Annotated in this window: 234 protein-coding genes, 3 pseudogenes, 5 riboswitches and 2 other annotated features (1 of these 244 only partly in view); of the genes and pseudogenes, 52 read left to right on the forward strand and 185 right to left on the reverse strand. The window is 45.7% G+C overall.

The genetic code is table 11. The features are described 5' to 3' along the window. From der to yjbM, 25 genes are all read right to left on the reverse strand, one after another. A protein-coding gene (gene der / locus PO771_RS12685) for a ribosome biogenesis GTPase Der (protein ID WP_272560059.1) crosses the window boundary here: on the reverse strand, positions 1-1,035 show its 5' portion. Its footprint begins 285 nt before the window's first position; the window shows 1,035 of its 1,320 coding nt (coding positions 1-1,035); its start codon is at positions 1,033-1,035; its stop codon lies beyond the left edge, outside the window. Between the two features lie 72 nt (positions 1,036-1,107). Then, a complete protein-coding gene (locus PO771_RS12690) occupies positions 1,108-1,302 on the reverse strand; it encodes a capping complex subunit for YIEGIA (protein ID WP_272560061.1) in 195 nt (64 codons plus the stop codon). A 3-nt stretch (positions 1,303-1,305) separates the two neighbouring features. Next, positions 1,306-2,214, reverse strand: a complete 909-nt coding sequence (locus PO771_RS12695) for a YIEGIA family protein (RefSeq protein ID WP_272560062.1) — start codon at positions 2,212-2,214, stop codon at positions 1,306-1,308. Beyond that, entirely contained in the window at positions 2,211-2,846 is a 636-nt protein-coding gene (locus PO771_RS12700; protein WP_272560063.1) for a YphA family membrane protein, read from the reverse strand. Before PO771_RS12700 ends, PO771_RS12695 begins: the two co-directional genes overlap by 4 nt. 458 nt (positions 2,847-3,304) lie before the next feature. Next, positions 3,305-4,471, reverse strand: a complete 1,167-nt coding sequence (gene rpsA, locus PO771_RS12705) for a 30S ribosomal protein S1 (RefSeq protein WP_272560064.1) — start codon at positions 4,469-4,471, stop codon at positions 3,305-3,307. A 189-nt stretch (positions 4,472-4,660) separates the two neighbouring features. Beyond that, positions 4,661-5,269, reverse strand: a complete 609-nt coding sequence (locus tag PO771_RS12710) for a lysophospholipid acyltransferase family protein (RefSeq protein WP_272560065.1) — start codon at positions 5,267-5,269, stop codon at positions 4,661-4,663. Beyond that, positions 5,269-5,946, reverse strand: coding sequence for a (d)CMP kinase (gene cmk, locus PO771_RS12715; RefSeq protein ID WP_272560066.1), 678 nt, complete (start codon positions 5,944-5,946; stop codon positions 5,269-5,271). Before cmk ends, PO771_RS12710 begins: the two co-directional genes overlap by 1 nt. A gap of 153 nt (positions 5,947-6,099) precedes the next feature. Further along, positions 6,100-6,291: a hypothetical protein gene (locus tag PO771_RS12720; RefSeq protein WP_272560067.1), complete on the reverse strand. Its 192-nt coding sequence runs from the start codon at positions 6,289-6,291 to the stop codon at positions 6,100-6,102. 60 nt (positions 6,292-6,351) lie between these two features. Further along, positions 6,352-7,701 carry a germination protein YpeB gene (ypeB, locus tag PO771_RS12725; protein WP_272560068.1) on the reverse strand — a complete coding sequence of 450 codons (1,350 nt, stop codon included), beginning with the start codon at positions 7,699-7,701 and terminating at the stop codon, positions 6,352-6,354. A gap of 96 nt (positions 7,702-7,797) precedes the next feature. Then, positions 7,798-7,962, reverse strand: coding sequence for a hypothetical protein (locus PO771_RS12730; protein WP_272560070.1), 165 nt, complete (start codon positions 7,960-7,962; stop codon positions 7,798-7,800). Then, positions 7,959-8,657 (reverse strand): glutamic-type intramembrane protease PrsW, encoded by a 699-nt coding sequence (gene prsW, locus PO771_RS12735; RefSeq protein ID WP_272560071.1) that lies wholly within the window; start codon positions 8,655-8,657, stop codon positions 7,959-7,961. The genes PO771_RS12730 and prsW overlap by 4 nt, the downstream gene beginning before the upstream one ends. 148 nt (positions 8,658-8,805) lie before the next feature. Beyond that, positions 8,806-9,294 carry a hypothetical protein gene (locus tag PO771_RS12740; protein ID WP_272560072.1) on the reverse strand — a complete coding sequence of 163 codons (489 nt, stop codon included), beginning with the start codon at positions 9,292-9,294 and terminating at the stop codon, positions 8,806-8,808. 102 nt (positions 9,295-9,396) lie between these two features. After that, on the reverse strand, positions 9,397-10,356 hold the full coding sequence (locus tag PO771_RS12745; RefSeq protein ID WP_272560073.1) for an asparaginase: 960 nt from the start codon (positions 10,354-10,356) through the stop codon (positions 9,397-9,399). Between the two features lie 14 nt (positions 10,357-10,370). Beyond that, positions 10,371-11,342, reverse strand: a complete 972-nt coding sequence (locus PO771_RS12750) for a YpdA family putative bacillithiol disulfide reductase (RefSeq protein ID WP_272560075.1) — start codon at positions 11,340-11,342, stop codon at positions 10,371-10,373. 96 nt (positions 11,343-11,438) lie between these two features. Continuing rightward, a complete protein-coding gene (locus tag PO771_RS12755) occupies positions 11,439-12,731 on the reverse strand; it encodes a Glu/Leu/Phe/Val family dehydrogenase (RefSeq protein ID WP_272560076.1) in 1,293 nt (430 codons plus the stop codon). Positions 12,732-13,069: 338 nt separating this feature from the next. Continuing rightward, positions 13,070-13,666 (reverse strand): genetic competence negative regulator, encoded by a 597-nt coding sequence (locus PO771_RS12760; RefSeq protein ID WP_272560077.1) that lies wholly within the window; start codon positions 13,664-13,666, stop codon positions 13,070-13,072. Positions 13,667-14,074: 408 nt separating this feature from the next. Further along, a complete protein-coding gene (locus PO771_RS12765) occupies positions 14,075-14,839 on the reverse strand; it encodes an IS3 family transposase (protein ID WP_272560078.1) in 765 nt (254 codons plus the stop codon). 335 nt (positions 14,840-15,174) lie between these two features. Beyond that, positions 15,175-15,513: a helix-turn-helix domain-containing protein gene (locus PO771_RS12770; protein ID WP_272560079.1), complete on the reverse strand. Its 339-nt coding sequence runs from the start codon at positions 15,511-15,513 to the stop codon at positions 15,175-15,177. A gap of 300 nt (positions 15,514-15,813) precedes the next feature. Continuing rightward, entirely contained in the window at positions 15,814-16,605 is a 792-nt protein-coding gene (locus PO771_RS12775) for a class I SAM-dependent methyltransferase (protein WP_272560080.1), read from the reverse strand. Between the two features lie 68 nt (positions 16,606-16,673). Further along, positions 16,674-17,228, reverse strand: coding sequence for an IS630 family transposase (locus tag PO771_RS12780; protein WP_272560081.1), 555 nt, complete (start codon positions 17,226-17,228; stop codon positions 16,674-16,676). Between the two features lie 27 nt (positions 17,229-17,255). Continuing rightward, the gene (locus PO771_RS12785) at positions 17,256-17,486 is read right to left on the reverse strand and encodes a helix-turn-helix domain-containing protein (protein ID WP_272560082.1); all 231 of its coding nucleotides are present in this window, start codon (positions 17,484-17,486) and stop codon (positions 17,256-17,258) included. 83 nt (positions 17,487-17,569) lie between these two features. Continuing rightward, on the reverse strand, positions 17,570-17,740 hold the full coding sequence (locus PO771_RS12790) for a hypothetical protein (protein ID WP_272560083.1): 171 nt from the start codon (positions 17,738-17,740) through the stop codon (positions 17,570-17,572). A gap of 160 nt (positions 17,741-17,900) precedes the next feature. Continuing rightward, on the reverse strand, positions 17,901-18,362 hold the full coding sequence (locus PO771_RS12795) for a transposase (RefSeq protein WP_272560084.1): 462 nt from the start codon (positions 18,360-18,362) through the stop codon (positions 17,901-17,903). A 10-nt stretch (positions 18,363-18,372) separates the two neighbouring features. Next, positions 18,373-19,068, reverse strand: a complete 696-nt coding sequence (locus tag PO771_RS12800) for a transposase (RefSeq protein ID WP_272560085.1) — start codon at positions 19,066-19,068, stop codon at positions 18,373-18,375. Between the two features lie 724 nt (positions 19,069-19,792). Then, positions 19,793-20,635 carry a GTP diphosphokinase gene (yjbM, locus tag PO771_RS12805; protein WP_272560086.1) on the reverse strand — a complete coding sequence of 281 codons (843 nt, stop codon included), beginning with the start codon at positions 20,633-20,635 and terminating at the stop codon, positions 19,793-19,795. Between the two features lie 168 nt (positions 20,636-20,803). On the opposite strand from yjbM, the gene PO771_RS12810 reads away from it, so the two are divergent. Both PO771_RS12810 and PO771_RS12815 read left to right on the forward strand, forming a co-directional pair. Beyond that, the gene (locus PO771_RS12810) at positions 20,804-23,080 is read left to right on the forward strand and encodes a pyridoxal phosphate-dependent decarboxylase family protein (protein ID WP_272560087.1); all 2,277 of its coding nucleotides are present in this window, start codon (positions 20,804-20,806) and stop codon (positions 23,078-23,080) included. Between the two features lie 18 nt (positions 23,081-23,098). Further along, positions 23,099-25,180 (forward strand): S9 family peptidase, encoded by a 2,082-nt coding sequence (locus PO771_RS12815; protein WP_272560088.1) that lies wholly within the window; start codon positions 23,099-23,101, stop codon positions 25,178-25,180. 58 nt (positions 25,181-25,238) lie between these two features. On the opposite strand, the gene PO771_RS12820 is transcribed toward PO771_RS12815, so the two are convergent. Next, positions 25,239-27,305, reverse strand: coding sequence for a methyl-accepting chemotaxis protein (locus PO771_RS12820; protein WP_272560089.1), 2,067 nt, complete (start codon positions 27,303-27,305; stop codon positions 25,239-25,241). A gap of 414 nt (positions 27,306-27,719) precedes the next feature. Here PO771_RS12820 and PO771_RS12825 point away from each other — a divergent pair, with 414 nt between their 5' ends. The 4 genes from PO771_RS12825 to poxB are packed head-to-tail and all read left to right on the forward strand — an operon-like array spanning position 27,720 to position 32,373. Next, positions 27,720-28,472 carry a (Fe-S)-binding protein gene (locus PO771_RS12825; protein WP_272560090.1) on the forward strand — a complete coding sequence of 251 codons (753 nt, stop codon included), beginning with the start codon at positions 27,720-27,722 and terminating at the stop codon, positions 28,470-28,472. Next, the gene (locus PO771_RS12830) at positions 28,457-29,899 is read left to right on the forward strand and encodes a LutB/LldF family L-lactate oxidation iron-sulfur protein (protein WP_272560091.1); all 1,443 of its coding nucleotides are present in this window, start codon (positions 28,457-28,459) and stop codon (positions 29,897-29,899) included. The genes PO771_RS12825 and PO771_RS12830 overlap by 16 nt, the downstream gene beginning before the upstream one ends. Then, the gene (locus PO771_RS12835) at positions 29,886-30,599 is read left to right on the forward strand and encodes a LutC/YkgG family protein (RefSeq protein WP_272560092.1); all 714 of its coding nucleotides are present in this window, start codon (positions 29,886-29,888) and stop codon (positions 30,597-30,599) included. The genes PO771_RS12830 and PO771_RS12835 overlap by 14 nt, the downstream gene beginning before the upstream one ends. Before the next feature lie 49 nt (positions 30,600-30,648). Beyond that, positions 30,649-32,373, forward strand: a complete 1,725-nt coding sequence (poxB, locus tag PO771_RS12840; protein WP_272560093.1) for a ubiquinone-dependent pyruvate dehydrogenase — start codon at positions 30,649-30,651, stop codon at positions 32,371-32,373. Between the two features lie 126 nt (positions 32,374-32,499). On the opposite strand, the gene PO771_RS12845 is transcribed toward poxB, so the two are convergent. From PO771_RS12845 to PO771_RS12880, 8 genes are all read right to left on the reverse strand, one after another. Continuing rightward, positions 32,500-34,803 carry a thiamine pyrophosphate-dependent enzyme gene (locus PO771_RS12845; protein WP_272560094.1) on the reverse strand — a complete coding sequence of 768 codons (2,304 nt, stop codon included), beginning with the start codon at positions 34,801-34,803 and terminating at the stop codon, positions 32,500-32,502. Between the two features lie 23 nt (positions 34,804-34,826). After that, a complete protein-coding gene (locus PO771_RS12850; protein WP_272563163.1) occupies positions 34,827-35,831 on the reverse strand; it encodes a 2-oxoacid:acceptor oxidoreductase family protein in 1,005 nt (334 codons plus the stop codon). A gap of 418 nt (positions 35,832-36,249) precedes the next feature. After that, on the reverse strand, positions 36,250-37,176 hold the full coding sequence (locus tag PO771_RS12855) for an NAD(P)/FAD-dependent oxidoreductase (RefSeq protein ID WP_272560095.1): 927 nt from the start codon (positions 37,174-37,176) through the stop codon (positions 36,250-36,252). Further along, on the reverse strand, positions 37,169-38,824 hold the full coding sequence (locus PO771_RS12860) for a DNA repair helicase XPB (RefSeq protein WP_272560096.1): 1,656 nt from the start codon (positions 38,822-38,824) through the stop codon (positions 37,169-37,171). Before PO771_RS12860 ends, PO771_RS12855 begins: the two co-directional genes overlap by 8 nt. 52 nt (positions 38,825-38,876) lie before the next feature. Next, positions 38,877-39,572 carry a LysM peptidoglycan-binding domain-containing protein gene (locus PO771_RS12865; RefSeq protein WP_272560097.1) on the reverse strand — a complete coding sequence of 232 codons (696 nt, stop codon included), beginning with the start codon at positions 39,570-39,572 and terminating at the stop codon, positions 38,877-38,879. A gap of 50 nt (positions 39,573-39,622) precedes the next feature. Continuing rightward, positions 39,623-40,222 (reverse strand): CPBP family intramembrane glutamic endopeptidase, encoded by a 600-nt coding sequence (locus PO771_RS12870; protein ID WP_272560098.1) that lies wholly within the window; start codon positions 40,220-40,222, stop codon positions 39,623-39,625. Further along, positions 40,194-41,783, reverse strand: coding sequence for a RecQ family ATP-dependent DNA helicase (locus PO771_RS12875; RefSeq protein WP_272560099.1), 1,590 nt, complete (start codon positions 41,781-41,783; stop codon positions 40,194-40,196). The genes PO771_RS12870 and PO771_RS12875 overlap by 29 nt, the downstream gene beginning before the upstream one ends. Continuing rightward, on the reverse strand, positions 41,780-42,859 hold the full coding sequence (locus tag PO771_RS12880; RefSeq protein WP_272560100.1) for a YpbB family protein: 1,080 nt from the start codon (positions 42,857-42,859) through the stop codon (positions 41,780-41,782). The genes PO771_RS12875 and PO771_RS12880 overlap by 4 nt, the downstream gene beginning before the upstream one ends. A 209-nt stretch (positions 42,860-43,068) precedes the next feature. Here PO771_RS12880 and PO771_RS12885 point away from each other — a divergent pair, with 209 nt between their 5' ends. Beyond that, positions 43,069-43,278, forward strand: coding sequence for a ferredoxin (locus PO771_RS12885; RefSeq protein ID WP_272560101.1), 210 nt, complete (start codon positions 43,069-43,071; stop codon positions 43,276-43,278). A gap of 385 nt (positions 43,279-43,663) precedes the next feature. Beyond that, the gene (locus PO771_RS12890; protein ID WP_272560102.1) at positions 43,664-44,521 is read left to right on the forward strand and encodes an MBL fold metallo-hydrolase; all 858 of its coding nucleotides are present in this window, start codon (positions 43,664-43,666) and stop codon (positions 44,519-44,521) included. Between the two features lie 74 nt (positions 44,522-44,595). Here the strand turns inward: PO771_RS12890 and PO771_RS12895 are convergent, their stop codons facing one another. Both PO771_RS12895 and PO771_RS12900 read right to left on the reverse strand, forming a co-directional pair. Next, positions 44,596-44,811, reverse strand: coding sequence for an alpha/beta-type small acid-soluble spore protein (locus tag PO771_RS12895; RefSeq protein ID WP_272560103.1), 216 nt, complete (start codon positions 44,809-44,811; stop codon positions 44,596-44,598). Between the two features lie 88 nt (positions 44,812-44,899). Further along, positions 44,900-45,088, reverse strand: coding sequence for a hypothetical protein (locus PO771_RS12900; RefSeq protein ID WP_272560104.1), 189 nt, complete (start codon positions 45,086-45,088; stop codon positions 44,900-44,902). A 313-nt stretch (positions 45,089-45,401) separates the two neighbouring features. Here PO771_RS12900 and PO771_RS12905 point away from each other — a divergent pair, with 313 nt between their 5' ends. Then, entirely contained in the window at positions 45,402-47,138 is a 1,737-nt protein-coding gene (locus tag PO771_RS12905) for a multicopper oxidase family protein (RefSeq protein ID WP_272560105.1), read from the forward strand. Between the two features lie 742 nt (positions 47,139-47,880). On the opposite strand, the gene PO771_RS12910 is transcribed toward PO771_RS12905, so the two are convergent. After that, positions 47,881-48,129, reverse strand: a complete 249-nt coding sequence (locus PO771_RS12910; protein ID WP_336297942.1) for a MarR family winged helix-turn-helix transcriptional regulator — start codon at positions 48,127-48,129, stop codon at positions 47,881-47,883. Between PO771_RS12910 and PO771_RS12915 the strand changes: the two are divergent. Together PO771_RS12915 and PO771_RS12920 are read left to right on the forward strand one after the other, a co-directional pair. Then, positions 48,045-48,548 (forward strand): annotated as a pseudogene (locus PO771_RS12915) (NAD(P)H-dependent oxidoreductase); the annotation flags it as partial. The gene PO771_RS12910 and the pseudogene PO771_RS12915 overlap by 85 nt on opposite strands. Positions 48,549-49,081: 533 nt before the next feature. Further along, positions 49,082-49,312, forward strand: a complete 231-nt coding sequence (locus PO771_RS12920) for a glycine zipper 2TM domain-containing protein (RefSeq protein ID WP_272560106.1) — start codon at positions 49,082-49,084, stop codon at positions 49,310-49,312. A 118-nt stretch (positions 49,313-49,430) separates the two neighbouring features. On the opposite strand, the gene PO771_RS12925 is transcribed toward PO771_RS12920, so the two are convergent. Then, the gene (locus PO771_RS12925; RefSeq protein ID WP_272560107.1) at positions 49,431-49,595 is read right to left on the reverse strand and encodes a division/cell wall cluster transcriptional repressor MraZ; all 165 of its coding nucleotides are present in this window, start codon (positions 49,593-49,595) and stop codon (positions 49,431-49,433) included. A gap of 720 nt (positions 49,596-50,315) precedes the next feature. Here PO771_RS12925 and fbpA point away from each other — a divergent pair. Then, on the forward strand, positions 50,316-50,471 hold the full coding sequence (gene fbpA / locus PO771_RS12930; protein ID WP_272560108.1) for a Fur-regulated basic protein FbpA: 156 nt from the start codon (positions 50,316-50,318) through the stop codon (positions 50,469-50,471). Here the strand turns inward: fbpA and PO771_RS19475 are convergent. Next, on the reverse strand, positions 50,446-50,583 hold the full coding sequence (locus PO771_RS19475; RefSeq protein ID WP_422665007.1) for a small, acid-soluble spore protein, alpha/beta type: 138 nt from the start codon (positions 50,581-50,583) through the stop codon (positions 50,446-50,448). The genes fbpA and PO771_RS19475 overlap by 26 nt on opposite strands. 326 nt (positions 50,584-50,909) lie before the next feature. Next, on the reverse strand, positions 50,910-51,269 hold the full coding sequence (locus PO771_RS12935; protein WP_272560109.1) for a SpoIIAA family protein: 360 nt from the start codon (positions 51,267-51,269) through the stop codon (positions 50,910-50,912). 88 nt (positions 51,270-51,357) lie between these two features. Between PO771_RS12935 and PO771_RS12940 the strand changes: the two genes are divergently transcribed. Further along, positions 51,358-51,588 carry a hypothetical protein gene (locus PO771_RS12940; protein WP_272560110.1) on the forward strand — a complete coding sequence of 77 codons (231 nt, stop codon included), beginning with the start codon at positions 51,358-51,360 and terminating at the stop codon, positions 51,586-51,588. Between the two features lie 15 nt (positions 51,589-51,603). Here the strand turns inward: PO771_RS12940 and PO771_RS12945 are convergent, their stop codons facing one another. Beyond that, the gene (locus PO771_RS12945) at positions 51,604-51,981 is read right to left on the reverse strand and encodes a PH domain-containing protein (protein WP_272560111.1); all 378 of its coding nucleotides are present in this window, start codon (positions 51,979-51,981) and stop codon (positions 51,604-51,606) included. A 133-nt stretch (positions 51,982-52,114) separates the two neighbouring features. Here PO771_RS12945 and PO771_RS12950 point away from each other — a divergent pair, with 133 nt between their 5' ends. Beyond that, positions 52,115-53,599, forward strand: a complete 1,485-nt coding sequence (locus tag PO771_RS12950) for a hypothetical protein (protein WP_272560112.1) — start codon at positions 52,115-52,117, stop codon at positions 53,597-53,599. 45 nt (positions 53,600-53,644) lie between these two features. Here the strand turns inward: PO771_RS12950 and PO771_RS12955 are convergent, their stop codons facing one another. The 4 genes from PO771_RS12955 to PO771_RS12970 form a co-directional block, all read right to left on the reverse strand. Further along, positions 53,645-53,959 carry a hypothetical protein gene (locus PO771_RS12955; RefSeq protein ID WP_272560113.1) on the reverse strand — a complete coding sequence of 105 codons (315 nt, stop codon included), beginning with the start codon at positions 53,957-53,959 and terminating at the stop codon, positions 53,645-53,647. A gap of 10 nt (positions 53,960-53,969) precedes the next feature. Beyond that, the gene (locus PO771_RS12960) at positions 53,970-55,604 is read right to left on the reverse strand and encodes a DUF2339 domain-containing protein (RefSeq protein WP_272560114.1); all 1,635 of its coding nucleotides are present in this window, start codon (positions 55,602-55,604) and stop codon (positions 53,970-53,972) included. Between the two features lie 347 nt (positions 55,605-55,951). Beyond that, entirely contained in the window at positions 55,952-56,746 is a 795-nt protein-coding gene (locus PO771_RS12965) for an EcsC family protein (RefSeq protein ID WP_272560115.1), read from the reverse strand. A gap of 3 nt (positions 56,747-56,749) precedes the next feature. Next, positions 56,750-57,418, reverse strand: a complete 669-nt coding sequence (locus tag PO771_RS12970) for a BsuPI-related putative proteinase inhibitor (RefSeq protein ID WP_272560116.1) — start codon at positions 57,416-57,418, stop codon at positions 56,750-56,752. A 158-nt stretch (positions 57,419-57,576) separates the two neighbouring features. Further along, a riboswitch (M-box (ykoK) riboswitch) is annotated at positions 57,577-57,744 on the forward strand. Between the two features lie 115 nt (positions 57,745-57,859). Here PO771_RS12970 and PO771_RS12975 point away from each other — a divergent pair. Next, positions 57,860-58,828 carry a magnesium transporter CorA family protein gene (locus PO771_RS12975; protein ID WP_272560117.1) on the forward strand — a complete coding sequence of 323 codons (969 nt, stop codon included), beginning with the start codon at positions 57,860-57,862 and terminating at the stop codon, positions 58,826-58,828. Between the two features lie 306 nt (positions 58,829-59,134). On the opposite strand, the gene PO771_RS12980 is transcribed toward PO771_RS12975, so the two are convergent. Continuing rightward, the gene (locus tag PO771_RS12980) at positions 59,135-59,965 is read right to left on the reverse strand and encodes a DUF92 domain-containing protein (RefSeq protein ID WP_272560118.1); all 831 of its coding nucleotides are present in this window, start codon (positions 59,963-59,965) and stop codon (positions 59,135-59,137) included. A 107-nt stretch (positions 59,966-60,072) separates the two neighbouring features. On the opposite strand from PO771_RS12980, the gene PO771_RS12985 reads away from it, so the two are divergent. Continuing rightward, positions 60,073-60,570 carry an inorganic diphosphatase gene (locus PO771_RS12985; RefSeq protein WP_272560120.1) on the forward strand — a complete coding sequence of 166 codons (498 nt, stop codon included), beginning with the start codon at positions 60,073-60,075 and terminating at the stop codon, positions 60,568-60,570. A 61-nt stretch (positions 60,571-60,631) separates the two neighbouring features. On the opposite strand, the gene PO771_RS12990 is transcribed toward PO771_RS12985, so the two are convergent. Continuing rightward, positions 60,632-61,072 carry a DUF1284 domain-containing protein gene (locus tag PO771_RS12990; RefSeq protein WP_272560121.1) on the reverse strand — a complete coding sequence of 147 codons (441 nt, stop codon included), beginning with the start codon at positions 61,070-61,072 and terminating at the stop codon, positions 60,632-60,634. 291 nt (positions 61,073-61,363) lie between these two features. After that, positions 61,364-61,605: a binding site (T-box leader), on the forward strand. Between the two features lie 98 nt (positions 61,606-61,703). Here PO771_RS12990 and serA point away from each other — a divergent pair. Then, positions 61,704-63,287: a phosphoglycerate dehydrogenase gene (serA, locus tag PO771_RS12995; protein WP_272560123.1), complete on the forward strand. Its 1,584-nt coding sequence runs from the start codon at positions 61,704-61,706 to the stop codon at positions 63,285-63,287. Positions 63,288-63,355: 68 nt separating this feature from the next. On the opposite strand, the gene lgt is transcribed toward serA, so the two are convergent. Together lgt and PO771_RS13005 are read right to left on the reverse strand one after the other, a co-directional pair. Next, a complete protein-coding gene (gene lgt, locus PO771_RS13000) occupies positions 63,356-64,159 on the reverse strand; it encodes a prolipoprotein diacylglyceryl transferase (protein ID WP_336297958.1) in 804 nt (267 codons plus the stop codon). A 210-nt stretch (positions 64,160-64,369) separates the two neighbouring features. After that, a complete protein-coding gene (locus PO771_RS13005; RefSeq protein ID WP_272560126.1) occupies positions 64,370-65,497 on the reverse strand; it encodes an HAD family hydrolase in 1,128 nt (375 codons plus the stop codon). Between the two features lie 133 nt (positions 65,498-65,630). Here PO771_RS13005 and PO771_RS13010 point away from each other — a divergent pair, with 133 nt between their 5' ends. Continuing rightward, complete coding sequence (locus PO771_RS13010; protein ID WP_272560127.1) at positions 65,631-66,350, forward strand: SDR family oxidoreductase; 720 nt, start codon at positions 65,631-65,633, stop codon at positions 66,348-66,350. Positions 66,351-66,381: 31 nt separating this feature from the next. Beyond that, complete coding sequence (locus PO771_RS13015; RefSeq protein WP_272560128.1) at positions 66,382-67,053, forward strand: peptidylprolyl isomerase; 672 nt, start codon at positions 66,382-66,384, stop codon at positions 67,051-67,053. 54 nt (positions 67,054-67,107) lie between these two features. Here the strand turns inward: PO771_RS13015 and PO771_RS13020 are convergent, their stop codons facing one another. From PO771_RS13020 to PO771_RS13030, 3 genes are all read right to left on the reverse strand, one after another. Next, positions 67,108-67,491, reverse strand: a complete 384-nt coding sequence (locus tag PO771_RS13020; protein ID WP_422665008.1) for a hotdog fold thioesterase — start codon at positions 67,489-67,491, stop codon at positions 67,108-67,110. A 114-nt stretch (positions 67,492-67,605) separates the two neighbouring features. Continuing rightward, entirely contained in the window at positions 67,606-69,063 is a 1,458-nt protein-coding gene (locus tag PO771_RS13025; protein WP_272560130.1) for a sensor histidine kinase, read from the reverse strand. Further along, positions 69,051-69,758, reverse strand: a complete 708-nt coding sequence (locus tag PO771_RS13030) for a response regulator transcription factor (protein WP_272560131.1) — start codon at positions 69,756-69,758, stop codon at positions 69,051-69,053. Before PO771_RS13030 ends, PO771_RS13025 begins: the two co-directional genes overlap by 13 nt. Positions 69,759-70,215: 457 nt before the next feature. Between PO771_RS13030 and PO771_RS13035 the strand changes: the two genes are divergently transcribed. Next, positions 70,216-70,608: an acyl-CoA thioesterase gene (locus tag PO771_RS13035; protein WP_272560132.1), complete on the forward strand. Its 393-nt coding sequence runs from the start codon at positions 70,216-70,218 to the stop codon at positions 70,606-70,608. 50 nt (positions 70,609-70,658) lie between these two features. Here PO771_RS13035 and PO771_RS13040 read toward each other — a convergent pair whose 3' ends face one another. From PO771_RS13040 to PO771_RS13050, 3 genes are read right to left on the reverse strand one after another with little or no spacing between them, the layout of a single operon-like run. Further along, the gene (locus PO771_RS13040) at positions 70,659-71,858 is read right to left on the reverse strand and encodes a DEAD/DEAH box helicase (protein ID WP_272560133.1); all 1,200 of its coding nucleotides are present in this window, start codon (positions 71,856-71,858) and stop codon (positions 70,659-70,661) included. Beyond that, positions 71,855-73,675, reverse strand: a complete 1,821-nt coding sequence (locus PO771_RS13045; protein ID WP_272560134.1) for an ATP-binding protein — start codon at positions 73,673-73,675, stop codon at positions 71,855-71,857. The genes PO771_RS13040 and PO771_RS13045 overlap by 4 nt, the downstream gene beginning before the upstream one ends. After that, complete coding sequence (locus PO771_RS13050) at positions 73,676-74,389, reverse strand: response regulator (RefSeq protein ID WP_272560135.1); 714 nt, start codon at positions 74,387-74,389, stop codon at positions 73,676-73,678. It lies immediately after the preceding gene. Positions 74,390-74,554: 165 nt separating this feature from the next. Here PO771_RS13050 and PO771_RS13055 point away from each other — a divergent pair, with 165 nt between their 5' ends. Beyond that, the gene (locus PO771_RS13055) at positions 74,555-74,716 is read left to right on the forward strand and encodes a hypothetical protein (RefSeq protein WP_272560136.1); all 162 of its coding nucleotides are present in this window, start codon (positions 74,555-74,557) and stop codon (positions 74,714-74,716) included. 599 nt (positions 74,717-75,315) lie between these two features. Here PO771_RS13055 and ccsB read toward each other — a convergent pair. After that, on the reverse strand, positions 75,316-76,503 hold the full coding sequence (ccsB, locus tag PO771_RS13060; RefSeq protein ID WP_272563165.1) for a c-type cytochrome biogenesis protein CcsB: 1,188 nt from the start codon (positions 76,501-76,503) through the stop codon (positions 75,316-75,318). Between the two features lie 26 nt (positions 76,504-76,529). Further along, entirely contained in the window at positions 76,530-78,146 is a 1,617-nt protein-coding gene (resB, locus tag PO771_RS13065) for a cytochrome c biogenesis protein ResB (RefSeq protein ID WP_272560137.1), read from the reverse strand. A gap of 147 nt (positions 78,147-78,293) precedes the next feature. On the opposite strand from resB, the gene PO771_RS13070 reads away from it, so the two are divergent. Further along, on the forward strand, positions 78,294-78,485 hold the full coding sequence (locus PO771_RS13070) for a hypothetical protein (RefSeq protein WP_272560139.1): 192 nt from the start codon (positions 78,294-78,296) through the stop codon (positions 78,483-78,485). Between the two features lie 71 nt (positions 78,486-78,556). Here the strand turns inward: PO771_RS13070 and PO771_RS13075 are convergent, their stop codons facing one another. The 22 genes from PO771_RS13075 to PO771_RS13175 form a co-directional block, all read right to left on the reverse strand. Beyond that, entirely contained in the window at positions 78,557-79,276 is a 720-nt protein-coding gene (locus PO771_RS13075; protein ID WP_272560141.1) for a pseudouridine synthase, read from the reverse strand. Positions 79,277-80,009: 733 nt separating this feature from the next. Continuing rightward, positions 80,010-80,543 carry a spore maturation protein gene (locus PO771_RS13080; RefSeq protein ID WP_272560142.1) on the reverse strand — a complete coding sequence of 178 codons (534 nt, stop codon included), beginning with the start codon at positions 80,541-80,543 and terminating at the stop codon, positions 80,010-80,012. Positions 80,544-80,546: 3 nt separating this feature from the next. Continuing rightward, positions 80,547-81,131 carry a nucleoside recognition domain-containing protein gene (locus PO771_RS13085; protein WP_272560143.1) on the reverse strand — a complete coding sequence of 195 codons (585 nt, stop codon included), beginning with the start codon at positions 81,129-81,131 and terminating at the stop codon, positions 80,547-80,549. Further along, the gene (locus PO771_RS13090) at positions 81,132-82,244 is read right to left on the reverse strand and encodes a D-alanyl-D-alanine carboxypeptidase family protein (RefSeq protein WP_422665009.1); all 1,113 of its coding nucleotides are present in this window, start codon (positions 82,242-82,244) and stop codon (positions 81,132-81,134) included. 305 nt (positions 82,245-82,549) lie between these two features. Beyond that, the gene (locus PO771_RS19400; RefSeq protein WP_336297943.1) at positions 82,550-82,792 is read right to left on the reverse strand and encodes a hypothetical protein; all 243 of its coding nucleotides are present in this window, start codon (positions 82,790-82,792) and stop codon (positions 82,550-82,552) included. A 39-nt stretch (positions 82,793-82,831) separates the two neighbouring features. Beyond that, entirely contained in the window at positions 82,832-83,092 is a 261-nt protein-coding gene (locus PO771_RS19405; protein ID WP_336297944.1) for a nuclear transport factor 2 family protein, read from the reverse strand. 473 nt (positions 83,093-83,565) lie between these two features. Next, positions 83,566-84,069 carry a hypothetical protein gene (locus tag PO771_RS13100; protein WP_272560145.1) on the reverse strand — a complete coding sequence of 168 codons (504 nt, stop codon included), beginning with the start codon at positions 84,067-84,069 and terminating at the stop codon, positions 83,566-83,568. Between the two features lie 348 nt (positions 84,070-84,417). Then, the gene (locus tag PO771_RS13105) at positions 84,418-84,840 is read right to left on the reverse strand and encodes a hypothetical protein (RefSeq protein ID WP_272560147.1); all 423 of its coding nucleotides are present in this window, start codon (positions 84,838-84,840) and stop codon (positions 84,418-84,420) included. Positions 84,841-85,167: 327 nt separating this feature from the next. Beyond that, positions 85,168-85,596 carry a hypothetical protein gene (locus PO771_RS13110; protein WP_272560149.1) on the reverse strand — a complete coding sequence of 143 codons (429 nt, stop codon included), beginning with the start codon at positions 85,594-85,596 and terminating at the stop codon, positions 85,168-85,170. Positions 85,597-85,713: 117 nt separating this feature from the next. Next, positions 85,714-86,883, reverse strand: a complete 1,170-nt coding sequence (locus PO771_RS13115; protein ID WP_272560150.1) for an outer membrane protein assembly factor BamB — start codon at positions 86,881-86,883, stop codon at positions 85,714-85,716. Positions 86,884-87,003: 120 nt separating this feature from the next. Next, positions 87,004-87,387 carry a retropepsin-like aspartic protease gene (locus PO771_RS13120; RefSeq protein ID WP_272560151.1) on the reverse strand — a complete coding sequence of 128 codons (384 nt, stop codon included), beginning with the start codon at positions 87,385-87,387 and terminating at the stop codon, positions 87,004-87,006. Continuing rightward, on the reverse strand, positions 87,384-87,596 hold the full coding sequence (locus PO771_RS13125; protein WP_272560153.1) for a hypothetical protein: 213 nt from the start codon (positions 87,594-87,596) through the stop codon (positions 87,384-87,386). The genes PO771_RS13120 and PO771_RS13125 overlap by 4 nt, the downstream gene beginning before the upstream one ends. A 393-nt stretch (positions 87,597-87,989) precedes the next feature. Beyond that, positions 87,990-88,325 carry a DUF3969 family protein gene (locus tag PO771_RS13130; RefSeq protein WP_272560154.1) on the reverse strand — a complete coding sequence of 112 codons (336 nt, stop codon included), beginning with the start codon at positions 88,323-88,325 and terminating at the stop codon, positions 87,990-87,992. Positions 88,326-88,763: 438 nt separating this feature from the next. After that, positions 88,764-89,342, reverse strand: coding sequence for an SMC-Scp complex subunit ScpB (scpB, locus tag PO771_RS13135; protein ID WP_272563167.1), 579 nt, complete (start codon positions 89,340-89,342; stop codon positions 88,764-88,766). 14 nt (positions 89,343-89,356) lie between these two features. Further along, positions 89,357-90,100 carry a segregation and condensation protein A gene (locus PO771_RS13140; RefSeq protein ID WP_272560155.1) on the reverse strand — a complete coding sequence of 248 codons (744 nt, stop codon included), beginning with the start codon at positions 90,098-90,100 and terminating at the stop codon, positions 89,357-89,359. 18 nt (positions 90,101-90,118) lie between these two features. After that, positions 90,119-90,793, reverse strand: coding sequence for a site-2 protease family protein (locus tag PO771_RS13145; RefSeq protein ID WP_422664947.1), 675 nt, complete (start codon positions 90,791-90,793; stop codon positions 90,119-90,121). A gap of 107 nt (positions 90,794-90,900) precedes the next feature. Further along, the gene (gene ribH, locus PO771_RS13150) at positions 90,901-91,368 is read right to left on the reverse strand and encodes a 6,7-dimethyl-8-ribityllumazine synthase (RefSeq protein ID WP_272563168.1); all 468 of its coding nucleotides are present in this window, start codon (positions 91,366-91,368) and stop codon (positions 90,901-90,903) included. A 20-nt stretch (positions 91,369-91,388) separates the two neighbouring features. Continuing rightward, positions 91,389-92,582: a bifunctional 3,4-dihydroxy-2-butanone-4-phosphate synthase/GTP cyclohydrolase II gene (locus PO771_RS13155; RefSeq protein WP_272560157.1), complete on the reverse strand. Its 1,194-nt coding sequence runs from the start codon at positions 92,580-92,582 to the stop codon at positions 91,389-91,391. 14 nt (positions 92,583-92,596) lie between these two features. Continuing rightward, the gene (ribE, locus tag PO771_RS13160; protein WP_272560158.1) at positions 92,597-93,247 is read right to left on the reverse strand and encodes a riboflavin synthase; all 651 of its coding nucleotides are present in this window, start codon (positions 93,245-93,247) and stop codon (positions 92,597-92,599) included. Then, entirely contained in the window at positions 93,232-94,347 is a 1,116-nt protein-coding gene (gene ribD, locus PO771_RS13165) for a bifunctional diaminohydroxyphosphoribosylaminopyrimidine deaminase/5-amino-6-(5-phosphoribosylamino)uracil reductase RibD (RefSeq protein ID WP_272560159.1), read from the reverse strand. The genes ribE and ribD overlap by 16 nt, the downstream gene beginning before the upstream one ends. A gap of 195 nt (positions 94,348-94,542) precedes the next feature. Next, positions 94,543-94,689: riboswitch (FMN riboswitch) on the reverse strand. Between the two features lie 142 nt (positions 94,690-94,831). Next, positions 94,832-95,269, reverse strand: coding sequence for a peptidylprolyl isomerase (locus PO771_RS13170; protein ID WP_272560160.1), 438 nt, complete (start codon positions 95,267-95,269; stop codon positions 94,832-94,834). Positions 95,270-95,355: 86 nt separating this feature from the next. Continuing rightward, positions 95,356-95,733: a GIY-YIG nuclease family protein gene (locus tag PO771_RS13175; protein ID WP_272560161.1), complete on the reverse strand. Its 378-nt coding sequence runs from the start codon at positions 95,731-95,733 to the stop codon at positions 95,356-95,358. Between the two features lie 159 nt (positions 95,734-95,892). Here PO771_RS13175 and PO771_RS13180 point away from each other — a divergent pair, with 159 nt between their 5' ends. Beyond that, entirely contained in the window at positions 95,893-97,572 is a 1,680-nt protein-coding gene (locus tag PO771_RS13180) for a methyl-accepting chemotaxis protein (RefSeq protein WP_272560162.1), read from the forward strand. Positions 97,573-97,633: 61 nt separating this feature from the next. Here the strand turns inward: PO771_RS13180 and PO771_RS13185 are convergent, their stop codons facing one another. The 5 genes from PO771_RS13185 to PO771_RS13205 all read right to left on the reverse strand — a co-directional run bounded on the left by PO771_RS13185 (position 97,634) and on the right by PO771_RS13205 (position 101,738). Further along, positions 97,634-98,707 carry a DUF4179 domain-containing protein gene (locus PO771_RS13185; protein ID WP_272560163.1) on the reverse strand — a complete coding sequence of 358 codons (1,074 nt, stop codon included), beginning with the start codon at positions 98,705-98,707 and terminating at the stop codon, positions 97,634-97,636. Beyond that, positions 98,700-99,239, reverse strand: a complete 540-nt coding sequence (locus PO771_RS13190) for a sigma-70 family RNA polymerase sigma factor (protein ID WP_272560164.1) — start codon at positions 99,237-99,239, stop codon at positions 98,700-98,702. The genes PO771_RS13185 and PO771_RS13190 overlap by 8 nt, the downstream gene beginning before the upstream one ends. 112 nt (positions 99,240-99,351) lie before the next feature. After that, complete coding sequence (secF, locus tag PO771_RS13195) at positions 99,352-100,257, reverse strand: protein translocase subunit SecF (RefSeq protein ID WP_272560165.1); 906 nt, start codon at positions 100,255-100,257, stop codon at positions 99,352-99,354. After that, the gene (gene secD, locus PO771_RS13200; RefSeq protein ID WP_272560166.1) at positions 100,250-101,485 is read right to left on the reverse strand and encodes a protein translocase subunit SecD; all 1,236 of its coding nucleotides are present in this window, start codon (positions 101,483-101,485) and stop codon (positions 100,250-100,252) included. Before secD ends, secF begins: the two co-directional genes overlap by 8 nt. A gap of 61 nt (positions 101,486-101,546) precedes the next feature. After that, positions 101,547-101,738: a hypothetical protein gene (locus PO771_RS13205; RefSeq protein WP_272560167.1), complete on the reverse strand. Its 192-nt coding sequence runs from the start codon at positions 101,736-101,738 to the stop codon at positions 101,547-101,549. Between the two features lie 168 nt (positions 101,739-101,906). Between PO771_RS13205 and PO771_RS13210 the strand changes: the two genes are divergently transcribed. After that, positions 101,907-102,779: a helix-turn-helix domain-containing protein gene (locus PO771_RS13210; RefSeq protein WP_272560168.1), complete on the forward strand. Its 873-nt coding sequence runs from the start codon at positions 101,907-101,909 to the stop codon at positions 102,777-102,779. Between the two features lie 8 nt (positions 102,780-102,787). Here the strand turns inward: PO771_RS13210 and PO771_RS13215 are convergent, their stop codons facing one another. From PO771_RS13215 to nagA, 4 genes are all read right to left on the reverse strand, one after another. Next, the gene (locus PO771_RS13215) at positions 102,788-103,651 is read right to left on the reverse strand and encodes a gamma-glutamylcyclotransferase family protein (RefSeq protein WP_272560169.1); all 864 of its coding nucleotides are present in this window, start codon (positions 103,649-103,651) and stop codon (positions 102,788-102,790) included. A gap of 63 nt (positions 103,652-103,714) precedes the next feature. Then, on the reverse strand, positions 103,715-104,701 hold the full coding sequence (locus PO771_RS13220) for a PfkB family carbohydrate kinase (RefSeq protein ID WP_272560170.1): 987 nt from the start codon (positions 104,699-104,701) through the stop codon (positions 103,715-103,717). Positions 104,702-104,715: 14 nt separating this feature from the next. Next, complete coding sequence (locus tag PO771_RS13225; protein ID WP_272560171.1) at positions 104,716-106,962, reverse strand: glycoside hydrolase family 2 protein; 2,247 nt, start codon at positions 106,960-106,962, stop codon at positions 104,716-104,718. Positions 106,963-107,099: 137 nt separating this feature from the next. Continuing rightward, the gene (gene nagA, locus PO771_RS13230; protein WP_272560172.1) at positions 107,100-108,269 is read right to left on the reverse strand and encodes an N-acetylglucosamine-6-phosphate deacetylase; all 1,170 of its coding nucleotides are present in this window, start codon (positions 108,267-108,269) and stop codon (positions 107,100-107,102) included. 136 nt (positions 108,270-108,405) lie between these two features. Here nagA and PO771_RS13235 point away from each other — a divergent pair, with 136 nt between their 5' ends. Beyond that, positions 108,406-109,464 (forward strand): M14 family metallopeptidase, encoded by a 1,059-nt coding sequence (locus PO771_RS13235; protein WP_272560173.1) that lies wholly within the window; start codon positions 108,406-108,408, stop codon positions 109,462-109,464. 79 nt (positions 109,465-109,543) lie between these two features. Here the strand turns inward: PO771_RS13235 and lhgO are convergent, their stop codons facing one another. From lhgO to PO771_RS13285, 10 genes are all read right to left on the reverse strand, one after another. Further along, the gene (lhgO, locus tag PO771_RS13240) at positions 109,544-110,767 is read right to left on the reverse strand and encodes an L-2-hydroxyglutarate oxidase (protein ID WP_272560174.1); all 1,224 of its coding nucleotides are present in this window, start codon (positions 110,765-110,767) and stop codon (positions 109,544-109,546) included. 89 nt (positions 110,768-110,856) lie between these two features. After that, entirely contained in the window at positions 110,857-111,795 is a 939-nt protein-coding gene (gene glaH / locus PO771_RS13245) for a glutarate dioxygenase GlaH (RefSeq protein ID WP_272560175.1), read from the reverse strand. Positions 111,796-112,083: 288 nt separating this feature from the next. Further along, entirely contained in the window at positions 112,084-112,398 is a 315-nt protein-coding gene (locus tag PO771_RS13250; RefSeq protein WP_272560176.1) for a DUF3870 domain-containing protein, read from the reverse strand. 24 nt (positions 112,399-112,422) lie between these two features. Continuing rightward, positions 112,423-113,871, reverse strand: coding sequence for an aldehyde dehydrogenase family protein (locus PO771_RS13255; RefSeq protein ID WP_272560177.1), 1,449 nt, complete (start codon positions 113,869-113,871; stop codon positions 112,423-112,425). A gap of 23 nt (positions 113,872-113,894) precedes the next feature. After that, a complete protein-coding gene (gabT, locus tag PO771_RS13260; protein ID WP_272560178.1) occupies positions 113,895-115,223 on the reverse strand; it encodes a 4-aminobutyrate--2-oxoglutarate transaminase in 1,329 nt (442 codons plus the stop codon). Then, a complete protein-coding gene (locus tag PO771_RS13265) occupies positions 115,213-116,949 on the reverse strand; it encodes a sigma 54-interacting transcriptional regulator (RefSeq protein WP_272560179.1) in 1,737 nt (578 codons plus the stop codon). The genes gabT and PO771_RS13265 overlap by 11 nt, the downstream gene beginning before the upstream one ends. A gap of 284 nt (positions 116,950-117,233) precedes the next feature. Beyond that, positions 117,234-117,998, reverse strand: a complete 765-nt coding sequence (locus PO771_RS13270; protein ID WP_272560180.1) for an ABC transporter permease — start codon at positions 117,996-117,998, stop codon at positions 117,234-117,236. A gap of 1 nt (position 117,999) precedes the next feature. Then, a complete protein-coding gene (locus PO771_RS13275; protein WP_272560181.1) occupies positions 118,000-118,902 on the reverse strand; it encodes an ABC transporter permease in 903 nt (300 codons plus the stop codon). A 29-nt stretch (positions 118,903-118,931) separates the two neighbouring features. Further along, complete coding sequence (locus PO771_RS13280) at positions 118,932-120,008, reverse strand: ABC transporter substrate-binding protein (RefSeq protein WP_272560182.1); 1,077 nt, start codon at positions 120,006-120,008, stop codon at positions 118,932-118,934. A 29-nt stretch (positions 120,009-120,037) separates the two neighbouring features. Then, positions 120,038-121,132, reverse strand: a complete 1,095-nt coding sequence (locus PO771_RS13285; RefSeq protein WP_272560183.1) for an ABC transporter ATP-binding protein — start codon at positions 121,130-121,132, stop codon at positions 120,038-120,040. 314 nt (positions 121,133-121,446) lie between these two features. Between PO771_RS13285 and PO771_RS13290 the strand changes: the two genes are divergently transcribed. From PO771_RS13290 to PO771_RS13300, 3 genes are all read left to right on the forward strand, one after another. After that, positions 121,447-121,881 (forward strand): HIT family protein, encoded by a 435-nt coding sequence (locus PO771_RS13290; protein WP_272560184.1) that lies wholly within the window; start codon positions 121,447-121,449, stop codon positions 121,879-121,881. Between the two features lie 821 nt (positions 121,882-122,702). After that, positions 122,703-124,538: a UbiD family decarboxylase gene (locus PO771_RS13295; RefSeq protein ID WP_272560185.1), complete on the forward strand. Its 1,836-nt coding sequence runs from the start codon at positions 122,703-122,705 to the stop codon at positions 124,536-124,538. 31 nt (positions 124,539-124,569) lie between these two features. Beyond that, positions 124,570-124,923 carry a VOC family protein gene (locus tag PO771_RS13300; RefSeq protein WP_272560186.1) on the forward strand — a complete coding sequence of 118 codons (354 nt, stop codon included), beginning with the start codon at positions 124,570-124,572 and terminating at the stop codon, positions 124,921-124,923. Between the two features lie 76 nt (positions 124,924-124,999). Here the strand turns inward: PO771_RS13300 and lysA are convergent, their stop codons facing one another. The 11 genes from lysA to PO771_RS13355 form a co-directional block, all read right to left on the reverse strand. Beyond that, the gene (gene lysA, locus PO771_RS13305) at positions 125,000-126,319 is read right to left on the reverse strand and encodes a diaminopimelate decarboxylase (RefSeq protein WP_272560187.1); all 1,320 of its coding nucleotides are present in this window, start codon (positions 126,317-126,319) and stop codon (positions 125,000-125,002) included. 80 nt (positions 126,320-126,399) lie between these two features. After that, complete coding sequence (gene spoVAEA / locus PO771_RS13310; protein ID WP_272560188.1) at positions 126,400-126,984, reverse strand: stage V sporulation protein SpoVABEA; 585 nt, start codon at positions 126,982-126,984, stop codon at positions 126,400-126,402. A 2-nt stretch (positions 126,985-126,986) separates the two neighbouring features. Further along, entirely contained in the window at positions 126,987-127,340 is a 354-nt protein-coding gene (spoVAE, locus tag PO771_RS13315) for a stage V sporulation protein AE (protein ID WP_272560189.1), read from the reverse strand. A gap of 2 nt (positions 127,341-127,342) precedes the next feature. After that, entirely contained in the window at positions 127,343-128,362 is a 1,020-nt protein-coding gene (spoVAD, locus tag PO771_RS13320; protein ID WP_272560190.1) for a stage V sporulation protein AD, read from the reverse strand. 12 nt (positions 128,363-128,374) lie between these two features. Continuing rightward, on the reverse strand, positions 128,375-128,854 hold the full coding sequence (gene spoVAC / locus PO771_RS13325; protein ID WP_272560191.1) for a stage V sporulation protein AC: 480 nt from the start codon (positions 128,852-128,854) through the stop codon (positions 128,375-128,377). Positions 128,855-128,869: 15 nt separating this feature from the next. Continuing rightward, positions 128,870-129,295: a stage V sporulation protein AB gene (locus PO771_RS13330; RefSeq protein WP_272560192.1), complete on the reverse strand. Its 426-nt coding sequence runs from the start codon at positions 129,293-129,295 to the stop codon at positions 128,870-128,872. Continuing rightward, on the reverse strand, positions 129,276-129,905 hold the full coding sequence (locus PO771_RS13335; protein ID WP_272560193.1) for a stage V sporulation protein AA: 630 nt from the start codon (positions 129,903-129,905) through the stop codon (positions 129,276-129,278). Before PO771_RS13335 ends, PO771_RS13330 begins: the two co-directional genes overlap by 20 nt. Positions 129,906-129,983: 78 nt before the next feature. Continuing rightward, positions 129,984-130,739: an RNA polymerase sporulation sigma factor SigF gene (gene sigF / locus PO771_RS13340; protein ID WP_096466811.1), complete on the reverse strand. Its 756-nt coding sequence runs from the start codon at positions 130,737-130,739 to the stop codon at positions 129,984-129,986. An 11-nt stretch (positions 130,740-130,750) separates the two neighbouring features. Continuing rightward, a complete protein-coding gene (gene spoIIAB, locus PO771_RS13345; RefSeq protein ID WP_422664948.1) occupies positions 130,751-131,206 on the reverse strand; it encodes an anti-sigma F factor in 456 nt (151 codons plus the stop codon). Further along, positions 131,206-131,556: an anti-sigma F factor antagonist gene (gene spoIIAA, locus PO771_RS13350; RefSeq protein ID WP_272560194.1), complete on the reverse strand. Its 351-nt coding sequence runs from the start codon at positions 131,554-131,556 to the stop codon at positions 131,206-131,208. The genes spoIIAB and spoIIAA overlap by 1 nt, the downstream gene beginning before the upstream one ends. A gap of 131 nt (positions 131,557-131,687) precedes the next feature. Continuing rightward, the gene (locus PO771_RS13355) at positions 131,688-132,881 is read right to left on the reverse strand and encodes a D-alanyl-D-alanine carboxypeptidase family protein (RefSeq protein WP_422664949.1); all 1,194 of its coding nucleotides are present in this window, start codon (positions 132,879-132,881) and stop codon (positions 131,688-131,690) included. 220 nt (positions 132,882-133,101) lie between these two features. Here PO771_RS13355 and PO771_RS13360 point away from each other — a divergent pair, with 220 nt between their 5' ends. Further along, on the forward strand, positions 133,102-134,505 hold the full coding sequence (locus PO771_RS13360) for an MBOAT family O-acyltransferase (protein WP_272560195.1): 1,404 nt from the start codon (positions 133,102-133,104) through the stop codon (positions 134,503-134,505). Between the two features lie 10 nt (positions 134,506-134,515). Continuing rightward, on the forward strand, positions 134,516-135,724 hold the full coding sequence (locus tag PO771_RS13365; protein WP_272560196.1) for a DHHW family protein: 1,209 nt from the start codon (positions 134,516-134,518) through the stop codon (positions 135,722-135,724). A gap of 664 nt (positions 135,725-136,388) precedes the next feature. On the opposite strand, the gene PO771_RS13370 is transcribed toward PO771_RS13365, so the two are convergent. The 7 genes from PO771_RS13370 to PO771_RS13400 form a co-directional block, all read right to left on the reverse strand. Continuing rightward, positions 136,389-137,186 (reverse strand): PhzF family phenazine biosynthesis protein, encoded by a 798-nt coding sequence (locus tag PO771_RS13370; protein WP_272560197.1) that lies wholly within the window; start codon positions 137,184-137,186, stop codon positions 136,389-136,391. Between the two features lie 36 nt (positions 137,187-137,222). After that, positions 137,223-138,188, reverse strand: a complete 966-nt coding sequence (locus tag PO771_RS13375) for an ABC transporter ATP-binding protein (protein ID WP_422664950.1) — start codon at positions 138,186-138,188, stop codon at positions 137,223-137,225. A gap of 3 nt (positions 138,189-138,191) precedes the next feature. Continuing rightward, positions 138,192-139,247: an ABC transporter ATP-binding protein gene (locus PO771_RS13380; RefSeq protein ID WP_272563172.1), complete on the reverse strand. Its 1,056-nt coding sequence runs from the start codon at positions 139,245-139,247 to the stop codon at positions 138,192-138,194. Beyond that, entirely contained in the window at positions 139,210-140,151 is a 942-nt protein-coding gene (locus tag PO771_RS13385; protein ID WP_422664951.1) for an ABC transporter permease, read from the reverse strand. The genes PO771_RS13380 and PO771_RS13385 overlap by 38 nt, the downstream gene beginning before the upstream one ends. Then, positions 140,148-141,077 carry an ABC transporter permease gene (locus PO771_RS13390; RefSeq protein ID WP_272560198.1) on the reverse strand — a complete coding sequence of 310 codons (930 nt, stop codon included), beginning with the start codon at positions 141,075-141,077 and terminating at the stop codon, positions 140,148-140,150. The genes PO771_RS13385 and PO771_RS13390 overlap by 4 nt, the downstream gene beginning before the upstream one ends. A gap of 19 nt (positions 141,078-141,096) precedes the next feature. Next, entirely contained in the window at positions 141,097-142,749 is a 1,653-nt protein-coding gene (locus PO771_RS13395; protein ID WP_272560199.1) for a peptide ABC transporter substrate-binding protein, read from the reverse strand. A gap of 212 nt (positions 142,750-142,961) precedes the next feature. Next, positions 142,962-143,297: a winged helix-turn-helix transcriptional regulator gene (locus tag PO771_RS13400; protein WP_272560200.1), complete on the reverse strand. Its 336-nt coding sequence runs from the start codon at positions 143,295-143,297 to the stop codon at positions 142,962-142,964. A gap of 123 nt (positions 143,298-143,420) precedes the next feature. Between PO771_RS13400 and PO771_RS13405 the strand changes: the two genes are divergently transcribed. Then, a complete protein-coding gene (locus PO771_RS13405; protein WP_272560201.1) occupies positions 143,421-144,341 on the forward strand; it encodes an NAD-dependent epimerase/dehydratase family protein in 921 nt (306 codons plus the stop codon). A gap of 98 nt (positions 144,342-144,439) precedes the next feature. Here the strand turns inward: PO771_RS13405 and PO771_RS13410 are convergent, their stop codons facing one another. Continuing rightward, the gene (locus PO771_RS13410; protein WP_272560202.1) at positions 144,440-146,026 is read right to left on the reverse strand and encodes a methyl-accepting chemotaxis protein; all 1,587 of its coding nucleotides are present in this window, start codon (positions 146,024-146,026) and stop codon (positions 144,440-144,442) included. A 335-nt stretch (positions 146,027-146,361) separates the two neighbouring features. On the opposite strand from PO771_RS13410, the gene PO771_RS13415 reads away from it, so the two are divergent. After that, positions 146,362-147,384: a hypothetical protein gene (locus PO771_RS13415; protein ID WP_272560203.1), complete on the forward strand. Its 1,023-nt coding sequence runs from the start codon at positions 146,362-146,364 to the stop codon at positions 147,382-147,384. A gap of 102 nt (positions 147,385-147,486) precedes the next feature. Here the strand turns inward: PO771_RS13415 and PO771_RS13420 are convergent, their stop codons facing one another. The 5 genes from PO771_RS13420 to PO771_RS13440 form a co-directional block, all read right to left on the reverse strand. Further along, positions 147,487-148,314 carry a purine-nucleoside phosphorylase gene (locus PO771_RS13420; RefSeq protein WP_272560204.1) on the reverse strand — a complete coding sequence of 276 codons (828 nt, stop codon included), beginning with the start codon at positions 148,312-148,314 and terminating at the stop codon, positions 147,487-147,489. Continuing rightward, entirely contained in the window at positions 148,314-149,147 is an 834-nt protein-coding gene (locus PO771_RS13425; RefSeq protein WP_272560205.1) for a purine-nucleoside phosphorylase, read from the reverse strand. The genes PO771_RS13420 and PO771_RS13425 overlap by 1 nt, the downstream gene beginning before the upstream one ends. 12 nt (positions 149,148-149,159) lie before the next feature. Further along, a complete protein-coding gene (gene deoB, locus PO771_RS13430) occupies positions 149,160-150,350 on the reverse strand; it encodes a phosphopentomutase (RefSeq protein ID WP_272560206.1) in 1,191 nt (396 codons plus the stop codon). An 81-nt stretch (positions 150,351-150,431) separates the two neighbouring features. Then, positions 150,432-151,319, reverse strand: a complete 888-nt coding sequence (gene xerD / locus PO771_RS13435) for a site-specific tyrosine recombinase XerD (RefSeq protein WP_272560207.1) — start codon at positions 151,317-151,319, stop codon at positions 150,432-150,434. Between the two features lie 115 nt (positions 151,320-151,434). Beyond that, a complete protein-coding gene (locus PO771_RS13440; protein ID WP_272560208.1) occupies positions 151,435-151,671 on the reverse strand; it encodes a DUF4227 family protein in 237 nt (78 codons plus the stop codon). 146 nt (positions 151,672-151,817) lie between these two features. Here PO771_RS13440 and PO771_RS13445 point away from each other — a divergent pair, with 146 nt between their 5' ends. Further along, the gene (locus tag PO771_RS13445; RefSeq protein WP_272560209.1) at positions 151,818-153,899 is read left to right on the forward strand and encodes a peptidoglycan D,D-transpeptidase FtsI family protein; all 2,082 of its coding nucleotides are present in this window, start codon (positions 151,818-151,820) and stop codon (positions 153,897-153,899) included. A 165-nt stretch (positions 153,900-154,064) separates the two neighbouring features. On the opposite strand, the gene PO771_RS13450 is transcribed toward PO771_RS13445, so the two are convergent. The 31 genes and pseudogenes from PO771_RS13450 to PO771_RS13600 all read right to left on the reverse strand — a co-directional run bounded on the left by PO771_RS13450 (position 154,065) and on the right by PO771_RS13600 (position 183,122). Then, positions 154,065-154,754, reverse strand: coding sequence for a GNAT family N-acetyltransferase (locus tag PO771_RS13450; RefSeq protein WP_272560210.1), 690 nt, complete (start codon positions 154,752-154,754; stop codon positions 154,065-154,067). Positions 154,755-154,900: 146 nt separating this feature from the next. Further along, on the reverse strand, positions 154,901-155,380 hold the full coding sequence (fur, locus tag PO771_RS13455) for a ferric iron uptake transcriptional regulator (protein WP_272560211.1): 480 nt from the start codon (positions 155,378-155,380) through the stop codon (positions 154,901-154,903). A gap of 73 nt (positions 155,381-155,453) precedes the next feature. Beyond that, positions 155,454-156,116, reverse strand: coding sequence for a stage II sporulation protein M (spoIIM, locus tag PO771_RS13460; RefSeq protein ID WP_272560212.1), 663 nt, complete (start codon positions 156,114-156,116; stop codon positions 155,454-155,456). A 68-nt stretch (positions 156,117-156,184) separates the two neighbouring features. Then, entirely contained in the window at positions 156,185-156,715 is a 531-nt protein-coding gene (locus PO771_RS13465; RefSeq protein WP_272560213.1) for an NUDIX domain-containing protein, read from the reverse strand. Between the two features lie 45 nt (positions 156,716-156,760). Further along, positions 156,761-157,858 (reverse strand): DUF3866 family protein, encoded by a 1,098-nt coding sequence (locus tag PO771_RS13470; RefSeq protein WP_272560214.1) that lies wholly within the window; start codon positions 157,856-157,858, stop codon positions 156,761-156,763. A 100-nt stretch (positions 157,859-157,958) separates the two neighbouring features. After that, entirely contained in the window at positions 157,959-159,080 is a 1,122-nt protein-coding gene (locus tag PO771_RS13475) for a M20/M25/M40 family metallo-hydrolase (RefSeq protein WP_272560215.1), read from the reverse strand. A gap of 96 nt (positions 159,081-159,176) precedes the next feature. Then, positions 159,177-159,452: a hypothetical protein gene (locus tag PO771_RS13480; RefSeq protein WP_272560216.1), complete on the reverse strand. Its 276-nt coding sequence runs from the start codon at positions 159,450-159,452 to the stop codon at positions 159,177-159,179. Between the two features lie 13 nt (positions 159,453-159,465). Next, entirely contained in the window at positions 159,466-161,013 is a 1,548-nt protein-coding gene (locus PO771_RS13485) for an acyl-CoA carboxylase subunit beta (RefSeq protein WP_272563175.1), read from the reverse strand. A gap of 105 nt (positions 161,014-161,118) precedes the next feature. Next, the gene (gene mce / locus PO771_RS13490) at positions 161,119-161,979 is read right to left on the reverse strand and encodes a methylmalonyl-CoA epimerase (RefSeq protein WP_272560217.1); all 861 of its coding nucleotides are present in this window, start codon (positions 161,977-161,979) and stop codon (positions 161,119-161,121) included. A gap of 18 nt (positions 161,980-161,997) precedes the next feature. After that, a complete protein-coding gene (locus PO771_RS13495; protein WP_272560218.1) occupies positions 161,998-163,650 on the reverse strand; it encodes an acyl-CoA mutase large subunit family protein in 1,653 nt (550 codons plus the stop codon). A 181-nt stretch (positions 163,651-163,831) separates the two neighbouring features. Beyond that, entirely contained in the window at positions 163,832-165,178 is a 1,347-nt protein-coding gene (locus tag PO771_RS13500; RefSeq protein WP_272560219.1) for a dihydrolipoamide acetyltransferase family protein, read from the reverse strand. A 15-nt stretch (positions 165,179-165,193) separates the two neighbouring features. Next, on the reverse strand, positions 165,194-166,177 hold the full coding sequence (locus PO771_RS13505) for an alpha-ketoacid dehydrogenase subunit beta (RefSeq protein WP_272560220.1): 984 nt from the start codon (positions 166,175-166,177) through the stop codon (positions 165,194-165,196). A 13-nt stretch (positions 166,178-166,190) separates the two neighbouring features. Continuing rightward, positions 166,191-167,183 (reverse strand): thiamine pyrophosphate-dependent dehydrogenase E1 component subunit alpha, encoded by a 993-nt coding sequence (locus PO771_RS13510; RefSeq protein WP_272560221.1) that lies wholly within the window; start codon positions 167,181-167,183, stop codon positions 166,191-166,193. An 18-nt stretch (positions 167,184-167,201) separates the two neighbouring features. Next, positions 167,202-168,623, reverse strand: coding sequence for a dihydrolipoyl dehydrogenase (gene lpdA, locus PO771_RS13515; RefSeq protein ID WP_272560222.1), 1,422 nt, complete (start codon positions 168,621-168,623; stop codon positions 167,202-167,204). 20 nt (positions 168,624-168,643) lie between these two features. Then, entirely contained in the window at positions 168,644-169,747 is a 1,104-nt protein-coding gene (gene bcd / locus PO771_RS13520) for a branched-chain amino acid dehydrogenase (protein WP_272560223.1), read from the reverse strand. 187 nt (positions 169,748-169,934) lie between these two features. Beyond that, positions 169,935-171,314 (reverse strand): annotated as a pseudogene (locus tag PO771_RS13525) (sigma-54 interaction domain-containing protein); the annotation flags it as partial. A gap of 89 nt (positions 171,315-171,403) precedes the next feature. After that, positions 171,404-172,222, reverse strand: coding sequence for a hypothetical protein (locus tag PO771_RS13530; protein WP_272560224.1), 819 nt, complete (start codon positions 172,220-172,222; stop codon positions 171,404-171,406). Next, positions 172,219-172,902, reverse strand: coding sequence for a glycosyltransferase family 2 protein (locus PO771_RS13535; RefSeq protein WP_272560225.1), 684 nt, complete (start codon positions 172,900-172,902; stop codon positions 172,219-172,221). The genes PO771_RS13530 and PO771_RS13535 overlap by 4 nt, the downstream gene beginning before the upstream one ends. Next, complete coding sequence (gene steA / locus PO771_RS13540; protein ID WP_272560226.1) at positions 172,899-173,960, reverse strand: putative cytokinetic ring protein SteA; 1,062 nt, start codon at positions 173,958-173,960, stop codon at positions 172,899-172,901. Before steA ends, PO771_RS13535 begins: the two co-directional genes overlap by 4 nt. An 81-nt stretch (positions 173,961-174,041) precedes the next feature. Continuing rightward, positions 174,042-174,422, reverse strand: coding sequence for a rhodanese-like domain-containing protein (locus tag PO771_RS13545; protein WP_272560227.1), 381 nt, complete (start codon positions 174,420-174,422; stop codon positions 174,042-174,044). A 43-nt stretch (positions 174,423-174,465) separates the two neighbouring features. Beyond that, positions 174,466-175,836 carry an MATE family efflux transporter gene (locus tag PO771_RS13550; protein WP_272560228.1) on the reverse strand — a complete coding sequence of 457 codons (1,371 nt, stop codon included), beginning with the start codon at positions 175,834-175,836 and terminating at the stop codon, positions 174,466-174,468. Between the two features lie 171 nt (positions 175,837-176,007). Further along, positions 176,008-176,184: a hypothetical protein gene (locus PO771_RS13555; protein ID WP_272560229.1), complete on the reverse strand. Its 177-nt coding sequence runs from the start codon at positions 176,182-176,184 to the stop codon at positions 176,008-176,010. A gap of 183 nt (positions 176,185-176,367) precedes the next feature. After that, positions 176,368-176,616, reverse strand: a complete 249-nt coding sequence (locus PO771_RS13560; protein WP_272560230.1) for a DUF2798 domain-containing protein — start codon at positions 176,614-176,616, stop codon at positions 176,368-176,370. A gap of 285 nt (positions 176,617-176,901) precedes the next feature. After that, a complete protein-coding gene (locus PO771_RS13565) occupies positions 176,902-177,243 on the reverse strand; it encodes a hypothetical protein (protein ID WP_272560231.1) in 342 nt (113 codons plus the stop codon). A 503-nt stretch (positions 177,244-177,746) separates the two neighbouring features. Then, positions 177,747-178,037 carry a hypothetical protein gene (locus PO771_RS13570; protein ID WP_272560232.1) on the reverse strand — a complete coding sequence of 97 codons (291 nt, stop codon included), beginning with the start codon at positions 178,035-178,037 and terminating at the stop codon, positions 177,747-177,749. A 352-nt stretch (positions 178,038-178,389) separates the two neighbouring features. After that, entirely contained in the window at positions 178,390-178,638 is a 249-nt protein-coding gene (locus tag PO771_RS13575) for a DUF2829 domain-containing protein (protein ID WP_272560233.1), read from the reverse strand. Positions 178,639-179,624: 986 nt separating this feature from the next. Beyond that, positions 179,625-179,831 carry a hypothetical protein gene (locus PO771_RS13580; protein WP_272560234.1) on the reverse strand — a complete coding sequence of 69 codons (207 nt, stop codon included), beginning with the start codon at positions 179,829-179,831 and terminating at the stop codon, positions 179,625-179,627. A 460-nt stretch (positions 179,832-180,291) separates the two neighbouring features. Then, entirely contained in the window at positions 180,292-181,134 is an 843-nt protein-coding gene (locus tag PO771_RS13585; protein ID WP_272560235.1) for an aldo/keto reductase, read from the reverse strand. 53 nt (positions 181,135-181,187) lie between these two features. Then, positions 181,188-181,661 carry a tautomerase family protein gene (locus tag PO771_RS13590; RefSeq protein ID WP_272560236.1) on the reverse strand — a complete coding sequence of 158 codons (474 nt, stop codon included), beginning with the start codon at positions 181,659-181,661 and terminating at the stop codon, positions 181,188-181,190. Between the two features lie 30 nt (positions 181,662-181,691). After that, positions 181,692-181,890: pseudogene (locus PO771_RS13595) on the reverse strand (heme-degrading domain-containing protein); the annotation flags it as partial. A gap of 8 nt (positions 181,891-181,898) precedes the next feature. Next, entirely contained in the window at positions 181,899-183,122 is a 1,224-nt protein-coding gene (locus PO771_RS13600; protein WP_272560237.1) for an MFS transporter, read from the reverse strand. A gap of 199 nt (positions 183,123-183,321) precedes the next feature. Between PO771_RS13600 and PO771_RS13605 the strand changes: the two genes are divergently transcribed. The 3 genes from PO771_RS13605 to ade all read left to right on the forward strand — a co-directional run bounded on the left by PO771_RS13605 (position 183,322) and on the right by ade (position 186,965). Further along, positions 183,322-183,684 carry a winged helix-turn-helix transcriptional regulator gene (locus PO771_RS13605; RefSeq protein ID WP_272560238.1) on the forward strand — a complete coding sequence of 121 codons (363 nt, stop codon included), beginning with the start codon at positions 183,322-183,324 and terminating at the stop codon, positions 183,682-183,684. Positions 183,685-184,565: 881 nt separating this feature from the next. Continuing rightward, positions 184,566-185,036, forward strand: coding sequence for a DUF2642 domain-containing protein (locus PO771_RS13610; RefSeq protein ID WP_272560239.1), 471 nt, complete (start codon positions 184,566-184,568; stop codon positions 185,034-185,036). Between the two features lie 32 nt (positions 185,037-185,068). Next, a riboswitch (purine riboswitch) is annotated at positions 185,069-185,168 on the forward strand. A 51-nt stretch (positions 185,169-185,219) separates the two neighbouring features. Then, the gene (gene ade, locus PO771_RS13615) at positions 185,220-186,965 is read left to right on the forward strand and encodes an adenine deaminase (protein ID WP_272563176.1); all 1,746 of its coding nucleotides are present in this window, start codon (positions 185,220-185,222) and stop codon (positions 186,963-186,965) included. Positions 186,966-187,042: 77 nt separating this feature from the next. Here the strand turns inward: ade and PO771_RS13620 are convergent, their stop codons facing one another. Beyond that, entirely contained in the window at positions 187,043-189,016 is a 1,974-nt protein-coding gene (locus tag PO771_RS13620) for a methyl-accepting chemotaxis protein (protein ID WP_272560240.1), read from the reverse strand. 160 nt (positions 189,017-189,176) lie between these two features. Between PO771_RS13620 and PO771_RS13625 the strand changes: the two genes are divergently transcribed. The 3 genes from PO771_RS13625 (at position 189,177) to PO771_RS13635 (ending at position 192,331) form a co-directional block, all read left to right on the forward strand. Beyond that, positions 189,177-190,190, forward strand: a complete 1,014-nt coding sequence (locus tag PO771_RS13625; RefSeq protein ID WP_272560241.1) for a PAS domain-containing sensor histidine kinase — start codon at positions 189,177-189,179, stop codon at positions 190,188-190,190. 168 nt (positions 190,191-190,358) lie between these two features. Continuing rightward, a complete protein-coding gene (locus PO771_RS13630) occupies positions 190,359-191,516 on the forward strand; it encodes an RNA-guided endonuclease InsQ/TnpB family protein (RefSeq protein ID WP_272560242.1) in 1,158 nt (385 codons plus the stop codon). 155 nt (positions 191,517-191,671) lie between these two features. Continuing rightward, entirely contained in the window at positions 191,672-192,331 is a 660-nt protein-coding gene (locus PO771_RS13635) for a response regulator (protein WP_272560243.1), read from the forward strand. A gap of 3 nt (positions 192,332-192,334) precedes the next feature. On the opposite strand, the gene PO771_RS13640 is transcribed toward PO771_RS13635, so the two are convergent. Further along, positions 192,335-192,538 (reverse strand): cold-shock protein, encoded by a 204-nt coding sequence (locus PO771_RS13640; RefSeq protein WP_422664952.1) that lies wholly within the window; start codon positions 192,536-192,538, stop codon positions 192,335-192,337. Positions 192,539-192,714: 176 nt separating this feature from the next. On the opposite strand from PO771_RS13640, the gene PO771_RS13645 reads away from it, so the two are divergent. Then, on the forward strand, positions 192,715-193,371 hold the full coding sequence (locus PO771_RS13645; RefSeq protein ID WP_272560244.1) for a helix-turn-helix domain-containing protein: 657 nt from the start codon (positions 192,715-192,717) through the stop codon (positions 193,369-193,371). A 58-nt stretch (positions 193,372-193,429) separates the two neighbouring features. On the opposite strand, the gene PO771_RS13650 is transcribed toward PO771_RS13645, so the two are convergent. The 7 genes from PO771_RS13650 to PO771_RS13680 all read right to left on the reverse strand — a co-directional run bounded on the left by PO771_RS13650 (position 193,430) and on the right by PO771_RS13680 (position 199,569). Beyond that, positions 193,430-194,794, reverse strand: a complete 1,365-nt coding sequence (locus PO771_RS13650; RefSeq protein ID WP_272560245.1) for a hemolysin family protein — start codon at positions 194,792-194,794, stop codon at positions 193,430-193,432. Between the two features lie 131 nt (positions 194,795-194,925). Beyond that, on the reverse strand, positions 194,926-195,612 hold the full coding sequence (locus PO771_RS13655) for a zinc metallopeptidase (RefSeq protein ID WP_272560246.1): 687 nt from the start codon (positions 195,610-195,612) through the stop codon (positions 194,926-194,928). A 73-nt stretch (positions 195,613-195,685) separates the two neighbouring features. Then, positions 195,686-196,774, reverse strand: a complete 1,089-nt coding sequence (locus PO771_RS13660) for a hypothetical protein (protein ID WP_272560247.1) — start codon at positions 196,772-196,774, stop codon at positions 195,686-195,688. Further along, positions 196,771-197,580, reverse strand: a complete 810-nt coding sequence (surE, locus tag PO771_RS13665; RefSeq protein ID WP_272560248.1) for a 5'/3'-nucleotidase SurE — start codon at positions 197,578-197,580, stop codon at positions 196,771-196,773. Before surE ends, PO771_RS13660 begins: the two co-directional genes overlap by 4 nt. 95 nt (positions 197,581-197,675) lie before the next feature. Next, positions 197,676-198,500, reverse strand: a complete 825-nt coding sequence (locus PO771_RS13670) for a hypothetical protein (protein ID WP_272560249.1) — start codon at positions 198,498-198,500, stop codon at positions 197,676-197,678. A 4-nt stretch (positions 198,501-198,504) separates the two neighbouring features. Beyond that, positions 198,505-199,017 (reverse strand): zf-HC2 domain-containing protein, encoded by a 513-nt coding sequence (locus PO771_RS13675; RefSeq protein ID WP_272560250.1) that lies wholly within the window; start codon positions 199,015-199,017, stop codon positions 198,505-198,507. Between the two features lie 18 nt (positions 199,018-199,035). After that, on the reverse strand, positions 199,036-199,569 hold the full coding sequence (locus tag PO771_RS13680; protein WP_272560251.1) for an RNA polymerase sigma factor: 534 nt from the start codon (positions 199,567-199,569) through the stop codon (positions 199,036-199,038). Between the two features lie 186 nt (positions 199,570-199,755). Here PO771_RS13680 and PO771_RS13685 point away from each other — a divergent pair, with 186 nt between their 5' ends. Next, on the forward strand, positions 199,756-200,355 hold the full coding sequence (locus PO771_RS13685; protein WP_272560252.1) for an undecaprenyl-diphosphatase: 600 nt from the start codon (positions 199,756-199,758) through the stop codon (positions 200,353-200,355). Positions 200,356-200,371: 16 nt separating this feature from the next. Continuing rightward, positions 200,372-201,160: a polysaccharide deacetylase family protein gene (locus tag PO771_RS13690; RefSeq protein ID WP_272560253.1), complete on the forward strand. Its 789-nt coding sequence runs from the start codon at positions 200,372-200,374 to the stop codon at positions 201,158-201,160. Positions 201,161-201,204: 44 nt separating this feature from the next. Here PO771_RS13690 and PO771_RS13695 read toward each other — a convergent pair whose 3' ends face one another. Together PO771_RS13695 and PO771_RS13700 are read right to left on the reverse strand one after the other, a co-directional pair. After that, the gene (locus PO771_RS13695; protein WP_272560254.1) at positions 201,205-202,713 is read right to left on the reverse strand and encodes an oligosaccharide flippase family protein; all 1,509 of its coding nucleotides are present in this window, start codon (positions 202,711-202,713) and stop codon (positions 201,205-201,207) included. 100 nt (positions 202,714-202,813) lie between these two features. Continuing rightward, complete coding sequence (locus PO771_RS13700) at positions 202,814-204,010, reverse strand: amidase domain-containing protein (RefSeq protein WP_272560255.1); 1,197 nt, start codon at positions 204,008-204,010, stop codon at positions 202,814-202,816. Between the two features lie 154 nt (positions 204,011-204,164). On the opposite strand from PO771_RS13700, the gene PO771_RS13705 reads away from it, so the two are divergent. Next, the gene (locus PO771_RS13705; RefSeq protein WP_272560256.1) at positions 204,165-204,617 is read left to right on the forward strand and encodes a hypothetical protein; all 453 of its coding nucleotides are present in this window, start codon (positions 204,165-204,167) and stop codon (positions 204,615-204,617) included. Between the two features lie 129 nt (positions 204,618-204,746). On the opposite strand, the gene lepB is transcribed toward PO771_RS13705, so the two are convergent. Both lepB and PO771_RS13715 read right to left on the reverse strand, forming a co-directional pair. Further along, on the reverse strand, positions 204,747-205,256 hold the full coding sequence (gene lepB, locus PO771_RS13710; RefSeq protein WP_272560257.1) for a signal peptidase I: 510 nt from the start codon (positions 205,254-205,256) through the stop codon (positions 204,747-204,749). Between the two features lie 110 nt (positions 205,257-205,366). Next, entirely contained in the window at positions 205,367-206,857 is a 1,491-nt protein-coding gene (locus tag PO771_RS13715; protein ID WP_272560258.1) for an aldehyde dehydrogenase family protein, read from the reverse strand. Positions 206,858-207,035: 178 nt separating this feature from the next. On the opposite strand from PO771_RS13715, the gene PO771_RS13720 reads away from it, so the two are divergent. Further along, positions 207,036-207,962 (forward strand): DMT family transporter, encoded by a 927-nt coding sequence (locus PO771_RS13720; protein WP_272560259.1) that lies wholly within the window; start codon positions 207,036-207,038, stop codon positions 207,960-207,962. Between the two features lie 49 nt (positions 207,963-208,011). Here the strand turns inward: PO771_RS13720 and speB are convergent, their stop codons facing one another. From speB to PO771_RS13740, 4 genes are all read right to left on the reverse strand, one after another. Continuing rightward, on the reverse strand, positions 208,012-208,887 hold the full coding sequence (speB, locus tag PO771_RS13725; protein ID WP_422664953.1) for an agmatinase: 876 nt from the start codon (positions 208,885-208,887) through the stop codon (positions 208,012-208,014). Positions 208,888-209,262: 375 nt separating this feature from the next. Beyond that, complete coding sequence (locus PO771_RS13730; RefSeq protein ID WP_272560260.1) at positions 209,263-210,108, reverse strand: DUF1444 family protein; 846 nt, start codon at positions 210,106-210,108, stop codon at positions 209,263-209,265. 38 nt (positions 210,109-210,146) lie between these two features. After that, positions 210,147-211,109, reverse strand: a complete 963-nt coding sequence (locus PO771_RS13735; protein WP_272560261.1) for a S8 family peptidase — start codon at positions 211,107-211,109, stop codon at positions 210,147-210,149. A gap of 68 nt (positions 211,110-211,177) precedes the next feature. Continuing rightward, complete coding sequence (locus PO771_RS13740) at positions 211,178-212,248, reverse strand: hypothetical protein (protein ID WP_272560262.1); 1,071 nt, start codon at positions 212,246-212,248, stop codon at positions 211,178-211,180. A gap of 131 nt (positions 212,249-212,379) precedes the next feature. Beyond that, positions 212,380-212,504: riboswitch (cyclic di-AMP (ydaO/yuaA leader) on the forward strand. A 2-nt stretch (positions 212,505-212,506) separates the two neighbouring features. Here PO771_RS13740 and PO771_RS13745 point away from each other — a divergent pair. From PO771_RS13745 to trpS, 3 genes are all read left to right on the forward strand, one after another. After that, the gene (locus PO771_RS13745; protein ID WP_272560263.1) at positions 212,507-212,863 is read left to right on the forward strand and encodes a hypothetical protein; all 357 of its coding nucleotides are present in this window, start codon (positions 212,507-212,509) and stop codon (positions 212,861-212,863) included. Between the two features lie 253 nt (positions 212,864-213,116). After that, positions 213,117-213,254 (forward strand): protein YhfH, encoded by a 138-nt coding sequence (gene yhfH, locus PO771_RS13750; protein ID WP_272560264.1) that lies wholly within the window; start codon positions 213,117-213,119, stop codon positions 213,252-213,254. 145 nt (positions 213,255-213,399) lie between these two features. Next, positions 213,400-213,643, forward strand: a binding site (T-box leader). 47 nt (positions 213,644-213,690) lie between these two features. Then, a complete protein-coding gene (trpS, locus tag PO771_RS13755; RefSeq protein WP_272560265.1) occupies positions 213,691-214,677 on the forward strand; it encodes a tryptophan--tRNA ligase in 987 nt (328 codons plus the stop codon). A 51-nt stretch (positions 214,678-214,728) separates the two neighbouring features. On the opposite strand, the gene PO771_RS13760 is transcribed toward trpS, so the two are convergent. From PO771_RS13760 to PO771_RS13775, 4 genes are all read right to left on the reverse strand, one after another. Next, a complete protein-coding gene (locus tag PO771_RS13760) occupies positions 214,729-215,184 on the reverse strand; it encodes a DUF533 domain-containing protein (protein ID WP_272560266.1) in 456 nt (151 codons plus the stop codon). A 137-nt stretch (positions 215,185-215,321) separates the two neighbouring features. Further along, positions 215,322-215,468, reverse strand: a complete 147-nt coding sequence (locus tag PO771_RS13765; RefSeq protein ID WP_272560267.1) for a YvrJ family protein — start codon at positions 215,466-215,468, stop codon at positions 215,322-215,324. Between the two features lie 37 nt (positions 215,469-215,505). Further along, on the reverse strand, positions 215,506-215,721 hold the full coding sequence (locus tag PO771_RS13770) for a DUF2922 domain-containing protein (RefSeq protein ID WP_272560268.1): 216 nt from the start codon (positions 215,719-215,721) through the stop codon (positions 215,506-215,508). 16 nt (positions 215,722-215,737) lie between these two features. Next, positions 215,738-215,962, reverse strand: coding sequence for a DUF1659 domain-containing protein (locus PO771_RS13775; protein WP_272560269.1), 225 nt, complete (start codon positions 215,960-215,962; stop codon positions 215,738-215,740). 191 nt (positions 215,963-216,153) lie between these two features. On the opposite strand from PO771_RS13775, the gene PO771_RS13780 reads away from it, so the two are divergent. Then, on the forward strand, positions 216,154-216,627 hold the full coding sequence (locus tag PO771_RS13780) for a PilZ domain-containing protein (RefSeq protein WP_272560270.1): 474 nt from the start codon (positions 216,154-216,156) through the stop codon (positions 216,625-216,627). Positions 216,628-216,631: 4 nt separating this feature from the next. Here PO771_RS13780 and PO771_RS13785 read toward each other — a convergent pair whose 3' ends face one another. After that, positions 216,632-217,498, reverse strand: a complete 867-nt coding sequence (locus tag PO771_RS13785; protein ID WP_272560271.1) for a Rossmann-like and DUF2520 domain-containing protein — start codon at positions 217,496-217,498, stop codon at positions 216,632-216,634. Positions 217,499-217,715: 217 nt separating this feature from the next. Here PO771_RS13785 and PO771_RS13790 point away from each other — a divergent pair, with 217 nt between their 5' ends. Together PO771_RS13790 and PO771_RS13795 are read left to right on the forward strand one after the other, a co-directional pair. Beyond that, a complete protein-coding gene (locus PO771_RS13790) occupies positions 217,716-218,336 on the forward strand; it encodes a DUF47 domain-containing protein (protein WP_272560272.1) in 621 nt (206 codons plus the stop codon). An 18-nt stretch (positions 218,337-218,354) separates the two neighbouring features. After that, complete coding sequence (locus PO771_RS13795; RefSeq protein ID WP_272560273.1) at positions 218,355-219,353, forward strand: inorganic phosphate transporter; 999 nt, start codon at positions 218,355-218,357, stop codon at positions 219,351-219,353. 136 nt (positions 219,354-219,489) lie between these two features. On the opposite strand, the gene PO771_RS13800 is transcribed toward PO771_RS13795, so the two are convergent. Beyond that, positions 219,490-219,939 carry a hypothetical protein gene (locus PO771_RS13800; RefSeq protein WP_272560274.1) on the reverse strand — a complete coding sequence of 150 codons (450 nt, stop codon included), beginning with the start codon at positions 219,937-219,939 and terminating at the stop codon, positions 219,490-219,492. 115 nt (positions 219,940-220,054) lie between these two features. Next, a complete protein-coding gene (locus PO771_RS13805) occupies positions 220,055-221,269 on the reverse strand; it encodes a hypothetical protein (RefSeq protein ID WP_272560275.1) in 1,215 nt (404 codons plus the stop codon). Positions 221,270-221,604: 335 nt separating this feature from the next. Between PO771_RS13805 and PO771_RS13810 the strand changes: the two genes are divergently transcribed. Further along, positions 221,605-222,009: a globin domain-containing protein gene (locus tag PO771_RS13810; protein ID WP_272563179.1), complete on the forward strand. Its 405-nt coding sequence runs from the start codon at positions 221,605-221,607 to the stop codon at positions 222,007-222,009. 58 nt (positions 222,010-222,067) lie between these two features. Here PO771_RS13810 and PO771_RS13815 read toward each other — a convergent pair whose 3' ends face one another. After that, complete coding sequence (locus PO771_RS13815; protein WP_272560276.1) at positions 222,068-222,520, reverse strand: hypothetical protein; 453 nt, start codon at positions 222,518-222,520, stop codon at positions 222,068-222,070. Between the two features lie 36 nt (positions 222,521-222,556). Next, a riboswitch (cyclic di-GMP riboswitch) is annotated at positions 222,557-222,640 on the reverse strand. A gap of 115 nt (positions 222,641-222,755) precedes the next feature. Then, positions 222,756-223,496: a lytic transglycosylase domain-containing protein gene (locus PO771_RS13820; protein WP_272560277.1), complete on the reverse strand. Its 741-nt coding sequence runs from the start codon at positions 223,494-223,496 to the stop codon at positions 222,756-222,758. A 129-nt stretch (positions 223,497-223,625) separates the two neighbouring features. On the opposite strand from PO771_RS13820, the gene PO771_RS13825 reads away from it, so the two are divergent. After that, positions 223,626-225,134 carry a long-chain-fatty-acid--CoA ligase gene (locus PO771_RS13825; protein WP_272560278.1) on the forward strand — a complete coding sequence of 503 codons (1,509 nt, stop codon included), beginning with the start codon at positions 223,626-223,628 and terminating at the stop codon, positions 225,132-225,134. 7 nt (positions 225,135-225,141) lie between these two features. Here PO771_RS13825 and PO771_RS13830 read toward each other — a convergent pair whose 3' ends face one another. From PO771_RS13830 to PO771_RS13855, 6 genes are all read right to left on the reverse strand, one after another. Further along, a complete protein-coding gene (locus PO771_RS13830) occupies positions 225,142-225,861 on the reverse strand; it encodes a hypothetical protein (RefSeq protein WP_272560279.1) in 720 nt (239 codons plus the stop codon). A gap of 152 nt (positions 225,862-226,013) precedes the next feature. Beyond that, the gene (locus tag PO771_RS13835; protein ID WP_272560280.1) at positions 226,014-226,316 is read right to left on the reverse strand and encodes a 4a-hydroxytetrahydrobiopterin dehydratase; all 303 of its coding nucleotides are present in this window, start codon (positions 226,314-226,316) and stop codon (positions 226,014-226,016) included. After that, on the reverse strand, positions 226,309-227,259 hold the full coding sequence (locus PO771_RS13840) for a sensor histidine kinase (RefSeq protein WP_272560281.1): 951 nt from the start codon (positions 227,257-227,259) through the stop codon (positions 226,309-226,311). Before PO771_RS13840 ends, PO771_RS13835 begins: the two co-directional genes overlap by 8 nt. Continuing rightward, the gene (locus PO771_RS13845; protein ID WP_272560282.1) at positions 227,256-227,669 is read right to left on the reverse strand and encodes a response regulator; all 414 of its coding nucleotides are present in this window, start codon (positions 227,667-227,669) and stop codon (positions 227,256-227,258) included. The genes PO771_RS13840 and PO771_RS13845 overlap by 4 nt, the downstream gene beginning before the upstream one ends. A 28-nt stretch (positions 227,670-227,697) precedes the next feature. Further along, entirely contained in the window at positions 227,698-229,635 is a 1,938-nt protein-coding gene (locus tag PO771_RS13850; RefSeq protein WP_272560283.1) for a sensor histidine kinase, read from the reverse strand. A 10-nt stretch (positions 229,636-229,645) separates the two neighbouring features. Further along, positions 229,646-230,647, reverse strand: coding sequence for a BMP family ABC transporter substrate-binding protein (locus tag PO771_RS13855; RefSeq protein WP_272560284.1), 1,002 nt, complete (start codon positions 230,645-230,647; stop codon positions 229,646-229,648). Between the last annotated feature and the right edge of the window lie 39 nt (positions 230,648-230,686).

A 230,686-nucleotide genomic window follows, 5' to 3' on the forward strand; every position in this document is an offset into this window, starting at 1 on the left:
CGATACTTTTGGCAGAATGGTCTGCACACGCTGTTTCGTTTTAGCAGATACGAACACGATTGGAGCATACGATAAGTATTTGAATTCACCACGAATGTCCGCAATGAATTTATTCATTGTTTTATCGTCTTTTTCAACAGCATCCCATTTATTCACTACAATGATGACGCCACGGCCTGCTTCATGCGCATAGCCTGCAACTTTCTTATCTTGCTCGATGATGCCTTCTTCCGCATCAATGAGCACAAGCACAACGTCAGAGCGTTCCATCGCACGCAGCGCACGCATTACGCTGTATTTCTCCGTAGATTCGTACACCTTACCACGCTTACGCATACCGGCCGTATCAATGAGGACGTAATCCTGACCTTCAAATGTAAACGGCGTATCGATTGCATCTCGCGTTGTACCTGCGATGTTACTCACAATTACACGCTCTTCTCCGAGAAGTGCATTAACAAGCGATGATTTCCCTACGTTCGGACGACCAATAAGGGATACCCGGATTACATCCTCCCCATACTCGTCTTCCTGATATTCCGGGAAGTGTTTGATTACTTCATCGAGCATATCGCCAATACCGGTGGCATGTGCACCCGATACTGCCTGCGGATCTCCAAAACCGAGCGAATAAAACTCATATACATCGTTTAGACGCTGAATGTTGTCAATTTTGTTCACCGCAAGTACAACTGGTTTCTTAGAGCGGAACAGCATCCGGGCTACTTCCTGATCCTGATCCGTAATCCCCGTTGTTCCATCTACTACCAAAATAATGACATCCGCTTCATCAATTGCCAGTTCGGCTTGATAGCGGATGTGCTCAAGCAAAATGTCATGATCGTCAAAATCAATTCCACCTGTATCAATCAAGTGGAACTCTTTGCCGAGCCACTCAGCACGGCTGTACAGGCGGTCACGTGTAACGCCTGGTGTATCTTCCACAATCGCAAGCCTCTCGCCTACAATGCGGTTAAACAGCGTTGACTTGCCTACATTCGGGCGGCCAACGATGGCAACTACTGGATTTGACATAACGTATATAACCCTCTTTTCTGCAATATCTCTCCTATCATAAAATGAATCCTACTGGAAACACAAGCTTCATTATGAATGTTTCACAATAATAAGCGTATCTGGACGAAGCTGGTGGGCCACACCATCGATAATTTTTTCGAGCGTAAATGCAATCTGCTGCACCTCCTTTTGGGACCCGGCATAGAAGATAGGAGCCCCTCCACCAACCGCTTGCCGATCTGAAGTAATGACAGCGAGTATGTAACTTTCGATTGACTGTGACATCGTTTATTCTCCTCCCGTCCGCTCCTGATTGACACTTGCTTTACGCGGTCGCCGAATCGCACTGTCAAGCACGGGTACACGTCGCGCTGTCTCGGCTACTTTGCTCGTATCTTTTTCTTCCGGCAACAAAAACACGCCAAGTCGTCCGGATTTCATGTCGCGCTTTGCCAGCGGCACGAGCGCTGGTTCACCAGAATCACGATACACGCCGAGAATCGACGATATATCATGCAGCATCGCCTGACGCTGTCCCAGATTGGCAATGGTGAGCAGAGCACCTGCATCTTTCGGTGTCACCATCAGACCAATCCCATGCTCGCTGATTACTGCCCGATCCGATTCTAGACCAACATTCATAATATAAACGTCATCCACATATAAATTTGGCCCGTCCAGGCGCAACTGCGACACTTGCACATCTGCAATATCGCCAAGCACTTTGCCGGACATAAGCCAGCTATTCACGAAAAACATCAGCACTCCGCCAATCACCACCCACCAGACGGATGTTTTAATCGCCAGAAAAGTTACCACAACCGATGTGAAAATCACAAGATAATTCCGCCCTTCAAACACCTGGGCAATCCCCTCAATATACGCGACCCCGCGCGGCACAAGCTCCATGCTGTCAAGCTGTTGCAGCATGTTGCGCTCCATATTCCGCACATCGCGAAACTGCTGGGCAGCAAGCCCAAGAAACGTGATGGCCGTCCAGTCCGCCTGCAAAATGGATGGAATGGCAACCGCCCCAATCATGGCAGCAATAAAGCCGAGAGCGACATGAATGATGCGCCCGTGCGGATACGTCGGATACTGTCGATAATCGGTACGCAGCATGTACAACCGTGCCAGCACACCGAACAACACACCGGCAGCAACCGGAACGGCATATTGTGTATACGAATGCGTCATTGCCCCCTCCCTTTTCGCAGCCCGAACAGCCGCCGCACTGTTCCGATTCCGATGTCTACACACGCCGCCATTACGCACTGACCGCTTAACGAAACAATAAGAGCTAGCACGAGCCCATCACGAAATGCCAGACTACCGATTACGCTTTGCCTGTTCAATTGATACGTGTAGCCCGCAAATAAGATATCCATGATGCAAAACGCCAGTCCAACAATCGCCAACCCATGTGCCACATCGCGGCTCATCATAAGCGCAAGCAGCAGGGCAACGCTTGCCAGCAGGTAGTTTTCTCCTACAATCTGTAATACCGGATCAAGTCGCAACATATATCGCAGCAGAAACAGCGTTACTCCTGCCAGCAGTGCCGCCGTCAAAATATAGCGGCGTACATCCTTTTCCTCCCGCGCCCATACATACGTAAACATTCCAAGCGGCAACAAAAATGAACCCATATATAGCCCGATGCCATATGCATGTACCTCGATATTTCCAGTCAGCAGCACAACCAATAGCAAAAACAAAAAGACACGTGGTCGAATTCCGATGCGCTGACTCAACCCATCCAGCATTCCCATCCAGCCTACGATCCATATAAGAAGCAAGCAGCAGAATGAAAGGTACCCTGCATTCATCATTAATCCCTCCTCTGTCAGGTTTCCTACTATGTAGTATGACCAAAACAGAGAGAAGACAAGCGTAGAGGGCTTTTGTGTAATCCGAAAGCGTGGTGGGGGGAATGGGAGACGGGAGGAGCCGTTCGCTTGGTTACGCTTGCAGGGAAGCTATGACTGTCCGCTCCAGGAGCCCGGCGAACGTGCCCGCAAAGAAAAGCCAATGATGCTTATTCACCGAAGGATTGCGGGCAAAGGCTCGTTCGCCAGTCTCCCTCCGCTGGGGAATCGCGTAAAGGCGCTCTCTTACTCCTCCCGTCTCCCACTCCCCGCAACGTTTTTGATTTACAAAAACCCGCTCAACGTTAGGTTTGGGTCAAGCACAAAAAAGAGACTGCCCTACGCTACTCTATCATAGCTTTGGAACAGTCCCTCTATCCGATGAACTCAATACGAATTCGCCGGTTTTCATATATCAATTAAGATTTAAATTTTTTGAGCAGGTCACCGAATTGGTCACCAAGTGTTACACCCATGCCTGCATTTTCTTCTGCTTGATACTGGGCTACAACTTTCTTTGTATCTTGTTTTTGTTTCTCTTCTTGCACTTCGCGAATGCTTAAGCTCATGCGCTCTTCATCTGGATTGATATCCAGAACTTTTACATTCACTTCTTCGCCCTCTTTCAGTACTTCATCTGGCGTACCAATGTGACGATTCGCAATTTGAGAAATGTGTACAAGGCCTTCTACGCCCGGTGCTACTTCAACGAATGCACCAAAGCTTACGAGGCGCTTCACTGTTCCTTTTATAACAGCGCCAATTTTGAAACTCTGCGCAGCTTGTTCCCACGGACCTGCCTGCGCCGCTTTTATGCTAAGGCTGATGCGCTCATTTTCCTTGTCAATCTTGAGGATTTTTACTGTTACTTTATCCCCTTCTTTGAGAACATCGGACGGTTTATCCACATGGCTCCAAGCGATTTCCGAGATGTGTACAAGACCATCAACCCCGCCAACATCCACAAATGCGCCAAAGTCTGTCAGACGCTGCACTGTTCCTTCGATTACAGAACCTGCCTGCAAATTCTCAAGCACTTGACCTTTTTGTTTGTTTACTTCTTCTTCAAGCACAGCACGGTGTGAGAGAATAACCTTGTTCTTCTCCTTGTCGAGCTCAATGACTTTCACAGACAACGTTTTGTCTTTGTAATCTGCGAAATCTTCTACAAAATGACGCTCAACATGGGAAGCTGGAACAAAACCGCGTACGCCGAGGTCTACTACAAGGCCGCCTTTTACGATATCTGCGATTGTTACCTCAAACACTTCGCCTGCTTCATGCTTACGTTGAAGCTCATCCCATGCCTGCACCGCATCAACAGCTCGTTTGGACACGATCATCTCATCTTTTTCTGCATCAAGACGGATGACTTTAACCTGGATTTCTTGGCCCTCGGACAGAACATCAGCTACTTTATCAATATGCAGGCTGGATACTTCACTAATCGGAAGAATGCCTTCATATTTATAGCCTACATCAATCAAAGCTTGCTTCTCGTCCACTTTGGAAACAGTGCCGGTCAGCACTTGATCTACTGCTACTTCAAGCTGAGCATTCAATTCGTTTTGATTTTCCTCTACCATAGACCATACCTCCTTGAAATAAAAGCCATTCAAACAATAAATGCCAGCGCATTTATAGTAAAACAGCAACATATTTATCTTAGCTTACCAGAGATTGGAGAGCTGGCGCTAGTGCCAAACATGCTATTCTCTCCGAACTCTGGAAAGTGAGACGACTTTACATAAGACAGCCATCCTTCTGTAAGACACCTATGCATTCCTATGTATATCCAGAAGAGATTGGATTTCCCGCTGAATGATGGTGGCCGCATGATGCATACGCTCCGTATTATTCTCACCAGCAGTTTCAGCTGCTAAGTCGAACGGTTTGCCATAAATGATCGTAATAGGCCGAAATAAGCGATATGCGCCAATGATCGCGACGGGCACCACGCGTGCACCTGATTTCAGTGCAATCATGGCAGCACCTGGCTGTACTTCCCGCATCGTGCCATCCGCCTGCAGATTACGCGTTCCTTCCGGAAAAATTCCTACCGCATGCCCTTCCTGCAGAAGTTCAAGCGCCTTGCGAATTGCCTGGCGATCCCCTGCGCCACGCTTGACCGGGAAAGCTCCACATTCTCGGGCCAGCTTGCCGGCAATCGGCACATGGAACAATTCTTCCTTCGCCATAAAAAACACCTGGCGCTCAAGGCCTGAGCCAAGCGTAATCGGGTCCCAGTTGCTGATGTGGTTGCAGCAAAGCACAAGCGGACCGCTATCCGGAACATTCTCCTGACCAAGCACCCGGAAGCGATAGCCACCAGCAAGAAGTATCCTAGCGACGCGACGCCAGAACGTATACACCCTGCCTGCCATTACGCTCGCTCTCCGACCTGCTCTTCGTACAAAGCGACGATACTCTCCACAACCTGATCAATCCCAAGACCCGTTGTATCAAGCAAAATCGCATCTTTCGCCTGCTTAAGCGGTGCGATCTCACGCTCACTATCCTTGCGATCACGCTCAGCAATATCGGCCATCAGCTGTTCACGATCAGCCGGTATCCCACGCTGCTCGAGTTCGCGCAGACGGCGCTCCGCTCGCTCTTCAATTGACGCCGTTAAGAAAATCTTAACCTCAGCATCCGGTAGTACATGGGTCCCAATATCACGCCCATCCATTACAACACTTCGGGAACGAGCCATCTCCCGCTGCAGCTCCGTCATCTTCTCTCGTACAGCTGGATGAGCGGCTACGGTAGATACATGCCCTGTCACATCCGGTGTGCGAATCGGGTCCGTGACATCTTCTTCATTCACATACACCCGCTGTCCGTCTGCTGTAACGTCGAGTACAAGCTTCATCTGATCTAAGAGAGCCCGCAGTGTTTGCTCATCTGTCAGCGAGCATGATGTACGAAGTGCCATATACGTGAGCGCACGATACATCGCTCCCGTGTCAATATAAAGCATGCCGAGCTGTTCCGCAACACGGCGTGCTACGGTACTTTTGCCGGCCCCAGCCGGTCCGTCAATTGCAATCTTCACATTCATCCCACCATATTTATCCTTTTCCTGCTTCTCGCATCTGGAAATAAAGAAAATAAGCAGGGTGTGCCTGCTTTTCTTCTTCGTTTCCCTCTAAATCTGCACATAGCAGACCGCAGGCAATCCCATCATTGAATTACCTAAATAGTAACATAGGGACTAGGGGGATGCAACGCCTTCCAACCGCACCGTTTCGACAAACGACTGGCGAAACGAGTCAAATGTAAGCAAAAATTGACTCCCTATTACAAGGGCGATTCCTACGAGAATTACCAGAATAAACCCCTTCTCTACCCGACCTGCCAGACGGACAAAACGTTTCTCATAGGAAGACTGGTTCATTCGTGTCATAACGTATCCCTCCTGCTCCCATCTTACCCGCTCTTTCCACTCTGTATTCCGTAACTACTCCTAGTGCATACCTGCTTTAATCTTTTCTACCTTTACTTCCTGACCCGTTTGCGTATCAATATAGATCCGATACGTTTCTTGTCCAATGGAACCATAAAACTCATACGCATATACCTCTTTCCCACGCTCATCTTCAATGATCGCTTTGTGGACCTCTTTTACAATAAACGCAGGATTCAGCCTCTTACGCGCCTGTGCTTCGCTAACCTTGGCCTTTGGAATGGTGCGTACCCGATGGTTTAACAGATAGCTCTCACCTTGAAAGCCCGTTGTCGTTCCATTATCGAGCGCAATTTTAACCGTAACGGTATCTGGATATAAGCGCACATCCCCCTGCTTGCATACGTATGTGAATGCAGCCACTCCTTTATAATCGTCATAGGACATAGCTTCCATATTCGTATACCCCCGACGCTTCAAGTACTCGTCTGCCCGGCGTTGTGCATCCCCCATACTAATCTTATGCTTGCCAATGTCTCGCTCATCGAGCACCCAGATTACATGGCCGCCTTTTTTCGAAATATCAACAAACACAGGTGTCTTCTGATCTTTTCGTTCAATGCGTACACTGTACGATTCATATTCCCTTGTTTTACCGTTATCCGTCACTGTTACTTGTTTAATCGCAGTCGCTGGTAGCTCAACAAATGCGAGCGCTTTTTTCTTTGCTTCATCTGCACTTACCACTTGACCTTTCATGGACTGGATTTTCAACTTACGACCGGCATTCAAGCTACCAATTCCTGAACCAAATTCTACATCCTTATACCCTTCTACACTTTTATCGAGTACTTTAAGACCATCGACAATCGTGTTATCTTGCGGATTATGCTCACTTGCAAGCGCCGTCTCGACATCCATCCAGCGCAGCTGCTTCGTCATAATCGTACTTTGCACTTTTTGCAAGTCGCCGTGAATATCCTTTGAATGGGCGTACAGCTTGCCAAGGGTATCATATTCTTGCTTTGACAGCGGCTCGCGATCTAGATCGCGCACCGCGGTCTGATAGCTAAAATCCGCTACATTCGCCAGGAACTTCTCCGTGTGGTTAAACGGCATAAGCGTAAGAGGAAGCTGAGACACATCATTCTGAGCCGAATACGCCAACCGCCACACATTTGTCAGGCTTGGTGTTAACTGCTGCCGCGAGTTAACTGCCATTGTCTTGCCAAGCTCATCCTGCAATCGATCCATATGATAGTTTAAATTATGAAAAGCTCGCTGGTACTGGTTCTCTGCCTTAATTAAAACCGAATTTTTTTCTTTGTTCTCTTGATACCCCCACATTCCAGCCCCAATCACGCCAACAGCCAGCACAGGGAACAATACACCTGCAATTCGTCCATACATGTGCAGCACTCCTCCATCATCCAGTATTACCCGTAGTTTGAGGAAAGAAGTTGCTAATTATACAAAAAAGCGAAGGGCTATATGAACACCCTTCGCTTACATCAATTCTGATACCGTATCAAACTGATCACGATTGCTGCAAATGCACTGCTTAAACCCGGTTTCTATACATCCAAACTTGTTCAGTGAACCACGAAGTATATACCGTTCCCCACACTCCGAACAGCGGATCGTAACTTTATATCGTTCTGCCTCGTTCATATTTTCTCAGCCTCCTCCTCGTAGTGTGCCCCGAACGCGGCCGCCATAGACCTGTTCAGCGCAACGCGACTGAGATTGAGCGCCAGAAGCCAGAGCACCAGCATGAACGGAGCCATCAACCACGGCCAAATCGGCTGCTGCATGAGAAGAATACGGTCATACGTACCATGTAATATAACCGGAATCGCCAGACTAATGACAAGATACAAGCGGCGCCGGGTGCGGCTAGCACTGAATTTGGCTTTGCCAAAATAATAGCCCATCAACACTCCGAACAGACCATGCCCGGATACCGGAAGCAACGCGCGATAGAACGCCGCCGTCGCTCCACCATGTTCGCGCAGATAGAAAAAGTTCTCCAGCGTAGCAAAACCAAGCGAGACCGCAACTGCATACACGATTCCATCATACGGCTCGTCAAATTCAACATGCTGATACACCGTATAATAAATGATAAACCACTTAAAAAACTCTTCAAGAAATCCAGATAGCACGTACGACTGGGCGAAGGCTCCTAACTGCAATTCTTCCTGAATCCCAAATTGTACAACCATCACTGGAAATACGAGCAAAAGCCCGATGATAAACATTCGTACCACCATATGTAGTGGCTCAATTTCATACTTATCTTTTAAATAAAAATAACTGAGTATGGCAATACCAGGGGCAACAGCAGCTCCCATGGTGGCTAACATAGCATTCGACTCCCTTGGGTTATTTATTGTACTCCTCATCGTAACACGGAATGTGCATGATGGAAATACAATTGCTGGAGGTATTTATGCAAAACAAAAAACCTAACCATAAAATAAGTTAGGTTCCATAACCAAATCCAGCTGCCTTTCACTTCTGCTGGAACGTTACATTATGCTTTTTGGCCAGCGCTTCTATCTCCGTTTGCCACTGTCTAATTCCTTTACGTCCTTCTGCCAATTTATCATTAGCTTGCGCGAGTAACCCCACATCCTGTTTTTCCAGTGCATCCGACATTTGCAAAAAAGCACTGTACTGCTTATTGGCTGCTTGAATATAAATTTCATGTGCTGCCTGCAGCTCTTTGGTTGCGGGTTTGATCGCTTCAAGTTTTTCAATGAAATCCCGATACTTCGGTATTACAGAATCCTGCAGTTTGTTGTATGTGATTTCATCATTTTTAAAATTGTTTCCGGTTACGCTTTCATAATCTCTTATAGCATCTGTTTCTACTTTCGCAAGTTCAGGGAGCTTGTTATTAATGTAATCCTGCAGGTCTTTTGATACTTCACTTTGCCCACACCCTACAAGAAATAACACAAGTAAAAAACCGATTAACATTATCGACCTTTTAACCATGACCACACCCCTTTTACTACAGTAAATTCCCGCACACAAAAGATTATGACTACGAATTTACTATCTGCTGCACTGCGAGGTGTGGTACCTGACCTTTTCTCATCAAAACAAATGTTTCACATCATTTATATCGCTCGCAAGCATCACCGCAAGGCGTATACGCGCTTTTTTGGAATCAAAGTCATTGCCAAGTATTACACCGTGTCTGTACAAATCGTACGCGCTTCCCCGGTAATCATACGTAGTATCTACCCTACCTTCTTCTGCGCTTGTTGTAATAACAATGTGAATGCCTTGCGCAAGCGCCTCTTCAATCCCTTCCATCATGTTAGGCGCTGTCTGCCCCCGACCCGCACCTTCTAATATAATTCCTTTTGAACCAGACTGTACGGCTGCACGCAGAAATTTACTATCCGCACCCGCGTAGCACTTAATAATATCTACCATCGGAATATCTTTCGTCAGCTTGAACGTTTCACGTCGAATCGGCTTCTGGTACACCACAACTGCATCATTGTCAATAATACCGAGATACCCGAATCCGAATGAGTAAAACCCTTGCATATTGGATGCATGAACCTTTTTCACATAACGAGCGGAGAAAATACGCTCGTTAAACACCACGACAACACCTGCATTCTTCATATCATCACTGCAAGCCGTATAAACCGCATGACGAATGTTGCTGTATACATCGTTGCTCGCATCACTGAGCGCACGTTGTGAGCCTGTCAGAACAACCGGACGAGCATCATCAATCGTTAAGTCAAGAAAGTACGCGGTTTCTTCCATCGAATCGGTTCCGTGCGTTACGACAATACCGGACACCGACTCATCCATAAATACTTGCTCAATCTTCTTTTTCAGTACAAGCAACTCATCAAATCCAATGTGCATAGACGGAAGCTGAAGTACTGATTCGACTTGTATGTCAATGTCAGCCGGCAAGCTGCACCGTCTAACCAGCTCTTCTCCTGTTAACTCACCCGCTACAAGCATCCCCTTCTCATTCGGCACACTTGCAATCGTTCCACCTGTTGTAAGCAAAACCACTTTACGCATATATAACCCCCATCTTATCGCTTTGCAATTTCTTCCACAATCAGTCCACCGTGAAAGCGTCCATTCTCAATAAAAATAACATTAGCATTATTCCCTGCCGCAATAACCCCGGCAACAAACAAACCTGGCACGTTCGTCTCCATCGTCTCTGGGTTATGCTCTGGCTCTCCCGTCTCAGCACGCACTTCTACTCCAAGCCTGCCAAACAGAGAACGATCCGGGTGATAACCCGTAAGCGCCAGAACAGCGTCTACTTCTATAATTTTCTCTTCCCCGTTCTCTGACACAATGATGGATCCTTCTTCAATGCGAGTCACCGTCGTGTTAAACATTGCCTTAACCCACTCTTTATTCACCATCGATTCAAACACCGGTAACACCCATGCTTTAATCGATGGCGAATATGACTCACCCCGGTAGATCCATGTAACATCCGCCCCTGCGCGGTACAAATCCATCGCCGCATCGACCGATGAATTTTTTCCCCCAATCACCGCAACTTTCATCCCCTGGTACGGATGCGCTTCCTTATAATAGTGCGACACATGCCCAAGCTCTTCTCCCGGCACACCAAGCAAGTTCGGATTATCAAAATACCCGGTCGCAACGATAACAAACCGCGCCTCATACTCTGTATGTGAGCCGTCCCGCTTTGTTGTATACACAGTAAATGTGCCATCGTTCCGACGCTCTACCGTATCGACTTTCTCATACGAATGTAATCGGAACTTCCGCCGCTGTGTCACCTCACGATAATACGTAAGCGCTTCCTGCCGCGTTGGCTTCTCTCCTGTCACCACAAACGGAATATCGGCGATCTCGAGCAACTCTGGCGTACTGAAAAAATTCATGAATGTCGGATAGCCATAGATCGAATTCACTACGCATCCTTTCTCAATAATAAGCGGATCGATTCCTCTATTTTGCAGCTCAGCAGCCGCAGACAATCCGCATGGGCCTCCACCAATAATAATGACCTGTTCCATACTTCCAACCCCTTTCCTGTACCAACCGAACAAAAAAATCCTCTACAATATTGTAGAGGATTTTTTACTCACAATTCAACTGCGGATGTGCAGATTTTACACCCAACCACGGAACTGGCTAGCTTCTGCCATTTTACGTACGCCTACCATGTAAGCCGCAAGACGCATATTCACACCGCGTGTCGCATGCGTGTTGTATACGTTTTCGAAAGAACGTACTAATACATCGCGCAGGCGAGTTTCTACTTCTTCTTCTGTCCAGTAGTAACCTTGGTTGTTTTGTACCCATTCAAAGTACGAAACCGTTACACCACCGGAGCTTGCAAGCACGTCTGGCACAAGCAAAATGCCGCGCTCAGTAAGAATTCGAGTTGCTTCGAGCGTCGTCGGTCCGTTCGCTGCTTCTACTACGATGCTCGCCTTAATGTTATGCGCATTCGCTGCTGTGATTTGGTTTTCAATCGCTGCCGGAACGAGAATGTCGCAATCAAGTTCCAGAAGTTCCTGATTTGAAATTGTATTTGTAAACAGCTTCGTCACCGTACCGAATGAATCACGGCGCTCAAGCAGGTCGTCAATATCGAGACCGTTCTCATCATGCAATGCACCGTATGCGTCTGAGATCGCAATAACTTTTGCACCCGCATCATGCATGAATTTCGCCAGGAAGCTACCTGCATTACCGAAACCTTGAACCACTACGCGGGCGCCTTTGATTTCGATGCCGCGCTTTTTCGCCGCCTGCTCGATGCAGATCGTAACCCCTTTAGCAGTCGCAGTCTCGCGGCCTTGTGAGCCCCCAAGTACAAGCGGCTTGCCTGTGATGAAGCCTGGTGAATCAAATTCACGAATTTTGCTGTATTCGTCCATCATCCATGCCATGATTTGTGAATTCGTAAATACGTCCGGCGCTGGAATGTCTTTTGTTGGTCCTACGATTTGGCTAATTGCACGTACGTAACCACGGCTCAGTCGCTCAAGCTCGCGGAATGACATTTCACGCGGATCGCAGATGATACCGCCTTTACCACCGCCGTACGGTAGGTCAACAATCCCGCACTTCAAACTCATCCAAATTGAAAGCGCTTTAACCTCATCCTCAGTAACATCCGGATGGAAGCGTACGCCACCTTTTGTTGGTCCAACAGCATCGTTATGCTGCGCACGATAGCCTGTGAAAATTTTAGTTTCGCCATTATCCATACGCACTGGAATGCGAACGGTAAACATGCGCATTGGTTCTTTCAAGAACTCATACATCGTTTCGGAATAACCAAGCTTACTTAATGCTTCATGAATAACAGTTTGTGTTGAGTCTAACACATTCAAACTTTCTTGCTGGCCTGCGTTCCCATTCGCAGGTTTTCCAGCTACTTCATTTGCTCCCATTAACAATACCACCTTCAACATTTGGTTATCTGATAAAATTCAACCCTAGCCAGTATACATCTTTATTTTAGCATTTGGAAGGTGCAAAACTGGCTTTTTTTTGAGGCAAATTCGCATGACAAAATACCGTATCATCTGTTGTTGCTCCTAGCGATATACATCTAATTCTTTTTTGACTCACTCGAATTCTCACCCGCATTATGTAGCTGTGGATTTTAGTATATACATAAACAACATACGCTACTAACGATTGAGAAAAACTCACCAGCTTCCCTCTCATCCTTTTTAACAAAAAAGCACACAGCCAAATGGCCGTGTGCCTGTTGTTCTTATAAAAATTAATTGAAGTAACGGCACAAAACTTCTACCGCTTCCTTCTCAACAATTGATTTGCCATATTCCTGAAGTACATACTTCGTTAATGTGGATGCTTCACCGTATTCTGACAGCACCGCAATGAAGTCATCATACTCACTGCGTTCCATATCCACATCTTCAAACACAAGATAGTAACGGTCACGATATGCATACGCACTTCCGCCATATGGAGCTTTTCCTTGAATGCGATGTGCCAGCTCGATCAGATGATCAAAATCATGGAACACATACACAATGTCGTCGCTCTCTTCAAGCGTGACCTGCATCTCGTATATATCGTCATAATCCAGATCGTCCGCATCGCTGTGTGCTTCCGTCTTACCGCGCGTTACAATAACAACCATGCCTTGCGCAGGAAGTGAGAACACTTCGACGGCGACCGGACCATTAACCGTAAACCCAACTTCATCATGGGCATGGTCCATCATATCATTAAAAAGCTCATGTACTTTTGGAATATCCCGCCACATGTCGTCTTTTTCGATACCCCGTTCAGTTAAATCATCAAAGGTTAAAAAAATACGGATCTTATCCTGATTAAGACGTTCAACGCGCATTATGACCCCTCCCTCCGCAAATTCGGTGGTAGTATTAGAATACGTTGCAGGATGTATTATGTTCAAATAAATATACGTTTTTTCTATGATACCACGGGGAGTCAATACGGTACAAGGTGGGAAGTGTAAAAAAGATGCAATCAGGAGCGTTCAGTAACAAGAAAACTTCAGAATAATTTAAGACCAGGAACAAACATTCACTTTTGTGTTTTCTTACTTATGATTGACTAGGATGTGTCGTACACCTTCAAATAAAGAACCGCATGTAACTACCGACGATGCAAAAAAAGGTTTCAATTCCTCGTAGATAGTCTCAAATAAAAAGCACTTTTTTGCCCCGTATGAACTGTAACCCGAATAATGAACAGTTTAAAAAAGTGACGGCTAGGCTGCTAAAACATACTAAGATTAGTATGTTTCTAATGTCCACTGACACCTATAGTAGTTATATCTTTCGATATATGCCTTTACACATTTTTTGAGCTCATTAAATGATTGAATCCTCATATATTCCATTTCGTCCTTCATATGACCAAAGAAAGACTCCATTGGAGCGTTGTCCCAGCAGTTTCCTATGCATGATATTGATTGTGTGAAACCAAGTTTTTTAACTCGATGTTGAAACTCAGGATGCGTATAATGCATGCCCTGATCAGAGTGCAGGATTGTACCAGGATTCACTATACCATCTAAATGAATAATTAGCTTGTCAATTATCTTGTAGGCAATGCCCATTTTTAAAGATGAGGAAAGGTGGAAGGAAATAATTTCACGTGTCATACTATCTTTTACACATGACAAATAAGCTTTTTGTCCATTCCCATAATGTAGATAAGTAATATCTGTCAAGAGCACTTGTCTAGACATTCCTGGTGTAAAGTGACGATTGAGAAGGTTAGGAAGCGCCCGGTGTTCATGTGTCGCTTTTTCCATCTTCTTGTAAGGATTAGTACGGCGAACTTTTGTAATCAATCCATACTGGTTCATAATGCGTCGAATTTTCTTGTGATTTATGATAATTTCGTGTTCACGTTCAAGCCTCATCTTAATGACCCTGAAGCCGGATTTTCCTTTGTGGTACTCAAAAATTGTGCGAATCATTTCATACTCTTCTATCATTTTGTGCTCGTTCTTCCCGTGCGGGAAGGTTTCTGATCCATTGATAATAGCCACTCCGGCTGACGCCTGCAAGATTGCACAAATAAGCCACCATCCATGAAAACCTACGCTGTTTGACGATAGTCCAAATCAAAGCAAATTTATTTGAAGTTAGTGCTTTATTTCTTCTCACCTCCTTTTTTTCGATGCACTCTAGCTTTTTTAAGAAATCTTTTTCCGTCCTAAGGAGAGCAATCTCAGCCTCAGCCCTTCTCAAGCGCTCTTCCATTGTAAGATTATTTTCTTCGGTCTGTCTAAGTACTCGTTTTTTTCGTCCTCGATTGTCTTGAAGACCTTCTTCCCCTGATTCTTTATATGTTTTCTTCCACTTATGGATATACTTCTTTGGCCTATCTTTTCCTATCCATCTCTGGTGTCAATACTTTGAAAGAAGGCCGACCTACACTTCCTTTTCCTCTCCGTTCTGTATAAAATCCATCCTCTCCAAACTGTTGGTAGATTTTGCGCCACCTTTTAAGACATTGTTTTGGCTTCTCTTTTCCAATGATCGCAAGATCAAATCCATTCTCAAGGAAAATCTGCATCGGCTCCTTGCCTTTCAGATTCTCTTTGACCGCCTTCAACCTAAAATCTGGATGATACGTAAGGGAACGCTCCGAAACTTTATTGATATTTGGATTCTTCCCTAACAGTTTCATTTGGAAAGCATTGAAGATCATTTTACTCATGTTGTACTCCCTCGCTTCGATTCATTGAATTGATTATACCGATATCTCCGTCATTTCCCCATACAAAAAACCCGAATAAGGGACTTTTTTGAAGTGTCCATTATTCGGGTTACAGTTCACTTTTTTCATAAGAGGTTCCTCTTTCCGCAATAGTTTGGGGTGAGATACAAACTATTTTCGCGAAAAGGAGCCTCTTTTTCAATTTATATTTACTTTTTTTAGTTAATCAACACTCGTGATCTTAGAATTTACTAAGAGCCAAAAGTAAGGATCAAAATCTCATAAAATACTTACTAAAGATTATTTCCAATAGTCCATAAAACCTTTTTTAAAATGGAATTTAGCCCCTTTTTCCGATTTGAAATTTTGAATCACTTCTTCTACATGAATATTTTCTTTTTTAAACCAAAACCATAATCTCGAATCTGGATGATAAATTGAGGTTTTAAACCCCCATCTCTCAAACAAAATTTGCATACTTTCATTAGTATAAAAAGAGCAATGTACTGGTAGAAGGTAAAACCATTCAGGGTCTCTCGGAACTTCTTCTCCAACCCAAGTGTGTACAGCAAGAACCCCATCCTCATCAACTAGGCTTGCAATATAATCTAAGTCCTTTATGTCTAAAACATGTTCAAATACAGATGTGTTTATTACCAAACCATACTTTTGTGATAATAATTCATTTTCTGATAAATAACCGTTTGAACTTAAAAACCGATCATATTTTAATACATTCACCCCTTTGCTAGTTAACAAATCAGCTAGTTTTCCATCTCCACATCCATAGTCAACCCAAGGTAACTCTAAATTAAGTAATCCTGTTGTACTTAATTGATAAATAACATCTTTTTGTAGCTTTAATCTTGTAAGCCAATTTGGATCATCGACATTATTTTCAGATTTCTGATACCCTAGGTGATAATCTGCGTTAAGTTTCCCCCAAGTATCTTCCGACATATCTAAATGTGTTTTCGATATAACAAAGCCACATGAAGAGCATTGAAAATAATCAACTGTCTCTAATCCTGCAAATTCAAACTTCTTTTGGAAATAAAACCTCATATTATTGTTACAAACAAAACAGTTCATTTGTAAATCCCTCCTTAATCTCCAATATTACCAAAAAACAAAAAGAGCTAATGCTATATAAATGAATTTTAACATTTCGACTTCTCGGACTTACAACCAGGGCGATGTAATATCTGATCCGCAGATGCTTGAACAAACTCCAAAAAAGTTTGAACGGACTTTTCGATTCCTTTTTTGTTCTTATGAAATCGATTCACAATGACGCTTTCCTTGAGCCATTTCCATAACCGTTCAATCGGGTTCAAATTTGGGGAATAAGGCGGTAAGAAAATGAAAAAGAGTTGATTTCGATTCTCCTCTAAAAGAGGTTGAATCAGCTTGGCTCGATAAATGCGAGCATTGTCCAACACCATTACAACCGTCTTATTCGCATACCACTCCAATACGTTCTTTAAAAAAGAACGGAAGGTTTCCGCATTGCACTGTTCAGCCTGCATACAAAAAACATCTCCATCAAGAACATTCACGACACCAAACAGAGTAACACTTGCGTGATGCCCATAAGTAGGAATTTTCTTTTGCTTTCCTATTTCAGCCCATGTAGCCCGAAGGGCTTGATAATCACGAATGTGGCTTTCATCTTCATAGAGAAACACCATATCGTCTGTCAAAAGTTTTTTCATGAGGTTCATTTGATTTACAAAAGTTTCCTACTTCTTCTTATCTGCTTTTGCAAGCGTATAAGTGGGACGAGTATAACTCAATCCCATCCGACGGAGCATACCTGTAATTCCGCCACGACTCATGGAAACCCCGTACTTTTCCTGTAAAAGCATCTGAATGATACGGGTGTCCCAAGATGTATACATACCGATTCCTTGGTCTGCAGGCGTATTTTCTACAATCAATTGTTTCAGTTCTTCTCGCTGCTGTTCACTCAAGTAAGGTTCTTAGGCGGAAACTTTCGTTCTAATACAGCTTCCAAACCACCTGCATTAAAAGTAGAAATATACGTAGCTATGGATTACCGATGAAGATTAAGCATCGCAGCTATCTCTTTGCCCAAATACCCTTCCGCAACAAGGCAAACTGCTATGATGCGTTGCCGTAAAGCAACATCCTTCGCTTTTCGTTCTTGTTTACGAAGGTTTCGAACCGTCCAACCATGTGTTTCTGTAATTTTTAACCGTTTCATATCTGATACCGCCCCTTTTCCCAAGGGTTCTTAGAAGCAGTATGGACAAAAATTCCTTTCGTTACACAGAAGCTGAATTATCAAAATCGATTTATATAGTTGCTCCAAAAAACCAATATATATTTATGGCTCTACACCAAAGTCTGTTCTTGACAGAAGTTCAACCCGTAATTCGCTCCTCATTACACTCCAATAAAATTCGTTGCTTATAATACTTCTTGTTTCGTGTAAAGTAGTGCCAACGCTGTAGCGCTTTGATTTTATTATTTCTACCTTCCACAGCTGCATTGGTAAAGCGAAGACGGTGATAATTACAGATTTCTTCTTCCCAGGTTTCCATTGTTTTCAGACAGGATTGGATCGCTGCATGATCCATTTTTTCTCCTTGCTTACACCAACGTACAAACCCTTGTTTGGCATGGGCGAAAGAGGGGCCACAGTCATACCACTCGATAAATGCTTCCTTCCACTCATATACATCTCGTAAGAGATCCGAGTAATGAAGGAGGTCTTTCAAGAGCTTACACTCTCGATCCGTTAAATCTTCGTTGCGTTTCCCAAGAATACGAAAGTGTTGTTTTAGCTGTTTACACACACGAGAAGAAAGTGCTTTCTTGTACACTTTTACGTACCTATTGCAGGACTTTCATAACATAGCGATTCACATGAAAACAGTCGGCAATTCGTATCACATGAGGATAGACTTCTGTTATAAATGTGTGATAATAGCGAGCTAAATCCATGACAACAGCCACAGGTTCAAGCACAAAAAGTCTAGGATATTTTTTGTAATACTCACGTAGCTCGCTTACAGTTCTACCAGGAATGACATCCAAAAGAGTATTTCCTCGTAAGTCATGCAAACCTGTGTTATACGTATGTCCTTTGCGCATCGCAAAATCATCAATGCCTAGGACAAGCCCTTCACACTGAATAGCCTCTTGCATACATTCTGCTTGCAAGCGCGGACTTTCTTTCTCCATCCACTTTTTAAAAACTCGATCCGTCGTAGTTACTGGTGTTTGGGTCTGTTTAGCTGCATGAGTAACTTTCGCTCCCATAACGTAAGAAGGCAGTGAATCTTCGAATGTCTTGGTGTATCGTTTTCCAGGCGCAACACATGCGTAGCTCCAAACAAAAGAGACATCACAACTTGTACATGTCATACGAATAGCTGGGAGCATAAGAGAAACCATACGACCAAATGCAGGCAGGTTGCGCACTTTTCGTGTATAAGCAACCCCACGGTGAATTACATATAAAGTGGAATGACAACAAGGACAAGATTGAGTATGAGCCGTTGGCTCAACATCAAATAAAAAATGCAATCGGATCTTCCTCGTATACGTGAGAAACATTTAACTCTGGAATGTCTACTAGAAAATTGATAGAATGCGAGTGCATCTGTATACCTCGTTACGTTGTTTAGTGGTACTCCCAACATAACAGAAATACAGATGTTTTTTTATGTTTTTATGGAGTAAATAACAGGGATTGCATAATCCGTATTCTATACCCTACAGATTTGAATTCACTACAAAAAACCACTCTCTATAGTCATCATTAAAAAGGTATTTTCACTCAATTTTATGTGTCAAGAACAGAGTTTGGTGTAAAGCCTCTTTTTCAATTTATATTTACTTTTTTAGTTAATCAACACTCGTGAAAATATATTTCAATTCCTCTTCATAGGTAGTCTGGCTTCTCACACCTGATTTTACGAAATTTCTCTTCAGCAAGCAACTCTTCCCATTATATCACTTTAGATAATTAAAATGTATAGAAATAGGTATACTATAGATTGAATAGTGCTTAAAAAAGAAACATATCTAATTTTTGTTCCAATCCTTATGGGTAGTCTGCAAATCCATTTTATCCAAAATAATCACAAACTTTCAACACTTTTTGGCAATCCATATAACCTCTCTCTTTTCACCGTCTCCCCTTATTCATCCTAACTTTCTCCTGTTATCGATCTCCCAGCTTTTTAACACTATTGTCCATCGACGACAAAAAAAGCAGAGGATATCCCCTGCTTTTTCACGTCCTTCTTCACATCTCTCTTTCCTTCTCTTCCTCCGCCTGTCTGCTTCGCTTCTCCAGACGCTTCACCTCAATAATTTTCGCCTGAATCGTACGCGATAACTGGCGTAGCTCTATCACATCACCACGGGCACGAATCTCACGGAACTCATTCTGAAAAGCAGTCGCCTCCACGACAAAACCACGCTGATACAAATTCTCGATCCCTTGCAAAATACGGGATACCATGTTCGACTTGTATTCAAACATCTGCTGCGCATCACGAATCTCATCACGAATTTCCGACATCTCCGTATCAAGCAAATGAGCAGCTTCTGCCGTCGTACGCAGACGCTCTCGAATATCGTCTGGAATATTTCCTTCATATTTATAACTCAACGAGTGCTCAATCGTCGCCCAGAAATTCATCGCCAGCGTACGGATTTGAATCTCGGCCAAAATTTCCTTCTCCCCGTGCGCAGTCTGTACCGGATAACGGATAATAATGTGATGGCTTCGATATCCACTTGGCTTCTGATTATTTATGTAATCCTTCTCATATACAATCGTCATGTCTTTGCCACTGCGCTGATGAACAAGTTCAACCACACGCTCAATATCCTGCACGAACTGACACATGATACGAATTCCAGTTATATCTTCAATTTCTTCAAGCTGATCAAGCGGAACATTTAACTTGTGCGCTTTCTCTAAAATGCTTGATATTTTTTTAATCCGGCCTGTTACAAACTCAATCGGCGAATATTCGTTACGCTTTTTTAACTCTTTGCGAATACTGCGAAACTTCACCTTCAATTCCTCTACGGCCTGTTCATACGGAATGAGGAATTGCTCCCAGCTTCTGTCATCCACCAGACATATATCCCCCTTACCTTACTTTCTTGCCTCTGCTGTTCATTATAACAAAAAAGTTTACAAATAGAAGAACTGATAAACTTGTGCAGATGGAAAACCTTATTGCCAATCAAAATACACAAGCTTTATAATAAAAAGGAATATCCAAAAAAAAGGAGGAATTATATGAACCAAACCTTAAAAGACATTGCCCAGGATACGCGACTCAAAGAAATTTTCTTGCGTAATCTCTCCTGCACATCCGCCCCATCCCAGATAGGCTCTGATACAGGAGACGATGAAATTGCCGGCTGGTTTCTCGGAACGCGAGGGGAAAATGCCGAACTTCTCCAGGCGTTTATCCACGAAGCCATCGATGCCGTTGTGCAGGGCCGAAAAAACTTCCACCCCGAAGATCCTGCCTATATAACCGAAGAACGGCAAGCTTCTCCCGGCTACCGCTCAGCCGTCCAATCCCTTCAGAATAACTTCAGTCGCATGGCAGCCTTTCTCAACGAATACGCTCTCCCCTTCTACAGTATGCGCTACCAGGGACATATGATCTGGGATGTTACACTCCCCGCTCTCGTCGGCTACTTCACCACGATGCTGCAAAACCCTAACAATGTAACCATCCAAGCCTCTACCGCCACTACCTTTTTTGAAATTATGGTTGGAGCTGACCTATGCAGTATGATCGGCTTCGAAACTAAAAACAGCCCGTGGGCCCATCTCACATCTGGCGGCACCGTTGCCAATATGGAATCGATGTGGGCAGCACGCGAAATGAAATTCCTCCCGCCTGTGATCAAAACAGCACTTCAGAATGAAATTTCCTTCGCACCCGCTATGAATATCACTGTGACCCAACCCAATGGTACAAAAGTACGATTGCTCGATCTCGATAACTGGCAGCTCCTCAATCTCACCTATGATGAAGTCCTAGCAATTCCCGCTCGAATGGCTGAACTGATTTGCCCAGGCAAATCAGCGGAAGACAAACAAAAAATGGAGCAAACAATCTGGACGACACTAACGTGCCAGTATTCCCTGAATACGATCGGGATCGCTGAATATGCCCGTACCTATCTATCCGGTATCCAGTTCCCTGCGGTTGCCGTTCCTTCCACGAAACACTACTCCTGGGTTAAATCAGCGGCTATCCTTGGATTTGGACGCGGTGGAAACACTGTAGATTTCCAAGTTTTAAATCGCGGCATTATTAACATCCCCGTTACACCGGAAGCGCGTATGGATACCGCGTACCTGCGTAAAGCACTTGATCAATGTGTGCAGCATAAGATTCCAGTCGTCATGGTTGTCGCTGTATTTGGCAGCACGGAAGAAAGTGCCGTCGATCCCGTTTTGGATATTTTGACCATTCGGGACGAATATCGTCGTCGACATAACCTGGATTTTAGCATTCATGTTGATGCGGCATGGGGCGGATACCTATTATCAGCTATCCGCAAAGATTTCGCGCAAGAATGGCCGTTCGATAAAGCCGTTAACGTGATTGATGACGATCCGTTCATTTCGGACACAACCAACGTTCCACTTAGCCCGTATGTCATCGAACAAGCCCGACACATTCGCTTCTGCGACTCTGTTACGATTGACCCGCATAAATGGGGCTACATTCCGTATCCAGCCGGCAGCCTCTCCTACCGTAATGGCAAAACCATTAACCTTATCACATTTGATGCTCCATACATCGGCACAGGTGATGCCATGAGTTCCATCGGTGAAGCCGCCATCGAAGGTTCGAAACCAGGAGCTGCTGCATCCGCTGTCTTCCTCAGTCACAGCGTTATTCGTCCCTCTGAGACAGGATACGGCAAGCTCATTAATCGCTCTCTCATTAACGCCAAATTGTTCTACTTGTACCTCCACATCATGGCCAAACAAAATGATCCATTTTTCGTCATCCCGCTTGCCGAGCTTCCAGATACCACCTCAACAAATACATCTTCTCTCGCATTCCTTCAAGATCGATTCGTTAACATGTCATATCAGGACATCCTTACCAACGAAGAGCTTCGTTCTTACTTCCATCGGATCGGACCGGATCAAAACATCGTAGCTTACGCCTTCAATTACTACCTGCCAGATGGTACACCAAACACGGATATTACACGAATCAACCAATTCAATCAGATGATTTATGAACGCCTCTACCCGGAAGCACACGAAAAAATTCAAGACTTCAATCTCATGGTAACCATCACAACGTTTAACCGAACCGACTATTATGATTCGTTTATGAATGCGTTCGCTCGCCGTCTGCAAGCAGCCCATCCAGAAGATGTCCTGAGCATTAACTGCCTTCGTTCCGTCATCATGGACCCGTGGCTCTCCGATACGTATCAGGGAGAACAACATCTTAATTTCTTCCAAGCTGTTATTATTCCGGTGCTGCGCGAAACCGTTATACAATGTGCGCATGAGATGCGTGCTATCTAAATAGTAGGAGGAATACGAATGCCATCTATCAGTAAAGCGCCATACGGGTCCTGGGTGTCACCAATTACAGCCGATCACGTTGTAGCAGGCGGCATCTCATTCCGGCAGATCGCTGTAGATGAAACAAGTGTATACTGGGTAGAAAGTCGCCCAGAAGAAAATGGACGTTATGCGATTGTCCGTTATACACTCGCCACAGGAGAAACAGCAGATATACTGCCATCTGAATTCAGTGCTCGTACACTTGTATATGAATATGGCGGTGCCTCTATTGCAGCCGAAGAAGGAATCGTGTACTTCTCGAACTATTCACCCACTGCCGCTCATAATGATCAGCGCCTATTCAAGCTAGAGCCAAATAAATCTCCAACTCCAATCACATCCACATCCGGTATGCGGTACGCAGACGGCGTGATCGATAAAAAACGAAATCGACTTATCTGCATTCGGGAAGACCACACAACAACTGCCCGTTATCCAATCACCACCATTACCGCAATCGATGAGACAGGAGAGCACGTTCTCATTTCGGGACATGATTTTTATGCCTCGCCTGCTCTGAATCCAGAAGGGACACAACTAGCCTGGATCTCATGGGATTTCCCACATATGCCCTGGGATCATACAGAGCTATGGGTAGCTGATATAGACGAGAATGGCTCACTACACAATCAGCGAAACATCTCGTATGACTTCCGAGATACTCCTGATCCAATCCGAAGCGGGGCCGCATTCAGCCAGCCGCGCTGGTCACCAGACGGCACCTTGTATTTCGCTGTAGATCGAGCGCCAGCATCTTACCCTGATCGTGACGACTGGTGGAGCCTATATCGGTTTACAAACAATCAGATTGAACTCGTTTCATCTGGCGCACCCGAACATGTCGAATTTAGCGATGCGTTATGGTCACTCGGACTGTCTACGTATACCTTCCTATCCGAAACCGAGCTCATTGCTGCCTATAATGAACAAGGGACGTGGAAGCTAGCATCGATCGATACTGGAACAAAGACATTCACTCCACTTCCGATCACCCTTACTGCTAATCGTACGGAGGAGTCAGTCACTGATTTTACGGAATTGCACGCGATTGACGGAAAGCTTGTATTTACAGCCGGTTCACATGCTTTTCCATCTGCGATTGCACTATTTGATCCAGCCACACAAAAAACAACGGTGCTCAAGTACACACAACCCGTCACCACTTTCGAAAGTTTACTCCCTTACACCTCAAGACCAATTCCGATCACATTTCCGACAGGAGAGGACGGATTGGCAGAGGCACATGCTTTTTATTACCCGCCTACTAACCCAGCGTATAACGGAGCCGATGGAGAGAAGCCGCCGCTTCTCATTAAGGCTCATGGCGGGCCAACCGCCGCGACCGTACCGGTTCGCTCGCTTGACATTCAGTATTTTACAAGCCGGGGATTTGCTGTAGCCGATATTAACTACCGGGGCAGCACAGGCTTTGGCCGTAAATACCGCCTGTCTTTGTATCGGAACTGGGGGATTTACGATCGAGATGACTGCATTAATGCCGCTCTCTATTTGGCGAACTCCCCTGATCCGAAGATGACAATTGATATAAACCGGGTCGTAACACGCGGCGGAAGTGCCGGCGGATACTTGACACTTGTGCTCGCTACCTTCTCATCTGGTATTTGCCGAGCTGGAGCAAGCTATTATGGCATCTCGAATCTGCAGACACTGATAGAAGACACCCATAAATTCGAAGCAGAATACCCATGGCTTCTCGTCGCCCCACCAACTACACACGTCAAAGAATACCAAATGCGATCACCGATCGATAATATCCCGCTACTAGATACACCAATGATTTTCTTCCAGGGGCTGCAGGATAAAGTCGTGCCACCTGCTCAGTCGGAAAAAATGTTTAATCAACTTAAAGCGAATGGCAAACCTGTGGCAATGCTAACATTTGCTGATGAGCAGCACGGCTTCCGCATTGCCGCAAACATCAAGCGAGCACTAGAAGCTGAGTTATACTTTTATTCACAAATTCTTGGCTTCAAGCCAGCGGATCCCCTACAGCCTGTTCCGATTGAAAACTGGCCGCCTGCCGCTGTGCAAATCTAGACGCATAACAAAAAGGAACGGTGCGAGATGACCGTTCCTTTTTTGTCTGCTTTCATTATTAACTTACCTTAAAATAATTCGCTTTCTGCAACAAATGATTAGACATTGTATTCAAGTCTTCAATCGATGCGATCACTTCTTCTATAGAAGCTGTCTGTTGCTGTGATGAGTGATTGACCTGTTCAGTAACCGTAACCGACTGCCTAGTTATAGAAGCAATCAGTTCAATGGAACCTACGACACTTTCTTTCAGATGATCTACATCCCGGACATTTTTCTCCAGCTTATCGATTTCCTGCGCTACTCGTTCCACCGATGCTTCCATATCATAAAAAATTGGCAATGTATTTTCAAGTGAGCGATTCACTTCATCCGCTGTATGCACAGACGTGTTCATCGTATTGCTCAAATCGGCGATCACTGCACGAATCTGCGTGATAATCGTCTGCACTTCCCCCGTTGCATCGGACGATTGCTCAGCCAGCTTACGCACTTCATCAGATACGACTGCAAACCCTTTACCGGCCTCCCCGGCACGAGCTGCTTCTATAGCAGCATTCAGAGCAAGCAGGTTCGTCTGCCGGGAGATCGAGTTAATCGTCTCGATGATCGCTCCAATCGAGTGAGACATTTTGGACAATTGTTCAATTCCTTTACCAACCTGCAAATTCGCTTCTGTGTTCGTACTGAACTTATCCTGCAACTGCCTCATCGCTTGAATACCTTCTCCGTTTTTATGCTCCATTACTTTTGCCTGATAAGAAACAATATCTGTCTCCTGCTTCATACTCTGAATCGTAGCGGACAGTTTCTCTGTCTCCTGCACACATTCTTCCGTATTACGAGATTGGGTTACCGCACCAGCTGCCACTTCATGAATACTGTGGGAGATTTCCTCGCTGGCAGCTCCAACCTCTTCAGCAGATGCAGCAATCGTAGCAGAAGAATCCGTAACCGTCCGAGCTGCATGCTGCACCTCTCGTACAAGCATGCGCAAGTTTTCAATCATCGTATTAAACGCGCAGCTCAACTGCCCTACTTCATCTTTTGAGTAAGAATCGATTTGAGCGGTTAAATCCCCTTCCGCAGCCCGATTCACACTAGATGTAAGCCGGGTAAGTGGGCGGGAGATGGAACGAGAAATAAGCAGGCTCCAGATGATCGCACCAACGATCCCTCCTGCCATAAGCATGAACAACAGGGAGCGCAATGACAGCAAGTCTTTGTAAATCTCCTTCTCTTCTGGCTCAATAACAATCGTCCAACCATTGGAAATCCGGGCATACGCAACACTTTTCTCAGCTCCGTCTGCTTCGTAATTCAACACGCCGTACGCCTTCTTGCCCATCTGCTCGACAACAGAGGCAAGTCTACTATTATCTGATTTGGCCAGATTATCTTTAATGGTCAGTTTCGGATGAACCAAATAGTTATAATTCTCATTAACAAGTGTCGCATAGCCCGTGTCATATACTTTCACCTGCCGAATTTCCTGCTGGATTACAGAGAAATCCAGATCTACCCCGGCCACACCAATCAGCACACCATCTTTATAGATTGGCTCCGTATATGAAATGAGCTCTTTCTTAATAAACAGGTCTTGATACGGTTCACTCCATACCCCCTTCTTCTCTTTGATTGGACGATAATACCAGGCCATGTCCTTATTATTTGGGTCAAATTGATCAATTTTGGCGATGGTTTGTTTAGTGAATGTATTGTCAGTACCTGTTTTCATGAACCAGGAATAATGCAGCGTGTTCGTTAAAGCCGGGTCAATTACAATATAAGCCCCAATAATACCCGGTGTACTCTCCCCGAACTGTTTAACAACCGGATCAAGACGTGCTTCATATTTTTTCAGATAATCCGGATCTTTGCGCAGCTCCTTCATATCAAATGAAGAAAGACCCACCGTGGCAATCCCGTCAATGGAACCCTGGATTTTTTCGACGGAGCCGTTAAATTTATTGGCGATACTTTGTGACATGTACAGCAATTTATCCTCCGCTTCTTTTTTCAACGCCTTTTCGCTTTGAGACAGACTAATCCCGCCGATTGCTACCGCAATAATAATGGAGCAGGACAGAATCGCCACCATAAATTTCGTACCAATTTTATTCATCTCTTCCCTCCTGGTTTTTTATCTCTGACTTGTATCGTGATCCGGAATGATTCCGGGCAAGCAGTATGAAAGTGGATTCGTATGTAGAGTATGTGTACGTTCAGATGGTAGTCTAAGCAAAAGAGGTGTAACTACAGAAGTTTGGATAGATGCAAAAATAAGAGGATGATAAAGAGTAAGGCTGAGGAATAATTATCTGACTATATTTTATTATAGCAAATTTCAGACTATAGGATACTATATCTCGATATAAAAAAAGCCATTATCTTTAGTAATTAAAGAATAATGACTTTTCATCATTATATATGGTATCCGAAAGTTAAGTGAGACAAATTCCGGTTCCAATGCTAAAAAATGAATAAAGATGAACCGGAGGGAAATATTACGTAAAAAAGATAAGAGAGCGGTGGAAATGTGAAAGTTTCTATATTTATCACTTGTATTGTAGATGTCATGTATCCGAAAGTCGGAAAGGATATGATGGAAATCCTCCAGCGGTTGGGTTGTGAAGTAGATTTCCCTGCTGCTCAGACCTGCTGTGGACAACCTGCCTTTAATAGTGGCTATCACAAAGATACGAAAGACCTTGCAAAGCATATGATTCAAGTTTTTGAAGACTCCGATTATGTCGTTGCCCCTTCTGGATCTTGCACCTTAATGGTACATGACTATCACAATTTATTTTCTGCACCAGAAGATGAAGAATGGCGAGAAAAAGCAAAACGACTTGCGGAAAAGACGTATGAGCTTACCCAATTTATTGTTGATATCCTGGGCGTGGAAGATGTGGGGGCAGAGTTGCACGGGACAGCAACGATGCACAGGTCGTGCCACATGACTCGACTCTTGAACATTAAAGAACCCCCAACGAAACTCCTAAGTCATGTAAAAGGACTGGAAATGGTTCCCTTGCCGCATAATTATGACTGTTGCGGATTTGGGGGAACTTTTTCCGTGAAAATGGTTCCCATTTCAGAACAAATGGTTGATGAGAAAGTTCATCACATTGAAGGTACTGGTGCCAATTTATTAATTGGGGCAGATTGCAGTTGCCTAATGAATATTCAAGGACGCATGTCCCGGCTAGGGAACCAGATGCGCGTCATGCATATCGCAGAAGTTTTAAACCATCGGGAAGGCAGTGATCAAACGTGGGAATCAAAATAGGAGAAAAATCGTTTTTTCCACGTGTTGAAGAAGGTATTAAGGACGAGGGAATGCGTAAAGCAGTGAGGTCCGCGCAAGACCGGCTTCGTTCCATGAAACTCCGAGCGACTGATGAATTGGGGCATTGGGAGGATTGGCGGCTGTTAGGAGAACAGATTCGAAAACATACTGTGGAGAATTTAGATTATTACCTTTACCAATTGAGCGAAAACATTGAGAAAAATGGCGGACACGTATTTTTTGCAAAAACAGCAAAAGAAGCCCGTGAATATGTCCAAAAGGTTGTGCAGCAAAAAAAGGCAACAAAAGCCGTTAAATCGAAGTCAATGGTAACGGAAGAAATTAGCCTGAATAATGCACTAAATGAAATTGGTTGTGAAGTTTTGGAGACAGATTTAGCAGAGTTTATCCTGCAAACGGATGACCACGATGAACCTTCACACATCGTTGTACCGTGCCTGCACAAGGACAGAGAGAAGATTCGCCAAGTATTTAAAGAAAAACTCGGTTATGAAGGCACATCAAAACCGGAGGAAATGGCGGGATTTGTACGTGAACAGCTTCGTCATAAATTCTTCGAGGCGGACATTGGCATAACTGGATGTAACTTTGCTGTGGCTGAATCCGGCTCCTTCGCGATTGTGGCGAATGAAGGAAATGAACGTCTAACAACAACATTACCAAAAACACTTATTACTGTCATGGGCATGGAACGAATTGTTCCAACATGGGAGGAGCTAGATATTGTTGTTAGCCTGTTGTGCAGGAGTGCTGTAGGGCAAAAGCTGACTAGCTACATCACATTGTTTACTGAGCCAGGTGGAAGATCGACAGGAGATGGACCTGAGGAATTTCATCTAGTCATTGTCGATAATGGACGCTCCAACATGCTGGGCACGGAATTTCAAAGTACACTGCACTGCATTCGCTGCGCTTCCTGTATTAACGTCTGCCCAATCTATCGACATATAGGGGGACACGCTTATGGATCCATTTATCCAGGCCCAATCGGTGCCGTGTTAACTCCGTGGCTTGCAGATTATAAAGAGTATAAGGATCTCCCATATGCCTCGAGTTTATGCGGGGCCTGCACAGAGGCATGCCCAGTAAAAATCCCGTTACATGAATTGCTTATCAAACACCGGAGAAAAATTGTTGAGGATGAGAACTTGGCCCCCTTCCCTGAAAAGATGGCAATGATGGCCTTCACAGTCGCAGCGAAGTCTCCAAAAATGTTCCAATATGGTTCAAAATTAGCACCAACGTTATTATTCCCGTTCACCAATAAGCAAGATCACACGATTCATGAGGGGCCAGGCCCAATCAAGCCATGGACGGAGATACGAGATCTTCCTGCACCAGCTAAGGAGACTTTTCATAAATGGTATCAACGTCAGCAGGAGGAACGAACCAATGGCGATCTATAACAGAGAAGAGTTTCTAAGCAGAATCGCAGAAAAACTTGGGCGTGAGCAAAAAATAGAGTCAGTTAATCGTCCAACCTGGACAACAGCCCCTCATTTAGAGTTGTATCGAGATTTTTCCAAAGACGACCTGGTAAACATGTTCGAAACTCAATGCGATGTCATCCATACCCATTTTAAACAAACGTCAGTGGCAGAACTTCCACACCTTTTACGGGAATGTTTCGATGAACTGAATGCCCAAAAGGTTGTGATTGCAGGAGACCCGAGAATCGAAGAATATGGTTTGAATCGTTTTTTTACAAAACTAACTGAATCAGATTTTTATGTACATACATGGGAAGCGGACAAAGGGGATGAAAATATTGAGTTTGCAGCAAACGCAGATGTTGGAATTACCTTTAGTGATATTACCTTGGCTGAATCCGGAACCGTTGTTTTATTGAATGACAGTGGTGGAAAAGGGAGATCTGTTAGTTTGCTGCCGAGAACCTACATCGCCATCATACCGAAAAGTTCCTTTGTTCCGCGCATGACTCAGGCAATGCAGCAAATCCATATTAGGGTAAATGAAGGAAAGTTACTCCCTTCGTGTATTAATTTAATATCAGGCCCTAGTAATAGTGCAGATATTGAGATGAATCTCATTGTTGGTGTGCATGGGCCCGTAAGAGCAACATATATCGTTGTTTCAGACAAATGAATAGTGGCAACTGATGACAACAAAATACTTTTTATAAAAGGAGATCAGCATGGAAAAAACGATTGCAGACTCGTTGGTGGAAGTATTATTAAAAGCAGGCGTGAAAAGAGTTTATGGAATCGTTGGAGACTCTTTAAATGCTCTAATTGACTCTATTAGACGTTCAGGGGAAATCGAATGGATTCATGTTCGGCATGAGGAAGTTGCAGCATTTGCTGCTGGTTCCGATGCAGAAGTTACCGGTAGTATTGCCGTTTGTGCCGGCAGTAGTGGTCCAGGCAATCTACATTTAATTAATGGGTTGTACGATTGCCAGCGTAATCGTGTTCCTGTCCTCGCGATAGCTGCACATATCCCTAGCCATGAAATCGGCAGCAATTATTTTCAACAAACTCGACCGGAACACTTATTCAAGGATTGTAGTCATTTCTGCGAGGTCATCATGAGCCCTGGTCAAATGCCACGAACTGTTACAATGGCCATACAGAATGCGGTTTCAAATAAGGGAGTTTCTGTCGTTGTTTTACCCGGTGATATTGCCGGACTCCCTGATCCCACCCCGGTACCTGAACATGTTTACCATGTTACGAACCCAGTTGTTCATCCTTCAGACGAGGAGTTAAAGCAATTAGCATCTTATCTGAATAAAGGGAAACGTATTACACTACTTTGTGGTTCTGGATGCGCGGGTGCTCATAAACAGCTCATGCAACTCTGCGAGAAACTCCAGTCCCCTATGGTCATTGCTTTGAGAGGGAAGGAATATCTCGAGTTTGACAATCCATACTTAGTCGGGTTGACAGGACTGATCGGCTATTCCTCTGGATACCATGCCATGATGGACTGCGACGTACTGTTGATGCTAGGAACTGATTTTCCATATCGGCAATTTTACCCAGAAAAAGCCGTTATTTTGCAGGTTGACATTCAGAAGGATCATCTCGGTCGTAGAACCCCGCTAACATACGGGCTATGTGGTGATGTGAAGAATACAATTGAATCACTAATACCATTACTGACAGAGTCACATGATTCAAAACATTTGGACAAGTGTGTTTCAGCTTATGCAGAAGTGCGTAAGGATTTAGATGATCTTGCTATTGGGAACCCTGGCCGGAAACCAATTCACCCGCAATACCTTACAAAAGTAGTAAGTGATTTTGCAAATGAAGATGCAATTTTTACAGCAGATGTAGGAACACCTACTTTATGGGGGGCTAGATATTTGCAAATGAACGGGAAGAGACGATTTATTGGTTCCTTCAATCATGGAACAATGGCGAACGCTCTGCCTCAAGCAATCGGTGCGAAAGTAGCAGCACCGAATAGACAGGTCATTGCCCTGGCAGGTGATGGTGGACTGTCGATGCTAATGGGTGATCTCATCACTCTTCTACAACATAAATTACCAGTTAAAATTATCGTTTTCAATAATAGTGCACTTAGCTTCGTAGAATTAGAAATGAAAGCAGCAGGATACTTGGAGACCGGTACGGATTTAGTTGAGCAAAACTTCGCAAATATAGCAAAAGCCATTGGACTAGAAGGTTTCCGTGTAGAAAATCCCGAAGATCTCGAAGGAGTCATAAAGCAGGCCTTTACAAGCGATAAACCCGCAATAGTGGATGTCGTGGTAAATCGTCAGGAATTATCCTTGCCACCAAAAATATCATTTGAACAGGCACAGGGATTCACACTCTGGATGCTAAAAGCTGTATTGAATAATCGCGGGAATGACCTAATTGAGCTGGCAAAAACTAATTTATTCCGCTAAAGTGTCAGGCACCACCTGCGGACATTTTACCTATTTCCCCCTACACAAGGACAGCTAAATGCAATTATCAAACGCAAACTTTCTTATACGAAAAAAAGAACGGCTCAGTGGCCGCTCTTTTTATTTCTATAAATATTCATTTTCATGCTTCGCTTTCAGGCGACGCCATCTGCGTTCAACTTCCTGGCTGAATGCTTGCATCGTTGGTTCATATTCTGGCTTCGTCAAATGTTTCGTTTTACCCATCAGTGTGAGCCAGTCACCTACTTCAATACGCTTGCCTTTCGCTTCCGGGTCATGCGTAATGGTCGTAACACCGCGCTCAACTTCATACAGCGGGAAGAAGCAAGAGTTGACCGCCGCTTCGACAATGGACTGACCTTGTTCATCTGGCGATTTCCAGTTCAGCGGGCATGCGATAAGAATTTTTCCATATACAAGCCCTTCGTTCTGAGCGTACCACTGAGCTTTCGCTGCTTTTTTCAGCAGATCCTGCGGAAATGCTTCCGAACCCGTGAATACGTACGGAATGTTTGTCGCCGCCATAATCTGGGCAGTGTCTTTATGATGGAACGCCTTACCGCCCTGCTTTTTGCCGACATTCGATGTAGAAGTCATATGACCAAGCGGTGTAGAATACGACAGCTGGCTACCTGTGTTCATGTATCCTTCGTTATCGTACTCCAGGACAATCATTTTATGATTACGCAATGCCGTACCGATTGCCGGCCCCATACCGATATCCATCCCACCGTCACCTGTAACCATGACGAATGTGAAATCATCAGCTACTTCAATCTCTCCACGACGCTTACGCTCGAAGAACATCTCTACCGCACCGGACAATGTTGCTGCCCCGTTCTGGAACAAGTTGTGGATGTACGACTGCTTGTGCGAGCTGTATGGATAGCCAGTTGTAACAACCATCGCGCAGCCAGTCTGGAACAGCACGACAATGTCACCTTCAATTCCTTTAAAGAACAACTCAAGCGCTGGGAAGATTCCGCAGCCCGGACATGCGCCATGTCCCGGTGCAATCCGCTTCGGTTTTTTCGTGAGCGCACGCAGCGGCGGGATTTTCACGTTTAGCTTCCCTGTCGCTTCATCCGGCGTTACGGTAATCAGACCCGTTTTAAATGCGTCACCATGCAGCGGCTTCAATACTTTTTTCGGCACTGCATCCGGATTACCCGGTGTGTGACCATAGTAGTCAAACGGCGTTGGCGCATAGCCAAGCTCGGCTGCTTCGATTGCTAGTTGGAAAAACGCTTCTGCATCATCATGATAGAAGTCTTTACCGCCCACACCGAAGATGCGGCTAACAACGACCGTTTCATTCCCTTTCAGCTCTTGCAGGGTTGATTTCAGTTCATGCGTCAAGTTCGCGCCGTGTCCACCGTATGAATCGGCACGCTCCCCGATCATGATCGCTTTCAAGTTTTTACAAGCTTCTTGAATTTCCTGCTTCGGCCACGGACGAATCATATTCGGGCTAATAACACCCGCTTTAATGCCCTTCGCACGCAGTTGGTCCGCTACGTCCTTAGCAGATTCAGATGCTGAATTCAGTAAGAATACTGCCACTTCCGCATCTTCCATGCGGTATAAGTCAAGCACATCGTATTTGCGGCCAGAGATTTTTTCATACTCTGCTGATACCTGCTTAAATACGTCATACGCTTTATACATTGCTTCTGATTGCTGATAGTTGTTGTTGATCAAATCCGGGTCATTCATGTATGGGCCGATCGTAACCGGATTTTCCGGATCAAGCGCATGTACATACCCCGTAGGCATCTCTCCTACGAAATCTTGTACTGTTTTGCGGTCACCAAAGTACTGCACACGGCGCTTCTGGTGGGATGTGAAGAAGCCGTCGTATGCTACCATTACCGGCAGGCGCACATCTGCGTGCTCTGCTACTTTAAGCGCCATAATGTTCATGTCATATACTGCTTGCGGATCACGGGCTAGCAAAATCGGCCAACCGATATTGAGGCCGTAATACAGATCAGAATGGTCGCCGCGAATATCAAGCGGACCACTGATCGCGCGAGTAACAAGGTTTAGTACCATCGGGAATCGTGTACCAGACTGTACTGGCAGCTGCTCAAGCATATACAAAAATCCGTTCGCGCTCGTCGCATTGAATACACGTCCGCCCGCTGCTGCAGCCCCATAACACACGCCCGCCGAGCCGTGTTCACCATCCGCCGGGATCAAAACAATGTCGTGTTCGCCGCGCGTTTTCATCGCATCCAGGAATTGTGCCACCTCTGTAGACGGCGTGATTGGGAAGTATCCCATCAGGTGATAGTTAATTTGTGCCGCCGCCATCGCCGCCATCTCATTGCCTGATTCAAATGTCAGCTTTTGCTCCGGCATAATCTCATTCAGCTTTGCTTTTTCTTTATCGTAATCGATCGCCATGCGTAATTCTCCCCTCTTTTGGTTTAGTTTTCAGCCAAAATGAATTTGTGCGGCACACGGTTGTCTTCCGCATAGCCGATTTCTTCACGCATATTCGTAAGTGCTTCAACAGGACAAGCCTGCACGCATTTTAGACAGCCCTTGCAATATTGATAATCGATGCCCGAAAGAAACATCTGCGGGCGACCTTTCTTATCCGTTCCTTCTTCCCAAACGAAGCAATAATCCGGGCAAACTGTGTCACAAGCAGCACAATGAATGCATTTGCTTTCGTGATATTCCGGCAGGAAGCCCTGACGACTGCCGCTTAAGTCTTTTAAGATGCTGTTACCTGGATTCACAACCACACCGCCGATTGGCTGTGTCGCATAACCGAGCGCTGGCTCCGGACGAACGAACGCTTTACCTAGCGACCCTTCCGGTACCTCATATGTTTTAAACTGTACTTCATTATAGCCGCGATCAAATGTCCGAATATTCGGCTCAACGAAGTGCGGGTATTTTTTCTCGAATGTTTTGCGGATAACCGCACGCATCGCATCCGGGTCTAGGAAATCACAGATGCGGAATAGAGCACCGAGCATCGCTGTGTTTACTTTGGTTTTTTCTTCCACCGCAATCCCGAGCGCATCTACAATCGCCAGCGTGCCGTATTCAAGGTGCAGGTCGCTGCGAACTTCATCAAACTCACGCGTGGAGTTTACCAGCACGATCCCGTGTGCATCAAGACCAGATACTACATCAATCGTCTTATACAACGCCTCATGGAATACACCGACCACATGCGGGCGTTCAATCGGGCTTGCCGCACGAATCTGCATCTGCGGGTCAGCAAAACGGACGAACGCTTTTACAGGTGAACCTTTTTTCTCCGAACCATAGGATGAGAAGTTCATCCCGTTCAGTCCAAGACCGAGCACTCCGGCTTCTGCCAGCATTTTGCCTGCCAGGTTAGCGCCGAGACCCCCGATTGACTCCAGACGAATTTCATAAAAGCCCAGTTCATTTTTCTTTGGAAGCAATGACATCATTTTTCCTCCCTGTATTCATCTAGTAAAACAGCCGCTTCAATTCTATGAAACACTCGCTTATCTTTATTACTCCAAATAAGCTTGCTGGTTATTAGCAAAATTACGAATCCTCTTACACCAGTTCATTATCATGATTATAACAGCACACTTTTATAACAACAACAGTTTTTTACCCATTTTTCTAGAAATTTTATAAAAACGCTTACTTCATTGATTTTATAGGTATATCCCTACTATAATCCGACAAAAACCACCAAGAAACAGATGTAGTACAATTAAAAATAAAAAACTAATACAGATTTTATTTATCCCTATTAACATATTGTTTACTTGACAAAAAAAAAGAGCCCGATCCCTCGGACTCTGCATAAATCCTACACTTTTGATTTGTGTAATATAACAAGTGAAAGCAGTTTTAAAACAGATTTCTGTTATCATCCTGCAAGCTTTTATGAATCCAGATCGCCGACTGTGCTCCGTCACCAATCGCCACCGTTAGCAATTGAGAATGCACCGCTACATCGCCTGCCGCCCATACACCTGGTACATTCGTTTCTTTTGTACGGCCATCTACCGGAATATGGCCGTTTTCATGCCGCGTTACCCCAAGCATCTGGGCTAGATCAGACTCTACATGCGTGCCGCCAAAAGCCACAAATCCTTTCTCCGCCTCAATCCGCGTCCCATCTGCCAGCTCAACAGCAGACAAATCTTCTTTATTTTGCGCATGTACCGCTTGAATTTTCCCTTCATATATGCGAATCCCTGCCTGTTCACAACGACTGCGCCACTCCGCAGAAATCGGCTTCGCAACCGGCTCATGATTGATATAAATCAGCCGGTCTGTCCAGTAATGCAGCGTACAGGCAAGCGCCGCTCCCGCGTCTCCCGCTCCAAGGATGGCACAAATATGCCCCCGCACTTCATAGCCATCGCAATCCGGACACAAATAAATCGCACTCCCAAGCACATCATACAAACCTTCAATCTCTTGAGGCAAGCAATCTGTAAGACCAGTGCTTAAAAGTACACGCTGCGCTTGTACCGTCCGTCCATCTTCTGTTTGCAGTTCAAAACATCCATCACTCAGACGATGCGCTTCTGTCACCCGTTCATTCACAAGTTCTACTGTTTCATATTTCTGTATCTGTCTATGTCCGGTCTCCCGTAGATACGGACCGCTTACGCCACTCTCAAACCCGATGATATTGCTGTATTTTTTCGCCAGTACAGATCGTCCACCGTCCGTATCGAACACAACTACCCGATGCATGTAGCGCCCAAGCTGAATCGCTGCTTGTAATCCTGCAATTCCTCCACCAACAATCGCACACTCATACATTCACATCTACCCCTTTCACTTCATAGCGATAGCCCTGCTCGACAAGAAACATCTGACGCTTCCATGCATACGTTTCCTCTTTAGATTCAGCGGATACAAGTGAGTAAAAACAGGCCCCACGCCCATCCTTCTTCGGGCGTAGCACACGCCCAAGTCGCTGAGCCTCTTCCTGACGCGAGCCAAATGTACCGGATACTTGTACAGCCACGCTAGCATCGGGCAAATCAATCGCAAAATTTGCAACCCGCGAGACGACCAGACGATTAATCTCCCCCCGACGGAAGCGACCATACAATTCGTCCCGTTCCAAGTGCGGTGTTTTTCCAGTAATAAGCGGAACAGCCAGTTCCTGTGCCAGCCGTTCGAGCTGAGATACGTAGTGACCAATGATTAGGACCGGATCATTCGGATGATCGGCAAGCACATCTTTGACAACATTGACCTTGATTGGATTTTCTGCGGCAAGGCGGAATTTCTGTCGCTCATCTGCCTGCATATACTTCGTCTTCAATTCCATCGGCAGCGGTATACGAATCTCCGTACAGTGCGCTTCCGCGATATACCCCTGCTCCTCTAACTGCCGCCATGGTAATTCATATTTTTTCGGACCGATCAAACTGAATACATCCTGTTCCCGCCCGTCTTCCCGCACAAGAGTTGCCGTTAGACCAAGCCGTCGCTTCGCCTGAATGTCAGCTGTCATCCGAAAGACCGGGGCAGGAAGCAAGTGAACTTCGTCATACACAATCAAGCCCCAGTTACGCTCATGAAAGAGTGACAGATGAGGAAATTGCCCGGTGCTGCTTGCCCGGTGCGTCACCATCTGGTACGTGCTGATCGTCACAGGCCGTACCTCTTTACATTCTCCTGTATACATGCCTACTTGTTCAGGAGTAAGAGAGGTTCGGGCAACAATCTCATCCCGCCACTGCCGAACAGAAGCAGAACTGCTTGTCAGGATAAGCGTCGCCATACTGAAGCGTACCATCGCTTCAATCCCGACAATCGTTTTACCGGAACCGCATGGCAGGACAATGACGCCATTCCCGCCTGTAAGACTCCCTCCTGCATAAAAAGCATCAACCGCATCTTTCTGATACGTTCGCAGAAAGAAATCCCTTCCTTCTCTAAGCATCAGCGAAAGCGCTTCTCCATCTGCATATCCTGCCTCGTCCTGTACCGGATAGCCAAGCTTCAATAATTCCTGCTTAATGACACCACGCAGCGCCGGTGAAATCGTGACCTCCTGCTCGCTTCGCTGCTCTGTGATGAGAGCAGCAACAGACGAATAGCCTAGAATAGCACGCATCACATCTGTTGTCGCGGATGCAAGTACAAGCATATCCTGATCCTGATAAAGACGAACCTGCCCGAACCGCTCCACTGTCTGACGGATTTCCTTTTCAATATGACGCGGAACCGGATACCGAGCGTACGCCGAAAGCGCTGAGATAATCGTGCCAGCGCATAATCCGAGAGAGGCTGCGTTCCAAAGCGATAGCGGAGTAAGGCGATATGTATGAATATAGTCAGGGCTTTTGATTAGCTCAGCGAAGGGAGCAATCGCATCGCGAGCCAGACGATATTTTGGATGCTCAACTTCAAGCAGTAATGTCCGGTCTCCCTGTACGATTAACGGATTATCCATAAATGTTGCTCCTTTCTATCTCGCTGTTATTTTCCCACAAAAAGAGCCACCTTTATCCGGGTGGCATAGGAATTTTGACAATCGATCCAACAAATACGTTTTGTGTATTGTGAATGTTATTATAACGTGCCAAATAAAATTGATATTTTCCGGTGCCGTAATAACGCACAGAAAGCTTGTACAGCGTCTCTCCCGCCTGCATACGATGGCGAATAACTCGCTTCTTTTTCGAAGGAGAAGCTTGTTTTTGAACCGGCTTACTTGCCTCTGACCGGGTAACTGCAGCCGACTCCGCCACCTTGATTGGTGCTGGAGCTGGAGTGGGCGGTTTTGCTGGCATTGGTACCGGAACTGGAGCGGGCGGCTTGGCTGGCATCGGAACAGGTACGGAAGCAGGTGGCTTGGCTGGCGTTGGGACAGGTTTTGCCTGAGCTTGCGGAACAGTAACAGCCGGAGTTGAGGCCAGTTCACTCTTCCCGACAAACCACCAGAATCCGAAGCCGGCAAGCAGCGCTATGGCAATAGCTCCACTCACATAGTACGGAACAAGATTCAGCGGCTCCTTCACATGAACCGCACTGCGTGGTGGTAGCAAACCTGTACGAACAGGCTCCACAACTCCTCGCCCCTTCTCTTCCCCGTGCGGCTCAGGAGGTTGCTCGTCAGCTCCTTTCGTCTGTTCAATCAGCCTGCGCAGCTCATCAGCCTGATCGACCTCACGCTTCTGATGCGGCTGTTCATTCATCATGGTTGTCTCCTCTCCGTTCGTTTCGTTTCTATACCCTTTACATGATTCGACTATACACCTGATTTCTCCTCCATTTTATGGATGACCCATCCTTTTTTTATGAAATAACCAAGGGTCGCATCAATAAGAAAATGAGCCCAAATCGTCGTCCACACCGATCCCGTCCGAACAACCAGAGCACCGAACAGCAGGCTAATTCCGCATACGACAGCGACCATCACCCACTTCTTCCAGTAACGTACGTGGACCACCGTAAACAAGATACTCGTCCACCAGATGCCAAACTCAGGTTGTATCACAGCACGGAATAACAATTCTTCTGACACAGCAACTACAAAGCAAAGACAGATAATCTGTATACTGGACAAGTCCCGGAACAACAGCTCGTTCACACCGCCATCATCAAACATCTCCCGCGACAATGCCAGAGTGAGCCCGACCTCTACTACAATCACAAACAGAGCTGCCAGTGTACCATATAGCACAACAGACCACCAGTCAGCAGGCGCAAACGTTTCATACCATGACTTACCCGGACGAATATAAAACCAGTACAAGCCTGCAAGCCCACACAACAGCAAGATTCCTTGTGTAATATATACATTAAGCGCCAGCACACGGCTAGTCAGCCCCATTTTCCGAACATCCATGCGGTGCATCTCCTTCCACCGGCAGAAGCCAGTCAAGCTCCTCCTGCCAATTCCACTTCAACACACCACGCCTGTCTATACTCACTTCCTGTTTCCGATATGCCTCCATATCGATGCCACACTGGTCACAGCAACCTGCCAGCGCGGCATGGTGTTCTTGAGCAAAGTAACGGCCAATTTTTTCACGTCGGCAGCCCGCCTCATGCAGAAAGCGGCGCATCTCCTCTACTTTACCATACCGTTCTCCTCTGCGGCGGGCTATTGCGTCCGACACCCTCTGGTAGTTAGTGGAGATTGTATGTGATACCGCAAACACCCAGCCATCCCGACTGCGCTGTACATGCGACACTCCACCTAGCGTTTCAAGATGGTACAGCAGCACCTGTACCTGCTGTTCATTAAGCCCGTACCGCATCTGCAGATCCATTTTTTTCATCTCGATTTCTTGCCCTGCCTGTGACATAAGCGTCGTGATCCAATCCTGCATCTGCACTTCATCCGGATATTCTTCATGAATCAACTGGCGAGATAAAAGTCCATCTTCTGGCACAGACAGAAGACAAGCATATCCCGGCCTGCCATCCCGTCCGACTCGACCTGTCTCCTGCAAATACGACTCCATATCCGGTGGCATATGATAGTGTAGGACAAATCGAATGTCTGACTTGTCAATCCCCATCCCAAATGCATTCGTCGCAAATACAATCGCAAGCTCTCCATCGAGGAACTGCTGCTGCACGAGCATCCGCTCATCCGCAGCCATACCGCCATGATAAAATGCACAGCGTTCAATTCCGCGCTCCTGCGCCTGAGCAAACGCCCGCTCCGTACCATTCCGCGAGCGAAAATACACAAGTCCCGGCCCCTGAAGTTCCGCAAGCTTCGCAAACATCAACTCATTCTTCTCCTGCTCGTTATCAAGCTTAACCACATCGTAGCAGATGTTCTCCCGGTTCACAGACTGCATCTGCACACACTCAGGCGAAATCGCAAGCTGTGTGCAGATATCACGTTGTACCGGTTCCGTAGCTGTAGCGGTAAGCGCCAGTACAGTTGGGTGACCGAGACGGACGATTCGTTCCCCTAGACGCTGATAATCCGTCCGAAAATCATGCCCCCACTGTGAGATACAATGTGCTTCATCCACTACAAACAATGAGACACCAACCCTTGTCAGCTCACGGACGAACGATTCCTGCTGCAGCTTTTCAGGTGACACATACAAAATTTTGATCTGCCCTGTTACCACCTGCTGCATCTTCCACGCCTGCTCCTGCTGCGATAGAGCACTGTTGATGTATTCAGCGCCGCGAATTCCCCTCTGGCGTAACTGACGCACCTGATCCACCATTAACGAAATCAGCGGTGAAATCACGACCGTAAGCCCAGGCAGCATAAGAGCTGGAAGCTGGTAACACACGGATTTCCCACCACCTGTCGCTAATACACCGAGCACATTCTGACCCGCAAGCGTATGTCGGATAATGTCCCACTGCCCCGCCCGGAACGCTGAATAACCAAAGTACCGCTGTAACATCTCCGCTACCTTTTTTTCATTCATCTATGTTCCTCCTGCTTCGGCAGCCGGGCACACGCCAATCGAATATCGAGATAGCTGTATGCCTCCCCAAGCACACGCCGAATGTCGCCGATTTTGCGCGTACCCGTCTCGGATACAAACGCATGAATACGTGCAAGTTTCTCTGCTTTCACAAGCGAATCAAGCGGAAAAGCCGGATCTGCCAGTACAATCTCGACAATATGATCTTCCACAGTCCCCCGTTTCAGACGGCGCAGCTGGATAATCTCCTCTACAGTCCGCCCTTCTTGCAGCATCTTCTTCGTCTGATGTGCCGATTGACTCAAACCATCATCTGGCGCTTCTACAAAGCGCGATAACACCGGAAACATTTTCTGGTCGCATCTCATTACCTGCTCTGCTGCTAGTCGAATAAGATGAAGGGCAACCGCCCCATCCGCAAGATCAAGCTGCACTCCTAACTGCGCATACGTCCATCCCGCACGCGGCTTTCCGCTCAAGCGGCGCAGCAGCAGTTCGCGCTCCCACTCCACAAGTTGTTCCATCCAAGAACAAAGCTCTTGTTTCACCTGAACCCCTAATTCCAGACGGTCTGGATAGGCTCGCAGCACACGCTTCACATCGTGCTGCAGCGCCCGCTCCTCCACAACTGGATAAAAATGCGGCTCTTTGTACACAAGCTGAGACACTGTCTGCACAAGAAGTGCCGTCCGCTGCCAGAAGCGCACGGCGCGTGTTCGCTCAAACACAGACGATACAGAAGCAAGACAGGCTTCATACCCAAACTCCGCTTCTACTTGTGCAAGCTTTGCCTCACCCGCAGCAGATACATACACAGACAACCGATCTCCCTGTGGACGCACGACAAGCAGACCGCCATCTATCAGACTGTTCAACTCGCCCTGTACACTCTCCAGCGTGTGCGAACGAAATAGCCCGTACAACATGGACAGACCAAACAGCGCCGCATCCGCAATCGCCTGATTATTTTTCCGCCCACGCAAAAGATGAACAATCGCCTGCGGCGTTCTCTCTCCCGCCATACGTGCAGCAGCCAGTATATATAATCCTTCTGTAAAGGCTAAATTTTTTCCCATGTTTTCCTCTCCCGCTATCCGGGTATTTCCCCTTGATAGGGACGTCCTTTCATTATAGCGAACATTTATGGATCAGCACGTAAAAAAGCGAACACAAATACGCAGATTATTTTTGAGAACCATCTTGAAATTCGGTGCAACAATGACTACAATGAGGAATGAAGTGGACAAACTTGGTTTGTCCTAGAACCATGGAGGTGAATAGAACCATGAAAACATTTGTTGATAAAGACACTTGTATTGCTTGTGGTGCTTGTGGAGCGACTGCTCCAGACGTATTCGATTACGATGATGAAGGTCTTGCCTTCAACAAAATCGATGACAATGCAAACACTGCTGAAATTCCGGACGTTCTCCAAGACGACGTTCGTGATGCAGCTGAAGGTTGCCCAACTGATTCCATCAAAGTAGAAGAATAGAATTCTGCTTTAACGGAAGTGCGTTTACGATAATGAAAACGCAAAAAAGAGCCTGTTCGATACCTTTCGGACTGGCTCTTTTTGTATTCTTTTATGCCTATCCTCTTACCATCCTACCGATCCCTAGTTTCTCAGAAATCTTATCAAACAGATCCCCACTCCCCTAACTAGACAGTGGGGTTGTCTTATTTCCCTTCAGCTTGCGTGCAAGCGCTACACGCTACAGCGTATGCGACTATATTTCAGAATAGAACATAAAAAGGTAATTTCCTCAAAATAATCTTCTCAAAGTGGAAGTCTTCTCGGCTACAACGATAAAAACTGGATGTTTTTTAAATAGGGAATAATAACTTCTGGCATCTAAATAGCTTGAGGGGGATTGGAAATGGATAAAGAAATGAACTATGGAAGTGACTATAAATTTATTCCAGCAACTTCAATTAGAAGCGGTATGGGGATTGAGGTATTGTCTGATCTATTTTGTCACACTATCCAAATCGTAAACATCTGTTTAGTAGGGAATACGGAAACAGATGATTTTGTTTTAGTTGATGCCGGAATGCCTGAGTCTGCTAATGAAATTATTTCTGTCACCGAAGAGCGATTTGGCGCAAATAGCCGACCGAAAGCGATCATTTTGACCCATGGCCATTTTGATCATGTCGGGGGGATAATCGAATTGATCAAACAGTGGAATGTTCCGGTCTATGCCCATCAATTGGAGATGCCTTTCCTGACTGGTAAGAAAAGCTATCCAAGTCCAGACCCTACAGTTGAAGGTGGTATGGTAGCGAAAATGTCACCTTTGTTTCCTAACGAACCGATTGATTTAGGGAATAACGTACAAACGTTACCTTCTGATGGAACCGTTCCTCATATGCCAGGTTTTAAATGGATTCATACGCCAGGTCATGCTCCAGGCCATATCTCGTTATTCCGGGAAAAAGACCGGGCGTTAATCGCTGGAGATGCTTTCGTTACGGTAAAGCAGGAATACTTGTATAAAGTGTTCACTCAGGAACAGGAGATAAGTGGGCCTCCTCGCTATCTGACAACAGATTGGAGAGCTGCCAAAGAGTCAGTCATTAAACTAGAGGCGTTGCATCCTGCGGTCGCTGTTACCGGCCACGGGTTGCCGATGTCCGGTGAATTGCTAACAACAAGCCTGAAAAAACTCGTTAACGAATTTGATCAGATTGCTGTACCTGAGTACGGAAAATATGTAAATAAAGGCGTTCATTGATAATAAAAATCAGAAACCCCGCTTCTACTTTTAGGAGTCGGGGTTTGTCTTATTATGTATGTGCTGATTGGTTATTACAGTATTCTTCCACTTAGTTGTTGTTCAGCCATTTGAACAAGACGTTTTGTAATTTCTCCACCTACAGATCCATTCTGGCGTGATGTAGCATTTGGTCCAAGTGTTACACCGAACTCTGTAGCGATTTCATACTTCATTTGATCCAATGCCTGGCGTGCTTGTGGTGCAACCAGATTATTTGTGTTACGGCTTTGATTTTGTTGTTGAGGCATAGATGATTTCCTCCTATGTGGTTATTCTTGGTGTTTCGTAATCTTAAATTTCCACATAGAAAGGAATTTATACATAGACTCCTGCTGGTTACTTAACATTAACTTTCATTTGTTCTGCCCATACATTAGCAGCATTTGCTCTTACTTCATAGAGATTAATATGTTTTTGCTCTGGTGATTTTTCTATTGATGGTGTTATGATTTCTACTTTAGCCGCTAATGCGAGTATGCTCCATAAAACAGAAATAAAGAGTAGCGCTTGTAGGATACCCTTCATTTCTGATTTCCTAACTTGAACCGCATTCATTTTTTATTAGCAAAAACTAATTTAAGAAAGGGAGTATTTTATACCGGACAGTCATTGTGACTGAGACTTTTCTATGACACTCATTAATATGCCGTTTTTTCTACTAAATTATTTATAGGTAAATCGTATATTTTATAATAAATAGACAAGCATCCATCTACGAACCTCCAATTACTACATATCTTGTACATGAAAAGGAGGTTTGTACTCTGAAAAAATCATTATCTGTAAACAGAAGTAGTTAATCGTCTACAAATCTCCTAACCGAAAAGGAGGTTAGGAAATGTCCCTCACTAAATTTGTGGATGCTTTACCGATTCCCTCTGTCTTAAAGCCCATTGGTAAACGGGATGGCATTCCCTATTACGAAGTCACAATGAAACAAGTGACACAAAAATTACATCAAGATCTCCCCCCAACAACCGTCTGGGGGTACAACGGGCTGTATCCAGGTCCCACTTTTGAAGTGAAGCGCAATGAACCAATTTTTGTGAAGTGGATCAATGATTTGCCCTTTGAGCATTTGCTTCCTGTTGATCGCACGATTGATGGTGCCGAACCAGATCAACCCTCAGTAAGGACTGTCGTCCACTTGCACGGTGGACGCGTGCGACCTGAAAATGATGGTTTCCCGGAAGCTTGGTTTACCAAACATTTTGAAAATGTAGGGCCAAAGTTTCAGCATAAAGTCTACTATTATCCAAACTGCCAACGTCCGACAACCCTTTGGTATCATGATCACGCGTTAGGAATTACACGCTTGAACGTTTACGCAGGTCTTGCCGGGTTCTACCTTATACGCGACAAGAAAGAAGAAGATATGAATCTACCACGTGGGAAATTTGAAATCCCGTTAGTCATCCAAGACCGTACTTTTTATCCTAATGGAGAACTTTTTTATCCGTCTCAACCTGATGACCTCCCATCAGGATGTACGCCAACGCTACCACTGCCAAATCCATCTATCGTTCCCGAGTTTTTTGGAGATACCATTCTTGTAAATGGAAAAGTTTGGCCTTTCCTTGAAGTCGAACCTCGAAAATATCGTTTTCGCATTTTAAACGGCTCCAATGCTCGTTTTTATGACATTCGATTGAGTTCCCACCAAGACTTTGTACAGATAGGGACTGACGGTGGCTTTCTGGAACATAAGGTCCAGACTGACCATATTATACTTGCGCCAGCTGAACGCGCTGACGTCATTATAGATTTCTCCGGTCATGAAGGACAGAATATCATATTGACTAACGAAGCATCGGCTCCATTCCCTGCCGGTCCACCGCTGGAACCAGACTCAGACTTAACAAAAATCATGCAGTTCCGGGTGAAGTCGAAGTCGACTAATCCAGATAAAAGCGACATCCCAAATAAACTTAGCTGCCTGGAACGTTTAGATCCCGCACAAGCGGACAAAACACGAACAAACACACTGAACGAAGCTTGTGATGAATTTGGTCGACTGCTCTTATTGCTAAATAACAAAGGTTTTCACGATCAGCCCATCACGGAAACTCCCTCCAATGGTACCATTGAAGTTTGGGAACTCGTGAATAAGACCCCTGATACCCACCCGATCCACTTACACTTAGTCCAGTTCCAAATCGTAAACCGTGAAAAATTCACTTTGGTAAATGGGAATGTTGTATTGTCCGGAAATCCAATTCCACCTGATCCGAACGAACAGGGTTGGAAGGATACTGTAAGAGCCAATCCAGATGAAGTTACCCGTATTATTGCCCGCTTTGGACCATTCACTGGTATCTACCCATGGCACTGCCATATACTCGAACACGAAGACCACGATATGATGCGTCCTTACGAAGTTCTTCAAAACCATGGTTTTAACCCATGTACACCTATCCCCGGCCAATGCCCTGATGATTCGTTTGATCAATGCTGTCATGATAACAGCTTATGCTCCGATCCCCCTGGAAAATGTGATCATAAGCACCATGATCATAAGCATCATGATCATAAGCACCATAAAAATTGTGGTGATGAATTAGACGGTGACGATTAAAAAGATTCTTCTGATTAGAGTTAATCTGATTTGAGAAGTGAAAAGCCTGCATCCATAAAAGAGAAATGCAGGCTTTTCAATCGCTATCATATACATTCGCTGTTGTCAGTTCATGTGCCAAAATCACAGGCAGTAGCATGTTCCGTTGTAAAATTAGACATCATGGGAGTATCTACCTCATTGGTTAATGGTTTGTGTGATACTCACCATTCTTACCAAATAAGATGGGCTTCCCTTCTTCTAGGAATAGGACACAGTATATTCTATTTGATAAAACCTTCCCCAAAAATGATGGATACATACTCGGGTCTCTTTGCTATTGTCGCCATGTTTTTCGTTAGCGGAATTGGCCTGTTGTTGCAGAAAAACAGGCAGCGTTCTCAAGCAAGAAAACTCCATATTTATATCGGGGTAATTATGATTCTAATGATTGCTATTCACAATTATTATGCAGATATACACGCTGCGTTAGGAATATATAAGATATATGGAGGACATTAAGGTGAAAAAAAGTAGGTTCTCCTGGCTTCTCATGTCGTTACTTTTATTCTTTTTCTCCCTTTTTCTAGTGTTTGTTGCCAATGAAATAATAGGAGTAGTAGATGATTTGCTTCGACTATGTGGGATTACAAACTTATAGAAATCCCTTTACCTATGCATGATTATAGGAACCTATACAAAAAGCCTATCGATATTAAATTTGTTTCCCTTAAATCGCTCGGAATTAATACAAATCAACACTTTAATAAAACACTTTTGAGCAAAGCACATCCAAAGCTTTGCTGATTTCTTCTAAATCCTTTTCAGAGGCACCCTTTATCCGTTGTAGGAAACGAGCTTCTATGCGTGTAAAGGCTTCATTCATCATAGCTTCCCCTTCTTGGGAAAGACGGACATATTGTTTTCGTCGATCTTCAGCAGCCGAAAATTTTTGGCACAAATTCTTTTCAATCAGTTTTTTCAATTCACGACTTGTGTTCGGCATGGACATACTCTGATCCCCAACTCGAAAAGTATCGAGAACAAATTATTTGGGCCGATAAAATTGTATTTGTGTATCCGATTTGGTGGGGACGTCCTCCCGCTATGCTTATGGGGTATATAGATCAAATGTTTGCTTCAGACTTTGCCTATAAAGATAAAGGAGGACTCCTACCAGAAGGTCTTTTAAAAGGAAAGTCTGTTGTTTGTATTTCAACAATGAAAGGTCCTATGCATTACCCTTTGTTCTGGTTAAATAATGCGCACAAAGTATTAATGAAAAGAGCTTTATTTCATTATGTAGGGATAAAAAAAGTGAAGTTCTTTGAATTTGGGAATATGGAAAGTCCAAAAGGAAAACACGACGAAAAATTAAACAAAATATATCGTTATTTCAAGGTAATCGATCACTACTTAAAAATGATGTAAATGTAATTTTTATAATCATAATCACTTATTTTTAATGCCCTACGTTAAAACTGATATAATAAAACAGCCCCTGTCCACCCCTACTAAAGACCTGCTGAAAAATTCCTAACTTTCCATTACATTTCATCTTTATCCTGTATAATTAAAACCAGCATCATGTTAGGAAGGTGACCCATCATGCCAAAAGACCTTAGAACGATCATAGGACAGGAACAAGAGGAAAAACGACTTGAAATTCAAAAAATAAAGGAATTGGTCCGACAAAACCCCCAAATGAATACGATACAGATCGCAAATGCTGCAGGTCTTCCTGTATATAAAGTGACTCAACTAATCAAAAACGGCATACTTCACACTAGATAATAAAAAACGGCGAAAACTGGAGAAGAACGGAGATCCGAATTATGCGCAAACAGGCTGATCGATCTATCAAGACCATGAGTGCGTAAATCTCTGTCGATTGGGCAAAATATGTTCCGGGACTGCGCTAGCAAAACAGCGCCTCCCTATAACAAAACGAGGGAGCGAGATAAATGGCTGAAAACAATGATCGTAATCAGAACGAGGCCAACATGAATGGCAACGACATTAGTGAGGCTGTAGGAACCGTGGGCGGTGGTGTTGCGGGCGCTGCTGTAGGTTCCCTTTTCGGACCACTCGGCACTGTTGCAGGTGCCATTGCTGGTGGTGCGTTGGGTAATCAGGCGGGTGAAGGTGTCGAGAGTACCACCGACAACGCGAAAAACGAGCAGGATGCTGACTGAACCCCAATAGAATAAACAGGGCTAGTAGCATATACGAGCGAGGGAAAGCAGGCGCAAGCCTGCACCCTCGTTTATTTATTCGGGCAGAAATTTCACTGAGATCTGCGCCGAGCCCTTCTTATTTCTGTGGTGTCCAAGTAAATGTTTTCTCAGGAACTTCCTTCTTAATAACGATAAGATGCTCTACTGTATAAACAAGCAGCGGACCATAACCAAGCTGCTCACGCATTTCTTCAGGGAGTAATATCCGACCTTGCTCATCGACTTGTAATCGATATTCCATCTTACATCATCCCCTTTGTCACATTATACAAGTAACAGGATAAAAAGGAAATAAAATACACAGTTATATCATGAACGACTGGCGAAGATATGACAAGTATAAGTAAGCCCCCATTCCCTGGTACAAACCAGTTCATTAGTCTGTAAGGATAACATAAAAATAATCAAAATACCCCATGAAATGCGCAGCATAAATACCGTAAATAACTTTATGCGTTGTTTTTGCGTATAAAGTGGGGGTATGAGAGATGCATGCTAAAACAGACTATAGAAATTGTGAAACCTGTTGGTGGGCCAAAGATGAAGGTTGTATTAGGAAGTTTTGCTGTTTTACTAATACATGGATTAATAACGCGAAAAACCTATGCTATGGTTGGCGACCAATTGACACGGAAGAAAAGTATAGATATTTAGAAAAGTATGGGTACGAACACGAAAGAATAGGAATTATCCCGCAGGTACATTAAAAATAATTTCTCCATCCTCTACATGCACATGTAGAGGGTCTCCGACACGCTGCCGTTTTTTCAGTGTGTATACACCGTAGCAAATGGAGCGAGTGTACATATACTTATTTTTAGTAAGATTTTGTATCATTGCAATCAATCTATAAATTTGACATGCTTTTGCAACTGGGGACAAATGGGTATATTATGTATAAACTCAATTAATAAACAGGATCAATTACTGTATCGTGTTAGGCAATAAGAGGTGATGAATAGTGGAAGAGAAAGCAGATCTTTCATGTAAAATGGATAAGTTGTTAGAGTTGGGGATTTTTAAAATTAGAGGACGCCAGCTCTATGAATGTTCGGAGAAAGAGATAGGGCAAGCGTTATGCGCAGCTTTATCTAAAAGGGAACGGCAAGTAAATTAAATAATCCCAATAAATAAGCCTCCCTCTGATTTGGGAGGCTTTTGACTGTATATAACTCTGCAGCAATTTCATATTCCATTTGATCAAGTGCATTTCGTGCTTGTGGAGCCAGAAGTTCATTATTATTACGACTTTGATTTAAAAATCATCTCTTTTTCCATAGTAGGATCACCTTCCAAACCATCAGAACGAACCAAAGGATAGACACAGACAAACCAATCCATGTGAGCGCAGTCATCTTTGTAAAGTCTAAACCGTATAGCCATAGTAGGATAAGAATAAACAGAACGATATCTGTAGCCTTCAAGAGCTTATTCATATATGTTCACCTCCCTGGTATTATACTACCAATGTTTACGTGATTTACATCCCTTTAAAATAACAAAGAGCCTGCCGGAGAACGAACAGACTCTTTGTTTACTTTCATATTTACCCTGCTTATTCCTGTGTGATCCATTCCCAAGCTTCATTCTGCTGTTCCGGATCAAAGTACTTCATATCGGCTTTGATGAAGCGATCTTCTAGTTCGATAATAGGCTTCATCCACTTACGGTCACTTACCACAGCAATTTTGTCATAATACCGATAAAACTCTTTATTAAATTCTATCTTTCCTAAAATAGCATCCCAGGAAAACCCGGTGTATTCCCCAACCATAATCAGTATTCGAATCTTTCCATAACGATCGGCTGCTTCTCGGAAAGCTTGCTCAACATCCCCATAGTCCTTTTTTGTTATTCTTTCACTAACTTCAATCGCCACAACAGCGTCATTACGACTTTCTATCACTTTTATCATAGAGGTCACCTTCCTCCACATTTATTTTTGTAACATTTTGGCATACACTTTCGTATAAACAGGAAACGCGTACCATAGGAGGATTGTTATGCCCCGTTTATTGCAGTTCATTTGGTTCCGGCTTGCTGCTCTTTATTCGCGATTCCAGACGCTTATTCTAACCATTTTTGTCATTGGTATGCTTGACTTTATGGTGTACTCAGATGCTCTTATGGCTTCCCTTGCACTCCCGGAATTAATGCCTCTTGTCATCATTGGCCTACTAATCTTCGGTGCAGTTAAATATGTTTTCTACCGGAAACATACGCATAAGGAATAGATCGGCTTTCACGACCTATCTCAGGACATACTCTGCTAATACACTTTGCAGCTCATAAATATTCAAACTTTTATTGAATTGCTTTTGGATAGGTATTTGACTTCCTGAAATCCATATTTTCAACTCGGCATCCAAATCAAAACTACCCGCTGTCTCGATGCTAAAACGAGTGATACTTCGATACGGAATGGAATGATACTCGATCTTTTTCCCTGTTAACCCTTGCTTATCAACAAGAATCAAACGCTTATTCGTGAAAATAAACATATCGCGGATTAATTTATATGCCTTATCAATGTGTTCACTCTGCGCTAAAACATGTGCAAACTCTCTCTGCACCTCTGCAACATCAACTTCTGAAGCATTTCCCATAAATCCATCAAAAAAACCCATATCAAATTTTCCTCCTTATACATAATTTTTTATGGTAAAATAAACTCTATAAAGCCTGTTCGATCCAAATCGGACGGGCTTTTTTACTAACACTTCCACCAAGTATACAGGAATAGAGAGGGAGAGGGGTCCTATGCAGAAATTTATCTGGATGTTGTTTATTTGCTTTTTTATTTTTCTGTCTCTTCAGATAAAAGTATGCGCCCAGGAAGAACCTCAGGCATCGTTTTCTCTCGATGTAACGAATGACCTGAACATCGACTACACGATCCGCCTACTAGGTTGGCCCCAAACCGTGACTCCTGTTATTGAAACGGTCAGATATCCCCATGCCTCTTACACGTATTACCGCTATCAAGCAAACAAGCGAACATTCGAACTAGTGCTTGTCCGCATTAATAATGGCGATGTGCTGTATTTTGCTAAACAAGATCCAACTACACGCCGCGCTACTGTGTCTGTACAAATCCAGGCCCTGGATACATCTGCTGTATCCGCTTCGGTACTACGCGAAAAAAAGTGGGAGCACATTAAACTGCCAGCAACGACTTCAGCCCCTTTTTACGTGCAGGGATCTTCCCTTGCGTACCGCATCGGCTCAGTTACAGCCTTTACTCCGCTCGGGCATAACACATTTGCGGAAAAAAAAGTGCAGCATCCTGATATTGCCATCCAAAAAAGCACACAAGCGATTACGTATACGATACCACTCCCTGCTGAGAGAAACGTACTGGCTTCGACATGGGGCGTCTTGAGCGGTCAACCACTGCTTGCTTTCCAGAACAAAGACGCAGCACGAGCCTCCGCCGCAATCGAATTTGACACGATCCGAAAGCTGGATGTAGATGGAGCGTATTCCCGCACACCGGACGCGACCTATGAGCCATATACTTCAACATCATTTTACTTAAATCCTGCTAACCTTGAAGGTCTGCAGGCGGTGCAGTACCTTGACAAAAGCTATGGCTCGCTCTTTTACGACATCGCTACACATTTAGCATACAGTGCAGTCCGTAATCAGAACGAGCATGGATACTGGCCAACGCAGCCGCGCTCTAGTGGCTGGCTGTATGAGGATTACAAGATCAGTTTTGGCTATATGGACAACCGGCGCAATGCCGATAATGCCACCTTTCTCCTGCGGTATGCTCATTTTACAAAAGATGATGCAGTATGGGCCTGCCTGCAAAAGTGGGATCGCTATCATACCCGGTATATAAATACGTATTCACTAAAAACCGGCAAGGAAGGCTGTCTAATCCCTGACTACGTGGATGAGCAGGGCCATCTCTCGCACACATCACTTAATCATCAGGTGGCCAATCTAAACTATTTGCTGGAATCGTATGTGTACACACAAAACCCCGCTAAAAAACAGCAGGCTATCACACTCCTTAGGGGAATCGAAGAAACGAAGACTCGCTGGGTCATGCCAAATCATAATCTGTATTATGCATTGAGCCGAAATTTACGCCCGCTTCCACAGCGTGATTATCTCGAACTAACGCGCGACGACTTGCTCCTCTCGCAGTATTTACTCAATCGGGCCACTGGTACGAAAAGCACAGACATCCAATGGCTCATTAATGAGAAAAATAAATGGCTCAACTCACGTTAACCAGTAGGTGCAGTACCCCGCCAAACATCGGGGTACTGCCGCCATTCACCGAATCATATACAGTAGTATCCCAACCCCAAATACAACTCGTAAAAGATACGCCAACAACGGCTTTATTTTGACATATGCTTTCTCACCGAGAAGAGCAAATATTCCATCTTCCAACTTCAGACCAAACGGAACAAGTACAATTCCCGCAAGCACCGCAGGCTTCCACCCATATTCTGCTCCCGCCCAGACAACAAATACAGCAATGATCATCATGTTAATACAGTAACTGATTACTTCACCTACTGTATCTCTCCGCCCGGCTCCCCTTCTCATTCGTGCCCGATATCTTGCTTTTATCCGCGATAGCATGCCTTCCCTCCTATTCTTTCTTCTCCGGTGCTGACGAATAAAAAAGCCGCGACATCAGTAGACCTACTGCCCCGAGCCCGATAAACAGAACCGCACGTACCAGTAGGGACAGAGATGGAACATCTAGAAAAACTGCTTTCAGAAGCGTTACGATCAAAAGAACAAGTCCGAGACGCCGCATCTCTCGCTGTTCCTTCTTCGCCCCATACATAAGTCCTGCTACCGCATAAAGCGCCCAGACTCCAGATACAGCAAGCCGCTGAATCTCATACGTAAAATCCCGCATCAACACGTCTGTTATTTCCGTTACAAACAGTAGCAGCAAACCTGCGTACATAAGACCTGCTACTTGCACAACCCTCCCCACAAAAACAGGAACCTCACGCCGATATAACCGATACAGCCAGGCTCCTGTGCCAAGTAATACGAGCCAGTTCAGCACCCCAAACGAAAATAATTCGTTGATCGACTCCAAGACAATCGTCAATGCACCTAAAAGATAAATAAGCATCCCTGTTATCCGCTGCCATTTCGACTGCAACATAACAGCCACATACAGCGCTAGTGTACCGTCCAGTATGAGAAGAAGTGATTCACTCTCTGCGTTCCACGCTTCCATGATGTACGCCATCAAAGCGAAAGATGCGATAGAAGCAGCCGCAGCCGTTTTTTCCTTATTTCGCCCATATTGTTGATACGCAAGACCTGCATACCCTACAGTAAACGCAAGTAACGTCCCTTCTACTGCTACTTCAGACAGACCGATCCCCATCCACCTTACTGTCAGACCAAATGTCGCAAGCAGCATACCGTAATACGAAAGAGGGAAGCGAGATGAACGAAGCATAAAGATGAGCAAACATACATGCTGCACCATACTACCAAATGCCAGCACATGTGCACTCTCCACATCTGATACAAGCCAGAATACTGTAAGAGCAACCTGTAATAAGATCGCTGATGAATAATACAGTATCCTGTACTGCTTCTTCATCGCCACATATAAAAACGTCACATATAACACAGTTTCATATGCGGTAAAAAACACCACACTCGGCGCCTCGCTTTCCACAAGGAACGGAATAAGCACCCCGACCAGTGAGGAAAGCACAGCTAACGCCTGTGATTCATAACGGACCGCTAGCCAGACACCACCTATAATCCACATTACATTCAATCCAAAAGCAGGCGCAGCCGGAATAAACCCGTATAACATATGCATCGCAAACGTAGAAAGTACCAACGCACACACCGCACCGCCAAGCAGCACCTGCCCCAGAGCAGCACGATGCTGCATCATCTGGCGCCGCCCTAGAAATAAAAGCACTCCTGATAACGCAAACCCGAACGCCACACGCACCGGTTCTGTCAAATAGCCCCGATCAATCGACGCTTTAAACGCCCAGACAATCCCAATCAAAAGCACCATGATAAATACACGCGGCAGCCAGACACGTCCAAGCAACGTCTCCCAGTCTACCGGCTCTTTTTCCGGTGGAGGTATAATCGGTACGCTCTCTTCCCGCTGCTTTTTATATATGAAATCATGCTTCATGCTGCATTCCTTAGCCTCCACAGCTTCTAGCCTACGTGTAAGCTCAGCGACCTGAGCTTCAAGTTCTGTAATCCGCTGCTCTTGATTCATGGTCCCCTCCTTATCAAGCGTTTTCCTTATCATACTATCAAGTCCCGTTTTTTACCATAAAAATGGTGGAACTATTAAACAGCACCCTTTGCTGCTTCTCTTTTTCCTACTTCTCGCTTAGCGCATGCAATGGATCATGGTATAATACTCATAGACATCACGTAGGAGGGCTTTCATGACGATCCTCAAGCTGTTTATCGCATCCATACTGACCGGTATTGCTGTGGCTTCACTCAACCAGGTTATCATCCAGGTCATGAAATGGTGGAAAGCGCGAAAACAAAAATAAAAAGAGCCTGTCCGGCGAGGGGGACAGGCTCTTTTCCTTCCACAAAAACATGTTCTACTTACCTGATGTCAAGTGCGTTCATTTTCTCGATAATTCGGCGCTTCCGATACAGCATCGTACCCGCTTCGGCCATTTCCTGAATGGTACTTTTATTAATGTAAGCTCCAAATAAAACACCTGCAATCGGGATCATTTGAAACAATTTTTTCCATCCGAAATTATCGATCTGGGTGAGCACCACTTCCCGCCAGCCCTGGATTTGAGCAAATGTCTGACGGTCATCTGCCTGCATTGTACACAGCTCCTCAATAATCGCCTTTTTCCCAACGATATCAGCGGACACAAATTGCATGCACTTAATAATAAAAATACGCTCCTGCTTGTCATTCGGATCATATCCGTATGCAATCGCAATCTCCTGCAGCACTTTAAGCGATACTCCCAACAGCGCAGGAATGTCAATGGCCAGGGTAAAAATACCACCTATTCCGGTTACCGCTCCCTGATACATCGCAAATTTGGTGCGTGATTTTGCCAGATCCTGCGCTACAGCATCCATATCTTGCAATGACAAAGCGGCAACAGATGAAACCTCGCTTAACGGAACGGGAAAACGGTTTAAAACATCCTGCTTATTCAGTAAGTACCGACCACCCGACTGAATATAACTGCTGACTTCATCCATGACCTGCCCGGCTTTATCCCGCAAAAAATTCGGGGTTAGCTTATCAAGCAAAACAAACGGAAGACGACCAAGTCTCTCCCAAAACCATAAATCTTTTTGCTCCGCTTCCCACGTTTCTACTTTTTGCAGCTCTTGTAACAAGTAATCGGTTGACTCCACATTCCTCATCTTCTATTTCTGTGCCGAAACATGGAATGTAATCGTCTGACTGATATCCGCTCCTTGCGCTGTCAGCCAGAATTTCACTTTATACGTACCGGCCGGCAGTCCTTCAAGCGGCGCTGTAAATGTTTCCTCCTGTCCTTGTTTCAACACAAGGTTAGACATTACAGCGGTAAACATTTTGTTCGTTGAGTACTGACGTACCTTCTCGCCCTTCTCGTTCCAAATTACATAATCGAATTTCTGCCCACTTGTAAATGTGAGCGTATGCTCACGTTCTGTTTGATTTTTCACAGAGAAGACAAGCGAGTCTGCGCCATCGTATCCCAGAACCGATTCCAATTGTCCAGCCACAATACCACCCTGCCCTCCATCGGAAATCGTAATGATTCTCCCATTCGCGTCCCATTTTACCTCTTTATGCAACACATTTCCTACAAAACGAAGCGGCACGTATGTTGTACCGTTATGCAGCAATGACAGCGGCACTTTTTGCTCTCCGTTGTTGAATGTACCTGTATGCTTTTCTGCGTTCGGGCCATTTCCAACCTGAATGGTTACGGGATTCGTATCGACCCAGATTTGTGTCAAAGCAGGAGCTGCCTGCACCACGCCCGTTGCTACTGCTGCAAGTGCGAGCGTGGCCAGCAGTGTCCGTGTATGTTTCCGTTTCATCATATGCACTCCTTTCTCTTCGTACCTTACGACGTCATTTATGTCTGTCAAGTATGCACGATTTTCCCTTACAAACGCAATAGAGGTTTTCTGGCAGGAAAGGGATTGACAAAACGAAGCATGCTTTTTATGCTTAGAGAAGCTTCAACTTTACTATGATTTACGATTCTCGTTAGGCGAGGCTCCAGTTCAAACATAGGCCACTGCCCGGAAACGTCGAAAGACGCCAATGGGTAGAACAGGGATTGCCGGATTAAGGCTTTACTTAACGTGGCTGAGTCAGCGGACTCTACGTTGTTCTGTGCCAAAGCTCAACCAGGGGAATGGACGAAGCGCGTTTTTGCGTGCTTTTTGTCGTGGCGTGATTGCATATCGCAGCGCCTCTCCCGGAACATTGAGGAGAGGCGCTTTTTATTTTGACTGATTTTTAAGGAGGTGGCTCCCGTGATCAAAACGTATTTCTACAATCATTCACAGCAGGAGATGTACCATGATGTGGATTTGAACAAAATTGACGAATTCCTCCACTCTAATGAAGATTTGCTTTGGATTGACCTGTTCAACACGAGCAATCAGGAGTTGCATTACATCGCCAATCTGTTCAACTTCCACCCACTCGCTATCGAAGACTGTCTTCAGCACAGTCCGCGTGCCAAAGTGGATAACTATGAAGATTACCATTTCTTCGTGTTCCATGCCTTGCGCTATCATGAAGAAAGTGACACCGAGATTACGACGATTGAACTCAATGTGTTCATGGGGCCGAATTATATTGTTACGATCCATAAACGCCCGATGCATTCGATTGGACGAATTGCGGCTACATCCCTCAAAAGCAAGGAATACATGAACCGTGGCTCTGATTACTTGCTGTATTCTATTATTGACGGGATTACCGATGAATATTTTCCGATTCTTGACCGCATCAGCATTCGTATTGATGAGATCGAGGACGAGATGTATGAACATAAAATGGAAGTCGTCACCGAGGAGTTCCTTGCACTGAAGCGGACTTTGATTCTAATCCGGCGTATGATCCTGCCGCAGAAAAGGGTATTCGCCAATGTAAACAGTCAATGGCTGTTCCCGATTCAAGAAGACAACGTTCCATTCTATATTGACTTAAAAGATCACCTTGAACGCATTGCGGATTCGACAGAGACATTTAAGGAGCTCGTGAACAGTGCCCTTGATACGTATTATTCGATCGTGAGCGCCAAAACAACCGAGAATCTGAACATCCTGACGATGATTTCTACCATTATGCTTCCACTTACGTTTATCACTGGCTTCTTCGGTATGAATGTGCCACTACCGTTCCAGCAATCGTGGTATATGACGCTATTTATTTGCCTGGTCTTATCCGGGCTATCGTGGTGGATGTGGTGGTATTTGCGCCGCAAGTTTATGTAACAGATATATTCAGGCTGTCTCAGTCGCTAGAACATGGCGAGTGGAGGCAGCTTTTTTTGTAGTATCGGCAACGTGTGGGGGAAGGGAGCGGGAGAAGGAAGAAGCCGTTCGCTTCGGTACGCTTGCAGGGATGTTGCGACTGTTCGCTCCGGGAGCCCGGTGAACTCGCCTGCAAAAAAGCTCACGATGTTGATTCACCGAAGGATTGCAGGCAAAGGCCCGTTCGCCGTTCTCCCTCCGCTGGGTAGGCACGTACAGGCGCTCTCTTGCTTCTTCCTTCTCCCGCTCCCCGCACAACGTTTCGCTTTACAAAAAAACATGCGATGTCAAAACTGCAAGTACGTGAATAAGTACTGCCACTACTCCCCCTACGACAGTCCCCACGATATTGACCACATCATTCGTGCACCAGGCGTATCCTTTGAGTGGATGTGTCTGTGTGCCGCAGTGGAAATCTCGTTCTGTTTCTTTGCGGCATACCTCACACTTATAGGTGCGCTGCCAGGTCGCTCCAAGTATGCTGTCTGCTAGACTTCCGAAAAGGCCACCTGCGGCACCAAGCCATATGTACGTAAGATTGATCTTTCCATCGGACGCTATGGTCAGCAGAAGTGCTGTTACACCGATAAAGGCGCCGCCCGCAAGTGATGCTCCAAGGCCAAGTCGACTAATGCCTCCCGATGTACCTGGTGTCACGATTTTCCCGGTCAAAATATGGCGGGGTGGCTTGCTCGAGAGCACACCAATCTCCGTCGCCCACGTATCGCTTGCTGCTGCCGCAAGCGCTCCGATATAGAAGGCAAACCATACATCATCCCGTCCACTTATAAACGCACCAAGCACCGCGACCAGACCAAGTCCGCCGTTTGCTGCTACCTGCAACCAGTCGCGCACCCCTGTTTTGGAAAATAACTCCTCTACTTCCCGCTTCTCTTGCTTTTTGCGATGTGATAGCCAGCTCGACGAAATAAAAAATGCAAGCAAAAGTCCATACCATCTTATATCTCCGAGCGCATATAGTGCTGTACCAAGCACAATGGCAGCGATCCCCCCGCTTACAGACAGTGATCGCTTCTTATAAGCTATCCCAGCAATGAGTACGCTTCCAACCAGTCCAAATAAAAACCTTTCTTCCATTCGATTTCGCTCCTCACATTCTTTTCTTATGAAGGGGAACTTGCTATAATAAAGCAGGTGTATGTAATACATAGTAGACGATTTACGATATAAGGAGGAATCATACCATGGCATTTGAAAACAAAGTAGTTGACGTATTTGTAGAAATCCCAGCCGGCAGCCAAAACAAGTATGAATTCGACAAGGAGCTTGGCGCATTCCGTTTAGACCGCGTTCTGTTCTCTCCAATGCATTATCCAACTGAATACGGATATCTGGAGAACACTCTCGCACTTGATGGCGACCCGCTTGATGCACTCGTACTCACAACATTCCCGACATTCCCAGGCTGCGTGATCTCTACTCGCATCATTGGCGTGCTTGTAATGTCTGATGACAAAGGTCAAGATGAGAAACTTCTCGGTGTACCAGTTGACGACCCACGCTGGAAAGATGTGAAGTCTCTTGAGGATATCCCAGCTCACATCACAAAAGAAATTTCTTACTTCTTCGAGCGTTACAAAGACCTTGAGAACAAAGAAACAAAAATCGAAGGCTGGGAAGGCGCTGAAAAAGCTGCTCAGCTTATCGATGAGTGCAAAGCTCGCTACGCAGAAACGAAATAATTTCGTTTTTGCCTGCTGATACAATAAAAAACTCCCGTGCATGGGAGTTTTTTATTTTTATCTACACACATTCACCCGCCATATACCGTGCCTTCAGCTTCCTGATCCCTTCTTTGCACACTCCCTGTGCAAGCCAGGAGCACCCTGCGCACAGCTCATCAAGATCATCCGGCTCAACCATACGTGCAATACGATTCATCAACCATTCCTTGCGATACGTACCGCCCCGCTCAATCCGCAAGTGACGAATCACCCGACCATCCATCGCTCGCACATGAGGGTCCGACCCTTCTCCTGCCTGGCACACAGTATGACCTTTATGTGGACAGGCCATGCATACATCATCGAATTCCATACGAACTTCAAGCCAAACATCGCAAGCAGGGTCCCGGATGTCTTGCACAATCGTTTTCATATTCGCGACAAAAGATGGACTATACCCCATCCCTTGAAAGCCGTGCACACACAGCAGATGATGTCCACGCAAATTCGCAATCTTCATGATGCTCCTCCCTCACCTTGCGATTCTCGCATTCCTTACACTGTACCACGCCCGCCATCCGGTTGGCACGTTTTTCGTACACCATTCACTGTTTTCTCAATTTTTTTACAAGCTTAACTCGCAAAACAACTTTACATCCGTACGGCAAGTTGCTAGAATTATAAATAAAGAAAGCACCTAAATCCGAACATTGTATAAGAACGTAATTAAAAATGTTAAGTTTTTAATCAAAAACATCTTGTTCATTTCAAAAAGAGATGGTATGATAAGAACATAACAACAAACGATATCCAAACAGCGTTGACGGAGAGAGATGCCAGACATGATTCTTCAGAGAGCCGGTGGTTGCTGTGAACCGGTGAATCCCCTGACATTTGAGCGCTCCTGAGCTGGCAGATTGAACGATTCCTTCTAGTAGGTCTGCACGGTCGCTCCGTTATCAGCGCTGGTCACACAGATGACCAGATGAGGCTGCTGTTGCGAAACAGCGGCAAATGAGGGTGGTACCGCGAAATAAACCTTTCGTCCCTCACTGCAGCATACATGTAGTGAGCGCGAAGGGTTTTTTATTTTTTCTTCAATACAAAAATTTTAAAGGGAAGGCGCCAAGGCGCCGCGGAGGTGTACGTACATGTTTAAAGTACTAGTAAGTGATCCATTAAGCGAATTTGGTATCCAGAAGCTGCTCGACGCAGAAGATGTACAGGTTGATCGTAAAACTGGCCTGTCTGAAGCAGAACTGATCGAAATTATCGGCGAGTATGACGCGCTGCTCGTTCGCAGCCAGACAAAAGTAACTCCAGCTATTTTTGAAGCTGGTAAAAAACTAAAGGCCGTTGGTCGTGCTGGTGTAGGTGTTGATAACATCGACCTCGCTGCTGCAACAAACGCAGGTGTTGTTGTCATCAACGCTCCAGACGGAAACACAATCTCTACAGCTGAACACTCTTTTGCCATGATTATGGCACTTGCTCGCCGCATTCCACCAGCTTACAAAAAACTCGTTGACGGTGAATGGGACCGCAAATCATTCACAGGTGTTGAGCTGAATAATAAAGTACTCGGTGTCGTAGGTCTTGGCCGTATCGGTGCAGAAGTCGCAAAACGCGGTAAAGCGTTCAACATGAAAATCATGGCATTTGATCCGTTCCTTACTCAAGAGCGTGCTGACAAGCTTGGCGTACAGTTCTCAACGCTTGAAGAAGTCGTGATGAACGCTGACTTCATCACTGTTCATACACCACTAACAAAAGATACAAAATATATCATCAACACAAAAGAATTTGAAAAAATGAAAGACGGCGTTCGCATCGTAAACTGTGCACGTGGTGGTATCATCAACGAACAAGCACTCATCGCAGCGCTTGAAAGTGGAAAAGTTGCCGGTGCAGCTCTCGACGTATTCGAACAAGAGCCACCATTGGATAACCCGCTTCTGAAAATGCCGCAAGTAGTCGTAACACCTCACCTTGGTGCTTCTACAGTTGAAGCGCAAGAGAATGTAGCGATTGACGTATCAGAAGAAATTCTGCACATTCTGCATGATGAGCCATTCAAAAATGCTGTAAACTTGCCATCTATCCCGGCTAACGTGATGGAAAAAGTAAAACCATACTTCGACCTGAACGAAAAGCTTGGTTCTCTGATCGCTCAAACAGCGGTTGGCGGCTTAAAAGAAGTGATTGTAACATATTCCGGTGATCTGACAGATATCGATACTGCAGCACTGACACGCACAACGCTGAAAGGCATTCTGGCGTACCACCTTGGAGCAGCTGCAAACTATGTAAATGCGCCTAACCTGGCGAAAAATCGTGACATCCATGTAACAGAACAAAAATCCACATACAGCGGTGGCTTCAGCAACCTTGTAACGGTTACATTGAAAACAAGCCAGGAAGAAAAGACTGTGGCTGGTACACTGCTGAACGGCTACGGCCCACGCATCGTGAAAATCGATGGTTACTCAGTTGACCTGCTGCCGCAAGGACACCTGCTGCTCGTTCATCATAATGACCGTCCGGGCGCTATCGGCCGCGTAGGTACAATCCTTGGCAACAACAACGTAAACATCGCAACCATGCAGGTTGGACGTCGTGGCGTTGGCGGACAGGCAATCATGCTCCTGACTGTTGACAAAGAAGTAAGCCCGGATGTACTTGATACACTCGGTGAACTTAGCGAAATTACAAGCGTAACACAACTTGAACTATAAGAGATTATAAAAACAAAAGCCACCGGAATCATTCGGTGGCTTTTTTGTCATTTTACGTTATCAGATCTTTATGCCGCTTCCCTACCTTGCCCATGCGGAGAAATAAAATGGAAATACAAACCGATTGCTAGTGAAATAAGAATGGCGCTTATGGATGTCCATTGTGCTGCTGTCCAGTGAAACAAATACCGTGGAGAATCACCACGAAGCATCTCTAATACAAATCGCCCTGTGTTATACAGAATATTGTAAGCAAGAAATAAATAGCCGCGTTTTAGTTTTTTTTGCATGAGAATCATTAGGATAGCAAAGATAATAACATCCATTTGTCCTTCCCATACTTCGGCAGGCCACAGTGGTTGATCTCCATATCGATCTCTTGCAAGTGTACCTTCGGGATACAAAATGCCAAAATTACTTCCTGTCGGATCTCCAAAAGCATCCCCATTCATGAGATTAGCATCTCGCCCAATGCTTTGTCCAAGAATAAGACCCGGAGCACATAAATCGGCCATTTCCCAAAAAGATAACGAATGTTTTCTCACATACCAGATTCCGACTACAATAGCTCCTACGATTCCTCCCTGGATGGATAATCCACCATGCCAAATCGCAATGATTTCTTCCGGGTGCTGCGAGTAAAATCCCCAGTCAAAGAAAAATACAGTCCAAAATCTTGAGCCAATCAAAGCTCCAATCATCAATGGAATCAGCAAGTTTAGTACATGTTCAGCAAGATGATCTTTTTTCTGCAGCTTGGCTAATGTTACAGTAAATCCTGTGCCAAGAATAATCGCTAGAACAAATAAGAGGCTGTACGAGCGGATCGGAAACGATCCGATATAGGTGATGTATTGATGCAAATCAATCACTTCCTTCTGCGGAATCAATATACTAAACAAACAAAAACTTATGTAATTTCAACAACAAATTCGAAAGATACTATATAGGGTGCTACACTTCACTCTTTCTTATTTGACTGTCTATAAATCCGCCTTTGAAATATGATACGAGGGAGAAAGAATCAGAAAAGCCGCACCTGCTTGTAAAACAAAACGGATGCGGCTTTCAGCCATGTACGCTTATAAAATCGTCAGAATTCCTCGCATATCATCAAGGATATAATCTGCTTTCAACTCTTCAAACTTCGCACGCGCTTCCTGACCGGACAAGCCTGTTAGTGTCGCCGCAAACTTACAGCCAATGCTGCGTGCAGCCATATAGTCGGCAACCGAGTCCCCGACAACGAGCACTTCATCCCCATTCTCAATCGGTAAGGCAAGTGCAAAGCAGTCCGCATCGTCACATTCCATACCAAGCATCCCTTTAATGTAGCAGTACGGCTGCGGTTTCGCAAGCGGCGCACGCTCTGGATAGCGCTTCTCTGCATCCAGAACATCACTTGCTGTCACAACGCGATTCTCATCAAAGTATTGCAGCAATCCCATCGCTTTGAGCGGCTCTACCGTTTCAATGCGGGGACGACCTGTACCAATGCCGAGCGTGTAGCCGCGCTTTTTCAGTTCGGCAAGCACTTCTGCCATTTGCGCTGGTTCAACAATCGGAATCTCATCGTCCAGGAAGCCTTTTTTGCCCTTTTGGAACGCTTCACGGCCAATTGAATCTACAACTAGACGGTCACCGAGATACCATTCCTGGAACGTCTCCTGACATAAATCCCACAGCTCACTGTTGCGAGAGAAGACGTCCGTTGTAACGCCTGTTTTCTCCTGGGCAATGTCATTCAAATACAACAGCAGACCTTGCTTCTCTGCTGTACTCTTCTCGAAATCCGTTACGAATGCTGCGTAATCGATTTCAAACGCAACACCTGCTGCCAGCTCACGAATGCGATTGATCGCATCACGGTTGATCTGTGCAGTCAAAATTTCTTTTACGGCTGCTGAATTTGTCTCTGCAACCTTTGCTAAAAGAGCAATAAGGTGGTAGGAATATGTCAGATATACCATATCCCAGTTCGCATTAATGCCGCGTGTTTTTACAAAATTCAATACATTATCGTTATCAAACACCTCTGCACGGACGCGGCGAATAATCGCTTCTTCCGGTGCCGGTTCAAATGCTTCTGTTGTAAGTCCTGTGTAGTTTTGGCTGTACAGCATCTCCCATACGGTTAGCGCGGATGCATCAAAGTAGCGCTCCTCGCTTAGCAGTACGCCATCTACGTCAAACAAAATGGTACGAAACATGCCTCTCCTCCAGGTTCCCCAATGGTTTGGTGTAATACGAACATTTTAACATATTTCCGACGAATTAATCGTCTTTTTACGCAAATTTCATTTCACAAATTGTATGATAAAATAATGAAAAAGGAGGGAGCGTATGGAGTTCCAATCATTACAAAATCGGATTGCTCTTATTACCGGCGCCAGCAAAGGAGCAGGACGCGCGATGTGTCTCTTGTTTGCGGAGGAAGGAGCGACCGTATACGCAGCAGCACGCAGTACCGAATTATTAGACGAGCTTGTACAGGAAGCCGTCGGTCTTGAGGGGCGAATTATTACGGCGCCATGTGACGTAACAGATGGTACAGCTGTCGAGCAACTAATTCAGCGTATCATAGACGAACAGGGACAGATTGATATTTTGATTAACAATGCAGGACTCGGGCATTTCGGAGCGATTCATGAGCTGACGGAAGCACAGTGGGATGAGATGATGAATGTAAACCTGAAAGGCGTGTTTTTGTGCACGAAATATGTCGCTCCACATCTGATTCAGCAAAAACACGGACATATTATTAACATCTCAAGTATCGCAGGAACCGTTACTTTCCCAGGTGGAGGGGGCTACTGCACAACCAAATTCGGCTTGATGGCGTTCACTGATATTTTGACACAGGAACTAAAATCGCATAACGTTAAAGTATCTGTCATCTGTCCTGGCTCAATCCAGACATACTTCGGCGGCACCGATCCGAAAGATTATGCGCTGCATCCGAAAGATGTCGCACAGATTGCCTACCAGATGGCTGCCGCACCCGAGCATGTCATTTTGAATCAAGTGATTATGCGTCCGGTTGTGCCGCAGGCGAAGCTTTAATTACATAAAAAATTCAGGAGGATAGTACCGTATGAAAAAATGGCTTACTTTATGCATGATGGCCACCCTCGTTATGATACTTGCCATCGGATGCAGTCAACAACCACAGGCACAGACGCCGCAGAATACACAGACACCAACACCGCAAGATGTACCGAAACCAGCCAAGCAGTGGAGCAAGGCTCCTGAAATGAAGATCAACCCAAATAAAAAATATTTCGCACACTTTGATACATCCAAAGGAAAATTCACAGTGGAACTGTATGCAAAAGACGAGCCTATAACTGTGAACAACTTTGTTTTCCTTGCTAAAGAAAAATATTACGACGGGAACGTATTTCATCGCATTATCCGCGACTTCATGATACAAAGCGGCGATCCAACTGGAACTGGCGCTGGCGGGCCAGGGTATGAGTTCAATGATGAACTCCCAAATAAACACAAGCACAAAAAAGGAACACTGGCAATGGCTAACCGTGGTCCAAATACGAATGGAAGCCAGTTCTTTATCGGCACAGGCCCGCAAGTTGATATATTGAATCAGCAGCAGTATGATAAATATGTCGTTTTTGGAGAAGTAACATCAGGGTTAGATGTTGTTGAAAAAATCGCAGCTACTCCGGTCAAAGAAAGTCCAACCGGAGAAAAAAGCCTCCCAACAGAAAAAGTTGTCATTAACACTATTACAATTGAAGAGAAATAGACAGGCGGGCGTCCGATCTTGATCGGCGCCCGTTTTTCCATCTAGCCTGTGCGTTTACTTCTGCCGCTGCTTCACCACCGCTACCGTACACCGCGATACACAAATTAATTTATCGGCTTCATCTGTGATTTTAATCTCCCAGATCATCGTCGTCCGCCCCTTATGGAGTGGCGTCGCTACCCCTGTCACGATCCCATCCTGTTTGCTGCGGACATGGTTCGCATTAATCTCTAGGCCAAATGCCGCTTCCGTCTCCTGGTCAATCAAATTCCACGTTCCCATACTCGCCAGCGTTTCGGCAAGTGCGACCGATGCTCCACCGTGCAGCATACCAAACGGCTGATGAGTTGCATTATGTACCGGCATCGTTCCCACTACACGTTCCGGTGTTATGTCGGTAATCTCGATGCCAAGCGCCCCCATCATTGTTTCCTGCATATTTTCTTTTATTTTCATCTGCTCGCCTCCTATTTTTCTTTATATTCAGAATATAACATACGCATGTTATTTTTGCGATAAAAAAGAGAGCGCACGCTCATCAGCATGTACGCTCTACGTCTGTTCTTCATCGCCTGGGAGCCATACCGTAAATACAGTCCCTTCTCCCAGTTTACTCTGCATCGTGATAACCCCTTCATGCAACTCAACTAATTCCTGTACAATCGCCAGCCCTAATCCTGTTCCTTTTTCCGAGCGCGATCGTACACGATCTACTTTAAAAAAACGATCCCATACATGAGGGATATCGGCTTCAGCAATGCCAATCCCCGTATCGGTAACCGTCACTTCCACTCCGCCCTTCTCTTCTCGGGCAGCCAGCTCAATGTACCCATGCTCGGTAAACTTAAGCGCATTACCCAGCAAATTTACAAAAATCTGCTCAATCCGGCCCGCATCTCCCATTACAGCTGGAAGAGGAAGGTCCAGGGCAAGACGAAGCGCAAGACCACGCTTCTCGGCCTCTGCGGTAAAGGTAAAAGCTAACCGATTTAACAAGGCCTCCATATTAACCGGCTGTTTGACCAGATTAAATTCATGCTTGGTCAACCGAACGAGTTCAAGCAGGTCATCCACTAGACGGCTCATATGCAGCGTTTCTTTGTACATAACATCATAATATTTATGGCGTGAGGCTCCATCTTGTACAAGTCCGTCCTGCAGCGCCTCCAGGAATCCCTGCATCGCCGTTAGTGGTGTACGCAGCTCATGCGATACATTCGCAATAAAGTCCTGCCGTACTTTATCCAGTTCAGCACGCTCAGCTTCCACATGGGCAAGTGTGGCCGCCATCCGATTCATCGATCGCGCCAAATCTCCAATCTCATCTTCTGATGTAACCTCAATACGCTGCTCATAATTTCCTTTTTCGATTTCAAGCGCCACCGTATCCATCCGCTTCAATGGCCGAGAGATCGTCCACGATAAATACGATACCATCGCTGTCGACAGAAGAATCCCGAGAAGCGTCGCCCACAAAATCATCACGCGCATATTGCCAACCGTCTCTTCGATACCTTCTACGGGGGCATGCAGTACGATCCCACCAAATATTTTATCTTTTTGTCCCCACGGTACCACAACTGATACCATCGGTTTGGTTAAGCCTGCAAACGCGAGGTTCTGCACGACATTCTGTCCCCGCATAACCTGCTCTACAATCTGTGGGGCAACAGATTTACCGATGAACACTTCGTCGCGCGTAGACGTTGCGATAATATGACCACTCTGATCAAACACCCAGATACGCGTATCAAACGTTTGATCAAGAAACGCTAGAATCGACTGGGTCTGGTCTTCATTCCACGGATTTGTCTGAATGGCCAGATTCACCTTCTTCGCTTTACGCAATAACTCTTCTTTCGTGCCATCATATATGTAATTTTTGGCGAGCACAGACATCGACAACCCGAGTGCGCCGAGTCCGAGCAGCACCGTTACCATATAACTAAGCAACAATTTACGAAAAATACTTTTATTAATACCAGACCAGTCCAGAATTAGTCGGAGCACGTTTCCACCTCAAACTTATAGCCGACACCCCATACTGTGTGAATGCACTCATAAGGTAGTGCTGCAAGATGCTGACGGATTTTTTTGATATGCACGTCTACCGTGCGGATATCTCCAAAAAAATCATAGCCCCAGATTTGTTCAAGCAGCTGCTCCCTTGTGAATACACTGCCGGATGAACGGGCAAGAAAAACGAGCAGATCAAATTCCTTCGGACGAAACGCGACTTTTTCTCCTGCTACAATCACCTGCCGCCCTTGCAAATCAATCACCAGATCGGAAAAGCGAATTTCCTGAACAACCGCTTCCTTCTCTTCCGATACTCGAGGCTGGATGCGCCGAAAAATCGCTTTAATACGGGCCACTAATTCCCGAGGGCTGAATGGCTTGGTAATATAGTCATCTGCTCCAAGCTCAAGACCGAGTACCCGGTCAAACTCTTCTCCTTTAGCAGACAACATAAGGATCGGGGTATCCATCGTTTTGCGAATCTCCCGGCACGCTTCATATCCATCCATAACGGGCATCATCACATCAAGAATAATCGCATCCGGTTTTTCCAATCCCGCCAGACGTACCGCTTCACTTCCGTCATGCGCTTCAATAAGCTCAATATGATGTTGGGAAAAGTACAGGCGAATAATCTCAATTACGTTTATATCATCATCTGCAACGAGCACTTTTGTTCCGTTCATGACATCTCCCCCTCCGTAGAACAGTATAGCACATTTCCCTCTCCCCTATTAAAAATAGCCGGTACACAAGGTACCGGCTATTTTTAGGAAGAAGAAGCGTGAAGCTATCTATTTAATTTTTTGAAAGTAGGGTTGTGTTGTGTTGTTGTCAGTTAAGTAAATCAGACGGTGCGTTTTCGCTGTGTCATCGTACAGGCGTTTAGCTCGTTTCGTTGGTCGTTTGATGTCATTCCATTATACAGCGTACCGCCAGGGAATTTCTTTCATCCACCTCCTTATGCTTATACTTTACCGGATAAATGTAACAGGACTATGTGTAAGTCAAGAACATTTTATAATCAAATTATGATCATTTTATGTCCATGGGGACGCGGTCAAACGTTGGCAAGTCAGCAAAAAGGCGATAAAATAGACAGAAACGTTTTATTTCTATACATATACTAGGAGGAAACCTGCTATGAAAGCATCGCTTGACATTGTTGTCCGTTCTACTGAGATCGATGTAAATGGACATGTAAACAACGCGAAGTATTTGGAATACTTTGAATGGGGACGCGAGGAGTGGTACGAGCAGGCGCAGCTGCCGTATGATAAATTTCTGGAGATGAACATTCAAACGGTAACGGTAAACATCAATGTAAACTACCGTAAAGAGTGCTTACAAAATGACCGACTGACCATTACAACAGAGCCGGAAAAACTCGGGCGTACAAGCTATGTGCTGAAACAGGAAATTCATAATCAGCGTGGCGAGCTCGTGGCAGATGCGCTCGTAACGAGCGTGGCTATGGATAGCAAAGAACGTACAAGTCGCCCGGTACCAAGTGAGCTGGCAGCATTGTTTAGCTAATAGGTTATCAAATTATAAATCCCCGCTTTACCAGCGGGGATTTTGGTTATTTATTTCTTTCTTTTCATTCCTTTTTTTATCTCCGGACGATGTCCCGAGCGAGCAGCAGGATGCTCCTTGACTGGCACAAGCTGGCCTCGGAACAGTGTACGCTCCGGCATCTCAATGCCCAGCTGCTTGGCAAGCTTACCTGCCATAAATTTCTCCTTTGGCTCAAGCAACGATACCGCAAGCCCGGACTTGCCCGCACGGCCTGTCCGACCGACACGATGAATGTACCCTTCTGTATCAAGCGGCAGATCAAAATTAACGATATGCGCCACATCCTCCACATCCATACCACGGGCAAGCAAATCAGTTGTCACCAGATAGCGAACCTGGCCACTATGAAATTCCTTAAGTGCCTGTTCCCGATCCTGCTTGCGCGTCTCACTATGAATGCCTGCGATCGACACACCTCTTCCCTTCAGCCACGTTGTAATATCGCCCACCTGATGCAGCTTCTTGACGAAAACAATCGTGCGACCACCACTAAGTGCTTGCAGCAAGCGTCGCAATGTTTCAAACTTCTCCCGCTCCGGCGTCACAATAAAGCTGTGCGTAATCGTCTCCGGCAGGCGCGATTTACCTGCAATGCGAATCATGTGCGGCTTCTGACCTGCCCACTCTTGTCCCCAATTCTCCACGATCGAAGAGATCGTAGCAGAAAATACAGATAGCTGACGGTCACGTGGCGTCCGCTTTATAACGGCTTCTACCTCGCGCATCATGCGTGCTTCAAGCATCTGGTCTGCCTCATCAATCACTACCGTCTTTACTTCATGCGCCTTCAGCTTCTTCTTCTCTATCAGATCATGGATCCGACCCGGTGAGCCGACAATCACATGCGGCTTGTCCTTCAGCTTTTCCATCTGGCGCTTAATATCCACACCGCCCATAATGACCTGAAAGCGGATCTCGCTCCCTTCGCACAGCTCGCTTAACACTCGATGAATCTGCATAGTCAACTCACGTGTTGGTGCCAGAATGATCGCTTGTGGTACAGAAGCTGACGTATTAATCCGCTGCAAAAGCGGGAGCAAATAAGCAAGCGTCTTGCCTGTCCCCGTCTGCGATTCCCCAATGACACTGTGGCCTGCCAGCAGCAGCGGAATTGTCTGCTTTTGAATCGGTGTCGGTGTTGTAATGTTTCGTTTCGTAAGTCCGGCTACCAGGAACGGTGCCAGCTCAAATGCTGCAAAATCAGTCATGAATGTCTTCCTTCCTCAAGATGGATGGGCAGATGAATGGAGAATGTCGTCCCTTCTCCCAGCTTGCTGCGAACAGCAATCTTGCCATGATGCCCTTCAATGATATTTCTTACGATGGACAGCCCAAGACCTGTTCCGGCCCGACCGCGTGTACGCGCCTTATCCGCCTTATAGAAACGCTCAAATACAAACGCAAGATCTTCCGGCGAGATGCCCACACCTGTGTCCGATATTTCAATCGTGCAGCCATCTCCCTGCATGAACGTGCGCAGTGTAATCGAGCCGCCAGCAGGCGTATGACGAATCGCATTATCAATCAAGTTCGTGAGCACCTGCTCCATGCGATCTACATCAAAATAATAACTACCCTCTGATGCCTGCCAGTCAAGCTGCAAACTAATCCCCTGTTCACGAGCTACTCCATTGAACTTACGAATCACTTTATCTTCCAGTTGGAGTAAGTTTGCCAGTTCAATATTAAGCTGGATATGCCCCGCTTCCATACGGGCAAGATCAAGCAGCTCGTTGACAAGGCGCGACATGCGTAACGACTCATCGTATATAATTTGTGCAAGTTCTTTCTTTTCTTCCTCAGACTGTGCAATGCCATCGACAATCGCTTCGCTGTATCCCTGTAACATCACAAGCGGTGTACGCAGCTCATGCGAAACATTGGCCAGAAAATCCTTACGCAATTTGTCTAAGCGGCGCTCCTCAGTCATATCGCGCAGCACAGCTACCGCACCGCGCACCTGTTCATTGTCATACAGCGGTGCCATGACAACAGCATAGATGTGCCCCTGTACCATTACATCTGAGATGACTTCCTGTTCATTGCGCACAACTTGTTCAAAAATCGTCTGCATCACTGGAGGCAGCTCTTTATGTGTTAATCTCTCCGGTGGATCATCTACGCCCTGTTCATAGCGCCACGCCTTCAATATTCCATCTGCCGGTGGATTCGTCACAATGATCTCACCATGCCGATCCACCGTGATCACACCATCAACCATGCTCTTTAGCACACCTGTGATCTGTTCCTTCTCACGGGAGAGCGCAACAATCAAATCATTCAGTTGGGAAGCCATATGATTAAACGTATTGGCTAGATCCCCCATCTCATCATGCGTCCGAATCGGAATCTGGGCAGAGAAGTCGCCACGCGCATATGAATCCGCCGCTTTTTTCATTTTGCGAAGCGGCTGGGTAATGCGGCTAGACAAGAAAAAAGCAAAAAAAGTTGTGAGAATAATGCCGATAACGGCTGCATAAAAAATCAACCACGTCGTTTTCTCGGTTGTGGCTCGCAACTCATCGAGTGTTTTATACATAATCAATTCACTATGCGGCTCCGGAGTATGAAGTGGAACCGACACAGCTAGAAACTCTTCCTTATGCTCAAAACCATCCGACGGAGCTACTACGGTAAAAAAGTCACGCGTAATGCCAATCTGACCATTTAATGCTTTTTTTAGTTCCTTGTTCTTCATAAGCTCCTGCACGCGAATCTCAGGAATGGATGCCCCTGCGTTCACAACCGGTTTACCCGCCAGCTCACCCTTCGGCGTTACGATGACCATGCGTGTGTCATACACATCTACAAGCTCGCGCGCAATCGCAATCACGCGGTCATGATCTTCATACCCGTGAATGACATCTGCCATATTTCGTGCCATCATCTTCAAGTCTTCCGTGCGCTGCTTCTCATAGAAGCTATCGAGCGACTGCATCAAGGTTAGGCTGAGCGCAGTAAGCACAACAGCAACAAGTCCGATGATGGTCAGCCATAGTTTAAAAACAATCTGATTGTAAATCACTTATTTCGGCACCTCAAGCTTGTAACCGATTCCCCATACGGTCGCAATCATATTGGCCGCTACAGGAGAAATGCGGTTCAGCTTCTCACGCAGACGCTTAATATGCGTATCAACTGTACGTAAATCACCAAAAAATTCATAATGCCATACATCTTTCAGCAAATCTTCCCGCGAAAACACTCGATCCGGGTTGCGTGCCAAATAGTACAGAAGTTCATATTCCTTCGGTGTGAGGCTAACTTCTTCTCCTGAAACAAGTACGCGGTGCGCATCATGGTCAATCGAGAGCTCCGGGAAGACTAACACATTGTTCGAGCTATTCGGTGTTGTCAGGAAAGCCGTGGCAGAAGAACGCCGCAGCAGCGCCTTCACACGATAGACCACTTCACGTGGGCTAAACGGCTTGACGACATAGTCATCTGCTCCTGATTCAAATCCTTGTACCCGATTTGCTTCTTCCCCTTTTGCTGTCAGCATAATGACCGGAGTCGCCTTCTGCTCGCGCAGACGCAAGCATACTTCGATACCGTCAATACCCGGCAGCATCAGATCAAGCAAAATCACATCGTAGTCATTTGTCAGTGCCATATTAAGAGCGGTTTCCCCGTCTTCTGCTTCTTCAATTACAAAATTCTCCCGTTCTAAATACATGCGAAGCAGGCGGCGGATTCGTTCTTCATCGTCCACCACGAGAACTTTCGCTTGCTGTTCCATATATTCTCACCTCTGTTAACAATTTCGCCATTTTTTATTTTACACTATTATGCGCCTGATGCGGGCGAATCGTACAAAATTATATGAAATTCTTACGTATGAAAACAAGCATTTGTTTTACCTTATAGACATAGACACGTATTTTATTGTCAAAGGAGGATTCTCATGAAGAATCGATCAACAAAACCATCAAGCCAGAGTGTGCATAAACAAATCGAACAAGCGCATCAAAGCAGCGTCATCGACACCGGCTCAACTGCCGCAGGAAAAAATCGCTCCATTCCTGTTCAGCGCATAGAAGACAAAAGCCCGGACGATCTCGAATAGTATTGCACAAAGCTTGGTGGAGGAGCGGAGAAGAAGTCGCTTTGTCACTTTGTTACGCTTGCAGAGAAGCAAGTGTGTCCGCTCCAGGTGACAGGCGAACTTGCCCACAAAAGAAGTTCAATGATGCACATACACAGAAGCATTGTGGGCAAAACCCAGTTCGCCTGCCACCCTCCGCTAAGCGGTCGCGTAAAGTCGTTCCACAGCGACTTCTTCTCCGCTCCTACCCAAGTTTGGCAGACAAATTGTCAAGCATAATTATGATGTTGAGCTTCTCTATGTAGTATATTGTTTTTTATTTTTGTAAACCGAAATATTGTTGGGGAGGGGGAGAAGGGACGAGCAAGAGAACGCCTGTACGCGCCTACTCAGCGGAGGGAGACTGGCGAACGGGCCTTTGCCCGCAATCCTTCAGTGAATCAACATCACAGGCTTTCTTTGCGGGCGAGTTCGCCGGGCTCCCACAGCGAACAGTCTATACTTCCCCGCAAGCGTACCGAAGCGAACGGCTCATCCCTTCTCCCACTCCCCACCACCAACTTTCGATTCTACACCAAACAAAAAAAGAGGCCGTCCTATTCACAGAACAGCCCCATCCCTTATGCATACGCATGCAACCCCGACATCACCAGATTGACAAATATCAGATTAAACATCACAACAATAAAGCCGAGCACCGCCATCCAGGCAGACCGCTCTCCCTGCCAGCCGCGCGACAGGCGCAAATGCAAATATGCGCTGTAGAACAACCACGTAATAAGCGCCCATACCTCTTTCGGGTCCCAGCCCCAGAAGCGCCCCCACGCGTCCTGCGCCCAGATCATCGCAAAAATGAGCGCGCCAAGCGTAAAGATCGGAAATCCAATCGCAATCGCTCGGTAGCTAATCTCGTCTACTAGATCAGCATCAATCTCTTGTACCCAGCGGCTCATCGGCTGAGCTAATCGCGTTCGCAAGACAAGAAGAAGCAGCACATACAGAATCGTCCCGCCACCTAATGACCAGATAACCGAGTTAAACTTGCGTGCCGCCTGATCTCCGTGCATAAAGCCCGGTGCTGCAAACAGCGGCTTCATCTTGCCTTCCGTCAGCAGCGTACCGTCTTTCGGACCGACAATCGCTGGCATGTCATATTTCATCTCTACATTTACAATCTGACCTTTTATATCCGCAGGCGCTTTAAACACCGCTTCATAGCCTGTTACACGGAAATATGTAGCCAACGCCACGAAGCAGACTGCTGTAAGCATGCACCACATCACAAATTCCAGCCAGTAAGCAGAACTTGGATTATCCTCCGCATTAACAGTACGAAGCAGATAAATAAGCCCGGCGGCGAATCCGATGGCAAATGCTCCTTCTCCAAGAGCGGCCGTCGATACGTGAATTTGCAGCCAATAGCTCTGCAATGCGGGAATAAGCGGCGTCACTTCGCTCGGAAAAACGGAAGCATAGGCAATCAGAAGCACCGCAACAGGCATCACAAACATCCCAATCAGCGGCAGGCGATAAAGCAAGTAAATCCCAAGAAACGCCACGACCATCGCATAACCGAGGAACTGCGTAAACTCAAACATATTACTCGTTGGAATATGTCCACCGATGTACCAGCGCAACCCGATAAAACTCGTATGCGCTACAAACCCAAGAACGGCAGCCATATAACCGAGCCGCCCAAAACGCTGCCTATGCACCTTCGGATCACGGTTGCTAAAGCGTTGTCCTGTCACCGCTACAAAGAACAAAACGGTCGAACTACAATACAACGTAAACGCAATGGTCAGCATCGTATCGCTGATCCAAATGAGATTGCTCACGATTTTTTCTCTCCCTTCTCTAGCTGCGCAGCTGAAACGGTAAATCCTGCTGTATCGAGAACTTTTACGATCTCCTGTTTTATACCGAACCAGTTTTTGTTCGTATGGGCGGCAATCAACAATCGGCCATCCACCACTTCAAGCCAGATCCTGCGGTGCTGCCAATAAAAGCCCATCACAAGCCCGACCATACACACGCACGCCCCGAAGAAAATAACCGGCAAGCTTTTATCAACACGCACCATCAGACCTGTCATATCTACAAGGTCTGGCTTAGCAAATTCATACGTAACAACAGGCGGTTTGTTGTCAGCGGTCAATGTACTTCCAAGGAAAATCCACTGCTTCTCCCCGCTTGGGGTTTTAGGTGAAATCGTGTTAATCACAAATGCCGGATTGTTCGGACTTGTCGTTTTCGTGATCGGCTGCTTATTTTTATCCAGAGCAAAGTCAGGGAAATACTTCAGCACTTGCACTTTCACATGATCGCTGACACGAATTTCGGATTGTGGTTTGTATAAATCAAGCCGTACCGTGCCAAGCGAAGCGTGCGTTGCTGTATCCACCAGCTTCATATTCAGTGCTTCCAGCTGATTTTCCTGTTCACTCGATTGGTATAATAATAATCCGTCCTGTTCGAGTGGATGGTTGACGCGAATTTCCGCTTTTTTCACTTCTTTCAGCTTAGGCGCAGCTCCCGCAACCCCTGCATTTTCATTCTCGTATAGAACGGCTGCTGTTTTGTATTCCTTGACGACCTTCCCATTTATGTCCAGCTTCTCCGGGAATTCATTGTCCTGATAATACACTTTGTCAAATCGTTCATTCTTCACATAATACTTCGTCTCGGGAACCGGCTCCGTCTGCCCTTCTCGCACCCAGACGAATTGGTTAAGGTAGAAACCAGGGATAAGACGCATCAAGCAACCAACGAGAAACAAAATCAATCCGATATGATTAATGTACGGCCCCCAGCGGCTAAAGCGTCCCCGCTCACCTAACAAAGCGTTGTCTTCCTCCCGCACATTATAGCGCCGTTTACTAAGGCCTTGCTTAAGGGCATCTAGTACTTCCTGCGAGTCCCGCTCCCCGATACTGATTTCTGCGCTCACTTTTTGGATAGCTAGAAACTTGTGATCACGCTTAACACGCTGTGCCTTTAACGCACGGTACAGCGGTTGGACTCGGTCAAGACTGCATACGACAAGTGAGATACCGATGCCAAGCAAAAGCGCAATAAACCACCAGGATGAATATAAATGATGCAAGCCCAAACGATAATAGATCAATCCGAGTGTCCCGTATGCCTCTTCGTAAAATACGTCAGCAGGCTTTGGGACCGGTATGTATTGTTCCTGCGGAAAAATCGTCCCGATCGCGGATGCAATAAGCGTAAGCACAATCATAATGATCGCATTGCGCACAGACGAGAAGAAACGCCAGATGCGACCCGCGATCGTTTGACTCGATGCTTGTGACCGCCGTAGCGCACCTTCATAGCGCATATCCGCTATCTGTCCTTCCACGTCTTCACGGGGCGCACCACATGACTCGCACAGCGCAGTACCAGGTGGATTGGCATGTCCGCACGCGCATTTTACTTCCTCTATCATGTATTCACCTCTTTATGCTGCCACTTAACTTATGTATACAATGCATAAATATTTATTTACATTTGTATTTATTCGTTGTAGAATAAATCTTACTTAATTGTAAGTCCCCGGCCCTTTTGCCCGGGATGTAAAGGAGTGTACGTACTGATGATTCCGACAGATATGCAGTGGAATGCTCTGCTGCAGCGTCATGCAACGGTTACGGTTACGCTTGATGACCGTAAAATAACAGGCGATCTGTATAATGTAACTGACGAACAAGTTATTCTGATTGTTCAGGATAAAGACGGCCTGTTTGAAGTACTCAACCGTGCAGACGTGCGCGACATGTCATGGTAATCGACATGTCCGATGCATAAATATGTTATATGGCGACGCTTCTACAGCGCCGCCCCCAAAATGGCGAGAAATCAGCCATTTTTTTCATGCAGTTTTTCTACTTCGGCTGCTGTCAAAGCCCGGTATTCCCCTTCCTTCAGCCCGTCAAGCGTCAGAAATCCAAGCCGCACTCGTTTGAGCTGCATAACCGGATGCCCTACAGCTTCACACATGCGCCGTACCTGCCGATTGCGTCCTTCATGAATGGTCAGGCGCACTGTGCTTATCCCACGCCGGGCATCAGAAGCAAGACATTCCGCTTCTGCCGGAGCTGTCATCCCATCTTCTAGCATAATCCCTTCCCGAAGTTTGCGAAGCGCTGTATCATCGATCCGCCCTCGAACGACTGCTTCATACACTTTATCCAGTTCATATCGTGGATGCGTAATATAATTGGCGAATTCGCCATCGTTCGTAAGCAGCAATAGACCGGACGTATCATAATCAAGCCGGCCAACTGGATAAATGCGTGCCCCTACTCCTTTCATCAAGTCAAGCACCGTCCGTCGTCCCTGCGGATCGGTCACGGACGTAATGTATCCTGTCGGCTTATATAATAGAAAGTACACGTGTTGTTCGCGAGCAATCACCTGACCATCTACTTCAATCCGATCACGCTGTGGATCAGCCTTGTATCCGAGTTCACATACCACGTCCCCATTCACCCGGACGCGGCCTTCGGTAATCAATTGTTCGCATTTACGCCGAGAAGCAACTCCGGCTTGCGCCATAATCTTCTGTAATCGTTCCATCTGGTAGCATCATCCTCCTCTACCATCATACCCGCTCCTGTTCGGCTGTACAACTTTCCTGTACGATATCCGTGTGTTTTGTTGTGAAATCGAAAGTATGTGGGAGGGAGTGGGAGAAGGAAGGAGCCGTTCGTTTGGTACGCTTGCAGGGAAGCGGTAACTGTCCGCTTCGGGAGCCCGGTGACGTACCCGCAAAGAAAAGCACAAGATGTTGATTCACCGAAGTGTTGCGGGCAAAGACTCGTTCACCGTTCTCCCTCCGCTAAGTAGGCGCGTACAGGCACTCTCTTGCTCCTCCCTTTTCCCACTCCCCGCACAACGTTTCGTTTTACAAAAAACTCTCGCCGCCAGAATGGATTTTCCGGGGTCGTGACTGGCTTTACGCAAGTCATCTTCTTTGTTTTTACCGTCATAGCAAGACTCATTCTCTTACTATTATTTGATGGTGTTTACACAAAGTGTGCTAGGAGCGGGAGCGGGCGGGGCAACGGAACGCCTGTATGCAGCTGCCCAGCGGAAGGGGACAGACGAACGAGCCTTTGCCCACAATGCTTCTATGCAAATACATCGGTGGCTTTTTTGTGGGCGAGTTCGTTTGGCACCTGAAGCGGACAGTCACCGCTTCCCTGTAAGCATACCGAAGTGACGAGGCCCCGCCCGATCACGCTCCTCCCCCCACACTTTGTCGAAAACATCAGCAAAAAACCTCCGTACAAAGCCGCTGTACGAAGGTTTATCCAAATATAAGCGAGACGATGCATACGGAAGCAATGACTCCAATCAAATCCGATAACAACCCGACCTTAAGTGCATATTTCGTGCGCGTAACGGCAACTGCACCGAAATAAACGGTCAGCACATACAGCGTTGTATCCGTACTGCCCTGAATGGTACTGGCCAGCCGTCCAATATACGAATCCGGTCCATATCGGGCAATAAGATCCGTTGTAATCGCAAGTGAGCCGGTTCCAGTGACCGGGCGCAGCAAGGATAACGGCAGGACTTCTGCCGGAAACCCAATTGCATTCAGTACAGGCCGCAGCGCTTGCGTCAGTAAGTCAAGCGCCCCGGACTCCCGAAATACCGTAATCGCTACCATCATGCCAACTAGATGCGGCATCAGGCGAATGGTGGTACCAAAACCACCCTTTGCGCCGCTGACAAATGTATCGTACACCGGTACTCTTTTATACAGGGCATATACAAGCACATACGATAAAAGCACCGGAATGGCCCAGATCGATAACTGCGTGACAAGCGCGTACATGCTTTACCGCCTCCTCTCAAGCCGCTGATACCAGCGGTCAATCATAATCGCAGCACACGTCGCAATAAAGGTCGCGACGAGTGTGACACCGACAATATCAGCCGGGTTCGCAGAATTATAATTCATGCGGATCGCAATGATGGTCGTCGGAATGAGAGTCATGCTGGATGTATTCAATGCGAGCAGTGTACACATCGCAGGCGTTGCTGTTTTCGGGTCCGGGTTGAGCTTCTGCAATTCCTGCATCGCCTTAATGCCCATCGGCGTTGCCGCATTGCCAAGCCCGAACAAGTTGGCTGTCATGTTGGAGAGAATATAGCCGAACGCTGGATGGTCTTTCGGAATCGTCGGGAACAACCAGCGAGCAAGCGGCCCAAGCAAGCGAGCCATTTTGTTCAATAGCCCGGCTTCCTCTGCGATTTTCATCATGCCCATCCAGAAGATCAAAATACTAAGCAAGCCGAACGTCACCGTTACCCCGGTTTTTGCTCCTTCAAATACCGCCTTGTTTACCGCATCTACCTTTCCATTCACAAAGGCGACGGCAACCCCAATCAAAATCATTCCGGCCCAGATGTAGTTAACCATCTACTTTCCTCCTAACAGCACCTGCCAAAATGTCTCCCAGTTCGCCACAAATCGATGCTCGACTGCCTGCACGAATGTTTCTTGCACAAGGGTAAGCGGTACTCGTCCAATCACTTCACCGCGCAACGTCAGTTCCGCATACGGCTGCTGAATATTGCGGACAATCCGAGCACTTACCTGTTTTTTCTCTCCCGCTGCCAGCGGATAAGAAAAGGCACGTGTGCTGTAATACGCGAGCACCCCATTGTCCTGCTTCTCTTCTCCGAGACGGGCTTTCTCCTGAATGAGCGAAGTCAATGGATAATTCGCAAATCCGTAATCCATCCAGCTCATCGAATCGTTCCAGTCCTGTGGCGCATTCAACACAACAATAGCAAGCTGCTGACCGTTTCGGGTCGCAGACGAGGAAAGGCAGCGCCTCGCGATTTTTGTATACCCGGTTTTCACCCCGTCCGCTCCTTCATACAGGCGGAGCATTTTGTTTTTGTTAAGCAGCTTACGGTCCCACTGCTCCCCTTCCCACGGAATGTGTTTGACCTGAGTGGAGACGATTTTTTTGAATTCCGGGTTGCGCAGCGCATACGCGGTCAGAAGTGCCATATCATTAGCAGTCGAATAATGATTGTCGCTGTCATCGAGTCCGTGCGGGTTTGTAAAATGACTGGAGCGCATTCCGATATACTGCGCTTTCTCATTCATCATGCGGGCAAATCCGTCCACCGATCCGCCGACATGCTCGGCAATGGCAACTGCCGCGTCATTGCCAGAACGAAGCATGAGACCGTATAGCATGTCTTCCATTTTCATTTTTTCGCCGCGCTTTAAGTAAATGGAGGACCCTTCTTTGGCATAGGCACCTGGTGGTGTCGTTACAATCTCCTGACTGTTGCCTTCTTCTAGCGCTACGATCGCGGTCATAATCTTCGTCAGGCTGGCGATGCGCATCCGTTTATCACCTTGCTTTTCGGCAATGATTCGGCCAGACGTTACATCGATAAGCGCCGCTGTTTCAGCCGAGATCGCTGGCGGTCCATCTGGCGCTGCTGATACGCCTGCCATAGGCAGACATGTGATTATGGTAAGTAGTAGTAAAACGAGCTTTTTCACTCCGATCCCCCTTATCCGCACCGTTATCGGTTGTCCTAGTAGATATGTATATGGGACAGGGTCGAGTTTAAGACTATTTTGTGGAATTGAGCGGATTTGGTGGGAGAGAAAGAGAGGAATTGGTGATAGACTGAATTTTGGACACAGAGAACCGAGAGTGCAAAAATAAAACAAATGCATTCTACATTGAGTTGTCTGACTACGAAGAAAAAGTACGATAAGAAATTCAAACTCCAACAGCAGCAGACAAAAAGAGAACCACCCTACGATAGTTAGTCGCAAGGTGGTCTTGCTAGGAATAAGTCGATTCCTTACTTTTTAGAGAAATTATTCTTAATTGGTTGGCTATCATGCCAACCTATCAGTTTTATATGGTATTCCTTAAGTAATTGATCTGAGTAGATAGATCCATCAGTAGTAATTCTACCATCTTTTTCAATATAGGAGGCATTTGGAAAGTCGCTATCATTTTCCCTAGAGTCTGAATCCCCCATATAGTATTTTGCACTCCCAGGAACAAAGTATATTTCTTTTGTATCGTTGACTTTTAGCAAGGTTATCCTCTCATTCCCACTAGCTAACCTCTGTTTCCGCTAGAGAAATTTCCCTATCCCTTCATTTGCACCAAAACCATCAAATTCACATATTAGTATATTTTCAATAACCTTGCGTTGCCCATTAATTTCATATTCCAAACGAAACGGAAATTCTCCATATATGATTTCAGGACGTGGAGGATTTGGTTGTAATTGGATGTGTACTAGAATGAAAAGCCAAGGCAAAGTAAGATATGCTACAATTACAACTACCAACAGCAACGGAATACCTAACGTTAACAGTATTTTCGATTTCAATAATAGCCGGCCTCCTCTAAAGCTCTTATCACTGAAGACATGGAATGGTTATCTATTCGTTTTTTTTATTTTATACGAAGGAGGATACCACTATTTAATAGCATGTTGAGTAGGTAGATAAACAGTCGATCCAATAAATTGTTCGCCAAAATAATGATTTAAAATTTCACCTTTAACCACATAATGAATCAGACTTCTCAACGTAGAGTCTTCTGGGGAATTTTAAACCGGCGATTTTGGGGAGAAAAACATTGCCGTTGGCACCTTCATACGTATCCTTTGAGATACAGCAAATTCTATTAAATTTAACATTACTATAATTCGTAAAAAACCTTAGTCCGATAAATTCTCGAACTAAGGTTGTGCATTGCTTTTTGTTCAAACTTGGGGCTTATTAAGACTTTATACTCGCAAGGGAGCATTTTAGATAAACGCCGGTTTGTACAAGATTATTGTTTATATAAGTAATCCACCTACTCTGATGATTTAAAATCTCCTTTGGTAAGATACGATTTCAAAGCAAAAGGTCTAAAAATATCATCCCCTCTACTTATCGGAGAAACAATCTCCCACCCTTTCGAAACAAGAACCAAATTTCCAGAGTATTCATTATAATCAGGACCCTCCCTCTTTTCTAACACTCCCTTAATAACAAATCTATTTTTTTTGTCTCTTTCAGTAACATAATCGTAAATGGTTATATTCTCGCTCAACTCATTCATTGGATCTACGCCTTCAACATACATATAACCATTAGCAGAAGGAAATAAATGATTATTATAACCAAGTATTAGCCAATCAGCTCCCGATGTATCAGAATGTTCACAGATAATTTCAATTTCACCCAGAGGGATTTCTCCTTTAGGAATATAGTCAAACTTAGGTGATATTGCCTGTTTAACTGGTAATTCTTGAATACAAATAAATGTTACCGGAACTAGAAGAACAAATACCCACCTCAATTTTCTCTTTAACATCTGTCCCTCCCAAATATTATTTTTTGGTGAAAGTCTTCCAAAATACGTTAGAAGTTTCAGTATCCAATATTGGATAGTATTTGCTATCTCTAGTATCTATATTGTCGACTAGTCGTCTATCGATACTATCCGTAAAATCCTATGCCAAACCTCTATCTTTGTTTATATATTCATAAGTTGTTTTACCATCTGTAGCTGCAATAGTGGAACCACCAGTCTGATTCACCCAACTTTGTGCAAAACTCCTTCCATTACGATCCTCAGTTATTTCATTAGCCGCCATAACAGTTACAAAGGCAAAAAGAAACCCCAGACGGGTTTGTTGCTCATTTTGAGGAGTTAGTAAGATTATTCTTCTATGCTACTTCCATCAGTCTTAGAGAGTTCATCCATATTAACGTCTATTTTTGTAATTTTATATAGATAAATAGTGTGGGGAGTTAACTTTTTTTTATATACTACAAATCCTTTAAAGTCATTATAAACCAATTTTTCGCCACGCTTATAACTTAAACTCTTCATCTCTCTTCCAAAAGAAAGTATTAAATTTTCTTTTGGAAAATCGGTCTGTGGACATGAAATCGAATATTTATTTAATACACTAATGTTGTTTTCATCGACTTTTATCCAGTAACCTTCGTAAGTCTCATTACTTTGCAAACGTAAAATCTCATGTAAATTAATTTCTATCGGAGTGTAATAGTAAGTGTAAACCTTATGAAGGATTAACACACTCAAAATACCCAAGATAACTAATAACGACTTATACATAGTTATCACTTCCGTTTACAGTTTTAATCATCATCCACTATGCTCAATAGCATATCTCAAATCGCTTTATAATTATCCTTATAAATTCACTATCAAACAATCCAACATAAAGCCATCAATTTCGGAATAAAGCTTAAAAAACTCATCTGTTTCAGTATTTATATCTGTATCTTTTCGCAATTGATCAAAGTAGCTCGACTTCAGCAAGGGTTGATAATTAATATATAACAAATCAACTACTACATCTTTAGGAATTTTAGATAGATCAATAGTAGCTTCCTTCATTTTTATAAACTGATTAGATAATTCTTTAAAGCTATCGTCATTTTATCTGCTTCCTTCTTCAATGATCTGCATAAGCTTATTTACTTCTTGACATAAAGCCGTACTTATTTCAGATAATTGTATGTCCTCTTCATCCGTTCCTCCCCTATTTCTTCTTTCTTCACCGCTATCTAAGTTACTTACTAAAAGATTTCTTAATTTCAAAAATTCATCTGCAAGAAAAGATAGTTCCCAAAAATAATCAAATTCTACTGTTATATAACGAATATGTTCATATAAAGTACGTACAACTGGAAAACTAATAACCTTTTCTGTAGAAATCAGCCTAAAATACTCCTCTACAAAAAAGTAAAACGCTTTGTTCCAACCTTTGTTGATTGTTTTTTCCATTCTCATTTCTACCAAGACTTTAGCACTTAGCCACCCTATAACTTTCTCTATTCTTTTTATTTTATTCTCTTGCAAATTCATCCCATACTTTCATAATATACTTGAATATTTCGTTTATTTTTCCCGAAATAAGGGTTGCATCCCTTCAATATGGCTCGTATAAACATATATCAAAGTATACATGTCCCGTTCGTACTCTTATTTCTCTCCTATGGCTACTAATTTACTAGTTTTACTTTTAAAGTCACCCAGCAAAACATAGATCATCTTATCTCCTAATGCCGGCCAAGTCATTTCACCTTTAATGCTAATCAACCATTTCTTTGTTCCATCCTCATGAATGGCAAACACTTTTGATACAGGCCTACGCACATTGTTATAGGTACCAACATAAATAACCCCATCTGCTCCAATTAAAGAAGGACCAACCTGAAATCCTTCCACCTTTGTACTCCATTTCAAGGAATTATCCAAACCAATTGCCATTAACTCGAAATATGTTCCTCCAACATAGATTGTTCCGTTTTTCCCTAAAGAGGGTGGTGTAACGATATCTACCTCATCTGGCGTATGAATCCACCTAATTGTTCCATCTCTATTTACGGCATATAACTTGGAACGATCATCCTGATTATCATATGCACTAAATAAAAGTGTTCCATCATCTGTAATAACTGGTGAAGCATTGTCTGAGCCTCTAGCTATACTTACTTTCCATTTTTCCTTTCCTCTTTCATCGATAGCATACAAATTGTTCCTTGAACCGATATATATTGTATTATCGTTACTCAAAACCGGATTCGACCAATATCCCCTTTCGCCTTTATATATCCATTTTAAAGACCCATCTGGGGATATAGCGAATAATTTAGGGCCATCAGTCGTTACATACACAGTTCCGTCCTTTGCTATTACGGGAGAAAAAGTGGCTAAATCATCGATTTTAAAACTCCACTTTACAATTCCCTCAGAACTTACAGCATATAAATTATGATTTTTCGATTCAAAGTCCCCTATTGTTGCAATATAAATTGTACCATCTTCAGCAATTACGGGGGTTTCTAGACTTTTTCCTAAATTTAGTTTCCACTTGATACTCCCATCTGATTGAACCGCATACAAAAAACCATAAGCTGTCCCAAAATATATGGTATCTTCTCTACCTACAACAGGGGAGGAACAGAAAATTTCGTCATTAAATTCAAGCTCCCATTTTATTCCCGGGTTGTTCGGCCCCATAAAACGTGACTGCCTAGTCCAATTTACTGTAACAGGTTGAACGGCACGAACATCGATTTTCCCATTTTGAAATCCTCCTATCCCTTCATTTTGATTAAAAAGAAAGTTGTTCACTTTCTCCTCACACATAATCAGCCCCCCTTTTTACAAAATATAGATGCCTCTTTTTATATTAAATACAACATAGTTTACAAAAATCCCCCTACACCAATGCTAATCAGCAGTGAGGAGGGGGATAAATAAATTTTCCTATTCATAATGGGCTTTCATACTCTTTATATCAATCACAAGCCCAAGTTCACGCATAAAATCGAATCCTATGATTCCATCTAGCTTCAGTCCATAATCCATGGCCCCAATTTCAATTTCGAAATTCCTAAGCTTCGCATCACCTATTCGGATTGCGTCTATCGTTTTGGAATACACAAATTCTGCACCGCCTATCCCATAAATCGTATGCGTCATGTCATTCGGCTCAGGCTTCACGCCGATTTCGATAAGCTTATCCACCTTAAATATTGTTCCTGCCGAACCCGTATCCAGCAGAACATTTTCACACTTTATTGTTTGACCATGGAACGTCACAGTCGCTTCAACAAACGGCAGGTCGTATTTTATTGTAATGGAGATCATATTCTGCGCAACCCTGTCCTTTTCTTCTCCCTAATATCAAGGTCCTCACGGGACGTATGGGAGAAATAATACTCTCGCTCTGGATTCTCCTTATGAAGAGCTGTATAGCGCTGTAGCGCATCCATTGAGTCCTTATAGCGGTCAATCACAGCCAGATCATCTACAATCCGTTTATTATCCTCGGAACGGGCTTTCAAAGCTTCAAACACAATCCCACTCGTCCTGATAGGCCTTATAGCTTGGTTCTTAGCGGTATAGTCATGCCCATAGAGACTCTATGTCAAGTTGCAATTCTCTCGAATGGAATCTTATTATGTTGCTCACCCTAGTTGTCGTTGTACGACTGAAATTATTGTATAAAATATGAATTTATAGAGAAATGAGAGATAACGAAGGTCATGATTTTGAAAACCAGAACGGTAAGAACTGAGCATATTGAGGATGAAATGAAAAGATTGCAAACGAGGAATAGGTTATATATTTCAAGACATGTGATGATGTACGTACAGAAAAATCATAGAAATATTGTACTGGCATAATTATGGTTATGTTTGTTAGTAGCGGAGAAAACAATTCATTCGGCACTGGGTAGCCCCCACCACTTATTTAATCAATTTCTCTGTTGGCAGTTCTGGTCTAGGAATACTATCTAGTAATAATATCGCTCGCTCTTTTAATAACTGGATGTTTCTCGGTAGTTTTTCTGGTAGTAGACTCTCAATATCCTCCAGTTCACAACCTAGTTTGATAATTTCAATAATCTCAGATGAAATATCGAGTTTTTCTAATCGTTCAACTGAATAGGGGTTGAAGAGATAACCCTCAGCTTCCTCGATACTTATTGAGCCTTTCTCTAACCCTGTAAGTAGTCCAATAATTATTATACTCGTAATACGTTCAACTTCGGTTTTCTCACTTATCCCTAATTGCAATTGCATTTTTTACCTCCATACGATTTTTAATTGTTACTCCAACCAGACTTAACCTTCACATTGAAGACTTTACCACTTGAACTTTCAAAGTAGTGGATTGAAATCTTTTTCCCCTTTGCATCATATCCGTCTTTGTATACTTTCTTCCACTGCCCCGCTTCTACTTTTCTAAGTTCGTCCAATACATCCATATTATTGATATTAACTTTTCTTGTTCCGTTTTGTACCCCTTTAAAACCTTCTGGGTAATTCGGTGATTTCTTAATTGAATCATAGATTTGTTTAAGTTCACCCGTCCCCTGAGTATCTTCAAACGCTCCCTCTGAATATACCCAAGAACAAAAAAGCCGCCTTACACCTCGTAGTTAAACGACTTGCAAGACGGCTCCTAAAAATTACAGCCTATTCTCAAAACCTATGATTTCATCGCTACATATCTAAAACTTATTGTGTCTCATCCTTACGATAAAACAAATACGCCTCCTCGGCCATCTCGTCTCCTTCAACTGGAAACTCCGGTGCCGGTGGCAGCTCATCAAGACTTCTCAACCCAAAATATTCGAGGAACTCTTTTGTCGTCCCATACAAAATCGGCCGCCCGATCGTATCCGCACGCCCAACTTCGCGGATTAAACTCTTACTTGTCAGCCTGGCAATCGCCCGCTCACACTTCACCCCGCGAATCTCTTCAAGCTCCACCCGCGTAATCGGCTGCTTATACGCCACAATCGCCAGCGTCTCCAACGCTGCCTGTGACAGGCTCGCATGCGAAGGGCTCTGCACCATTTTCTCAAAATATGGCGCGTATTCCGGGCGAGTCGTAAACTGGTACGCCTGCGCAACCTCAACAATCTGTAAGCCGCGCTGCTGTTCCTGATAGTCCTGCTTCAGCTCGTCCATCAACGCTGTCACTTCATGCAGTTCGAGATCGAGAATCGCCGCAAGCTGCTTCGCCTCCATCCCCTCATCACCCGCAACAAACAAAAGCCCTTCTACAATCGCTTTTAGCTGTTCCACATCTATCATGCCGTATCCTCCTACATCGCCGACACCATAATCTCTTCGAACAATCCGCTCTGCTCACATACAATATCATGTGTCTTCATCAGCTCGAGAATTGCAAGAAAAGTCGTCACAATCTCGACTTTGGACGTATCACTTGCAAGCAGCTCCGAGAATGGGAGGGGCTTTGCGATACGGTGCAGCTTCGTGCGAATCTCATCCATTCGGTCCCCAATCGAGATCTCGTCTCGCTGCACCTTCACACTGCTCTCCTGTCCCCCACGTTCCACCCGCTTAAGCGCCTTTTGCAGCGCATCTACCAGGTCATAAATCGTCACATTCGAGATGGCACGATCTTCTTCTGGAATGAAGTGAGACAAATCTTCTGCCGGACGGGTAAAGACTTGCGTTTGTTCACGCTCCCGCTCACGAAATATTTCTGCGAGCTGCTTGTACTTTTTATATTCGAGGAGCCGCTGCACAAGCTCTTCGCGCGGGTCCTCTTCTTCGTATTCATCCATCTGCCAGTCGTCAAACAGAGGTTCCTCCCGGCGCGGCAGCAACAACTTGCTTTTAATCGCCAGAAGCGTAGCTGCCATCACCAGGAACTCGCTTGCGACATCAATCTGTAACTCCTGCATGACATACAGGTGATTCATATATTGATCTGTTAGCTCAACCATTGGAATGTCGTAAATATCGACTTCTGCCCGATCAATTAGATGAAGCAGCAGATCAAGTGGTCCTTCAAACGTATCTAATTTAATATCAACTGCCACAATTAGCGCCTCCTTCCATTAGCCAAGAAGGGACAACATCGCCCCCATCACCCATTTGTATGGCTGATAGATCAAGAACCCGAGTCCCGGCAGGAAAACGAGCAGCAGAAGCGCAAATGTTCCGTATGGTTCAATTTTATCAAAAAACCGATCAAAACGATGCGGTAGTAAATAGCGTAAAATTTTCGAGCCATCAAGCGGCGCAATCGGCAGCATGTTGAACACAAACAGCGCTACATTAATCATAAAACTCCACTTTACTGTTTCTCCTACAAGTCGAGTCGCCCAATCCGGCCACGCAGCCGTTATATTCGTAGTGGCAAGCACCCACATCGCCCCCATGAACAGAAACGCCAACAACAAATTCATTAAAGGTCCCGCAAGCGATACCCAGACGACACCAAGTCGACGATTTCCTCGGAAATGAAACGCATTAAACGGTACCGGACGCGCCCAGCCGAACGGCCCGAACAAAATAAGAAGCATTCCGAATGGATCAACATGGCTGATCGGATTCAGCGTCAATCGCCCTTCGTTTTTGGCGGTCGGATCGCCAAGCTTATACGCGACAAATGCGTGGGCCCATTCGTGCACGGTAAACGCGATCACAAACGCAATAATGCGGAACAAAAGCGTATTCAAATCAAAATTGAACAACCCATTTTCCCCCGTTCCTAGTAAACTGCAATTCATTCTATCATACGCCCGCATACCCGACAATTGTTCTGTAAAAATGAAATCCCCACTTTCGCTATATGCGACAGCAGGGATTTCACTTCAATCATCAAAAACAATATTCATTATCCAAACGCACGCGTCAGATTCGCCATCTCAATTGCCGCTGCCGCTGCTTCCCAGCCTTTATTACCTGCTTTCGTTCCCGCACGCTCAATTGCCTGTTCAATCGTATCCGTCGTCAGTACACCAAAAATCGTTGGAATGCCTGTGTTCATGCCGACTGCCGCAACTCCTTTTGCCGCCTCACTGCACACGTAGTCAAAATGCGGCGTCGCACCGCGAATGACTGTGCCAAGTGCGATTACCGCATCATACTTGCCAGACTCGGCCATTTTTTTCACGATAATCGGAAGCTCGAATGCACCTGGCACCCACGCAACGTCTACCGCATCTTCTGCTACATCGTGACGTTTCAGTGCATCCAATGCCCCACCGAGCAGCTTGCTCGTAATAAATTCATTAAAACGACCGACTACGATCCCTACTTTTAATCCAGTTCCAACGAGATTTCCTTCATATACGTTTGCCATCATCTATTCCCCCAGTTCATTTATAAGTGAAGCAAGTGACCAAGCTTCTGCTGTTTTGTACGCAAGTACCGTTCATTCGCTTCGCCTGCTGGCATCTGAATCGGTACCCGCTCGACTACCTCAAGTCCGTAGCCTTCAACCCCTTTAATTTTGCGCGGATTATTCGTCAGAAGCCGAATCTGCCGAATACCTAAGTCCGCTAAAATTTGTGCACCAATTCCATAGTCGCGCAAGTCCGCCGGGAATCCGAGCTTCTCATTTGCTTCGACCGTATCATATCCTTTATCCTGCAGCTGATACGCGCGCAGCTTGTTAATGAGTCCAATCCCGCGTCCCTCCTGCCGCATATATAGCAGAACACCGCTGCCTTCCGCTTCAATCTGCGCGAGTGCCGTATGGAGCTGCGGGCCGCAATCACAGCGCAGTGATCCGAATACATCACCCGTCAAGCATTCCGAATGGACACGCACAAGTGTCGGCGTATCTTCACAAATCTCGCCTTTCACAAGCGCAAGATGCTCCTTGCCATCCACTTCATTCGTATACGCAACCACACGGAATGTTCCATATTCAGATGGAAGCGTCACGTCTACCTCTCGCTGAACAAGCGTGTCATGCTTCATCCGATAGCGAATCAATTCCGCAATGGTGATCATTTTCAAATCAAGTTCAGCGGCTAATACCGCCAGATCAGGCACACGTGCCATTGTGCCGTCCTCATTCATGATTTCGCAAATCACCCCTGCCGGATACGCCCCGCACAAGCGAGCCAGATCAACCGCCGCTTCTGTATGTCCAGATCGACGCAATACGCCGCCTTTACGAGCCACCAGCGGGAAAATATGACCAGGTCGGCGAAAATCTTCCGCTTTCGTTCCCTTTTGCAGCAATGCCTGAACGGTATGTGCCCGCTCAAACGCCGAGATACCTGTTGTTGTCGTCATTTCATCTACCGATACAGTAAAGGCTGTACCATGACGATCTGTATTCTGTCCGACCATCGGGGCAAGCTCTAACTCTGCCGCTCGCTCTTCTGTAATCGGCACGCATACAAGCCCGCGCCCGTGCGTTACCATAAAATTAATCATGGCCGCATTTGTCTGCTCGGCAAGTGCGATAAAATCTCCTTCATTCTCCCGGTCTTCATCGTCGACAACAATAACCGGCTTGCCCTGTTTCAAATCGCTAAGCGCCTCTTCAATTGTATGAAACATCCGCTGTTCCTCCTCTATAGAAATCCATGCTCCGACAAGAAAGATTCCGTCAGCGTGCTCTTCTTCTGCTTCTCTTCCCGGAAGGTCAAAAATCGCTCGATGTATTTGCCAATCATATCGCACTCCAGATTAACTGCACTTCCGGCCTGCTTATGCATCAGTACCGTTTGCGCAAGCGTATGCGGAATAACAGATACGGTAAACGTATCGTCCTTTACCGCCACAACCGTCAGGCTGATGCCATCAATGGCAACGGAGCCTTTCGGGATGATGTAGCGCAAAACCGCACTCGGTGCCTGAATCTCAAACAAAACGGCATTGCCATACGGCTTGCGGGATGCAATCGTGCCCGTTCCGTCTACATGCCCGGATACAAAATGTCCACCAAACCGCTCACCTGCCGCAAGCGCCCGCTCCAGATTTACTGGATCACCCGGCGAAAGTTGACCAAGTCCGGTACGCGCAAGCGTCTCTGGCATGACGTCAGCGGTGAATGTCTCCTGTGTATAGGATGTCACGGTCAGACATACACCGTTAACTGCAATGCTGTCACCTATTTTTACTCCCTTAAGTACGGTCTGCGCTCGAATCGCAAGCACCGCCGCTTCTGGTGCACGCCGAATACTCGCAAGCGCTCCAACTTCTTCAATTAATCCTGTAAACATGGCCGCTCCTTCCACACCGGATACCCGGAGATTTTCAGATCAACTCCGACCGTCTCCATCTTGAGATCTGCCAGATCAATTGCATCTGCCATCTGCTCCACTCCGATTCCGCCAAACGGTGTTGGGGCGAGATGGCCCGCCACAAGCTTCGGGGCTACATACGTGATCAGCTTGTCTACCGCACCTGCTGCCAGAAACGAAGCATTCACCTCGCTGCCGCCCTCGACTAGAAGCGAGGTAATTCCTTCTTCCCCAAGTATCCCAAGCATGGTTTCAATATGAACTCGCTGCGTCATCTTGGTCGAAAAAACGCGCACCCCCATCGATTCAAGCACCGTCCGCTTCGCCTGATCGGCACGGTCGGTCGTAAACACCCATACCGGCGCTTCCCCGTCTGTCAGCATCCGTGCCGTCTCCGGGATGCGAAGTGCTGTATCCAGTACAATTCGCACCGGATTCTGGCCTTTTTCCTCCGGCAGTCGAGTCGTCAACTGTGGATCATCCGCAATCACCGTGCCTACCCCGACAAGAATCGCATCATGCTCATGCCGCATCCGGTGTACATCCAGCCGCGCTGCCTCACCCGTAATCCAGCGACTGCTTCCGGTCTGTGTCGCTACTTTTCCATCGAGTGTCATCGCCGTCTTAATCGTCACAAACGGTCTTTTTTTCGTAATATACGTGAAAAACACTTCATTCAACTTCTTCGCCTCTTCCTCACACACACCGCAGGTTACGGAAATACCTGCTTCCCGCAGACGAGCCACTCCTCGACCTGCCACAAGTGGGTTCGGATCAGACGATGCAATCACGACAGATGCAACACCGCTCGCAATCAACGCATTCGCACACGGCGGGGTACGCCCGTGATGGCTGCACGGCTCCAATGTTACATACGCAGTGGCCCCACGTGCCCGTTCTCCTGCCATACGGAGCGCTTGCACTTCCGCGTGCGCTTCTCCTGCCCGCAAATGTGCGCCCATCCCGACAATTTCTCCATCACGGACAAGCACACAGCCGACAAGCGGGTTTGGACTTGTCTGTCCACGCGCCGCTTCCGCAAGCGTAAGCGCCAGCTTCATATACGTATCATGCCCCATCTGTCCCTCACCTCTTCTGTCAACATAAAAAAGCCCTGAAGCGAATCACCGCTTTCAGGGCATATTATCAGAAAAAAGATATATCGATATTCAGGTAGCACAAATACACATGCTATCTCTTGCTCGTCCCCACGCCAAATAAACCTGTGCGCATGACATCAACAAAAAACAGCTGGTACTGTGCCCAATACCAGATCGATCCTTCTCCCATCCAGACTATACTGTCGGTCCCGGAATCACACCGGGTCAGCATTGGTTCAGACGAACCGCAGCTCACGGACTGAAGGGACAGATGCCCCTATCACCGCCGGTCGGGAATTTCACCCCGCCCCGAAGGATATTACGTATGAAAATGTACGTTCAGTATAAAGCAAGAGATTGCGTCTGTCTACATTAAAAGTTAGAAAAGAATAATAACTTGTAAGAAAAAACAAAGACTGTATTAGTTTTTATACGATAAAAACTAATACAGCCCTCTATAACATTACTCTTCGATTACTTTAACTTCTTTCATTGCGTCGCCTTGCTTGATCGCATCTACATAATCCATGCCTTCAACAATTTTACCGAATACAGTGTGAATGCCGTCAAGGTGTGGGAACGCATCATATGTGATGTAGAACTGACTTCCGCCTGTATCTTTACCAGCATGTGCCATAGCCAGAACGCCACGCTCATGCTTGTGCGGGTTGCCTGCTGTTTCACATTTGATTGTGTAGCCAGGGCCGCCTGTCCCTGTTCCTTGCGGGCATCCGCCCTGTGCTACGAAGCCCGGGATAACACGGTGGAATGTCAGACCGTTGTAGAAGCCTTCGTTTGCAAGTTTTTCAAAGTTAGCTACTGTACCCGGTGCTTCTCCATCGTGCAGAAGGATTTTTACCTGGCCGCCTTTTTCAAGATCAATAACAGCGTATTTACTCATATGTAAGTACCCCTTTCAGTCAATCAAGTATGTATATGTTATACTCCTCGATTATACGCTATACACAGCGAAAAAGAAAACGTCTGCTAGTCCTCTCCGACGAAAAACAAATGCGCCGGGCAGCGGCAATCAGAAGAACCGAATCTTCGCACCGGAATTTCTCCCTTTGCTTCTTCCATGAGCCGGGCAAACAGTTCGCATTCACCTTCCGCACCAGAATACGTCTGCACGTCGACAACGTCCATATACGGACGCACATAATCAAAATGCCAGCGCATCGTTTTCTCCATTCGCATATGCCGCTCTACCCTGGCTCGAATATTTCGTTTCGCACTTCCAACATATACGTACAATCCACGCACGAACAGAAATGTCCCGAGCTTTCCAACCGTAATCTCTGTATCACTTGGCAAATACGCCTTAACATGATACAGCGTATGCTGTTCATCGATTCTCACATTCATTTTCCTTACCATCCCTTGCCTAATATCATGAAAATATTACATAAAATTAACTGTAAATACATATGAAAATCCCTACTTAATCATTAAGATAGTAACTGTTATCATGAGCCCAATTTGCCTATGTGTTACTGTTATTATACTAGAGGAGTGTACGTAAGGATGAAAATCAGGACAAAGCTTATTTTGGGAATTAGCATGCTGTTTATTTTCAGCGTGAGTATGGGGATTCTTGCGGTTATAGAGAACGAAAAAACGCAAGTCTCGTATAACAATGTTTTAAAAAACAGAGAAGATGTACGGTATTACTTGAAAAATATCCAATATAGAATTGTAGGGATTTCTAATGATGAAAGGGCGTATTTGCTTACAGGAGACAGCCAGTTCAAAGATGAGACCGAAAAAAAGATAGCGGATATCAAAGAATATCTATCCATTATTAAAGGACGAGAGTTAAGCTCGGATGAACGTGAAGCCATCGGGAATCTGGAGAACGGTATCCATGCCTTTCTAGAAGTAAGTACTGTAGTTAAAAACACGTATGAAAAAGATAAACATAAAGCCCTTCAACTTCATCTTACCGATGAGCGAGATGTGCGAAAGAAAACGATGGATCCGACTATTAACAAAGCGGTGGAATTAATAGACAAGCATACTGCTATGGATTTAGACAAAATAAATAAAAGTAATTTTGTAGCGAATACCATTTTACGGACTCTTGTTCCTGCATCCGTAATTTTTGGTTTGATTGTGATGGTTCTTTTACTACGTTCCATTAAACCTCTCGAATTGTTACAAAATGAATTTAAAACGATCGCCAATGGAGACTTAACGCAACCTCTTGAAATAAAATCAAAAGACGAAATTGGCGAATTATCCAGTTCAGTCAATGTGATGATTGAAAATTTGCGTTCTACCATTTCAACCATTAGCGACTCCTCTCATCAAGTATCAACCGCTGCAGAGGAGCTGCTAGCAAGTTCTGAACACACCCATCGGGCAACCGAACATATTACGGTAACAATTGAGGAATTAGCATTAGGTACGGATAAACAGGTACAAAGTGTGGAAGAAACATCTCAAATCGTCGACGAGATGTCTAGTCGTGTGCAACAAATTTCGATTCGCACCCAAGATGTTTCTACTACCGCCACCCATGCTCTCGAAAAAGCTATGGAAGGAAATCAGGCGATCCAAACGACGGTTGAACAAATGAATTCCATAAGCGAAACGGTCGAAGGTTTTACACAAAAGATCAAGGAATTGGGCGAACGTTCGAATGAAATCGGGGAAATTGTCGAGGTAATCACAAGTATCGCAGCTCAAACAAACCTGCTCGCCTTAAATGCAGCAATTGAAGCAGCACGAGCGGGAGAGCAGGGAAAAGGATTTGCGATAGTCGCGGATGAAGTTCGGAAATTAGCAGAACAATCCGCTCAATCTGCTGAACAGATTGCCAGGTTAATTACAGGCATTCAGGTAGATACAAACGCAGCAGTTATATCTACGGAAAATGTAACAAAAGAAGTGGAAGAAGGAATTCATGTTGTCCATGTAACCGGGGAGTATTTCAAGCAAATCGAAAATAAAATTGACCAGGTTGCCAATCAGATTAAAGAGGTTTCAGATTCAGTTCATCAAATATCGTTCGGTACCGATCAGGTTGTTCATTCCATAAATACGGTTACGGGAGTGGCAGAGGTAGCAGCTTCAAGAACACAAAGTGTGTCTGCCGCTACTGAGGAACAATTTGCCTCGATAGATGGTATTATTTCAGCCGCCACGTCTCTTTCTAAGATGTCGGAAAATTTACAGACGTTGATTGAGCGGTTTAAAGTTTAATAACAAATAGCATAGCGCCGGATTTACCTCCGGCGCTTACACCGCTTCCCCTAGAACCAGACTATTTTTTCTCAGTAAGCGGAACAGTAATAAAGGTCGACTGACGCGATTTTTCATCCGCTTTACTCCCTGAACCTAGCTGGTGAGGAATCAGCGCTTCAATTGTAATCTGCTTCGGAATGTCTTGCATGGCAGCAAATTTTAATGTATCTGTGATCGTGACCATGCCATTACCTTCATCTTTCGGTGCACTTCCCGAGCTCGGCCCTCCTGACATCCGTTTCATGTGTTCATCATAGCCGATGTAGTAGAAATCATTCATCTTCTCTTTTGACACGGTCCGCTTGACAATGACCTGCGTTGTTGCCGGTGAAAACGTCACCCTTTCTACCGTATACGTCATGCCGTTCCATTTCTTTGTTACCATAGGCCGGAATGTCGTACTCGCCTTTGCCGTTTTTTCCATCGAGATCGGCAGGATAAATTTCCAATTTCCTGCGACACCATGAATTGCTTCTACATCAAGCTGCAACGTGAAGTTCTCCAGCGACTTTTCTTCTATCTCAAAATTGAGGTCAATCTTTCCCACATATTCTCCGTTATCACGCGCTACTTCCTTCGCATCGCCGATCCACTGGATTTGGTCGGTTTCCTTCACACCAATCTTCCATTGCAAGGGCATCAGATCGCTGCTTACTTTAAGCGGTTGATTGTTCTGCGGCTTTAGCTTGTAGCCAATCGCCAGCCGTGAACCGTCATAGAACACATCCGTTATCGTCATCTCAACGCCTTTATCAGTCGCTATTTTTTGCGGCTGGGATGTCAAACCACGCTCACTCATGTCTTTCAGCACTGGATCTCCAGTCTTTTCAAATACCGAACCAATCAGAGGAACCTCACGGAGAACTTGAGCCATTGCCGGAGAAACGAATCCAGACCCGATCACACATAGCGTCGTAACCGCGACCGCCCCTGCTACGTACGGCCAACGGGGACTTTTGCGTGGCGGAATCGCAGCTGGGAGTTCCGGAAGATTGTTTAATGCGTCCGCAAGTCCCTTACTGAAAAAATCTGGCACTTCTGTTTTTTCCCGTCCCAATCGGCTCAGCATCTCGTCCATTTTCTTCTCATTCATGGCACAATCTCCCTTCCTTTTTCTCCACCGTGTACGATACAGCTAATTTCGTCCGCGCCCTCGTTAGTCGAGACTTTACCGTTCCTTCCGGTATTTCCAGCAGGCGAGCCATTTCTTTTACCGATAAGTCTTCGAAATAATACAGCATAATGACGATCCGTAAATCATCTTCAAGTGCCTGAACAGCATCCTGTAGCGCCATATCTCCTTCAAATGTTGAGCAGGCCTGCTGCTCTATAATTTCCTCCATCGGAATCACCCGTTTTTTCTGTCGAATAATGCGCTGACATTCATTCATGACAATCCGTATGAGCCACGTTTTAAAAAACTTCGGCTCACGTACGCTCCGGATTGATGCGTACGCTTTCATTACAGCCTCCTGCGCGGCATCTAAGCATTCTGTATCGGACTTTAAAATTGAACGGGCGATTTTATAGATGCTCGTTTCACACTGCTTAATTAAACGTACGAACGCTTCCCGGTCACCCTGCTGTGCCTGGATGACATTGTATTCGTAGAAATCAGTGTCCACTCGTTGTCCCTCCTTTTTCGTCTCTATGTATTAGATCATCTGGAATGGTATTTGGACCATACGAATGAAAAAAAGAGCAGATCATTCTCCTGCTCTTGTGATGTGCTTATCCTTACATACATTTTCTTTTAAAATCATACCCTCTCCACGATACCCAGATCTGGCTAGCAATGAAGATAGAAGAGTACGCACCGAATGTCAACCCGATAATCAACGCAAGTGTAAAATTGCGAATGCTTTCACCGCCAAAAATATAAAGCGCAAGCGAACAAATGAGTACCGTCAACACCGTATTGATCGAACGGGCTAGCGTCTGACCGATACTGTAATTCACGACATGCTCAACATCTTGCACCGTTTTCACTTTCACCCGTTTCAAGTTATCCCGAATGCGGTCAAAAATAATAATATTATCGTGAATGGAGTACCCAACAATCGTTAAAATCGCAGCGATAAACGGTAAATCCACCTCAATCTGAAACAGACTGAACAGCGTGATCACCAGAAACACGTTGTGCAATAGCGCAGCAATAGACGAAAGTGCAAACCGAAATTCGAAGCGAATTGTCGTATAGATCACAATCCCAACCGATGCAATGAGTATCGAGTACAGCGCCGAACGCGCGAGTTCGCGACTGATCATCGGATTGACCATACTTTCCTGCACGTCTACGTGATTGCCGTATGCCGCCTGCACCGCTTTCGTTAACGCGGCTACCTGATCTTTATGAAGCGGCTCGGGAAATTGAAGCACTGCCATGTCGTTCTTACTTCCCGCGGTTGTAATACTTCCCGGCTTCAAGCCTATTTTTTCTACCGTTTGTTTCACATCGTCCTCATTGAACACTTTTCCGATCTGAACTTGAATCCTTGTCCCGCTCTTAAAATCAATTCCTAGATTTAGATTCATCGTACAGAGAGAAATAATCCCTGCAACAATCAAAAATGCGGAAAGGATAAAATATTTTTTTCGATGCGTAACAAAGTCAAATCGATAATCCGTACATTTATCACTCATGCTGATCACGCCCCCTCGCCCCGTAATACACCGGTTTATTAAATGCGTTGGAGCGAACAGCAAGGCTCAGTAAAAAACGTGAACCTGCAACCGCTGTAAGCAGACTTACCACAATGCTTAAGATAAGCGTTACCGCAAATCCTCGGATGGCACTCGAACCGAAGTAGAACAAAACAAGCGCACCAATTACACTGGTCACATTCGCATCAAGAATCGTGCGCAAGGAGCGTTTGGAACCAGCCCGCAGCGCGGACAGATACGATTTTCCAGAGTACAACTCCTCTTTCATACGCTCGTACATAATAATGTTCGCATCCACCGCCATCCCGATCCCGAGCACGAACGCCGCAATTCCCGGCAATGTTAATGTGGCCCCCATGAGATTCTGAAGCAGTATGAGCAAATAAATATAGGCCACCAGCGTAATACAGGCGATCACACCAGGCATGCGATAATACACCATCATAAATACAAACACCAGGAGCGTGCCGATCATCCCTGCTTTCACTCCGCTCTGCAGCGCTTCCTGTCCGAGCTTGGCTCCTACACTTGTAGAAAATACTTCTTTCATTTTCACCGGAAGTACGCCCGCATTTAAAATCGCGGCCAGCTCTTTTGCTTTCTGAATGTCCTCTTGTCCATCAATTCGAGCAAGACCGTTCGGAATGATTTCTTTGATGATTGCGGTCGTAATAGGTTGATCATCAAGAAAGATCGCCATCGGCTGTCCGACATATTTCTGTGTGACATCCGCAAACTTTTTCGCATCTTTAAACTGAAGCGTAACAACCGCCTGCTGAGTTTGTGAGTCCAACACGCCCTGTGCCCCGCTCTCGGCAAGGTCACGCCCTTCCATCAGCACATTCCCCTGCATGTCCCGAAATGTTAAATGTGCGGGCTTCCCGATCAGATTCCGTGCTCGCTCTTGATCTGTAACCCCCGCTAACTGCACACGAATGCGATTATCTCCCTCAACCTGGATACTAGGCTCCGCCATCCCAAGCGCATTCACCCGTTTATCCAATGCTTTTTCTGTATCACTCAGCAGTTGCTTCGTTACGTTTTGCTTGGCGTCTAATGGCGATACTTCATATAAAATTTCGAAGCCGCCACGTAAGTCTAATCCAAGTGTTGTCTGCTTCGCAATTTTTGTCCCGGTCATAACGACGAGTATTACTACCATCAAAACAATCAGACATAAAGCACCAAGCTTCCCCCATTTTATCATGCTAGTTTCCTCCTACGATCCTCATGCTCCCCCCTTCGTGAACATTACATATGTACATTCTTTAATGCTGAAACGGCAGTCCCCCATCCTTAAACGCAGTTCGATTATTACGGGAAGGGAGAACAGCCGTGCTTTTCGTAACAGTCGGCTGCTCCATCGTAATCGTCTGAACGTTTGGTGGTACAACAGGAACTTCGTATAACGCTAAGGTAAGAGCCATAATCGAGATAATTTGGCTTAACCGTTCTTTCATTTTGCGCCTCGTTTCTATTCATTACGAATCTGTAGTAATCGTACTACAACACAAAAATACATGTATTGTTAGTAGAGGATGATAAAGGTAATAGATAGCATTATTATAATGCAGAAACGACACCTTTCGTATAAAATTATGAGAATACTCATATTGCGAGGTAAAGATATGGATTTCGCCAAAATAGGCGCGCACATTCGAGACATACGAAAGTCATTAAAAATAACTCAGGGAGAAATCGCACACGGAATTTGCACGCAGGGATTAATTAGCCGCATTGAGAAAGGAGAGTTAATTCCTTCCGCTGACATTCTCTATAAAATCTCGAAAAAACTCGGTGTAGATATTAATTACTTCTTTCATTATGCGGAAACACCAAGTCTTGCATATGTACAAGAGGTGATGTATCAAGTGCGCAAGTTCATACGGGATCGTAATTATCAAGAGGTCGCCGAAATCATACATGTTGAAATGAAAAATCCACTATTTCAGCCGCCTGCCTTCCAGCAATTTTTACTCTGGCATCATGGAATCTGCACATACTACATCCAGAAAAATATGGAGGAAGCATTTGCACTTATTCAGAAAGCGCTTGATATGAGTGAACCGGGGAGCAACACTTATTCAGAACGTAACATTGAAATATTGAACAGCATGGCTATTTTATATAGCGAAGAAGGGCAGCATAAAGAGGCCATTGCTATTTTAGAAAAAGCAATGACCCATTTAAAAGCGTTGTCCCATCAAAAAGATGCTCGAATCGAAATTCGCTTGCTGTATAGCTTAGCCAAATCCCTCACAATCGAAGGGCAATATGAAAATTCCATTCATTACTGTCAAAGAGGAAGCAAGCTATGTCTTCAAGCCGAATCACTCTACTTGTTTGGAGAGATGACGTTTCAACACGGGTATAATTTATTACAATTGAATCGGAAAGAAGAAGCGCTTGTGTATCTTTATCGGGCTCGCAATATTTTTCAGCTGCAAAATAACGTAAATTTCGTGGCGTACATAGATGAAGAAATACGCTATCTGGATTAATTGCTTCCTTATTTATCGCAAGACAAGTCTGCCATAAATCGCGTCAATTCCTGCATATATCCCTCACTCAGCAAATCACTTCCGGCAATAATCGTATCCCGATACGCCGGAGAAGGAGCCATGTCCGGCTGCTTGTTCACAACCGTATACGTCCAGGCCTGAACCATTCTGTTCTCTACCTTAACTTCGACCATAATTCGCTCATAAATTCCCGCTTTAACACCTTCACGCCTGTCGAGTGCTGGCAGCAAATCCGCAGGAATTGCATACAGCACCCCCTCTGTCTGCCGCCCCGATGCAGGCAGTACATCTGCCACGCCTCCCTGCCATTTATATGCGGAATAATGTGTGAATCCAATCCGGTAATCATCCAGCACCGCCCGACTCAACACACGGTATACCGGCACATCGACTGCGAAGCTATCGCGGTTCATACAAGACCCATACGCAAAGTACATCTCCCACGCTTCGCCTCGCTGATACGCACGCCAGTCTCCAGCTGGCAGGAAGATTGCATCAGGCTCCAGCCTGTTTTGGTGCCTGTCAGGATATATGTACACATAGCAGTCATGCGTTTGACCGTCTTCGGTTACAACTGTTGTTACGATGCGTTCATACTCGTTATCCGGACAGTTTGCTTCATATCCTTCCAGCCAATCCATCGCAGCAAGCGCCGCCGGAACATCGCGCAATTCAAGTAGTTGCCCACTTACTTTTCCGGCACCAGGAATCATCGTTGGATACCCGTACGGGAGATGATACAGCCACCCCTGGATTGTCGCTTCCGAAGTACTTTGTACGAAGGGAGACACAACATGATGATTGCTTTCTCCCTTACAGAGCGTTCCATATACGAATGCTTTGTTAATCACAAACACTCCCCCTTTTTCTATACAAAAAGGCCCGGAATTCCCCGAGCCACATTTGTTTTACTGTTATTCTTGCAAATCATCCAGTGCCTTGTTAACGGCTGTCATGTACGGCAGCGCTGGAATTGCCCCGCGCTGCTCTGTCGCAAGCGCTCCCGCCGCATTCGCAAACGTAAGCAGCTGCACAAGCCCCTCATGATCAAATCCATCGAGCACATCGCCCAAATTACAAGTCATTCGTTCCGCCAACTGGTACAAAACTGCCCCGATAAACGCATCACCCGCACCTGTCGCATCCACAGCCTGTGCCGGAATCCCCGGCACATCACCTGTCGAACCATCCGATAACACATACGTACTGCCCTGCTTACCACGTGTAATGAGAACAAGCCGCACCCCCTGTGTAAACCAGGATGCTGCCCCTTCTCTTACATTCGCTGTACCCGTCAGAAACTCCAGCTCTTCCTCACTCACCTTCACCACATCCGCAAGCGGCATGTACGAAAGAATCGTTCGGCGGGCATCTTCTGCCCCAGGCCAGAGAGCAAGTCGCACATTCGGATCATAACTGACCAGCAGGCCATGCTTCCGTGCCTGTTCCGCGGCATATACCGTAGCCGAGCGTGCCGGTTCTGCAATTAATGACAGCGAGCCAAAATGAAACACAGCCGCATCCGTAAATAGCTCATCAGTAATGTCGTTTCTTTCAAGTAACATATCCGCTGCCGGATCGCGATAGAACAGGAAATCTCGCTCCCCGTCTTCTTTCAATGACACAAAGGCAAGCCCCGTCTTCACTTCTGCCGTCCGTGTCAGAAAGCGAGTATCCACGCCAACATCTACAAGTGTCTGAATAAGGAAATCACCAAATGCATCCGCACCTGTTTTTCCGATGAACCGGGCGCGACCACCAAGCCTGGCAACGGCCGCCGCTACATTAGCAGGCGCCCCCCCTGGCGCTTTGCGAAATGATCCCACATCAGCAAGCGCCTGCCCGTTCGTTTCCGGCACAAAATCAATCAGCAACTCCCCCAGAGAAAGTACAGCCTTCACTCGTGCAACCCTCCTCATAATCCAGCGTTCACATCAGCCGCCGTCTCCATCTCCTCTGCCTTACCATGCGTGTGCAGCACACAATCATTGTGAGCCATAACACAACCGTCTCGATCGCGTAGCACCCCTTCTAACCGGTATACCTCACCTGAAGCAGGCAAGGTTAGCACAGCCCGATCAAAACAGCGAGTAGAATCCTCCTCAATCAGCGGCGCCAGCACAATGCGTTCTTCAAGCACCGCTCCGTCCATATCCAGCAGCCGATACGCAATTTCTAATCCTTCATACCCCCGATATTCATCATTGACGACCCACGCTTCCATCGTCACCTGCACCGTATCATCCACCCGCTCCACATTACCTGTAAACGACAAAAGCAGAGGCGCAAACGCTTTCTGAATTGCATGATACGCTTTTTTCGGCTGGCGATAATAATCAATAATCGCCCAATCAATCGCTGGCCACGTATTTACGAAATGAAACTGTAGTATTCCATTTACCTGGTTATATTTCCGGCGACGCAATGCTTCTGTATGTGCCTTATAAAAAGCAACCTGATAGTTTTGCGTCTGCTCTACCAATTCTTCTAAAGAATCCGGCAGCTCACCCGTCCGCTTTTCACAAATTACATTCTGAAAGCCCCGCTTGCGCCAGGCATTCATATCCGGCGGCCATAGCTCATCAGGTGCGAGAAACCTACGCAGCGATGCCACATCCGGCAATGATTGCGTACCGTATTCGGTCACAAACAACGGATTATACTGTTCGGCGTCTTCAATCTTGCCCCAGTACCAGCCCACCCAGTTCACACTCAAATGCTCCGGCACATAGGCAGCGAAATGATCCCATGTTGCAAAAAAAGGCGGCAGCTCCCCTTGATCAATCAACACCGAATTTTTATGCACAGGACGGGTTGGATCTGCTTTTTGCACGGTTTCCATCAGCACCGCATCAAGCTTGTTATAATCATGCATACGCGACTCGCTGTGACAACACCAGAGCGCAATTGATGGATGATGCGTGAGGCGCTCAACGAATCGGCGGCTTATATCAGCGGCGCGATTGATGAATTCACCGTCAGAGCGGTAGCCCCATTGGAACGGTAAATCTTGAAAAATGAGCAAGCCCTTTTCATCACATAGACGATAAAACTCTTCTTTCTCCGCATGAGCGAACAAGCGGGTCATATTCATATGCGCATCGAGCATCATCTGCACGTCACGCTCATATTTCATCTCATCCATCAGTGATAAAAACTGATTGGACAAATAATTGTTTCCTTTAATAAAGAGACGCTTGCCATTCACATACACACCCCAATCCGCTTCAATGCGGATGTCACGAATGCCGAATGTGATTTCCTTCGTCTCGATCACCGTTGTACCGCACGTAAGTTCAACAATCGCACGGTACAAATTCGGCTCCCCGAGTCCTCGACTCCACCAGAGCATCGGATTTGGCATTACAAGACGCATCATCCGATTTCCAACTCCCGGTGGAACAAATAACCCCTCACTAGTAACAGCAGCTGTATCTCCTACAAAATTATGCGGCACAATTCGTACCGTCAGCGCATAGTCCGCTTCCTGTCTACTATCATTGTTCCAGCGCACATCTACATATACGCGGGCAGACTTATAATCATCCGCCAAATAAGGAGTAACGCGAACATCCGTCAGATGAACAATCGGGCGCATCTGAAGCACTACATCCTGCCAGATGCCACCCGGATTTACAAGCGGATTCGGGTATTGTTCATTCGCCGCAGACGGTACTTCCGGGCAGTCCGCGAGACCCTGCTGGCGCACCGGCAGGCAATCCCAGTGATACAGACCACCCTTTGCAATCGCCTTACGCTCCGGATTCGCATCCAAAGCAGCAGTCACTTTCACAATCAAATCATTTTCTCTTCCAAAATGAATGGCATCCGTCACACGGAAGGAAAACGCATCAAAATCTCCTTCATGCGCTCCAAGATAGTGACCGTTCAACCATACTTCCGCAAAATAATCCACACCACCAAAATGCAAATAATACGAAATATCATCTTGTCGTGCTGGCACTGTAAACAGGCGACGATACCACATCACTCCCTGATGGTCCGCAAATCCTGCCTGCTGCCAATGCGCGGGAACGATAATATCATGCCACGGTTGTTCACTCGCCTTATATACCACATAGTTGTTGATACTAGTTTCTATTATATTGTCCGGGTCGGGCATGCATTGCCACATGCCACTAATGTTTAGTTCCTGATGCATGTCAGACCACCTCGATGTATGGGATAAGGGAGAAACGATACCGTTATTACAACAATACGCGGTCTGTGCTTCGTTCGCTCCACTTTTACAAGAAAACAACTTGTCTACACCGAATGTAATCCTTTTCTTACGCCCGGTCAATGGAATTCATAGGCGACTTTCCCACGGCACATCGTCAGCACCACTTCGTCTCGCTCATTCAGTACAACAAGATCAGCATCCTTGCCCGGTTCGATGCTGCCTTTACGATCAAACACGCCAATCTGCTTCGCCGGATTAACCGCCGCCATCCGAACAGCGTCCGCCAGCGTACAACCGGTAAAGGCTTGAACATTCGCGAACGCTTCCCTCATACGAAGAATACTTCCGGCAAGCGTGCCGTCTGCAAGTGTCGCCTGACCGTCCTGTACGTTCACCTGCTGTCCCCCTAGCTCATACGTACCATTTCCCAAACATTTAGCCCGCATCGCATCCGTTACAAGCAGGAGCTTCTCCGCTCCTTTCATATGCCACGCAAGCTTTACCATCTCCGGCACAACATGAATGCCGTCCATAATCAGCTCCGCTGCAATTCTTTCATCTAACAGCACCACCCCAGCCACACCTGGCTCACGATGATGCAATCCGCGCATTGCATTAAACAGATGCGTTGCATGTGTTACGCCTGCATCGGCTGCTGCCTTTACTTGTGCAGATGTAGCATCCGAGTGACCGACGGAAACCGTCACACCCGCCTCACGCAAGTAACGGATAAACGCAAGCGCGTCCGGCAGTTCCGGTGCCATTGTTACCAGACGAATCGCGCCATCTGCTGCTTCCTGCCACTTCTGAAACCGCTCACGATCCGGATAACACATATGCCGGATAGGCTGTGCCCCTGCCCGTTTCGGCGACAAAAACGGCCCTTCCAGATGTACACCAAGCACTTCTGCCTGTCCCGGATTCATGCACGTACGCCGGTATTCCCTTACATTCATCAAGGCCTGTTCAATCTTTCTTGCCTCTTGCGTCATCGTCGTCGCTAGAAAAGAAGTCGTTCCTTCTGCTGGCAACGCACTCGCTATCGTCCGAAGTGCGGCTAGATCTCCATCCATCACATCAGCTCCGGCTGCACCGTGAACATGTACATCAATAAAACCAGGCACCAGCTTGTACCCTTGTGGAAACGAAAATGTTGCCGCCTGCCAATCATTTATTTTCTCTGTGCTGACCGTACGAATCCACTCACCTTCTACCACTACAACTCCATTCTCAATTCGCTCTGTTCCTGTGTATATATCCATATTCTGAAAGATTTTCATACGCATGAATATCCTCCTTCTTCTCTTTATCTTACGCTTCTTCAGCTCTGATCACCAATTTCTGTGAAAGTTAAAGGAATTTAATCCTGTAATATAGAAAAGATCATATCCATAGAACTATATAATTAGCAGGAGGAGAATAATGAAAGCGATCATTACACAACGAATAAGGCGTGTCATTTGTCTTATATGCCTATATAGTATACTTACATTTCCCGCACAGGCAGCCTCCACCTTCTCTGTAAATCCAAAAGAAACATATACATATGGAAAAATGGTTCAGGACATCCGAGAGCTTACAAATAAGTATCCCGATATCATACAAGTTAAAATCATTGGCAAATCCGAATACGGGCGGGATCTATATGCTATTGGACTTGGCACAGGACCCGCTACTGTTATGATTAACGGCGCTCACCACGCCCGAGAATGGCTAACGTCCACCCTAACCATGCATATGCTCGAACAGTACGCATACGCCTATGTAAATGGAACAAAAATTGGTGGCTATGATCCCCATACCATTCTCGACCAAAGCACTATCTGGTTCGTACCGATGGTTAACCCGGATGGTGTAACACTTCAACAATCGGGATTGACCGAGTTCCCTAAAAGCGTTCACACGGCACTTATTAGCATGAATGATGGCAGTCGAGACTTCAAGAAATGGAAAGCTAACGCAAAAGGAATCGACCTGAATCGGCAGTACGAAGGTCTCTGGACACGAAGCCCTTCTCCGACCCGTCCATGGTATAAAAACTTTTCCGGAACAACGCCGGTAACTGCCGCAGAAACAAAAGCGCTTGTTACTTTTACCCGCAGCATTGATCCAGAGATGACGATTGCGTACCACAGTAGCGGCCGCATTCTGTTCTGGGATTTCTATCAGACTGGAAGCGTACGTGCGCGCGACTTAGCCTATGCAAAAGCCTTACATAACCTGACTGGCTACGCACTCGTTTCTCGTACGGCTGGAGGAAATGGCGGCTATAAAGATTGGTTTGTTACTGCCTATCACCGTCCAGGATTCACGATTGAGATCGGGCCAGTAGTTGGTGAAACCAGTCTGCCCCTGTCTTGTTTCGCCGAAGAATGGCGCCGCAATCAAGCGGTTGGGCTGTATGCTGCACAAGAATCTGCCCGCCTATATGAAGCCCGACAACCGGCTATACAAAAAGGCGAACCACTACCTAAACCATAGTCATAACAAACAAAAATAAAGCCCTGATAGACTCACGCATGAATCTGTCAAGGCTTTTGGTATGTGTCTGTATATTATATTAAACCGAAATTGTAGTCTTATTCTGAGCATCCACAATCGCAGCCGGAAGATTTTCCACAATCGATTCGCCGATCTTAATGGAAGCTGTTGCCGCTGGAGACGGTGCGTTACATACATGCATCGACTTCTCACCTGGGAAGATCGCGAAATCGTCTACCATGTTACCATCCGGTTTTAAAGCTTGCGCACGAACACCCGCATGTGTTGGAACGATATCTTTCTCAGTCAATTCTGGAATGAGGCGCTGCAAGCTCGCAAGGAATGCTTGCTTGCTGAACGAACGCACGATTTCTTTCATGCCTTCCTTCATATTTGGCATTGCCATTTTCCAGAAGCCTGGATATGTCAGTACTTCTGCCAAGTCTTTCAAATCAAAGTCTGATTTCGTATAGCCTTCACGTTTGAAGCTTAACACCGCATTCGGACCTGCATGCACATCACCATTAATCATGCGGGTGAAGTGAACACCAAGGAACGGGAAGTCTGGATTTGGTACTGGATAGATCAAGTGCTTAACTAGATGCTTTTTCTCTGGTACAAGCTCATAATATTCCCCACGGAACGGAACAATTTTCATTCCTGGGTCTTTTCCACTCATTTTGGCTACGCGGTCACTGTGCAGACCCGCACAGTTGATTAGATAACGAGACTGGAAGGTTCCATTATTCGTTGTAATCGTAACGCCATCCGCGCGCTCATCGATTCGTTGCACTTCCGTGCCGAGTCGCAACTCTCCGCCGCCTTCCTGAATGATGCGGGCAAACGTGCGTGCCACACCTACATAATCAGCGATCCCACAGCTCGAAACACGAATGGCGCCGAGCCCGCGGACGTGCGGTTCAATTTCTTTCAGCTCTTCTACGCTGATTTTAGAAACATTCAGTTCATTTTCGAGACCGCGCTTATACAGATTGTCCATCAGCGGCAGCTCTTCTGGTTCAGTCGCTACAATAACCTTACCGCACATCTCATACTTAATGCCATGCTCTTGACAGAAACGAACCATCGCCTCGTTTCCTTCACGAGCAAAACGCGCTTTGAAACTACCTGGCTTATAATAAATACCTGAGTGGATAACACCACTGTTATGTCCAGTCTGGTGCTGTGCCCAATCTTTCTCTTTCTCGATCATCACGATTTTGGCGTTCGGAAAACGTTTTGTCAGCGCCATACCTGTTGATAACCCTACGATTCCTCCACCGACAATTGCAAAATCAAACATGCTGTCTCTCCTCCGTTCCAAATACATACGTGGCAAGGCAGGCCTTCACTTGAAAGCCTGCCTGCCTTAATTATTTATCATTCAACGAACTATACGAGTGCGAAATGTCCACGCTGGCGCATCAGTTCACGGTGCAGTTCTGGATGTTTCTCGAATGCTTCACGTCCATGCAGCCAGAATGTGTTATTAATCATAATCAGGTTGCCTGGTGGCAATTCAAGACCGTGTGTAGCTGGAGAATTCTCCATCGAATCGGACAGTTCTTTCAGATAGACAGCTTGCTCGATTGTATCTGGGTAAGCAAACTGGTCAATAAAGCAAGCGCACGGTGCATTGTCCTTACGATAGAATGTTGCACGCTGTACAGTTTTAGCTACGTTTTTGCTCGGTGGAGCTTTGTACGTAATTTTGTAAGCGCCAAGCGGATCTGTACTGAATTTCTCAAGGTCTTCCCAATCGTCGAGGTGCAGCAGACGGGAACGTCCACCTTTTGCATTTTTCTCGTCCATTTTCATCATAAGAAGCCAGTCAGTCGGCTCATCAACGAATGTACCATCTGTATGCAGTGTGAACAGGCGGTATGCCTGACGCAGGTATGAATCGCTGTTGTCTGTATCATTAACTGTGAAGCGAGCGTAGAATGTACCAGTCATCGCGTCAAAGTTTGGAACGCCTACCAGGTGAGTCAAAGCTGTTGCGAATTTTACGTATTCACCTGTATCAGTTGTTTGGCCTTGTACACCGATTGTGAAGCCGCCTGTCGCACGATCATGCAGAATGCCACGAAGCGTTTCCAGGAAAGAAGCACCGAACAATTCACGCATTGTATTTGACAGGAGCTGACGGGAATACGGCAGGTATTGAAGCGATTGCTCACTTGCATCTGCATGTTTTGCAAAGAATTTTGCCAGAAGAGTCTGATCCAGTTCGATATGGTACAGACGCTTGTGCTCCGGATGTGGTTTCACCTCGTAGCCTGCTTGTTTTTGTACGAATTTCAGGTCGCGTTCTTGTGTTGCAGTTGTCATAAATAATTCCTCCTCGTCCAGGTAAAAAAATAAAAGCCAGTTACACATCTCTGATTTCAGTGACAGAGTGTATAACTGGCTACGTTTTACGGATGCGCTCTGATCGCTCAGAGTGTGGTAAAACAGGCAGTTTCGTTATCATATTGTAAGATGATTGTGAGAAACCAGCCGGTGACAGCCGGGATTCTGGAAGGGGTGATCTTCAGAAGGCTGTGTCCGTTCGCTGTTCTTCTTATTTATAATCTTACAATACTAGCAACAATCTGTCAATATTTTTTCGAAACTTTTTTACTTTTGTGACAGGAATTGAGTATGCAGATCACGTACAGCCGCGATTAGCGCATTCTGTGCTTTGCCCCGGTAGTAATCCGTAATCCGGCTGCACAGCTCGTCCACACCGTCTTGCAGGCTGCATCCACGCAGCAGTTGACCGATAAAATCACGACCATGCTCGGTCGCCAGCGTGCAGGATGCTTCAATAATGACATGGTATTTCACATCCGCTTCCACCGTAATCGTGAGCGTATCTGAAATGCTGCGAGCCGCCATTCCTTGCGGCAGTCTTGCATGTCCTGCGATAAAATACGTTTTGCCTGTATACATGCCTACCACTCTCCGCACTCGTAATTAGTACATGCCGTCCATGTAGACGGTTTTTACCTGTGTATAGAAGTCAATTGCTGTTTTTCCTTGCTCGCGTGAACCTGTGCTAGAATCTTTGCAGCCGCCGAACGGAACTTGCGGCTCGGCACCTGCTGTCTCAGAATTCACGTGTACCATGCCTGTCTCCATATCCGCAACAAAGCGGCGGGCAAGCGTAAGGTTATTCGTGCAGATGGAGCAGCTAAGGCCAAATGGTGTATCATTTGCCAGCTCAACTGCCTCCTCGTAATTTTCAACTTTGAAGAGCGCTACAACCGGTCCGAAAATTTCTTCTCGTGCAATGCGTGCATCACGGCCGACATTTTCAAAAACGGTTGGTTGTACATAGAAACCGTTCGCGAGTGACGCGTCCGCTGGCACTTCGCCGCCGCACAACAGATCTGCTTCTGCTTTGCCTGCTTCAATCATTGACAGTACAGTTGCCTGCTGTGCTTTAGATGCACAAGGTCCCATAAATACATCTGCTTCAAGCGGATTGCCCACTTTGAGCGATTTCGTACGCTCTACAAGCGCATCGCGGAACTGCTCGTAAATGCCTGCTTCCACGATCACGCGGCTTGTCGCTGTACATTTTTGACCTGTTGAACGGAAAGCACCGCCAATTGTAAGTTCCACAGCTTTGTTGATATCGGCATCTGCCAAAATAACAAGTGGGTTTTTACCGCCCATCTCAAGCTGAACTTTCTTACCTTTCGCAATGGCTTTCTCCTGAATGTTCAGACCAACGCCATTTGAACCAGTGAAAGAGATCGCCTTGATATCCGGGTTCGTAACAATTTCTTCTCCAACAACAGAGCCGCGTCCGTATACGCAGTTTATAACACCAGCTGGAATGCCTGCCTGATGCAAAGCTTCCATTACATAGTTCACACACATCGGAGTCTGATCAGCTGGTTTAATTACAACGGTATTCCCGTAGATAAGGGCCGGAGCCATTTTCCATACCGGAATCGCAATCGGGAAGTTCCATGGTGTAATCAGACCGATCGGACCAAGCGGAACACGTGTTGTGTACAGGAACGTATCCGCATTCGCTGATGGAATCACATCGCCTACTGGCTGCAGGGATTCTGCTGCATAGTAGTCGAAGATCGAAGCCGCACGCAGCACTTCACCTTTTCCTTCTGCAAGTGTTTTTCCTTCTTCACGAGTCAGGTCGCGGCCAATCTGCTCTACGTTTGCTTTCAAATAATCGGCTGCTTTTTTCAAATACGCGCCACGCTGTGCGTAGGACAATTTTTTCCATGATGCAAATGCTGTTTTTGCAGCAGCAACTGCTTCGATTACATCGGAAGTCCCGCTAAGCGGGAACTCTCCGATGATATCATTTGTATCGTGTGGGCTTGTGTTAACGCCGTACTCACCAGTCGACGGCGCTGTCCACTCCCCATTAATGTAGTTATTGTAACGCATTGGTTATATTCCTCCTGCTGCTCTTATTTAGAAGCGTCTGCAATCGCAGCTTCAAGAATGTCGAGACCTTTTTCAAGCTGCTCGTCTGTAATTGTGAGCGGCGGCAAGAAGCGGAGAACGTTGCCGTAGATGCCTGCGCTCAGCGAGATGAGGCCGTTTTTCCATGTAGTAGATGTAACGTAAGCTGTTGCTTCTTTGTTCGGCTCTTTCGTTGCACGATCTTTTACAAGTTCCATCGCTACCATCGAACCCATGCCGCGAACATCGCCAATGATTTCGTATTTGTCCATCCAGCTGCGGAATGCGCTTTGCATACGCTCACCGATTACGCGTGCACGTTCTACGAGATTTTCTTCTTCGATAACTTCAAGAACTGCAAGACCAGCTGCACATGATACTGGGCTTCCTGAGAATGTACCACCAAGGGAACCTACTCCTGGTGCATCCATCAGTTCTGCACGACCTACAACAGCACTCAGCGGCATACCAGCAGCGATTGATTTAGAAAGAGTAGTCAGGTCAGCCGCTACACCGTGGTGCTCCATCGCGAACAGTTTGCCTGTACGAGCAAAACCAGCCTGGATTTCATCTGCAATCATGATAATGCCGTATTTGTCGCACAATGCGCGAATGCCTTTAACAAATGTTGCAGACGGAACGATGAAACCACCTTCACCTTGCATTGGTTCCATGATGATCGCTGCGATGTCATTTGCTGCTGCTTCAGCAAGGAAGAAGCGCTCGATGCTTTCTAGTACTTCTGCATCCAATTGTTCTGGTGTTACACCATATGGAGCACGGTAGTAGTATGGATATTGGATTTTGTATGTTTCTGGCGCGAATGGTCCGAAACCTTTTTTGTAAGGTGCTACTTTACTTGTCAGGGACATCGTCATCAGCGTACGGCCATGATATGCACGTTCGAATGAAAGTACACCGGAACGGCCTGTTGCAGTACGTGCGATTTTCACAGCGTTCTCAACTGCTTCTGCTCCGCTGTTTGCAAACATTGTTTTCTTTTTGAAGTCGCCTGGTGTTAATTCATTCAGCTTCTCAGCCAATTCAACATAGCTTTCATACGGCATAACGTGGAAGCAAGGATGAATTACTTTTTCGACTGCATCCTGAACAGCTTTGACTACTTTCGGATGGCAGTGACCAATGTTCTGCATCCCGATTCCACCAGCAAAGTCGATCAGTTCATTGCCATCTACGTCTTTAACAAGTGCACCTTTTGCAGATTCGATATAGAGTGGAGTTACATGGCCTGGGCCTTGTGCAACTGCATTCTGACGACGTGCATGTAATTCAGTTGATTTTTGTCCTGGCATTGTTTTTGTTTCAGTTGTCATGTTCATTCTCTCCATTTCTCGTCCCCAGATATTTGTTCATCTTCCGGACGACGGTTGATTGATTAACCCGAAGTACTTCTGCACATCGGTACGTGTTCTCGTATTTCTCATACGCCATTGCTAGTAACTGGCGTTCCACTTCTTCTACTGCATCCTTAAGCGGACATAATCCTTTGATTTTAACGACTGGCATTGCGTTCATCGTTTTACCATCTTTCCAGAGTGTATCTGGAAGATAATGCGGCATGATTTCCATCCCTTCACTTGTAACAACGAGTCGTTCTACCATGTTTTCAAGCTCACGGACGTTACCCGGCCAGTCATAGGCGGTCAAAATCTCGACCGTATCTTCATGGAATTGTTTAAACAATCCGTATTTCTTCGTGAATCGTGCAAGGAAATGCTGAACAAGTGCCGGAATCTCCTCTTTGCGCTGTCGAAGCGGCGGCATTGAGATCGGAATCACATGCAGGCGATAGAACAAATCTTCCCGGAACTTTCCTTCTCGTATCAACTGACGCAAATCCTGATTTGTAGCAGCGATGATTCGCGTATCTACGCTCATAAGCTGGTTTCCACCTAGACGGCGGAATGTGTTGTCCTGTAAGAATTGCAGTAACTTAACCTGCACATTCAGCGGAACTTCCCCGATCTCATCAAGAAACACCGTGCCACCGTCCGCAATTTCAAGCACCCCTTTTTTAGAGGTATGGGCACCGGTAAAGGCACCTTTCTCAAAACCGAACAGTTCAGATTCGATCAGTGTTTCTGGAATGGCTCCGCAGTTAATATGAACAAAATTCCGTTCATGACGATGGCTCGAGCGATGTACTTTCTGGGCGATCATGCCCTTACCAACACCAGACTCCCCAATAATCAATACCGTAGAATCAACGTGGGCAATCCGTTCAGCTAGACGGTATACACTTTGCATCTCGGGCGAGAGCACAACCATATCGTCCGTCGCGCCTCCACCATCCTGCTTAAGCTTCTCTAGTTCACTTCGATACGCATCAAGCAGACTTTCCGTTGTTTCCAGACGTTTGCGCAAAAGCTCAACTTCTTCGTACTCACGTGAGTTAAAAATAATACGGTGAATACTTCCATCTGGATTGAACACCGGATTCCCGATTACATACAGCTTTTTACCGTTTGCTGTTACCTGAATGCCTGATACTTTTTCTTTCTTCTCCAAAATTTCAGGCAATAGACTCGGTGTAAAGCCTCCGAGATCCGCAACTTCTGTCGTTTTGCGACCAAGCAACTCTCTAGCTGGCTGGTTGTACAACTGCTCACTTTTGGTACCGGCCCGAAGAATTCGCCCTTCTCCATCTGTAATCAAAATCTCATCAAACGATGCGTCAAACAGATTCTCCAATTCGAAGTAGGATTCATCTCGGCGCAGCACAAGAAAATCAGCTACATGCTCTCCAGCTTCGATATACCGCTTCCATTCTCCACGCAAGGAAAACGATGGAAGTTTAATCTGCGTCTCCCAGTACTCGTCACCAATTTGACAAAATGATTCATAGGATGAAGAAACAAGCGGCAACACGTCAGATACGTGTTTGCGAATGACATCTTCTTCCGTGTGTAAAAACCACGTTTCCAGCTCCCCATGCCATCCAATCACAAACCCGTCTGTATTCAGCACAAGCGTACCGTACGGAAGTTTTTCCCATATTTTTTGAAGATTCAGTTTTGTATATGCTTCCAATGTCCTCACCCGCTCGCATTCCCCCTCTCACGCTCATTTCGCTTTTATAAAGCTAGCAAATACCATGCCAACCGTAAAAACTTTATAAATCGCGATCTATGCGTGAAAGAGGAAAAGAATATAATGCATATTCGCATTATATCGTGCATCGAGAGACAGAACAATCGAAATTTACCTACTTGCTACACTATCTCGAATCTTGCGATGCGATTCGACATCGAAAAAATGCAAAAATACATCGAGAGTGGGTAAAAAGAGCCATGCCCTAGGATAAAGGGCAATGGCTTTTTTATTTACGACTTCTGTCCAGTACGGGAAAATCCTTGTAGAGAAAATAGAAGAACCGTACCAACAATGAGCAGTGTAGAAGCTGCAGCAATTGTTGGATCTACCTGTGTACGCATGTTTTCCCACATGACAATCGGCAATGTTTTCGTACTAGCCCCTGCGATGAAGATGGAAACAACAACTTCATCCAGCGACGTAATAAAAGCAAACAGCGCACTTGCCATTACCGCTGATTTAATGAGCGGAAGCGTTACTTTGAAAAACACACCAATCGGGGTAGAACCTAGACTTAATGCCGCTAATTCCAGATTGCGATCCATTCCTTTCAAGCTAGCCGATATTGTGACAAACACCATCGGAATCGCCAGAATAGAATGAGCGAGCACCAGGCCGGTAATCGTGTTCGTAAGCTTGTATACGGAAAACGTATGATACATTGCAATCCCGACAACGACGACCGGAATAACCATCGGTGCCACAATTAAATTCGTAAAGATTTTTTTACCCGGAAATTCCAAGCGTTGGACTGCCATTGATGCCATCGTTCCGATAATCGTCGATACAACAGCCGTCAGCGCCGCAACAGTCAAACTACGCCACAATCCATCCATCCACTGCGAATTCTCCAAAAACGCTGTATACCACTTCGTTGAATACGAAGGCGGTGGAAACGTAAACGTAATTTGTGAGCTAAAAGACAGCGGAACCAGAACAAGGATCGGCAGCGTAATCAAAAGCATGATAACTCCAACATACAGGCGCAGCCACATACTATTTCTCTCCTTTCAACAGCGGAGACAGACGTGCTACCCACGCTGCCAGCCCAAGCAAAATGAGCGTTGTTACAAGCAGAACAACTGAAATAGCGGAAGCCATGCTCCAATTAAGTGTCATCTGGATGTTTTCCTGAATGAGTTTGGAAATCATCATGTTACCCTGTCCACCAAGCAATGCCGGCGTAACAAAATACCCGATTCCAAGTACAAATACGATCAGCGAACCCGACATAACTCCCGGAAGCGACAACGGCAGAAAAATTTGCATGAATGCTTTCCACGGACGTGCCCCCATTCCCTGGGCAGCCTGTATAAGTCTGCGATCAATCCCTTCCATAACCGAGTACAAGCTCAGTACCATGTACGGGATCAAAATGTGCGTCATACCAATGACGACACCCATCGTATTGTACATTAACTTAACCGGCTCCGAGATGAGCCCTGCCGACATCAAAAATTTATTGATGATCCCTTGATCCTGTAGAATAACCGTCCAGGTAAACGTACGAACGAGCAAACTAATCCACAGCGTAATCATGACAAGCGACAATACAACCTTTTTCCAGCGTTCCGATTCCATAACGACGAGCAAATACGCAATCGGATACGAAATGAAAAGCGTTACGAGCATGACAATGAACGATGTTTTCAGCGTGTTCCACAATACCTTTAAATACAGCGGTTCTGTAAATACTTGCTGAAGATACTGCATGGTAAAGCCTTTGTCATCATATACGCTTAGCTTCAATACACTTGCCATGGAGTAGTACAGCAGAATCGCTGTATACACAAGCGGGATAAGCAATAATAGCCATTTCAGTCCCGGAATTTGCACAAGTCGGTTTAGAGGAGGTACCATACCTGGTACCGGTGCCTCTGTATTTACTTTTGTGGACATCGTGGTGAGCACCCCCTCTATCTTCTTCTCTATTCAAGCATGAATTTGTTGAAACGCTCTGCAATTTTATCGTAGTTATCGAGCCACCATTTGTTATTAATGAAAATCTGTTTTGATACGCGGTCTGGTGTTTGACCAATACGCTGTTTCACATCATCCGGAAGCATATCAAGTGCTTTTTTGTTTGTCGGAGCATAATCGATCGCCTTTGAGTACGCAGCTTGTGATTCTGCTGTTACTGCATAAGCAATGAATTTCTGCGCCAGATCTTTATGCGGTGCGCCTTTCGGAATTACCCATGAAGTCGCCATACCAAGTGATTGATTGAACTCGTTGTCAATTGGTGATCCTTGTGCCTTCGCGCTGGATACACGTCCATTCCATGCAGCGGCTGCTACTACTTCTTTCGTACCAAGAAGCTGCGGCGGCTGTGCTCCTGCATCCCACCATACTTTTACGTCTTTCTTAATCTTACCAAGACTCTTGAAAGCGCGGTCTACATCAAGCGGATACAGCTTGTCTGGCGCTACGCCGTCAGCAAGAAGAGCGGCCTCCAGTGTGCCAACCGGGTTTTTGTACAGAGAGCGTGCACCTGGGAATGCTTTTGTATCCCAGAATTCTGTCCATGTTTTCGGATGCTTGCCACCTGGGAACGCTTCCGTATTGTACGCGATATTTGTGAAATAAACTTGCAGACCGATCGAGCAGTCTGTCACAAGCTCAGGATAAACATCATCTTTTTTGATCTGTGTATAATCCAGCTTCTCCAACATGCCTTCTTTCTCAAGACGCAGCGCTACGTCCGTATCGGAGTTTACTACATCCCACTCCACAGCCCCACTTTGTACCATCGCCTTCAGCTTACCTACATCTGTCGGAGATACAACGGTAATTTTCACGTTGTTTGCTTTTTCAAACGGCTCGTATACATTTTTCTTAGCTGCTTCAGAAGATGCACCACCCCAGTCTACAACGACAAGCTCTTTAGAGCCGCCTGCAGCCGGTGCACCTGCTTCTTTGTCTTTTGCGCCGCCACATGCGGTTACACTGAATGTAAGTGCCAGTGACGCAAGAACGAGCAGTGGTTTTTTCCATACCTTTTTCATCTCTTTTTCCCCCTTATATGTGATGAAGATTAGCTGGCGTCTGCTTCGTACGGAATCGTAATCGCATCGCCATGATTCCAGCCTAATGTGATCGTCTCACCCGGCTGGAGGGAGTGCGCGTACCCGACCGGAACACGCACAGTTAATTCTTGTCCAAATGTCGTTTTCGTCTTCAGCTTGATGCAGTCGCCCAGGTAAATTTTTTCGTCTACCGCTACAGAAAGCGCATTCTCATACTGCCCGGCTTCTTGCGTCACATAAACATTTTCCGGGCGAAGGGCGATGTACACTTGCTCCTTAAGCGCTTTCACACCATGAGCACGTATTGACACTGCAGCATCTCCCATCAGGCGGACAATTGAACTATCTTGCTCAGCTCCTGTAACTTCGCCTCCAAGCAGATTGATCTCACCGATGAACTCGGCAATAAAACGATTTTGTGGAAACTGATAAATATCTTCCGGAGACGATACCTGCTCAATTCTCCCGTGATTCATAACACAGATCCGATCAGACATCGTAAGCGCTTCCTCTTGATCGTGCGTTACGCTAATCGTCGTAATGCCGACTTGCTGCTGAATGTGTTTGATCTCAAGCTGCATGCGTTCACGCAGATTTTTGTCAAGCGCCCCAAGCGGCTCGTCCAATAATAGAAGCGGTGGGTTAAACACAATCGCCCGCGCAATTGCCACGCGCTGCTGTTGTCCACCTGATAGCTGCTTCGGATATCGATCGATCAGATGCCCCAGATGAACCAGATCAAGAATGTTATGTACCCGCTCTTTAATTTCCTGCTTAGAGACGCCGCGTAACTTAAGCGGATAGGCGACATTATCACCTATTGTCATATGCGGAAACAGCGCATAATTTTGAAATACCATGCCGATATCACGTTCGTATGGTTTTTTATGTGTGATATCCTGGTCATTTAACTGAATCGAACCGCTTGTCAGCTCCTCAAAACCGGCAATCAATTTAAGAAGCGACGTTTTTCCGGAGCCGGATGGACCAAGAATCGTAAGGAATTCTCCTTTACGAACGTCAAGGTTAACACTGTCCACCGCCTTAAAGTTGCCGTAAAACTTGGTTGCATTATTGATGGATAAGTCCATCCCCTTTGCCATTTTTATTTACCCCCTTTTTTCTCTAGGCTGTCGTATAACACTTTATACCTAGCAACAATTGTGCCAATTTAAAATTTTGCGAAATATATGTATTTTTGAATGAATAGCAATGTGAAAATGCATTGTTTTTTACTTTTTAAAATTATCAGACCGTTATTTTCCAAAGAAATCTGCAAGAAAAATTACACAATGCAAAAAAGCATCGTAAAATGCTGTTTAGCATCGAAAATATCAGGATGTTTTGGACGATTTACGTTTCAATTTTTAGATAAGGAATGGTAAAATAAAACGAAAAACGCAAGGAGGAATTTGATATGGCGCATGATCCGAACTGCATTTTCTGTAAGATCATCCAAGGGGAAATTCCATCAGCGAAAGTATTTGAAAATGACCACGTGCTGGCTTTTCTCGATATTAGCCAAGTAACGAAAGGTCATACCCTTATTATCCCGAAAACCCATCGCCAGGATATTTTTGAGCTGGAGTCTGATATTGCGGCTAACTTGTTCCGTGTCGTGCCTGCAATCGCGAATGCGGTGAAAAAACAAACGGGTGCTGATGGCGTAAACATTTTAAATAACAATGGAAAAACAGCTGGTCAGACAGTATTCCATTATCATATGCACATCATTCCTCGCTACGGAATGGAAGATGGGTTCCATCCTCACTTCGTTGATCATATGGCTGATTATACACCAACTGACTTGCAGCAAATTGCTGCTACGATCCGCGATCACCTAAAAGCGTAAGTTCGTACATAAAACAGAGAAGCTGTCCCATAAGTAAGTGGGGGCAGCTTTTTTCTTGGCAGAGGATTTCGCCAAAGTGTAGTGGAGGAGCGGGATCGGGCGGGGCCTCGTCACTTCGGTACGCTTACGGAGAAGCTGTAACTGTCCGCTTCAGGTGCCAGACGAACTTGCCCACAAAAAAAGGCCTACGATGTATATACACCGAAGCGTTGTGGACAAAAATCGTTCGTCTGACCCCTTCCGCTAAGCAGGCCCGTACAGGCGTTCCGCTTCCCCGCCCGATCCCGCTCCTTGCACACTTTGGATGAAAATCATCAAGCAAGATCAAGAAACTGAGCTTTGCTATGCAGATAAAGAATTAGGAAGAGATCTTACGAAAAGCCAGCAGCTACCGAGCAAATCCATTCTGACGACGAGAGTTTTTTTGTAAATTGAAACGTTGTGCGGGGAGTGGGAGAAGGGAGGAGCACGAGCGCCTGTACGCGCCTACTTAGCGGAGGGAGGACGGCGAACGGGCCTTTTGTCCGCAATTCTTCGGTGAATCGGCATCACGAGCTTTTCTTTGCGGGCAAGTTCGCCGGGCTCCCGGAGCGGACAGCTCCCACTTCCCTGCAAGCGTACCGAAGCGAACGGCTCCTCCCTTCTCCCACTCCCTCCCCCACACTTTCGATTCTACAAAAAAAGCTGTCTCGTCCGCCATGTTCCGGCTTTGGGACAGCCTTCAAGCAGCACTCTATTTCACCAACGATAAAAGACTGATAAAATGGACAGTAAAAGCATGTGGGAACAATACATTTCTACAGATTGGAGCAATTCACATTATGTATCGCAATTTAGAAGATTGCATAATTGATTTAGAAAAAAACGGGCATCTCGTTCGCATTCGCGAAGAAGTAGACCCTTATCTTGAAATGGCTGCGATTCACATGAAAGTATATGAGGCAGGCGGTCCTGCGTTATTATTCGAAAATGTAAAAGGCTCGAAATTCCGAGCTGTATCCAACCTTTTTGGTACAGTAGAACGCAGCAAATTTATCTTCCGACATACGTGGAAAGCCGTACAAGATGTAATGACTGTGCGCAATGACCCAATAAAAGCATTAAAAAATCCACTAAAAAATATCAAAACCGGATTAGCAGCTGCAAAAGCTCTGCCAGTGAAAAAATCAGGAAGCCTACCGGTCACTGCACAAGAAATCAAAATATCCGACCTTCCATTCATTCAACACTGGCCAATGGATGGCGGTGCTTTTATCACGTTGCCCCAGGTATATACGGAAGATCCAGAGAAACCAGGAATTATGAACTCTAATCTAGGTATGTACCGGATTCAACTGAGCGGCAATGAATACGAACTGGATAAAGAGATTGGTCTGCATTACCAGATTCACCGCGGTATCGGAATCCATCAGAGCAAAGCAAACAAGCAAGGCGCCCCACTAAAAGTGAGTATTTTTTTAGGCGGTCCCCCGGCACACACATTGTCAGCCGTTATGCCTCTGCCAGAAGGATTAAGCGAGATGACTTTTGCAGGCTTACTGGCAGGACGTCGTTTTCATTACAGTTATATCGACGGCTTCTGTATTAGTAATGATGCTGATTTTGTTATAACCGGAGAAATCCATCCGGGCGAAACCAAACCAGAGGGTCCGTTTGGCGATCATTTAGGTTATTACAGCCTGACCCATCCTTTTCCGGTCATGAAAGTACATAAGGTGTATGCTAAGCCAAATGCTATCTGGCCGTTTACCGTCGTCGGTCGTCCTCCTCAAGAAGATACAGCATTTGGTGACCTTATCCATGAACTAACCGGTGATGCTATTAAACAAGAAATCCCTGGCGTAAAAGAAGTCCATGCAGTAGATGCTGCAGGCGTACACCCGCTGCTCTTTGCAATAGGCAGTGAACGATACACTCCGTATCAACAAGTAAAACAGCCGACCGAATTACTTACAATCGCCAATCGTATTTTAGGAACCGGGCAACTAAGTCTAGCCAAGTTTTTATTCATTACAGCAGAAGAGAATCAACCACTCGATACACATCATGAGGTAGAATTTTTAACCTATATTCTCGAACGTCTTGATTTACATCGAGACATTCATTTTTATACGCATACAACTATCGATACGCTTGATTATTCAGGTACGGGATTAAATAGCGGCAGTAAGGTCGTCTTCGCTGCTTATGGAGATAAAAAAAGAGAACTGTGTAAAGAAGTGCCTGACAGTTTGAAGGAGTTGCATCCATTTGAAAACGCTCGATTGATAATGCCGGGCGTCGTCGCGATACAAGGACCCGCCTTTACGAGTTACGCACAAGCACAGCAAGAACTGCAAGGATTATGCGATGCAATTCAAGCAAAAGGCTCGCTTCCAACTTGCCCGATGATCATCCTATGCGATGACAGCACATTTATGAGTGCGACCCTTAGTAATTTTCTGTGGGCTACATTCACGCGCAGCAATCCTTCGCATGACATGTATGGTGTGAATAGCTATTACGAGCACAAGCATTGGGCGTGCGATAATCTGATCATTGATGCTCGTATCAAACCACATCACGCACCACCATTAGTACCTGATCCAACTGTTGAGAAAAACATCGAGCGATTCTTTACCAAAGGAGCCAGTTTGAGCGGCATAAAAATCCGGTAAAAATAAGATTGAAAAAAGGAGGAAATATACAATGTTCAAGAGTGGCAATGTAAGTGTCATGGTAGCAGATTTTAAAAAAGCAGTACAATTTTACGTCGAAACCCTTGGATTAAAGCTGACACACCAAGTGGAAGGGCATTTGGCGGTAGTCGAAGCGCCGGGATTGACAATTTCGCTACTATATACTGCCGGAGAACAACGTTCACAACAAGGGAAATCAGGGAGCATGTCTATTGGATTTGAAGTACAAACATTAGAGTCAGCAATCGAGATACTGAAATCCCGTGGTGTTGAATTCCAACATTTCATGGAAGAAAATGCAACTAGGCTCGCACACTTCAGTGATCCTGATGGTAATCCCCTTTACTTGATTGAGCTTAAGTAATTGTACGTTGTCAATTCTACAAAAACGAGGCTGTCTTACTCGCTATATTCTAGCTTGTAAGATAGCCTCGTTTCTTTTATCTCTGTGCAGCTCCTGCATGCAGACGATCATTTTTAATGAGATCGTCATATGTTTCCCGCTCAACCACGACTTCAGCGCGGCCATCCTTCACAAACACGACAGCAGGACGACGAATACGATTGTAGTTGTTCGCCATCGAATACCCATATGCGCCAGTACAGGAGATCGCCAGAATATCACCTGGTTTTGCTTCCGGCAGCATGTAATCCCAGATCAGCATATCACCGCTCTCACAGCATTTGCCCGCAATCGATACCGTCTCAGCTGGCTGCTCGTTCATCTTATTCGCAAGTGCTGCCTCATATTTTGCCTGATACAGCGCAGGACGAATGTTATCGGTCATTCCCCCATCAACAGCTACATACTTGCGGATGCCTGGAATATCCTTAATCGAACCGACTGTATACAGTGTCGTTCCCGCATCGCCAACAATGCTGCGGCCCGGCTCAATCCAAATCTCAGGCATGCGATATGCACGTGCACTGAACTGACGGCGCACCTCATCGGTAATGACCTTCACATACTCGTCAACCGGAAGCGGTGTATCTTCCTCTGTATAACGAATGCCGAAACCCCCACCTAAGTTAAGCACTTCCACTTCGTATCCAGTCTCAGTACGTACCTGTTCCAGGAACGCTCCTAGTACTTCAACTGCACCAACAAAACCAACCGTATCAAAAATTTGCGATCCGATATGAGAATGAATCCCCAGCAAGCGAACAGCTTCTTTATCCAGCGCATGCTTCACTGCCGCAAGCGCCTGACCAGTTGCCACACCGAAGCCGAACTTTGAATCATCCTGGCCGGTTGAAATATACTCATGTGTATGTGCTTCAATCCCCGGTGTAAGACGCAGCATGATCGGGACAATCACCTCACGTTCCCTTGCCAGATCATTCAGAATTTCAAGCTCATAGAAATTATCTACAACAAAACAGCCAATTCCGGCATCAAGTGCCATTACCAGCTCATCTTCTGTCTTATTATTGCCGTGGAAATGAATGCGTGCAGCCGGAAAACCCGCTTTCAGCGCTGTATATAACTCGCCACCTGATACAACATCAAGCGACATATTTTCCTCTGCTACAAGACGGCACATTTTCATGCACATAAACGCCTTGCTGGCATACGCCACTTGAAAACGGAATCCCGTTTCTTCAAATGCTTTCACATAAGTCTGACATTTCTCGCGAATCAGCGCCTCATCGTACACATACAACGGCGTTCCGTATGTACGTACTAGATCGGCTGCATCACAACCCCCAATCTCTAGATGTCCCCTCTCATTCACTCTGCTTGTTCCGTGTAAAAACACTCCGCTTCCTCCTCAATGCTACCGTAATGCATCATTTATTTTTGTTTACAACAGTACCACACCTCGCTAAAGGGTGACAACTACGTATTTGCTGGATGATATCCGCTACGCTTTAATATAAAAGAAACAGCCGCCATCGTAACCGGATAGCCAAAACACTGCTCATCCCGTCCCTTCATCTTCCCAATATCTCCGATGCCAACAATAACCGGAACACGCAGCATGTTTAACACATCAACCGTATCCCCTATAATATATGCCTTTGTCCCTTTCTCAACAAACCCATTTTTATTAACCGCTTTTCGAGTCACACGGCCATAGCGATCAATACATACATCCACTTCCACCCCGAGTGCGTATTTCGTTTTAGAAGCAACCGCAATTGCACCAAGTACCGTAATATCAGGATGCGTGGAGACATAATACAGCGCCTGCTCCCCCCGGCCCATGCGACCGTCTCCGTTATCGTCAAACATGACCAGTACAGGATCATATGGCGTCTGCTTAATGAGGGTAACAATTTCTTTTCCGCTAAGCGGTGTCGGATTGCCAGACGAACGGGAAATACAGCGTCCCCCAATCCGGCGGGCCACCGTCTCAACAGCCTGCCTGGCTACCATATCGCCATCCGTAATCAAAATCACGTTGCGCCGAATGCGTTCCATGTTTATCCCCTCGGTCTAAATACAAGCGCCGCAAAAAAACTAAAGGCGACCGCAGCCGAAATGCCCGCACTTGTAATCTGGAACATCCCGCTAATCAGTCCGATCAGGCCGTCTTTCTCCGCTTCCTGCCACGCTCCATGATAAAGCGAGTGCCCGAAGCTCGTAATTGGAACGGTAGCCCCTGCTCCCGCAAAGTCAATCAACGGATCATACAACCCGAGTCCGTCCAAAATCGCGCCGCTCGCTACTAAAATGCTCATGACATGGGCCGGTGTCAGCTTTGCCATATCAAGCATCAGTTGGCCGATGACACAGATCAGACCGCCGACCACAAACGCAATTAAAACTTGCGCCATGTTTACTCCTCCTTTACAGCTTCAAATGCTACAGCATGGGCAATACACGGAATGCTTTCTCCTTGCTGGTAGCTCACCGGGCTAAACAAAGCACCAGTCGCACATACAAGCACACGTGTAAGTTTACCCGCTCGCAGTTGATTCATAATGTGACTATATGTAACCACTGCACTGGACGCACAGCCACTCCCACCTGCAAAGACAGACTGATCAGGTCGATAGATCATCAAGCCACAGTCGTTATACACCGGCGACATATCATACGCCAATTCTTTCATTTCGTCCTTAAAAATTGCGTAGCCAATCTTCCCCAGATCACCCGTTACAATCAGATCATAATCGTGTGGCGCACGTCCGGTGTCACGAAAATGTGTCGACATCGTATCCACCGCAGCCGGTACCATCGCCGTCCCCATATCAAACGGATCTTTAATCCCCATGTCGACCACTTTTCCAATCGTCGCATGCGTAATGCGCGGCCCACTGCCACCTTTGCCAACAACACCAGCACCAGCACCCGTTACCGTCCACTGTGCATATTCCGGCTTCTGTCCACCGTATTCAGTCGGATAGCGGAACTGCTTTTCCGCTGTGCAATTGTGACTGCTACACGCCGCTACAACATAATGGGCATATCCCGCATCAACGAGTGCCGCACCGACAGACAGCGTCTCCATCGAAGTCGAACAGGCTCCAAACATGCCTAGTAACGGAATAGTAAGCTTACTGGCAGTAAAATTTGAGGAGATCGTCTGATTCAGCAAATCACCTGCTAACACGATATCAATCTCACTCTGCAGCAGATTACTTTTCTCGATTGCCGTCTCTATCGCCTGATGCATCAGATGCCGCTCGGCTTTTTCCCATGATGCCTGCCCGGCGTACATATTATCATGAATATGATCGAACTCGGCCGCAAGCGGGCCTTCTCCTTCTAGCGGACCGACCGCTACCGCGCTGCCAAGCAGGCGAATATCCTGCTGGAAGTGCCACGTCTGCCGCCCGCATCGCGGTTCGTTCATACTGTCTCCTCCTTACATTTTAATAAGTAACCACTTCACAAGCGCAACAACAAGCGCTGAGACTACCCCGTATACGATCACGCCACCTGCCAACTTGAACATGTTGCCCCCAACCCCGAGCACAAGCCCTTCTGTTCGGTGTTCAATCGCAGCAGACGACATGGAATTGGCAAATCCAGTCACTGGCACAGCCGAACCAGCCCCAGCGAACTGGCCGAGCTTATCATAGATGCCAAATCCCGTTAGTAAAACCGCCAAAAAAATCAACGTTGCCACTGTCGGATTGCCTACCTCCTGCTTTGAGAAGCCAAACATACTCATATAAAAATCAGAAACAATCTGGCCAAACGCACAGATGGCTCCCCCTACAAGAAATGCTTTTACACAATTGCGGACATACGGTCGCTTCGGCTTGTACTTGACTGCTCGCTCCTGGTATGCCTGCTGCGCTTTTGTAGGCCTGGATTGCTGCTTTGTTTTTACCGTGGACATAAACCTTCTCCTCCCTCATTTGACAAAATATATCCAGTAAAAAAGAGAACCGGCCATTTTCCCCAAAGCGAGTGCAAGAATGAACAGGGCTAAATACTCGTATACATACATGCGCTTAGCGAGAATTGGGATCACATTCAACACTTCCGTTAAAGCTGCCGCCAGCAGCCCGACGAAGATCCCCATGAACAGCCCCGGAACAATCAGCCAGGCGGATGCAAGATGAAGTGGCGGACAAAAAAAAGTAAATAACGTAGAACCGAGCGCCCCGAACACCACTGCCCACTGAAAATAAATCAAATGTGATGCACACTTCGTAATCTGCACCAGGCGGGGGATCAATGCGAGTACCGTTAAAAACGCCACAAATCCGCTGCCAACAATCAAACCACCGGACAGCCCAATCAACGCCAGCAGCACGCTACTTGCTACCGCGCTCATGATGCTCTCCTCCCGGTGCCTCATGTGTCAACACATAGTCGTCCAAATTTTGCTGATACAAAAACATTTCCAGCTCAAGCGGGCTCGGTTCCTCGTTAAAGCGCTTACGGAACAAATGATTAAAAAACAAGATCATTCCCGCTCCCACCCCAATCGAATACGGAATTTGGAGAATGAATGGGTGCTCACTCTTGTGCCCGGTCACAAGCTCATACACACGCTGGTGCACCTCCTGCATGCTTACATCGGTGTGAAAATTCATAATGGCCAGCGCGGAGCCAATAAACAGGACGAGCCAGACAAAAGCAACTAGCAAAAGGTTTGCCGGACGTTTCGGACTCTCAATCTCGACAAGCATCTGTCCTGCGCCGATGCCGTGCACATCCGCATCTGGTACAACCGCCCGCACCGCACGAATTACATGCATCATATCCACCACATACCGATTGCCATCTTCTATGCGAAGTACATGAAGCACCGCATCCTGAAGCACCGATTCATACGGGCTGTCCGTCAGAACATCCGCGACATCGCCAACACGCAGCATAGTTCCAGGCGGGCGCTTGACTTTACCTTTTAACTTTACATACACATGGGTGAGGTCAGCCATATCCTTCCCTCCTTGCATACGAATAGTATTTGTCAGTAGAAAGTCCGGTATGCGAGCATAGAAAAAGACCAGAGCGAGTTATTTCTCGATCTGGTCTTTCATGACACGCAGTATTTTTTTCTCCAGTCGCGATACTTGGACTTGCGAGATGCCCAAACGCTCCGCTACTTCAGACTGCGTCTGGTCTTTGTAGTAGCGTAAGTATACGATCAGCTGCTCCCGCTCACCAAGACGGGCGATCGCTTCGCGGAGGGCAATCCGGTCGAACCATTTTTCCTCATCCTTGTCCGCAATCTGATCCATCAGTGTAATCGGGTCGCCATCATTCTCGAAGACCGTCTCGTGAATCGACGATGGCGCACGATTTGCTTCCTGAGCGTATACGACCTCTTCCGGCGTAATCTCTAATACCTCCGCGATTTCGCTCACGGTCGGCAAGCGTCCCATCGTCTTGGACAATTCATCCCGGGTACGCCGTACTTTATTGGCGATCTCCTTTAAAGAACGGCTGACTTTTACCGTTCCATCATCCCGGAGGAAGCGCTGAATTTCGCCAATGATCATCGGTACTGCATACGTGGAAAATTTAACATCGAACTTCAAATCAAATTTATCAATCGCTTTCAGCAGACCGATACAGCCGATCTGAAACAAGTCATCTGCTTCATACCCTCGGTTTAAAAAACGCTGAACGACTGACCATACCAGACGAATGTTGCAATTTACCAATGTATCTCGTGCTGCTGTATCTCCCGCCTGACTTGCCGCAAGCAATCGTTTGACCTCTTGATCGGACAGATAAGAATGGTTGGCATTACGTACATTGGTCTCCATCGGCATGTCTCCTAATTGCAGAGCGCTTCATTCTTGGCTAGATATTTCACCAGTCGAATTCGTGTGCCCCGATTGATCTCGCTCTCCACTTCCATTGCGTCCATGAAACTCTCCATAATCGTAAAGCCCATACCAGAACGCTCTAATTCTGGCTTGGTTGTGAAGAGCGGCTGACGAGCCTCTTCCAAGTCTGCGATGCCAATGCCCTGATCTTCAATCAAAATCTCAATCGCAGATGGGGTGTACGTTGTCTCAATCACGACCGTTCCGGTTTCATCCCCTTCATAGCCATGAATGATTGAATTCGTCACCGCTTCTGACACAACGGTTTTGATCTCTTCTACCTCTTCAAGCGTCAGAGGCAAGCGGGCGAGAAAGGCAGCCACAGTAATGCGGGCGAATCCTTCATTCTCACTGCGTGCTGCAAATGACAGGCGCATGAAGTTGTTGTCGCTTTTATCAAGCATTACGCCACCCCCAGTCCAAGGAGCGCTTCATGTTCAGACTCCTTGATCTTCAAAATTTTGAACAGACCGGATAATTCAAACATGCGATGCATGACCGGACTCAGCGAGCAGACCGTCATGTCGCCCCCACGCGCGTTCATCTGCTTGTAGCGCCCAAGAATGACCCCCAGTCCAGAGCTATCCATAAAATGCAAATTCTCTAGACTTAGCAGTATATGATCGATTGGGTTGCGCGCGATGTCATCTTCTAATTTATTGCGGAGAAACTCAGCCGTATGATGGTCGAGATCTCCTTCCAGACGTACAATCAACACATGCCCCACACATTCCGTCTCTACTCGCAAACTCACACTGACCCACTCCTTCATTCCTTGTGATACAGGGGATTTCTCCTCCTCTTCCTGCAATTCCTGCCCCTCGACAAAACTAGAAAAAAACCGGGAGTGTATGACAAATTCCGCCATATTCCCGATTTATTTTCTTACGCGCCGCCGAACATCTTGCGGGTCGTCCGCTTCATAAGCTCCCACCAGCTTGCTTGTTCAATCGTTTCAGCTGCAACCAGATCCACCTTGCTGAGTATTTTTCCATCTTTCTTAATGAGAAGTTCACCCAGCTTTACACCCTTCTTGATAGGAGCAGGTAATGTTTCTGGCATGTTAACCACTCTTTCGTACTGCTCTGGCTTCTCGCCTTTTTTCACTAGCATGCTAAAGCGATACGGCACGAGGATGTTAACCTGCTCTTTCATCCCTTTCTCTACCTTAACGGTGCGAACGACTTGATGATCCTTATACAGCGGATGACTGTCATATTGATTGAACGCATAATCAAGCATGGAGCTTACTTCCTGATTGCGCGTCTTAGAATCCGGCTCACCCATGACAACTGCTATGACCCGCATGTTGCCGCGCTTCGCTGTGGCAGTCAGGCAATATTTTGCTTCGGATGTGTAGCCAGTCTTCAGGCCGTCTGCTCCGGCATAGAAGCGAACAAGACGATTCGTATTAACGAGCCAAAACGGCTTTTTAGAATCTTTGCGCAGATAGTCTTGATACAGTCCGGTATATTTCGTAATTTGTTCATGCTTTAGGAGTTCACGTGACATGAGCGCAATATCATGCGCCGATGAAACGTGGCCTGCGATTGGCAGACCGTTTGGATTTAAGAATGTCGTATCATCCATGCCAAGCTCTTTCGCACGCTGATTCATTTTTTTCACAAATGCCTGCTCCGTGCCTGCTAGGTGCTCTGCTATGGCGACTGAGGCATCATTACCGGATGCAAGAGCGATGCCTTTTAGCATTTCATCGACAGACATCTCTTCTCCTGGCTCCAAGAAAATTTGCGAGCCGCCCATCGAAGCTGCATATTCACTTGTACGTACTTTGTCCGTCAGTTTTAACTCACCGCGATCCATCGCTTCCATAGCGAGGAGCATAGTCATAACTTTAGTGATGCTCGCAGGCGGAAGTGGTTTATGACCGTTTTTTTCATATAAAATCGTGCCGGTATCCCGGTCGATCAACACAGCCGACATAGCATTCGGTGCGATATCTGTGTTCTGTCCTGTCTCAGGCTGCGCCGCCTTTCCTTTTCCTTGCTCCGTGGCAAAAACAGCAGCAGGTGACAGCAGTAAAGCAATGGATAAAAGAACTCCAGCTATTTTTTTCATGCGATAGACCCCTCCAGTGATTACTCTCTTCACCAGTGTGGCCCGAAATAATGGAATTATATACCTAACAAAGTACGAGGTAGCATTTTGTTTTTTGTGGTGTCGACAACGTTTCGATTCAAAAAAAGAAAAACTATTGCTTTCTTATTTCTATTTTCTTTATATTTAAAGGATGGCTTCTATAGTATTAGATTTAATCTGACAGAAACAGGTGATACGTTTGGTTTTCAGCAGTCCGATCTTCTTGTTCTTCTTCCTGCCATTAGCACTGTTCTGCTATTTTTTCTCACCGTGGCGCCTGAAGAATGTTGTCCTGCTTTTATTTAGTCTCGTATTTTACGCATGGGGCGAGCCGATGTATGTGTTCCTTATGCTATTTTCTATTCTCATGAACTACGTATACGGCATTTATATCGAAAAATATTTTGAACAAACAAGAAAGAAAAAAGCGATTTTATTCATTGCGATTGTGAGCAATACAGCGCTGCTTGGCTACTATAAATACATTAACTTTTTCGTAGATTTGGTCAATCAGTTGTTTCATACCGCTTATCATGTCAAGTCGGTGCCGCTCCCGATCGGGATTTCGTTCTATACATTCCATGCCATGAGCTACGTGGTGGATGTGTACAGAAGCCGTAATTCCCAGAAAAACTTGTTTAATCTGGCGCTCTATATTACGCTATTTCCGCAGCTTGTGGCAGGGCCGATTATTCGCTATCACATCATTGAGCATCAGCTGCGCGAGCGTAAATTACGGCTCGATCAATTCGCAGACGGGATTCGTGTCTTCATCATTGGTCTGGCGAAAAAAGTGCTGATCGCCAATCAGATGGGGATCATCGCGGATCGTATTTTTACCCAGCCGACTGATAGCATGAGTACACTGCTTGCCTGGGTCGGCATTCTGGCGTATACGCTGCAAATTTATTTTGATTTCTCTGGCTACAGCCAGATGGCGATCGGGCTTGGCAAAATGTTCGGCTTTGAATTCCCGATTAACTTTAACTTTCCGTACATTTCGCGCTCTGTCTCTGAATTTTGGCGGCGCTGGCACATGACGCTCGGACAGTGGTTCCGGGATTATGTATACATTCCGCTTGGCGGCGGGCGCGTAGCCACATGGAAGGTGTACCGCAATTTGTTTATCGTGTGGATGCTTACGGGGTTCTGGCACGGAGCAAGCTGGACATTTATTGCGTGGGGCTTGTATTATGGCATTCTCATCTCGCTTGAGAAAGCTGGACTCGAAAAAATACTCACAAAGTGCTGGACCCCTGTACAGCATTTGTATGTACTTATGATCGTAATGATCGGTTGGGTGTTTTTCCGGGCTGATAACTTCCCGTATGCTGCCTCCTATATCCAGGCGATGTTCGGACTTCGCGGTGGGCCTTTGGTGGACGAGCAAGGACTGTTTTATATCATTCAGTACAGCCCGTACTTCATTGCCGCAATCATCGGCTCGATGCCGTTTTTCGACTGGATCAAAGCGAAGCTCATATCATACAGAGGGGCTATTTATGAAGTCGTATCGTACGTATTTTATTTCGGTCTCTTTTTTGAAACAATTTTTTATCTGGTGACATCAACGTACAATCCATTTATTTATTTCCGCTTCTAAGGAGTCTGTTATGTCAACGAAAATATTTTCGATTTGCTTTGTTGCTACCTTTTTACTCATCATTTTTGGAATCGGCATATCCAGCATTATAAAACCAGATGTCGAAAGATCTTATACCGAGGCTCGAAAACTTCAACAGTTGCCGACGTTTTCTGAGCAGTCTTTTCAATCCGGTGATTATTTTCGTGATATGGCAGCCTATACGAGCGATCAACTGGCCTGGCGTGATAACTTTGTCAAAATGTACGACCGGCAACAGCTCCTCACACCGCTGCATGCCACCGTTGTAAACAATACCGTCGTAGTTGATCATTCTTGGTTGCTAGAAAAACCAACTGATCGCTTCCATAAGGAGCTGATGGATAATGCACTGGCAGGGATTCGCTATCTACACAAAGTCGTTAAGCCAAATGACACACAGATCTATTACGCATCCTTGCCGTATCCAGTACTAAATCTACAGGAATTGTATCCGTCTTATTTGCGCTTTCGTGCACCGGCTGAGAATAAAAAATACTTTCTGAGTGAATTGAACAAAGACGACATTCACGTTATCGATTTGGCACCGCGTTTTGCACAAATTCCGGCAAAAGAACGAGAGACGATGTATTTCCATACTGATCATCACTGGAATATAAAAGGCGCCTTTACGGCTTACCAGATGATTATTGAGGATTTAAACAAAGCAGGGGTACTGCATCAATCCCCTCCCCTTACCGACAACGATATTATCAAAACGCAGGTGCCACCGGGCAAATTTGTCGGAAGCTGGAACCGTCAGCTTAATATGCTCATTGATGATAAAGTAGACCGCCCGTGGATTTACAAGCCAAAGGCAGGCTTTCCATTTAATCAAGTGCGAGTCGTAGCGATGAACGGAAAAACCTACACCAAACTCGACGATGTCTACGGCGCAGGTGCGTCCACACCGCCGTATCAGTATTCGACTGTGTATACGAATGACCATGATCTAATGGAGTTTGAAAACAAACAAGCAAACAACAAGCTGCGTGTGCTCATTTTTAAAGACTCGTACGCGAACGCCATGCTTCCATTCGTTGCAAGTCATTTCTATCAAACACAGGTGTTGGATTTACGCTATAAAGGCGACCAGTTTAATCTCGAAAACTACTTGAAGTCGTATAAACCGGATGTGGTTCTGTTTTTGTTCCATGACAGTAACCTGACAACCCCGGCGTATCCGTTTTTTAAGGAGTAAAATGCAGCAGCTGAGTTTTCTTGATGGAGGGTTTCTCCAAAGTGTGGTGGAGGAGCAGGATCGGGCGGGACCTCGTCACTTCGGTACGCTCCCTAAGGAGTAGGGACTGTCCGCTCCAGGTGCCAGGTGAACTCGCCCACAAAAGGGGCTCACGATGTATTTGCATCGAAGTATTGTGGGCAAAAGCCCGTTCACCTCGCCCCTTCCGCTGGGGAGTCGCGTATAGGCGTTCCGTTGCCCCGCCCGACCCCGCTCCTAGCATACTTTGGATAAAAATCATCAAGCAATATCAAGAGGCTGAGCTTTGCTATGCAGATAAAGAATTAGGAAGCGGTCTTGCGAGAAGCTAGTGACTACCGAGGAAATTTATTCTGACGACGAGAGTTTTTTTGTAAATCGAAACGTTGTGCGGGGAGTGGGAGAAGGGAGGAGCAAGAGAGCACCTGTACGCGCCACCCCAGCGGAGGGAGAACGGCGAACGGGCCTTTTGCCCGCAACACGTCAGTGAATCAACATCGTGGGCTTTTCTTTGCGGGCGAGTTCGTCGAGCTCCCGGAGCGGACAGTCCTCACTTCCCTGCAAGCGTACCGAAGCGAACGGCTCCTCCCTTCTCCCACTCCCTCACCACCACACGTTTTCAATATCACCAAAAACAACTGCTCGACTACAGCAATTCCCCACGCATAACCGTTACCGCCTGTCCCCCAAGCAGCACACGCTCACCGCGCACATGTACTCGCACAAACCCGCCTCGTGCAGATGCCTGATAACCAACTAGATCATCTTTGCCAAGCTTCTCTCGCCAGTATGTACCGAGCAGACAATGTGCCGACCCAGTTACCGGATCTTCTTCAATCCCAATGAGCGGGAAAAAAGCGCGCGAGACAAAATCATATGAGCTCCCTTCCTCCGCACGGCTCGTCACGATAACACCGCGCTGGGACACCGGAAGATTACACAGTTTCTTCATATCCGGGCGACATTCCCGAACATACCCTTCTCTATCTGTTTCCACAAGCACATCGAATCCGCCTAAGCTAACATGCTGTATCGGGATATCGAGTGCCGCTGCCAATTCCGGTATTTTTTCAGTTGGCTTCGCATAATCAGTTGGAAAATCAAGTTCGATCCACTCTCCATCTCGGCTCGCAGTCAAAAGTCCACTGCGCGTGAAAAAAGAAATCGAACTCGACCGCCCAACGTTTCCTGTCTCCCATAGCACATGAGCCGCTGCCAGCGTAGCATGCCCGCACAAATCGACCTCTTCGACCGGTGTGAACCAGCGCAGCCGATACCCGTCTTCCGTCTGCTGAACAAAAGCAGTTTCAGACAGATTCATCTCCCGCGCCACCTGCTGCATCCAGCGCTCATCACGCGATTCCTCCAACACACATACCGCAGCCGGATTTCCTTTAAACTTCTCTGCAGTAAATGAATCAACCACTACTACATTCTGTTTCAAACCCTCTCCTCCTCATCCATTTTTTCATGATTTTATCTACAAATGACAGGCCACAAAATGCCCGGATCGTACTTCTTGCCATGCCGGGCTCACTGCTGCACACACATCCATTACATATGGGCAGCGTGTACGAAAATAACAGCCGCTTGGCGGATTCAGCGGACTTGGCACATCGCCTGTCAGCACAATTCGCTCCCGACTACGCTCCACCGCCGGATCCGGAATCGGAATCGCGGACAGCAAAGCCTGCGTATAAGGGTGAAGCGGATTGTCATACAATTCTTCACTCTCTGCCAATTCTACCACTTTACCAAGATACATCACAGCTACCCGATTACTAATATGCTTAACCATCGCCAGATCATGCGCGATGAATAAATACGTCAAGCCCAGCTTTTTTTGCAATTCCATAAGCAAATTTATAACTTGCGCCTGAATGGATACATCCAGTGCCGAGATCGGCTCGTCACAGACGATGAATTTCGGCTCTACTGCAAGCGCTCGGGCAATCCCGATCCGCTGCCGCTGCCCACCGGAGAACTCGTGAGGAAAACGGCTGCTATGTTCCGGCTTTAATCCGACAAGGAGCAACAGCTCTGCGATCCGTTCCCTCCGCTTCGTTCCATGTGCGAGCCGATGCAGGTCAAGTGCTTCCCCGATGCTATCCCCAGCTGTCATGCGAGGATTAAGCGAGGCATACGGGTCCTGAAAAATCATCTGCATGTCACGCCGCAGCTTTTTCAACTCTTGCGGACTCGCCTGATGCACATCATGACCAGCAAACCGCACCACACCTTCTGTTGCCTCATACAGCCGTAAAATGGTGCGTCCCATTGTAGATTTACCACAGCCAGACTCACCAACTACCCCAAGTGTTTCACCACGTTTAATATCGAATGTTACATCATTGACCGCCGCAACAGTTCCACTTCTTGTATGAAAATGCTTGGTCAGATGGCGTACCTCAAGCAATGCAGCTTCTTTATTTTCTGCTGACATCATCGCTCATTCCCTTCTATCCGCACGTACCTGCTGTGCGAACGAATGATGCAGCCAACAAGCCGCATACTGATAGCCTCCCTGATCCTCGAGCGCAGGCTTATATGTGCGGCACACTTCCATCGCATATGCACAGCGAGCAAAAAATGAACAACCTACAGGTGGATGCAGCAAATCAGGCGGTGTCCCAACGATCGAACGAAGTGCAGCATGCCGACTTTGATCAAGGCGCGGCACAGCCGCTAACAGTCCGCTCGTATACGGATGTTTCGGGGTATAAAAGATTTGATCGACCGTGCCGATTTCTACTACTTCTCCGGCATACATCACCACAACGCGGTCGCATATGTCTGCGACAACCCCAAGGTCATGGGTAATCAGCATAATCGCCATCCTGGTTTTCCCCTGCAAATCTTTCATCAATTCAAGAATTTGGGCCTGAATCGTTACATCAAGCGCGGTAGTTGGTTCATCTGCCAGTAACAACTTCGGGCGACAAGCAAGCGCAAGTGCGATCATCGCCCGTTGCCGCATTCCACCAGAGAATTCATGCGGATACTGCCGCACACGCTTATCTGGCTGCGGGATACCAACCAGGCGCAGTGCTGCAACCGCTTGTTCCTGTGCATCCTGACGTGATAGCCCGTTATGCTTGATCAATCCTTCGGCAATTTGCTCCCCGACACGCATCGTCGGATTAAGCGAGACAAACGGATCTTGAAAAATCATTCCGATGTCATTACCACGCACCTGCTGCATGGCCGCCTCTTCTTTTTGCAGCAAATCCTGACCGTTAAACAAAATCTGCCCCTGCTTATACGTAACTAGGGATTCAGGAAGCAGCTTCATCATCGACTGTGCTGTCACACTTTTACCGCAGCCGGACTCACCGACAAGCCCAATGGTTTCCCCTTCTTGGACTGTAAAACTCACACCACGTACGGCCTGTACTTCTCCAGCGTATGTATGAAAAGAAACAGATAAATCGCGCACTTCAAGCAGCGCCATTCGTGATCCCCCTTGCTCAGTCGAACGATTTGCCCATTCCCGGATCAAGCGCATCACGCATTCCATCACCGAGCACATTAAAAGCAAACATCGTTAACGAAATAAAAAATCCTGGGATAAACAATTGATACGCATGGCCAACGAGCAAACTAACAAGTGCATCATTCGCCATTGTGCCCCAGCTCGCCTGCGGCGCCGGAACCCCCAGACCGAGGAAGCTTAGTGTTGCCTCCGCAAAAATAGCCGCAGGCACTGTCAGCGTGACATTGACGAGAATCGGACCCATCGTATTCGGGATGACATGCTTACGCAAAATCCAGCCAGTATCAGCCCCCAGTACACGGGCTGCCTGAACATATTCCTGCTGCTTTAACTGCAAAACCTGCCCACGTACAAGACGAGCCATCGGAATCCAGCCTGTTATGGTCATAGCAATAATAATCGTCCAGATGCCCGGTCCCATCACAACCATCAAAAGAATCACCATCAGTAAATACGGCACGCCATACAGCACTTCAGCCATCCTCATCATCATGTTGTCGACACGCCCTCCCTTAAGCCCGGCGATGCCGCCATACAACACCCCAAGTACGAAATCAATGAGTGCTGCCATCATTCCAATAAATAACGAGATGCGCGCCCCGTACCAGATGCGGGTAAAAATATCCCGCCCAGATGAATCTGTTCCAAACCAATGTGCTTTTCCTGGATACATGTTTTTCTCGGCAAAATTTTGTGCGTCATACGTATAGCCGCTTACATAAGGACCAATAATCGCCATCACAAGCAGAGCGATCATGATACCGAGGCCGACCATAGCCAGTTTATTCTTCTGCAAACGCCGCCACACATCCGCCCAGTACGAGACCTGTGGACGGTTGATTGCCTCTGCATCAAAAAATCGATCCGCTACAGGTCGGAACATCGCGGCGGTCAGCTGTTTTTCCTGCTGCATCATCTGCTCTCCCCTGTCACTGTAATGCGTGGATCAATCCACGTATAAGCAAGATCAACAAGCAGAATTAAAAAAATCAAAATCGCACTGTAAAAAACCGTCGACCCGAGAATGACCGGATAATCGCGATTAAAGATGCCCTTCACGAACATCTCACCCATCCCGGGAATCCCAAAAATATGTTCAATCACAAAACTGCCCGTTACGAGATTTGCCGCAATGACACTAAGCATCGTCACAACTGGCAGAATCGCATTACGAATCGTATGCTTCATAATAATAATCGTCTGCGTAAGCCCTTTTGCTTTCGCTGTCTTTATGTATTCCTGCCTAAGCACTTCAAGCATACTTGCCCGCATCAGGCGGGCAATAAACGCCAGCGGCATCAGTGCTAGAGCAATAGACGGGAGAATCGTATGCTGCCACGTCTCCCATGTTGCCGGAGGAAGCCAGCCCCACTCCACAGCTACGTACTGAATCATAACCGTAGCAAGAATAAAATTCGGTACAGAAATGCCGATAATCGCCAAAATCATCGACACATAATCAGGCCAGCGGTTATGATATAATGCAGCAATTACCCCAAATATAACCCCGAATGTTACGCCAATCACAAGCGCCTGCAAACCAAGATGCAACGAGATCGGGAACCCATCTCGAATATAGTCATTTACCGTAATGCTATCCGACTTCAGGGACGGGCCAAAATCCAATGTAAGTAGCGACCCCAAATATTCGAAGTACTGCACTACAACCGGACGGTCAAGATGATAATATGCTTTTATATTTTCATATACACCAGGCGGCATCTTGCCCTCCGAAGAGAAAGGGTCACCTGGAATCAGACGCATCAGTATAAACGTAATGGTAATCACAATCCACAACGTGAAAAGGGCCCATCCGAGACGCTGTAACGTATACCGTACCACGATAAGTCCTCCTTGATGGTTACATAATATTTGCGTACATCAACACTGGATATTCGTCTGCTGGCGTATACACGCCGGAGATGTTCTGTTTTATTGCATACGGTTTTGTATAGAAGTAGATCGGGATAATCGGCATGTCCTTCATCAGAATCGCTTCCGCTTCATGCATCGCCTTCATGCGAATTACTGGATTACTTGACTGTTTGGCTATATTGATCTTCGCGTCGTACTGTTTATTTTTCCAACCCGTATCATTTTGTGTGCTAGCACTCGTAAACATGTCCAGAAACGTCATCGGGTCACTAAAATCCGCCACCCAGCCAGAACGAGACACACTGTAGTCCAGCTTGTGCTCACGATCAATCTTCACTTTGAACTCTGTGTTTTCAAGCCCTACGTCAATCCCGAGATTTTGCTTCCACATGCCTGCAATGGCTTCCGCAATTCGTTTATGCAAATCAAGCGTATTGTACATAATGTTGAACTTCGGCATGCTTGTCAGTCCTTCTTCTCTCAAGCCTTCCGCTAGTAGTCTCTTCGCCTGCTCTACATTTTCTGTGAAATAGGCACCACCTACTGTACGAAAATCCTCTTTGCCATTCGCATCACGTGCACCTTCTGCTACCAAGGCGTATGCCGGCTTCTGTCCACCCTGGGCAATATGTTCCGTAATCGTAGCGCGATCAATCGCCATCGCTAGAGCGGTGCGAATTTTTGCATTCGTAAATGGCTTTTTCGTCGTATTAAAACGATAAAAGTAGGTGCTGAATTCCGGTGCAATTTTAAAATCTTTCGCCTTCTGGCTTTTCAATTGACCGACTACATCACCCGGCAGCGGCAATGCAAGATCAAGCTTGCCCGCACGATACATCTGCCATGCTGTGTTCTCCCCTTCTACCATTGCCCAGTTAATGCCTGCAAGTTTGATTTTGTCTTTCTCAAAATAGTTCTCGTTTTTCACCATTTTCAAGTCTCGTTTATGCTTCCATTCCGTTAACCTGAATGGACCATTCGAGATGAATGCAGCAGCATCATTTGCCCATTTCGGGTTACTTTCCTGCACATTCTTGTCTACCGGATAATACGTATAAAAAGAAACAAGCTGATCAAAGTAAGCGGTCGGGTTAACAAGCCTGACTTCTAACGTCTGTTTATCAAGCGCTTTTACCCCCACTTTATCCGCGAGCGCTTTCAGCTTTCCCACATCTTTTTCTTTCGATTCGTTATACGCCTGCGCTCCCTCGATGTAGTACAGCTGGTATGCATAAGTAGAAGCCGTGGCTGGATTCAGCACATGCTTCCAGGCAAATTCGAAGTCTTGCGCGGTAACCGGATCACCATTCGACCATTTTTGCCCTTCCCGAAGATGGAATATGTATGTTTTCCTGTCCGAACTGATGTCCCAGTTCTTAGCCGCACCCGGAACGACTTTGCCATTCGGACCTACCATTGTCAGACCAACGAATAGATGACGCAGCGGCCATGATTCATGTGTTCCCTGTGCTTTGGCCGGGTGGAGAGAACCTGGCTCTGAGGAGTTGTTCACGTTAAGAATGTTTGCGCTTGCATTTGTATTGGAGCTATTGCCAACACAACCTGTCACAGCCAGTACAAGCATAAGCAATATACTTATAACTATGGTACGTAGTTTCTGCTGCGTCTTGATGATCATGAACCTCCTCTTTTTATTCAGTATGTTACTAAAACGTGATTTGTAATTACATAATTTGATTTTTTATGATGATAATCATAGTCTGCCAATTACAAGCTCTAGTATGAAAACGAACCAATTCCATAAGAAAAGAGACCATCTCAACAGCTGTAATACTGCAATTGAGATAGTCCCTTCTTTAAAATTCCAGAGTCTTTATAGTTGAAAAGGGGTCATTTTTCTCCCCTTCCTAACACGTCCCACTCATTTCCCCATTCTTTCATAGCATCAAAAATAGGACGAAGTGTTTTTCCTTTTTCAGTAAGAGAATATTCCACATGTGGAGGAATTTCTGAATATATAGCTCGACTAATAATCTCTTCGTTCTCTAGTTCCTTTAGACGCATCGACAAAGTTCTTGGACTAATACCTTTCAAAGACCTCTGCAGCTCACCGAATCGACGTGGGCCATAAAATAAGTCCCTTAAAATAATAAATGTCCACTTACCACCAATTATATTCATGGTTTTTTCAATGGGACATTTAGGATGATCATGTTCGTCATACATATGTGTAATCCCTCACTATCAATTTGAATAGTAACTATAAATAATATCCGTACTTTCAAAACTATAACACTTTACTTATTATAGTTTTGAAAGTACGATCAGTAAATATTTAGAGGAGGAAATATGAAAGTCATTATTTTTGGAGGGACCGGTTTTATTGGAAGTCACGTTGTCGAACAATTACATATAGCTGGACATCAAGTTACGGTAGCTATTCGCGAGACAAGTAACACAACATTTTTAGAAAGTTTAGGGGTCAACGTCGTTAAGATTGACTTTTCTAATTCGGTAGCAATCGGAAAAGTAATAGAGGGGCATGACGTTGTATATAATTGCACAGCAGATGCGAAGCTGCATACGCCAATCAGCTTAGATGCTCCGGTAGAAATAGCATTGACAAGAACATTGATTGAAGCTGCCGCTTTACATGGTGCTTCAAAATTCATTCAGTTAAGTTCAGTCGTACTATATGACTTTCAAACGAACGAGCCTATTGATGAATCCTATATTTCACAACCTGAATACCCAATACAAAGCTTACTACTTGAAAGAGAAAGAATAGTCGAAGAGGTAGGAAGAAAAAACGGAATTACCACCATCTTGTTACGTCCGGCAAGTACAATCGGTGTAAGGGACACCTCATCGTTTTTTGCACGACTCTTTACCGCACATACTAGTGACCTATATCCAATGATCGGTAATGGTACCACTAAAGTTTCCCTTGTTGATACTCGCGACATCGGTCGAGCAATGGCCTGGTTAGGAACCTATCAAAAATCCGAACATGATAATGACATCTTTTTACTTAAAGGATTCGATACAACTTGGGGTCAATTAAAAGCAGAAATAGATCACGCAATCGGAAGAATTGCAAAAACAATAAATTTTTCAGAAGGATTACCATCATTTGCACTAAAAACCTTTACAGTCAACAGGCTATGGAATGACAATAAGATACGAAATATAGGCTTTAAAACGAAATATTCGCTAACTAATTCGGTAGAAGCTGCCGTCCACGACTTAATTAGTCGGAACTCCTTTTGATCATTAACAATAAAGCTGCTCAATTAGGTACGAGTTATAACGACAGAAAATAAGGAAACAAGCTGACCTATGTTGCTAGGTCAGCTTGTTTAAAGGTACTATACCTTAAATTTCGTCACCAACTGATTAAGCGACTCGGACATACGTGATAATTCGCTTGCGGTTGATGCCGTCTCCTCTGTTCCGACTGATGCTTCCTCCGCAACAGCCGCAATATTTTCCACTGATTTTAGTACTTCAGAAGCCTGTGCTGCCTGCTGTTCACTTGCTGCAGCAATTTCCGTGACACGGGTTGATGCCTGATGAATAATCTCCATAATTTCTTCAAATGACTCTCCAGCCTGAGCAGCCTGCTTATTCCCAGCCGTAACAGCTTCAACGGATTCATGCGTATTTTTTTGGATCGATTGAATTAAATTCGCAATCTCTTTTGTTGCCCTGCCGCTGCGTTCCGCTAAGTTACGCACTTCATCAGCTACTACTGCAAATCCTTTACCTGCTTCCCCGGCCCGTGCTGCCTCAATGGCCGCATTTAATGCCAGCAAGTTTGTTTGTTCGGCGATTTCATCGATCATTTCAATAATTTCACCAATGGCAGTAGATTGATCGGATAACTCCTCGACTTTTTGTGCAATCAGCCCCATCGCCTCAATAGAACTGCGAATGACCTCGCCACCTGTTTGAGCCATCCCAACGGCCTGTTCCGAATGGGCCGCGGCCTGCTCGGCATTTTCCGCTACCTGATGGATTGCATCAGCAAACTGATTCATCATTTCATTCACGATTTCCGATGCTCCTGCCTGCTGCTGTGTTCCGCTCGCAATTTCCTGCATGCTGGCGGAAATTTGTTGAGAGCTTGCCGACAAATTCATCGAGTTCGCTTTAATTTCTTTAATAATTTGTGCAAATCCTTTCATCATGGAATTAAAAGACGCAGACAGCAGTCCAATTTCATCACGTGCCTGATTCGTGCTTTGTAAAGTTAAATCCCCTTTTTCAGCACGCAACGCCAAATCAAGCATTTCTCGGACAGGTCGCACAATCATTCGGGAAATAAACAATCCAAATACTACTGAAATGACTACAGCTGCAATAGTCAGGCAAAGAATCATGATGTTGGCACTTTCTGCGTCAGTTGTCATTTGTGTACTCATATTGTCTGCCAGTTTATCATTGTAAGCAGCCAAATCAGTCAGTATCGTATTTACCTTATCTAGAGGTGGCAGTGCATACGTATTAAATACCGTGTACGCCCCGACTTTGTCACCTTTGTCAAGCAAAGCAAGCGCTTTTTCACGTTCCTGACGATACGTGGCTAGTGCATCTTTTAGCTCTTTCCACTTACCCTTCTCCTCCTGGGTAATATTCGTTCCCTCAAAAATGCTTATATCTTGATCTACCTTTTGTATACGTTCTTTAAAGTCAGCGACCAATTTCTGTTCTTGAACCGGGTCCTTCGTCAACATTCTCGTATAAACAATCGCTTCCGTTGCACGTAAATGAGCACGCATATCGTTCAGCACACGAACAGGAATCAAATTATCACGATACATCCTATTCCCCTGTTGCTCCATCTTTGTAAGATAATGATACGAAATATAGCCTACACCAGATAAAAACAGTGCTGCTACGATAATGAGGGTTAAAATTTTGTTTGCTACTTTCATGTTCTGCATCCACATCATGATACCCCACTCCCTTATTATGTCTATATAAAACGAATGACAATATATATTTTACATTATTATAAAAAATTTACATATAAGAGAAAGTGAAACTGATCACAAAGTTTCGATTGTTTGAATCATTATGCCTACTTATACAACGAATCTAATTGCCCATTATAAAAGCCTCGACTGAACACCCCTGCTCAATCAAGGCTTTTTTCAAATTTCACCCATAAAAAGAGGATATCATTCAATGCCCCATGTATTATATAAGAAAGATGAGACATTTGGCTTCTTATATCGCGTGGTTGTGATCGGAACAACTAGAGCAGCCATTATGGAGGAGATATAACATGAACCTGTATAAAAAAGCATGTTTACTCGTAATAAGTGGTATTGTGTTATCCGGTTCGCTTTCCGCATTACATACAGAAGAAGTGCACGGGGCGGTTGTATCCAAACAATCGACATATAAGATTACATACAAGCTTCCATCTAAACAAAAGCTGGCTCAAATCCTACCAACTTTTTCAATTGGTATGAGCAACATAACAATCGCTAACCCTCTGCCTGTATCACTCAGTGAAAAAAATGCATACGGTCCAGGAGACTTTTACGGTTCGTTAGCGGATGGTAGTCAGGCTGCGCATGAAATGTTTTATTCATCGAAAGCAGGCTTTTTGGTAAAAGTCTATCAGTATATCGGCATTCTCTCCCCGATATATCCAGCTGGTACAAGCGAAGCGGAGATTAATCGCACGATAAAAGTCACAGATCCAATAAGCAACGAATACAAAGCAGCACAAAACATACGTTTTACAGCTATGATGCAGGCATTAATTCAGGCAGGCTATGTGACATCCGAAGACATCACAGATGCAAATAAACTGGAGAGTTGTTCGAAAGAATTTATCGCTACGGTACTATACCGTATGTTCAAAGAAGTACGTCCTTACCAAGGAACGGTAGCTCCGACTGATTCAAAAAACGAAGCGGTACGCTGGGCCGTTGAGATTGGGCTTCCTGGCTTTACGTTAGATAAATCCGGAAATGTTCATCCGGAACAAATGATGGACGGTACTGCCATAAATACAATCTTTAATTTTACGACTTTATTTTTACCAGGCAAGAAGACAGCTACCGGTTGGGAGTACTATCAGATGAGCGATGTTCGCTCCCTGACGACTCCTTTTCTGCTGATTAACGGAAAACCCTATAACGAAGTACTCCTTAACAATCCTGCTCTTGAATCCAATCCGAAGATTAGACAACAGATTACTAAAACAAAAACAGCTGCCACTTCGGCCCTTTTGAAGACGATCACAGAAATTCGACAGGATGTGCGAAACCCAAGACTCACAAACCGGAAGAAATGAGAATAAAGCGTAAGCAAACAAGCTGACCTCTATGAGATCAGCTTGTTTTTCTGTCCGCCTTTTTTACGTATATTGTTGAACTTAATTGCGGTCATGAGAAGTTTACTTTAAATCTGGTATGATCGCTTTTACAAGCGAAAGAAAATGAGGCCGGGTACGATTCGCTACTTCCATTACCTGGTCATGTGTAAGCGGAGCCAGTTCTTCTCCGATAGCCATATCGGTTACACACGCAATGCCAAGCACTTTGAGTCCAGCATGGCTGGCCGCAATTACTTCTGGTACGGTCGACATACCGACTGCATCTGCCCCAATCCGAGCAAGCATCGTGAGCTCTGCTGGCGTCATATACGAAGGACCACTAATTCCCGCATACACCCCTTCCTGTACAGCAATACCAAGCTCCCCCGCTTTCGCGCGAGCATGCTTACGATACGCATCCGTATACGCATCCGACATATCCGGGAAGCGTGGACCAAACGTCGGAAGGTTCGCACCGATTAGCGGATGATCACCCGTCCAATTAATGTGATCGCAAATGAGCATCAAATCACCTGGTGCGAATGCTTTGTTCATACCACCGCATGCATTCGTCACAACAAGCGAGGCGATCCCTAACTGCCGCATTACATACACAGGAAGTGTGACCTGCTGCATCGTATACCCTTCATAATAATGAAAACGCCCCTGCATGGCCGCAACCGTTCGTCCTTCAAGTGTCCCGACTACTAGTTCTCCTTTGTGTCCTTCTACAGTCGACACCGGAAAATGTGGAATGTCACCATACGGAATTCGCACTGCATCCGTAATTTCGTCAGCCAACACCCCGAGACCAGACCCGAGAATGAGTCCGACCTCCGGCTTGCGCGGGCCAATCTTCTCCTGAATAAACGCGGCAGAAGCCTCTATCTGCTTCATTCTGTCTCCCATTATACGTCCCCCCGTGGCATCTCCTGTACAATCTCCTTCACAAGCGTCAAAAATGTATGCTTCACTTTCTCAGCCGTCTCCATTACTTCGTCATGCGACAATGGTTGCGGTAAAATACCCGCCGCCATATTGCTAATGCAGGAAATCCCAAGTACACGCAGTCCAATATGACGGGCTACGATCACTTCCGGTACAGTTGACATGCCAACCGCATCACCGCCAAGAATGCGGATCATCCGAATTTCCGCTGGTGTCTCATAACTTGGGCCAAGCATGCCCGCATATACACCTTCTTGTAGCTTAATGCCGCGGCGCTCTGCCACCTGGCGTGCCAGCATCCGCAACTTCGGACAATACGCCGCTGACATATCCGGGAAGCGCACACCAATCGCCTCATCATTCGGTCCAATTAGCGGGTGACGACCAGTCAGATTCAAGTGATCCGAAATCAGCATAAGATCACCCGCTTCATACGATTCGTTCACACCTCCGGCTGCATTCGTCACGATGATACTCGTAACGCCTATCGCTTTCATGACATGAACCGGAAACGTCACCGCATCTAGTCCATGCCCTTCATAGTAATGGAAACGTCCCTGCATCGCGACAACCGTCTTACCGTGAAGCTGTCCGATGACAAGCTGCCCTTTATGCCCCTCTACGGTCGAAATCGGAAAATGTGGAATGTCACCATATGGAATATAAACCGCATCGGTAATTTCATCCGCTAACACCCCGAGACCTGACCCAAGAATCAGTCCGATCTCCGGGCGGGCGGTTGTTTGTTGGGTAATATACGTTTGTACATCATGAATCGCAGCTTGATCTGGCATGAGAATTCCCCCTTATGCGTCTCGTTTTGCAATGTCTTCTAGAAAGCTTGTGCCAATGACTGGCTGTGCCACGCCAAAATTCTCGGCAATCGTCGCACCGATATCCGCAAACGTCCCCCGTACACCTAGATTTTGCGCAGACTGCATCGCGGTATGATACGCGAGCAATGGCACATACTCCCGTGTATGATCCGTTCCATGATGCACGGGATCATTGCCATGATCAGCTGTAATGATAAGCAAGTCATCCGGGCGCAGCGCCGCTATAATCTCAGGCAGACGTGCGTCAAACGCTTCAATCGCATCCCCGTAGCCCTGCGGATTACGACGGTGACCATACAGCGCGTCAAAATCAACCAGATTCACAAAGGCCAGTCCGTGAAAATCACGCTTCATCACATCAAGCAGCTTATCGACCCCGTCCATGTTCGACTTGGTTTTAATCGAATCCGTAACGCCTTCTCCCGCATAAATATCTGAAATTTTGCCGAGTGCAATCGAGTCAAGCCCCGCATCTTTCAGCCGGTTCATCACCGTTTCACCCGGCGGCGCTACCGAATAGTCATGACGGTTTGCCGTGCGTGTAAAATTCCCTGGCTCTCCGATGAAAGGACGGGCAATCACACGCACAACCGAATGTTCGTCATCAAGTGTCAGCTCACGTGCTACCTCACAGATGCGGTACAACTCTTTAAGCGGTACAACTTCCTCATGAGCTGCGATCTGGAATACACTATCCGCTGACGTGTACACAATCACATCACCCGTCCGCATGTGCTCGGCCCCTAGCTCATCAAGAATTTCCGTTCCCGATGCTGGCTTATTGCCCAGCACTCCACGTCCGATGCGTTCACAAAACGGCTTAATCAAGCTATCAGGAAACCCATTCGGCCACGTCTTAAATGGCGTCTTCACTTCAAGTCCCATGATCTCCCAATGCCCGGTTGATGTATCCTTGCCGCGCGAGATTTCTTTCATCTTGCCAAAAGCCCCAATCGCTTGCGTATCTGCCGCTACACCTTGAAGCGGCGCAATACGACCAAGCCCAAGACGCTCTAGATTCGGCACCCGAAGTCCTCCGCGCCGTTCGGCGATATGACCAAGCGTATGAGCACCTGCATCCCCATAATCCGGGGCATCCGGTAACTCTCCAATGCCCACACTATCCAGTACAATCAAAAACACCCGTTGAAAGTCTGCCATATGTATTCCTCCCTGTTGATAGCTGATGTCAAAAACGATAGGAAAGGGCACTTCCCGCTTGCGTGAAAAGTACCCTTTGTTTTATGCCCTCGGATGCGCCTTCGCATACACTTCTTTTAAGCGCGTCTTCGTTACATGAGTATAAATCTGTGTCGTCGAAATATCCGCATGACCAAGCATCTCCTGCACCGAACGAAGATCGGCTCCATTCTCTAATAAATGTGTCGCAAACGAATGCCTGAGCGTATGCGGCGTAACTTCCTTATTGCTGTTCGCAACCTGCGCATATTTCTTAATAATCTTCCAGAATCCTTGCCGTGACAGGCGGCGCCCGTGGTGATTCAGGAACAGCGCTTCATCGCTCCCCCGCTTCTTCAACAGCGGACGGCTGCGTTCAATATAGCCACGCACATTTTCAATCGCCAGCCGCCCAAGCGGAATAATGCGCTCTTTTGATCCTTTGCCAAAACATTTGACAAAACCCATCGCCAGATTCACATCGCTAAGATTCAAGGATACGAGCTCAGACACCCGAATTCCTGTCGCATACAAAAGCTCAAGCATCGCTTTATCCCGCATGCCCGTCGGAATATGTGCATCCGGACCATTCAACAATGTCTCCACTTCCGTTACAGACAACACCTGCGGCAGCTTCTTCTCAATCTTTGGAGACTCTAAGTTCACGCTCGGATCTTTGTCCGTCATTTTCTCTCGCAACAAAAACTGATAAAAAGCCCGAATCGATGCTACATTACGCGATATCGTAGCCGTCGCTCGTCCCTGCTCCTGCAATCGCATGAGATAGCCCATGATTTGTGCCCGTGTTGTCTGATTAATGTCTGTAAAACCTTCTTTTTGCACGTACGTGCAGTATGCGGTCAAATCACGCTGATACGATTCTAGCGTATTTTTGGCCAACCCTCTCTCCACCGTAAGGTAATGGATAAATTGGGTGATCAAATCTTTCATTTCCTGCTCTCCTCAACCATCCCGAAATCGTGCGTACACACGCTAGCATGTCCCATAATTATTTGTATTCCACAATGATACTCGGTTTCCTTCTGTTATACAAAACTTTATTGACCTATTCACCATAGTAATAAAAGTCAAACAGCCGCCGCTTCGTGTCCGCATACATCTGCTCCGCGCCCCCAAGCGATTTCATGACTTTTAAAGATTTTCCATCCGGTTCGTGGTATGGCTGTGCGGGCTTAATCACATCATTCAGATACAAAAACAACTGGTAAAAAATAAACGTACAGGCCATAAAAATGAGCAAGAGCTTCCCCATCTCTGACACGCGTCGATACGATACAAACATCCAAATCCCCTCCAGCGAACTGCATATATGCTCCATCTTATTCGATTGTCTACGTTTTTATACTCGCCTAGCATTTTCATTTTCGCATTGTCATGCTAGAATATGTGGTTGAGTGTACTTTTTAAGAAATAAGGTGTGGATGAACCATGTACAACCACGAAGAAAAAGGAAATGAACGAGTAAAAACGATATTTAGCCGCTTAAATGTGCTCCTGCTTGTTGTGTTTCTCGTTTTCTCTGCGATGATTTTCCGCCTCTCCTATGTGCAAATTGTGAAGGGCGCGAACTTCGAAAAAGAAGCAACGTCAAAGTCAGACAAAAAAGTTCCAATCCTGGCAATGCGGGGCAACATTTACGACCGCAACGGCAACTTAATCGTACACAGCCAGGGCTCGTTTACCGCTGTATTTCAAGAAAAGGATTATATGAACGAAGCGTATTACGTAAACCTTGCGACCAAGCTGGAAAAAATTCTTGCAGGTACAAAAAAAGAAGACTTGCTTAAAAAAATGGATGTGGGCTACGAATTCAAAAACGGCAAAGTCGAACGTACGATGCGCATGACAAGCAAATTTCTTGAAAAGGATCTGAAATATGATCTGTCGCAAAAAGAAATCGCGTATCTCGCCGAGCATCGCAGCGAGCTCGATGGGATCACGGTCGTCACAAAGCCTATTCGTGTCTATGATCCAAATCAAGTTGCTGTACAGGCAATCGGCTATGTGCGCCCGTTCAACGTTGCCGAAAATCAGGGCAACGAATACTATCTGGCACGCAAAGATTCGTATCTACCAAATCAGATGGTCGGATATGATGGAATTGAACGCAGTTACGAAGACCAACTGCGCGGTGAAAATGGCTATCGCCTGTATCAGGTAGCTGCCAACCAGACAATCCTGCAACAAATTAAGGAAGTTCCGCCAAAACGAGGCAACAACCTGTATCTGACGATTGATGAGCGCGTACAGCTTGACACCCGTAATTTTATTAAAGACTTCCTGCCAAAACTGCGCGGAACCGGTAAGAATGCGTACAATGCCCGCAACGCCTATGCAGTAGCAATCGAAGTCAAAACGGGCCGAGTTATCGCCATGGTCAGCTACCCAGAATACGATCCGAATATCTGGACATCTGGACCGGATAAAGAAACGTACGAGGCGAACCAGTATTCATTCCCGAACGGTACAATCAACAGTGCCCCGCACGACGTTCGTCCGAAGACCGGTGACGATGCCGCATTAGAAACATATAAGCATCCGGCCTCTATCCTTCCATCTGGTTCGGTTCTCAAGCCAGCGACGGTTCTAACGGGTCTTGCAGAAAAGGTCATCACGCCTGATGACACATGGTCAGACCCTGGTGCTTATCGATATGGTTCTTCAGCAGGGGACGTCATTCACAATGACAGCAACCATAATTACGGCTTATTAACTCCACAACGGGCACTTAAGTTCTCGTCTAATACGTATATGGCCCGGGTTGGTAAAGCACTACGTGATAAGTTAGGCAAGGATACGATCTTTACGTATCAGAAATACCTCCGTGCCTTCGGCCTGGGTATCAAAACCGGGATCGATTTGCCGAATGAATCAAGCGGTAAGGAAGATTTCCTTGTAATGAATGCAAAATATGGTCCAACTGCTGCGATGGTACAAGCTTCCTTCGGTCAGCAAGGTCGCTATACTACCATGCAGCTTGCTCAGTACACAGCGACACTGGCAAGTAAGGGTGTTCGCTATCGTCCGCAGTTAGTAGACCGGATCGTAGACAATAATGGTAAAGTAGTCCAGTCATTCAAACCAGAAGTTCTGAGCAAACTGAATCTCCCGGACGAGTACTGGCGAGTTGTACACCAGGGAATGGTCATGGTTACGACCGAACAAGGGGGTACAGGGGTAACCGCCTTTGCCGGATTCCCGTACCATGTAGCGGCTAAAACCGGTACATCTCAGCAAGATATTTACGTTCCTAGCTCTGTCGACTTCTCGAAAAAAGTAACCTGGCACAAAGCTAACAAGATTAATAACGGGGTGTTTATTTCATTCGCTCCCGCTGAAGATCCAAAGCTTGCGGTTGCAGTTATCGTTCCGGAAGGTGGCTATGGTAGTCAATCTGCCGGTATGATCGCACGGGCGATCTATGACTCGTATAATAAACACGTTGGCCTTGGTCCAATAGATAAGCCGTATGTTCCTGCGACTGCGGCTCCGAATACAACGAAGAAATGATGAAAGGACTGTCCTGTGAGCGATTTACAGGGCAGTCCTTTTTTGTCGTTCGACAACGTGTGAAGGTGGGGTACTCAAGATAAAACAAAAAAGAGGCGAGTCCCACTCGTCCGATCCTGACGTGTGAGACATTGCCCCTCTATACTTTCAATCCATATACATTAATTAATGAAAATCAGGATTTCGCCACTCCATAAGAAGTGCATTATTACCCGAGCGAACATCATGGAGATAATTGTGCACGACATGCAACGGGATACGACCACAGTGCATCATAAATGTAATAACCGGATCTTTCAGGCGGCCTGCCACTACTGCGGATACGTACTGCTCCGGTGTAAGTTGTGCCTTATATGCACAATAGCCCGGCATACGTACCGCACCGATCAAGCGGCGCAACCCAAGATGCTGTACCAATTCATAGCCTTTAAACATTAATTGTTTTCCGATGCCAAGTTTGCGATACATCGGATTTACCTGAAGGTCTGCGACGTATAACGTGTCGCCTGCTTCGTTATGCGAATGAGCCAGATACCCATGGTCTGTTACTTCTTCCCACGTATGCTCGGCTTCTGCCATCTCATCCGTAATAAATGTCGTCATCGTGCCGACAATCTCCTCTTCATACTCGGCACAAAGCGCTCCTTCTTCAAACACATCAATATGACTTTGCAGCTGCTCTACACTCCAAAGATCATCTTGCGGCCACGGCGGTGGATACACCACTTTTTCCATTTCTTTAATGCCTTCAAAATCATCCTGTGAATACGTACGAATGACAAGGTCGTGTTCGTCCTTTACTTCCTGCTTCCATGTTAACCTGTCAGCTTCATCATTCTGAGAGCTAACAAACATAAAAATAACCTCCTATTTTTCCCATCTCGCTATATAAGCAATGAGAATGGTACCTATAGTATACCACAGATGAGCGAGACAAATTAGGTTACGAAAAAAGCCGTCCCGTTCGCCATATTCTGGCTTTTGGGACAGCTTCACTTTGTCTACATTTGTGGTTTTGGTTTGCTAACTTCGTCCAGGTCAACATTGTCGATACAGCGGTGACATACACCATGAAATGACAAACGATGATCCAAAATATGAAAGTGAAACTTTTCACTGACAGCCTGCTCCACTTCGCCAAGAAGATCTTCATGAATCTCATCTACTGTGCCGCATTCCACACATATTAAATGATGATGATGATGTTCAGCATCTTCATTACGGAAATCGTAACGTACCGCGCCATCACCAAAATTCACTTTATCGAGAATGCCAAGCTCACTCATTAGCTCTAACGTACGGTATACAGTCGCAAGGCCGGTTTCCGGAGCTTTCTGTTTGACAAGCAGCCAGACTTCTTCGGCGGATAGATGCTTTTCTTCATTTTCGAGCAACACCCGAAGTGTCGCTTCCCGCTGCGGAGTCAGCTTATAACTACTTTCATGCAATTGCTGTCTGATTCTCTCAATTCGTTCTTCCATCACAGACCCTCCCCGAGCAGCTTTCATACATGATTATTATAGTGGAGGGTGTATACTGAGTCAAATATAATTCTTATTTAATAATAACTATTATAAATTTCATCACTGCTGCACTTGCATGCTTCATCAGTGCAGGTGAGATAAATGCTTCAAAAGCTGCTGCCACCGTCATCACTCCACCCATGATGAGAATGAGCAGACTATACATGAGAAACCGTGGATAAATAGCTCCACCCCGCTTCATAAATCGTGACTGAATCAACTGCATCGAAAACGATACACCCGCTGTCGCTACAATAATGACAACTGGAATCACCAGCAGGTTTTGCGGAAGTACAGACACCACAGCAAAATACAAACCTTCCCAGTGAAGCTGGTTCACTAAAAATCCAACAGTAAAGCCAAGTACTACTCCTTTGAGGAAGACCATTAACAGAATGAGCGGCAGCCCGATGACAGACAGGCCGAGCAGCCACATAAACCCAAGGTACTTCAAGTAATGACCGAGCGAATTTTGAAAACTGCGCACAGGCTCAGCAATGTTGTCCGTTTTTAGTTCATGAAAAAACTGACTTACATACATGTACAGTTCCTGCTTTTGCGTCAACCCAAGTGAATTAACTACGACTGCCCCAAAACCAAGCCCCATCACAAACAGCACGGTCGTAAACAAATAAAGCGATGAATTCTCGCGCAGATTTTGCTGGAATGTTTGTCCCCATTTACCGCGTGCCATCGGATTTCTCCCCTCTGTTCAACTTACCGTCATATATATGACGAACAGAGAGGACTTATGCATAACGATTATGCGTGTGTTTCAATCTGCCAGGCATACACAGCCATGATGGTTTTCGCATCACAAATCTCACCAGCCGCAATGAGCTGCTGGGCTTCTTCAATGGTGATGTGCATCAACTCGACGAATTCATCCTCATCCGGCTTTGCTTCTCCCGCTATCAAGCCATTCGTACGATACAGATGAATGATTTCATTTGCAAAACCAGGTGATGTATAACACGAAGCTACATGCTGCATTGTCTGCGTCGTATAGCCTGTCTCTTCTTCTAGCTCACGGTGCGCACATACGACAGGTTCCTCTCCTGGCTCCAGCTTCCCGGCCGGAATCTCCACAATGGTACGCTCAAGCGGCTTGCGGAACTGGCGCACAACGACTAGGCGATTGTCGTCTGTAATCGCCATCACCGCAACCGCCCCCGGATGAGTGACAATTTCACGGGATGCTGTTTTTCCATTTGGAAGTTCTACCTCGTCCACTTTTAAGGTGATCACTTTTCCTTCATAAATCGTTTGACTGCTAACTGTTTTCTCGTTCATATTCTATCCTCATTTCCGACAAATAGTATTCTCCTGTTTATTGAATCATAACAAGGAAGAGAAATCCATTGTCTGAAGAAAGCGGGCTGCGTAATACATATGAGCAAAAAAAAGAGCATCCTCCTCTATCCCTCGTTTCATCGTCGTAAGCGGAATAGCATAGTCATCTGTAATTTCTCCCCATATTTTCACCGGAAGTGTCTCATGCAAAATAATAGTATGAGACACCGATTGTTCTCCCCACTCATCTGCCAACTCCTGCGCCGTATTAATGACAAGCGATGTATCCCGTAAAAAACGCAGAACCGTTCGTGTATGATGACTAACCCCTTGATGCCGGGTGCGCTTATCTGCTTTGCTTACGCGTGGAAGCAAAATCGGAAGGCCACCGAGACTGCGTATAGCTTGCACAATTGCGATCTGCTCCATGCCGCTAAAACCAAATGGCGTTGCCGTTCCAACCGTTCCCGGCCCTGGTGCCACAATCACAATATCAGCCTGCCACACCAATCTTGCAGCCACTAATGCCGTGTACAGATTGATACATTCACTATCTCCACCAAACACATGTCCATATGTAATCACTGCGCTTATTTTTCCCGCTTGTCGCAGCGCTCGTACATGCTCACTAAGCGCAAGTGGCTGCGCCCCACCTTCACTCATGATATACACAAGTCGATATGGACTTCTGCTTTTATCATGATGTAAGGCTAATGCAAAAGCCGGCAGCATACTATGCAGCTCTCCAACTACGACCGGCATGCCTTTCAATGCGTCTTCCCTTACTGCAGAAAACTGTTCATGATATGGGCTCCCCGGCTCTTCTACCGCCAGGACTGCATGCTGAAATGGGGTGTACCGCCCTTTCATAATATGTCCGTTTTTCCGATGTAGCGGCTGTTGTGGTATATCAATGTCCTTATCTCCAGATCGTGCCGCGACGAAATGATACCCTCCGCTTCCAAGTCCGAGCAGAACGGCTGTCGTATTTAGAAGCACCCGCTCGCCTGCTTCTATCTTCCCAAGCCAGTGCGGATAATGCAGCGCCCGCGCTTCTTCTCCCGCAATCTCTACTTCGACTTCCTGTATATCATTCTCGGTTCGTACAATACGCAGTACGGTTCCGTATGCCCATGTGATCATCCGTTTTCCCTCCTTTCAGTTAAAGAAGGTTATGCAGACTTTTGGTGAAAAAGCACGCTAAAAAGGATGCCTCGATCATGCGAGACATCCCTACATACAGTTATGATTCAGCTACCGTTTCCTTACAAAGTGCTACCACAAGTTCGGCTGTTTTGACGAGCTCTTCTACCGGAATTTTTTCTTTCGTTGTGTGAATGTTTTCGTACCCAATCGCCAGATTCGCCGTTGGAATGCCATAGCCAGACAAAACGTTCGCGTCACTTCCACCACCGCTTGCCAACAGATTCGGCTTACGCCCGACTGCTTTCACACCCACTACTGCGCGCTGGACCACTTCATCCGCTTCTGAGAATTTGAAACCCGGATATGCGATCTCAATCTCAATGTCCACACTTGCTCCAAATTCAGCCGCTGTCCCTTCAAACGCCTGTTTCATTTTTTCGAGTTGGGCATCCAGATTCTCACGCACCAGACTGCGTGCCTCTGCATGTACGATCGCTTTCTCGCATACAATGTTTGTCGGTCCCACACCTTCAAAGCTGCCGACGTTCGCTGTCGTCTCACGATCAATCCGGCCAAGCGGCATGCGAGAAATCGCTTTGCTTGCCACCTGGATCGCACTAATACCTGCTTCTGGATTTACACCCGCATGCGCGGAACGACCGTGGATGACCGCTGTAAATTTAGCCTGATTCGGCGCAGCAATAATAATGTCACCTACTTTTCCATTGCTGTCGAGTGCGAAGCCATACTTTGCCGTAAGCAGGGTCGGGTCTAATACTTTAACACCTTGCAAGCCTGACTCTTCCCCAACCGTGATAAGGAATTGAATCGTCGCATGCGGCGTATTCGTTTCTTGCAAAACTCGCACCGCTTCAAACATCGCGGCAATCCCGGCTTTATCATCGCTTCCTAGAATGGTTGTACCATCTGAGACGATATAGCCATCCTGAATGCTCGGCTTAATGCCTGTACCCGGCACGACTGTGTCCATATGACATGTAAAATAAATCGTCGTTCCTTCCGCTGTTCCCTGAAGTGTCGCCACGATGTTCCCGGCTTCATGGTCGGTTTTGGATGCAGCATCGTCCTCAACAACCGTAAGCCCAAGCTCTGTAAACTTTGCTTTCAGCACATCACAAATCGCTCGTTCATGCTTAGTTTCACTATCTACTTGAACGAGTTCCATAAACTCGGTTACAATCCGTTCCTTATGTACCATAAAAAAACACCCTCCTATGTTGTATAAAAGACACGTACAACTATACGGTGTCTATTATACATAACAGCAGAGGGTGTTTCCACTAATTACATATCGTTATCTTGGTGTGCGACGCATGCGGGCCAGTCGCTCCGCCCCTGCATCGCGTGCCGGGAATGTGCGCATATACAACTGATTGTATGCGCGATTCTGAACGACCTTGCGCGTATTCATAAGCGCATGACGACCAGCCTGCTTCCAGTTCAGCGTCCCAGTATCTTCTGTCGAAAAAGCTTGGCTACCTTCATCCACTAGCTGCGTGCTAGCTGTATCTTCTACAGCTACCGCAGCCTCCATAACTGCTACTACTTCGCGTTCAAGTGTCTGATTCATGCTACCCTACCCCTTACAGCGGAATATTTCCGTGTTTTTTCGCCGGGCGCATTTCTCGCTTGTTGCGCAGCATTTCCAGTGCTTCCTGAAGCTTCTGGCGCGTTTCGCGTGGGTCGATAACATCGTCAACCATACCGCGGCGTGCTGCTACATACGGATTTGAGAACTGGTCGCGATATTCCGCGATTTTTGCCTGGCGTGTTTCCGCCGGGTTCTCGCTGTTTTCGATCTCACGGGCAAAGATGATATTCGCTGCACCTTCCGCACCCATTACCGCGATTTCTGCATTCGGCCATGCGTATACAATGTCCGCGCCGATCGCTTTCGAGTTCAGGGCTACATACGCGCCACCAAATGCTTTGCGAAGAATAACAGTAATCTTCGGAACAGTTGCTTCCGAGTACGCGTACAGAATTTTTGCACCGTGACGAATGATTCCGCCGTGCTCCTGGTTAATACCAGGGAAGAAGCCTGATACGTCTTCAAATGTAATAAGCGGAATATTAAACGCATCACAGAAACGGATAAAACGGGACAGCTTGTCAGACGAGTTAATATCAAGTCCACCCGCCATGAATTTCGGTTGGTTCGCAATCAGACCAACGGAATGACCGTCAATGCGACCAAAGCCGATTACGATGTTTTTCGCGAAATCTGGCTGGATTTCCATGAAATCACCGTTATCAACAATACGCTCAATTACTTTGCGCACATCGTATACTTTCGTAGTGGCAATCGGCACAATCTCAGCAAGCTCGTCATCCCAGCCATCATTTTTCTTGCGCTCATACGGCACAGCTGGCGCGTCTTCCATGTTATTCTGCGGCAGGAAGCTAAGCAGACGGCGAATTTCTTCGAGCATTTCTGGCTCGGATGGAGATGTAAGATGTGCGTTTCCGCTGATCGAAGCGTGTACTTTTGCTCCGCCAAGGTTTTCAGATGAAATCTTTTCACCGGTTACAGCTTCGATTACTTTTGGTCCGGTAATGAACATCTGACTTGTTTTTTCTACCATGCAGACAAAGTCAGTAATGGCCGGAGAATACACCGCACCACCCGCGCACGGTCCCATAATTACCGAGATCTGCGGAATTACACCGGAATAAACAGAGTTGCGATAGAATACATGGCCATAGCCATCAAGCGATTCTACCCCCTCCTGAATACGTGCACCACCGGAATCATTCAAGCCGATCATCGGTGCGCCGTTTTTCGCAGCAAGGTCCATTACTTTCGCAATCTTCTGTGCGTGCATCTCTCCAAGTGCACCACCGAATACTGTAAAGTCCTGCGAGAAGATGAATACGAGGCGACCGTTTACTTTACCGTATCCAGTTACAACACCTTCGCCTGGTCCTTCCATTTTTTCCATACCAAAATTCGTGGTACGGTGCTCGATAAACGGATTCAGTTCTACGAATGTATTCGGGTCAAGAAAAATATCAATCCGCTCGCGTGCGGTTAACTTGCCCCGGTTATGCTGGGCGTCAATCCGCTTATCGCCACCGCCGAGTTCAACTTTGCGGCGGCGTTCGTACATCTCATCGATTTTGTCATACATCGTGCTCATAATACAAAAATCCTCCTATCCAAATCCAATCTCTATTTATATACGTAGCGGAAAAAGGCGGACTGGAATCCGCCTTATTTCCTCATTATTCCATATTTAGTGTTTGTCTTCGTGTCCTGTTGGCGCAGTAGCTTCTGCTTTCTGACACAGCTCAAGCAAGACACCGCCCGTTGCTTTCGGATGCAGGAATGCAACCATGTTGTTATGCGCACCAAGTTTCGGTGTTTCCGTAATCAGCTTTACGCCTGCTTCTTTCAGAGTAGCAAGGCGCTCTGTCTGATTGTCTACTTTGAGCGCAACATGGTGGATGCCTTCGCCCTTCTTCTCAATGAATTTCGCAATCGCACTTTCCGGGCTTGTCGGCTCTAACAGTTCAATGTGAGTTTCTCCGATTTCAAGAAATGCCACACGAACATGTTCGCTTTCTACTGTTTCAAAGCCTGTTAACTTCAGGCCGAGCACTTGCGTATAGAACTTCACAGATTCATCGAGGTTTTTTACAGCGATGCCGATATGCTCGATTTTTTCTGGAGATGACATAAGCGGCTCTGTACCCGCATCCGCTACATTAAGCTTGTGACGGATAAAATCTGCCGCATCTTTTGTGTTTGTTCCTGGTGTAAACACCTGCGCCACGCCGCTCTCTTCAAGGAACGGAATATCCTCATCCGGAATTACACCGCCGCCGATTACAAGAATGTCATCTGCCCCTTGCTCTTTGAGCAGACGGATTACTTCCGGGAACAACTCATTATGTGCACCAGACAAGCAGGACAGACCGATTACACTTACGTCTTCCTGAATCGCACTCGCTACGATCTGCGCCGGTGTTTGACGCAGGCCTGTGTAGATTACTTCCATACCTTCATCACGCAGCGCCTGGGCGATAACCAGTGCGCCACGATCATGTCCATCTAGACCTGGCTTAGCTACTAATACGCGAATTTTCTTCTCCATCTGTCTTGTTCCTCCCCGTTATACAGCCCGGTACTCGCCGAATTCTTCACGCAGCACACCACAAATCTCGCCGATTGTTGCATATACACGCACCGCATCGAGAATAAGTGGCATCAGGTTATCCGTACCTTGTGCACCAGCTCGAAGCGCTTCGAGCGCTGTCTGCACTTTGTCGTTGTCCCGGCGTGCACGCAGCTCTTCTAATTTGGCACGCTGTACTTTGCCGAGGCTTGGGTCTACGCGGAGCAGTTCCGGCTGCTTCTCGCCTTCGATGCGGAACTTGTTCACGCCGACCACAACTTCTTCGCCGCTTTCCACTTGCTTTTGGAACTCATATGCTTTCTCGTGAATTTCACGCTGCATGTAGCCTTGCTCAACCGCTGCAACAGCACCGCCAATGTCCTCGATCTTTTTCATGTAATCGAGTACTTGCTGCTCAATCTGATCTGTCAGACTTTCCACAAAGTATGAACCAGCCAGTGGATCAACCGTATCGGTTACACCTGTTTCGTATGCAATGATCTGCTGCGTACGCAGAGCAATACGTGCTGATTCTTCTGTTGGAAGCGCAAGTGCTTCGTCACGGGAGTTCGTGTGCAAGCTCTGTGTACCGCCAAGAACGGCCGCAAGCGCCTGCACGGTAACGCGAACAATATTATTATCCGGCTGCTGGGCTGTCAGCGTAGAACCGCCTGTTTGCGTGTGTACGCGGAACTGCCAGGACTTCGGATTTTTCGCACCATACTTCTCTTTCATCAGGCGAGACCAGATGCGGCGTGCCGCACGGAACTTCGCGATTTCTTCAAAGAAGTTGTTATGACCGTTAAAGAAGAACGAAAGCTGCGGCGCGAAATCATCAACATCAAGACCAGCCTTGATCGCCGCTTCTACATATGCCACAGCATCCGCAAGCGTAAACGCTACTTCCTGCACAGCTGTAGAACCGGCTTCACGAATGTGATAGCCGCTGATGCTAATCGTGTTCCATTTCGGAACATTGTTCGCGCAGTATTCAAAAATATCAGTAATCAATCGCATCGACGGCTTTGGTGGGAAAATGTATGTGCCGCGTGCAATGTATTCTTTAAGAATGTCATTCTGAATGGTTCCAGACAGTTTCTCAGACGGTACGCCTTGCTTCTCGCCGACTGCAATGTACATCGCAAGCAGGACAGATGCCGGGGCATTGATCGTCATTGACGTACTTACTTTGTCAAGTGGGATACCATTGAGTAGTAATTCCATATCTTCAAGTGAATCAATCGCTACGCCTACTTTCCCTACCTCGCCGGTAGACATCGCATCATCGGAATCGTAGCCGATCTGTGTTGGCAGGTCGAACGCACAGCTTAAGCCAGTCTGACCTTGCTCCAACAAATATTTGAAACGCTTATTTGTTTCTTCTGCAGAACCGAAGCCTGCATACTGACGCATCGTCCAAAAACGACCACGGTACATCGTTGGCTGTACGCCACGTGTGTACGGATATTCACCCGGAAGACCTGATTTCTCCATGTACTCTTCTGTCAACTCATCTGGTAAATAAACCCGTTCCACTTCCATACCGGAAGAATTCGTAAATGTTTCTTTGCGCTCGGGTACTTTAGCAAGGCGTGCTTCTACCTTCTCCTGCCAGCTTTGTAGCGCTTTTTTTCCTTTGTTTTTACCCATGGTTTTCCCTCCTCGCAGAACACTCCGTTATTATGTCTCTCTCTGTAACTCTGGATATGGAACTCTGCAATTGTTCCAATCTTTCTACATATTCGATTCCCGTCCGCAAAATCCTTCTTATTTCGACAATTTTTCTTCAGGAAAAAAGCGGGCATTTTCGCCCGCTTTTTTGTGTTTATCCTTAGTATATACTTGTATCTAAACTGTATGCTTCAAGTTTCTGCTTCACACTTTGTAAGAATCGTCCACAAACAAGGCCATCTAATACGCGATGATCAAGCGACAGGCATATATTGGCCATATCACGAATCGCAATCATATCATCAATAACAACCGGACGCTTTACAATCGATTCGATACTGACAATGGCTGCCTGCGGATGGTTGATGATCGGTGCAGAAAGTACCGAGCCAAATGATCCGGTATTGTTTACCGTAAAAGTACCGCCTGCCATGTCATCTGGAGTCAGCTTTCCGGCACGAGTTTTTGCTGCTAGTTCATCGACTGCACGAGCAATTCCATAAATACTCTTCTGATCCGCATCTTTTATAACGGGAACGTACAACGCATCATCTGTTGCTACGGCAATCGAGATGTTAATGTTTTTACGGAGAACGATATGGTCACCCGCCCATACTGAATTCATGACCGGGTACTCCTTGATCGACTCAACAACGGCCTTAATAAAGAATGGCAGGAACGTAATGTTGAAGCCTTCTTTCGCCTTGAATTCTCCTTTGATACGATTGCGCAGCTTCACCAGATTCGTCATATCGACTTCCATCATCGTCCAGGCGTGCGGTGCCTCATGCTTGCTCTGCGTCATCCGATTCGCAATCGCACGGCGTACCGGCGTAACTGGAATTTGTGTATCACCTGGATACGACGGCACAGATACAGGCTGCGGGCGGGATACTGGAGCAGATGGCTGTGCGACTGGCGGAGCGGACACAGCTATTGTTTGAACAGATGGCATCTCTTCTTCTGCGGTCTGGGCCGCAATCTGCGGGGATGCTGCAACCGTTCCCGGAGCGGCGGCTGTCCCACCATTTTCGATGAAGGCGAGCACATCCTTGCGCGTAATACGTCCTTCACTTCCGGTTCCATTTACTTGATTCAGGTCAATTCCGTGTTCCTGCGCAAGTCGCATAACAGCTGGAGAATAACGTTTACCCGAGGCTTTAGCTGCTGCAGGAGCACCTGCTGCCTGCTGCGGCACAGATGGAGCAGGTGCTAGCTGTGCTGCTGGCGTTGTCGCCTGTGGTTTTACTTCTGGCGCTGGAGCGTCCCCTTCCACCTCGATATAGCAGATGAGCGCGCCAACTGCGAGTGTATCGCCTTCTTCGGCGACAAGCTGCGTCACTTTTCCTTCTACAGTCGAAGGAACTTCCGCGTTTACTTTATCAGTTGTCACTTCACAAAGCGGTTCGTATTTTTTTACGTAATCACCCGGTTTCACGAGCCAGCGGGCGATTGTGCCTTCTGTTACGGATTCCCCAAGTTGGGGCATGAGTACTTCTGTTGCCATTACACCCACTCCTTCCTAGAATGCTGCCAGCTCGCGCATCGCGGCGGCTACTTTGTCCGGGTTTAGCATAAAGAATTTTTCCATCGGCGGGCTGTACGGCATCGCTGGCACATCAGGTCCTGCTAGTCGCTGAATTGGTGCATCAAGGTCAAACAGGCAGTGCTCCGCAATTACAGCCGCCACTTCCCCACCGACACCGCCGGATTTGTTATCTTCATGAATAATGAGTACCTTACCTGTTTTCTTCGCGGCTTCCACAATGCCTTCCACGTCAAGCGGGTACAACGTGCGCAGGTCCAGAATATGAGCGCTAATTCCTTCTTCCGCCAGCTTCTCGGCTGCCTGCAATGCAAAGTGGAGCGTCAGCCCGTAGCTGATTACGGTAATATCCGTTCCTTCTCGTTTAACATCGGACTTGCCGAGCGGAACTACATAATCGGTTTCTGGCACTTCGCCTTTAATCAACCGGTAGCAGCGCTTATGTTCAAAGAATAGAACCGGATCCTCATCGCGAATCGCTGCTTTCAGCATACCCTTCACATCATACGGTGTGGACGGTGCAACCACTTTCAGGCCCGGCGTGCTTGTAAACAACGCTTCCACGCTCTGGGAGTGATACAACGCACCGTGTACACCCCCACCATACGGAGCACGGATCACGAGCGGACAGTGCCAGTCGTTATTCGAGCGATAGCGCATTTTCGCTGCCTCGCTTATAATCTGATTGAACGCTGGCATGATAAAATCGGCAAATTGCATTTCAGCAACCGGACGCATGCCGTATGCGGCAGCTCCAATCGCCACACCGGCAATCGCTGACTCTGCAAGCGGTGTATCAATAACACGCTGCTCACCGAACTCTTCATATAAGCCGCTCGTTGCACGGAATACACCGCCACGAACGCCGACATCCTCGCCAAGCACGAATACTTTCGGGTCGCGCTGCATTTCCTCGCGCAGCGCCTGGGTGACCGCATCGATGTATGAAATAACTGCCATTTTCGCTTCCCCCTTATTCCGCGTATACGTGACGCAGCGTGTCTTCCGGTGCCGGATACGGTGCGTTCTCCGCGTATTCTGTCGCTTCATCTACTTCGTGCGCTACCCGTTCGCCTATTTCCTTCTCGGTTGCGTCATCAAGCAGACCGACTTCACGGAGATAGCTTGCAAAACGAAGCAGCGGATCTTTCTTCTTCGCGTCTTCCACTTCTTCACGCGAGCGATATGCACGATCGTCGTCATCACTAGAGTGCGGCACCAGACGGTATGTTACCGCCTCGATGAGCGTCGCTCCTTCGCCACGACGTGCACGGTCTACTGCTTCTTTCGTTGCTTTATATACTTCAATCGGGTCGTTTCCGTCCACTGAGATGCCCGGGAAACCGTAGCCAAGTGCCCGGTCAGCTACACTGTTGCAGGCAAGCTGCTTCGTGATCGGAACCGAAATCGCATACTTATTGTTTTCGCAGAAGAAAATAACAGGTAATTTATGCACACCGGCAAAGTTCGCTCCTTCATGGAAATCCCCCTGATTGCTGGAGCCTTCGCCAAACGATGTAAACACCGCCAGGTCCTTGCCTTCCATCCGTCCTGCAAGCGCCAGACCAACCGCATGCGGTACCTGGGTCGTTACCGGGCTTGATCCTGTGAGAATGTTATGCTTGCGACCGCCGAAATGTCCCGGCATTTGTCGTCCACCGCTGTTCGGATCTTCTGCCTTCGCAAACGCGGACAGCATCATGTCACGTGCTGTCTGACCGAATACGAGCACAAGACCCATATCGCGATAGTACGGGCACGCATAGTCTTTCTGCGGATCAAACGCGAACGCAGCCCCAATTTGTGCTGCCTCCTGTCCCTGGCAGGAGATTACAAACGGAATTTTACCTGCCCGATTCAACAACCACATGCGCTCATCTACTTTACGCGCGAGTAGCATGTAGTAATACATATCAAGTACTTGCTTATCCGTTAACCCGGCTTCCTGGTGACGAAGTTGTGCCATCGTAAGGTCCCTCCCTGCTTATGAATGAATCGCTTTGCCGTCGACAGCAAGTGCTGCCTCGCCCATAATTTCCGACAATGTTGGGTGTGGGTGAATCGTATGTCCGATCTCCCACGGGGTAGCGTCAAGTACGCGGGCAAGCGCTCCTTCTGCGATCAGATCGGTCACATGCGGTCCGATCATATGCACACCGAGCACATCATTTGTGTCCGCATCTGCAACAATTTTGACGAATCCGTCCGGCTCCCCGTATACGAGCGCCTTTCCAATGGCACGGAAATGGAACGTCCCTGTTTTTACGTTATGCCCTTTGTCTTTCGCTTCCGTTTCCGTCAGGCCGACATTCGCCACCTCTGGACGGCTGTATGTGCATTTCGGAACCATTGTATAATCAATCGCATGCGGATTTTGCCCCGCCATATGTTCTACTGCGACAATTCCTTCGTGTGACGCAACGTGTGCAAGCTGCAGACCGCCGATCACATCGCCAATCGCGTAAATATGCGCTTCTCCTGTCTGATACATGCTGTTGACTTGAATGACGCCGTGTTCCACTTTCGCTTCTACATTGTTCAATCCGATATCTTCAATGTTCGCCTGACGTCCAACCGAGACGAGAATTTTCTCTGCCTCAAATGTCACTGTGGAGCCATTCTGTTCTGCCTGAATGGTCACACCGTCATCCGTGCTGGCAAACGTATCCGCCAGCACGCGAGCACTCGTATGCACCTTAATTTTCCGCTTTTTCAGTAGACGCTCCATTTCTTTGCTAATCGCTTCATCTTCAAGCGGTAAAATGCGGTTCGCATATTCCACAACGTGCACATCCACACCGAGATCATTCAGCAAGGACGCCCACTCAATGCCAATCACTCCACCGCCGATAATGAGCATCGACTTCGGTAATTCTGTCATCGCGAGCGCTTCGTCGCTCGTCAGTACGAACTCTCCATCAACCGCAAGACCTGGCAGCGAACGAGGACGGGAACCGGTCGCAATGAGCACGAACTTCGGCAGCAAAATTTCTGCGTTGCCATCCGGGTATTCGATATTGATCGCTCCTGCCTGCGGCGAGAAAATAGACGGCCCCATAATGCGGCCTGTTCCGTGATACACATCGATTTTCCCCTGCTTCATTAGATGCTGAACACCTTTATGAAGCTGGTCAACAATACCCTGCTTTCGCTCCTGCATGCGAGTGAAGTTAACCCCGATCTCGCCGGTTTCAACTCCGTATTCAGCTCCATTTTTAAGCGTATGGTATACCTCAGCACTGCGCAGCAGCGCCTTACTTGGAATACAGCCACGATGCAGGCATGTTCCACCGAGCTTATCTTTTTCGACTATTGCTGTTTTCATTCCGAGTTGAGCGGCGCGGATCGCGGCTACATAACCGCCTGTGCCCCCGCCGAGAACGACTACATCATACTCGTTCGACATGTTCACGTTCCTCCATTACTTTATTTATGATGGATACGGGATAAAGCATGCTTGCCATCGCGCAGGAATGTGCTGCGGGAGCGCTGGACACGAGCGATGCGCTCTTCACACATGCGGTCCGCCGCTTTATATGTTGGAATGCCGTCCCGTTTGGAAATCTCAATAACCGCCTGAATGTTTCCATAAATCGTTTCTACCTTTTTCATTGCGCGGTCCCGGTTGTAGCCTTCAAGCTCATCCGCCACATTGATCAGGCCGCCCGCATTAATGATATAGTCAGGTGCATACACAATGCCTCTCTCCTGCAAAATATCTCCATGACGGTCTTCTTTCAATTGATTGTTAGCTGCACCTGCCACGACGCGTGCTGTAAGCTGTGGAATGGTTTCATCATTAATGATGGCTCCAAGCGCACACGGGGAAAAGATGTCGCACGTCTGGCTGTAAATGTCACCCGGATCAACCGCTTTCGCTCCAAAATCGTCGACCGCACGCTGTACGTTATCTTTATTAATGTCCGTAACAATCAGATGTGCACCTTCTTCATGCAGATGGCGGCATAAATTATACGCTACATTTCCCACGCCCTGGACGGCAATAGTTTTACCGCTTAAGTCGTCTGTACCAAACGCCGCTTTAGCTGCTGCCTTCATTCCTCGATACACACCATATGCTGTAACCGGGGACGGATTGCCGCTGCTGCCAAATGCCGGAGATACACCGGTTACATAATCTGTTTCGAGATGAATCAGGTCCATATCGGCCACCGTTGTTCCTACATCCTCGGCTGTAATATAGCGACCATTCAATCCCTGGATATAACGACCAAATGCACGAAACATTTCCGGATTTTTGTCGGTGCGCGGATTGCCGATGATAACCGCTTTACCTCCACCGAGATTCAGGCCTGCACCTGCTGCCTTGTATGTCATGCCGCGCGCTAAGCGCAGTGCATCTTCAATTGCTTCCGATTCGGAGGCGTATGTCCACATACGCGTACCACCAAGTGCTGGACCAAGTGTTGTGTCATGAATGGCAATAATTGCTTTCAATCCAGAGTTTGCGTCCTGGCAAAAAACAAGCTGTTCATAATCATAGTTTTCCATGTATGAAAAAATGTTCATGGTGTTTTCCTCCTGATGTGGGTTACTCTTCCCAATTAAGAATAGAGAGTATCTTCTACACAATTTGTTTAATGCAATATGCATGCCAAACACCCACATCGGAAAGCGCTTACAAAATACACTGATTTTGCGCATGTCTCTCTGCAAAAACATGCGCACCCTGCAAAAATATGCAGGCAATTCTTTGCTATAATCCGTATTTTTCAATTTTATAGTATAAATTACGAACCGATAAACCGAGATCACGAGCTGTCGCTGTTTTATTGCCGTCTCGCTTACGCAGAGCACGACGAATAATTTCCGCTTCTACTTCTTCGATCTGCTGATTCAATGTTTTTTCTTCTGCTGGTAGCATGTGATTTGTAGATAAGAGATGTATTCCTTCTCCTCCAGCATTCCCAGAAATACCTGCTAACTCCGGTACATGATACGGCTGAATAATCGTTTCCTGAAACCGCATGTTAATCATGGAACGGCTAATTACATTCTCTAGTTCCCGTACATTACCAGGCCAATTGTACCGACCTAACTGCTCCAGTGCAGCAGGCGCTACCTCCTGCACATTGCGTCCATACTCTTCATTATATTTCTGAATCAAATGTCCCGTTAACTCTGGCAGGTCCAGCAGTCGGTCACGAAGCGGGGGAATACGTATCGGCAATACATTTATGCGGTAATACAAATCTTCCCGAAACGTTCCCTTTTGAATCGCCTGTTCCAGATTGACATGAGTGGCCGCAATTATACGAACATTAACAGCAATCGCTTTGGTCCCACCGATGCGAACGATTTCTTTCTCCTGTAACACCCGCAACAGCTTCGCCTGCATGCTCATCGATAACTCACCAATCTCATCTAGAAAAATCGTGCCGCCGCTCGCTTCTTCAAAAAGCCCTTTCTTTCCCCCACGCTTCGCCCCAGTAAATGCCCCTTCTTCATAGCCGAATAATTCACTCTCAAGAAGCGATTCCGGGATTGCTGCACAGTTCACACGGACAAATTCATTATATTTACGACTGCTTTCATTATGAATCGCATGCGCGAATAATTCCTTCCCTGTGCCTGACTCCCCGCGCAACAGCACCGTAACCGGGGTTTCCGCCGCCTTACACCCTTGCTCCACCGCAATCTGCATCTCGTCGCTTCGTCCGACAATATCAGCAAACGTGTACCGTGCTCGCAATGTTCGTACAAGCCGCTTTACCCGTTCTAGTTCCTCGGTCGCCTTCTTCATATCAGATATATCATGAATGACACCCACACTTCCCTTAAGCACACCATCCACAATAATCGGGGCGACATTAACAATGACATCTTTCTTACGCGGCCCAACTTTGATCGGGACACCACGTACCGCCTTCCCGGTTCGCAGCACTTGCATATGCATGCTTTCCCCTTCCGAAATATCCACATCAGCCGGTTTACCGATCACATCTTTCTCCGTTAGTCCTGTCAAACGTGTATACGCCGGATTAATGATTAACCCATTTCCATCGGCATCTACAACGGAGATTGCATCATTCGATGAATGAATGATAGCCTGTAACATACTTTTGGCATCTTCCATCAAGTTTTCCACCGAATCCCCCCACTCTGAAAAAACTTGCAGACTCTCCTTTCATTTAATCAAACTTCCTGCATCGAGGCAATGCTTCCTCAGTTTCTCCCCCACTCATCGAGCCTGCGCAACAGCCGATTTCGTTCAATATAAGCTGTAATAGAAAACCGCTCCGCATACAGATGCAGAGCGCCGAACAGCACGAGCAAACCAACTTTTATCAATAACCCAAGACTATACATACAGAATACGCCACCTAGAAAACCGAGTGCATTCGCTCCTGTATCGCCAAGCATAGCCCACCCACGGAGATCATCCCGGGCGACCGCTGCCATACAGCCCATTACACATGCCCATACAAGCACGCCTTCTAACGGAAGCGTGCCAACTGCTGCGATCATAAAGAGCAACCCACTTCCTTTCAGCGCTCGCCCCGGACGGAGATCCAATAAATTAATAAGATTCGTTGCCAACATAATAAGCAAGACATCGACTGCCATCTCCGGCCAAGAGACAGATCGCACACGAGCCGCCAGCAATGCCAAACAACATGCAGCCAGCGCTTTCACCATTCCCGTTGTGACCACTCCATTCCTTATAGCACAGACATGATCTCGCAGTCCTTTCGGTCCATTTGCTCCGAAGCGATCATCAACCCAGCCAGCCAGGCCCATCCCTGCCCCTGCTAGCACCCCAACTGCAAGTCCGACTGTCTGCTGCGCTGTCGCTAGCCAAACTCCCATACTCAGAAACAGAGGCACAAACAGCAAACCATACCCGAGCGGAATCTTATTTCCCCGGTAATTCAACGCTGTCCAGCCACATACTCGAAATAAAAACCGGACACCAACCATTGCAACTATGCCCCATAGCCAGCCCACTCCTGTAGCGACTATGACTTCCCTTATCATCATCATGCCTTTGCTCGCTTCGATTGTAAAATGCGCCGAATGGCTGTATACTGCCGACCTCGATGCCTGAAACCTGACCATGTTTTACCAAGTTCCCGATGACAAAACGGCAGCATCAGCTCTTCAACGACAAGTCCAGCCCGCAGCACATCAATTGTCATAGCCGCTTCAATCCCAAATCCACAGTTCCAGTCACGCACAGCTTCGATAGCACGCTGAGAAAGGGCGCGCTGCCCGGATAAAGGCTGAGTAATGTACTGACCTGTCATCCGATAAATCTCCCGACAGGCTAACCACTTCACCAGGCCAAAGCCACCCCGCTGCGGCTTAGGAAGGCTGCCAATTATCATATCGGCACAACTATTTTCAAAGCGGGTTAGAAGCTTTGCCGCATAAACAGCTGTACCACCTGTGTCCGCATCAATAAACATGTACACATCACTGTTATTTGCCGCTGCAATCCCATAACATAATGCCTGTCCCTTGCCCTTGTTTTCTGTAAGTCGGATCACCGTATCCGCATATTCATCGGCAATAATAGCGGTACGGTCTGTACTCCCATCATCTACGACAATCAGATGTGCCCCCTCCAATGCCGGGATGTTTCGCAACGCCTCAAGAGTATGCCTGATGTAAGCCGCTTCATTATAAGCCGGAACAATAATCGTAACCTCTCTCTTCATCATCTCCACTTTACCAGCCAGTGCGGCAGGGTCAGACTACGAGCTTTAACCGGATAAATATGACTCATTCCTTTAGCGTCAACCAGTCGATCCCCAACCTTCATTCGTACAAGCCATGTACTTCCCATGCCAGCCCTTCCTTTCGCAATACAGTCCGCCATACTTGCATGTGTTCCAACCGCTACTAAGAGGGACGCATGCTGTTCATAGGCATACAAAAGTGCCGCATCTTCACTCGTTCCAAATGACGGAAGCACATGCGCCATGAGCCCAAGCTCCTGGATGCGGGCAATACCAGGCGCCCGCCCATCTACATACGCATGAACAATTCGATCTGTAGCAACCTTAAGCGCTTCATCGCTTACACTGTCCATATCTCCTAGCACAATATCCGGTCGAAATCCTTCTGCTAGCAATGCATCGGCCCCACCATCCACTCCGATCAGTACAGGACGATACGTTCGAATGTAGGGAACAAGCGCACGCAGGTCTTCCCGATACGTACGCCCGCGCACAACAATAACCGCATGCCGACCAGCAAGCGGTGTACGAAGCGGAAGAGTCGGCAGCGGGTGCAGCAACTCCTGTTTTTCATGGGCCGCATACCAGAGTGTATTATCTATAAAATGCATCATCCGTTCCTGAGCCTGTCTCACCGTGTCATATCGTACAGCCTGCCACTGTTCATGTGTCACAGGATGCAAGCGGGCAAGTAAGGTACGTTCCCGGTGACGGAGCAGACGGCAATCTTCAATCACAACATACTCCCCACTTACAAGGGATTGATATAAGTCAGGTCGTTCCAGACAATCATACAGCGGAACTCCCTGTTCAATCAGCAGGCGAGCTCCTTCTCCCGTATGCACAAGAGACGGCTCGCAATTTACAACTGCCCGCACCTTGCGCTCAATTAAACTTTGGGCCGCCAGTTCATCAATTCCGGCATGGGCAATGACCGCAATATCGCCCGGCTGAATGTGTGGCAACATGCGCTTGGTTATATTTCCGCACCGAACCGGACCACGAGCAGTATATTTATGCCGCATCAGGCGGGTCAACATACGGATCATCTCCTTTTTTCCCTAGTATGTACAACCGGACAAAAAAAATGAGCCGCACATCGCGACTCATTCATATCAACCTTATTTTTTTATCACTTTTCCTGTCCAGCGCTTCATCCCGCCTGACAGGTTGTATAAATTCTGTACCCCGTGCTTTTTAAGAATACGCGCGGCCTGTGCACTGCGCACCCCGGTCTCACAAATCAGGTACGTATCCTTGTCTTTTTGAATGCCGCCCACTGCTGATTTCACCTGCATAAGCGGAATATTGCGGGCTTGCTGAATATGACCTTGACGATATTCATCGACCTCACGCACGTCGATGAACTGCTTGCCTTTCGGATTTTTCAAGGCTTCACTTAGTTCGTCTGCCGTGATTTTTTTTACACCACGCGGCGGCAGCATCCGATAGACGAAAAAGCCAAGTAGAAGTACAAGCAGCGCTAAGCTTAACCAATCCATATCTCTGTCTCTCCTTTTCCAAAATACCTATAAAGGTATCGTACTATACGTTTTCATTTGTTGCAATACGTGTTGCCTCCCGCCGCTGAATAAAGCGAAGGCGAAGCAAGAAACAAGAAGCGCCGCATGTCAGCCCGACAATCAATCCAATCCAGTATCCGAACGCCTGCAAATCCGTATAGTTCGCCAACGCATAGCCGAGCGGTAAGCCGATGACCCAGTACGCTGCAAAAGCAATGACAGACGGCACCGTAACATCCTTATAGCCGCGCAGCACTCCTTGAATCGGTGTAGCCAGCGCATCTGATAGCTGGAAGAAAATTGCGTACATCAGAAACTGCTGGGCGAGTACGAAAACAGCCGCATCTGTTGTATACAACGCTGCGACCTGCCGGTTAAACAACCAAATGCCGAGCGCACAGACAAATGCCATTCCAACCGCAAACGTAAGCCCCAGTCGGCTATACGAACGCGCATCCTGATACCGCTTCGCCCCTACCTCGAATCCAACTACAATTGTCAGAGCGGACGCAATGCTCATCGGTACCATATACAAAAAGGAGGCAAAATTAATCGCCGCCTGATGCGCCGCAATTGTGATGGTACCAAATCGACTCATCAGCAGCGTAACCGCCGAGAAAATACTAACTTCAAAAAAAATCGCAAACCCAATCGGCAAACCGAGCTTCAGCTGCTCCACCCAGGCTGACACAGATACACGGTATAATCGTTTCCCCACCTCATAAGATGCGAACTGAGGCAGACGCCGAACAACGTATAGTGCAAGCAAAAAAATGACCCATTCGGTTACCGCTGTTGCATAGCCAGTCCCCACACCGCCCAGGCGCGGAAAGCCAAGCTTGCCATAAATCAACACATAATTAAGTGCCACATTAATCGGAAGCGATACAAGTGTAATCAACATCGTAATCCGCGTCTGTCCAAGCGCATCCATAAATGAACGCAGCACCGTATACATCAAAAGAGGGAGAATGCCGAACGAAATCCCAATCAAGTACCGTCCGGCAATATCATGGACGACAGGCTCAAGCTTCATCGCATCAAGCAATGGCGTAACCACAAACACCCCGGCTACAATGACGAGTGCTGTAATAGCAACCGATAAATATACTCCCTGTATCACCGTCGATGCTACCTTTTCTTTACGCCCGGCTCCCATTAGATGGGCAACGATCGGCGTGATAGCCAATAGCACCCCATTAATGCCCGTAAAAAGCGGCATCCAAAGATTCACTCCAATCGCTACACCAGCGAGATCATTTGCACTGGCATGACCAGACATTACCGTATCAAAAAAACTCATCGAGAAAATCCCAAGCTGTGTCACGAGGATCGGCAGCAAAAGAATGATAAACTGGCGCAGCCGCTCTCGTGTAGAATACGTTTGTTTCATTATGTAAAGTCTCCACCGTTTTATTGAGAATGAATAGCAAGATTTCATTATAACATAACTGGCATATACTCATAACCTCAAACTTGTTTACCCTCCTTTAAAGCCCGATATAATGCCATTTTTAAGAGGAAAAAAGGAGTGTTGAGTATTTGTTTTATAGACTGGCACCGTTCACCTAGAAGACAATACCTCTCTTCTCTTCTTTCTCTGCTCTGGAAAGGTCTGCAAATATATCTTGGTCAGAACGGCAATGGAAATAGCTTCAAATGGTGTTGGTTCTATTCCATACTGACGGATACCAGCTACATACAATGTACCGGCTACTAAACTTACTAGCCATTGACTCATGTTGTTCATCCGCCTGTCTCCTTTCCAAAATAAAAAGCCACTCCGTAGAGTGACTCATCATCCATGCAGCCCAAGTGCTACACCACCGATTACGGAAGGAACAGTGTTCTTCCGCGAGAGTTAAATAATAAAAATATAACCCGTCAATTCGGATATCAAAGAAAAATGTTTAGAAAGCTTCTATTATTGCTCATAATTCTTGTTCTCGACAAAAGTAATTGATTTCATTACTTTTTTAATTCCCTTAGGTAAAAGGTATGCAATTGGAAAGGCACATAAAAACGCCTCAAACCACATTTTCATCCATGTTTTTATAAACAGATTACTATAACCAAAATTTATTGAAACCAATATAAATGAAATTAAAAATGACATACCGAAGGCCATTAAAAAAGTAAATATTATCTGCTCATATTTTTTATTAATTTTCAAAATTAACCACCTTAGCACCATAAATTAATTTGATTTTATTAACTTATAAAAGTTTACTAACTTATGAAAAACAAGTCAACATTTTTTATCTGATTAAAACCACTTGTGACCTAAACTTGATTAAACAGTTCTTTCACCAGATTCAGGACATTCCACGAAATTGTCCGCTAGTGGAACAACTTAATTGACGCAAATAAAACTGCCCTACTACTTCGACAGTAGGGATATATTACCTGCTTATCTATAAGAAAAAGCCCCTCCGTAGAGTGACTGATAAATATTAGCTTATGGCATCCACTTATGTCCACAATTCATACAACCATTTACAAGTTTACTTCTACCTATGAATCCACTCAGGATTGCTACTGGAATAGTTAGTATGAAGAGTAAAAATGAAATTATAGCCATTCCTCCAGAAAAATTCGTATTAAATCGCCAAAAATATGAACTCAATGCGGTACAGGCCAACGATCCTATAACCATGATAACTAATCCTAAGAACATATTTAAGAAGTTGTACCCTCGCTTATTTGCTACTACTTGAGTGGATTTACACTTTCTGCAAGTTACCATGCTATTGGTATTTGCTGTGGATGTCTTTTGCACCTGTTGGGCTGTTCCTTTCATGATTTCCTCCTTAGCATATCTGGTAAATTTATCATGGATATTTTAGCATAGTAACGGCCTAATAACCATAAAATGTATCTCGCTTTTCTGATTTATATAACTGAACCTGTCATGCCAGTCATATCTCCTCGTTTTACCGCTTTGTTTTCTTTCATCAGTTAACACCATCCTTATATTTATTTATAGAAGAGATTATTTTTCCGCTTGGACACTGCTACGCCTTCCTCTCTGCTCCCGAAAGTGCTCACCCCATTCTTCCATACGCTTATGCTGGCTACGGATATATGCTGTATTACGCTTGTATGCCTGTTCTTCTCTACGCCAGCCTTTGTAGAACTCCATGCTAATACACCAAACACAATTGCTCCAATGATCATCAGGACTGTGTATACAGCTATATAGGAGGAGCCTAGAATAGTGATCACACTTCTTCCTCTCCTTTCTTTCCTCCTTAACTTTTTATCAAAGAAAAAAGCCACTCCAGAGAGTGACTTCTAATTTCCTTATCGCATATTACCGATGATTGAACTTCTGCTATCCTGCATCTTTTTAATGAAATTCGTCATCACATCAAAGGCTTCATTTCGCTTGTCTGTCATACTTTGGAGACGTAGCATATCCATTTGTTGAGACATTTGTGATCGTTGCGATTCAACCTGCTTTAAAGCTGTCTCGATATCCATACTACTTAAATCAATACTATTTACACTGCTAATACCAGCAGCAGATACCACTCCTGCTCCGGAAAACGCCATAGCTGCTACCATAAGTCCACCAATAAGTTTCTTTTTCATAATCATTCATTCCTACCTTTCATCAACCATTAAGATATATTTGATTATATTCTTAGGAAAGGTTAGTATCTGTGACTTGAATTACATTTTCAGAATGAATTTACTTAGTGATCTTCTTTCCTGCCTTACTGTTCACACCCCGTCAATACTGGACTACGCTTATTTGATCGTAACCGTCATAACATACTGATAGGGTGTCAACACCAGGCAGGAAGCCTAGTGTACACTGAAAAACTGACCATTAACCGCAAACGTATGTTTAGTCCTACCTTTGTTTAGCACAACGCAAAAAAGCCAGCTCCGTAAGCTACCTTTACTCTACGATCATCCAATCTTCTGCTAGTACATCTGTTTAACTTGCGAGCCACGGAACGAACTTGTTGTCCGCTGTTTTCATTTCGATCCACGGCAGCAACCCTTTATATTCTCCTTCTGGAGTGTCCTCCCCATTGTGTGGAGGTGCGATAATTACGTAATTGTCCGATTTCACAAGGGATAGCCACATACCTTTTCCGTTCCAGCCGGTTCGTGCGATCTTATGCCCCTCTTTCATAAGATCGATGGCCATGCCAAAATCGAATTTCGCACCCATCTCTTTCATTTCCCCTCCCAACTAAAAAAGCAACCTTATTAGCGACTACCTATATGCTTATAAGGATGTTTTCTGTGATACTCTTCATTTCTTTCGATCCCGGCAATAAACCCGATTAGTAATGCAGGAACTAGCCACCATGCACTAATCACGAGTAATCACTCCTATTCAAAATAAAAAAGCAACCAGGTTATGGCTGCTTAACCTATTGTTTATACAGTTGTTTAATTTCGACACATACTAGCAAGCTTGTTCATTTACTATACAGAAAGTGTCGGACGGTTATTACCCAACGCCATTCTAATTACTGGTAATATTATAGATGACCCTATGTTTGCACTATTTTCAAATCTCTCCTTTACGCGTCTGTATGGATGCTATTTTTTTGCAGTAAGATAATCTGATAGATTCATATTTTTTCAGTAAGATAATCTAGCTGGTTCATATATTTTTGTTTTGTAACGGGGTACCATATTGATAAGTGATATATTTGGCTTCACACCCCAAATAACCATAATCTCCTCTCGTGGCACTCTGATAGGTAGAGTGCTTATTTTTTACTAGTTATCGTTTTGTGAAGTCCAACTGTCTCTCTCTACAACATGGCAGGAGAGCGAAATATCACTACAAATTTGAAATTAAATAGATTTTCGGAATAAATAAACTGTCTTTTCGGAATAATTCGCCATTATTATTAAAGAAATCATTTCATCTAGATTATTGCAAAGGGGTTAGATATGAACGCAACAAGAGAATACAGAAGCTGTGAAAACTGCTGGTGGGCCAAAGACGAAGGCTGTATAAGGAAACTCTGTTGTTTTAATCACTGTTGGATAGGAAATCCTCAATATTTATGCTATGGATGGCGTCCTATCAACATTGAAGAGAAGCATGCATATCTAGAGAAATACGGTTACGAGCACCAGCGCGTAGGTATTATACCTAAATTGACTTAACCATCAGCAGTAGTTCCTTTGTGTAAAAGGGACTGCTTTTTAATTTGCCTCATATTCCACTTCTTCCGTTCCCAGCGTATCTTTTCCCTTTGTCGGTAGGCTACTACGCTGTCTTCCCAGCTTGATTGAGGATCTGGAAGAGTAATAACCACTAGACGAGCAGATAATTTTTTCTCCATATAACAAGACCCCACATTTTTCATGTAGCCATGCAATTGATTTAATACGAGCTAACCATTCAAACATGTGTCAGCCTCCTTATGTTTTGGGCCAATAAAAAGAGCGCAACGTTATGCTGCGCCATCTAAATATTAACCTTATGTGGTGATTATATTCCCGCTTCATACCTTACCCCTCGGCATCCTTTATGGGTGTCTTTTTTTGTTTTCAGGAGTCCCTGATTTACTTCGGCATCAAGGAGCCGCTACGGTACAAGCCCTTTGCGGAATGTCTTATTTCCGCCGCCCCGCGGGTACCTTCAGACTCCAACCGCTCCTCCCGTCTTAGTTTTCGCTCAGTCGCACGGTCTTCATAGTCATCCAGTTTCAACCCCGAGTACGCCCTTGATATGGGAAAGGTGCTTCAAACATTGATATTCAATTGATGAAATAATGAAGGTCACCTTTAACAGGTGACCTTCATTATTAAAAATTACATAAGACATGTTGCTACTATTTTATTTGGTAAGTTTATTTAAGTAGTTTTATTAAAAATCAAAATTATCCGGGTCAGGACCGACTCGATGATTCTGATTCAAGCCATCCATTCGTTCCATATCTTCTTTCGTTAACTCAAAATCAAACACGGTAGAGTTTTCAATAATTCGATGTTCTTTTGTAGACTTCGGAATAGTCACAACACCATTTTGCAAATCCCAACGCAAAATGACTTGAGCTACAGATTTGTTATACTTCCTTGCAATCTCTGTTAGAACCTCATTCTCTAGTAATTGTCCTTGCATTAATGGAGACCATGCCTCTAACTGAATTCCATGTTCTTGGCAGAACGACTGAAGTTCTTTTTGAGTTAAACGTGGATGGAATTCCACTTGATTCACCATCGGTTTAATTTCTGCGTCTTTCATCAAGTCTTCAAGATGATGGGTTTGGAAATTACTTACCCCTATTGCTTTTACCCGCCCTTCTTTATAAAGGGTCTCTAACGCTTTCCATGCGTCTTTATATTTACCTTCTACAGGCCAGTGAATGAGGTATAAGTCTAGATATTCTAAACCAAGTTTCTTTAAACTTGTTTCGTATGCTGCTATTGTAGACTCATATCCTAAATCAGCATTCCAAACTTTAGAAGTCACAAACAAATCTTCTCTTAAAATTCCAGCTTCTTGAATTCCTTCACGGATGCCTTGTCCGACTCCTTCTTCATTTCCATAGATAGCTGCAGTATCAACACTACGATAACCATTCCTAATAGCTGCTTTTACCGCATTAACTAACTCAGGTCCCTCTTCTACTTTAAATACTCCTATACCAAACCAAGGCATTTTTACACCGTTATGCAACATAGTTGTATCCTGTAAATTTTTAACCATTAAAATTACCTCCATTATTATCTATTTGAATTTTTATTCGAATGCGTGCGTTTTTAAAATGTCCGACTTTTGGAAAGAAAGTCTTTATCTGCTCCCGTTACACCACTTTGTCCCCAATTTCCTGGAATCATTTCACGAATGACGATAAGTACTTTATCCAAAGGTGCATGAGTAAATTTAGATGTTATTTGTGTAAGTTGGTTTACCCACTTATCCTTTGTATCTTGATCAAATGTATTCCATATATCAATCGTGATGATAGCCATTCCATCTATGTTACTATCCGGCGTATGATAAGACTCTTTTGTATCCCAATTGATCACTCTACTCTTCTCAGCAAAGGTAGCATCGATTGCTACAGCTCCTGCTTTCCCCAAATTTTCTTTCTCAAGTTCATGTATCAATACTTGAATTTTATCAGGGACAATCTTTAATACCTTAGTTGTAAGATCTGTTACCTCATAAATGAATTCCTTTTTCTCTTCCTTTGATATTGTAGGCCACGTATTCAGTACAATTAATGGCATGGTATCACCTCTTTAAAAATTAATATTAATTACTATTCCGATCACACCACCACCTTTCACTAGGATAGGAAAGGCACCCCCAAATGCTGCATATTTTGATGCATCCAGACGATATTCCTCGTGATAAGGGATTCCGTGTATTTGACTTTGTTGTTCCTGTCATCATAAGGTGGAACAATTGCACTCCGTTTTTTGATATATCAACAGCAATCTGTTTCCCTGCTTGCTCTTATTTCATCAATGCTTGGTGCACTCATAATATTTCGCCCCATTGACATATTCAGCATGTTGCTCTCTTTTCTCTAAAGCCATACTCCAACGAGTAAGGATCACAGCCCCGAGAACCATTAATGCACCTATCCAAGGCGTATGAATAAGTCCAATGGAGTCAGTGATCACACCACCAAGGTATGATCCCAGTGTAATTCCCGCGTTAAAGGCTGCAATATTGATCGCTGATGCCACATCCACTGCCTCAGGAACAAATCGTTCCGCCAACATTACGACATAGACTTGGAGACCTGGTACGTTCATGAAATGGAATAATCCCATAAGTAAGATCGTAACTAAGGCGGCAACCTTAAACGGAGCTGTAAAGGTTAAGATCAAGAGCACAATGGCTTGTACGATAAACATATAAAACAAGGCCTCGATCGGTTTACGGTTCGAAACTTTTCCTCCAATTACGTTTCCAATTGCTATAGCAACTCCGTAAACAAGTAAAATGACCGCAATCGCCCCTTCCTTAAAACCTGTAATTTGCTGCAATAATGGAGATAAATAAGTAAAGACAACAAACGTACCTCCATACCCTAAGGCTGTAATCATAAATACAAGTAGTAGACGACCATTGGCTATTGGTTTGAATTGACCGCGCAAGGATGTACTCGTACCTTTTCGCAGATTGGACGGAACAAGAATACTATTTGCGACAAAAGCAATGATTCCAACTATGACAATGACAATGAAGGCTTCTCTCCATCCTAATTGTTGACCAATAAACGTACCTAAAGGTACACCAGTGACGATTGCTACTGTTAGTCCTGTGAACATAAAGGAAATGGCGCTGGCTCTGCGATTTTCAGGGACCACATCAGCAGCAATAGTAGAACCAATTGACATAAACACCCCGTGTGAAAAAGCAGTAATGACACGAGCAACCAGCAACACGGCAAAACTCGTCGCACTTGCAGCCATACTGTTTCCAACAATAAAGGTGATCATAATCCAAAGCAACAAAGCTTTGCGTGATATACCCGATGTTAAAGGGGTAAGAATCGGTGCTCCAAAAGTTACCCCAAGAGCATAAAAAGAAACGGTCAGCCCTGCTGTTGTAACTGAAATATGCATGTCTTGTGAAATGAGGGGCAATAAACCGACACTAATAAATTCTGTCGTTCCTATGGCAAATGCGCTTACTGCTAATGCTAGCAGCGCCCATGTACTATTTTTGTTTTCCATGGATTTTTAGGTCTCCTTTCTAGTGATTACATTTTTACAAGGGCATTCAACTTTAAAAAAGTTTGGCAAGAACCGCCCGCAAAATGTATTATAGGTGGGGTAATTCATTAAAGTAAGTACGCACTTTTTTGTTATATAGATACTTGAAAGTTATATAGGTACTTTTAAGTGCCTATGGAAATGAGCAAGGAGGAATAGTATGTCTACAAAGAAGTACAATATATCGGTGGAAGCCACATTGGAAGTTATAGGAGGGAAATGGAAATGCGTCATCCTTTGTCATCTAACCCACGGCAGAAGGCGAACAAGTGAATTGAAACGCCTAATGCCTGCCATCACACAAAAAATGTTAACCCAGCAGCTGCGTGAGTTGGAAGAAGACGGAATCATTAACCGAATTAGTTATAATGAAGTTCCACCAAGAGTGGAGTATGAGCTTAGTGAATACGGCTGGAGTTTGAAGAGTATTTTAGATTGCTTATGTGCCTGGGGAGAAAAGCACATTGTCAAAGTTTATGGTGACAAAGCATCTGTCTTAGAGGACAACATCTTAAACAAATAGATTGATTTTGTAACATAATTTATCTACATTACTAACTGACAAATTAACCATGGAATAGATGAACCAAGATTAAAGGGCGAGTTCTCCGCGTTCAAAATGTTCAAAAATATTAGAGGTACCCTAATAAACATCTCTGATTTTTCTACATAGCGAAGAAAAATTAGAGATGTTTATTCCGGAAACTGTATGCCATGCCGTCGTAACGTAAAATAGCCCAGCAACAATCGCAAAACTATCGGGCAGCTCCCTTATCAGCTAGTTATGATAGGACACTTTTATGGAGTAATGAAAAAGAACCCAGTTTCTCTATTTTAATACAGAGAAATTGGGCTTTTTAGTATTGAAATTTCCTTAGCATGTGAAATCCTCATTTTGTTGGCGGTACCCCGCGTAAATCTAATTAGACAATACCGAGCGCTGTTGCAATACGAAAAAACGTAGTGCGTTTCTTTTCATAATACTTTCCTTTTTTAGGCCCGAGCTCTGTATAAATGTGCATGTCCGTTAATTCAGTAGAGTTGAGGTATTTTTATTCGATAATGGTCAATTCCGTTGCATCTAGGCTATTTTTTTAACGCTCAATCAATCTGCTTTACCTTCAACACATTAATCTTTTCTGGCTGGCGTAGCGAAGGGAACAGGTCAATGACGCCAGCTTCTTTCTCATTGACCTCTGCAAGAAAAGTGAGTTGCTACGCTCCCATATATCTTTTCCCCTCTCTATAATTTATTTTGAATAGCGTGTTTGACGAATGGCACCGCCCCGGCCACGTTGGAAGGCATTACTCGCATCATATTAGCCTAAATTTGACAAATGATGGATCATCCTCTTAGGCATATACATAGGATGTGACTGTTGAAATAAGAAGGGAGATGACAGTATGCATTATCCAAATTATCCTGTACTAGGTGAAATGGCTCCAATGCCAAATGCTCCGGTGATGGGCGAAACAGCGCCAATGCCGAACGCCCCGGTGATGGGTGCAACAGCGCCGATGCCAAATGCCCCGGTGATGGGTGCAACAGCGCCAATGCCAAATGCCCCGGTGATGGGCGCAATGTATCCTATGCATGGAGGAATGCACCACATGCACCATGTTCACTACGTAGCTCCTGTAAATCCGTCTTTCGTGCACTTACTGTGTAAACTGATTGGACATAAGGTAGTAGTTGAAACTGTCCGTGATAAATGCGTAGGAAAACTTATAGATGTGAAGCCAGATCACATCGTACTTGAGTCTATGCATACAGTTTTCTTTATTCGGATTGAAGAAATTGTTGCGATTATGCCAATTAAACATTGTCATCATTGCAAGAAGCATCATCACTACAGAGAAGCTCAAGATGAATAAAAGTATTGAATTTCTTCCTTTAACGATTTAAAATGTATATTAAAAAATTGTATAGTATAACCTTATAGATATGGTATAAGGGTCTCTACCAGGAACCGTAAAATCCTGATTACAAAAAGTGTGTGTTTAACATTTATTTGTAATCAGGATTTTTTTATTTTTAAAAGGAGTGATTTCGTGAATATGTGTGATTCAATACTCAAAAAGAGAATTTTAGTAGCTGGAAAAACGATTCCTGCGGATGTAGTTGTTAAGCAAGGTAAAATTTTAAATGTTTTCACAGGAGAGTTTATGGAAGGTGATATTGCCATTGTTGATGGAATCATTGCAGGAATCGGCTCTTATGAAGGAAATGAAATCATTGATGCACAAGGTAAACTCATCGTTCCAGGATTTATTGACGCCCATGTCCATATCGAAAGCGCGATGCTGACTCCTCAGGAATTTGCAAAAGTTGTTCTTCAGCATGGAGTAACTACTGTCATGACTGATCCCCATGAGATCGCAAACGTGGCAGGTGCAGATGGAATTCAATATATGCTCGATAGCGCTAAGGATCTGCCTTTAGATATATTTGTAATGCTGCCTTCTTGTGTTCCAGCAACTCCGTTCGAAACAAGTGGTGCAAAGTTAGATGCGGAACAATTACTTCCCTTCATGTCTGATCCCAAAGTTTTGGGACTTGCTGAAGTCATGGATTTTCCCGCTGTATCATCTGGGGATAAGGTTATGCTGGATAAAATTTGTATGACCCAATCACATGGTGGCATAATTGATGGTCATGCAGCTGGGCTTAAAAGAGAAGAGTTAAACATCTACATGGCGGCAGGTATTCGAACCGACCATGAAAGTATCAATAGTAAAGAAGCAAAAGACCGTTTAGAGCTTGGCATGTATCTGATGGTTAGGGAAGGAACTGTAGCAAAAGACTTAGAAGCATTACTTCCTGTTATTACACAACAAAATTCAAGACGATGCTTATTTGTTACAGACGATAAGCTCGTAGACGATTTGATTGAAGAAGGAAGTGTAGACCATATCGTAAGACAAGCTATTCAGAAGGGGTTAGACCCTGTCATTGCGATTCAAATGGTGACTTTGAACGCAGCAGAGTGCTTTGGCCTTCGTAATATAGGGGCTGTTGCACCTGGGTATCAGGCAGATTTTCTTCTTCTTGATGATTTGAATACCATAGCCATTCATCAGGTTTATAAAAAAGGCACGTGTATCGTCGATAACGGAAGAATTGTGGAAGAATCCTTTCCGAAAATGCAAACTGCTCAAGATTTATCACATGTACTACCTAAAATGAATCCGAAAGAAGTGAAATTGGAGGATTTAGAAATCCCTTTGTCTTCGGATGTTTGTAATGTGATTGAAATCATTCCCAATAGTTTAGTTACCTATCATCGAAAAGAAAAAGTAAACGTGCAGAATCGACTTTTTTGTTCTTCTACTGAAAATGATCAGTTAAAATTAGCTGTAATCGAAAGGCATAAAGCTACAGGAAATGTTGGATTAGGAATTGTAAAAGGATTTCAGTTACAAAAAGGGGCAATCGCTAGTACAGTAGCCCATGATTCTCATAATATTGTAGTCATAGGAACGTCTGATGAAGAAATGCTGCTTGCAGTCGAACAAGTAATCAAGACAAATGGTGGATTAGCCGTTGTTGCGGGAAAAGAAGTTTTGGCTTCCTTATCACTTCCCGTTGCAGGATTAATGTCGGAAGAAAAGTATGAGACCGTCTATCAATCGCTGAAAAAATTAAATGAATCTCTTTCGATAATTGGTTCGCCAAAAACATTTAACCCTTTTTTGACGTTATCGTTTTTGACACTTCCTGTCATACCGCAACTTAAATTAACAGATAAAGGATTATTTCAATTTTCTTCTTTTTCCCATATAAACGTCCAGGTTGATGAATGATTCATTCTCTGCATTCATTGTGAACATAAAAAAGGAGCAGACACCAATAAGTCTGCTCCTTTTATTACAGTTACACGCTACCCATGAATCCGGAACCGATTCACAACATCCTGCAGCTGGGTAGACAGTTCCTTAAGCTTGTGGCTGTCGTTGAGAATTTCCTGTGCCGACGCCGCCTGCTGCTCGCTTGACGCACTCACTTCTTCTGTGCTTGCCGACGCCTGTTCCGTAACGGCTGCGATATGCTCCATCGCCTGTCCAACAGATACACTTGTCGACTCAACGCGCTTAAGCTCCTGCGCAATGCGATTCGTCTGCTCAGTCAACTCCGTAATCATGCTATCAATCTCACTAAAATGAACACCAGTCGACTCAACCATAGACCGTCCATCGAGCACTGTACGCACTCCACCTTCAATCGAACTTGCAGCACGATTCGCTTCCCGCTGCGTATCTAGGATAAGCGTCTGAATCTGGTTAGTCGCCTGATTCGTCTGCTCAGCAAGCTTACGTACCTCATTTGCTACGACAGCAAAGCCCTTCCCATGCTCACCTGCCCGTGCCGCTTCAATGCTTGCATTCAATGCCAGCAGATTCGTTTGCTCCGCAATGTTGGAAATGAGTGTAACGATGCTGCCAATCTCATTTGTTTTCCCTTGTAGATCTTGCATTACCTGGTATGATTCATTAATATTCGTATCAATTTCCTTCATGCTGGTCACAGCACGCTCTGAAGAAATCCGTCCTTCACGGGAGAGGTCAGACATATGATGGAACGATTCCGCCATCGCATGTGCTTCTGTAGAAACCGCATCGATCGCTCCTTTCATGACCCCCATCTCTCCACTTACTTCTACTACCGAGTCAGCAATATCCATCGCACCCGTTGCCATCTCCTGAATCGTACCCGCAACTTCTTCTGCCGCTTGCTTCGTCTCGGCACTTGCGATTGTCATATTGGCCGAAGAGTTCTCCAAATGCGTGGATGTTTTCTTCATCGTGTCAATAATGCCACTCATATTTTCAATCATGGTATCAAAATTCTCGCCAAGGCGCCCCAGTTCATCTGTGCTCCGCAAATTCGAACGCACCGTTAAATTGCCCTGTGCCAGCTCATTTGTCACATGACTAAGCATCTGGATCGGTCGCACAAAACGGGAAGCAAACAAAATCAAGATGATAACTGTAAACAGCAGCACCCCAAGCGCTGTGGCAAACGAGATTTTAGCCAGATAGGAAAGCTGTTCGGTTGCTTCACTAGCCGGTGCGGTAATAAACAGCGACCAATGCGTACGCGGCACCATTGTATAGTAGCCAAGCTTATCGATCCCCTCATATGTATACCGATGTGAGCCAGACTCCCCTTTCTGCGAATCTTTCGCCATCTGCACAAGTGCCGGGTTCGGGTTCTCAAACAAGTTTTCTTTTAAAATTTTTTCTCGGTTCGGATGAGCAACTAGCAATCCATTGCTTTGCATCATAAAAGCATAACCGGTCTTGCCAAGCTTCTCTCCCGTAATAATATTCGTCAGATAATCTGCTGTAATAATCCCGCCGAGTACCCCTTTACGGTTTCCCGCAGCGTCTAGAATCGGCACGGCCATTACAACAATTTTCTTTCCTGTTGTTTTCGCGATGACAACGTCAGAAATCGCATTTTTTCCTTCCATTGCTTCTTTAAAATACGCACGGTCACTTACATTCGAACGATTTCCGTCTGTTGTTAGTATATTCCCCTGCGCATCACTTACGTATAAATAATCGAATTCTCGATTGATTTTTAACAAATTGCGTAAATAAGGCATCGCTTGTTCTGGCGTACCATCCCGTAAGATATCAGCCTGTCCAATCGTCGAAAGTATGCTTTCTCGAACAGAAATCCACGTGCTAATCTCTTTCTTTAAATTGTTGATTTGCAGCGTCGCTTTTTCATCAAAGTTCTGTTCTAGGAACTCTGTAGCTTTCACATGATTAATCCAAGCGATAATGGACAATGACGCAATTAAGATTGGTAGCACCATCCACAATAACTTGCTTCGTAATGATTTCACACCCATTTCTCCCCTTCCTGCTGTCACAACTCTCTACCCAAACAAACTAAACAACTATTTCTACTATATAATTTTTCTGCATGATTCGACAATATATGGGAAGAAATTTTATGCTTCTTGCTAATTATGATACAGTAAAAAGAAAAAGGACTGGGAATTTATGCTCGAACAAGAATTTTTTCAGCACTTGACCGATGGGGTAGTCATTATGGACAAACAGCGCATCATTCAAGAAATGAACCCTGCTGCTGTTCGACTAACAGGATGGAATATCGGAGAGCGAGCTCCCTATTGTATCTTCTGCCAAAAACGCGTCATCCAGGAAGGCGAGCAGCGCTGCCTTTTAATGGGCCATAATCCACCTCCCTACTTCGAGTCAGAGATGCCCACGATGTACGGCGAAACCATTCCTGTGTCATTTAGCACAACATATCTTTCCGGGGCTCCTGATGAAGAGGGCAAAACAGTTTTAATGTTGCGGGATTTGTCCCAGAAGAAAAAAGAAGACGAGATTCGCATGGCGAAACTGCTGGCTCGTCAGACAATCGAGGCACAGGAGGCAGAGCGAAAACGAATCGCACTTGAACTGCATGACGGTGTCGGGCAGTCACTTTTTAGCGTATCCATGGCGCTGCAAGTGCTTGCCCGTCAGACCGATCCTTCTACAGCTTCTTTTATTACCGACACGCTGCCTGTGCTGCAGGATGCGATGCAGGAAGTGAAGCGGCTGTCTGCTGACTTGCGTCCACCCGCTCTCGATATGCTCGGACTCAACGCTGCGCTTACCTCGTTAATTCGGCGCATCGAGCAGCATTTTCCACTTGCCGTTACGCTACATTCTAACGTGGACGCGGATACACGCTTTACGCCACAGCTTGAGCTCAATGTGTACCGTATCATTCAAGAAGCCTTGCATAACATTGCCAAACACGCGCATAGCCCACAAGCGATCGTGGAGGTTATACATGATCGCAAAAAAAATCGGCTCACTGTCACCATTACCGATCAGGGCACAGGCTTTGACACCGAAGTGGTTCACCATGGAGGAGGACTCGGGCTGCGCCATATGACAGAGCGAACCCGCCTGCTTGACGGCACGATTCGCATTTTATCTGTACCTGGCGGTGGCACGACCATCCATGTTAGTATTCCGTGTACCAACAAGGATATGTAGAACGGTTCTTAAAAACGTAGACAACCATCTACAAACATAGAAAAACCACTCCATTATTTCGGAGTGGTGCAATTTTGAAGCAACGTCATAATGTAATTGGATAAAGACCTGTGTTCCTTTTTCGCCTTTTCCTGCAATTATGTATAATAATGTGAGAGGTGAAAGTAGATGTTGCGTGGATGTAAGACAGAAATCTACCCTACACCAGAGCAAGTGGACAAGATCAACCGAACCATTGGAACATGTCGCTTTATCTACAATCTGTATCTTTCCAAGAATAAAGTGCAGTACGAGAAAGATAAGACGTTCCTTACAGCCAACGACTTTTCCAAACTTGTAAATCATGATATTTCTAAGCAAGATGAATACAAGTGGATTAAGGAAGTATCATCTAAAGCGGTTAAACAGGCGATGGTGAACGGGGAGAAAGCGTTCAAAAAGTTCTTTAAGGGATTAGCCAAGTATCCACGATCCAAGAAGAAAAAGAATCAGGATGTAAAAGCTTATTTCCCTAAGAACAACAAAACAGACTGGGCGATAGAACGACATCGTATAAAGATTCCTACGCTTGGATGGGTACGCCTAAAAGAAAAGGGCTATATCCCGGTAAACGCAACGGTACGAAGTGGCACCGTATCACAAAAAGCAGGTCGATATTTTGTCAGTGTATTGGTTGAAATACAGAAGAGTTACGAACAAGCAAAACGAGGAGACGGCATTGGAATTGACGTGGGAGTAAGTGATTTTGTGATTGCAAGTGACGGGCAGATATTTGGTAATCTCAACAAAACCTCCGCAGTCAGGCGCACGGAAAAGCGACTGAAACGAGCGCAACGTGCGTTATCAAGAAAATATGAGCAACGAAAGAGAGGTGAAACATCTGCCACTTATCGCAGGAGTAACATACGCAAAGCTGTGTTGAGAGTGCAAGCGTTGCACATGCGATTGGCTAACATGCGTTCAGCGTACCGTTCCTATGTCGTGAGTATGTTGGTGAAAACCAAGCCAGCCTTTATCACATTGGAGAAATTGAATATAAAAGGAATGGTCAAGAATCGGCATGTGGCAAGAGCCGTTTCCAATCAGGGATTCTATGATTTCAAGTTGAAACTTCTATCCGCATGTAGGAAGTACGGGATTGAAGTGCGAGAAGTCAGTACGTTTTATCCATCATCTAAGCTATGCAGTTGCTGTGGGCATAAAAAGGTACAACTTTCCCTAAGGGAGCGTACTTTCATCTGTGAAAACTGCGGAACAAGCTTAGACCGTGACTTCAACGCATCCCTAAATTTGAAACAAGCAACGGAATATACCGTAGTAATCTAACGAAGCGGTGTATATGTACCGATGGCTAGTCGGGAATTTACGCCTGTGGACTGTCAAACAAACCGTAGTAGCGGGCAAGTGGCGAGATGGGGCAGGATGAAACAGGAAAACTCTTAACATAGACGTTTGTCTATGTTTTAAGTGGCAGGCTTTACATGCAGACGATTAACATTTTACTAATTGAAGATCATGTCATTGTTCGCTCCGGGCTGACCCTATTCTTACATAGCCAGCCTTCTATCAAAGTGATCGGTGAAGCGGCTGACGGACAGGAAGGACTCAAGCTTCTTCATGTCATCCAGCCTGATCTAATTATTACCGATCTGTCCATGCCCAAAGGAATGGACGGATTCACAGCCTTACAAGAAATTAGGCGCTCGTTTCCTGACATTCCCGTGCTAATTCTGACCATGCATGATGACGAAATTTACGTAAAACAAGCAATACGACTTGGAGCAGACGGTCTCGTCCTCAAACAGACCGATACGCAGCAATTACTGGAAGCTATTTATGCCATTACACAAGGTCACAAATACTTTGATACGACGTTCCCTGCTGACCTCATCGCCCAATTTCAGCGTGAAGTAACGGAAGAAGGCAATAAAAAAACCCTGACAGCTCGCGAAGAAGAAATCGTTCGCTTAACAGCCAGGGGCTATACAAACAAGGAAATTTCCGAGCAGCTGTTCATCAGTGTGAAAACTGTCGAAAATCATAAAACAAGTGCCATGAAAAAATTGCAGCTTACGACACGGGCTGATCTTGTCCAGTACGCGATTGAACATGGGATGCTTAACGTATACAAACCGACCTGATCACTACGGTCCAGCATAATGGGACAACTGCGGCAGCATACGATTTTCCATGTTCATCCGAGACTGACAGAGCGGGCAATCCGGTTGTGCAATGAATGAATAATCCTGGCGCATCCAGCCGTTACAAGATTCATTTTCACAGCTCCATACCACTATTTCAAATAACGGCACTTCTTCCAACTGCTGACGCGCACGCATGAATGCCATACAAAATCCCCCTTTTTTCAGGAATATCCATAGTATTCCTTAGGATGTATGCTTTATGCATCTGTCGAAATATCGAATTTACACTTGTTTTGATAACCTTTGTCGATACAGTAGGAAGTTGTCCCGTTATGCCGTATTCTTAATGATAAGCGATAACCGATGAGGAGGAATACGTGATGCAAAGCAATAGCATGTGGATGACCTCGAAAGACGTAGCCGAAAAACTCGATGTAAGCGTACGTACTATTCGCAACTGGATCGAAAACTTCAGCGCCTATATGGTACTCCAGAAAAACAGTCAGGGACACTTCCTCCTAAGCGAACAGGCATTTGCACTACTTGTAGAAATTAAACGCATGAAAGATTCCGGTGTCCCGACTCTGCGTGAAGTGGAAGAATTGCTTGTGCTCGAAAAAATCGTACCCGAACACCGATCGGTTGAATTTTCCGATCATACGTTTGAGGAAGAGGATCTACTTCCCAATCACGTTTCAAGTCGCCTCAACGAAATCGAAACCAAACTCGCCCGCCAGCTAGCGGACGTCTCACGTGAGATCACAGATGTATTCAATCAATCTGTTTCGGAGCTGTCCAAGCCGCATGCAGAAGAGCTGTCTCCTGCTCCAGCCCCTGATCTGCTGGTGACACAGTACTATAAAGAAATCCTCCGTAAAATGGACGAAATGGAGAAAAAGCAAGAAGATCTCCGCCTTGAAATGCGCAAAATGAACTTCGAAATTCAAATGGTCGGAGCCATTCAAAAACAGGAAGAAAAAAAGAAAAAACGTTTCCGCTGGCCGCTGTTTAGCTTCGCTAAATCAGCTGTGAAATAGAAAAAGGAGGGAATCAGGAAATATCCTGCCCCTCCTTTTTCTATTTCGACTTGCCACACTACTCATGCGTTTCGGCAGCATAGACACGATCTTCGTCCGTTTCTTCCTGATTCACTTCCTCTTCAAGCTTACGCAGGGCTAAACGTACAATACGCAGATGGTCTACTTCACTCACCTGGAATTCGTAACCGTGACCGTATACAGTTTGCCCGACCTGCGGCGGAAATTCTACTTGCGAAAATACCCATCCACCAATCGTATCATAATCATCTGATTCTACATCAAGACCGAAGCGATCATTCACTTCTTCAATCAGCAGACGTCCATCAACCGAGTATGACGTATCAGCCCGCAACTCAATATGCGGCCGCTCCTCATCAAATTCATCCTGAATCTCACCGACGATTTCTTCGAGAATGTCTTCTACCGTGACAAGTCCAGCCGTTCCACCGTATTCATCAATCACAATGGCCATCTGTGATTTATTGCGCTGCATCTGCTTAAGCAGATCGCTAATATGAATGGATTCTGGTACTCTCTCAACCGGTCGAATTACGGCAGACAGGTCATTCTTACGGTCACTCATATACATTTTATAAATGTCCTTAATATGAACAAACCCGATAATGTTATCCTTATCTTCGGCCGCTACCGGATAACGAGTGTGCATTTCTTCCATTACCAGCTGGAAGTTCTCATCGAATGAGTTATCTTTAAATACACATACCATATCGGTCCGTGGAATCATAATTTCGCGTGCATTACGCTCTGCAAATTCAAACACATTATCCACAAGCGTCAGTTCCGTCTGGTCAATCAGACCGCTCTGATGACTCTGCTTCATCAAAATTCTGATTTCTTCCTCCGTATGAGCAGAATCATGGTCTTTCGACTGTTCGATTCCAATAAAATGCAGGAAGAAAAATGCGGCTTTGTTCAGCATCCAGATAAACGGATACATAACTTTATGGAACAGCATAAGAGGTGGTGCTGTCCACAGTGTCATTGACTCTGCTTTTTGAATTGCCAGTGACTTCGGGGCAAGCTCCCCAAGCACGATATGCAAGAATGTAATGAGCAGGAAAGAAATAGCGATCGATACGGTATGCATCACTGTATCCGGCATATTTAGCATATGCATCAGTGGTGCAATCATATTTGCAATCGCCGGTTCCCCGATCCAGCCAAGCGCAAGCGAGGCAAGCGTAATGCCAAGCTGTGTTGCTGACAAGTATGCATCAAGATTATCTGTCATTTTTTTCGCCAGACTCGCACGCTTGTTCCCTTCCATCACAAGCTGATTCAGCCGTGTGCTCCGCACTTTAACAATGGCAAATTCTGCTGCCACGAAAAAGCCATTTAAAAATACAAGCAGAAAAACGGCAGCAATATAAAGTAAGCCAGACAATGGGTCAGTACTCAACTAGTTTCTGTCACTCATGAGAATGACAGATACACCTCCTTTGTAGGTAAAAAAAATTCAAGAAACTACGCTTCTGTAATACATTCTATTATTAGTTATACCACATCTTGCCTGATTTATGAACACCTGCACTAGTCTTCGTCACGATTACCCACAAAAAGCCATACGTATTCAAGCAACTGAAGGACAGACATAAGCGCCGCCGCCACATACGTTAGTGCCGCAGCTCCGAGCACGTTGCTTACGCCACCTTTTTCATCTTCAGTCACGATTCCTTCTGCAAGCATGAGACGCTTTGCGCGTGCACTTGCATTAAACTCGACAGGCAATGTCACCACCTGGAACAAAACCGCTGCGCTGAACAAGATAATCCCAAGCAAAAGCAGATTTGACATTTTGAAGAAAATGCCGCCCATCAGTAAAAACGGAGCGATCCCTGATGAAAAATTTACAACCGGAAACATCCGATGGCGCAGCACGAGCATGCTGTATCCTTCCTTGTGTTGAATTGCATGCCCTACCTCATGAGATGCAACCGAAACAGATGCAATGGAACTGCCATAATATACGTCTTCTGACAGGCGTACCGTATTAGCGATCGGGTCAAAATGGTCACTTAATGTACCCGGAACCGGCTCAATCGGCACATGATACAGTCCATTATCATCGAGAATCCGACGCGCTGCTTCCGCTCCTGTTATGCCAGAGCGCACAGGTACTTCAGAATAGCGATTGAAGTTTCCTTTTACTTTAAACTGCGCCCACAATGATAACCCGAAAGCAGCTAGAATTAAAATCGTAAACGGCGTGAACCACACAGCTTACTCCTCCTCTAACTTATGATGTTATAGTGTTAATACGATAAAATAGGCTCAATAGTTTCATATCTGTTTATAATTCCTCTTCAAGCATGTCGCGGTACGGATTGAATCCTGCTTGTGGATAAGCCGTATCGTACACAGAAGCAATGCGCTCCACCGCTGCTTTATCCCAGTCAATATGAAGAAGCTCGCCATTTACATAGCCAATAATCGGCAAATACCCGAGCGCAAGCGGCTCTTCTTCCTCAAGCATTTGATATTCCGTAATGGACATTAACATCGTCGCCAGTGGGTTCGCGTCGAGCTCACTCATATTGACGATCTGGTATACATCAAGAAGCTGTGGCGTCATCGTAATACCCAGCAGATGCGTATCCTCACCCGCCCGATTTTGTCCGTTTCCTTCCCCTACCCAAATGTAAAGTTCAGCAGCTCGTGCCTGTGGATTCGGATGCCTACGCATCATCCATAACGCTCGATACACCGCTCCCATGACCTGCTCTTGCGCTGCTTCTTCCCCAAAACGACGTAACAGGGCACTGTAGTCAAAATAAAACGTCAGACCCTTATCAACAAAACGTGCCGAATCTATCGTATTTCCACTTACAATACGAGCAGGAACTTCTTCTTCCGCCTCCGTCTGTGGGTCATTTCGATATGCCGCCAGAAGATGCTGAATCGCGTCGTCTTTTTCCTCATCAGGAAACGAAATCGATTCCGAATAAATATGCATGATCCCTTCGTCCGTCGGAGCAAGATGGTGCACCCAGATGATATCTTGTTCCAGCAGACGAATCGCCAAATACCGCCCTGTATCTTCTTCGACAGAAAAGGAAAACGGAAAGCCAAGTGGATGGTCCGGGTCATCCACGATCCAGAGTACCGCAATCCATGTTTGCTTATGACGCGTAAAATCAATGTATACATCCGCTTCTGCCAGATCACCAAAGCTGTCAATATCGTCATGCACAATCACAGCTTCCACATCACCTGTATCGGTTAGACGCGGAAAGTACGTCTGCCCTTCCTCATCAAACTGCTCATATATATCCGCAAACATCTGCGGATCAAGGATATGACCCATCGTTGCCTCATCCGGTGACAGCCGTCCGTCCGGCAGCGCGACTGCCGGCTTCATATCCTGGAGTTCTTTTCTCACTGATTCCCCTCCGTCGGGCTATCTGTACGCCCGTTCTTTTTGATGACACTCCATGTCTCCATTTGCGCAAGAAAGGCATGGTCGGTTGAATCAATATGAATGGGCGTCAATGCGATATACCCGTTGCGCACCATGTGATAGTCATTATTCTCGATAATTGTTGTCTTACCATATTCTCGCTCTAGCCAGTATTCCGTAACGCCGGTCTTTCCTTGTTTCTCATCGATCCGATCACGGTAATGATGAATATCAAGTCCTGTTACAACCGTGCCTTTTACTTGATCAGCCGGGATATGTGGAATGTTAATATTAATCATCACATCTCGCGGAATGTCGTGAATGTTAATTTCTTCCCAGATGGGGCGCACCATTTTTTCCACATCACCAAAATCATGTTTATGGAAATGGTTTTCATACGAGACCGCAATGGCCGGTACTTCGTAGATCACGGCCTCACGTGCCGCACTTACCGTCCCGGAATAGTATACGTCCTTCCCAATATTAAGGCCTGCGTTAATACCGGAGATCACAACATCTGGCCGTTCCTTACAGATCACATTAAGCGCCATTTTTACGCAGTCAGCCGGCGTCCCGTTCACAGCCCACGCCTGCACATGATCCATGCCATGAAAGTCTACCTTTTGCACAGTCAGCCCTTCCCGCACAGTAATACGGTGCCCTTCTGCACTTCGCTCAGTGTCAGGTGCAACGACAATCACTTCCGCTAGTCCGGCAAGCGAACGAACGAGCTTATGAATGCCAAGCGCGTGAATCCCGTCATCATTCGTTACGACTACTTTGTACATACATGCCTGTCCTCCACGTCTATGGTTTTGTTTCTACTATTTTACTCGCTATCCTGCAAAAAAGCACGCATCCTGCCAGCGAATACGGTTGATGGCTATGCTTTCCTTTTCATTTTTTCTTTTGTCCAAACTACCATGATCCCTAATGAGACCCACAGTACACAAAGAAAAATAACGCCCCCTAGCAACGGGATATTAACCGCTGCCATTACAAGCAAGGCACCAACAAGCGCCTGCAGCCAGATGTTCATCGGACCATTAATAGGGATCCATTCCGCTACCCTGATGCTGATCGAGGCAAGACCAATCACCAAAAAGAGGAGGACAAAAAGCAGGAGCAGAACAACAAACGGAATGCCAATGACCGTAATGGATAACAAAATGCTAATCGCACTAACCAGCAAACTTGCGACAAATCCAATCGTAAGGAGTTGAGTAAGCGAATGACGTATTTGTGTAACAAACGGATCGAGTCGATGTTTGAGTATGAATGCAGCAAGAACCGGCAAAAGAATCAGCAGTAAACTCAGCACGATTTGGATCAACCAAATGCCAAGCACAGCCACACCCGCAACAAACAAGCTATTCTTAACCGCATTATCAAATGCAATATTTACCACGTAGTCTTGTAATTGCGCCCCTGTTTCCTGCTTGATTTTCCCACCCACTACAACGATAATGCCCCCGACTTGGGCTGATTTTCGTAATGTAAGATCTCCGTTAAAAACAATAATCGCATCCCGTACATGTCCGGAAACGTCGGCATCTCCTCCCGTTACAATCACATTTTCAACGGTTTGCCCAACCGGAATAACGGTATCCTGATGCATAAATAGCGCTTGATTTGCAGCAAAGACAAAAGAATGCGTACTAAGCGTTACCGTAATCATGATAAAAAAAACAGCCAGTAACTTTTTCATGTCCCTACATCACTCCATTTTCTGATCCCACTATTCTTACCGAAAGCAATTTGCGTAAGAACCAGATCGATAGCAATAAAAGAAAAATTGCAAAGCCTGCCAGTCCACTTACAAAAGACGGAGTGTTTGACATAACCAGCATTCCTGTTTTCCATATCACTACCACAATCGCTACAAAAGAGGAAAATAAGTTCGATCCAATCGCACCTGCATACAGTAAGATCGGGGTAAAAAATATAACGGATACGCTGGCGAAAATCGCCGCCAGTTTCGCATAATTTCTATTTTCTGTTACACCTGTATTGGCACGGATCGCCTCCATGATTTTGTCGGTTACAGAGTCAGGTACAGCGATAAATTGATATGTATCAAACGTCTGCTGTTTGATAAAAGATAATTCATCCACTAAATCCCGGCACTCCTCGCAAGCTTCGATATGCTCTTCAACCGCGCTATATTCCTCTGCCGATAATTCATGATCCAAATAAGCAGATAGCATGTCCTCCATATGTTCCATGCCCATCCCTCCTTTTTTTCAATCAGTAAGCTCCTTACGCAACGCAAGTCTGGCTGCATGAATGCGTGATTTTACCGTTCCAACAGGCACGTTAATGATTTCGGCCATCTCATCATACGAAAACCCCTGAACATCACGTAAAATAATGACCATTCGATGTTCAGGAGAAAGTTTTTTCATGGCTTCTTCAATATTCAATTGTACATGCTTTTGTTCAACGGAACTTGGAGCCTGTGTAAAAAAACTTTGTTTTTCGATATCCTCTTCAGTGACCGTATTCTCCCGCTTCTTTTTTCGAATACGGTCATAGCATAATCGAGACACAATTTGAGTTAACCAGGGAACAAAGGCATACACTTGCTCTAGCTTGGCTAACGAAGAGTATACTTTCAGAAAAGCCTCTTGCGATACATCCTCGGCCTCCATTCGATCATGCAGCATCGCATATGCCTGCCGAAAAACTGCCCCCTTATAACGATTGATCAATTGTACGAACGCTTCCTGCTCCCCCTGCCTTGCTCGTCCAATTAATACGTAAAGTTCATCATCCAACTGCTTTCACCACCCAACCGCTCGAACATTCCATTTCCTGATTTTTTACTGTTTGGCATGTCCTAATTAAAAGGACAGCTACATGTATACAAAAGTTCAGCAAAAAAATTTTTTCTTACGCTGAACTTTTTTTCGATTTGTTAGTCCTTTTACTTATGAAAAGAGAAAATACGGAGGAAACTACTCATGTCATTACTTAATCTCGATTACAATTTGTTTCAGTTGATTAATCATCTCGCTGTCGTTTATCCTTTCCTAAATCCTATCATGCGTTTTTTAGCGCAAGAAGGGGAATATGTATTTTACGTAGGCATCATTTTTTACTGGTTTACGCGCAAGGAGCAAAATCGCTGGATGGTCATTCACTCGTTAGTCTCTGCGTGTGTGGCGCTTGGAATTAGCGGGCTAATCGGTGACTTCTTCTACCGAGATCGCCCATTTGTGTCTCATCATGTCAATCAGTTAATTCCGCATGCTATGAATGCTTCTTTTCCAAGTGATCATGCTACCGGCGCTTTTGTAATTGCTACTTCCATCTTCCTTTTCCGTAAACAAGAAGGACGAGCTTGGTTAGTCCTGGCTGCTGGCGTAGCCTTTTCACGTATTTGGGTAGGCGTACATTATCCGTTAGATGTGCTTGCCGGAACGTTACTCGGTTGCGGCACTGCAATCGCTATGTATAAATGGATCCCAAAATGGAAAATGGTTGCCAACCTGCTACAACAAGGACTCCTTGTCTACGAAAAAATGGAACGCCGCATTTTACCGACCAAAAGCCCACAATAATAAGGGGGAAACACGCATGCGAAAGGGTATCATCATACTTGCTTTCTTTCTCACAGTAAGTTCGCTAACATACGCAAGCCAAAGCCCTGATTATACCAAAGAGCAACGTGTTCCTGTGCTGTTATATCACCATATTTTACGAAAAGAAGAAAATAAGAAATTTAAACATAACTCAGGTGTGATTACACCTGAGTTATTTGCACAACAAATGAAACTATTACACGATAACGGATATAAAACCGTAACCCTGCAACAACTTGAACAATTTATCACAAGAAAAATTACGCTGCCCAAAAAAAGTATCGTCATTACGTTTGATGATGGTTACTTAAGTAACCTTACATATGCTTACCCCATTTTGAAAAAATATAACTATACAGCCGCTCTTTTCCTCATCACAGGAAACATGAAAACACAACCAGAAAAATTTAACCCGGATAAACTGAATTATATTAGTTGGTCCGAACTCCCCATATACTCAGACGTATTTCAATATGAAAGTCATACAAATGAGTTCCATCGAATGGTTGGTAACAAAAGCTTTTTACTGGCTAAACCTGCCGAAGATGTACTCATCGATCTTGAGTTGTCTAAAATGCTGTTACAGTCTCGTTACTTCGCCTATCCGTATGGTAAATATAATAAAAACACAATACAATTAGTCAAAAAAGCGGGCTACGCCATGGCGTTTACGACTCGTCCCCGCAAAGCATGCCCAGGAACTTCCTTACTCGAAGTTCCGCGCTATGGAATTCTGCCCACTACAACCATGCAGCAATTCAAAAATATCATCGGAATTCCATGACATTTCCCAAAACATCGGCATGTACGTGCTAAAAATAGTACCTGTTAGAAAAAAATCGTAAGTCCATTCCGTTTCACAAACCGAAGTCCCATATAACTAACTAATCCACCATAAAACAAAACCATCTTTTCGATTTCCTGAACATATATCGGCCATGTATAAAAAAACAACTCATTAACCGCTCCAATTACCCAGAAGCATCCAATTCCAATCATAACAATATGAAAAGCCTCCCACAAAGCAGGCATAAATAGAAAGATTCGGTTCACACTCTTCTTTATTTGCTTCATATTCCATACTACTGAAACAAGCTCTAACGAGAGAATACTTATGACTGTCCCTTCATAACCGAATCCAGGAATAGCGATTAGCAAGTATCCCAAAACTACCGAACAAGCACTTCCAAATAACAAGCCTTTCACTGGTTCCTGCTCTCTTTCTTGTGCCCATAAAATAGTCGTTGTTACCTCCCGAAGTCCCGTAAGCAGAGGAATCGCGCACAAATAACGAATCGCCCCCCCTACTTCCTCCTTATTGAATAACAGCATCGACACATCTCGGGCATAGAAAAAAAGAAACAGCGTGGAAACAACACCTAATCCCCAGGTTAGTTGTAAAGCAAGATGTGACCTTCTTACAAAAATTTTATTTTTTTTATCCTTCCAATCTTCTGTTATTTTCGCAGACAACGTGTGTGAAATCGCGGCCGTCATAATCGTTGGAAAATAAACAGCCGTTACTGCCATTCCGGCAATCTCACCAAAAACAGCGATGGCTTGATCAGCGCTCATCCCTCCATCTTGCAGACGATGCGGGACGATAAGTGCATCCAAAAATTCAGATACTGGAACAACAAGACGAGTCGCCAAAATGGTAACCGAGCTGTACAGAAAGACGGGAAGCCCAATTGAAATCGTCTGCTCCAACCTTTCTCCATTAATCACTCGCAGCGACATACGCAGGGGTATGATTAAGAACAACAAAGCACACACCGCTCCCGTGAAAGCCCCAAAAACAGCTCCACTAACTGCCCATACTTTTCCATGTACGGCCCATACGGTTGCGAATCCAAGCATCGTACATACACGAACTAACTGTTCAATCACTTCAGAACTTGCAATCGATCCGTACGATTCAATTCCTTGTAAATATCCACGAACGAGATGAAGCAGGGGAACGACAACTAAAGCAGGTGCTATATATTGAATAGGTACAGTAAGATTCTGATCTCCCATAAATAAAGCAATATCTGGTGCTAACCGATAAGAGAGATATCCAATCCCCCCCCCGATTACCGCCAAGCAAACAAGCATCATGACTACGAGATTTTTACCTCGCTGTGCATCTTTTGCCGTCATCAAAAATAATGCCGTTGGAAATCCAGCCGTAATAATCGTGAGAATCAGTCCATAAAAAGAATAGGCCATCTGGTACAGCCCGACTCCTTCTGCCCCCAGCAACCGAAACAGTGGAATACGAGCAAGCGCTCCCATCAACTTAACAATAAAAATGGCACTTGAGCGAAGTGCCATTTGTTTTAAAAAAACAGGCATGGCTCCCCTTCTTCCTTTTCTAAGCTTCTAAGCGCCTTGTCCTGTTTATACTGTATGAACGTACATGCTCCCCTATAACCTATGCCCCTCGATATTTTGCTTAATCCCGTATATGGATCAGTACAAATTTTGTATACTTATCCCAGCCTAAATCCCATGGAACACGATAGCGATCACCTGTATGAGAGTTCACGAGTGCATATCCATTCTCATCCCGGCCTACAACGATGGAGAAATGGTCAATATCGCCATTCATTTCATACCCGATTAAATCTCCTGGTTGTAAGCGGGCAATCGCCCCTGTAGGATTCTTCATCGTAGGTTTTACCACATCGCTATACACCCCGCGTGCGATCACTTTCCCATATCCACTGTACACCAGAAAATTCTTAAAGGAATCGGTTCGCACCCATGCAGTGCTTCCCCCCTGTTTATAGCGATAGTACCAACCACCACGCATAGGAAGTCCTCCCCCTTCTTCTGGATCACCAAGAACTTGCGAAGCAAAGTTCGTACAATCCCCTCCTATGTAATTGTAATCCTTATATTTTGGATTATACCGGTGATCATTCCCGGCTCCCCATGCTGCTCCTGCATACTTATTCGCATACGCGACCGCCTTTTCGCGGTTATACTTCTTCGTTCGTGTGACTGGTTCAGACTTATCCACCGCTGCATTCAGAATAAGCGCATGAATATACGGCATGTCCTTCACCGAATCAGACGGAATCGTATCCGGATTCTCTTCAATCGGATCTGAATACCATTCCCTAATAACATGCCAACCTGTTTCGTTTTTTTCTAGGCGAATTCCATGGCGCGTACCGATTCCGAACGAGTGGGAACTCATATTTTTACCCGTATATCTATATGTAAGCTTTAATGTATGTAAGAGTGATACAGTAGCTGTATTTCCCTTTACTTTCGTACGTGAAATCCTAATATTTCCTTTTGCTTCAGTAAATGTTACCCCTCTTGTTTCTGCCCACTTTTGAATGTAATTCGCTCGCTTATTCTCCTGCTGTAGCGCATAACGACTTGTTTTCTGCTGGAGATTGTAATATTTTTCGATAATGTGCGGGTTATTCTCAATCAACAATTGTGTCCGTGCTTCAAATAGCTTATTAAGAAAAACAGTAAGATCTGTCTCACCATCACGCCCTGTAGTATAACCACGATGAGGAATTACCAATAGACATACACACAAGTAATATACCATTATTTGTTTCATCATCCGTTTATCGCCTGCCATACCATATACATCGCGGTCGCTCCCTTCTGCGCATAGTATGTGCATCCATCTCTTTTCTCATAGAAGAAACTTCAGGAATAATAAAAAAACCTATTTACCACCACAATCAATCCATGTATATTGAGTGAAGAATACATTTATTGTCATCCATACACTCTGTCAGACAATCAGGGTAGAAGACGGATGGAAAGGAAAAGGGATGGAGCTTTTACGCAAAATTGGGCAGATACTCGAAGCCAATGACATTCCGTATCAGTTGGAAAATCCAGCAGAAGGTCATTATTTGTATCGGACAGTTGAGGAAATGCGTGATGCCGGAATGACGCCAGATAATGTTGTACTTGATCTGTTTTTTGATTTCAAAAACGAGGCGGTGTTCCTCGGCATGATCCGTATTCCGCATAAGCTGCGCGGCCGAAACATCGGAGCTGACATCGTGCGCTTGATGAAAGAATATGCTATCGAGAATCACTGGGTCGTAATCCTCGAAAGTGCCCCGGAGAATCTGCTTTTCTGGCAAAAGATGCACTTCTCAAGCTTTATGTACGAAACGTATGGCTTCTGGATGATGGGCTATGGAGCGAAAAGTAAATTAATCTTCAAAGTAAAATGGACACAAATGAAAAAACATCTATATGCCAATGTGGAATAAAACAGAGGGGAGAAAAACAGGAGAGAAAACACGAGTCCGATTACAAGGTGGAAAAAGGCGAATGCCTTTTCCTTCCGTAGATCGTCCTTATGTTTTCTCTCCTTTTCATCTTTCCTCATCCTTTTCTTTTTAGCGAACCTCATGCGTACGGTCAAGCGGATAAAATACATACTCGGCTCGACCGACCACATTACTACGCGCAATAAAACCAATCTCCCGACTATCCATACTTCGATTTCGGTTATCCCCCATCACAAAATACGAATCCTTCGGTACAACAATTCGTTCAAATCCTGACAATGTTGCTTCCGCCAAGTATGGTTCACTTGCCACACTTCCATTCCGGTACAAGATACCATCTTTCAATTCCAGTTCATCCCCTGGAATGCCAATAATGCGCTTAATGTAATCATCTTCTTTTGTAGCATGTAACACGATTATATCGCCTCGCTGTGGGTTTTCTGCATAGTACACCCATTTGTTCACTAAGATGCGTTCATTATTGGCAAGTGTCGGCTCCATCGATACACCTTTCACAACATACGGGGCAAATAAGAAGAGCCGAACGGCTAGTACCCCTCCTACAATAAGCAAAAAATAGCGGCTCCATATCACAAGTCCGGACTGCTGCTTCATCATATCGCCCTCCTCCCCTATGCTTTTTTATCTCCTAATAGTGCGGTCTGTACAAACGAGGAAAAGCGCATCCCTCAACGGGACACGCTTCCTTCTAGCTGTCTGACGCTTACCTAGCGCGTATTAATCCATACGCTCTTCACTTCTGTATACAGTTCAAGCGCATAGCTGCCCATCTCTCGACCAATACCGCTCTGTTTGTAGCCGCCGAACGGAGAGGCCGCATCGAATACGTTGTAGCAATTTACCCATACAGTGCCCGCACGAATGCGATCCGCAAGTTTATGTGCGGTAGACAGATTCTGTGTCCACACACCTGCTGCCAATCCGTAATTCGTACGATTCGCACGCTCAATTACATCCTCAATGTCATCAAACGGCATCGCCGCAAGCACCGGGCCGAAGATTTCTTCCTGCGCAATTGTCATGTCATCCGATACGTCAGAGAATACTGTCGGCGTTACAAAGTAACCATTCGCCAGCTCTTCTGCGCTTTCCACTGCGGTAACGCGCTGTGCGCCTTCCTTCAGACCAACATCGATATAATCGCTAACACGGCTGAACTGCTCCGCTGATACGAGCGGTCCCATCTCCGTATCCGCAAGCAGACCGTTGCCCACTTTAATTTTTTTCGCATGATCTACCATGTCACTTAACACGTTGTCGTACACTTTTTTGTGCACGTACAGACGAGATCCTGCGCAGCATACCTGTCCCTGGTTAAAGAAAATACCGCTGAGCGCTCCCGGAATCGCACGGGACATATCCGCATCTGGCAAAATAATATTTGGCGATTTACCGCCAAGCTCAAGGGAGATCTTCTTCAGCGTGCCAGCAGCCTGACGCATGATCAGACGACCAACATCGGTTGAACCGGTGAACGCAATCTTGTCGACATCGTAATGATCAACAAGCGGCTGCCCTGCCGTCTCACCAAATCCAGTCACAATGTTTACTACGCCATCTGGGAATCCCGCTTCCATAATGAGTTCGCCAAGACGCAGTGCTGATAACGGCGTCTGCTCTGCCGGTTTCAAGACTACTGTATTGCCGCATGCGAGAGCCGCACCCAGCTTCCACGCCGCCATAAGAAGCGGGAAGTTCCACGGGATGATCTGACCAACTACGCCAACCGGCTCACGTTTTGTATAGTTAAAGAAATTCGGAATGGATACCGGGATTGTTTGTCCGTAAATCTTTGTCGCCCATCCGGCATAATAACGGAAATGATCTACTGTAAGTGGGACATCAGCATTCGCCGTTTCACGAATCGGCTTACCATTATCCAATGTCTCCAACTGAGCCAGTTCTTCTGTATGTTGTTCAATGAGCTCAGCCAATCGATACAGAAGCTTGCCGCGTGCCGAAGGGGTCATTCGTCCCCACTTGCCATTGAGAGCTGCTCGTGCCGCTTTAACCGCCTTATCAATATCTTCCGCGTTTCCATCCGCTACCTGACATAGAACTTGTGTCGTAGCCGGGTTAATGGTCTCGAACGTTTTTCCAGAGGAAGACTCCACCCACTGCCCGTTAATGAGCAATTTTTTCGGGCCTTTCAGGAATGATTCTACATTCGGGTTTAACGATGGCGAAGCGAGTTGCATGAACAAATGCCTCCTTTTAAAGTTAAAATGGTGACCAACCACTTTTTACTATAACTGAAAACGCTACCATTTAAAAGAGTTTTTCGAATTAATAAAACATTTAATCTCTTACTAGTTTTTGGCATACACTTTGCTTAACATATATAAACGAAAGCCAAACAAAATGAGGAGAGATAAAATGTCTCACAAGAAACACATGCTGCTGGCGAATCTTGCTCTGCTTGGCATCGCAATTGCCTGGGGGTATACGTTCGTTCTAACGAAAGATTTGCTCGAAGAGATGGGGCCACTCTATTTCATCGGTACCCGCTTCTTGCTGGCAGCTCTGCTGTTGCTTCCGTTTTGCTGGAAGCATCTCAGACGTACCGACCGTGAAGTATGGAAGGCTGGGCTTACCTGCGGCTTGCTGCTGTGGGCTTCCTTCACCCTTCAAGTCGTCGGCATCAATCTGACAACACCAGGTAAAGCAGGAGTTCTCACAGGAACTATGGTGATTTTTGCTCCGCTTTTGTATTTTGTATGGGCACGGATTCCTGTACAGACAGGACCTTTGCTTGGCAGTCTATGCGCATTCTCCGGGCTGATTCTTCTCTCATGGGATGGCAATTGGTCTGGAGTAAACCTCGGTGATGGGCTCACACTCCTGTGCGCATTCTGCTTTGCCATCCACATGGTTATGGTCGACCGGCTGTATCACAAAAACATTACATTTGACGCCCTTTTATTCGTCATGATTCAACTATTCGTAGTTGGCATCATTGATACTGCACTTGCTGTAGCTACCGAGCCTGTACCTAGCATGTTGTCTCCATATGGCTGGTTTGCCTATCTATTCGATCTGCTTATCGGTACAGCTCTTGCCTATGTCGTACAGATTAAAGCTCAGAAGTATTCACCACCAACACATGTCAGCTTGATTCTGGCGTTTGAGCCCGTATTCGCGTTCGTCTTTTCCTGGCTGTTATGGGGGGAAGCAGCTACATCGGCTGTCGTGGTCGGCATTGTACTCATTCTCGCAGGTATTTTCGTGACAGAAGGCTGGGAGATGGTACGTGCTCGCATAAAAGATGCGGCACTGTATGATGAGGAACGGGCATCTGGATAACTTCAGAAAAAAGAGGCTAGCCTCAGTTTGAGGCAGCCTCTTCTTTTTATTATTCGTGCCAGAACGCTAGAAGTGCTTCCCGCACAAGCTTAGCCCCAAGCGCAGTCGTAATTCCCGCATGATCATTCGGCGGTGAAACTTCTACCAGATCCATGCCTACAATGTTCTGACCACGCAGCAGGCGAAGGGCCTGTAGCATCTCCATTGCGGATACGCCTCCTGGCTCCTGAGTACCTGTTCCCGGTGCAAACGCTGGATCCACTACGTCAATATCGAGCGTCACATAAATCGGACGGCCCGTAATTTCCGGTAGAATGCGCGTAAGCGGCTCCAATACGGTATCTTGTGTCAGATTGGTATGTGCCGCCGCATATTCAAATTCATCCTGTTCACCAGACCGTATGCCAAATTGATAAATATGCGAAGGAGACACGAACTTCGTGATGTGCTTAATAACGGTAGCATGGCTCATTGCTTCTCCAAAAAATTCGTTACGCAAATCAGTATGCGCATCGAAATGCAGCAGCACAACATTCGGATACTTCTCAGCAACTGCGCGAACAGACGCATAGGTGACAAGATGCTCACCGCCCAGCATAAACGGAATCTGTCCTCGTCTTACAATGTCTCTCGTCGCCTCATAAATAACCTCAAGCGACTTATCCACATTGCCAAACGGAAGCACTAGATCTCCCATATCCGCAAATTTGACGGCGGATAAACGACGGTCAAGCGCTGGACTGTACTCTTCTAATCCTTGTGAGGCATGACGGATTCCCTGCGGACCAAAGCGGCTTCCTGCCTTGAAGCTAACTGTATAATCCATTGGTGCACCGTACAAGACCACCTGCGCCTGCTCTGGATTTTGCATCGCTTTAATAAAAGTACCCGGTTGAATGTACGAAACTGCATGTGCTGTATTCATCTATAAACCCTCCATTTTTTATAAATGTTTAGATAACAAATGGAGAGTGAATAATCAGGACCATCGAAAGCAGTACTGCAATTAGAAATAGTTGATTTTGCATAGGCAGCCCCCATTTCTGCAATGAGTCGGCGACAGCGAACTTGTCGCCGCTGTCGCTTTTTACTACCAAGCAAATACTGCGCCAATTAAAGATAAGCCTACACGTACCGAAGCAAACAACTTCTCTCTTTACATGACTTCCGCTATCTAGTTTGTCGATTCTACAAAAGTACATCCGGTCAAAAACAGACCGTAATACAACAATTTACATGCTAAACTGAATAATTTTATTCAATACAGAATAAAAATCTACTATATCAGGGGCTTATCATCCTATTCCACCGGACGATGCCTTTGTTTCGGATTACGCATTACCATATACGGTTCTACTTCCCCATCCACATACATAAACGGAAGTGGCGTAATCGGCACATCCCCGCGCATCGAGAAATCGACCGCAATTTGTGCCAGCAAATACGCTCCCTTCGCATCCGCAAGATCGGCTATAATCAAAACATCTTGATGCGGCACAGCAACGCCCATTTTTCCGCGTATACGCGCAGCCATATCTGCCATCAAGTCTGTGTTCAATACACGACTGGCACTATAGCTGTCCGAAAACGCATAAAAATAAAACACATGATCTCCCACCTGATCGCGCTTTGGCTCCCCTTCAAGACGCGATAAATTACGAAGCGCATGTTCATGCAGCTTCTCCGCCGACATCCCTGCTTCCGTTAGCATTTCCTCTGTCACGAGCGTGTACCCTGCCTCTAATTCCAGCGCATAAAGTATCACCGTCTCCGCTGTATGCTCCCGGTACACGAATGACTGACTTGCCTTTTCTTTCAAAAATGAAGGATGTCTAAGCACTGGATACAACTTCGCTTCCTGTCCTGTAAGATGCGGGGTACTTCCCGTTTCTCGCACAGCTATCGCTACTCGGTCTGCAAATGCAAAGACAAGTGCTGCCTCCTCTGCTTCATTGCCTTCCACCTTTGCCAGTAGCGGCTTAAGCTGGATCGTCATATCCTCCCTACCTGAGCTAACCAGTGTTATTTCTGTATCTGCTTTTCCAGCAAGAGTCCGCCAGCCTGTCGGGAGCTTTTGTGCAAGCCTCTCGATTACAAGCTGCTGTATTCGCTGCTGAAATATCTGCTGTTCATTTTTCTGTGTCATTTTAATCCGCCTTTGCTGTAGTCATCTACGTATCTATCTTATCCAATCAGGTGCAAACAAGCCTGTTTGTTCAGGCGCCCTCTTCGTCCTTTTTTCCTCGATTCGGACAATCGAAGTGCTGCCATTCCAGAAATATGCGCAGCAGCCATTGAGGTGCCGCTCAGCTTTTTATACGTATTACGAGGCCATGTGGACAAAATGTCCACACCAGGAGCCGTCACATCAAGTCCATATCCATGTGCGCTGAATGCTGCCAGCTCCCCCTGTTTCGTACTCGCCCCGACCGCGATCACCTCAGGATAGCGTGCCGGAAACTGAAGTTCTCCTCCATTATTCCCGGCCGACGCTATCAGGCAGATTCCTGCCGCAGATGCTCGCTTAATTGCTGCGTGCAGTGCCGGGCTGTCTCCCGTCATCCCAAAGCTCATATTAATAATATCCATTTTATTCGTAATCGCCCAGTCAATCCCTTGCACAATCGTTGCGAGTTCCCCCTCTCCATCCGGGTTAAATGCTCGCACGTCATACAAAGACGCATTCGGCGCTACCCCTACGACACCAATCCGGTTGTTTACCGCAGCAATCGTACCGGCTACGTGAGTGCCATGTCCGCCGTTTCCCTTGCGATCAACAATCGTTCCACCGACAAGATCCACACCGCCCTTCACACGCCCACGCAAATCAGGATGCGTACGTGCAATTCCGGTATCAATGACCGCTATTTTGACGCCCTTACCGGTTGTTTCTGGCCAAAGTTTTGGAGCACCAATTTTTTTTACTCCCCATGGAATAACCTGGCCGCTGTGCACATGGACACGTGCATTTTCTTCCACCTGCGCTGCAGTAGGCAACAAATGTTGACACCGTCCGTACTGCTCATCCGGTATAAATAGACAAAGGACGCTATCACAGCGCCCGAATTTCACCACTTCTCCCGCTTTTTCTAGTCTTTCTGCGGTCTTTTGAAACGCACGCCTCCGTGCAAATGAAATCACCTTCATATGCCGTACCTCCGCTTTTTTCCTTATCGTACGTAGAAGCAAGCGGAAGCGTATAGGCATTGGTATAATTAGGCGAATAGACGAGACTCGAAGCGAGCGATCAAATCATTCGCATCTTCTCCGGTTTGCGCAGCTATTTGTGCCAGTACAGCATGGATGAATGCGGTGAATTCTGCCAGTTCTTCATCGTCAAATACAACCCGATCATTCTCCATACGAGATGTAACAACCATCGATGTTACAAACTGCGTCATTGGCACATGCTCATCATTTAATACATAAAACACATAAGGATGCTGTTCCACAAGTTTGCCGGCCCACGCATTAACAGCCGCATTGCTCATCATATCCTCAAGTTCCCCCGAAAAACCATAAAACGCAAAAACAAGCGACTCCTTCTGCCGTGCAAGAGCTTTTGTATCAGTGAGAAGCGGCGCAAAAAAAGCATCGATTTTTCCGATATCCTCACGTTCCACTTCCTCTCGCGAAATCTGAAGCGGAGTAATGTGTGAGACATCATCCGAGTCACGTTTTCTATCCGCTTCCTCTCCCGCTTCTTCCAATACAGCATCTGACATCTCAGCCAGCCAAGATTCAAACGAGACGAAATCATCCTCATACAACTCCCAGCCGATTGCCTCAGCAAACAAGCGGGCACGTGGGCGTGGCTTCATCCCAATCGCTTCGCACGTATCGTAAATCATCACCATCCGGCTCTGCACGAAGGTCTCCTGCTCTTCCTGATCTACCGGGAGTACATACGTACGGTACAGATGAGCTGTTTCTTCGTCTGCCCAATCCAGTAGCGCCGTTGCATCATATGTCTCTCGCTCAATGCGGTCGATCCAAGCATGAATTCGTTCCGAATCTAGGTCTCCCTCTCCGGCCCGTAGGCGAATCCATCCCCCTCGCTCTCCCGCTTCGACCCGAGAGACTACTTCTTCTACCATGTCGGATGCTTCTTCACGCAGCACATCTTCCTCAAACGCGATCCGTGCAAGTGTCCATTCATAACGGCTTTTGGACACGCTCTTTATATGTACATCGTCCACAGCTTGCGCAACGCTCTCTGCGGAATCGAGCGCTTCCCCGTTGTGCCTGCGCCCCGCAAATACTTTGCGCAAGAATCGTTTCATCATGTGAACTCCTCCTGTTGTTCCTCTTTTCTTTCCTCTTTACATTGTACTGGTAAAACGTCTATGAAAAAAGTGAAAAAACACGGAGTCATCTGATTGACAACGAGGAAACCGTGCATTATGATGATTCAATCGTAATTCAATTGCCGAGTCCATTATGGAGCGGGGGACCCGGAATTTGGGGTGAATCGTACGATGCGTAGGGCGTCCTTTCGTCCGAACCCGTCAGCTAACCTCGTAGGCAGAATAAGGAGAGGAATTATGGTTCAATTTTTCAGGAGTGTACTGGCCAAAAAAGACAAGAAGCCAAAAACACACCAGGAACTGCAAGCAGATGTGCGTCTTATACTCAACCGTTTGGCCGGCAAAAAAATGAATGTTACCATTGAAACACCGAGCGAGACCAAACAAATTTCCGGTATTCTTAAAAAAGCAGCTGCTGAAATTATGGGGAGCCAGTATCAATGCCTTCATTTTTGTCTCGATATCGACACACACTGCATCGGCACGTTAGAACTTAGTTCTATTCATGAAGAAGCGGATCGAATTGTGATTCTTTGCGAACCAAACCATAGTCAGCCAGGACACTACAACAAAATCATTACAATCAGGAAATAACCAGTCCCCACCCCCGCGAAATCTCGCGGGGGTGTTTATTTTGATTGCGCATAAATACTTGTAATATAACAGACCTCCCACAACTATGCGTCATATTTTCATTACTCTAAAAATACGAAAAATAGCGTATGATTGAGAAATATGAAGAATATAAGCCATTCCTGTAAAAAAACCACTCATTTATGATACAAAACACATTTGAATAATTATCTTCTGTTATAATACAATATAAACATCAAAGGAGGCGTTCAACATGATTCCAGTGTCTGAGTTCTATAACAACCTTCCAACGAAAACTTGTGCACGCTGTGGAGCCGAATTATCTGAGCAGGCTGAGTCTTATATGACTGAATGCGGCAGCAACGATACGTGCACTAACTTGCCTCACTAAGTGATGGCATTTTTGTAAACCTTGTTACGTTGAGAACCTTATCCCACACTTGAACACCTTTTGCCCTGTGCAGAGGTGTTCCTTTTTTATGACGTTGAGACTTGCCACAATCAGAAAAATTGTATATCATAATTTTCAATTCAAGGAACAAGCTATGAGGAAGAATAGTACGCAGGATGCGGCGTTGCAGAGAGCCGGGAGCAGGTGGAAGCCCGGTACGTACCGCCCTGGGGAATGGACTTCTGAGCTCCGTGCTGAAGCGGCATCTGCTGTGAGTAGGCACAGGCGGCTTCCCTCCGTTATCGGGGATTAAGTGAGCCTTACGCCCAGCCTTCTTTCTGCTGCGCTTTTGGCTAACGAGGGTGGCACCACGGTTCTTCGTCCCTTATGGACGAGGAGCCTTTTTTATTTTATATACCAAAGGAGCAAACACACGATGACAAAACAAATTTTTTCTGGTGTGCAGCCGAGTGGGAATTTTACATTAGGTAACTACATCGGCGCCATGAAACGGTTCGTGGCCCTGCAGGAAGAAGGAAACTGTATCTACTCCATCGTAGACCTGCACTCGCTTACTGTACCAAAAGAGCCGCAAGCACTTAGAGAGTATACGATGCAGCTTGCTGCCATGTATCTAAGCATCGGAATCGATCCGGCAAAGTCCATTCTGTTCATCCAATCTCATGTTAAAGAGCATGCAGAACTCGGCTGGCTGATGCAATGCACAGGCTACATCGGTGAGCTTGAACGCATGACACAGTACAAAGATAAATCTACCGGCAAAGAAGTCGTAACATGCGGACTGCTTACATATCCGGCACTTATGGCAGCTGACATCTTGCTATATAATGCAACTCATGTTCCAGTTGGAGAAGATCAGAAGCAGCATCTGGAGTTCACTCGTGATATGGCCGAGCGTTTCAATAAAAAATACGGAGAAACATTCATCATCCCAGAACCGATGATTCAGGAGTTCGGCGGCCGCATCATGTCACTTGATGATCCTTCTAAGAAAATGAGCAAAAGCAATCCAAATGCAGGAAGCTATGTAGCGCTGCTGGATGAACCTTCTGCCATCGTCAAAAAAATCAAGCGGGCTGTAACGGATTCAGAAGGCGTTGTACGCTACGATAAAGTAAATAAACCTGCGATCAGCAACTTACTCACCATTTATTCCGTTTGCAGCAATGAGCCAATTGAAACGATTGAAAAGCGTTATGAGGGCCGTGGCTATGGCGACTTCAAAAAGGATCTTGCTGAAGTTGTCGTTAATGCGCTAACGCCAATCCAGCAGGAATACACACGCTGGATGGCAAGTCCCGAGCTTGAAGATATTCTCAAACAGGGAGCAGAGCGTGCCGCTGCTATTGCATCGGTTACGTTGGATCGCGCCCGCCGCAATATGGGACTTGTCACCTTCTAAAAAGAAAAAAGGAAGGAAAAGGCGAATGCTTTTTCCTTCCTTCAATCATTTTTATGTGCTTCCTTTGATATCCAATCGTGATTTTCCAGTAATGGCATCCCAGCGAGAAATCCATGCCACACCTTCCATAACCCACTGCTCGATTTCTTCTATTTTCTTATCCTGAATTCCAAGCTCACACCCAGTAATAAAAATCATTCGTCGTTCCTCGTTCGTCATCACCTTTTCCATCGCTACCAGTTTAAACATCTTGCGAATCAGCATCATTTTTTCTTCGTCCGTAATATACGGGCTCAATTCGCTGGCCAGGTCTTTTGGATTTTTCGGATATTCCAGGTCATCATGAAAAATCTGACGTTCTCGTACAGAAAAAATATCAAGATTCACCTGACGAAAAATCTTCTCTTGCTCTATATCATCCAGATATCCGTCTGCCTGTGCAGCACAAATCAGCAGCCGAATTTCATATAATCTTGGATGGCTTGCTGCATCTAGCTTTTCATGCATAATAAAGCCCCCTTTTGAAAACGCTTTACTAGCATTATACCATCTTTATTACACTACAGATGTTGTGAAAATCGTAACTTTCTACTTTACAACATTGGAAAAAGGCGGCATCTCGCAACTGATGCCGCCATACAATATTAGTCTCGCATTGCGTGAATGGTTTCCGTCAGCCTTGTAATGCATCCACTTAGCTGTTCTAACCGGGACTCCACCCGAACGAGCAAGTACAGCGTTACAGCAGCCGGAAAACCTACATTCGAGAGCACGGGAATCCAATCTGTCACTGTATTGTCCTCCTTCTGGCTCTTTCGTTACGTTTAGCTATGCCAGAGCAATGTCTGAGACCTGATGATCTACAAGTCGCACACCTTTCTTTCCTACAATCGGGCCCGTTGGTGTATCAAAAATTCTGCGACTAATGATAACATCCATTGCCGTCGCTACACTCGCAGCATTTATCGGCATGATTGGATCTGCGACCGCTAACGTAACCATTCCACCACCTGCTGTTGTAAATTGAAGCTCCAATGTTTTCACTTACAACCCTCCCATCTTATACCTGGAATAATTGTGTCTGAGCTGCCTGCTCTACTCCAACCAACGGATGCTCCTGCAAACTTGCCAGTGCAGCTGCTGTCTCATAAATATCCTGTTGCGATGCAGTCTGACTAACGCCGCGATATACTTTGCGACGGATTTTTTTCTTGCCGTCTGTACCTAATCCATCCTCAAGCAGAAGGATTAGCTGCATTCCTTTTGTTACACTTGAAACTGCCATGCCTTTTCACCTCCTCCAAATCCGACTTGTATAATCATTCGGATTTGGCAAGAGAAATAGGGACAAAAAAATGCGTTACTTTTGGACGTCATAAATCGGTTGAATAATACAAAAGAATCATGACCATATGAAAAAATTGAGTATAAAATAAAGAAGGCGTATAACATTTTATGTAAAAGGAGGACAAACCAGTGAAGCAAAATCAAAGAGAACATTTTCGTCAGGTCTTCCAAAATCCACTGTGCGCCAATATGACTATTGTCAAGATTAAAGACAATCAAATTGATGCCAACCATACAAAAACATGTATCCTTGACATCGGGCCAGGTGGACTTCGCTTTTATACAAACCTCAAATTGCCTGTCAATCCATATATCGTGCTCGAATTTCAAACACGCATTATGGATCAGATCTTGTCACTCCCTGGCTATATTGTTCGCAAGATTGATACGGAAGAATTATATGAATACGGGGTACGCTTTGTACTTGATGAACAGCAAAAAATGGAACTATCATCCCTTTTGAACACGATGACAATCCGGATGCGTCGAAATCCAAATATCACCTCATGCTCTCTATGTGATAGTAAAGATCGTATGGCATGCATAAAAAAAATGGATGCCCCCTCCTCCGATGAGTCTAATTCCTCTTCTTCCTTTTTGTAATGATCTATTCGTTCAGAAGTTCCTGCAAGTGAGCAATGCGCTGCGGATCACGCAACTGACTTCGACATGCAGTCGAAAGCGTAAGCCGTCCAAGCGCTTGATAGTCCTCTAATAACTGTGGCGCCTGATTTGCAATCGCTTCCATATGTCGCACAACCGTGCCGATATCTCCACGGGCAATCGGGCCAGTCAACGCTTCTGCTACTCCTCTCTCCCGTATGTTTTGAACCGTTCCCTCCAATAGCGGGTACAGCGCCGAAAGCGCCAGCTGCTCTTCGATCTCGGCTGTCTGCAGTAAACGCAACGCAAAATCCACTACTCCAGTCAAGCTGTTAGAGACAACTGCAGCAGCTGCATGATACAGTGGCTTTTGTGCAGCTGTAATGACCAAATAACGGTTTCCTGTTATCTCAAGCCATTCTTTAAGCATGGTAATAGCTACTTCTTCCCCTTCTATGCCGAACACCGAGGTCGCAAGCTTGTCCGCTCCAGATCGACCGTCTGCGAACGACTGAAGTGGGTGCAGTGACGCCGTATAGGCCCCTGCCTGCTTTATCGGGAGCAATACGTCTGATGAAGCAGCACCACTCATATGAAACACAAGCTTCCCTTCCCATTCCCCTTCCACTGCTAGTAGACGAACAACCGCTGGAATCGCATCGTCCGGAACAGTCAGCACAATCCAGTCCGATTCGCGTATGAGCACAGCTACATCCTCGTATACCCGTCCTACCTCTCCGATAAGTGACACGGCTTCCCTTGCACTCGCCTGCGTGCGACTATAATACCCGACTTCCTCCGCTCCATGTCGAGCCATATACAAACCAAAAGCAGAGCCTAGTCTTCCCGCTCCTATTATGCCGATTTTCATGTCGGATCCCTCCTTATTTTTCTACATTCAGTATATCATGTCGTCTTTTTTCAGATCGTGTAGTGTATACTATAGGGGGCCCGTACAGTTTGTAAAGTTTGTGTAAAATTTATTAGGTTTGCATTGTATGGCAGTAAATTTTTAATTAAGATTTCATTGTTCGACATGATTTGCTAAAATGGAGTTTGTATGAAAAAAATTTTGGAGGTTTTGATGCATGATTTTCTCGGCGAAACGAGATGTATTCCTGGATATGCTGACTTCAATAGCTGAAAATGTGAAAGAGTCCGCCCAATATTTTGTTGATTTTAAAATTCGAGATGAAGCGGACCTGAAAGAATTCGCTACGAGAATGAAAGAGTTTGAAACAAAAGGTGATACGTACATCCACGAGATCATTGTGGCTTTGAATAAAACGTTTATTACCCCTCTAGAACGTGAAGATATCCTTGAGCTGGCTAATACAATGGATGACATTCTCGATGGTATGGAACAGTGTGCTTCCCGGTTTGAAATGTACAATATTACCGAAGCCGACGAGTACATGATTACATTTGCCCAAAAGATTCTGGAAAGCACTGAAGAAGTAGCAAAATCGACCAAGCTTCTAAACAAGAAGAAGTTGATGGATATCCGTCCTCATGCCATTAAAATTAATGACATCGAATCCCAATGCGATGATCTACTGCGCATCTGCATTAAGGAATTATTTGCAAATGAAAAAGATCCAATTAAAATTATTCAATACAAAGAACTATACGAGGTGTTAGAAAACATTTCGGACAGCTGCGAAGATGTAGCCGATACTCTCGAAACGATCATCATGCGAAACGCGTAAGGAGATGCTCTTTATTTTATGGATACCACTTTACTTCTGATTATTTGCATCGTACTGCTTGCGCTGGCGTTTGATTTTATTAACGGATTTCATGATACTGCAAATGCGATCGCTACCTCTGTATCGACCCGTGCTCTGTCTCCACGAGTTGCCATTGTGCTTGCAGCATCAATGAACTTTCTTGGAGCACTCACATTTACCGGAGTTGCCAAAACGGTCACTAAAGATATCGTTGACCCGTTCACCCTGCAAAACGGGTCTCTTGTTGTGCTTGCTGCCTTGCTAGCGGCCATCACCTGGAATCTTGTTACTTGGTATTATGGCATTCCTAGCAGTTCGTCGCACGCTCTGATCGGCTCAATTGCAGGTGCGGCCATTGCGTCTGCTGGCATTCATGCTCTCAATTACCAAGGCTTTATTAAGATTATCGAAGCCCTTTTGATTTCTCCCTTTGCAGCGCTCGCGATCGGTTTTTTAATGATGACACTTTTTGCTGCGATATTTAAAAACTTTAGTCTCGGCAAAACAAATCGTGGGTTCCGTTACTTTCAGGTGTTCACGGCGGCGTTGCAATCGTATTCACATGGTACGAATGATGCCCAAAAAGCAATGGGGATTATCACACTCGCTTTGATCTCTGGGGGATTTCAGACAACAACAGATATACCAATGTGGGTACGAGTCGGAGCCGCACTGGCAATGGGAATCGGTACATCGGTCGGCGGATGGAAAATCATTAAAACAGTAGGGGGAAAAATTATGAAGCTGCAGCCTGTGAACGGTGCGGCGGCAGATCTGTCATCTTCCCTATTAATTTTTACATTTACGTATCTCCATCTTCCCGTTAGTACAACCCACGTCATCTCTTCTTCTATTATGGGGGTAGGGGCAGCCAAACGGGTCAGAGGTGTAAAATGGGGCGTTGCACGTCGGATTGTCATCACATGGATTATTACGCTGCCAATCTCGGCACTGCTTGCCGCACTGATCTATAAAATTGCAGATTTACTCTTTTAACTCGAATAAGCTTCCAAAAGGTACATGAATAGAAGGGGAGAAAGCATGCGGACGATTGTCCTCTTGTTTTCTCCCCTTTTTCTTATGCGATACCCATTCACTACGCTACAGCACATGTTCACCGCCATAATTGTGGCTACATCCTACAGCTATACAACTGCACCTTGGCATTGCCCAATCCTTCTACCGCGTGCACGACCATAACGGCTAACTTGGCGTCATTTGCCTTATCTTGAATTTGCTTAATAACAAGAAAAAGATCTTGATATAAGTACGAAAAATCCACATGCTGTTCTGGATATGCCTGCTTGAGCTTCTGGTCGATATCTTTAAGCTTCTTACCCGTTACAAGCAGATTTTGCACAAGTTGTGCACTCATCTGCGGCGTAAGCTTATACGTTGCTTGATACTCCACAATCTCTTTATATAGCGCAGCCATCTTATCGAGGGTCTCTTCTCCCTGCATAGCACGAAATGCAGCCATATAACGGCTGTTATTATATTGCTCATATTTCCCAAATCCTAAATACAGTATAGCAACGATCAACATATAGAAAAAAAACTGTTTCCCAATTTTTTTTACCACCGCCACCCCTCCCCGTTCCCTCACTTCCTTACATATGTATTCTTGTCCTGTATTCTTTTATGACTGGAATTACGGACGAGCATAAAAAATCCGCCGATTTAAGCCGGCGGATTCCTTATACAAACATCCATTCTTTTTGCCACTGTTTGATCTGTTGATTAAGCGTGGCGCGGTGCGCCTCATGATGTTGAATCGTATCTTTATGTGCCTCTGTTTCCTGCTCCAACTGATAGCGCCAGCGGCGGATTTCCTGAATTTTGGCATCACAATCATGAATCTGCTTCACACGATCCATATAATAAACCGGTAGAAGTGTAATATCTTTTTTTAGTGCTACCATCTCATCAATGATTTTGACCGATAATCGTTTAATTTCACGCTCGGTCTGTGCTTCACTAATGCTTGTATCGATTTTATGCCACAGGCTGCGTAAAAGACCTTCTCTCGCTTCCGTAGCAACAACTTGCTCCTGTCTAGCAATCAGTTCATGCACGCGTTGTAACATGACACCTGCTTTCCCTTCAAATATCCCGCTCATTTTGTGAATATCATACGGCAAGCGCTGGCCAAGTGCTTCACGAATGCTATCCTTCTCCTCCACAATCTGATCCAGCTGCTTTTGCAACACTTTCATATTGGAATTTTTTTGCTCTAAAAGTCGCTCTTCCAGTTCAATCGCATATGCATGCTCTTCATATTTTACACAGAGGTGATCGTAAATGCCTTTTTTCTCCTGCCAGTACTGCAAAAAACAAAGCAGTCGTTCATCTGCCTCTGCTTCTTCTATTTTTTCAGCCCAGAGGAAGAGACAATAGAGGAGAAAAGGAAGTAATTTTTCCCGCAGACGCTGATTCGATAATGCTGGTAAACTCCCCTGCTTGTCCATCAACTCCTGTACGTACAATGCGACAATACGCGGCACGGGCACTAGTTCCTTCGGTATGTCAGAATTACGATGGCGAATTTCCTCCACCTTATCCCCTTCATATACAAATAGATCCAAAAGCGTCTCGCCTGCAAATTCTTTTTCTGTACGCACTACAGTTGCAAGAGCGGCCTCTGTAATCTCTTTCATATTATCAATCAAGTCATCCCGATTACTATAGGAAATAGAACGGTTATGAACCATTTCATTAAATCGAATAAGCGTTTTGAACAAAAGCTCATTTCGCGGCAGGCCACTCATCCGTGCCGCTTCTTTTTCAAGCGTACTGCTGATTTTTCCAGCAAGCAATTCGAGCACGCTCGCTTTTTCCAGCAGAGAAAGCAGCACACGTAATGCCTCATCTGAAAGTGATACAATCGGGTATACAAGAGCCTGCTTATCCATACGTATTCTCCTCCGATCTGTTCAGCATCCTTTATTTACTGTACCATACAGTTACGGACATATACATTTTTATTCACATCTTTGTCACATTCGACAAAATTAGAAGCGAAAACAGGTAAATCCATCTTCTTATTTTGACAAAATTCACTGCTTGGTTATGGCATAATAAAAACAAGTCATCCTATTAGCATGCTATTATGACAAGCTAGTAGGTCTCTTACTGTTGTGACCACTCCACTGTATTGGCCCTTCCCGTTCACGGAAGGGCGATTTTTTTGTATAGATACGATATAATACATACATTCTTGTTTGTAGCTGGAGGTAATAATCGTATGATGCAACAAAGCCCCTATGAACTGCTTGGAGGAGAGGAAACCCTGCGCCGTCTGGTAGCCGCTTTTTATGCACGCGTAGCACGAGACCCTCTACTCAGTCCCATCTTCCCAAAGGATTTGGCACTTACCGAACAAAAGCAGTTCATGTTTCTGACGCAATTCCTTGGCGGAGAGGCCTTATATAGCAATGAATACGGCCACCCGATGCTTAGAGCGCGGCATATGCCGTTTCAAGTTACACCGAAGCGAGCGGAACGCTGGCTTTTGCTTATGCAAGAGGCAATGGATGAAATCGGGATGGAAGGGCATGCGCGGACGTATATGTATGAGCGCCTAACACAAGTCGCTCATCATATGGTAAATGCAGCAGATGATGAAACAACTGAACATCTGGCTCGTCTTTGAAAGAAGGAAAAGGTATTCGCCTTTTCCTTCTTTAGTAATCGTTTTACTATTTTGTCTATTACCCGTACAGAACCAGTCGGTTTTGTGGAAGAAACGTTTCTTCGTGCTGATTTAGCAAAATTGAAAACATCGTGAACCGTCTTGTTGATGTATGTTGTATCTGTCTGATCACATTCCAGAACCTCTCCCACTCATTAACCTGACCATACTCTCCCCATATTTCTTCCTCTTCCGCTTCTTCTCCATCCTGTTCCGGAAGCAAATATACGATAAAGAGCGGATGGTTTTCCTGCTGTCGCCATACCGCTATCTTTTCCTTCAATTCCTCAGCCGCTCTTGCCCATGCAAAAAAAATCTCGGCTTGCTTGCCGCCACCCTCTACCAAAAACGAATAAGAAACATCTCCCGCTTCTTCTTTGATGATACATATATCCTGTAGCAGACTTTCATTATTCGTGAAATAATCTCCAAATAGCGTACTAGCTGTTTTCGAATTCACGAATTGCTCCATGTGCTCACCTCTCAAAAAAATAAAAACCGGCTGAATATTCCACACAGCCGGTTGCACTACTCGCTCCGGACAATCTAAGTGCCCACATACAGATTGCCTTTCATCGCTTCTATTTTTAGTAATATCATACAGTATTCCAATAAAAACCTTTATAAGCAATCTCAATATTATCAGACATAAGTCATGCATTCAAGAGTTATGTTTCACAAATATAGCATAAAAGAAGGCGATGCTTTTACAACATCGCCGTAATTTTACGAACATAATTTTGTGTTTCTTTAAACGGCGGCACTCCACCATACTTCTTCACATTACCTGGTCCTGCATTGTATCCAGCCAGCGCAAGTGTCACATTCCCATCATACCGATCAAGCATTTCTTTTAAGTGACGCGTTCCACCATCTATATTCTCCGCCACATCATACGGATTGCTTATGCCAAGTTCACGCACGTTCTCCGGCATAAGCTGCATCAACCCCATCGCTCCAGCACGCGAACGAACCGTTGGATTGAAATCACTCTCCTGCTTAATGACCGCCCGAATCAACGTTTCGGATACCCCGTGTTTTTTAGCAGCAGCTACAATAGCCTGTTCAATATCAGCCCGACTCGAAGTCAAAGCTGCCGAGGCTTTCTTATAGGCACTGCTAGCACTAGGTGCTGCTGGAGTTACAGCAGGAACTTCTGTCAGTGCACGTGGTTGTGCTTTATATGTATCAGTCGGTGTTACTGCTCCTGTTCCCGACATTGAACCATATGAAGCAATAAGTGCAGTCAACAATGCTTGAGACTGATCGGATTGATCTGGGTTCATCACAAGCCCTGCCCCCTGATCTTTAACAGCTGCTGCCAGCACATCAGCAAAATCTGTCTGTCCAACCATCTGCTCTTGCAGCTGCTGTGCCATCTGTGGATTTTTATTCGCTACCTTCACGAGTGTACTGTCTAGCAACCATTGCGAAGACCCCACTTCCATGTCTGATGCTCCTTCCGTTCTGATCTTTTTCTTATTTTACCTTTTTTCCTTGTAAGAAAAAAGAGGAAATTTTACATGCCTACATTAGAGATAGTATACTTACTAGTATCGTAAAGGAGGAATGCTACGTTGCTACATGAAAAAATAAACGGGCTTCATTTCGGTAATTTTTATCTTACTCATTCTAAACCAGAAAACACGGCCCTTATCTATCACGATCAGACGATTACATACGGAGAACTTCGCACAACCGTTGAAAAATATGCTTCCTGCCTGCATGCATCTGGTATTCGTGCAGGTGACGTAGTAGCATTAAGCTGCTATAACACACCTGAGTTCATTTATAGCTATCTTGCAATTACCCGCCTTGGGGCAATTGTGGTCCCGCTAAATTTGACGCTGACCATAGACGAGCTTACATACATTCTGCACGATTCCGGTGCTAAAGCGTTGTTCATTCACGAAAAAATTCTTGGTAAATTATCTGTCTCAGCCGAACAGCTTCAGGCACAATTCGGATTACAAGAGGTGCTTGTGATCGATGAAGCATTATCCACTCGCACACATGCAACAGCTACAATTGAACTTCCGGAAATCAACCCTAAAGCAATCGCTACGCTTCTGTATACATCAGGTACAACAGGTAAGCCAAAAGGTGCCATGCTCAGCCATGAAAACATAATCGCCGACACCGTAGCCTGCACAGATGTTCTCGACCTGACAGCGCAAGATGTCTTTATGTGTGTATTGCCGATGTTCCACTCCTTCGGCTTTACCACATCCGTTCTGCTTCCGCTTTACGCAGGTTCTGCTATTGTCATTCATGAAGCGTTCCATCCAAAGGAGATCATGCACTCTTTGATTTCGCGTCATATATCAGTATTTTGCGGCGTACCGGCTATGTTTGTCGTTCTCGCCCAGGCACTAAAAGAAGGCAAAGCCAGCTTCCCTTCTCTGCGGGTAGCCGTTTCTGGCGGTGCACCACTGCCGGTTGAAATTTTGAATGTATTTAATCACCAGTACAATATCCCACTCATGGAAGGCTATGGACTAACAGAAGCGTCTCCAGTTGTATGCTTCAACCCGTTACACGGCGAGAAAAAGCCTGGCTCTGTCGGACTCCCTCTTACCGGTGTAGAAGTACGTATTGCTGATGAGCAGGGAAACAGCCTGGAAACGGACCAGGTGGGCGAGATTCTCGTACGTGGACTAAATGTCATGCAGGGCTACCTGAATATGCCAGAAGCAACAGCAAATACGATCGTGGATGGCTGGCTCCATACAGGAGATATTGGCTTCATCGATCGTGATGGATATGTATTTATCGTGGACCGAAAAAAGGATCTGATTATTACACGTGGTCTAAACGTCTATCCACGTGAAATTGAAGAAGTACTCTATAAACATCCCGCTGTTCTCGAAGCCGCAGTTATCGGCATTCCCGATCCGGTCAAAGGAGAAGTCGTCAAAGCTTTCATCGTACCAAAGCCTGGCGAAACTCTCGACCGTAGGACCGTGCTGGATTTCCTGAAACCGCAGTTAGCCACATACAAAATGCCGCGCTTCGTGGAGATCACCGAGCAGCTACCGAAAAACGCAGCTGGTAAAATTCTAAAAAAAGAATTGCGTAAGCAGTAGACTCGTCTCACCCAAGCGCATGAATAATGACAAATAGAAGAATCGCTACAACAAGCAGCACAAATGGATTGTTTCGTCTATACACACCTGGCGTATACAGACTTGCTCGCATATAAAAAATAAGCAAACAAACAAAGGCTCCAATACCTGCTACAAGATGGCGATCCCACTCTTGTATAACCCGAAGCATAATGCCACCATGAAGGGCAACCACGGCGATAGAAAGTAGCATAAAGAACGGAAGTGCCTGAAGGCGTGACCGCTGCAGGCGTCCGCTAAGCATAAACAATCCATACGGAATAAACGTGCAGAGAAGCGCAAAATATCCGCTTCCGATGCCAAATAAATAGCCAGGGGAAATGGAGGAATCGCCGTCTGTATGCAATGTAGGCGGCGATTCCTGTTTCGGTTCCCCGTGTGTTGTTTCCTGCTTGGCAGAAGACGGTGTTGCAGGGGCTGTGCCTGCTTCATGGCTGCCCGTTGAAGGAGTTCCCCCCGAGCCTGTCTCTACTTTAGAGACAGGCTTTTCTTCCACTACCGCAGGCTGTAAAGCCCCCTCCTCTTTTGGATTATGCTCTTCCGCTCCGCCTGCTCTCGCCTCCTTATTTACTACTTGTTCATCACTTTTATATCCAGCAGTCGGGCTGGTAACTAACAAAAAAAGCAACAGACTAAACATCACAATACCCATTAGCAAGATAAACCAGACAATGTTGCGTACCCACATCCTTTCGTCAGCTCCTTTTATCATCCGCCCCTTTTCTCCCTACTTTTATATGAAAAAACCAGGCAACTTATGCCAAATCTCCCCTTCACTATACAAAACTACACAAAAAAACCGGCCGCATAAAAATAGCAGCCGGTTTTTTTATCATTGTATTAGATTGCTTTCGTAGCACTGGATGTGATCTGGTTGATTTTTTGCGCAAGTGCAAAATCCTTCCCCGTAAGTCCACTCTTATCATGTGTAAATAGCCGCAGTGTAACCTGATCACGCCGGATGTCGATATCAGGATGATGATTTGCATCTTCTGCAAATCGGCCAACTTGGTTAACGAACGCAAGTGCCTCGCCAAAATGAGAGAAACGGATACGGCGCATAATCGAACCGCTGTCTTCTAATGTCCAACCCGGGATTTTCGACAGATTCAGGGCAATTTGCTCGTGAGATAACTTAGCCATTCTCATCATCCTTTCCTTTTCCTTTTACAACTTTATGCACACCCTGTAAAAAGGTTTCCACTGGTAACTCTACTGTAAACCGGGATCCTTCTTCAGGCTGACTACATACGGAAATCGTACCGCGATGATATTGAACCAAACTTTTTGTAATGGCCAGTCCGAGGCCGAAACCTTCATACTTTTTGTTATAAGAGGAATTAGCCTGCTTGAACGGCTGATAGAGCTGACGGATTTGCTCTTCCGACATCCCGATCCCGTTATCCTCCACCTCGATGCAGCTATTATTACCATTAGCATACGTGCGAATTAAAATCTGGCCGCCATTCGGCGTATATTTGATAGCGTTATGCACGAGATTTGCGATAATCTGTTTAATTTTCCCCCGGTCGGCTTTGATGAGAAGCTCGGGGTCATTATTCATGACCTTAACAGCATGCTGCTTTTTCATAGCATTAGTCGCCAATTCTTCAACTGTTTCATCCACTACGTCAGCAAGTGAAAATTGGACCAGCCTCATTTCAATTCGCCCGGATTCAATGCGGGAGAGCTCAATCAAATCATTAATCAGGCTCAGCAAATCTTCTGACTTACGGTATACAGTCTCCACAAATTTGCGATTCACCGCCGCACTTTCATCTGCAGCCATCCTCTCTAACAAAAGCTCAGAATACCCCATAATAACCGTGAGCGGGGTTCGAAGTTCATGCGATACATTTGCCAGAAATTCTGTTTTCATGCGGTCAATCTCTGCTAGCTGGTGGTTTTTCTCACCTAACATTTTGTTTTGTGCCTGCATCTTGAAGACAAGAATCGCCAATAGAACAACTAACGTAAGCATAATGGTGAGGTATACGGCATGTATACCAAAATAGACTGCTCCAGTAAAACAAAGGAGTATAGCTGTAATCGCAATGCCTATATATAACAGAATTCTTTTTTTCATAGATGAGTTTGTTCCTTGCAGCCGGATGTTTGTGTTTCCCGTACAGCACTGTATTGCGCAATCTTCTCCAGGAAATCCCGAATTCGAATCGGTTTCGTAATATAATCAATACATCCTGCCTCAAGCGCTGACTGGATATCTGATTTCATAGCAAGCGCTGACAGCGCTACAATTGGAATCGCAGCCAGCTCCGGAATTGACTTAATCGTTCGCGTAACCGCCAGGCCGTCCATCTCCGGCATATGAATATCCATCAGGATCAGGTCCGGCGAGAATGTTTCTAGCATCTCTAACGCTTGTATACCATTCTCGGCTACATGCAGTTCGTATTCCTTATTTAAACGCAAAATCTCCACAAATAATTCTCGGTTGGACTGATTGTCTTCCACGAGCAAAATTTGTCTGGCCATGCGCGTTTCCCCTTTATCTCTTATACTTTTACCTATTATCCGGTACGTGCCGCAAAGTAAGAACTTCATCAAGCGACAGCAATATCTGATCAGCTGTACGCATAACCTGTCCACGCTCTACAAGACGAATAGGCTGATCGATATAGGCCAGTAGCTTTCCTTTCCAGTGCGCCCGGACATCTGTCAACATCTGCATATACAATTCATCAGCATAGTGAGCAGCTACAATGACGACATCAGGAAACAACTCATGTATGGCTTTCACTATATCTTTTTCTGATTTTACCATAAAATGATCAAACTGTATGGAACTTTCTTGTACAATGCGATAAAAAATTGAAAAATCTTTTGAGAATTCGGGAGGATGCAGCAACAAGGTACGCCCCTCCGTTTTTTGAAAATCTTCGTCAACAGATTTTTGACTATCCGATAAAACACAAGGAATCACAAACGAAAATGTACTGCCTATGTGCTCTTCACTTTCAACAGTTAGTATTCCTTTATGCAGCTCGATCAATTGACGGGAAAGTGACAGCCCGAGTCCAGCCCCTTCATATTTTCGCTCTAGGCGTCCATCATTTTGATAAAACTGCTCGAAAATTTTTTCAAGCTTATCGCTCGCTATGCCAATTCCTTCGTCGACGACACGCACTGTAAATTCATGTTCACCGTATTCAAGCAAAACCTCTACATGCCGGTCTGGCAAACTAAACTTGATGGCATTATTAAGAAAGTTTAACAGCACCTGGCGAATACGCGTTTCATCCGCTGTAACCGGACATGGTGTATCTGGCATATGGCTCATCAGCTCAATCCTAGCCTGCTGCGCTTTTGGCTTCATCATGATAAGCGTACTATCAATCAAATCTTTCATATCAAAGCAGGACATTTCCAGCTCATACTTTCCAGCCTCGATTTTCGTCATATCGAGAATATCATCAATCATCGACAGCAAATGCTCCCCGGCATCAACAATATTCCCCGTAAACTCTTTCTGAGGCGGCGCAAGCACCCCACCTGCTCCTTCATACAGCAGTTCTGCAAATCCAATAATGCCTGTAAGAGGCGTACGCAGTTCATGGGACATATTCGCGAGAAATTCAGATTTCATCCGGGTTGATTCTTGTGCCCGTATCGATTCCTCCCGTAAACGGTCATTCGTCTGCCTAAGCTCCTCTACTAGCCCAGCAATATTAACCGCCATCCGGTTAAACGCCTCACTTAATTCTCCAAGTTCATCTTTTGTCTCAGCCTGAACTTGTGCCGAAAAATCGCCCTGTCCCATTTTTCTCACGCCATGAAGCAGCGAAAACACCGGACGCGTCATCACACGAGACATGTAGAGCGCAAATAAAAATGCGAGCAGCAGCGTGCCCGCAATAATCATATAACTGAACGTCACTGACTTCCATGCTTCCCCAAGCATCGTCTGATTGATTCGAGTAATTTCATTTGCTCGATGCTGGGACATCTGTTCAACTTCTTCCATCAAATGCGCTGCGATCGGCTGCGCTTCTCTGTTTAGTGTGTCAATCGCATCTTTTTTATTTTGACGTTCATAAACCGGAATCACTTTGTCCCGTAAGATCCATTCCCAGTCTTCACTATGAATAATGAACGATTCAATTTCCTTACGCTCATCCGGTGATGAATTAGCCTTAAGCTGTTGCATAAGGGCTTGTGCGCGATCACTTGTTTTATAGAAGCGGTCACGAAACTCCTTATCCCCCGTCGTAACATAAAGCATGACAAAATTAATTCGCTCCATGATTGTGCTTTTCACTTGCAAATGCGTAGCCAGTCGTGGAATCGATTGATTTAGCATATGGTCGTTATCTTTTACAACACGTAAAAGCTGCAAGTTCATAATATACATCCCAATCGCTGTCAGGACAAGCACAACCATAAATACAGTTAAAAATTTCAAGCGAATGGAAAGATTCTTCCATCTACGAAACAATGTCATTTTTTTCCCCTTACTTTTTCGGATTGCTCATCGGCTGTCCGGTCTGTTTGTTGATCACGAACTCGCCGCGTTTGTACTCCTCCAGCCTTCTTTCTATTTTCCTTCGTACCTCATCTGGTACGGCCGGATTAAATGTACCTAGCTGCTGAGCTCCATCTGCAAAATCAAATTCCACGCCTCCACTTTTCAACGTTCCATCCTGGTACTGCTCAAATATTTTCACATACATCGCTGATAAATTTTGCACGATGCTTGTAATGACTGTATTTTTGGATACAAAATACTGATCTGATATGTAGCCAACCGCCAACCGGCCTTCATAGTGAGCTTGCATAATCACATCGATATTAAATCCATCTCCCATAGGAGCCAGGACATCTGCCCCTTCCCGAATCATCTTCTGAGCAATCTCCTCAGCTTTTTTTCCATCACTCCAACCTTTTACATCCTGAAGCAGCACTTCATTATTCGGATTTTGCTCTTTAACTGCTGCCATAAAAGGCTTAACCTCACGCATGGAATCATAGGCTGGAATCAAGCCTACCTTATGACTTTTCGTCATCATACCCGCAATCATACCAGAAAAGTATCCCATTGATTCTGGTGTAAAATTAATCGAGGATACATTTTCCCCCTTGGCATTTCCATTAAAAAATACAAATCGAGTCTTCGGATATGAGACAGCCAGCTTATTAAACACTGTCTCAAAGCTTCGACCATTGCCGAAAATCAAATCATACCCCGCGTCAGCTAGCCGCTTCGCTTCTCTTAACTGAACGTCTGGCTGATTGGCATCTTGCACACACTCGGTTTGCACCTGATATGTTCGTTCAATCGCTTTTAATCCGCGATAAGCCTGCCCATCCCATCCCTGATCATAAATCTTTCCATCTAGAAGTAATCCGACTTTAAGCGGGGCTGTCGGGCTGATCGGTTGCTTTGCAATCGACTGCCAGTGCGGAATACATCCTATGAGTAACAAAAATAGTCCTATAATCGCTATTTTTTTCATTATAATGCCCATCCCTTTACCTATCTCTCTGTTCATATT

The sequence above is a fragment of the Aneurinibacillus uraniidurans genome, from assembly GCF_028471905.1.
GTDB lineage: Bacteria > Bacillota > Bacilli > Aneurinibacillales > Aneurinibacillaceae > Aneurinibacillus > Aneurinibacillus uraniidurans.

Bases quoted from the DNA above. Each gene is read 5' to 3' on its own strand.
- PO771_RS12690 (WP_272560061.1), bottom strand. From the start codon at position 1,302: ATGTCACAGTCAATCGAAAGTTACATACTCGCTGTCATTACTTCAGAT.
- PO771_RS12695 (WP_272560062.1), bottom strand. From the start codon at position 2,214: ATGACGCATTCGTATACACAATATGCCGTTCCGGTTGCTGCCGGTGTG.
- PO771_RS12700 (WP_272560063.1), bottom strand. From the start codon at position 2,846: ATGAATGCAGGGTACCTTTCATTCTGCTGCTTGCTTCTTATATGGATC.
- rpsA (WP_272560064.1), bottom strand. From the start codon at position 4,471: ATGGTAGAGGAAAATCAAAACGAATTGAATGCTCAGCTTGAAGTAGCA.
- PO771_RS12710 (WP_272560065.1), bottom strand. From the start codon at position 5,269: ATGGCAGGCAGGGTGTATACGTTCTGGCGTCGCGTCGCTAGGATACTT.
- cmk (WP_272560066.1), bottom strand. From the start codon at position 5,946: ATGAATGTGAAGATTGCAATTGACGGACCGGCTGGGGCCGGCAAAAGT.
- PO771_RS12720 (WP_272560067.1), bottom strand. From the start codon at position 6,291: ATGACACGAATGAACCAGTCTTCCTATGAGAAACGTTTTGTCCGTCTG.
- ypeB (WP_272560068.1), bottom strand. From the start codon at position 7,701: ATGTATGGACGAATTGCAGGTGTATTGTTCCCTGTGCTGGCTGTTGGC.
- PO771_RS12730 (WP_272560070.1), bottom strand. From the start codon at position 7,962: ATGAACGAGGCAGAACGATATAAAGTTACGATCCGCTGTTCGGAGTGT.
- prsW (WP_272560071.1), bottom strand. From the start codon at position 8,657: ATGTTAGCCACCATGGGAGCTGCTGTTGCCCCTGGTATTGCCATACTC.
- PO771_RS12740 (WP_272560072.1), bottom strand. From the start codon at position 9,294: ATGGTTAAAAGGTCGATAATGTTAATCGGTTTTTTACTTGTGTTATTT.
- PO771_RS12745 (WP_272560073.1), bottom strand. From the start codon at position 10,356: ATGCGTAAAGTGGTTTTGCTTACAACAGGTGGAACGATTGCAAGTGTG.
- PO771_RS12750 (WP_272560075.1), bottom strand. From the start codon at position 11,342: ATGGAACAGGTCATTATTATTGGTGGAGGCCCATGCGGATTGTCTGCG.
- PO771_RS12755 (WP_272560076.1), bottom strand. From the start codon at position 12,731: ATGGGAGCAAATGAAGTAGCTGGAAAACCTGCGAATGGGAACGCAGGC.
- PO771_RS12760 (WP_272560077.1), bottom strand. From the start codon at position 13,666: ATGCGCGTTGAACGTCTTAATCAGGATAAGATCCGTATTTTTTTAACC.
- PO771_RS12770 (WP_272560079.1), bottom strand. From the start codon at position 15,513: ATGAGTAAAATGATCTTCAATGCTTTCCAAATGAAACTGTTAGGGAAG.
- PO771_RS12775 (WP_272560080.1), bottom strand. From the start codon at position 16,605: ATGAACTGTTTTGTTTGTAACAATAATATGAGGTTTTATTTCCAAAAG.
- PO771_RS12780 (WP_272560081.1), bottom strand. From the start codon at position 17,228: ATGAAAAAACTTTTGACAGACGATATGGTGTTTCTCTATGAAGATGAA.
- PO771_RS12790 (WP_272560083.1), bottom strand. From the start codon at position 17,740: ATGAAACGGTTAAAAATTACAGAAACACATGGTTGGACGGTTCGAAAC.
- PO771_RS12810 (WP_272560087.1), top strand. From the start codon at position 20,804: ATGAACCAAACCTTAAAAGACATTGCCCAGGATACGCGACTCAAAGAA.
- PO771_RS12815 (WP_272560088.1), top strand. From the start codon at position 23,099: ATGCCATCTATCAGTAAAGCGCCATACGGGTCCTGGGTGTCACCAATT.
- PO771_RS12820 (WP_272560089.1), bottom strand. From the start codon at position 27,305: ATGAATAAAATTGGTACGAAATTTATGGTGGCGATTCTGTCCTGCTCC.
- PO771_RS12835 (WP_272560092.1), top strand. From the start codon at position 29,886: ATGGCGATCTATAACAGAGAAGAGTTTCTAAGCAGAATCGCAGAAAAA.
- poxB (WP_272560093.1), top strand. From the start codon at position 30,649: ATGGAAAAAACGATTGCAGACTCGTTGGTGGAAGTATTATTAAAAGCA.
- PO771_RS12845 (WP_272560094.1), bottom strand. From the start codon at position 34,803: ATGGCGATCGATTACGATAAAGAAAAAGCAAAGCTGAATGAGATTATG.
- PO771_RS12850 (WP_272563163.1), bottom strand. From the start codon at position 35,831: ATGTCATTGCTTCCAAAGAAAAATGAACTGGGCTTTTATGAAATTCGT.
- PO771_RS12855 (WP_272560095.1), bottom strand. From the start codon at position 37,176: ATGTATGAGTGTGCGATTGTTGGTGGAGGAATTGCAGGATTACAAGCA.
- PO771_RS12860 (WP_272560096.1), bottom strand. From the start codon at position 38,824: ATGGATAATCCGTTAATCGTACAGGGAGACCGGACATTACTGCTTGAA.
- PO771_RS12865 (WP_272560097.1), bottom strand. From the start codon at position 39,572: ATGATGAATGAACAGCCGCATCAGAAGCGTGAGGTCGATCAGGCTGAT.
- PO771_RS12870 (WP_272560098.1), bottom strand. From the start codon at position 40,222: ATGGATGTTCGGAAAATGGGGCTGACTAGCCGTGTGCTGGCGCTTAAT.
- PO771_RS12875 (WP_272560099.1), bottom strand. From the start codon at position 41,783: ATGAATGAAAAAAAGGTAGCGGAGATGTTACAGCGGTACTTTGGTTAT.
- PO771_RS12880 (WP_272560100.1), bottom strand. From the start codon at position 42,859: ATGGGAAAAAATTTAGCCTTTACAGAAGGATTATATATACTGGCTGCT.
- PO771_RS12885 (WP_272560101.1), top strand. From the start codon at position 43,069: ATGAAAACATTTGTTGATAAAGACACTTGTATTGCTTGTGGTGCTTGT.
- PO771_RS12890 (WP_272560102.1), top strand. From the start codon at position 43,664: ATGGATAAAGAAATGAACTATGGAAGTGACTATAAATTTATTCCAGCA.
- PO771_RS12895 (WP_272560103.1), bottom strand. From the start codon at position 44,811: ATGCCTCAACAACAAAATCAAAGCCGTAACACAAATAATCTGGTTGCA.
- PO771_RS12900 (WP_272560104.1), bottom strand. From the start codon at position 45,088: ATGAAGGGTATCCTACAAGCGCTACTCTTTATTTCTGTTTTATGGAGC.
- PO771_RS12905 (WP_272560105.1), top strand. From the start codon at position 45,402: ATGTCCCTCACTAAATTTGTGGATGCTTTACCGATTCCCTCTGTCTTA.
- PO771_RS12910 (WP_336297942.1), bottom strand. From the start codon at position 48,129: ATGTCCATGCCGAACACAAGTCGTGAATTGAAAAAACTGATTGAAAAG.
- PO771_RS12920 (WP_272560106.1), top strand. From the start codon at position 49,082: ATGGCTGAAAACAATGATCGTAATCAGAACGAGGCCAACATGAATGGC.
- PO771_RS12925 (WP_272560107.1), bottom strand. From the start codon at position 49,595: ATGGAATATCGATTACAAGTCGATGAGCAAGGTCGGATATTACTCCCT.
- PO771_RS12935 (WP_272560109.1), bottom strand. From the start codon at position 51,269: ATGATAAAAGTGATAGAAAGTCGTAATGACGCTGTTGTGGCGATTGAA.
- PO771_RS12940 (WP_272560110.1), top strand. From the start codon at position 51,358: ATGCCCCGTTTATTGCAGTTCATTTGGTTCCGGCTTGCTGCTCTTTAT.
- PO771_RS12945 (WP_272560111.1), bottom strand. From the start codon at position 51,981: ATGGGTTTTTTTGATGGATTTATGGGAAATGCTTCAGAAGTTGATGTT.
- PO771_RS12950 (WP_272560112.1), top strand. From the start codon at position 52,115: ATGCAGAAATTTATCTGGATGTTGTTTATTTGCTTTTTTATTTTTCTG.
- PO771_RS12955 (WP_272560113.1), bottom strand. From the start codon at position 53,959: ATGCTATCGCGGATAAAAGCAAGATATCGGGCACGAATGAGAAGGGGA.
- PO771_RS12960 (WP_272560114.1), bottom strand. From the start codon at position 55,604: ATGAATCAAGAGCAGCGGATTACAGAACTTGAAGCTCAGGTCGCTGAG.
- PO771_RS12965 (WP_272560115.1), bottom strand. From the start codon at position 56,746: ATGAGGAATGTGGAGTCAACCGATTACTTGTTACAAGAGCTGCAAAAA.
- PO771_RS12970 (WP_272560116.1), bottom strand. From the start codon at position 57,418: ATGATGAAACGGAAACATACACGGACACTGCTGGCCACGCTCGCACTT.
- PO771_RS12980 (WP_272560118.1), bottom strand. From the start codon at position 59,965: ATGGAAGAAAGGTTTTTATTTGGACTGGTTGGAAGCGTACTCATTGCT.
- PO771_RS12985 (WP_272560120.1), top strand. From the start codon at position 60,073: ATGGCATTTGAAAACAAAGTAGTTGACGTATTTGTAGAAATCCCAGCC.
- PO771_RS12990 (WP_272560121.1), bottom strand. From the start codon at position 61,072: ATGAAGATTGCGAATTTGCGTGGACATCATCTGCTGTGTGTGCACGGC.
- serA (WP_272560123.1), top strand. From the start codon at position 61,704: ATGTTTAAAGTACTAGTAAGTGATCCATTAAGCGAATTTGGTATCCAG.
- PO771_RS13005 (WP_272560126.1), bottom strand. From the start codon at position 65,497: ATGTTTCGTACCATTTTGTTTGACGTAGATGGCGTACTGCTAAGCGAG.
- PO771_RS13010 (WP_272560127.1), top strand. From the start codon at position 65,631: ATGGAGTTCCAATCATTACAAAATCGGATTGCTCTTATTACCGGCGCC.
- PO771_RS13015 (WP_272560128.1), top strand. From the start codon at position 66,382: ATGAAAAAATGGCTTACTTTATGCATGATGGCCACCCTCGTTATGATA.
- PO771_RS13020 (WP_422665008.1), bottom strand. From the start codon at position 67,491: ATGCAGGAAACAATGATGGGGGCGCTTGGCATCGAGATTACCGACATA.
- PO771_RS13030 (WP_272560131.1), bottom strand. From the start codon at position 69,758: ATGAACGGAACAAAAGTGCTCGTTGCAGATGATGATATAAACGTAATT.
- PO771_RS13035 (WP_272560132.1), top strand. From the start codon at position 70,216: ATGAAAGCATCGCTTGACATTGTTGTCCGTTCTACTGAGATCGATGTA.
- PO771_RS13040 (WP_272560133.1), bottom strand. From the start codon at position 71,858: ATGACTGATTTTGCAGCATTTGAGCTGGCACCGTTCCTGGTAGCCGGA.
- PO771_RS13050 (WP_272560135.1), bottom strand. From the start codon at position 74,389: ATGGAACAGCAAGCGAAAGTTCTCGTGGTGGACGATGAAGAACGAATC.
- PO771_RS13055 (WP_272560136.1), top strand. From the start codon at position 74,555: ATGAAGAATCGATCAACAAAACCATCAAGCCAGAGTGTGCATAAACAA.
- ccsB (WP_272563165.1), bottom strand. From the start codon at position 76,503: ATGCTGACCATTGCGTTTACGTTGTATTGTAGTTCGACCGTTTTGTTC.
- resB (WP_272560137.1), bottom strand. From the start codon at position 78,146: ATGATAGAGGAAGTAAAATGCGCGTGCGGACATGCCAATCCACCTGGT.
- PO771_RS13070 (WP_272560139.1), top strand. From the start codon at position 78,294: ATGATTCCGACAGATATGCAGTGGAATGCTCTGCTGCAGCGTCATGCA.
- PO771_RS13075 (WP_272560141.1), bottom strand. From the start codon at position 79,276: ATGGAACGATTACAGAAGATTATGGCGCAAGCCGGAGTTGCTTCTCGG.
- PO771_RS13080 (WP_272560142.1), bottom strand. From the start codon at position 80,543: ATGTACGCGCTTGTCACGCAGTTATCGATCTGGGCCATTCCGGTGCTT.
- PO771_RS13085 (WP_272560143.1), bottom strand. From the start codon at position 81,131: ATGGTTAACTACATCTGGGCCGGAATGATTTTGATTGGGGTTGCCGTC.
- PO771_RS13100 (WP_272560145.1), bottom strand. From the start codon at position 84,069: ATGTTAAAGAGAAAATTGAGGTGGGTATTTGTTCTTCTAGTTCCGGTA.
- PO771_RS13105 (WP_272560147.1), bottom strand. From the start codon at position 84,840: ATGTATAAGTCGTTATTAGTTATCTTGGGTATTTTGAGTGTGTTAATC.
- PO771_RS13110 (WP_272560149.1), bottom strand. From the start codon at position 85,596: ATGAATTTGCAAGAGAATAAAATAAAAAGAATAGAGAAAGTTATAGGG.
- PO771_RS13115 (WP_272560150.1), bottom strand. From the start codon at position 86,883: ATGTGTGAGGAGAAAGTGAACAACTTTCTTTTTAATCAAAATGAAGGG.
- PO771_RS13120 (WP_272560151.1), bottom strand. From the start codon at position 87,387: ATGATCTCCATTACAATAAAATACGACCTGCCGTTTGTTGAAGCGACT.
- PO771_RS13130 (WP_272560154.1), bottom strand. From the start codon at position 88,325: ATGCAATTGCAATTAGGGATAAGTGAGAAAACCGAAGTTGAACGTATT.
- PO771_RS13145 (WP_422664947.1), bottom strand. From the start codon at position 90,793: ATGAATTGCAGTTTACTAGGAACGGGGGAAAATGGGTTGTTCAATTTT.
- ribH (WP_272563168.1), bottom strand. From the start codon at position 91,368: ATGGCAAACGTATATGAAGGAAATCTCGTTGGAACTGGATTAAAAGTA.
- PO771_RS13155 (WP_272560157.1), bottom strand. From the start codon at position 92,582: ATGTTTCATACAATTGAAGAGGCGCTTAGCGATTTGAAACAGGGCAAG.
- ribE (WP_272560158.1), bottom strand. From the start codon at position 93,247: ATGTTTACAGGATTAATTGAAGAAGTTGGAGCGCTTGCGAGTATTCGG.
- ribD (WP_272560159.1), bottom strand. From the start codon at position 94,347: ATGGGGCATGATACGTATATGAAGCTGGCGCTTACGCTTGCGGAAGCG.
- PO771_RS13170 (WP_272560160.1), bottom strand. From the start codon at position 95,269: ATGAGTAAATACGCTGTTATTGATCTTGAAAAAGGCGGCCAGGTAAAA.
- PO771_RS13175 (WP_272560161.1), bottom strand. From the start codon at position 95,733: ATGAATGTGAGAATCGATGAACAGCATACGCTGTATCATGTTAAGGCG.
- PO771_RS13180 (WP_272560162.1), top strand. From the start codon at position 95,893: ATGAAAATCAGGACAAAGCTTATTTTGGGAATTAGCATGCTGTTTATT.
- PO771_RS13185 (WP_272560163.1), bottom strand. From the start codon at position 98,707: ATGAATGAGAAGAAAATGGACGAGATGCTGAGCCGATTGGGACGGGAA.
- secF (WP_272560165.1), bottom strand. From the start codon at position 100,257: ATGAGTGATAAATGTACGGATTATCGATTTGACTTTGTTACGCATCGA.
- secD (WP_272560166.1), bottom strand. From the start codon at position 101,485: ATGATAAAATGGGGGAAGCTTGGTGCTTTATGTCTGATTGTTTTGATG.
- PO771_RS13205 (WP_272560167.1), bottom strand. From the start codon at position 101,738: ATGAAAGAACGGTTAAGCCAAATTATCTCGATTATGGCTCTTACCTTA.
- PO771_RS13210 (WP_272560168.1), top strand. From the start codon at position 101,907: ATGGATTTCGCCAAAATAGGCGCGCACATTCGAGACATACGAAAGTCA.
- PO771_RS13225 (WP_272560171.1), bottom strand. From the start codon at position 106,962: ATGCATCAGGAACTAAACATTAGTGGCATGTGGCAATGCATGCCCGAC.
- nagA (WP_272560172.1), bottom strand. From the start codon at position 108,269: ATGCGTATGAAAATCTTTCAGAATATGGATATATACACAGGAACAGAG.
- PO771_RS13235 (WP_272560173.1), top strand. From the start codon at position 108,406: ATGAAAGCGATCATTACACAACGAATAAGGCGTGTCATTTGTCTTATA.
- lhgO (WP_272560174.1), bottom strand. From the start codon at position 110,767: ATGTTTGATTTTGCAATTGTCGGTGGAGGAATCGTAGGGTTATCAACA.
- glaH (WP_272560175.1), bottom strand. From the start codon at position 111,795: ATGACAACTGCAACACAAGAACGCGACCTGAAATTCGTACAAAAACAA.
- PO771_RS13250 (WP_272560176.1), bottom strand. From the start codon at position 112,398: ATGTATACAGGCAAAACGTATTTTATCGCAGGACATGCAAGACTGCCG.
- PO771_RS13255 (WP_272560177.1), bottom strand. From the start codon at position 113,871: ATGCGTTACAATAACTACATTAATGGGGAGTGGACAGCGCCGTCGACT.
- gabT (WP_272560178.1), bottom strand. From the start codon at position 115,223: ATGACAACTGAAACAAAAACAATGCCAGGACAAAAATCAACTGAATTA.
- PO771_RS13270 (WP_272560180.1), bottom strand. From the start codon at position 117,998: ATGTGGCTGCGCCTGTATGTTGGAGTTATCATGCTTTTGATTACGCTG.
- PO771_RS13275 (WP_272560181.1), bottom strand. From the start codon at position 118,902: ATGTCCACAAAAGTAAATACAGAGGCACCGGTACCAGGTATGGTACCT.
- PO771_RS13280 (WP_272560182.1), bottom strand. From the start codon at position 120,008: ATGAAAAAGGTATGGAAAAAACCACTGCTCGTTCTTGCGTCACTGGCA.
- PO771_RS13285 (WP_272560183.1), bottom strand. From the start codon at position 121,132: ATGGCAAAGGGGATGGACTTATCCATCAATAATGCAACCAAGTTTTAC.
- PO771_RS13290 (WP_272560184.1), top strand. From the start codon at position 121,447: ATGGCGCATGATCCGAACTGCATTTTCTGTAAGATCATCCAAGGGGAA.
- PO771_RS13295 (WP_272560185.1), top strand. From the start codon at position 122,703: ATGTATCGCAATTTAGAAGATTGCATAATTGATTTAGAAAAAAACGGG.
- PO771_RS13300 (WP_272560186.1), top strand. From the start codon at position 124,570: ATGTTCAAGAGTGGCAATGTAAGTGTCATGGTAGCAGATTTTAAAAAA.
- spoVAEA (WP_272560188.1), bottom strand. From the start codon at position 126,984: ATGGAACGCATTCGGCGCAACGTGATTTTGATTACGGATGGCGATATG.
- spoVAE (WP_272560189.1), bottom strand. From the start codon at position 127,340: ATGGCGCAAGTTTTAATTGCGTTTGTGGTCGGCGGTCTGATCTGTGTC.
- spoVAD (WP_272560190.1), bottom strand. From the start codon at position 128,362: ATGAACGAACCGCGATGCGGGCGGCAGACGTGGCACTTCCAGCAGGAT.
- spoVAC (WP_272560191.1), bottom strand. From the start codon at position 128,854: ATGTCCACGGTAAAAACAAAGCAGCAATCCAGGCCTACAAAAGCGCAG.
- PO771_RS13330 (WP_272560192.1), bottom strand. From the start codon at position 129,295: ATGAGCGCGGTAGCAAGTAGCGTGCTGCTGGCGTTGATTGGGCTGTCC.
- PO771_RS13335 (WP_272560193.1), bottom strand. From the start codon at position 129,905: ATGGCTGACCTCACCCATGTGTATGTAAAGTTAAAAGGTAAAGTCAAG.
- sigF (WP_096466811.1), bottom strand. From the start codon at position 130,739: ATGGAGACCAATGTACGTAATGCCAACCATTCTTATCTGTCCGATCAA.
- spoIIAB (WP_422664948.1), bottom strand. From the start codon at position 131,206: ATGCTTGATAAAAGCGACAACAACTTCATGCGCCTGTCATTTGCAGCA.
- PO771_RS13355 (WP_422664949.1), bottom strand. From the start codon at position 132,881: ATGAAAAAAATAGCTGGAGTTCTTTTATCCATTGCTTTACTGCTGTCA.
- PO771_RS13365 (WP_272560196.1), top strand. From the start codon at position 134,516: ATGTCAACGAAAATATTTTCGATTTGCTTTGTTGCTACCTTTTTACTC.
- PO771_RS13375 (WP_422664950.1), bottom strand. From the start codon at position 138,188: ATGATGTCAGCAGAAAATAAAGAAGCTGCATTGCTTGAGGTACGCCAT.
- PO771_RS13380 (WP_272563172.1), bottom strand. From the start codon at position 139,247: ATGCGCTTGATCCGGGAATGGGCAAATCGTTCGACTGAGCAAGGGGGA.
- PO771_RS13385 (WP_422664951.1), bottom strand. From the start codon at position 140,151: ATGATGCAGCAGGAAAAACAGCTGACCGCCGCGATGTTCCGACCTGTA.
- PO771_RS13395 (WP_272560199.1), bottom strand. From the start codon at position 142,749: ATGATCATCAAGACGCAGCAGAAACTACGTACCATAGTTATAAGTATA.
- PO771_RS13400 (WP_272560200.1), bottom strand. From the start codon at position 143,297: ATGTATGACGAACATGATCATCCTAAATGTCCCATTGAAAAAACCATG.
- PO771_RS13405 (WP_272560201.1), top strand. From the start codon at position 143,421: ATGAAAGTCATTATTTTTGGAGGGACCGGTTTTATTGGAAGTCACGTT.
- PO771_RS13410 (WP_272560202.1), bottom strand. From the start codon at position 146,026: ATGATGTGGATGCAGAACATGAAAGTAGCAAACAAAATTTTAACCCTC.
- PO771_RS13415 (WP_272560203.1), top strand. From the start codon at position 146,362: ATGAACCTGTATAAAAAAGCATGTTTACTCGTAATAAGTGGTATTGTG.
- PO771_RS13420 (WP_272560204.1), bottom strand. From the start codon at position 148,314: ATGGGAGACAGAATGAAGCAGATAGAGGCTTCTGCCGCGTTTATTCAG.
- PO771_RS13425 (WP_272560205.1), bottom strand. From the start codon at position 149,147: ATGCCAGATCAAGCTGCGATTCATGATGTACAAACGTATATTACCCAA.
- deoB (WP_272560206.1), bottom strand. From the start codon at position 150,350: ATGGCAGACTTTCAACGGGTGTTTTTGATTGTACTGGATAGTGTGGGC.
- xerD (WP_272560207.1), bottom strand. From the start codon at position 151,319: ATGAAAGATTTGATCACCCAATTTATCCATTACCTTACGGTGGAGAGA.
- PO771_RS13440 (WP_272560208.1), bottom strand. From the start codon at position 151,671: ATGTTTGTATCGTATCGACGCGTGTCAGAGATGGGGAAGCTCTTGCTC.
- PO771_RS13445 (WP_272560209.1), top strand. From the start codon at position 151,818: ATGTACAACCACGAAGAAAAAGGAAATGAACGAGTAAAAACGATATTT.
- PO771_RS13450 (WP_272560210.1), bottom strand. From the start codon at position 154,754: ATGTTTGTTAGCTCTCAGAATGATGAAGCTGACAGGTTAACATGGAAG.
- fur (WP_272560211.1), bottom strand. From the start codon at position 155,380: ATGGAAGAACGAATTGAGAGAATCAGACAGCAATTGCATGAAAGTAGT.
- spoIIM (WP_272560212.1), bottom strand. From the start codon at position 156,116: ATGGCACGCGGTAAATGGGGACAAACATTCCAGCAAAATCTGCGCGAG.
- PO771_RS13465 (WP_272560213.1), bottom strand. From the start codon at position 156,715: ATGAACGAGAAAACAGTTAGCAGTCAAACGATTTATGAAGGAAAAGTG.
- PO771_RS13470 (WP_272560214.1), bottom strand. From the start codon at position 157,858: ATGATCACATGGGCATACGGAACCGTACTGCGTATTGTACGAACCGAG.
- PO771_RS13475 (WP_272560215.1), bottom strand. From the start codon at position 159,080: ATGGTACATAAGGAACGGATTGTAACCGAGTTTATGGAACTCGTTCAA.
- PO771_RS13480 (WP_272560216.1), bottom strand. From the start codon at position 159,452: ATGAATCAGACACTTGAACGCGAAGTAGTAGCAGTTATGGAGGCTGCG.
- PO771_RS13485 (WP_272563175.1), bottom strand. From the start codon at position 161,013: ATGTATGACAAAATCGATGAGATGTACGAACGCCGCCGCAAAGTTGAA.
- mce (WP_272560217.1), bottom strand. From the start codon at position 161,979: ATGGAGAAGAAAATTCGCGTATTAGTAGCTAAGCCAGGTCTAGATGGA.
- PO771_RS13495 (WP_272560218.1), bottom strand. From the start codon at position 163,650: ATGGGTAAAAACAAAGGAAAAAAAGCGCTACAAAGCTGGCAGGAGAAG.
- PO771_RS13500 (WP_272560219.1), bottom strand. From the start codon at position 165,178: ATGGCAACAGAAGTACTCATGCCCCAACTTGGGGAATCCGTAACAGAA.
- PO771_RS13505 (WP_272560220.1), bottom strand. From the start codon at position 166,177: ATGGCAGTTATTTCATACATCGATGCGGTCACCCAGGCGCTGCGCGAG.
- PO771_RS13510 (WP_272560221.1), bottom strand. From the start codon at position 167,183: ATGGCACAACTTCGTCACCAGGAAGCCGGGTTAACGGATAAGCAAGTA.
- lpdA (WP_272560222.1), bottom strand. From the start codon at position 168,623: ATGTCGAACGAGTATGATGTAGTCGTTCTCGGCGGGGGCACAGGCGGT.
- bcd (WP_272560223.1), bottom strand. From the start codon at position 169,747: ATGAACATTTTTTCATACATGGAAAACTATGATTATGAACAGCTTGTT.
- PO771_RS13530 (WP_272560224.1), bottom strand. From the start codon at position 172,222: ATGATGATGATAAGGGAAGTCATAGTCGCTACAGGAGTGGGCTGGCTA.
- PO771_RS13535 (WP_272560225.1), bottom strand. From the start codon at position 172,902: ATGATGAAGAGAGAGGTTACGATTATTGTTCCGGCTTATAATGAAGCG.
- steA (WP_272560226.1), bottom strand. From the start codon at position 173,960: ATGTTGACCCGCCTGATGCGGCATAAATATACTGCTCGTGGTCCGGTT.
- PO771_RS13545 (WP_272560227.1), bottom strand. From the start codon at position 174,422: ATGGATTGGTTAAGCTTAGCGCTGCTTGTACTTCTACTTGGCTTTTTC.
- PO771_RS13550 (WP_272560228.1), bottom strand. From the start codon at position 175,836: ATGAAACAAACGTATTCTACACGAGAGCGGCTGCGCCAGTTTATCATT.
- PO771_RS13555 (WP_272560229.1), bottom strand. From the start codon at position 176,184: ATGAGTCAATGGCTAGTAAGTTTAGTAGCCGGTACATTGTATGTAGCT.
- PO771_RS13565 (WP_272560231.1), bottom strand. From the start codon at position 177,243: ATGAAAGGAACAGCCCAACAGGTGCAAAAGACATCCACAGCAAATACC.
- PO771_RS13570 (WP_272560232.1), bottom strand. From the start codon at position 178,037: ATGAAAAAGAAACTTATTGGTGGACTTATGGTAGCAGCTATGGCGTTT.
- PO771_RS13575 (WP_272560233.1), bottom strand. From the start codon at position 178,638: ATGAAAGAGATGGGTGCGAAATTCGATTTTGGCATGGCCATCGATCTT.
- PO771_RS13580 (WP_272560234.1), bottom strand. From the start codon at position 179,831: ATGTTTGAATGGTTAGCTCGTATTAAATCAATTGCATGGCTACATGAA.
- PO771_RS13585 (WP_272560235.1), bottom strand. From the start codon at position 181,134: ATGGTTAAAAATTTACAGGATACAACTATGTTGCATAACGGTGTAAAA.
- PO771_RS13590 (WP_272560236.1), bottom strand. From the start codon at position 181,661: ATGCCATTAATTGTACTGAATACGTGGCCTACAATATCAAAGGAAGAG.
- PO771_RS13600 (WP_272560237.1), bottom strand. From the start codon at position 183,122: ATGGAAAACAAAAATAGTACATGGGCGCTGCTAGCATTAGCAGTAAGC.
- PO771_RS13605 (WP_272560238.1), top strand. From the start codon at position 183,322: ATGTCTACAAAGAAGTACAATATATCGGTGGAAGCCACATTGGAAGTT.
- PO771_RS13610 (WP_272560239.1), top strand. From the start codon at position 184,566: ATGCATTATCCAAATTATCCTGTACTAGGTGAAATGGCTCCAATGCCA.
- ade (WP_272563176.1), top strand. From the start codon at position 185,220: ATGTGTGATTCAATACTCAAAAAGAGAATTTTAGTAGCTGGAAAAACG.
- PO771_RS13625 (WP_272560241.1), top strand. From the start codon at position 189,177: ATGCTCGAACAAGAATTTTTTCAGCACTTGACCGATGGGGTAGTCATT.
- PO771_RS13630 (WP_272560242.1), top strand. From the start codon at position 190,359: ATGTTGCGTGGATGTAAGACAGAAATCTACCCTACACCAGAGCAAGTG.
- PO771_RS13635 (WP_272560243.1), top strand. From the start codon at position 191,672: ATGCAGACGATTAACATTTTACTAATTGAAGATCATGTCATTGTTCGC.
- PO771_RS13640 (WP_422664952.1), bottom strand. From the start codon at position 192,538: ATGGCATTCATGCGTGCGCGTCAGCAGTTGGAAGAAGTGCCGTTATTT.
- PO771_RS13645 (WP_272560244.1), top strand. From the start codon at position 192,715: ATGCAAAGCAATAGCATGTGGATGACCTCGAAAGACGTAGCCGAAAAA.
- surE (WP_272560248.1), bottom strand. From the start codon at position 197,580: ATGTACAAAGTAGTCGTAACGAATGATGACGGGATTCACGCGCTTGGC.
- PO771_RS13670 (WP_272560249.1), bottom strand. From the start codon at position 198,500: ATGAAAAAGTTACTGGCTGTTTTTTTTATCATGATTACGGTAACGCTT.
- PO771_RS13675 (WP_272560250.1), bottom strand. From the start codon at position 199,017: ATGGAACATATGGAGGACATGCTATCTGCTTATTTGGATCATGAATTA.
- PO771_RS13685 (WP_272560252.1), top strand. From the start codon at position 199,756: ATGTCATTACTTAATCTCGATTACAATTTGTTTCAGTTGATTAATCAT.
- PO771_RS13690 (WP_272560253.1), top strand. From the start codon at position 200,372: ATGCGAAAGGGTATCATCATACTTGCTTTCTTTCTCACAGTAAGTTCG.
- PO771_RS13695 (WP_272560254.1), bottom strand. From the start codon at position 202,713: ATGCCTGTTTTTTTAAAACAAATGGCACTTCGCTCAAGTGCCATTTTT.
- PO771_RS13700 (WP_272560255.1), bottom strand. From the start codon at position 204,010: ATGCACATACTATGCGCAGAAGGGAGCGACCGCGATGTATATGGTATG.
- PO771_RS13705 (WP_272560256.1), top strand. From the start codon at position 204,165: ATGGAGCTTTTACGCAAAATTGGGCAGATACTCGAAGCCAATGACATT.
- lepB (WP_272560257.1), bottom strand. From the start codon at position 205,256: ATGATGAAGCAGCAGTCCGGACTTGTGATATGGAGCCGCTATTTTTTG.
- PO771_RS13715 (WP_272560258.1), bottom strand. From the start codon at position 206,857: ATGCAACTCGCTTCGCCATCGTTAAACCCGAATGTAGAATCATTCCTG.
- PO771_RS13720 (WP_272560259.1), top strand. From the start codon at position 207,036: ATGTCTCACAAGAAACACATGCTGCTGGCGAATCTTGCTCTGCTTGGC.
- speB (WP_422664953.1), bottom strand. From the start codon at position 208,887: ATGAATACAGCACATGCAGTTTCGTACATTCAACCGGGTACTTTTATT.
- PO771_RS13730 (WP_272560260.1), bottom strand. From the start codon at position 210,108: ATGACACAGAAAAATGAACAGCAGATATTTCAGCAGCGAATACAGCAG.
- PO771_RS13735 (WP_272560261.1), bottom strand. From the start codon at position 211,109: ATGAAGGTGATTTCATTTGCACGGAGGCGTGCGTTTCAAAAGACCGCA.
- PO771_RS13740 (WP_272560262.1), bottom strand. From the start codon at position 212,248: ATGATGAAACGATTCTTGCGCAAAGTATTTGCGGGGCGCAGGCACAAC.
- PO771_RS13745 (WP_272560263.1), top strand. From the start codon at position 212,507: ATGGTTCAATTTTTCAGGAGTGTACTGGCCAAAAAAGACAAGAAGCCA.
- yhfH (WP_272560264.1), top strand. From the start codon at position 213,117: ATGATTCCAGTGTCTGAGTTCTATAACAACCTTCCAACGAAAACTTGT.
- trpS (WP_272560265.1), top strand. From the start codon at position 213,691: ATGACAAAACAAATTTTTTCTGGTGTGCAGCCGAGTGGGAATTTTACA.
- PO771_RS13760 (WP_272560266.1), bottom strand. From the start codon at position 215,184: ATGCATGAAAAGCTAGATGCAGCAAGCCATCCAAGATTATATGAAATT.
- PO771_RS13775 (WP_272560269.1), bottom strand. From the start codon at position 215,962: ATGGCAGTTTCAAGTGTAACAAAAGGAATGCAGCTAATCCTTCTGCTT.
- PO771_RS13785 (WP_272560271.1), bottom strand. From the start codon at position 217,498: ATGAAAATCGGCATAATAGGAGCGGGAAGACTAGGCTCTGCTTTTGGT.
- PO771_RS13790 (WP_272560272.1), top strand. From the start codon at position 217,716: ATGATTTTCTCGGCGAAACGAGATGTATTCCTGGATATGCTGACTTCA.
- PO771_RS13795 (WP_272560273.1), top strand. From the start codon at position 218,355: ATGGATACCACTTTACTTCTGATTATTTGCATCGTACTGCTTGCGCTG.
- PO771_RS13805 (WP_272560275.1), bottom strand. From the start codon at position 221,269: ATGGATAAGCAGGCTCTTGTATACCCGATTGTATCACTTTCAGATGAG.
- PO771_RS13810 (WP_272563179.1), top strand. From the start codon at position 221,605: ATGCAACAAAGCCCCTATGAACTGCTTGGAGGAGAGGAAACCCTGCGC.
- PO771_RS13815 (WP_272560276.1), bottom strand. From the start codon at position 222,520: ATGGAGCAATTCGTGAATTCGAAAACAGCTAGTACGCTATTTGGAGAT.
- PO771_RS13820 (WP_272560277.1), bottom strand. From the start codon at position 223,496: ATGGAAGTGGGGTCTTCGCAATGGTTGCTAGACAGTACACTCGTGAAG.
- PO771_RS13830 (WP_272560279.1), bottom strand. From the start codon at position 225,861: ATGTGGGTACGCAACATTGTCTGGTTTATCTTGCTAATGGGTATTGTG.
- PO771_RS13835 (WP_272560280.1), bottom strand. From the start codon at position 226,316: ATGGCTAAGTTATCTCACGAGCAAATTGCCCTGAATCTGTCGAAAATC.
- PO771_RS13840 (WP_272560281.1), bottom strand. From the start codon at position 227,259: ATGAAAAAAAGAATTCTGTTATATATAGGCATTGCGATTACAGCTATA.
- PO771_RS13845 (WP_272560282.1), bottom strand. From the start codon at position 227,669: ATGGCCAGACAAATTTTGCTCGTGGAAGACAATCAGTCCAACCGAGAA.
- PO771_RS13850 (WP_272560283.1), bottom strand. From the start codon at position 229,635: ATGACATTGTTTCGTAGATGGAAGAATCTTTCCATTCGCTTGAAATTT.
- PO771_RS13855 (WP_272560284.1), bottom strand. From the start codon at position 230,647: ATGAAAAAAATAGCGATTATAGGACTATTTTTGTTACTCATAGGATGT.